Raw genomic sequence first — 230686 nt, 5'->3', positions numbered from 1 at the left:
GGATGAGCGCGAGCAGGAAGTGCTGGTTCGAACGGCAATCAACCAGTTCGAAGGGTTTATCAAGCTCAACAAGAAAATCCCGCCAGAGGTTCTGACCTCGCTGAATGGTATCGAAGAAGCTGCCCGTCTGGCTGATACGATTGCTGCCCATATGCCGCTTAAGCTGGCAGATAAGCAAAAAGTACTGGAAATCATCGATGTCGTAGAACGCCTAGAGTTCTTGATGGCGATGATGGAGTCTGAAATTGACCTGCTGCAGGTGGAGAAACGTATCCGCGGCCGCGTCAAAAAGCAGATGGAAAAGAGCCAGCGCGAGTACTACCTCAATGAGCAGATGAAGGCTATCCAGAAAGAGTTGGGTGAGCTGGATGATGCGCCGGATGAATTCGAGTCTTTGAAAAAGAAAATCGAAGAGTCGAAGATGCCGAAAGAGGCACGCGAGAAGACAGAGCAAGAGCTGCAGAAGCTTAAGATGATGTCGCCGATGTCTGCCGAGGCAACGGTTGTGCGTGGCTACATTGACTGGATGCTGAGCGTACCTTGGTTCAAGCGCTCCAAGGTGAAGAAGAATCTAGCCAAGGCCGAAGAAGTGCTGAATGCCGACCATTACGGCCTTGAGCGCGTCAAGGAGCGTATCCTTGAATACTTGGCAGTACAGAGCCGCATCAACAAGCTTAAAGGCCCTATCCTGTGTCTTGTCGGCCCTCCTGGTGTCGGTAAGACCTCTTTGGGTCAGTCTATTGCGGCCGCAACTGGGCGTAAATATACCCGTATGGCGCTGGGTGGCGTGCGTGACGAAGCGGAAATCCGTGGTCACCGTCGTACCTATATCGGTTCGATGCCGGGTAAGCTGATCCAGAAAATGTCCAAGGTTGAGGTTAAGAACCCACTGTTCCTGCTTGATGAAATCGACAAGATGTCGTCAGACATGCGTGGTGATCCGTCATCAGCATTGCTAGAAGTGTTGGATCCTGAGCAGAATAGTGCGTTTAATGACCACTACCTTGAAGTCGACTACGACCTTTCAGATGTGATGTTCGTAGCGACATCGAACTCGATGAACATCCCGGGCCCTTTGCTTGACCGTATGGAAGTGATTCGTCTGTCGGGCTACACCGAAGATGAGAAGCTGAATATTGCCAAGCGCCACTTGTTGGAGAAGCAGGTCCAGCGTAATGGCCTTAAGCCACACGAGATCGAAGTGGATGACTCCGCGCTGATTGGTATCATTCGTTACTATACCCGTGAAGCCGGTGTACGTAGCCTTGAGCGTGAAATCTCTAAACTGTGCCGCAAAGCCGTGAAAGAGATCCTGCTCAACCCAGAGACCAAGAAAGTCGTTATTACTCAGGCCAACCTGAAAGAATACTTGGGTGTGCAGCGCTTTGACTACGGTAAAGCCGAAGAGAACAACCGTATTGGCCAGGTTACCGGTTTGGCTTGGACCGAAGTGGGCGGCGATTTGCTAACCATTGAGACCGAGTCAATGCCAGGCAAAGGCAAGCTAGCCTATACCGGTTCACTGGGTGATGTGATGCAGGAATCGATTCAGGCGGCGATGACGGTTGTTCGTACCCGTGCTGAGCGTCTGGGTGTTGCGCCTGATTTTTATGAGAAGCGTGATATCCATGTGCATGTTCCAGAAGGGGCGACCCCGAAAGACGGCCCGAGTGCGGGTATTGCTATGTGCACGGCGCTGGTTTCTAGCCTGACAGGTAACCCAGTCCGCGGCGATGTCGCGATGACGGGTGAAATCACCCTGCGTGGTGAGGTTCTACCAATCGGTGGTCTGAAAGAGAAACTGCTTGCTGCTCACCGAGGTGGTATCAAAACGGTACTGATTCCGAAGGAAAATGAACGTGATCTGGAGGAAATTCCGGATAACGTGATTGCCGATCTGGAAGTGCGCCCAGTGCGTTGGATTGATGAAGTGCTAACCGTTGCACTGCAGAATAATCCAACGGGTATTGAGCTGGTAAACGCCCAAAACAGTGACCTGCAGCAAAGTTAAGATATGAAAAAACGCTTTCGAGGATAAAAACCTTGTCAGCGTTTTTTTGTGTGGCTATAAGTGAGTTCTAATTTGCCGTTAGCTCAATAAAATCAATGTCTACACGTGAACTTGTGTTCGGTGTTGATATAATGAAACTGATTCTTTTTGTCCGTGATGTAAATTTTGCCATGAAGGCGACAACCGGATAACGTTCATAGAGGGGATAGATCGTGAACAAAACTCAACTAGTTGATAAAATCGCTGAAAATGCAGATATTTCTAAAGCGTCTGCGGGTCGTGCACTGGATGCATTCATCGACGCTGTATCTGATAGCCTGAAAGATGGTGATCAGGTTGCGCTTGTTGGCTTCGGTACTTTCTCTGTACGTGAGCGTGCAGCGCGCACTGGCCGTAACCCACAGACTGGTGCAGAAATTCAAATCGCTGCAGCGAAAGTACCTGGCTTTAAAGCAGGTAAAGCGCTTAAAGATTCTGTAAACTAAGCGCTGGGCTTAGCCCGCCGGTTTGTGTGAACAAACGAACATTCAGGTTGTCTTAATGGGCAACCTGGCATGATAAAGGGCGCATCCTGTCGGTGCGCTTTTTTTACTTTGGAAAAGTGTGAATTTTTCAGGTCTTCGCCTGTTAGCATTATTCACTAATATCAATACAGGTAAGCTATAGTTTCGAAGTCATCCAGGCTTCACGAGTCTTTATTAGGCTTATCACAGATTGGTATTACCATGCCAAATCGAATAGGTAGGAGATACGGCAAATTATGATGGAGCGTATGCGCGAAGGCGCGAGCAGTATTTGGGTCAAGCTTATCCTTGGTCTGATTATTTTTTCTTTTGTTTTCGCAGGGGTAGGTAGCTATCTTGCAGGCGGAAGTGAGCAAGTTGCTGCGAAAGTGGACGATCGTGAAATTAGTCAGCGTGAGTTCGAAATGGCTTACCAGAACGAGCGTAACCGCATGCAGGCACAGTTGGGTGATTATTTCTCGACCCTGATGGGTGACCCAGCTTACGTGCAGCAGTTCCGCCGCAGTGTGCTCGATCGCATGGTCAATGACCTGTTGATCGAACAGCGTGCTAATGAGCTTGGTTTGCGTATCAGCGATCAGCAGGTCACTCAGGTTATTCTTTCTATGCCTGAATTCCAGCGTGACGGTGCATTTGATAACGAGCAGTACAACGCACTGCTTCGTCGCTCAGGTTTAACACCAGATATGTTTGCGGAATCTATGCGTACCGACTTGCTGCGCCAGCAGCTGTTGTTGGCTATCCAAGGCAGTGATTTTGCGTTGGGCAACGAAGTGGCAGCCTTGACCAAGCTTGAGCGTCAGGAGCGTGAAATTCGTACCCTGACACTGGATGTGGCTGAGTTTACCAACAAGGCTGAGGTGACTGACGAGGAAGCACTTGCTTACTACGAGCAGAACCCACAGCAGTTCACCCGACCAGATCAAGTCAAAGCGGCTTACATCGAATTGTCAGGCACCAACCTGAAAGAGACGCTAAGCGTTTCTGAAGACGATGCTAAAGCAAACTACGACGAGAACCAAAATAAATACGGTACTGCTGAGCAACGCCAAGCAAGCCATATTTTGGTTCAAGGTAAAGGTAGCGAAGCGAAGACTAAAGCCGAAGATTTGTTGGCAGAGCTCAACAGTGGTGCTGACTTTGCTGAACTGGCGAAAACATCTTCTGATGACACCTTCAGCGGTAAAGATGGCGGTAAGCTGGATTGGTTTGAACGTGGCGTGATGGATCCTGCCTTTGAAGAGGCGGCATTTGCTCTGAACAAAGGTGAGATTTCTGGCGTTGTTGAGTCTGACTTCGGTTACCACATCATCAAGCTGGATGATATCAAAGAGCCGAAAGTGAAGCCATTTACTGAGGTTCGCGATGAAATTCTTGCTGAGCTGCGTGAGCAGCGTGCAGCTGAAGCCTTCTACGATCTGCAGACCCAGTTGGCTGAGAAGGCGTTCGAATTGCCTGACTCACTAGAGGATGCGGCGGAAGCGGTTAATGCGACGGTTCAGACCACTGATTTTATTTCTCAGTCTGATGCACCGGGTGTGCTAGCCAACCCAGCGGTACAGCAGGCGTTGAACAGCCCTGAAGTACGTGAAGATGGTCTGAACTCAGATATTATCGAGATCGGTCCTGAGCATGTTGTTGTTGTACGTGTTGATGACTCTCGTCCTGAAATGGTACTGCCATTTGACGAAGTGTCGGCGAAAGTGAAGCAGCAGCTATCGGTTATCAAAGGCGAGGAAGCGGCAAACGCGAAAGCGGATGAGCTTGTTGCTGCCCTACGAGATGGCAATACCGAGGTGTTGGCAGATGAAGGCCTAAGCTTCTCAGAGTCTGAAACCATCAACCGTATGGGTTCTGACCGTCAGATTGCTCAAGTTGCGTTTGGTCTTGCCAAGCCAGCAGCAGATATGTCGGTATACGGTGTGACCCGTGATATGGCTGGCAACATGCTAATCATCGCGTTGGACAAGGTGCTTGAAGCAGACGTTGATGGCGTTGATCAGCAGATGGCGCAGCAGCTTGAGCAAATGCATGCTCAGCAGGATGTCATGGCGACCCTGGATGTACTGCGTAATGCAGCCAAGGTCTCTTACCCTGTGCTTGATACAACAACGAATTAAGTGTAACTAATACGTTGCTAGACGGGCCGCCATTGTGCGGCCCGTCGTTTTTTGGGACAAAGAAAAACATTCCTCATATACAGCCAGCGAGTGCTTCGCCACCCTTACTCCTGAATTAATACAAGGAGAAAAAGCATGAAGAAAGCTATTGTATCTATGTCGTTGGTTGTTGCGCTGGGTATTGGCCTGGCATTACCTGCGGTTGCCAACAGTGAGAGTCATGAGGGCATTGAAATCACCATCAATATCAATGATGCTAATGCCGAAGAGTTGGATAAGTTATTGGTGGGTATTGGGCCAGAGAAAGCTGTCAGTATTATTGAATACCGTAACGCGAACGGACCTTTCTCTTCTGCGGAAGAGCTGAGCAAGGTGAAGGGGATTGGCGCGTCGACGGTCGAGAAAAATCGAGAGCGTATTAAGCTTTAAACAGGCTAGTAGCATTTGGATAAAAAAGGAGCATTTGTTTTTCGATGCTCTTTTTTTAGAAAACCAGAATTATCGCCAATCACCACTAACTTGCGCGGTAGGAAAAGCGTGGCCTCGCAGGCGTAAACTGGATTGTATAGCCATCATCTTCATACTCTTTGGCTATACGCTTGGCTGCCTCGAGCGGGAACTTGTATTTACCCCTTGAACCAACCCTTACGATACCAGTTGGTAGTGAGATATTGATGCGGTACAAAATTTCAGACGGTAGTGACATTGCTGTTGCCCACGAGTGAGTAATAAAGTTAGCTGCCTAAAGGTATATTCTAAGTGCAACTAATTATCAATAGCAATCTTCTTTTTCATATTTTCTGCAGCGGCAAACAACACCCCACCTAAAGTACCGGCTAAGTGCGCTTCAACAGCCACTCTGGCACCTATTAGCTCAGCTGAGCTGGCTGAGCCTCCAGCTACCTGCTCCCAGATAACCTTAGCGATAACGGCTATCAGCAATAGCCAGCCGAGTTTATCTTTCGCTTTGATGTCTTGTATGGCCCCCCAAGCAAACAGCCCGTGGAGCACGCCTGATAGCCCAGCATACCAACTCATCGGGCTGAACCATAAGGCGATACCAATAAAGATTGCGATAGACAGGATAAGGAGCGCAAGGCGCGTTGAGGTAAGATAGCGGCGAAAGATGAAGGTAATGATTGCCAAGCCGAGACTGTTCATTATCATGTGTGCCCAGTTGGTATGGGTCAGGTTGCCACTGACGAGCCGCCAAATCTCGCCATGCGTGATATCAGGGCGCTGCCAAACCAGCAGTGGTTGGAGGCTGGATAACTGGGCAATGGCCATTATACCGATGAGAATGAAAACGAATAGGCGAATAGACAAGGCAACCTCGATGAGTCGATACTGTGAAAAGTGCGGTAAAGCAACCAAGGCATGTATTTGCCGCTGGATCCAACAGCTTGATGCTAAAACTGAATTGTGGATTTTACAACATCCATCGGAAGTAAAGCGTGCGATTGGTACGGCAAGGATCCTGACTTTATCGCTTCCTAGCGCCAAACTGTGGGTGGGCGAAGACTTTTCACAGCATGAAGAAATCAACCAATTGCTGGCCGAACCGAGCCGCCAGGCATGGGTGGTATATCCGGGAGAAGAGGCTGTACCTATTTCGAGTCTTGCTGGCGCTGAGCAAACTCAAGGTGCGATAACCAAACGGACATTGATTTTGCTTGATGGTACCTGGAAGAAAGCCTACAAGATGTGGCAGTTATCGGCAAACTTGCAGCAGTTGCCCACGGTAGAGTTAGATAACGTCGATCAGGGCAACTACCGAATTCGAAAATCGCCCAAATCAATAGGTGTGTCGACCGTCGAGGCCGGCTACCTCGCCCTTACTGCCTTGGAAGGAGATGACGATAAATTTGCCCCGCTGCTCGAGGCGTTCAATCAAATGATCGAGTTCCAGATCCAGCAAATGCCCGAAGGGGTGTTTGAGAGGAACTATCGTTAAGAGCGGGTACTAGGAAAAGCTGGTCCTAGGAGAAGCGGGAAGAGCGAAAGAATAAGAGCGAAGAGCTTGACATCGATTAGCTAGTAGAAACGCTTTTTCAGGACCCAGGACCCAGGACCCAGGACCCAGGACCCAGGACCCAGGACCTACTTTCAATCCCCCCCATGAAAGCCAATGCCACTGGCTGTCGTCGGCTGGAATAAGGTGCTGTAGAGCCGCTGGGCAAAGCCATCGGTCATACCCGAAATATAATCGGCGATGATCCGGTGGGCATTCTCACCTTTTTCGTTGCTGTGGCGCCACCGCTCACGGGTGTTTTCTGGCAACAGGCGTTCGGGATCCGACGCAAAGGCCTCGAACAACTCCATGACCAATTGTTGACCTTTGTACTCCAATAGCTGGATATCTGGCTTATGGACCACATATTGGCTGACAAACTGTTTGAGTACTTCAAGTACCAGCTCCATCGGTTCAGACAAGAATGCATTCCATTGTAATAGCGGTGCTTCAAAGCTATCGATGCCATTTTGGATTGTTGGGGCGATATGGATCGAGGTCAGTAGGGCATTGACCATCGCCCCAATCGCATCTTTGCGCTGGTGGTGGGTGCCAAATAATTGGTCACTCAATACCCCGATACGCTCTTCCAACCACGGTTCGCCGCAATCGGCCAGCTTGCTGGCAACCGCTTCTTGCCATTGCTCCCGGGTGACTATCCCCATCACAATCGCATCTTCCAAGTCATGGACGCCGTAGGCGATGTCATCGGCCAGCTCCATGATAGAGCAGTCCAGAGATTTGAATTGGGTCTTCAGGTGCTCACTCGGCTTGGCGCGCTCACAGCGCATTTGGCTAAAGAGCTGGCGGTCATGGTCGGATAAGGGTGCCAAGGCCCAGTCAAAGGTCATACTGTCATCGTTGTAAATCCCCTTGGCCGGATACCAGTCCTTGGCCTTGAGGTGGCGGAAATGATGGACATCCGCCGGCATCTCTGTCGCGCGGGTATGGATAATAAAAGCCGGATATTTCAATAGTCCGAGCAAGGTTCGCCGTGACAGGTTCATACCGAACTGCTCGGTATAAGGCTCGAGTAGGGTAACGATCCTAAACGTCTGGGCATTGCCCTCGAATCCACCGTGCTCTCGCATCATGTAGTTAAGGGCGACTTCACCGCCATGGCCGAAAGGAGGGTGGCCGATATCGTGAGCAAGGCAAAGGCTTTCCATCAGGCTGTTTGAGGGTAGTAGTTCACGAAATTCTGGTTGCTTGATCTTCAACTGGGCCACAATGCCGGTGCCAATTTGTGATGCTTCCAGTGAGTGGGTCAGGCGGGTACGGTAGAAGTCATGATGCCCGGCACCGTGGACTTGGGTCTTTGCCTGCAGCCGACGAAAAGCGGCTGAGTGAAGGATCCTCGCGCGGTCACGCTGGTAAGCCGAGCGATGGTCGTTGCGCCGCATTTTTTGCTCATTGCTTTTGCGTGCTTCCCACTGTTGGTTGAACTCAGAAGAGAGGGAGATAACTGTCATTAGCTGATCTCATCAAGGGTTAGATTAAAGCTGTCGACAAACGTCTTCAGGAAATACTCCATTTCTGGAGTCGTTCGGGCATGCAGGGTCTGCTCAAGGTTGTTTTTGGCCGAGGTAAATTCGTGGTTGCCCGCATTGAGCTCTTCGAGACATTTTAGGTAGGCACACAAGCTATCGGCTTGCTTGACGATAGCATAGTCATCTTTGTCTACCTGATGGCTATCGAGTAGCGGGGCGTAGTCATCACGGAACTCTTCAGGCAGCATTGATAGTAACTTCTTCTCGGCTGCGAGCTCTATCTTTTTGTACTCCTCGGCAATCGCCGGGTTGTAGTATTTGATTGGGGTGGGCATATCGCCAGTCAGCACTTCACTGCAGTCGTGGAACATCGCCAGTAGTGCTATACGCTCAGGATTGGTATTGCCGCTGAATTTACGGTTTTTGATCAAAGCAAGGGCGTGGGCGACAAAAGCAACCTGAAGGCTATGCTCTGAGATGTTTTCGGTTTCGACACAGCGCATCAACGGCCAGCGCTGGATCAGTTTCATTCGGGCAAGATGAGCAAAAAAATGGCTTTGTTTCATAGCGATACTTCTTGGCGGAGAGGACAGGGTACAAAATCAAATACCTTTTAAAGGTAACAGAATTTACCGCGAAGCAAACGATTAATTATTTTGCGGCTAGGGGCAAGAGCGGCCAGAGGCTCTGGGGAAAAGTGGTTAGAGGCCCTAGGCTAGTGGCAACAGGTATTAGTGGCAAATATCAGCCTGAGGTTCTGGGATAGAGGCAAAGTATCTAGAGGTTAAAGCGACAAGGGTGATTAAGGCGTTGGATGAAAAATCAAACGGGAGCATATTGCTCCCGTTTTTTATTGTTCAAGGTAACGATAAAATGACGTGGTAGTTCAGCATAGTAAATTCGCCTATCGCCTATCGCCTATCTACTGGCGGTAGCTGTGCAGGAAGCGCTCCAGGCGCCCCATTGCCATTTCCAAGTCGTCGACCCGCGGCAGGGTAACGATGCGGAAATGATCCGGTTGCTTCCAGTTGAAGCCGGTGCCATGTACAACCAGCACTTTCTCCTGCTGAAGGAAGTCTAAAGCAAAGCGCTGATCATCGGTGATGTTGAATTTTTTCTGATCCAGTTTCGGGAACAGGTACAAAGCCCCTTTGGGCTTCACACAGGAAACACCCGGAATCGATGTCAGCAAATCATAGGCACGGTCACGTTGTTCCAGTAAACGTCCACCCGGCAGGATCAGTTCATTGATACTCTGGTAGCCACCCAGTGCAGTCTGGATGGCATGTTGCATCGGCACATTGGCACACAAGCGCATCGACGAGAGCATCTCGAGTCCTTCGATATAGCTTTTTGCCAAATGTTTCGGGCCGGACAAGACCATCCACCCGGCGCGGAAACCGCACACCCGGTATGATTTGGATAAACCGTTAAAGGTTATACAAAAGACATCTTCGGCCAGCGGTGCAATCGAGGTGTGCTGGGCACCTTCATATAAGATCTTGTCATAGATCTCATCGGCAAAAATGATCAACTTATGCTGGCGGGCTATTTCCACCACTTCCAGCAGGAAATCTCGGCTGTAAACCGCGCCTGTCGGGTTATTTGGGTTGATCAGTACAATACCGCGGGTATTCGGGGTGATTTTGCTGCGGATATCGTCGAGATCTGGATACCAGTCGGATTGCTCGTCGCAGGTATAATGAACGGCTTTGCCGCCAGATAGCGAGACTGCGGCAGTCCATAACGGGTAATCCGGCGATGGAACCAGCATTTCGTCATTGTTGTTGAGAAGCGCTTGCATCGCCATCACAATCAGCTCGGAAACACCGTTACCGATATAGACATCTTCCACGTCCAGATCAAGCATTCCGCGTTTCTGGTAATGCTGGACTACCGCTTTTCGGGCCGAATAAATGCCCTTGGAATCACAGTAGCCTTGAGAAGTCGGCAGATTACGGATCACGTCCACCAGAATTTCATCAGGGGCATCAAAACCGAACGGCGCAGGGTTGCCGATATTAAGTTTGAGAATTTTGTGCCCTTCCTCTTCCATGCGTTTGGCATGCTTCAGAACGGGACCTCGAATGTCGTAACAGACATTGTTGAGTTTTGATGACATCCCGATGTTTTGCATTAGTGGTGGTATCCTGTTTCAAGCCGTTAATTACAACAAATTACACTATAAAACCTTAATAAATAAACACCCTGTAGGGATAAGTAGCGTAAAATAGTGGTTTGTATAATTAAATTCTAACTTGTCAGGTGGGATCCACTGGCTGGGTGATAAAACAGGGGGTATTTACCTCTTTGAATAGAATAAAATATTACAATGCAGGGAATTGCTGGAGATTTCAGCAAAAAATGGTGCTATTTAAGCCTGAATGGTCGAAATTGACGGCAAAATAATATCTCGTGAGTCCGCTATCGACACGGCTCGGTAATTATGAGGCAGAAGCAGTGAATTGTGATGAGATGTGAAGATTCATGTTGAGTCATTACTTTATTAGTCAGAATGGGAGTTCTGGGGTAGAATGCCAACATTCGGTATGTGGTCTATTGCTTTCAGCTGTATGACTTGCTGGGGGACCACATATAGGGCGAAAGATGCTAATTGATTAGCCATTTACCATCAGCCAGGGATGAGCCAATTTTGTGCTTGAGAGCTGAGTGAGGTTACCTTGACCGCGTTACAAAAAGCCGTTGAGTTACTACTTGAAAAAATTCGACAATCCACGCCAACAACTCAACGAGTCACGGTAAAGCTGGATCTGCCAGCCAATACCGATCTGATTGATTGGATGGAATCCCAACCCCTGTTTCCTAAGTTCTATTGGCAGTCTCGTGATTGCCGAGAGGAAGTAGTGGCGCTCGGGCAAATTAAAACATTTACCGATCCTAAAGCTGCCGAGAAAATTTTGGCAGACGATCAGCGTATTTGGGGGGGGCGCTCGTTTGACGGCCGCACCCAGCGTAACAGACGATGCATGCCTTCTTTCTTTTTCCTGCCTGTCTTGGAAATCTTCCGTTTGGACGGCGGTTGGAATATTGCGGTGAACCTGTCTGCCGAGAGCCGAGAAAAAGTGGTTGAGGCCATAGCCCAGCTAACACTTGATACGGTTGAAGTCCCGCAGATCACCAGTAAGATTTTAGGCCGGACATATAGCCCGGACTTCGCAGGGTGGTCACAGATGATAGGCAACGCCCTCGATGCAATTTCCCAGAAAGTGTTCGAGAAAGTGGTCTTGGCGCGTAAAACGACCCTGACCCTTGATACGCCTGTCTCTCCGGCCCAGCTGCTAAAAGCGAGCCGTGACAGTAACCATAACAGCTTCCATTTCATGATGGCACTCGATGCCAAGCATTGCTTTGTCGGCTCTACCCCTGAGCGGTTGTTTCTACGCCAAGAGCAAGATCTGCTTACCGAGGCGTTGGCAGGTACTATCGGACGAGGTGCCGATATTGCTGAAGATGACCGCTTGGCAAAATGGTTACTCGACGACAACAAGAACCGTTATGAAAACCGCTTGGTTGTTGATGATATCGTTGACCGTCTGGTCCCTCGTTGTACCAGCATGAATGTGGCTCAGACGCCGGAGCTTATTCGCTTACGTAAGGTCCAGCACCTCAAGCGGGGGATCGATGCCCAGCTTAATGATGGTGTTGAAAACTCTGAACTGCTCGATAGTCTGCAGCCAACGGCAGCAATTGCCGGTTTGCCAAGGGATAAAGCATTGGACTTTATCAGCGAGAATGAGCCCTTTGCCCGTGGCTGGTACAGTGGTGCGGTCGGTTTTCTGGGGGCGCATCGCAGCGAATTTTGTGTCGCTATCCGCAGTGCGTTGATCATGGGTGACGAATTACACCTGTTTGCCGGTGCCGGTATTGTTCCAGGCTCAACAGCAGACAGTGAGTGGAAAGAGCTTGATCGTAAAACGTCGACCCTTTGCAGTTTACTGGCCAGCGATGAGGTTGATTGGGAGCGTCAGACGGCATGAGCTATGGGGTTTCAATAAGAGCAGCCTTGAACCAGTTGTGGGCAGGGCTCATGCTCGAAGAATTAGTACGCCACGGGGTAAAGCACATCTGTATTGCCCCTGGCTCTCGCTCTACGCCGCTGACACTGGCTGCAGCCAAAAATGGCAAACTGGCTATTCATACTCACTTTGATGAACGCGGGCTGGGTTTTCTTGCCCTTGGCCTCGCCAAAGCAACCAATGAGCCAGTGGCGGTGGTGGTGACATCCGGTACTGCTGTTGCCAACTTGCTGCCCTCCGTGGCAGAGAGCGGCCTGACAGGGGAAAAGCTGGTACTGCTGACTTCTGACCGCCCGGTTGAGCTGATCGATTGTGGTGCTAATCAGGCTATCCGTCAGCATGGTATTTTCTCTACCCATGTCACCGTGTTTGAAGACATTCCTTCGCCTACCCAAGACATCAGTCCGGCATGGCTGCTATCTACCGTTGATAAAGTCATGTACCAGCAGGTACAACGCGGTGGTGCGGTACATTTCAATTGCCACTACCCTGAGCCTTTATATGGTGAGGAGTGTGATTTTTCCGACTACCTCCAACCCGTCCAACATTGGCAATCCACCCATTCACGCTTTACTCAGTATGTTGATGCCGAACGAAATGGTGCAGTCCTTGATGTCGAGCAGTGGCAATTGCTGCAAGGCAAAAAAGGGGTTGTGATTGCAGGTCGAGTGGCACCGGATGAACTTGTTGCTGTGTGTGCGCTGGCACAAGCGCTTGGCTGGCCGCTGTTGGCCGATCCCCAAGCCGGTGGCAGCAGTGAGTGGGCGGGGTTTGATGCCTGGCTGCAAAACGAGGAATGCCGTCAGTATTTGCTGCAAGCGGACAGTATTATTCAGTTTGGCGGTCGCTTGGTCTCCAAGCGACTGGGGCAGCTTATTAGCGCCAAGCACTGGCAGCATTATTGGTTAGTGGACCCGCTGGCAGTAGCGCTTGATCCTAGCTTTATGGCAACTGCCCGTATCCAGGCCAATATTGCTGATTTTTCGAGGTTACTGACGGAGCATACTGTCGGTGCTGCGACTAGCGGCTGGGCTGATAACCTTAAAGCCGTTTCGAACCACTGCCTAACAGCGATCCGGAATAAGTACACGGCACTGAACGAAGTGAGCTTGGCAGCGAATATGATGGATTGGGTCGGTCAAGACACGGCTCTGTTTTTGGGCAATAGCCTCATTGTCCGCTTGCTGGATATGTGTGGCCGGATGCCGCAAACCGCGACCTATGCCAACCGCGGTGCTTCGGGTATCGATGGTTTGATCGCCACTGCCGCAGGTGTACAGCGCGCGAGTAAGCAGCCGCTGCTCAGTGTGCTCGGCGATACCTCGTTGCTGTATGACCTCAATTCATTGGCTTTGCTTAAAGAGGTAGAGCAACCGGTTGTGGTATTGGTGACCAACAACGATGGCGGGGCGATTTTTGATTTGCTACCGGTGCCGGATGCCCAGAGAGACAGTTTATACCGGATGCCCCATGGCCTAAGCTTTGGTCATGCCGCGGGTATGTTCGGGTTGGAGTATGTTTGCCCTGCGACATTGGATGAGGCCAAGCTGGCGATTCAAAACGGCTTGGCAACGGCTGGTGCAACGCTCGTTGAAGTTCAGACCCCCGCAGGGGAGAGTGGCGATTTGCTACGTGCGATGTTTAGCGAGATCAAGCATGCGACTTTACTCTGAAACCTTTTACGCTCAAGCCTCCTACTCCAAAGATCAGGACTTTAGCTCCCAAGCCGCGCAGACCCCACCGACACTGGTGTTTCTGCACGGTTTGCTGGGGTCTGGCCGTGATTGGTTGCAGGTCGTTAACCAACTGAGCGGAAAGTATCCCTGCCTGACCGTCGATCTGCCCGGCCATGGCCATAGCCGGTTACTCCAAGCCGACGGTTTTGAGCAAACTAGCCAATGGTTGACCGAGACCTTGGTCTCCCGTGGGGTAAAGCACTATGTTCTGGTTGGTTATTCGTTAGGTGCAAGGCTGGCGATGTACCATGCTTGCCACCAAGCCGATGATCCGAAAGCTAAACTGGCAGGCTTGATTTTGGAAGGTGGGCATTTTGGCTTGCCTCAAAGCGGGCGGGCTTCAAGGCTGGACAATGATCAGCGGTGGGCGCAGCGATTTGCTTCTCAGCCCATTGCCGAGGTGTTGGCCGATTGGTATCAACAACCGGTATTTTCATCACTGAATCATGACCAAAGACAAGGTTTGATCGCCAAGCGCAGTGATAACCTTGGCTCTTCTATAGCACATATGCTACTGGCTACATCGTTGGCCAAACAACCTCTCCTGCAGTCTCAGCTAACAGGGTTAGTCACCCCTGTGCATTATCTTTGCGGAGAGAAGGACCAAAAGTTTACGCTTCTGGCCGCGGGCTCCGATCTGTCTTATCAGGTGATTGAAGGGGCTGGTCATAATGTTCATATTGAACAGCCATACGCCTTTGCCGGAGCGGTAGACGATTTTATTTTGAGAGCTCTATTTTAAGAACTTTACTTTAAGCACATTCTTTTAAGAATAAGGCAGATGGAATTTTATTATGCGTAGCGCGAAACTATACCAATATCAGCTTCCTATGGACTCCGGTGTGATCCTGCGAACCCAGCGGTTGGTTAACCGTGACGGCTGGATTGTCGAGCTGCAGGACGGCGATAAAAAAGGCTACGGTGAAATTGCGCCATTGCCTGAGTTCAGCCAAGAGAGCGCAGAGCAGGCTGGCGAGCAGGCCCAAGCCCTGTTGGAACTATGGGTATCGGGTAAGGCGTTCGAGCTAGAAGAGGCACTTCCATCTGTGGCATTTGGCTTGAGCATGGCAGAGCTTGAGCTTCAAGGTGGCCTACCACAAGTTGGTAACTATACCGTCGCGCCGCTTTGTGCAGGTGATCCTGATGATCTTGTTATTGCTTTGAATGGTATGCCGGGCGAGAAAGTCGCCAAGATCAAAGTCGGCATGTACGAAGCGGTGCGCGATGGCATGGTCGCTAATATGTTTATCGACTCTATTCCGGGTATCCGCCTGCGTTTGGATGCCAACCGCCAGTGGACACCACTAAAAGCCCAGCAGTTTGCCAAGTACGTGAAACCGGAAAATCGCGGTGGTATTGCTTTCCTTGAGGAGCCTTGCCAGTCACCAGCCGATAGCTTGGCCTTTGCTCAGGAAACCGGCATTAATATCGCTTGGGATGAAACCGTGCGCGATGAAGGCTTTGAAGTTAAAGCTGAGCCGGGTGTGGTAGCGATTGTGATTAAGCCGACGCTGGTCGGTAGTGTTCAGCGTTGTATTGAACTGGTTACACAGGCGCACGAGCAAGGTTTGACCGCCGTGATCAGCTCAAGTATGGAAACCAGTCTGGGTTTGAACCAGTTAGCCCGTTTTGCTGAGTGGCAGACCCCGGATGTGATCCCTGGCCTTGATACCATGCAGTTGTTCCTTAGCCAGCTGGAAACGCCATGGCCGCAATGTGAGTTGCCGCTGAAAACCTTGGCTGAGCTGGATGTGGCATGGTCGAAATAAGACAAACTGTTCATGCGGAAGACGTCGCGGACGTGACGTTTTCCACATGGCCATGGCAACATTGGGTAAAAGAGCGGCCGTCAGCGGTCGCTCTCTCATTTGGCGAGCAACAATTCAGCTGGGCTGAATTGGCCGAGCGAGTCGATGAATATGCGCAAGGCTTGGTCGAGCAGGGTCTGAAACGTGATCAGCTGGTGGCGGTTGTGGCACCTAATTCGGTATCGGTGATTTGGCTGTTGCTGGCCATCTTGCGAACCGGGGCGCGCTATGTCGGGCTGAATCCTCGCTTGAGCCCGCAAGAGCTTTCCAGTCAACTGACACAGCTTGAGTGCGACTTTATTTGGTATCCGGCTAAATCAGTGGATGCGTTTGACCGTATTCATGGCAATGAGCAAGACTGTGAACAAGCCCTAGAACAAGCACGGCTGCCTCGATTACAGCTGCTGCCACCGCAAACGCCACGAATGGTGCCGGTGACCTGGCAAGCGTCTCGCGCGGCTACCTTGACCATGACCTCGGGCTCGACAGGTCAGCCAAAAGCCGTCGTGCATAATGCGCAAAGCCATTTGGCTAGCGCAGCCGGTTTACTGCAATGGATGGCGTTTGATGCTGAGGATAGCTGGCTGTTGTCACTGCCGCTATTTCATATATCCGGCATGGCGATTGTTTGGCGTTGGCTATACCGCGGCGCGCAATTGGCCGTTGAGCCATCACAGGAATTGGACGTAGCGTTGGGTAGAGTTACTCATGCTTCATTGGTTCCGACCCAGCTCCAGCGGGTGCTGGATAATAACAGCGAATCCGCGCTGAGGTTGAAACGCGTATTGCTAGGTGGGGCGGTGATCCCGGTTAGCTTGACCGAACGTGCCAGACAAGCGGGTATCGAGTGCTGGTGTGGCTATGGTATGACTGAAATGGCCTCGACGGTAACGACCAAGCTTGCTGATCACAGTACGGGTGTCGGTGCGGTGTTGCCAAACCGTGAGTTGATGCTCAAGGATGGCGAAGTGCTGGTGAAGGGCAAGACGTCGGGAATGGGGTATTACCGCAACCGGACGATTTTCCCTTTTTCTGAGCAGGAATGGTTTGCCACTAAAGATCTTGCCGATTGGCATGATGAAGAGTTGTTTATCCGTGGCCGCAAGGACAATATGTTCATTTCCGGCGGCGAGAATATTCAGCCGGAAGAGATTGAGAGGGTGCTATTGGCCCATCCTGCCGTACATCAGGCATTTGTGCTACCGGTGGATGACAAGGAGTACGGCCAACGACCAGCTGCTATCGTGGCAACCTCTTTAGAGCTTGATGCGGCATTGGTGTCCGAGCTTGAAGATTATATGAAGCAGCAAGTAATAGGCTTTCGTCGCCCGGTGAAGTATCTGCTTCTGCCTTCACAGCTTAGTGCTGGTGGCATCAAAATATCCCGCAAGCAACTAGCACAATGGCTCGCTGAACAACCCTAACTCTCCAAATAAAAAGGCCCGCGGTAAACACCTCGGGCCTTTTTCTGTTAGCTTATTTCTAGGTTCCTTACCGATTATCCCCACGCAGAGTCAATACTTCTTCCCTGAGCTGGACACTGTTAGTCTCTTCTGGCTGAATGGGCTCACCAGCAACAATCGTCACTTTTGACCAGAAACGCTTAGGCATTTTCAACAAAGCTCGGCCGCCTTCTCGGCTGAAAATACTTCCCCACAATCCCTGGACAGCCACCGGTATTACCGGAACTGGCGAGCGCTTGATGATAAGGTCGATACCCCGCATGAATGGCCCCATTTCGCCATCATAGGTTAACTGGCCCTCAGGGAAGACACAGACGAGCTCACCACGCTCGAGGCGTTTGCTGACATCGACAAAGGCTTTCATGACCGATTTTCTATCCGTCGCATCAATAGGCACCACTTTACAGGCACGGCAGAAGCCTCGGATCATCGGCAAGTTATAGATGTCCCTATCCATCAAAAAGCGGATAGGGCGCGGACAAGCGCCGGCTAGCAGTAAGGCATCCATGTAACTGACATGGTTGCAAACAATCAACGCGCCGCCTTTCTCTGGAATATGGGTGAGATTTTTATGGGTCACTCGGTACATGGTGTGACTGACTAGCCAGACCATAAAGCGCCAGAAGAAGTCGGGTGCCTGAATATAAATGTAGGCCACGACGATAAGGTTCAGCACTGAGAGGATCAAGAAGAACTGCGGTATGGTGAATTCCAATACCGATAGCACCACAATACCGCTGATTGCACTGAAAACCATGAAAATGGCGTTCCAGATGTTATTGGCTGCAATAACCTGAGCGCGTTCCTTTTCTTTTGCCCGGTGCTGCATCATGGCATACAGCGGCACAATGAAGATCCCGCCTGATACCCCAAGCATGGTCAGGCAAACAAAAACACTCAACAGCTGTGGATCAGTAACAAAAGCGATGATGGACTGAGTTTCCGGCAGCGAACTGGGTGTACTGAACATCAGCCCGGCACCAAAGAGGGTGATCCCCATGCTGCCCAGCGGTACGATCCCCGGCTCGATGCGGTGGCCCGACATACGGTCGCATAACAGTGATCCGATAGCGATGCCAATTGAAAACAGCGTCAGCAGGAAAGAGACCGAGGCGGCATTCCCCCCCAAGTGTAGTTTGGCAAAATTGGGAAATTGCGTTAGGTAGCTGGCACCGAGGAACCAGAACCAGCTGATCCCCATAATACATTGGAAAACGGTTTTATCTTTGCGGGCAATAGCCAGTGTCTTGCGGGTTTGCCGTACCGGTTGCCACTTGAATTTCAGATCAGGGTTGCTCGGTTTAGTTTTGGGGATCCCTTGCGAACACAAATAACCAATAACCGCAAAACTGACGACGCTGATTGCCGCTATAAACGTTGCCTGCTCTGAATTGGCAATGACGCCAGCCAGTAAGGTACCGATAAGGATAGCGAGGAAAGTGCCGGTTTCAACCAAGGCATTGCCAGAGACCAGCTCTTCTTTTTTCAGTTGCTCGGGTAGCAGAGCATATTTGGCAGGGCCGAAAAAGGCTGACTGGGTGCCCATCAGGAACAGTAAGATCAGCAGCATCAGGTAGTTTTCGCTGATAAAGGCAAAGGCTGCCAGCGACATGATGATAATTTCAGCCATTTTGACCACCCGCATGATGGTGGCCTTGTCGTATTTATCGGTGATCACACCAGCGGTCGCGGAGAACAGGAAAAAAGGCAAAATGAATAAGCCCGCAGCCAGGTTGATGATCAGATCGCTGTCTACAGGCAAGGTGCCAGGTGCCGCAAATGCGATCAGGATAAGCAAGACATTTTTGTAGATATTGTCGTTGAAGGCCCCGAAGGCCTGCGTAAGAAAGTAGGGCAGGAAACGCCGCTGGGTTAGGAGTCGAGACTGATCTGACATGAATACTTTAGCCTGAGTTCGAATTGATCATCGAAAGTAATCACCGCAGGTATTGCGGGTTGAAAAATGACGTTATCACTTGTTGACATGAGAGTATAGATATCTGGCCTCTAACAAGGCCAGATATAGCATAATTAAGCGTTGTTAATTAACCTTTCCAAGCATTAAGGTAAGTGCTTAGCAGGTTATTAATCAATGCTTTGCCATCGACAGGAACTGAGGTGAACAGCTTGTCATCCACCGATAGCAAGGTGATCCCATGAACGCCAGACCAGATCACACGGCTTGCCTCAAGGGTTTCATCGCTGCTGAGCTGAGGGTTGATTTGTTGGATCAAGGTTTCCAGCATACCTGTCATGTTGTTGATACGTTCCGACTGCCACTCAGGCAGTTCTTCACCGTTCATGGTGTGTTGGAAAATCAACTGCCAGCGGTATGGATTTCGCGAGGCAAAGTCAAGGTAACAAAAGGCAAGGCGCTTTAGGGCATCTTCCGCTGATGAGGCTTCTTTCATTTCAGCTTCTGCTTCTGCGAACAACTCATCAAGAGTCTGAGCAACAGCGTGCAGCAGTAGCAGGTTGTAGTTACCGAACACGTTAACCAAAGTACTTGGTACATAACCAATCATTGCGGCGACTTTGCGCAGGCTAAGTTCATGGTGAGGGTGTTCAGCGAGAAAGTTTTTGACTTGCTCCAGTGTCATACTTACCAACTCTTCGCGAGTATGGTCGTTTCGTCTTGCCATCGAAGTTACTCTTAATCGAATAAGTATTATTTTGCTTAATTGTAATATGCCCAACTCAAGTGGGTATGATGCAAAATAAGTTTTTTTGCAGAAAGGCAAAAAATAATTAGAACATTGTTCGATATTCTAGTGTTAACCACAAGAATAGGTCAAGTATCTTATCTTTATCGATAATCTTTTCTAACAATTACTTGGTGAGTTGTGAGGCCAGTCATGGCAAATGCCAGCACTTTTTTGCGTGCTGGCAACATGATTGACTACTTTCAAAGCGCACAAAGCCCCAAAAGCGTAGTTAGGCGCGGCGTCGCTCTTGGTTTTGAATCGAGACTTGATCGTTGAGAGTCCAGAAGTCAACCAAGATACCGATCAGGAAAAAGCCGAAGGTACACAGGTACAAGATACCGGTGAGCCATTTCCCCATGTACATTCGATGCACGCCAAACACCCCAAGGAATGTCAGCAGTAGCCATGTAACGGTATAATCGATCTCTCCGCCTTGGAAGCGCATCTCAGCTTCCCTGTCCATCGAAGGGATCAGGAACAGGTCGATTAACCACCCGATGCCGCACAGTCCCAGCGTGAAAAACCAAATAGTGCCGGTGACCGGTTTGCCGTAGTAAAAGCGGTGGGCACCAGTAAAACCGAAAATCCACAATAGATATCCGATCAGTTTGCTATGAGTGTCTTGCATATATGAACCCGTCTAGATAAATATTATTAACACTTTGATGTTATTGAGGTTAAATTCTAATCCAGTCTAGCATGACACAGAAGAATTTCATCGACACTAAATATTAGTAACAATTTGCTTGTGTGGTTTGGTTGACATTCAGTTGAAGCGGTTTACGATGCATTCTCCAATATGAGGCAAAGGTAATTCACTCAAATGAAACGCATCTTCACAATATTTGCTCTGATAATAACGGTCGCGTTTGTCGCTCCGCAGGTTGAGGCAAAGAAATTTGGTGGCGGTAAATCATTTGGCAAAAGCTTTAAAACTGCGCCAGTGAAAAAGCAGCAACCGCAACAAACGGACACCCTGAGACAGCAGCAACAACCAGGTGCTAATCAGGCAGCAAAATCAAGCAAGAAGGGATTAATGGGCGGCCTGATGGGCGGACTATTGGCGGGTGGATTGCTTGCAGCCTTCTTTGGCGGTGCGTTTGAAGGTATCCAGTTTATGGATATTTTGATCATGGGCTTGATTGCCTTTGTTATCTTCAAATTATTCAAAACCATGCGCAGCGCAAAATCGACCCCTATGGGTCACCGCGAAGCGTATGCCGGTAACTCCCAGCGTCAGCCGCAGCAACCGAACCAGTTCCGCCAGCAGGCGAACCAGGGTGGTCAAGCTGGCATGGCACAGGAAGAGTACGTATCAACCGATAGCGAAGTACCATTCAATCTGCCTCCGGGCTTTAATATGAATGCGTTCCTAAACGGCTCTCGCGAGCACTACCGCACTATCCAAGGCGCGTGGAATCATAACGAGCTAGGTAAGATCCGCGAGTATGTCAGCCCGGCATTGCTTGATGACCTGATTGCAGAACGCGCCAAGCTAGACGGCGAACAGCATACCGAAGTGATGTACGTTGATGCCGAGTTGGTTCGTGCTGACTACGATGCGAATATCGCGCAGCTGAGTATTAAATTCTCTGGCCGCTACAAAGACGGTCAGGAAGGTGTTGAAGAAGATATTACTGATATCTGGCACCTTGAGCGCGACCTGCGTGCACCAAATGCACCTTGGTTAATTGTTGGTATTCAAGCATAACGGTTAAGCGCAAGATTGAATAAACCGCCCATAAGGGCGGTTTTTTTATAGCAAAAATATGATCTTGCTCGCTTTCACGATGCCACTGAATTGATCTCAACACCTACAATTATTCTGCCAAGCCGCTAGTATTATTGTTAGGTTAATTCAGTAAGAGAGAAAAGCATGCCGTACAATGCCGATTTAGTTCACGAGATGAACTTGCTAGTGAAATTCCCAATGCACAGTGATTTGGAGGGGATAAAAGTACGTAGTGATGCCGTGCCTGAGATGGTACAGGCTGCACAGCGCTTGTATGCGAAAGGGTTGGTGACGCAGGAAGATGGCGGTTATCTTACTCATTCAGGCCATCAGGCTGTTGAGCACGCCAAGTCTGTTTTGCGTATCTTAACCGGCAAGGTTGCAATTTAAGTCATACATTCCAATTCAGTAATGTTTTCTAATGCCTGCTTGTTGCTACTTCCGCACAGTGACGGGCAGGCTTTAAAATGATGACAGACGGCAGGACGTTCAGGCTTGCCGAATATCTTACACAAATTGTTGTCATTGAGCTGGATGCAGCGAACGCCAGCGGGTTTGCCTTTTGGCATGCCGGGGATCGGCGAAGAAATACTCGGTGCAATACAGCATGCTCCACAGCCTAGTCGACACTCCATCACTTACCACTCATCTACACTAATTAAAACGGTTGCGAACGTTACCACTCTCTCCGTCATGGATCAAAAAAATGTGACTTTATCGGCTATGGATAAGATTGATTCTTATTACGTGGTGATAATGGTGTGAAAGGGGCGGAAGTGCTTGCACTTTGCGGGTGTGGGAGCTATAAAACCGCCTCCATGATAGGCCTTGGCAAGTCGCAAGGTGAGAGTAACAGAAGGCAAAGTGATGACGCACTATTGGCAAGAGAAAGATTTGAAGGAAATGACCGATCAGGAGTGGGAAGCGCTCTGTGACGGCTGCGGTAAATGCTGCCTGCACAAGCTGATCGATGATGATACCGATGAAATCTACTACACCAATGTTGCCTGTAGCTTGCTGGATGACAAGACTTGCTCTTGTAAAGACTACCCAAACCGCTTTGAATCCGGTGAAGAGTGCCTCAAGCTGACCCGCGACCGTATCGACGAGTTCGTCTGGCTGCCGGAAACCTGCGCCTACCGCTTGTTGGCTGAAGGCAAAGCACTGCCTGAGTGGCACCCACTGTTAACTGGCTCGAAAGACGCCATGCATGCGGCTGGTGAATCGGTACGTGATACCGTAGTGTACGAGATTGATGTCATCGATTGGGAAGATCATATTTTGAATCACCCAGCTAGAATACAGAGCTAATTGGTTGTTGAAAAGGTATTTGTTTTGAAAAAAACAGATTGAGGAATACTAAAAACAAGTCAAGTAGGACGGTGTTTTCACTTAATAGCCTTGATTAGCTTTGTTTCCCCAATAGTGATGTAGTTTAATGAGTTAATGGGGGCTAGTGAAAAGCTGATAAAGCACTAAAACTATAGAATTAGTGCTTTATAGATGATTAATATATTCTTTTTAGGTATCTAATTGTTCTTTTATCTACATGTCTATAATAGATAAAAGAAAATATTAAAGTAAGGAATAATGTTATTGTAAAGGAATATAAAGCCTTACTTCCATTTGATATTTCCAACAATGCTATCTTAGGTGCAACTATACTTAAAATTAAAGCATGAAGTAAATATATAGAAAAAGATAACTTTCCAATAAGTAAAAATAATCGATTGTTAAGTAGTGATAGTAAGCTATCATTAATCAATATTGTCGATAAAATGAGAATAGAACCTACTGCTGGTATAAATGTTGGCCATTGGATTGGAAAGTTGAATGTATATTGAAAAGCACCAAGTACTTTTGCAAGCGTGAAATAAGACTCACTTTCAGCTCTGTAACCTAGGAAATAGAGGCCTAGGCAAAGAATAGAAATGGCTGCAACATTACTAGATAACTTATTATTTTTTCTAATCTCAAATGTTGATAAAAAAACCCCAACGAAAAATAACCCGTAGTTAATGAGCATCGGGTTTTCATTAACCATTAGAGCAATGCCAATAAAAGCAGATAAATATCTTATTTTATATAAATCATTTCCAACTAGTAATAAAAACCCAAATACAAGTAGTGAACCATAATATTCAACACTTATTGTCCATAATACATAATTAAATGTACCATCTCCATACAGCATTGCACCAAAAATGGCTGATTTTAAAGCCGTGTAAAATAACTGAAAGTTAGATATGTTATTTAAGTCTAAAGTGTCAATGATGAGAGTATTAGATAAAACTAAAAAATATGATATTACTATAGAACCTGCAACAGGTATTCCTAACCTTAAATATCTTTTTGCTGCTGACTTTTGAATGTAGCCAGAATCTAAATTTTTACTTATACAGCAAAAAGATAATACATAACCACTCAAAACAAAGAAGAGAAGCACAGCAGACCCTCCCTTGTAAAAAAAAGTAAATGGGCTATTGAAAACTAAATTACTAATTGACCCCTCGGGTGATAAACCTGTATGCATACCAGGAAGAAACCAAAGAAAACAATGAGAAATCACAACACAAATGGCGGCAATACCCCTTAGACTATCTAGATAATATAGCTGGTTATTAGATGAATGAGTGTTCATAGGTACTAAACATTTTGATTTAACTGTTCTACAGCTTAATCTCTGTCCCAAAGTGGTTGATATAATTAATAATAACGTTTAAAAGCTACAAATGTTATTGCTTTAAAATAATTTTCATTATACCTTCTTGATTGCAAAGTAAGCAATTGTTTACTTAGATTTATTTCATTGAAAATGACCTATATTCTGAAGTTATATTGATTGGTAAATAGACAAATCAGTAGATTCTTCATGTGCCTATAATGTCAATCCATATTAACGAAATCGTTCAAATTACCACTTCAGCTAACACTCTCTTTCTTCCCCCCGAAGTCTTCTAGGCTATTGGTCTTATGCGTTTTTTCTTCTAGATCTTGAAAAAATTGTCTGCATATGGATACTTACTCAAAATGATGATGTAGGGTAAGTGCAATGAGTGCTCTGAGGCGGGCATACAAGCCAAGAATTCCAATGCCAAGCCACCAGTGCTCAATGGTCAACCGTGAGACACTGCCGCGGGAGTGTGGGGTGTACGCCATTTCGCGGGGATTCGAGTGTCTGCTGGTGGGCAGTGCGTCAGACGTGGGGAAAGCGCTGCAATCTCTGCACAAGGTGGGGGATGTCCAAATTACCCATGGGTGCACAGCTCAGTTCTGGCGTTGCCGGGAAGAGAACAGGCAGGCGATGGAGTTGTCGTTTATTTATTCGATGGATCCCAAGTTCAATATCCACCTGCCGGATGACTTCGTTAAAATCATGACTGATTACCTCAAACCGGAATCGAGTTTGGCGGTAGAAGATATCGAGCGCTTCTTCCAGCACTTCCAAGCCAATAGGATGTACAAGGTGCATGAACAGGAAGAGCGGCGTCGTAAAACTGAAGTGACCCGACTCGCTTACTTGGCCGCGTTCAGCGAGCTAACCGATGATGAACTGGATACGGTTCAGGATGCATTGGATCAGATCCGGCGTGAGCGCAGGGCGTAAAAAAAGCCAGCACATTCACATGTTGCTGGCTTTTTTGCGTTTGGTTTACGTGGGAAATCAGGCTGCGAGATCGGCGTAACTGCGCTGGAGAATATCCACAATAGGGGCCGCTTTGTTGTGCTTGCGGATATCGGCAAACAACGCCTTGGCCTGCGGGTATTCATGGCGCAGGTAGGCAAACCACTGTTTGATACGGTTCGGGTAGTACAGCCCTTTATCCCCTTTGATTTCATAGGTCGAGTACTTCAGCAATAGTTGAAGTACCGCCTCCCATTCCATGTGTTCTTCATTGTGTTTGACCACATTGCCAAGGTTTGGCAGGTTAATCGCACCGCGGCACACCATCAGGGCATCACTGCCGGTGACATCGATACAGCGCTGGCCATCCTGGTAATTCCAGATCTCGCCATTGGCAATGATTGGCGTGGTGATTTTTTCTTTCAGCTGGCGGATATAATCCCACTTGATGGTTTCTGCCTTGTAGCCATCGGTCTTGGTACGGGCATGGACCGCTATCTCATCGGCACCCGCTTGAGCGACGGCATCGGCAATTTCAAAGCAGTGGTTTGGATCATCCCAGCCCAACCGGACTTTGGCCGTGACCGGAAAGCGGGGATCAGTGGCTTCACGCACGGCTTTGACAATGTCATGCATCAAGTCAGGATCTTGGAGCAGTACCGCACCGCCACGGCTTTTGTTTACCGACTTGGCCGGGCAGCCGAAGTTAATATCAATGCCGGGTGAGCCAAGAGAAACGGCGCGGTGGGCGTTTTCTGCTAGCCAGTTAGGATCTTGCCCCAAGAGCTGGACGCGGACCGGTGTGCCGGCGACGGTTTTCCCGCCTTGGCGTAATTCGGGACACAAGCGATAGAACACACTGCTTGGCAAGAGTTGATCAACCACACGAACAAACTCCGTGACGCACAGATCATAATCATTGATGTCAGTCAGCATTTCCCGCATCAGGTGATCAAGAACACCTTCCATCGGGCCTAGAATTACTCGCATGTGATTTCTCTTTTGTGCCAATGTGCAAAAGTATAGGCAAGAGCTGATCCGGTTTGTCAGCTCAGAGCCTGTTGGGAGCGAGATTCTAGAGGGTAATGACGGGCTTGTCCAATACCAGAATATGACTCAGTGTGAGGCAAGCATCCGGCCCGATAGAGTAAATACTTTCGGTAGTTCGTGCCTTTGGGCCTCTTGAGCAAGTGCTAACATTTTCTGGGCGACTTGTTCCGCTGGGATAGGGTTAAGATTGGCGAGAGGTCCAATAGCCAGTGGGTGGATGACATCGAAGAGCCCTTGTACCAACAGTTCATCTTTTCGCGGTTTACTGCGATCCCCCTTGAGGGGGCCGGGACGAACAAAGATGCAATGCTCAAAGCCCATTTTCACAACCGCATGCTCCATTTTTCCTTTGCAGCGCAGGTAGTGAGACGGAGACCAAGGGCTGGCAAACAGACTGGATATCACAACGATATGCCTGACGCCCAACATCTTCATGGTTTTTGCCACGTCTTTGACCAGTTGGTAGTCCACAGCCTCCAGGGCTTTTTTTGTCCCTGCTTGTTTTTTGGTCGTGCCAAGACAGATAAAACCCACAGTAGGGGTCGGGGAGGCGTCTTCCCATTCGGTGATACGCAATTCGGGATGGATGATCTGTTGAAGTTTGCTGCCGTGCAGGGGCAGTTCTCGCCGGGAGAGGGCGTAAACCGTCGTTATTTCCGATTGCTTGAGAAGAAGATGTAAGAGTTCATCACCGACCAATCCACTGCCGCCAGCGATGATTGCACTGCTACCTGTCATTAATTTCCACCATCCTGATGATAACTCCTTCTTTTTGCCACCAATTGCTGCAAAGTTCAACAGGTTTGTCTTTTTGTCAGCAATTTCCTGTTCTGGCGCAAAAAGCGGTATGGCTAAGTAAGCTCAGAATCCTGCAACTTGCCGTGACTTGGGTATATAATCAGCCCACGAAACAGACAACGAGAACCGACCATGACACAACTAATGACGTTACCTGAGGCTTGGGAAGGAATGCCGGCGACCTTTATAGAAGGTGCATTGCTGGCAGCCAATGCGAACCCAAAACCGCTAGCGCCAGAAATCTGGCTGCCAGTACTGCTTACTGGTGGTGTTGACGAAGATGAGCCGGTTGCGCTGGACCAAGATGATAAAATGGCAGTGTTGAACCATTTTGAACTGCAGTATCGTCATATCAAGGCCGGTGAGTATGCATTGCCGTCAGAGCTGAACTTTGAAGATGCTGGTGAGCTGACCGAAGCGATGCAGCAATTTGCAGAAGGCTTTTTGGCTGTATGGCCACATATCGAACCTAACTGGGCTGAGCAGCCGCTGACAGACGGTACAATGCGCATGTTATCGGCGTTGATCACGACAGTGATGCTGATGATGGATGAGCAAAATACCTTGGCCCAGATGCAAGAGGCCGGTGTTACAGGGATGCCAGCACCGGCAGAACTGTATGTTCAGTTGCCGTTGATGTTAACTGAAGTCGTTATGGCAGCGGATGATCTTCAGCAGGGCAATGCCGCTAAAGCGGTGAATCCTTATAAAGAGATAGGCCGAAACGATCCTTGTCTGTGTGGCAGTGGTAAGAAATTCAAACAGTGCTGCGGTAAATAGCGTCATGGCATCTGAGCCAAATGCATCTAAGCCCGTTATTCTCGTGGTGGCCGGCGTGATAGAGAAACAGGGTAAGTACCTGCTTACTCAGCGTCTTGATCATGCCAGCCAAGGCGGGTTGTGGGAATTTCCCGGTGGTAAAGTGGAAACCGGAGAAACCGACGAACAGGCATTGGAGCGGGAGCTGCGTGAAGAGCTAGCGATTGAAAGTGCGACGGGACGATTTCTTGCCGACAGTGTGTTTGACTACGGTGATAAAGTCGTTCACCTGAAAGGTTATTTGACCCATTGGGTATCTGGGGAGCTGGTACTCCATAGTCATCAGGATGCGACATGGGTTGAGCGCGATGAAATCAAGGATTTCACGCTTTGTCCGGCGGATTACCCGATCGTTGAGGCGCTAGAATCACTGCCTCTGAACCCTGCAACTTAAAGTTACTTGGGTATAGGTTACAAGCCTCAGCTTTTGCTGGGGCTTTTTATTCATTCATCTGCGGCTATGAGCTAACAAGACTCTTACCTTCCTTAAGGATTAACTGCTTTTTATTGCAGTTTAATTTCATTTTTACAAGGTATGGTGAATAAATATTTATCTTTTGTGGGATTTCTACCTGATAGGTACATCTTAAATATAAATCTCTTCTTTGTTTGCTTTATTCCTCTATGGGATAGCATTTGTTTTTTTTATACATCCCAATAAAATCAGCATCTTAAGATGCGCCCTCTCACCGCGCCATATAGCAACGTAGCTATTTTGTCTTATGACTCAGATTAAGTCGCATCTTAGTCATAACCGTTAAAACCATAATTAAACCCGCGTCTAATACTCTTTCTGTATCTAGAAAAGTTTGTTTTTTGGGGGCTAGAGAAACAGGCAATACGCCTTGAGGCACGTCAGTGGTGCCAGTGTAGAGGTTCATGCCAAAGACTGAGCCATAATTGGTTGTAAACTTACAAACATTCACGATCTTTGGTGGGTAATTCTGCAAATTTCCTGTTCTAATACGCGCATCAACTGGCTTGATGCTAGTTACCCAGTTTATCTCACTACTAAGTTTTCAATGTCTGGTCGTATTTACTATATTTTGAGGTTTTGTTATGTCTGTTAGAGGGCAATTTAACGTAAGAAGTGCTGCCGCCGATACCTTTGCGATGGTAATTTTTAGTTTTATTACAGGCATGATGATAGAAGTGTTCATATCTGGAATGACGTTTGAACAGTCTCTTGCATCAAGAACCTTGTCGATTCCAGTCAATATAGCGATAGCTTGGCCATATGGTGTTTTCCGCGACATGATGATCCGACAAGGGATGAAGCTGTCATCAGCGGGTTGGATGAAAGGCTTATCAGATATGTTGGCCTACGTGTTGTTCCAGTCACCGGTTTATGCATGCATCTTGTTGGTCGTTGGCGCTGATTTTGATCAGATCATTACGGCTGTTACCAGTAACGCGTTTGTATCGGGAGCGCTTGGCGTAGTGTATGGCCAATTCCTAGAAATGTGCCGCCGTATGTTCCGAGTACCTGGTTACTACCAGCAAGCGTAAAAGACATAATAAAGTCGATTTATTTTGCCCCTGAAGGTTAATGCCTTCAGGGGTTTTTTGTTTATTTCAACATGATCTGAAAATTACTCCCTAGCTAACCATCCCCAACTTCTCGTTGAGTACAAATATTCGTACGCTACTTGTGCATATTTGCTTCTAAAATGCATGAAAATGCTCGGGTAAGTATTGAACAAGCTGTTTCTGTTTGTAAAAACATATCTCTGTTTGTGATAGATGTGAAAGGTTGATAAATTGATTTACATCAAAGAAATGATCTCGGCAATGTCGGTTTGTTGTTGTCTTGTTGCGCGTTGTTTTTCGCGCTTGAAATATTTCCCTTTTAAATTAGCTGGTTATGCTTGTTGTGTTCTTGTGTGTTAACAACTTGTTTTGTTTTCATGGTTGGGATCTTTGATTTCAAAAATGGTTAATCGGGGCGGGAGTGGGCAATTCAGGTTAAATTCAGTTACAGCCATAGGCATATTATTCATGATTTTATTGGCATAGTTACCTCAGTCAGTTCTGCAAGCCAAAATAAAATAATGGGGAAGTAAAATGATTGAGGTACATTGGTCGCTAGCAGCAATGTTAGGCGTTAGTCAGTTTGTCCTATGGTTGAAAATTGGTCTTTTCGGTCGCTTCTTTTCTTGGGTAGACCGCTGTTGCCAAGGCGTTGCAAGTAATATGATCCGCGTTCTGTATGTGAGAATGCGCCCTACCAGCAAAGCAGCTGTACCGCCTAGTGAGTTACCCTATATTTTGCGAGGTAAACCAGCCTCGATGCATTTGGGCAGCTATATCCAAATGCAAAATGAGCGCGCTGCAGAGCGAAGCAAGTAATTTAAAAAAAAGCCCCGAAAGGGGCTTTTTTTGGTATTGAGGTAACTGAATCATGCCTTTGAGGCACGGCGGCGTTTCATTTGGATTTCAAGCTGCGGGTTGGCTATTTGGATACCGTGCTGGTTGAATTTATGTTTGATCCGGTTGTGCAGGTCATGCGTCAAACTCAGGCGGTGGGCAGTTTCTGCCGCATAGGCCCTGACTTCGAAGTTCTGGCTATCGGCTGTTAGAGTCAGGAAAAAGACTTCAGGGGCCGGGTTGTCCAGTACCAGTTCGCATTCCTCCGCGGCTTCAAACAACAGCTTGGTGACCAGGTCGGTGTTGGCTGAGTAATTCACACTGATTGATAATGTCACGCGGGTGATGGGATCTGACAGTGACCAGTTGATGAACTGTTCGGTGACAAATGCCTTATTTGGGACAATCACTTCTTTTCGGTCAAAATCGACAATCGTTGTCGCGCGGGTATTGATTTTGGCAATAATCCCCGTCAGGTTGCGGATCGTAACGGTATCGCCGATCCGAATCGGGCGCTCAAACAAGATGATCAGGCCGGAAATGAAGTTGGCAAAGATTTCCTGAAGGCCAAAACCGAGGCCGACACCCAGCGCGGCGACAAGCCATTGCATTTTAGACCAATCAAAACCCACCAAACCCGAACCAATCAAGATCCCCATGATGATTGCGATATAACGGGTTAAAGAGGTAATGGCATAGCCTGTACCCGGTGACAGGTCAAGATGCTGGAGGATCAATAACTCCATGGCACCAGGTAGATCGCGGGCAACGATAGCGGTCAGCCAAAAGGCCAGTAGCCCCAGCAATACGCTAGTGACCGAGATGGAGCTGAGTTCATCGATACCATCAATCTTATTAGTCACATCCCACAGGGTTACATCGCCAAGGTAGGAAATTGCCTGATAGAAGTCGGCCCATATTGTAGAAAGGCAGGCTAAATAAATCAGCAGCAACAGCGAACGCAACAAACGCAGCGACTGGGCACTGATTTTGTCCAGATCGACTTCTGGCTCTTCTATCTCAATTTGCATTTCGTTGCTACCGAAATGCTCTTCTTTATCCTCTTCCACTTCAGCGATCCGCTGGGCGATGATCTCCTGGCGTTTGGCCTTGGCGCGCTCAAAGGCCAGTCGCCGTTTTTGGATCAGCATCAACCGCTTGATGAGGTAGTAGATCAAGATGGTGATCACCCCGATGACCGCGGAAAACTCCAGCTTGTACATCACATCCTGCGATGAGGAGAGATAGCCTTTGAGCGCCGTGTAATTCAGCCCCTGCGGGATCAGGATCAGTACCCACCAAAACAGGTGGTGGCCAATATGGGCTTTACCTTCCGGTAGATTGCCGTAGGTCATCGGCAGTTTTTCTTTGCACATCCGCCACAAGAAATAACTTACCGAGATATTGCTGATGATAAATGCCAACCGTCCTAAGGTGGCATTCACATCAATATCGCTGTAGAGGTGGGCAAATTGCTGGATCACCATCATCGGCAGGTAGACCCACAGCAGTTGCTTGTAATGGGTAAAGCTGCGACCGATAAGATCTTGTTCCCATTCAAAATGGCTGACCAGTAAACCATTAGGGCGAACTAACTCGCGCATGAAGCAGAACATGACAAGCGCCATCGGTAGCGTCAGCGCCTGACCGAGGTGGTGGACAAACGGGTATTGCCAGCCACTGGAGAAAGTCAGCCCCACCAAGCCGACAATGATCGGGATCGGCCATGCCAGTAAAAATGAGAAGAAGACATTGCTGTAGCTGTAGCGGAAGGTATCTTGGGTGACCTTGCCGATTTTTTTGCTGGTATCGGTAAGGTAGCGCTTCCAGTATTTTCGGCACCAGCTTAAGCCGAGGATGATGACGGCAATAATGGTCAGTGCGAACGACAGTTTTACTTTGTCCGCAACCGCTGGAAACTTGATAAAACCTACCCACTGGTAAGGAGAAAAGAACCACTTGAGCTTTTCCCAGGTGGCAATGACAAAATTGATGCTGACCGGGTTGGTATCCGGTGCCCAAAACAATTGCTTGTTGGCTGAGGTATGCAGGTCGTTGAGATTGCTATTTAGCTGCTCGTAGGAGACTTTCAGTGTCGCTTGTTGGTAGATCAGGGTGTCAGTTTGGTCAATGAGTTTTTCGAGCAGTATCTGGTTAGCTTCAATGAGCGCATTTTCCTGCAATAGCTGTTCTTCATTGAGATCGCTAGTGCCTGGGGAAGAGGGGTTCTCTTTCAGAGAATCCGCCAGTTGTTGGTATTCGTATTTTTTTATCTGGTTTTGGGCGATATCCCTATCCAGCTGTTCAATGGGGGGGTTGGCCGGTAAGCGGCTGATACGGGTGCGTAAGTTTTCGCTGAATGCCGGACTGAGCTTGAGCCATTCCGCCATGGTCTCCAGATCGTCGGCAGTGCTTTCGACTTTGCGAATTTGTTTACGGGTGGTGGTGAGACTTTGTTGGACCTGCTCGCTGCGCGATGTGATCCCCTTTAGTGTCGCAATGTAACGTTTGTTGTTGATGGTCAGCTGGCGAAGGCTCTCAGGCTGTCCGTCAAGATCCAAATCAAACTGGTCGTTTTGCTCCGAGGAGATATCGGTATCAAGACGCTGTTGGCGGGATAGTTCACGTTGTAACGTATTACGGTAGGCCAGCCGTGCATCGATCTCTAGGTTCTGTAACTGGATGCGTTGCTTGACGAGGGTGCGGCGGTTGCCGGCACTGAGCTGCTCCGCTTCGAGCATATACAGTTCACTGACATAGTATTGATGGGAAATTTGATGGACCAGTTGCTGGTTTTTGGTCTCTGGCTGATTTTCAATTTGTCGCAGCGTTTGTTCCTCCTGCTTGATTAAATCACGCAGTTGGGTAGAGCGGCTCGAAAATTCATCAATCCCTTTTTCAATCGAGCCCAACTCGTTTTTGCTGTTGTTACGGCTCTGCTCTAGCTGCTTTATTTTAGCGTCTTGCTGTTTAGTGGCATCGGCCAATTCTTTTTGCGACAGTTCTCTGAAATCAGGAAATTTGGTGGTGGCAAAGTTATCGACTTGCTGCTTTAGTTTTTCGCTGAGTGCCGGAAACTCTTCGATCAGTTGGCGGTAGCTTTGCGTTTTCTCATCAAAACCGACCGCGTTCTCAATCATCCCCTTGGCATTTTGCAGGGTATCAAGTTCTTTGACGATTTCTGGTGTGTTGTCCTGGGCACTGAGTTGTTTGATTTGCTCATCCAGAGTTTGGTTCCAAACGTCGTAATGCCCCTCTAGCGCATGGCTGAGGGGGGCTGTCAGGCTTAGCATGAGGAAGGCGAGAGCAGAAAATAGCCGGAAGATCATAACACTCCAAAAAGACAGAGACTCAAGCTTGAATAAGATAGTTAGATAAAATTGGCTTGAGAGATAATAGATTGATAATACGTGTTAAATTGTAGTGTATCTTGCGTATATAGCACATGCCATCGATATTTGGCGTCGTGCTTTGCTGGACATTGGTACAATTTGATCCATTCCTCGCCAATTGAAAAAGATTTCGGTAAAAGCACTTGACCCTGATACGCTAAGTGATTACATTAGCCGCCGTTGAGACGCAAGGCGTCAAAACAACAATGTGGTGAGGTGTCCGAGTGGCTGAAGGAGCACGCCTGGAAAGTGTGTATACGGCAACGTATCGAGGGTTCGAATCCCTCCCTCACCGCCATCATCTTTTAAGGTGATACAATTCGGAGAGATGGCTGAGTGGTTGAAAGCACCGGTCTTGAAAACCGGCATACGTTTGTAGCGTATCTAGGGTTCAAATCCCTATCTCTCCGCCACATTTAGAAAAAGGCCTCGTCGAAAGACGAGGCCTTTTTCGTATCTGGAATATAGGAAAAGCGATAAAAGCAGAGTCTAGAACCTCGTCCCTAGGAAGAGCTAAGAACGAAACTTGACAGGCTATGCTTTTCACGCAACTGCAGGACCCAGGACCCAGGACCCAGGACCCAGGACCCATCTAGGAACTCGCATCCAGGATCTAGGATCTTTACACCTGCTTCACTTGTATTTCGTCAAGCATCAGCTGCAACTCCGATAAGCAGCTTCCGCATCCTGTTCCCGCTTGAGTCGCCTCGCTGATCTCTTTCACCGAGCAGCAAGACTTTGTTCGAATCACTTGTTCTATGGTTCTGACCCCGACTTGCTTGCACGCGCAAACCAACCGTCCATGTTGGTGCCCCGGTGGCGCTTTGCCGGTAAACAGAGCTTGCACTAGCGGGTCTGATAACGGCCTGCCAATTAAGGTATATAAGTAATCACAGTCGCTATTGTGTAAGTCATCGCTAACGATGAAGGCACTATGGATATGGTTGTTTTGAAACAGGGCATAGCGGCTTTCATTGTTCACTTCAATATTAATGAGCTGCTGACCTTTCCCCTGATCACAGCTCTGGTTACGGGCAAGGTGCCCCGCTAGCCAGGCATGTAATTGTTCGGGAGGGCGCTGGGACGTTACCCGAAAGAGGTGGCCGTTATGGGTGCGCTGGCTCGTCCAGTGTTCTTTGGCGCTCAGGCTGGCCGTCACGTTTTTATCCTGGCTAATTAGCAGTGCTTCACTTTGGTAGGGTGAAGGCTCAATGCTTACCGGAGTGGCTTTAAACTCCGGCTGGCCAGAAAGGGGGTCACGATGTCCGGCGACAAGCGTATCAACCTTGCCCATGCTGGTGGTGCAATTGGTCCAATGAAACGGGGCAAAGACTTGGCCGGGTTTACACTCCTTGCTGATCCGAGCTCTGAGCAAGATATCACCATAACGACTGGTTACTTTAACCAATGCGTTGGGCGCGATAGAAAAGCGTTTGGCATCCTGTGCCGATAGGGCGAGGAAAGGCTCGCTGATATGTTCGCTTAAGCGGGGGGATAAACCGCTTCGGGTCATGGTGTGCCAGTGATCCCGTATCCGTCCGGTATTCAACAGCAAAGGGTATTGGGGGCAGGGGGGGGCTGCAATCGGCCGGTAGTCGGTGGCAATAAACTGCGCTTTACCCGATGGTGTGGCAAACTCGCCGTTACCAAATAGTCGTGTAGTGGGTTGGCTATAGGTTGTGACCGGCCATTGTTGTGGGGGCATTTGATGGTACTGCTTGGCCGTCAAGCCAGTAAGCCCTGATAGGTTCAGCGGTCTGCACAGTGCATCGATGCCGTGTTTGGGGGTACCGGACGTTGCTCGCTCCTGGCCCAAGGTGGTCATCAGGGCATATTCGCGAAAAATGTCGGCTTCATTTTGGTAATTAAAGGCATAGTCGAAACCCATTTGCTTGGCCACTTCGCTGATGATCCACCAGTCGGGTTTGGCCTCGCCCGGAGACGGTAATAAGCGTCGTTGGCGGGATATCCGCCGCTCCGAGTTGGTGACAGTGCCCGACTTTTCACTCCAACCTTGGGCGGGTAGTGCCACATTCGCATGGCGAAGCGTATCGGTATCGTCCATGCAGTCAGACACCACCACATAAGGGCAATTAGCCAAAATGGTGTTGATACGGTCGCTGTCTGGCAAGCTGACAGCAGGGTTGGTTGCCATTATCCAGATGGCTTTGATTTTCCCGCTCTCGATGGCGTTAAACATATCCATGGCCTTGAGGCCCGGGGTAGAAGCCAAGCTGTCTGTTTGCCAAAACTCGCTGATCTGCTTGGTGTGTTTAGGGTTGTCAAAGTCCATATGGGCAGCCAGCATATTGGCCAGTCCCCCGACTTCACGCCCACCCATTGCATTGGGTTGGCCGGTAACGGAGAAGGGCGTGCTGCCCGGTTTACCGACTCGGCCAGTCGCCAGATGGCAGTTGAGAATGCTGTTGACCTTGTTGGTGCCTGATGTGGACTGGTTAATGCCCTGCGAGTAAACCGTGACGGTTTTCTCGTTGGCAGCAAAAAGCTGGTAAAAAGCAAGGATCTGCGCTTTATCGAGTCCTGTAACAGCCTGTACCGATTCTATATCGCCAAACCGAAACGCAGTCGCGAGTGCCAGATCCAGTCCTTCGGTCGCCGTTTCTATATAGTCAAAATCCAATGCTCTGTTTTCACTGAGGAATGCCAGAAGGCCGTTAAACAGGGCAATGTCGCTGCCTGGTAATAGAGGAAGGTGCATGTCGGCAATGTCACAGGTCGGTGTATAGCGCGGATCGATCACGATGACTTTGCTCTTCCTTTTCACCTTAGCTTCGCGAATTCGCTGAAACAGGACCGGGTGACACCATGCCAGGTTCGAACCGGTAAGGACGATCAAGTCAGCCAATTCGAGATCTTCATAACAGCCCGGCACGATGTCAGCTCCAAATGCCCGTTTATGCCCAGCGACACTGGACGACATGCAAAGACGAGAGTTGGTATCGATATTGGCGCTACCGATAAACCCTTTCATCAGTTTATTGGCGACATAGTAATCCTCAGTCAGTAATTGCCCCGAGACGTAGAAGGCCACCGCCTCCTTGCCATGCTGTTCAATCACACGGTTAAACTGCCCTGCGACATCGGCCAGAGCTTCCTCCCACGATACATCCTGTTGGTTAATTTTCGGCTTTAGCAGTCTTCCTTCTATGCCGACTGTCTCCCCGAGGGCTAATCCTTTGGAGCATAGCTTGCCAAAATTGGCGGGATGCTGGCTATCTCCGCGAACTTCCAACGCGCCGTGGCTATTTGCTCTGGCTTCAATGCCACAGCCTACTCCGCAGTAGGCACAGGTCGATTTAATCCAAGTATTTTCTTTTTGGGTCACCTGTTGTTCTCCTTGGCTTTGAAAATCAGTATGTCGAATAAGAGTTGAGCAATAACCAGGCCAGCTTTCTTGGTGCTGGAAAGGGTTAGTGTGCTGGTGGATTAGATGGTCTTTTGGTTCTTTGGTAGGTGAAAGCTCTGTGTGTAACCCTAAATAGGTACCTTGTGTTGTATGAAATACTGGGTTGGTGGCTATCTTGGTGCAAAACAGTGCTTTGGTTGCACGGAGACTGGGCAGTCATCGGAGGAGACTGATGCTCGATTGTCATCGAGCTGTGTTTGAAAATGTTGGATTTTTTAATAAATAACAGTTAGTTGCAATTCTTACTGATAGTGGTTGCACCGGGCTGGCATCGTCTTTGCTCACTACCTTGATAACAGGTTTCAAAGGATATGAATGGGTAGGAGATGTATGCCAACGATCAGAGAGCAAGTTGGGGCTTACCAAGCCGCGAATTATCAGGTAAGAGCCTCTGGCGCATCAGGACGCAGGGTAGGCAGGGTGGATTTGGTCGGTGCAGGGCCGGGCGATCCTATGTTGCTAACGCTTAAGGCGATGGAAAGTATTGAACAGGCAGATGTCATTGTTTACGACCGCCTCGTGAGCAAGGAGATACGGGCGCGTTTTCCTGCGGGTACCCAAGCAATGTATGTCGGCAAGGCAAAGGGAGAGCACAGTGCCAGCCAAGAGGCGATCAATAACCTGCTGGTGGAATTGGCCTGGCAGGGTAAAGCGGTTTGTCGGCTCAAGGGTGGCGATGCCTTTATCTTTGGCCGGGGGAGTGAAGAGATGCTGGCCCTGAAAGCTGCTGATGTCCCCGTCGAGGTCGTACCGGGGATCACCGCTGCAGCGGGGTGCACCAGCTATGCCGGCATTCCACTGACCCACAGGGGCTACTCCCAAGGTTGTACTTTTGTCACCGGGCATGCCGAGCGGTCATTGGATCTTAATTGGCATGCATTGGCACAGCTTGATCATACCTTGGTGTTTTATATGGGGGTCAGTAAATCGGCAATGATCAGAGACAAGCTGGTTGCAGGGGGCGCAGATCCCAATACCCCGGTGGCCTTGGTCGAGAAAGGGTGTTGTCCTGAGCAACGGACAGTGACCGGGTTATTGCAGTATTTACCTGAACTAGTGAAGCGTCACCAGGTGGTTTCACCGGCATTGATCGTTGTCGGTGAGGTGGTTGCCCTGTCAGATCAATTGCAGTGGGTAAGCCATGTTGCCGAACAACAGCTCCAGCTGTCGGCTTGAGAGCGAGGGAGAGCAAGTAGTGAAGTCAGTCGTTCAGGGGAGAGTAGAAATGGATAAGCAAAAAATGATTGTGGTCGGCAACGGAATGGTCGGACACAAGTTTATTGAAGATATGTTGGCTCGGGACAAGCAACAGCAGTTCAGTATCCTGACCTTTTCCGAAGAGCCGAGGTTGGCCTATGACCGAGTACAGCTAAGTAGTTATTTTAGCGGGAGCTGTGCGCAAGATCTGGCATTAGCCAATGAAACGGATTATCAAAATAATGGGGTAAAGTATCTGCTCAATGAGCAGGTCAGCGAAATAGATACCGTCGCAAAGATCATTGTCACCCAAAGCGGGCAGCGTGAACATTATGACAAATTGGTATTAGCGACAGGGTCTTACCCTTTTGTTCCGCCAATCCCCGGCAACGACCAACCGCATTGTCATGTTTACAGGACAATCGAAGACTTGGATGCGATTGCCGAGTCAGGGGCACAGAGCCAGGTGGGGGTCGTTGTCGGGGGCGGATTACTGGGGCTCGAGGCTGCCAACGCCCTCAAACAGTTGGGTGTCGAGACCCATGTGGTGGAGTTTGCTCCGCGCTTGATGGCGGTTCAGCTGGATCAGGGCGGAGGAGACTTGCTTGCCCGTCAGATTTCATCATTGGGCGTATCGGTGCATACCGAAAAGGCCACCACCGAGATTGTCGCCGGTGAAAGCTGCCGTTATCGGATGAACTTTGCTGATGGCTCATACCTGGAAACCGATATGATCGTGTTTTCTGCAGGGATCCGCCCACAAGATACGCTGGCCCGCCAGTGCGGCCTTGAGGTCGGGGAGCGGGGCGGTATTGTGATTGATGACAACTGCCAGACCAGTGCCGAGGATGTCTATGCCATTGGAGAGTGTGCCTTGTGGCAACAGCGTATTTTCGGTCTGGTGGCACCCGGCTATCAAATGGCAAAAGTACTGGCCAGCCACTTCTGCCAACCAGACGCAGGCTTGTCTTTCGTCGGTGCGGATATGAGCACCAAGTTGAAGCTACTGGGGGTCGATGTTGCCAGCATTGGTGATGTCAGTGGCGCAACTCCCGGTGCTCTGTCCTACACCTACAGCGATGATTTGGAACAAGTCTATAAGCGCTTAGTCCTATCCCCCGAGGGTGACAAGGTACTGGGCGCTGTGCTGGTGGGAGATGTCAGTAACTACCAGTCATTGCTGCAGATTAAGCTCAATGGTATGCCTTTGCCAGAAAACCCGGCGGTATTAATTTTGCCCCAGTTCGAAGGGGAAGGTGCGGGGGCTGGACTGGGCGTAGAAGCACTGCCTGATAGTGCCTCGATATGTTCATGCTATGACGTGACCAAAGGGCAAATCAGGCAGGCCGTGGCTGATGGCTGTTCATCGATGGCCGATCTGAAGTCAGCCACCAAAGCCTCTACCGGTTGCGGCGGTTGCTCGGCTCTGGCGAAGCAAGTGATGGATGCCGAGTTGGCAACGATGGGCGTCGAAGTGAGCAACCACATTTGTGAGCACTTTGCCTATTCCCGTCAGGAGCTGACTGATTTAGTCAGGGTGAAAAAGATCACCACCTTTGATGCTTTGCTCAAAGAATATGGTCGTGGTTTGGGTTGTGATATCTGCAAACCCGCCGTGGGCTCGATGCTGGCATCATACTGGAATGACTATGTATTGGCCGACTCGCACCTGGAGTTGCAAGACACCAATGATGTTTTTCTCGGCAACATGCAAAAAGACGGCACGTATTCCGTCGTGCCACGGATCCCGGGTGGGGAGATCACGCCGGATAAGCTGATTGTACTGGGGCAGGTGGCCAAGCAGTTTGATCTCTATACCAAGATCACCGGCGGTCAACGGGTTGATTTGTTTGGCGCCCAGTTGCATGAACTTCCTGAAATCTGGCGCCTGTTGATCGATGCCGGTTTTGAGACCGGTCATGCTTACGGCAAATCGGTTCGTACCGTTAAATCTTGTGTCGGTAGTACTTGGTGCCGGTACGGCGTGGCAGACAGTGTTGGTTTTGCCATTGATCTCGAGCATCGATACAAAGGGTTGCGCGCGCCCCATAAACTCAAATTCGCCGTATCAGGCTGCACCCGCGAATGTGCGGAAGCCCAGTCTAAGGATATCGGCGTGATTGCGACGGAGAATGGTTGGAACCTGTATGTCTGCGGTAACGGGGGAATGCGCCCTCGCCATGCCGATTTGCTCGCGACGGATTTGGATGCCGATACTTTGGTGAGCTATGTCGATCGCTTGTTGATGTTCTACATCCGAACAGCAGATCGCCTGCAGCGAACGTCCGTGTGGTTGGAAAACTTAGAAGGCGGGTTGGATTATCTCAAAAAGGTGGTGGTTGATGATCACTTAGGTCTTGCTGCAGAGCTGGAGCAGGAGATGGCGCAAACACTCGGCCAATACCAGTGTGAATGGAAAACAACCTTAGCATCGCCACAGAAGCTGCAGCGCTTCAAACACTTTATCAATAGCGAGCAGCAAGATAGCCAACTGGCCTATGTGCCAGAGCGGGGACAGCGCAGGCCGCTTACTAGCAAGGAAAGGGCACATAAGGAAAGAATGCTGCAGGCCAACTTACCGCAAGGCACCGTCGGCGAACAAATCAATGTTATTGATATTACTAAGTAGAGAGTGGGGTAAGCATGGAGCAGAAGCAGGCAGAGTGGTATACCGTGTGCCATCGTGATGCATTAATCAAAAACTCGGGAGTTTGTGTCCTGTGGGGGCATGAGCAAGTGGCAATTTTTTATTGTCACCGTACTGATTCATTATATGCTGTTGATAATTATGATCCGGTGGGTGAGGCCAATGTACTGTCACGAGGGATCCTCGGATCGCTGGGGGATGACATTGTAGTTGCCTCTCCCCTGTACAAGCAGCATTTCAATTTGCTAACTGGTCAATGCATTGAGTTGCCAGAGGTGAAATTAAAAACGTTCTCGGTCAGGTGCCAAGGGGAAGAAGTTCAGCTTAATATGCAGTAAATAGGCGATATGACAAAAAATCACAGCAAGTGCTGTGATTTTTTGTATCTATATCATAACTATATAGATTTAGTCGGTAATGTATTTTCATTGTTGTGATACCAAATGCCTGTTTGAGGTTGTATTGATTCAATTTGGTGCTCACTTATGGGGGGCTGTAACATGTTGGTGCCTGATTTCTAATTTTTTCGTCTTTTTTCATTATAAGGTTATGATATTTAGTGACTATTAATCTTGGTATGAACAATGCATTGATAGTGGTAAGTCAGTATGGAATAGGAAATACCAAGATGTCAGAAACAGGCAAGTTCAATATCTTTTCGTTCAAGGGGAAAATGAAAATCCTCCACCTCAGTTGGTTTGCGTTTTTCATTACCTTTTTTGTATGGTTCAATTTCGCTCCGCTCCTCCAATCGGTGAAGAGCTCGTTAGGGTTAACCACCGCAGAGATCAAAACGTTATTGATCCTCAATGTGGCTTTTACCATACCGGCTCGGGTGCTTATCGGGATGCTCACTGATAAATACGGACCGAGACTGGTGTATTCCGTATTGTTGGCAGTCTGCTCTATTCCCTGTTTTGTCTTCGCTTTTGCCGACAGCTTCATACAGGCGGCGATTGCCCGTTTTGCCTTGGGATTCATTGGTGCAGGGTTTGTCATCGGGATCCGCTTGGTCTCTGAGTGGTTCCCGCATAATGAGTTAGGCACCGCAGAAGGTATTTATGGTGGTTGGGGTAACTTTGGCTCGGCGGCTGCAGCGTTCACATTGCCAACTGTCGCGATCATGTTCGGTGGTGAAGATGGTTGGCGTTATGCCATGGCGATTACCGGTGTGATGAGCCTGCTTTTTTCCTTTGTGTTTTACGCCAATGTGACGGACACGCCAAAAGGGGCGACCTATTTTAAGCCAAAGCAGTTAGGCGCGATGGAGGTGACGTCCAAGGGGGATTTCTTCCTATTGCTGTTGATGAAACTGCCTATGTACGGTGCGCTGGCCTTGTTGGCTTGGAAACTGTCGCCGTCAGGGGTCGGTATGCTTGGCGATGGTGCCGTCATGGGGGTTTATGTCGTGCTAGTGCTGATTTACTGTTACGAGGTTTTGCAGGTATGGCGAGTTAACCAAACCGTGTTTGAAAAGCCGGTCCCTGAGGTGCATCGCTACAAATTCAAACAGGTGGCGGTATTGAATGTGTTGTACTTTGCTACCTTTGGTTCTGAACTTGCTGTGATTTCGATGTTGCCGCTGTTTTTCTCGGAAACCTTTGAGTTAACCCCGGTGATGGCTGGGATGGTCGCTTCTGCCTATGCCTTTATGAACTTGATGTCGCGTCCGGGAGGGGGCTGGCTCTCCGACAAGTTTGGACGTAAACCAACCCTGCTTATTTTGACTGCCGGTTTGGCGGCCGGTTACTTCCTGATGGGACAGGTCGATAGTAGCTGGCCGCTGTGGCTAGCAGTGGTCGCAGCCATGGCTTGTTCTTTCTTCGTCCAGTCTGGGGAAGGGGCGGTATTTGCCACCGTACCGCTGATCAAACGCCGGATGACCGGACAAATCGCCGGGATGACCGGTGCCTACGGCAATGTCGGGGCGGTGTGTTACCTCACCATTTTGTCAGTGGTTGACTACAGCACCTTCTTCTATGTGATTGCAGCCACGGCAGTGATTGGTTTTATCACCTTGTTGATGATGGAAGAGCCGAGCGGACAAATTGCTGAAGTTAATGAAGACGGTAGCATCATAATGATTGATGTCGCCAATCGATAAGCCGGACAACCAGTGCCAGAAGGTGATGTGGATGGGTGAGATAGTACAACCTAAGGTTATCGTTAGCGTGAAGGCAGAAAAGCATAAGCAGGCTGAAGAAACCAATACCCTGCAACTGGATATTGGTGGATGTTCAGTGGCGGGGCGTAAGCCCAGCAACCAGGATGCCTTTGCTGTTTGCCAGCCTAATTATCGTGGTGAGCTCTTGCACAAAGGTGTGGTTGCCTGCCTTGCTGACGGGGTGAGCTGTAGCGAGCAGGGTCAGCAGGCGAGCCAAATCTGTGTGACCCAATTTATCGAAGAATACTATGCGACCCCGAAAACGTGGGGGGTGAAGCAATCTGCAGGTAAAGTGCTTCATGCTTTGAACCAATGGCTGTTTCATCAAGGTCGCCAAACTGAGTTGCAGCATAACGGATTGGTGACCACGTTCTGTGCGGTGATCATTAAATCAAATACCGCTTATATTATGCATGTCGGGGATACCCGCGCATATCTGTACCGTGATCAGGCCCTGATCCAACTCACCCAAGATCATCGTCGTCATCAGTATGGCCAGCAGTATTTCTTAACCCGTTCGCTAGGTATGGATAGCCATCTTGAAGTCGATTTTCAGCAATTACGGTTAGAAAAAGGTGATCGGCTGTTACTGGCGACCGATGGGATCCATGAATGGCTGGACGGAGCCGATCTGCAACATGCGTTATCGTCAGTAGATTCTGGGGCACAGTCTTCGCTATCATCAAAACCATCGCTATCATCAAAGCAATCGCCATCATTAAAGCCTACTGTAGAGCAGCAAGCCGAGCAGTTGGTGCAAGCCGCACTGGATGCCGGAAGCCAGGACAATGTGTCAGGCTTGCTGCTTGAGGTGGCGTCTCTCCCCACCCTCACCTTAGATGAATATATCGAGGAGCTGACGAGCCGGGTGATCCCCCCGGTGATGGAAGAGGGGAATCGCATCGATCAGTACCGGATTTTGCGGGTATTGCACAGCGGGCCGCGCAGCCATATTTACCTGGCTGTCAGTGAGTTTGATACCAAGCGCTATGTCCTGAAGGTTCCTTCGCTGAACTTTGCTGAAGACTACCAGTACTTGCAAGGCTTTGTTCGTGAAGGTTGGATTGGTGAGCAGGTATCCCATCAGAGAATAATGAAGATTTATCCTTTCTCTCGCCATTCTTCTTTTCTCTATCATGTCTGTGAGTGGGTGGAAGGCAAATCATTGCGACAGTGGATGGAAGATAACCCCTCGCCTGATTTAGAAAAAGTGCGGGTTATGACGGAAGAAATCATTAAGTCCGTTCGAGTTTTACAGCGCTACAAACTTGTTCACCGTGATATTAAGCCAGAAAATTTGATCGTTAATCAATTAGAGCAAATTGTCATTATCGATTTTGGCTCTGTTTATTCTGAACATTTTGATGAATTAAGCACACCGGTAACCGAAACACTCCCGGTTGGCGATATTAAATATTTATCACCAGAAGGTTTATTGGGGGTGAAAGCAACAATGAGGTCTGACATGTATTCTATATCTATCATTATTTACGAGATGTTGACCGGTTATTTCCCCTATTCATTTTCGAATACATTTAACGCACTATCGTTATCAAAGCCATCACAGCAATGGCCAGATTATATACCTTTGGAAAGTTATCGTGATGACTTGCCCACATGGTTGGATGTAGTGCTAAGGAAAGGCTGTTTCCCCCAAGCCTGTCAACGTTATGACGCGCTGTCTGAATTAGTGGCTGATCTCTACCACCCATCCTCTCAGGTAATAAGGCAGGCAAGTAAACGCCCTTTGAAAAGTAAGAACCCGGTCAAGTTTTGGAAAATAATGTCGCTCTGTCTGTTTTTTGTTGTTATTGTTCAACTTATCATCTTTGCCTCTTGATATTAACGGTTCAAATTAGATTGATATTTATATTGGTGTGGCAAATGATTCTTGATGAATTAAATATTTCATTTCAGTAAATTAATTTTATTTATCTTAATGAAAGAAATTAAATGAGATCACCCTTCCATTACTAATTACTGTTTTTTGCTGGCAGTTAAAAACAATCTATAAATATACGCGAGTCTCTTTTGCAGTGACTCGTCTTTATATCGTCAGCTAAAGGCTAATTATCCGAAAGGGTAGGGCGCAAAACTTCCGGCCTAAGGAGCAATCTTGGTTGTAGCATGGAGCTGTCACTAGGATCTGTCTCTAAGGTAGCGGAGTTACCTGATAGGAAAAAGCAAGGTCAAACTATAAGATCAAAGCAGTGGCTTATTCCCGTTAGCTGGCTTCCCAAAATAATCATAATGGAAGCTACATATGAAAAAAGTAATTAACTTTTCTTTGGGCGCGATGTCAGTTATGGCAGCCCTTTCCCCGTTGCACGCCAGTGCTCACGGCTGGGCCGATTTCCCTGCGGCCCGTCAAGTGATCTGTGAATCAGATGGTGGTCACTGGGGCCCTTCTGACGGTTCTCAGATCCCCAATGAAGCGTGCCGTGCTGCATTTAATGAATCGGGCACTTATCCTTTGGTGCAGAAAAACGAATTTGCAGCCTTGACTAAAGACTACACCAACATGGATGCGGTGAAAGTGGAGGTGCCAGACGGTACTATCTGTTCCGGTGGTGATCCGCGTAAGAGCGGGATGAGTGTTGCATCTCAGCACTGGCAGCGCACCGACATGAAAGCCGGTGAAACCTTTACGCTGCGTTACCGCGCAACAGCGGCGCATAACCCGAGCTTCTGGCAGTTCTACCTGACCAAGCCGGGCTACAATGCCGCTTACAGTCGTTTGGGATGGGATGACCTGGAGCTGATTGATACTGCAGGCAATGTGGCTGTGACGAAGGAAAGTAACGGTGATTACTACCTGATCGATGTCACCCTACCTAGCGGTCGCTCGGGAGAAGCCACACTTGTGTCTCGCTGGCAGCGTGATGATCCTGCAGGTGAAGGTTTCTACAACTGTAGTGATATCCGCTTTGACGGTGAAGTGTTGCCGCCGGAGTGGACCTCTAAGGGTCAGTACGTCAAGCCGGGTGTTGAAGCCCAAGATGGTGAAAGCGTGTGGTTCCGTATCTTCAATAAGCAAGGCTCTGAAATTGTGTTCGAGAAACTGGCTATTACAGCAGCTAACGAGAACATCAATGCCTGGTCCTATGAGTTGGCCCAGCTGATCAACGAGAAATACACGACGGTTGCCCAAGTCGGTGTGGAAGAAGCTTCTGGCGACATTATTTATCAGCCATCGGATTTGTATACCAACCAGGTCTTTGTCACCAACTCGGATTATAACTACGCGCTGGATGTGCGTGATGGGGATGTGATTGAACCCGCTCCGGTAACCGTACAAGGCTTGAAAAGTGAATACACCCTAGGTGCTGATGGCAATGCTCACATCGAAGCTACAGTGAGCTCCGAGGGCCATTACGAGATTTACATGAAGCTGTTGGATAGCTCGGGCCAACAACTGGCATCGGACGATAATGTTATCGATAACAGCAGTGTTGGCATGTCCCTGTCTACTAACCAGACGGGATCGTTCAGCGTGGTAGTGACGGCGACTGATCAGGATAGCAGCGAGCAGAAGGTGGTAGAAACCAAGTCAATTACCATCAAGGATAGCTCGGGTGGTGGCGAGCATGACTTCGCTTACCCAGAGGGGATCGGTAGTTATGTTCCTGGCCAGACAGTGGTGCTAGGCCGTGATGGCAGCACCTATCAGTGCCGTCCGTTCCCTGAAGGTGGTTGGTGTAATATTGACTCACCGTATCACTATGAGCCAGGATTCGGTTCCGCTTGGCAAGATGCTTGGATCAAGCAATAAATAAGCAGTCATCACTTGTTAGAAACAGAAAAACGCTGGCATAAGCCAGCGTTTTTTTATGGGCGATAAATCACAAATTGTTGGCAAGCTTAGTGATAAATCGAAAAGTAGTGTTTCCAGTAGTAGACAATTATGGCGTGTAACTTGTTGATTTGGTGATCTAGCTCAAACTACATCGCATGAATTTTTCCTGTGAATTTATAACTTGTCCAAGATCAATTTGTTGCACACATTTCAGGTGGTAGCTTTTATTCGCAGAGAGTAAGACGGATTACGTCTAGCCTGTTTAAGCATAACGAAAAATGCTGTCTATAAGCTGGCTAAGGTAATTAGTTTTTGATAATTATGGAGAATTTATCATGAGTAGTGCATTTTTTATCCCAGCGGTAAACTTGATGGGCGCGGGCTGTTTGACTGAAGCGGTAGACGCGGTGAAAGCTCATGGCTTTAAAAAAGCCCTGATTGTGACTGATAAAGTGCTTAGCCAGATTGGAATGGTAAAGCAGGTTGCGGACTTGCTATCACAGCGTGATGTTGATTCTGTTGTCTTTGACGGTACACAACCAAACCCAACCATTGGTAATGTGGAAGCGGGGTTGGCACTGCTGAAAGACGGTGAATGTGATTTCGTGATATCGCTTGGCGGTGGTTCTCCGCATGACTGCGCCAAGGGTATTGCCTTGGTAGCGGCCAATGGCGGTAAGATTGCCGACTACGAAGGTGTCGACCAATCAGCCAAACCTCAATTGCCGCTGGTTGCTATCAACACAACAGCCGGCACGGCAAGTGAAATGACTCGCTTCTGTATCATTACTGACGAAGCGCGCCACATCAAAATGGCCATCGTTGATAAAAACACCACACCGCTGATGTCGGTTAACGATCCTGAGCTGATGCTGGCTAAACCGGCGTCTTTGACGGCGGCAACTGGTATGGATGCACTGACTCACGCAATTGAAGCTTACGTGTCTACTGCTGCGACGCCAATTACCGATGCTGTTGCAATCAAAGCGATCGAACTGGTCCAAGCCCATTTACGCACCGCAGTAAACGATGGCCAGAACATTGAAGCCCGTGAGCAAATGGCGTATGCGCAGTTCATGGCGGGAATGGCATTCAACAATGCCTCGCTAGGCTATGTGCATGCGATGGCGCACCAGCTTGGTGGTTTTTACGATCTACCACATGGTGTATGTAACGCGGTATTGCTACCACATGTTCAGCGTTATAACGCGCAGGTTTGTCCTGACCGCCTAAAAGATGTGGCAAAAGCGATGGGCGTGAATGTGGAAGGTATGACAGCAGAGCAGGGCGCTGATGCGGCACTGGAAGCGATTCAGATACTGTCCAAAGATGTCGGTATTCCAGCAGGTTTACAGCAGTTGGGTGCCAAAGAAGAAGATATTGCCGTGTTGGCAGACAATGCGTTGAAAGATGCATGTGGCTTTACTAACCCGAAACAAGCAAGCCACGAAGAGATTTCTTCTATCTTTGCTGCGGCAATGTAAGTCTTTTTCAACCACTGCATTAAATATACCCAAGTTATTTTCGCCCACCACAGGTGGGCGTTTTTTTGCCCTTTTTTTGGGGACCAGAGGTTAAAGACTTTTTGTAAACGGTTTTACTTTGGAAGTGGTGCTACCGGACTTCGCCGTTTGCATCATGGGGGGAGTAAAATGCAATACCCCATTCTTACCTTGTTGTTTGACCTCGTACATTGCAAAGTCAGCTTGTTGCAGGACTTCACTTACACTCGACGCATTGAGCGGGTATTCACTGCTGCCGATGCTGGCGGAAATCGGGAACGTTTTGCCATTCAGTATTGTCGGCTGCTGGAAACTGTTGAGTAGTTTTTGGCTGATATTGATTTCATGCTGCACCGAGAGAGATTCAATAACCGCAAACTCATCTCCGCCCATACGGGCCACGTGGTAGTGCTCTCCGCTTAGTGCTGCCAGCCTGTTGGCGACGATGATCAGCAGCTCATCCCCTATGTGGTGTCCTAGGGTATCGTTGACCAGCTTGAAGCTATCTAAATCAATGAGGTAGAAGCGAAATGGCTGCTTGGTCTTGACTAATTCGTTAAGGCGCTGGTTGAGCCACAACCGGCTGCGGATCCCGGTTAGGGTATCGCTCATCGCCAGCTTGCGCATGGATGTTGATTCGCGCCACAGTGCCCAGTATAAAATCCCGCCCAGTAGTACGATGGCACAGAGTAGGAAGTAGATAAGTAATTTCATCGTTTGGGTCGCTTCTACCCGCTTTAACAGATCACCGCTAGAAAGGCGGAACTTATGGCTGAGAAAAATCACTAGGTTTTCATAGCGTTCTTTTACCTGTTTGATCAATACATTGTCAGATTCACCCGTCTCAAGGGCAATGAGTTGCGGCTCGATAGACTGGATATAGGCAAACTGTTTGCTGATTTGGTGGTAGGCACCATCAAAATGATAGAGGTGGCTGATATGGGAGTTGGTCAGAATGGTTGTGAATCGGCTCCACAATATTTCATATTGCAGCATCATATCATTATGGTCACTACTGCCAGCCGCGTAGCGGTGTAGTTGATGATGGAACTCGGCATACTCCTTGTTAAGTTGGAGTACGTACCATGCTGCTTCATTCTGGCTGTTGGCAATGGTGTCTGAATTGCGTTTCAAGGCTGCCACGGCAATCAGGATACTGATAATAAGCAATGGTGTTAGGTAAGTGAGCACGAATGCGATTTTACGGCTACAACAACTTCCCATATCACAACTCGGCTATTGGGCTTCGATAAATGTCAGTTGCCAAACCATATTGGCAAGATGCTTGGTTTCGGCGGCTTCTGGGTGTTCATTGAGAGAGATAATGACCCAATAGGGACCATAATCGCGAACTTTTAAGTATTGGCCATCTTTTTTTATAGCCAGTAATGGGTTGTATTGTTTGATGTAGTCATGACTGATGACGACGGAGTAATCGTTGAGGGCAAGTAGCTTGAGCTTGCTGGTCGATAAATTGAAATGCTCGAGGAGGGTGAGTAGGCGGACTCCCTCGAAAGTGGCGCTTTGCTTAAGCCAAGGTAAGTCGGTTGACAGTGTTGTTTGGGGAAGCTGCTCGAGCTGTTCGCGTGCAAGCTCATGTGTCAGCTTTTCGCCTGATGGGGTGTACCCGGCAATCGCGAGTGGGATAGATTGTCCCCATGCCGTAAATGCAATGCACATAGACAATGTAATAAGAAGACAAAACATCATTAGCTTCGAACGCGCTTGTCGCATTGGCTCTCCCCCAATATTCATCCTGAATGATATCCCTAAGTAAGTTGAAGGCGCTTACTTCAGCAAACATCTTGTAGTCACTTGGATATAATTGTAGTTGCTTATCTTGAAGTTGAGGCAAAGTTTTCCAAACAAAATACAACGAGCTCATTGTAATTTTCACATTTCATGTTTTCTTTCAAATCAATGAATTATTCATTGAATGTTTGTTTTTTGCTCATCATTAAGTAGTGAGATCAAAATAATTTCTGAAAAAACTTGAGGTAGTCAGGGTAACTCACTAGAATCCCCCTTCCTTTTTCGCCTGTATGACTTCTGGTCAGACAAGCGATTCTTATGGTGAAAACCATGTCTATCAGGGCGGAGCCCCTGTTTTGACAACCGTGTGGTTGTATCAATGTTTCCGGCATCTAAGCGGAAATGATCAATAAACAATCTGTGTTCAACTCTTAAATCCAGGAGTGCAAATTGGAAATTTTCAATTTCGTTCTGGACAACTGGGATGTCATTGTCTCTCGAACTGTAGAGCATCTGTCGTTAGTTAGCTTGGCGGTTGGCCTGGCTATGATGACAGGGGTACCTATTGGTATCGCAATTACCCAGAATCAGCGTGTAGCCAATGTGGTGCTATACGTTGCGTCCATTATTATTACGATCCCTTCTATTGCCTTGTTCGGGATCATGATCCCCGTGCTGTCGATTATCGGCCAGGGTATTGGTTATCTGCCAGCAGTGATTGCAGTTTTACTGTACTCGCAGTTGCCCATTATTCGTAATACCTATACCGCAATTAACAACGTTGACCCCGCTTTGCGCGAAGCGGCGAGGGGCATCGGCCTGACCAACATGCAGCGCTTGCGGTTGGTTGAGATCCCACTGGCTATTCCGGTGATTATGGCGGGTGTGCGCACTGCTGTCGTGATGAACATCGGTGTTATGGCTATCGCAACTTATATTGGTGCCGGTGGCTTGGGGACGTTTATTGCACGAGGGATCAGCCAGTCTGATCCGCGCCAGCTGATTGTTGGTGCTGTAGCTGTGAGCCTGTTGGCCATTTTTGCCGATACGGTACTGGCGAAAATCCAGAAGAAATTCACACCAAAAGGTGTCGTCGTTCACGGCTAAGTTTTACGAATTAAGAGGGCGTTTTCATGATCCAACTTGAGAACCTGACAAAAGTTTTTGAAACACCACAGGGTGTGGTGACAGCGGCCGATCATATCAACATGGAAGTACCGACCGGCGAAATCTGTGTCCTGCTGGGCCCATCAGGCTGTGGTAAAACCACCACGCTGAAGATGATCAACCGCCTGGTAACGCCAACATCTGGCCGTGTCCTGATCAACGGCGAAGACACAACCGGTATCGATACCGTAACGCTGCGCCGTAACATCGGTTACGTTATCCAGCAAATCGGTCTGTTCCCGAACATGACCATTGAAGAAAACATCAGCCTGATCCCGAAACTGATGGGTTGGGATGCCAAGCGTTGTACCCAGCGAGCGAAAGATCTGCTGGATATGGTCGCACTGGATCCCAATGCCTTCATGAAGCGTTACCCGAATGAACTTTCAGGTGGCCAGCAGCAGCGTGTGGGTGTGATCCGTGCGTTGGCGGCCGATGCACCAGTACTTTTGATGGATGAACCTTTTGGTGCAATCGATCCCATCAACCGCGAAGTGATTCAGGAAGAATTCCTGAAGATGAACAAAGAGCTGAAGAAAACCATCATGTTCGTTTCCCACGATATTGATGAAGCGGTGAAGATGGCGAATAAAGTGGCAATCTTCCGCGATGGTCAGCTTGAGCAATACTCAAGCCCAGACCAGCTTTTGGCCCACCCTGCGACCGACTTTGTCGCTGATTTTGTCGGTACCGACCGCACATTGAAGCGCCTTCAGTTATCAACTGCCGGTGAAGTGATGGATCGTCAGGTGCCAACGGTATCACCAAATGACTCGCTTGAAGTTGCTCTGCAGCGTATGAACGATTACGGCCACGGCATGATTGTGATGGTGAACAACCAGCAGCAGCCTATCGGTATGATCACCAAGTCAGTGGCGATGAGCCAGCGCGGTTTGTGTAGCGATCATTACGACGGTCTACCTATCCTGATGAAACAAGAGCAGGATTTACGTGCCGTTGTTTCTAAGATGTTTGCCCATGATATTAGCTGGCTGGCTGTTGTTGACGAGCAAGGCCAACTATGTGGCGAAATTTCACAGCGTGGTATTACACACCACCTGGGAGCCAGTTTCCGTAAAAAGGGGTAAGGGATGAAGTCAATTAACTTAAGCCCTTATTTCAACGCTCTGCTGCTGGTTACGGTATTCCTGTTGGGGATCTGGGTGCAGTCATCAGGTTTCGTCGAACAGTTTATTCATTACTGGGACGAAATTCTGTACCTGTCGGGCCACCATATCAAGCTGACTTTGATTTCTGGCTCTATCGCGATCCTTGTGGGTGTACCGGTTGGTATTATCCTTAGCCGTCCGTCCTACCGGAAGTCGGCTGATGTGGTGATGCAGATCTTTAACATCGGTACCACGGTACCAACGCTAGCTGTGCTGGCGCTGTCGATGAGCTTCTTGGGTATCGGTGACAAGCCAGCAGTCATCGCACTGGCTTTTGCCTCGGTGTTGCCAATCTTGCGTAATACCTACACGGGCTTGCTATCTGTACCTGCACACTTGAAAGAGGCGGCAACCGGTATCGGCCTGACGCCGATGCAGCAGTTGGTGAAGGTGGAATTGCCTAACGCGATGTACGTCATTATGGCGGGTATCCGTACCGCATTTGCTATCAACATTGGTACGGTGCCGCTGGCTTTCCAGATTGGTGGTACCGGTTTGGGTGAGCTGATCTTCGCCGGTATCGACCTTTATGATACGCCGATGATGTTGGCGGGTGCGATCCCAACCGCGGTATTGGCACTGATCATGGATGTGATATTGGGTTTTGTGACCTTCCTGATTGTGAGCAAGGGTGTAAACCCTAACCGTAAGTAATGGCACGGAGTGAAACAAAGATGAAACGCGTAATCTCTTTATTGGCTGCCGTGGCCACTGTGTTCTCGGTAATGGTGTTCTCGGTCTCGTCCCAGGCCGCGGGTAAGCTTGTGGTTGGCGGCAAGGGTTATACCGAGCAGCTGATTATGTCTTCGATGACGGCCCAGTATCTTACCGGCTTAGGCTACGATGTGGACCAGCGTGATGGTATGGGCTCAACAGTCCTGCGTACCGCGCAGCTGAACGGTCAGATCGACCTGTACTGGGAATATACCGGTACCGGTTTGGTGACGTTCAACAAAGTGGTTGAGAAACTCAATCCTGAAGAAACTTACCAACGGGTAAAAGCGTTGGATGAAAAAGTGGGCCTGATCTGGCTTGACCCATCACAGGCTAACAACACCTATGCATTGGCAATGCGTAAAGACTTTGCCAAAGAGAAGGACATTGAGTCGATCACCGATATGATGAACTGGCTGCAGTCTGAAGATGGCAAAGACGCGCAGATGGCCAGTAACGTTGAGTTTTCGGCGCGCCCGGATGGCTTGAAGTCACTGCTTGAAGCGTATGAGTTTGAGATGCCGCGCCGTAACTTGCGTAAGATGAACTCAGGTTTGGTTTATCAGGCGCTGTCACAGGAAGTGGTTGATATCACGATGGTATTCGCGACGGATGGCCGCGTAAAGGCGTTTGATTTCTATGTGCTGAAAGATGATCGCAACCATTTTCCTAACTACGCACTGACGCCGGTTGTTCGACAGGACTCACTTGCTGCTAATCCGCAATTGGCAGAACAGTTGAATGTACTGTCGGCGCTGATGAACGATACCACGATGTCGAGCCTGAATGCCCAGGTCGATGTGGATGGTCTGTCGATTGAACGTGTGTCTCGCCAGTTCTTGGAGCAAAACGGTCTGCTGTAATTCACGGCAAGTACCTAACGTTTACTAAGGCCAGCGTATGCTGGCCTTTTAATACCAACTCAGTATTAAACAGGTTGGTATGAGGTTTTAACATGACGAAAGAAGTATTACATGTTGGTATTGCCCAAATCGCCCCTGTGCTGGGTGATGTTGAGGCCAACCTGGAAAAGCACCTTCACTATATCGAACAAGCCCGTGAGCAGGGTATTGAGGTGCTGCTGTTTCCAGAGCTTTCGCTAACAGGCTACAGCCTGCGCGAAAAGACGCTGGATGTGGCGATGGGGGCTGATCACCCGTTGCTTGAGCAGCTTGCTGATGCCGCTGGTGACATGGTCGTCAGCGCTGGCTTTATCGAAGAAGATCAGGCTGGTGAGTTCTACAATGCACAAGCAATGGTGAAAAACGGTCAGGTTGTTCACATCCACCGTAAATTGAACCTGCCGAACTATGGTGGGCTGGAAGAGGCGAAGTGGTATAGCAAAGGCCAAGATCTTGAGCCTTGCACGCCTATCACCGGCTGGCCGATGCATACTCTGATTTGCGCCGATCTATGGAACCCGGCTTTGCCGCACCTAGCGATGCTGGACAAGCCGGCACTGATGCTGGCTCCGGTCAACTCGGCGGCTGATATTGTGTCTGATGAGTTCTCCAACCCGCAAGGTTGGAAAACCAATACCGACTTTATCTCGATGACCTACGGCGTGCCTGTGATGATGGCAAACAGCTGTGCCTTGGAAGGCAATAGCCGTTTCTGGGGTGGCTCGCGCATCTTGGATGCCTTTGGCAACTGCTTGGCAGAAGCGGGCGGTGAGGAAGCCTTGATCAGTGCTACGGTATCAATCAAAGATACCCGCGAGGCGCGCTTCCAGCTACCGACTATCCGAGATGCAGACAGCCGTTTGGTGCTGGATTTGTTGGCGAAGCGAATTGGTAAATAAAGACAATAAAAAAGGCCTTAATGGCCTTTTTTATTGCACGAAGCTTCAGCTTACAATATTTAATCTACAACAACGGGCTGAACATGTAGAAGAACTGTTCAATCAACTTGTTGCTGATATGCCGCTCTTCCCACTCGGCCATATCGACCAAACTTGAGTCGCTCATATATTCTTTCTGTAGCCAGTTTAGCTGCTGGGTGAACTCGGGGTTATCCACCGCCAGCGTCACCTCAAAGTTCAGCCACAGGCTACGCATATCCAAGTTAACCGTGCCAATCAGACAGTGGGTCTTGTCGATCACTACTGATTTGGTGTGTAGCAAACCGCCATGGAAGCGGTGAATACGGACGCCAGCAGCAAGCAGTTCCGAGAAAAAGGAGCGGCTGGCCCATTCCACCATGATGGAGTCATTCTTATCGGGGATGATGATATCGACAGTGACTCCGCGGTGTGCTGCGCCTTTCATTGCATGGAGCAAGTTTTCGCTCGGCACAAAATACGGCGTGGTGATCACCACACTTTCTTTGGCTTGGTAAATGCTCAGCAGCAGTGCTTGATGGATGATTTCATCAGGCATGCCCGGCCCAGATGGGATCACCTGGATCATATCTGAAGCTTCTGCCTGGCTGGGTAGCGAGCATTCAGGAAGTTGCGGTAAGAAGCGCTCACCGGTTTCAACTTCCCAGTCCCACGCTTGGATACCGTTAAGCACCGCAACAGATGGCCCTGTTACCCTGACCATGACATCAATCCACTGGCCGACGCCGGCATCGGTTTTGAAATAGGCTGGGTCAACCAAGTTCATTGAACCGGTGTAGCCGATGTTCTCGTCGATGACAACAATCTTGCGGTGCTGACGCAAGTCCATCCGGCGTAGGAACATCCTAAATGGCGTAACGGCCAACGCCTCGACAATTTCAATGCCGGAATGGCGCATAAGCTTTGGCCAATGGGAACGGAAGAAACGCATGCTGCCAGCCGCATCCAGCAACACCTTCACCTCGACCCCGCGCTTGGCCGCCATAATCAAAGCGGTCGCTACTTCATCGGCCAGTCCACCGGGATGCCAAATGTAAAACTCCAGATGAATAGAGGCTTTGGCTTGGTGGATATCTTCGATCAGAGAACGCAGTATCGTTTGCGGCGAGTCTTGCAGTGAAAGGCTATTGCCACTCAAGGCCGGGATCCCTAGTCGATTTTCGCATAAATCGCTAATAGGGCGGGCATGCTCGCTCATCAGTTCTGGTTGGTGGCCGGGACAGTCATTGAGGCGCTGGAACCAGTCAGCGAAAGGCTCAAACATGACTTTGGCTCGCTGGGCGCGTTTTTTTCCTAAATTGAGCTCACCAAACAACAGGTAAGCGATCACCCCGCCGATCGGGATGATAAAGATGATCATGAGCCAGGCAAGTGAAACACCGACCACTCTGCGCTTGAAGACAATGCGCATAGTGACGGCAGCGATCATCAGCCAATAGAAGAAGACGCTAGCCCAGACCAGGATTTGATAGAACTGTTCCATTCGTATCTTTAATAAGAGTTTGTAATTTTACTCTATTTTGCATTGAAACTAGCGGAATACCAGCGAAATTTCACACGAAATATGTGCTAAGTTTGATAAGAGGAAATCACTGAATTGTAGGAGTAATGTGAAATTAGCACGTGTTATTCGTGCAAAAGATAAGCGAAATGCTAAGAAATGATGTAAAAAAGCAGTAAATAATCAAAATTTAGAAGCGCGGGCTTCACATTCTAATCGCAACCTGTTTTACTTGCCATATATAGAGCGTCAATAACTATCCTATAAGTGTACACATAACTTTGCACATAAGTTTACACAACATATTCTCGACGCCTATTACTAGCAAACTCTAGCAAACACAACAAAACCTTGGAGAGAACGTGGCTACTAGTAATACAACCACACAACCCCGTGATAATTGGGGGTCAAAATTAGGCTTCGTTATGGCCGCGGCAGGATCCGCAGTAGGTCTTGGTAACATCTGGAAGTTCCCATACACAGCTGGTGAGAGTGGTGGTGGTGCTTTCGTAGCTATTTACCTATTGTTCGTTATCTTTATCGGTTTCAGCGTCATGCTGACTGAATTTGCCGTGGGCCGTAAGACGGGCCTTTCCGCAGTAGGTGCATTTAAATCAACTGATCGCCGTTGGTCATTCGTCGGTGTGATCGGTGTGGTTAGTGGCCTGCTTATTATGGGCTTCTACCCGGTCGTTGGTGGCTGGGCTATTGCTTACATCTACAAAATTTCGACAGGTCTACTGAGCACACCAGAAGCGATTGGTGATAGCTTTGGTAGCTTTATCTCGAACCCAATCCAACCTCTGTTCTGGATGGGCTTATACCTTGTCTTCAACATCCTGGTGGTAATCAAAGGGATTTCAGGCGGTATCGAGAAAGCAGGTAAGATCTTGATGCCTCTACTGTTCGCTATCCTGATCATTGTGGCAATCAAAGGCCTAAGCCTTCCGGGCGCAGCAGCTGGTCTTGAATTCCTATTCAAACCTGATTTCTCCAAAGTTGACAGTACGGTTGTATTGGCAGCACTGGGTCAGGCGTTCTTCTCCTTGAGCTTGGGTATGGGTTGTATGATCACATACGGTAGCTACCTGAAGAAGAAAGAAAACTTAGTGCAAACTACAGCAATGGTAACGGCAATGGATACCGCTGTTGCAATCCTTGCTGGTGTGGCGATGTTCCCAGCCATGTTTGCATTCAGCATGGAACCTGCGGCTGGCCCGGGTTTGATCTTCGTTGTTGTGCCTCAGCTATTTGCTGAAATGGGCGGCATTGTGGGTCTACTGCTTGCACTGCTGTTCTTCGTTGGCTTGAGTGTTGCGGCATTGACGTCTTCGGTATCGCTGCTAGAAGTCGTGGTGTCTTACCTGATTGACGAAAAAGGCATGAAGCGTTCAACAGCGGTGTTCTCGGCAAGTGCTGTCATGGCTGTGCTGTGTATCTTTGCATCGCTTTCTCTTGGTGGCTTAGGTCCAACATTGTTCGAGACCGGTGCGTTTGATATTTTTGACCTGCTAACTGATAAGATCTTCTTGGCCGTTGGCGGCATGCTGGTCTGTATCTTCGCTGGCTGGCGCCTGAGCCGTAGCGAACTTGAAAAAGAAATCACTAATGACGGTGAATTCAAGTTCCCACTGTTCGGCCTATGGTACAACCTAGTGAAGTACGTGATCCCATTCGCTATCGCGATTGTAGCAATTGCTGGTGTGAAGGCAGGCTTTGACAGCGGTAAAGGTGAAATCATGGTACTGGGCCTTGCCATTATTGGTCTTGGTGCCTTGGTTTCTAAGAAGCTGTAAAACCAAGAAACTGTCATTCCACATAAGCTGACCCCATAAACCGGAATACAGCTTAACACCTCTAAGCGGGAGCCAATGGCTCCCGTTTTTTTTTGCTTGCGGGAATCTGTGGGAATGGCTCTGTGGAAATATTAGCGATAAGCGGTATACTTCGCACTCCAACGCCGGAGCCCTCAGCCAAGAGCCAATCAATATGTTCGATATTCTCCACACCCACCCAGACTTTCTTGTGATTAATAAGCACCCTGGGGTGTCAGTTCACAAAGACGATGGCGATGTGATGCTACTGCAGGAAGTGGCGAAACAGAGTGGGGATAAGCAGCTTTATCTCATCCATCGGTTGGATAAGATGACATCAGGCTTGCTACTGCTCGGTCGCAACCGTGAAGCCGCCGCTGCGTTATCTCAGTGTTTTGCTGACCGCGACGTCGAGAAGTTCTATTTGGCGATAGGCACCAAGAAGCCAAAGAAAAAGCAAGGCGTGGTCATCGGTGATATGACCCGCTCACGACGCAGTAGCTGGAAGCTGGAAAGCAGTCGCGAGAACCCTGCGGTCACCCAATTTTTCTCTGCCGCCGCAGGCCAAGGCCGACGCTTGTTCTTGTGTAAACCGCATACTGGAAAAACCCATCAGATCCGTGTCGCCTTGCGCAGCGTGGGCTCAGGGATCACCGGTGATAATATTTATGGCAATGAATCGGCGGATCGTGGTTATCTACATGCCTATGCGCTGCGCTTTTCCTATGCTGAGCAGCAGTGGCAATTTATCTGTCAGCCATCGCAGGGTGAATTATGGCAAGTCGCCGAAACCCAGCAGGTATTGGCCGAGTGGGCCGCGCCTTGGGAATTGGCTTGGCCGCTTTTACCTGGAAAAAAGTAACTGAGTACCTGGAAAAAAAGTAACTGGGTTTCGGAAAAGAGGTAATGGCGGTGCTGGTTGCCTTTTAACCACTATTTGGTAGGTTGATGTAGAAAAATAGGGCTTAATGATAATGAATTGTTTAAACCCCGTGTTTTTCCTTGTTAAATCCAGGTCGACTGCTGCTATTTTGACCTTTCACAAATTACATTACCGTAAGGTTTCACCTATAATACCGGTCTAGGACTTACCTAGACCGAGATTCAATATGCGCCTTACCCGCTCCGTATCGCTTCGCATGCGATTGAAGAAAAAAAAGAACCAATCACGTTTTTGGGGGCTGGCGTCATTTCGTCGACAACGTAAAATAGTCAAAAACCGTACCCGCCGCCAGCGCCAAATTCGCCTTCAGGCAGAGTACGTTCACCTCGCTAGCTGCCGCCAACCTGAACAAGAAAATCTCAAGCTTGTCGCGTGATGCTATTTCGTTTTGAACGGAATGGAATCTATAATACCGCTCCTCAATTTCCCAACGCAGTAGAACTATGGAACCGAGTGCATTAGTAAACCTTGAGCAACACCTTATGGCTGAACTGGCGACACCGCCAAATGAAGTGCGCCGGTTATTCCATGGCCGTGGCCGTTGCTGGCCGGGTCTTGAGCAGTTGACTGTCGACTGGCTAAGCGGACAAGTTCTTGTTTCGCTGTTTAAAGAACCGTCTGAAGAATTCTTAGTACAATTGCAGCACATGGCTGAGACATTGGTTGAAACCCCAGTGTGGCAACAATGTGGGGCGACATCGTTACTGCTCCAGCACCGTGATCGCCAAGGCTCACCGATGGAGGTACTGTGGGGTGAGAGCAGCGAATACCAAGATGTGGTTGAGAATGGCCTCACGTTCAAGTTGGATCTTGGCCGTAAGCAGAACAATGGCTTGTTCTTGGACATGCGCTATGGCCGTGATTGGGTTATGCGTCATGCAGAAGGCAAGCGAGTGCTTAACCTGTTCGCTTATACCTGTGGTTTCTCTGTCGCTGCTATTGCCGGTGGGGCAGAGCATGTGGTTAATCTTGATATGGCCAGAGCTGCTCTGAGCCGCGGCCGCGATAACCACCACTTGAACCAGCATGACTTGTCCAAAGTTAGCTTCCTTGGCCATGAGTTGTTCAAGTCGTGGGGCAAAGTACGCAAGCTTGGCGCGTATGATCTGATCATCATCGACCCGCCATCGTTCCAAAAAGGCAGCTTCGCCTTGACCAAGGATTACCAGAAAATCCTACGTCGTTTGCCTGACTTGCTGACAGAAAACGGTCAGGTACTCGCTTGTGTCAATGATCCCGGTGTGTCGTCTTCTTTCTTGATTGAGGGAATGGCAGCGGAAGCGCCAGAACTGGTTTACCAGCACCGTTTGGAAAATCCACCGGAGTTCAAGGATATCGATCCGGAAGGTGGGCTGAAAGTGCTGCTGTTTGAGCGCTCGTAATTTCCCAATAGCCCAAAAGAAAAACGCCAGCAATGCTGGCGTTTTTTTCGAAGGCTTTAAATCATCAGGATGAAAATTTCAAAAACGCACGAGTACGTCCATGTAGCTCTAAGCCTTCTTCCCTGAAGGCTAAGTTTTGAAATTTTATCCAGCTGTATAAAGCTTTAGTTGGTTGGGTTGATTACGGGTAAAAAAACGCCAATCGCCCGTTACTAATTCGCTAATTGACTACACACATCTGCAGTGATCGGCTGAGTCACCATAGGGCGGCCGCGCATGTCCATAATCACGATATTGTAATTTACCCCCTCGCTAACCATTGGGCTTAGCTCGTTGCTGTTGCAGTAGTTGAGAGCGGCACTTTTGGCGGCCTGTGTCGGTGGGGTTTTACCGCCACCGCCGTACAAGATGGTAATTTCGACAATGTTTTCCCGTGCTTGGGCTTTCATGATCTGGTATTGATCAATTTTCTCATACGGGGCTTTGTTGTTGATAGCCATAGCTCGGGCTCTCGCCAAATCCATGATGGCTTGCTCTTCTTTATTTGAAGCACAGCCTGCCAACACGACAGCGCCTAATAAAACGAGGGTGCGTTTTAGCATAACGTTGTTATCTCAAATTACGGGTTATGGGAGTACTTTCTTGAACGGTTTGACGATAACTTTCTCGTAGACACCGGCTTCGATGTACGGATCGGCATCGGCCCAAGCTTGGGCATCGTCCAAGGAGCTGAATTCTGCAATCACGGTCGAGCCAGTAAAGCCAGCTTCACCTGGATTTTCACTGTCGATGGCGGGCATCGGTCCAGCAACCAATAAACGGCCTTGCTCTTGGAGATCTTTCAGTCTTGCCAAATGTTTTTCGCGCACACTCATACGGCGCTCAAGGCTGTTTTCAACATCCTGGGAAAAAATAACGTACCACATGTAGCTCTCTCCTTGAAACTGCCGACCTCAGCCTATGTAGGTGAACTTTAGGAAGGCGGCAATGTGTGACAAATTTTTCCTATCATAAATGAAAAAAAAAGCCCTAGCATTATGTTAGGGCTTTTTTGCGGATTTCTGCACTGTTCTATACCAGTCTACATAAGTCTGTGAGCGCCATTGTGATAGCAAATGGCTTAGATCAATGACTTATAAAGATTGGCACAATAAATTTATTTTTTAACTGGGCGTGGGCGGCCGTTACTGTCAATGGCAACATAGTTAAATGTCGCTTCACATACACGGTAGCGATCACCGACAGCATCAATTGCTACAGGCTTAACCCATACTTCAAGTGCTACGCTCATTGATGAGTTACCGATACGGCTACATTCGCCGTAGCAACATACTACATCACCCACGCTGACTGGGGCTTTGAAAGCGATGCTATCGACGGACACGGTAACAACGCGTCCACCTGAGATCTCTTTCGCTAAGATAGCGCCGGCTAAATCAAGTTGAGACATAATCCAGCCGCCAAAAATATCACCGTTGGCATTGGTGTCGGCTGGCATTGCAAGAGTGCGAAGCAACAATTGCCCGCGAGGAATATTATTTTCTGATGTCATGATGCGACTCTATACTACTCTGAATCGGGTTCTTTTGGCATATGGTGGTAAATATAGCCGCCGGTGGCAATGGTGAAGATCAAAGTCAGGATTAATAGACCGAATACTTTGAAATTAACCCACACATCGAGCGGTAAACGGAAGGCAATATAGACATTCACGACGGCACATACAACGAAAAACAGTGCCCAAGCGCTATTGATTCGGTTCCAGACCTTATCCGGTAGGCTGAGTTCTTTGCCTAACATGCCTTTTATCAGCGGCTTACCTAACAACTGGCTGATAGCTAGCCCAGCAGCAAAAATACCGTACACAATGGTGACTTTCCATTTGATGAAGTTTTCATCGTGCATAAAAATGGTTAACCCACCAAACACAGCAACGATGACAAACGTCACCAGCTGCATCTTTTCTACCTTTTTATACAGCATCCAAGTGACAACCAGTTGAATGGCTGTCGCGATAATCAATGCCCCAGTCCCGACATAGATATCATGGGTTTTATAGAGAATAAAGAATATGACCAGAGGAATAAAATCAAACAGTTGCTTCATGTTGGGAGCCAGTACCATGGGGTTATGTGGCTATCATATATCAATAAGCAAAAAGCTGCAGGTTTAACCCTGCAGCTCTTGGTGTGACTCTAGGTGGCGCTAAGCTGAGTTAGCTGCGATGACTAGATTCTGGCTCTGGCGTGTCCTGAGGTGCATCATTGATCATATTATCGACAATAACGGCACACGCTGCGTCACCGGTAATGTTCAGTGCGGTACGGATCATGTCGAAGATACGGTCAAGAGCAAACAGTAGTGGTAGGCCTTCGATAGGGATCCCGGCGGCGAGCAATACCGCTACGACCAAGAATGAGGGCCCCGGTACACCGGCCTGGCCGATAGCACCTAAGGTAGAGGTAATGATAATGGCCATGTAAGCCCCCATACCCAGTTCAATATTAAACATCTGGGCAAAGAAGACTGCCACCAAACCGTAGTAAATAGCATTACCGCTCATGTTGATGGTGGCACCAAGCGGTAACACAAACGAGGCGGTAGAGTTTTTCACCCCAAGCTCTTCTTCACACACTTCCATGGTTACCGGCAGGGTCGCCATTGACGAAGCCGTAGATAGCGCGACGGCTTGCGGCTTTTTCATTGCTGATAGGAACTTAAGCGGAGAGGTTTTGCTGAATACTTTGATCATGGCGGGATAGAAGATAAAGCCATAGATCAGAATCGCGATGACGTACACCACAAAGAGCTTGAATACCACCATCAGGGCACCAAAGCCAAAGGTACCGACGGCATCAGCCATCAGACCAAAGACACCTAGCGGGGCAATTTTCATTACCACGTTGATCATCCATACCATGGCATCGACAATGGCATTCACCCCGTTGATCAGTGGGTCGCGGCGTTCTTTGTCCAGTTTAGAAACGGCTATACCGAAGAAAAGGCAGAACACTAAAATTTGCAGGATATTCGCTTCGTTCAGTGATTGGAAAACATTGGTTGGGATCATGCCTAGCACGGTAGCCCAGAATGTCGGCATCTCACCTTTGTCGGCATAGACGTTGGAGAACATGCCTTCCACACCTGTCATGTCGACGCCGACACCTGGCTGGAACACGACGCCCATGAACAGGGCCAGTGCAACAGCGACCGCCGAGGTCAGACCGAAAAAGCCCAGCGTCGACAGGCCGACTTTCCCTGCCGAGTGGCTACTACCAAGCCCGGCTGCACCGGAGATAATCGCCACGGCAACCAATGGGATCACCAACATTTTGATCAGATGGATGAAGATGCTGCCCAGCGGAGCAAACATACTTGCAGACTGGCCCATCATCGCACCGACGAGGGTTCCCACACACATGGCGATCACGACTTGTACGCCGATGTTGCCAAACAGTCCTTTTTCTTTTAACACGGTTAGATACCTCAGTTGTGTTCGATATTGTTCACAAATCTATTGGCAATTTGTTTTGTAATTGTGTGAATTGTTAACCCAATATTTTGTGCGTGTGTTTTTACACGGAAATATCATATCGATCAATCATTCATTTACTGGATTGATGTTATTAACTTTCAATGTTGCAATTTGTTGATACCAAGTATTAACAAGTTGGTTACTGTATTGGGAGAGGGGCAAGAGATCTTTGATCTCGATTAATATTAACGAACAGATTAGTCATCAGCTGGCAATAATGCCAACTTGAATAAGCCGTTGAGTAAATAAACGAGGTAGGTTGGTATTGGTCAAAAAAAGCCGCCCACAAGATATATTGGGACGGCTTTGGTATTGAAATTGATGGCTAGGGGCAATTAGCGCTTACGCGTAGCAGCCTTCATGTTGCTGATAAAGCTGTGCATGTTGCTTAGCATGGCATCGTGATCATCAAGGTTATTTTCAATCACTTTTACTACGGCAGAGCCAGAGATTGCGCCCGCCGCGCCGGCTTCGATGGCTTCGGTAACTTGCTGTGGTTCGGAAATACCAAAACCAAGCAGAGCCGGAGGTGCATCGTACGCCTTGAGGCTATCAAGCAGATGGTTGATTGGTGCGCCCGCTTTGGTTTCTGTACCGGTTACACCCGCGCGTGACAGTAGGTAGGTGTAGCCACCCCCAAACTCCGACACGGTTTTCAGTGTGGCTTCATCGGCATTCGGCGGTGCGATGAAAATAGGGTGGATGCCGTACTTGGCTGCAGCAACACGGAATTCTTCAGATTCCTTCACCGGTACATCGGCAACCAGTACCGAGTCAACGCCCGCTTCGGCGCATTGCTGGTAGAAGTTTTCGATACCGTTGGCAAACACCAAGTTGGCGTACATCAGCAGGCCAATTGGCATTTCTGGGTACTTGGCGCGGATCTGGCTTAGCAGATCAAAACACACTGCTGGGGTGGTGCCTGACTCAAGGGCACGGATCGTCGCGCCTTGAATCGTCGGGCCATCGGCCAGTGGATCGGAGAACGGGATCCCCAGCTCAAGGGCATCAGCACCTGCTTCTACCAAGGTCTCGATAATTTTCAGTGACTGCTCCGGATTCGGATCACCGATGGTCACAAAAGGAACAAATGCGCCTTCGCTTTTTGCCGCCAGGCGTTCAAATTGGGCTTGGTAACGATCCATTACAGCACTCCTTTTGCGTCTAGAATGTCGTGTACAGTGAAAATATCTTTGTCGCCACGGCCGGACAGGTTAACGACCAGTAGCTGCTCTTTTTCTGGGTTGATTTTAATCATCTTCAAGGCATGAGCCAGTGCGTGGGCAGACTCAAGTGCCGGGATGATCCCTTCGCTGCGTGCCAGCTCTTGGAAAGCATCCAGCGCTTCGTCATCGGTAACCGCTTCGTAAGTTGCGCGGCCAATGGCATTGAGGTGGGCGTGTTGCGGGCCAACCGATGGGAAATCCAGACCTGCTGATACTGAGTAAGACTCTTCAACCTGGCCGTGTTCGTCCTGCATCAACGGGGCTTTCATACCGAAGAAGATCCCCAGCTTACCGTGCTTCAGCGGTGCACCGTGCATGTCGGTATCCAGACCTTTACCCGCAGGCTCAACACCGATCAGGCCAACGCTTTCTTCTTCAATGAAATCAGCGAACATACCGATGGCATTTGAACCACCGCCCACACAAGCGATCACGGCATCTGGCAGGCGACCTTCTTTCTCAAGGATCTGCGCCTTGGTTTCCTCACCGATGATGTGCTGGAATTCACGCACGATAGTCGGGAACGGGTGAGGGCCTGCAGCGGTACCCAATAGGTAGTGCGCTTTGTCGTAAGTTGCAGTCCAGTCACGCATTGCTTCGTTACACGCATCTTTTAGCGTCGCAGAGCCAGAATGGACAGGGATCACTTCTGCGCCCATCAGCTTCATACGGAATACGTTCGGGCTCTGGCGCTCAACATCTTTGGCACCCATATAAACACGGCACTTAAGGCCGAGCAGTGCACAGGCAAGGGCTGTCGCTACACCGTGCTGACCGGCACCGGTTTCGGCAATGATCTCGTCTTTGCCCATGCGTTTAGCTAGCAGTGCTTGGCCAAGTACCTGGTTGGTCTTGTGAGCACCACCGTGCAGCAAATCTTCACGCTTTAGGTAAAGCTTGGTTTTGGTGCCCTTGGTGAGGTTTTGGCACAAGGTCAGTGCGGTAGGGCGACCTGCGTAATCTTTTAGCAGGTCGATAAACTCTTTCTGGAACGCAGGATCTTGCTGGGCTTCAACAAAAGCGGCTTCCAGTTGGTCCAATGCTGGGACGAGGATCTGCGGTACGTATTGACCACCGAATTCGCCGAAGTAGGCATTTATCTTATTCATGGTTTATTTTCCTTAATACTTTCTGATAGCCGCGAAAGCCGCTTTCAATTTCGTTGGGTCTTTTTTACCGGGTGCGCTTTCTACCCCGGAGTTTAAATCTAGTCCTCGGCAGCCAAGGTGGGCCGCTTCACAGGCATTGTCAGGGGTAAGGCCGCCTGCCAGCATGGTGATCTGCTTTTGCTCGGCGGGGATCAGGCTCCAGTCAAAAGCGATGCCTGTTCCGCCAGACTGGCTGCCGACCTTGCTGTCGAGCAAGTGGCGGTCGACCTGCCATTCACCCAGCTCAGGTGCCGTTTGAGTCACACCATGGGCTTTCCAAATTTCACACTCTGCAGGCAGTTGACCCTTCAGAGCCGCAACGTAGTCATGATCTTCATCGCCATGCAGCTGAACGGCTGAAAGCGATAGCGCTTTTGCTGCCTTGGTCACGGCGTCTGGATCGGCGTTACGGAAGACACCGACATATTTCAGTGGTGCGCCGCTCATCACCATACGCGCTTGTTCAATATCAACATGGCGAGGTGAGCCGGAGACAAAAATCAGGCCACCGTAGACAGCACCGCTTTGGTATGCGGCAGCGGCATCGTCGGCGTGGGTGAGGCCGCAGACTTTGTTTTCGCCAAGCAGAACACGACGTACTGCCATCTCGATGTTGTCTTCTGCCATCAGTGAGCTGCCGATCAAAAAGCCATTGGCGTAAGCCGACAGCTCTCGCACCTGCTGGTGGTTGTAGATCCCCGACTCGGAAATTACAATCGTTCCTTCTGGTAGGCGAGGGGCTAGCTCTTTGGTACGGTTCAGGTCGATGCTGAGATCGCGCAGGTTGCGGTTGTTGATACCGACCACCTTGGCCTTGAGGGCAATGGCGCGCTCAAGCTCTTCTTCATTGCTGACCTCGGTCAGGATACCCAGGCTAAGCTGCTCGGCAACCTCAGCCAGCTCAAGGTACTCCTCGTCGTTTAGCACCGAGAGCATCAACAAAATAGCATCGGCATTATAGTGACGTGCCAGATAAACTTGATAAGTATCAATCATGAAGTCTTTGCACAACACTGGCTGGCGGACTTGGTTGCGTACCACTGGCAGGAAGTCAAAGTTACCCTGGAAATATTTTTCGTCAGTCAGTACCGAGATAGCACTGGCATGGCCGTTGTACACCTTGGCTATCATGTCGAGGTCGAAATCCTGGCGGATCAAGCCTTTGGACGGTGACGCTTTTTTACATTCCAGAATAAATGCCGCCTGATCACCCGATAGGGCCTCGTAGAAGCTGCGATCACTTGGCACCAAGCCAGCTTTGAAGGTATCAAGCGGTTGCTCGGCCTTGCGGGCTTCAACCCAGATGCGTTTGTCAGCGACAATTTTTGCTAGAACCGTTTCCATCTTTAACCTCGTGCTGCTAGTTGGCCGACAAGCTCAAAGGCTTTGCCAGATTTCATGACATTGATGGCCTTTTCGGTATTGGCTTTGAGATCTTCGTGGCCGAATAGGCGTAGCAGTAGGGCTACGTTGACCGCGACAGCCCCCATCTGGGCATCGGTGCCTTTACCGGTCAGGATATTGGTAATAATGGCACGGTTTTCTTCCGGCTCTCCACCCTTGATCGCGTCAAGCGGGTGGCTTTCAAGGCCGAAATCAGCCGGGGTCAAGGTATATTCAGTGATCTCACCGTTGATGATTTCAGCAACCGTGGTTTCGCCATGGATTGCGACTTCATCCAAGCCGCTGCCGTGAACAACGGCTGCACGCTTCATACCCATAGCAGCCATGGTTTCGGCAATCGGGCGAACCAGCGAAGCGTCGTAGACACCCATCAGCTCGATGTTAGGGCGAGCTGGGTTAATCAAAGGACCCAGCACATTGAAAATGGTACGGGTTTTTAGTGTCTGGCGAACCGGCATCGCATGGCGAACACCACCGTGGTACTCCGGGGCGAACAAGAAACAGACACCCAAATCGTCGAGCGCTTCACGGGCGGTCTCGGGTTTCATTGCCAGATTGATACCGAATTTATCCAGTAGATCCGATGAACCCGACTTGCTCGATACGCCACGGTTACCGTGCTTGGCGACCTTGACGCCACAAGCGGCAGCCACGAAAGCGGCTGTGGTAGAGATATTGATGGTGTTGGCACCGTCACCGCCGGTACCGACGATATCGGCAAAGTCGTACTCGGGGCTTGGGAACGGGTTGGCGTTGGCAAGCAGTGCCTTGGCGGCTCCAGCGATTTCTGCTGGCGCTTCACCCTTGATTTTCAGCGCAGTCAATACTGCTGATAGCAATACCGGCTCGACTTCGCCCTTGATGATGGCATCAAACAGGGTCTGGCTTTCTTCTTGGCTCAGTGTCTGTTGGTTGTAGAGCTTGTCGGCAATGGTGTAGATGGTCGCATCCATAATTAAAATCCTTATTGTCTATACCGGCTGATTATTGGTTCGGCTCATTATTGTCGGTCGGTGACGACGTGACCCAGTCCAGCGTATTGGTCAGTAGCTGGGCACCTTGGGTGGTGAGGATCGATTCGGGGTGGAACTGGTAGCCACACACGCGATCCTTATCGTTGGTCACCGCCATGACCAAGCCATTGACACCGGCAATGATATCCAGGCTCTCGGGGACAGTCTCGGCAACCAGAGAGTGGTAGCGGGCAATGGACAGCGGGCTTGGCAGTTCGCCAAACACATCGTGACCGGTGTGGCTCATCATGGCTGATTTGCCATGGACAATTTCGCCTGCGCCCGACACTTTGCCGCCATAGGCTTCGACAATGGCCTGATGGCCAAGGCAAATGCCGATCATCGGTACTTTTCCGCGAACCTGCTTGATGAGTTCTGGCATACAGCCCGCATCAGCTGGTGCACCAGGACCTGGTGACAATACCAGTACCGGATTGTTTTTTTCAGCCAGCGCCTGCTCCATTTGCTCGACCGTCAGGCTGTTGCGGTAAATCGTGACTTCGCAGCCCAGCGAGCGGAACTGATCAACCAGGTTGTAGGTAAAGGAGTCAAAGTTATCAAGCAATACAATATGAGGTTGGGACATCAGTGGCTCCTTAGCGTGGTTGGTTAGCTGTCGCGGTGCTAGTAACGGGAGCACTGTGTGCCTTGCGGATCGCGGTGATGACAGCCTGTGCCTTACCCCGGGTCTCATCGGCTTCTGCTTGCGGTATGGAGTCATAGACGACGCCAGCACCGGCCTGCACACTGGCTTCGCCATCTTCGACATAGGCCGAGCGGATAACGATACAGGTATCCATATCACCATGGCCGGTCAGGTAACCGACAGCACCACCATAACTGCCTCGGCGGCGTTGTTCGACGTCACGGATAAGCTGCATGGCACGGATTTTCGGGGCGCCGGTAAGGGTTCCCATATTCATACAGGCCTGGTAAGCGTGCAGGGCATCTAGATCGCCGCGCAATTGGCCGACAACGCGGGATACCAAGTGCATCACATGGCTGTAGCGGTCGACTTTGAGTAAGTCAGCCACATAGCGGCTACCTGGCTCACTGATCCGGGCGACATCGTTACGGGCCAGGTCAACCAGCATCATGTGCTCGGCGTTCTCTTTCATGTCGCAGCGCAGTTCAAGTTCAATCCGGCCGTCAAGGTCGAGGTTGATGGAGCCATCAGCGTTCTTACCGCGATGGCGGGTGCCGGCAATGGGGTAGATCTCTATCTGGTTGCTTTCTGTACAGTACTTGAGTGCACTTTCTGGCGAAGCGCCAAAAACAGTGAAATCAGCGTCTTGCAGGTAGAACATGTACGGACTCGGGTTACCGATCTTCAGCTCTTTGTAGGCATTGAGCGGTGATGGGCACGGCAGGGTAAACTGACGAGACGGCACCACTTGGAATACATCGCCTTTAATAACATGTTCTTTCAGATCAACTACCTGCTGGCAGAAATCTTCATCGCTAACGCTGGCGACCGGCTCACATTCATCCAGTAGCTCGGCTGCAGGGAGCGGCATTGGCTCCAGGCAGGCTTCTTTGATGTGCTGCAAGCGGCGGCTCAGTTCAAAATAGCTTGAAGTATACTCATCACCACCGAACAGGGTTGCTTGTAGCTTGCCTTTACGGCGCTGGTGGTCGATGACCAACAGGGTTTCGGCAATGTAGAACAGGTAATCCGGGCAACGGTTGTCTTGCTGGACGCCGGGTAGCGGCTCGAAGCCGTCAACCACGTCATAGGCAAACAACCCGCCGAGAAATAGTGCTTCGCGAGGGTGACCGGCAATATTGAAGGCGTGCTGGATCATTCGCAACGCATCAAACGATGAGGTCTGGCGCAGACGGCTATCTTCATCCAAAGCACGTTCTGCCGATGGAAAGGTCAGTACCAACTGGCGTCCTTGGCGTGCGGCACTGATATCGGAAGGCATCTTGCCTTCCAATGTTTGCAGCACATTGAGGCCATTATCGGTCAAGGCCTCAAGGGTGACGACTTTGCCGCGGCAGACAATCCGGACTGCCGCATCAATGAGCATCAAGCTCTTGAGGTCTTGCTTGGAGTCGATCTCGGCCGACTCCAGCAATAGGTTGTGTGGGCGGTTACCACAGACGGAGTAATACAACTCCGTCGGATCCGCCACATAGGGGACATCGAGGCTGAGCAGTTCCAGCTCACCGACGCCTAGTGGGGTAGTATTCACAGCGTTCTCCCTGCCGCTTCTACAAACGGTTTCAACTCTTGCATCAACTGTTCAAACATTGGACCGGTCAGAGCTTGATGGCCGTCCGACAAGGCTTCACACGGGTTAAGGTGTGATTCAACGATAATACCGTCAGCACCGACCGCTGCGGCGGCACGTGATAGTGGGATCACCAGTTCACGAACGCCGGTACCGTGGCTCGGGTCAACGACTACCGGTAAGTGAGTGCGTTGTTTAAGGTAAGCCACAGCGTTTAAATCCAATGTGTTACGAGTTGCTGTCTCGTAGGTACGGATTCCACGCTCACACAGGATGATATTTGGGTTGCCTGCATCGTAGATATATTCCGCCGCGAGTAACAGCTCCTCGATAGTGGCTGAAAGTCCGCGTTTGAGCAAGACCGGTTTTTTGCTTTCACCGACCGCTTTTAGCAGGGCGTAGTTCTGCATATTGCGTGCGCCAATCTGAAGGCAGTCGATATATTCACACATCGAATTCATCTGGCTGACTTCCATGACCTCGGATACGGTCGGAATACCCAGCTGTTCGTTGGCCTTTTTCAGCAGCTTCAACCCTTCGACACCCATGCCCTGGAAATCATATGGGCTGGTACGTGGCTTGTAGGCGCCGCCGCGCAAGGCAACTGCCCCGTGCTTTTTCACCACTTCAGCCACGCTAAGTAGCTGTTCTTCAGATTCAACAGAGCAAGGACCGGCGATAACGGCAAACTTATCACCACCTACAGCGGCATTGCCAAACCGTACCACGGTATCGTGGGCTTGTACTTCACGGCTCACCATCTTGTACTTGGTCAGGATAGGCTTGACGTTTTCTACACAAGGGTAGGCATCAAGGTGAAGTTGCTGGAGAACACGCTCATCGCCCAATGCGCCCAGGACAATACGTTCAACACCCGGCATATAGAGTGGTTTTAGGCCTGCTTCTTCAATGCGAGCTAGAATTTCTTTGGCTTGTTGTTCAGTTGCGTTTGGCTTGAGTACGATGATCATATTCTTTTCCTCTTCAGGCGCTTGCTGATGGTGGCGCACTGGTAAAATTCGTTGTCAGGCTAAATTTGGTTATAAAAAAACCCGCCTATGGCGGGTTTGTGTAATCTGTTTAAGGCACAGTTAATCACACCACCCGCGTTGGGAAGTGCCACCACCAAGATGAGAAAGCGCAGAGCTGATGATGAATTTGCTGTACCATGTAACTATCCTAATCAGTGTAATACTGGGTAATTGCGTACTAGTAGACTAGTTCGCGAGAGTAAAGTCAAGAAGATAATTTATGTTGTTTGATTTACACAGCCACACCACCGCATCAGATGGACGGCTATCACCGGAAGAACTTGTTTCGCGTGCGGTTGAACGCCGTGTCGATGTCTTGGCTATTACTGACCATGATACAGTGGCCGGGCTCGCTGCTGCTGAACAGGCGATAGAAGCAAAAAATCTGCCTCTGACTCTCATCAAAGGCATTGAAATATCGACACTTTGGCAAAATTTTGATATTCACATTGTCGGTTTGAATATCGACCCTGAACACCCTGCAATGGTTCGCTTGATTGAAGAGCAGGCACAGCGGCGGGCAGATCGCGCTGCTTTGATGGGAGAGCGGCTCGAAAAGAACCGGATGCCGGGAGCTCTGGAGGGCGCTAAGGCGATAGCCAACGGTGCCACCTTAACCCGGTCCCATTTTGCCCAGTGGATTGTCGAGCAGGGCTACGCCAAAACGATGCAGGCTGTGTTTAAAAAGTTCCTGACCCGCAACAACCCCGGTTATGTGCCGCCTAACTGGTGTTCGATGGCCGAGGCCGTTGAGGCTATCCATCAAGCCGGCGGACAGGCGGTGCTGGCCCATCCAGGCCGTTATAACATGACCGCAAAATGGCAAAAGCGCATGCTAACCGCCTTTGTGGAAGCCAAAGGGGATGCCATGGAAGTGTCGCAGCCTCAACAGTCACCTCAGGAGCGACGCCTGCTCGGGGACTATTCAATTGATTACAAGCTACTTGCTTCACAAGGCTCTGATTTCCATTATGCCTCGCCATGGACCGAACTTGGCCGCAATCTGTGGTTGCCCAAGGGGGTGACTGAAGTCTGGCAGAACTGGAGCGTTGAGAAGAAACGCATAGATGAGGAAGTGCGCGATTAGGCTGCATTTCCTATGGAGGAAGAATGAGTCAGTTTTTTTATGTTCACCCTGAAACGCCACAAGTACGTCTGATCAACCAGGCAGTGGCGATCATCCGCAATGGTGGGGTGATCGTTTATCCTACCGATTCTGGCTATGCCCTTGGTTGCCAGTTGGAAAATAAATCAGCATTGGAGCGGATCTGCCAGATCCGCCGTTTGAACGACAAGCATAATTTTACCCTGCTATGCCGTGATCTTTCTGAGCTGTCACTGTATGCCCGCGTTGATAACGCGGCATTCCGCTTGCTGCGTAACAATACACCGGGTGCCTACACCTTTATTTTCAAGGGAACCAAGGAAGTACCGCGCCGTTTAATGAACCCGAAGCGAAAAACCATTGGTATCCGCGTGCCCGATAATGCGATTGCATTGGCCTTGCTTGATGCGTTGGGTGAACCAATGATGTCGACATCATTGATTTTACCGGGTAACGAAACCACCGAAGCCGATCCAGAAGATATTCGCGACAAGCTAGAGCACGCCGTGGATTTGATCATTAATGGTGGATACCTTGGTGAGCAACCGACTACGGTGATTGACTTCAGTAACGATGCAATGGAAGTGGCCCGGGTTGGTGCCGGTGATCCCTCTCCGTTCGAGTGATCAACCCAACTTACCGTGGATATGCACCCAATTGTTTAGTGGGTGAAATATGACAAGAAATACCGTGTGATTACGGTGTTTTCGGTGGTATCTCAGCTAAGCTTTTGGCATAATCCGCCATCGCTTTAAGATGGCTTAAAGCATGATGATATTTCGACGCCTGTGAAGGCGACAAAGGTTTGTCTAATGAGTGAAAAATTACAGAAGGTACTGGCGCGTTCTGGCCAGGGTTCTCGCCGAGAAATCGAATTAATGATCCAGAACGGTCGAGTTAGTATCGACGGTAAGGTAGCCAAACTTGGCGACCGACTGGATGATTTGTCAGTCAGTGTTCGCATTGATGGCCACAACATCCAACTGGTGTCGTCTTCGGAAGAAGTGTGCCGTGTGATGGCTTACAACAAGCCGGAAGGTGAGTTGTGTACTCGTCATGACCCAGAAGGTCGTCGTACGGTATTTGATCGTCTGCCTCGTCTTAATGGTGGTCGCTGGGTATCAGTAGGCCGTCTTGATGCCAATACGGCAGGTCTGTTGCTGTTCACTACTGATGGTGAATTGGCTAACCGCCTAATGCACCCAAGCCGTAGTGTTGAGCGTGAATACATGGTACGTGTATTTGGCGAAGTAACAGAAGATATGGTTCGCAACCTGGTTAAGGGTGTGAAACTTGAAGATGGTATGGCACGTTTTGAAGACGTGGTCTACGCTGGCGGTGAAGGTATGAACCATACTTTCTACGTGGTGATCACTGAAGGTCGTAACCGTGAGGTTCGTCGTTTGTGGGACTCGCAAGGCGTGACAGTAAGCCGTTTGAAGCGTGTTCGCTACGGTGACATCTTCCTGACCAAAGATCTTCCTCGCGGTGGCTGGATGGAGCTTGAGCTCAAAGACGTCAACTACCTGCGTGAGAAAGTCGAGCTACCTGCTGAAACGGAAACTATGCTGACGGTTGAAGGCCAGAAGCGCAAGCGTGGTGTTCGCCAGATCCGTCGTGCCGTTCGTCGTCATGAAGAACGTTTGAACGATGATAGCGGCCGCGGTCGCCGTGGTGGACGTCAAGACCAGCGTCGCTCGACAAACCGTAACCAAGGTGAAGAGAGCAGCAACGAGTCGCGTCGTAAGCCTTCAGGCAATGTATCTAACCGCCGTGGTGAAGATAGCAGCGAGTCACGCCGTAAGCCTTCAGGCAATACAGCGAACCGCCGTAACCAGGGTGAAGAGAACAGCAACGGTTCACGCCGCAAGCCGTCAGGTAATGCAGCGAACCGTCGTAACCCGTTGAAGAACAAGCCGGCTAAACCTCGTTCACGTAAATAGTCGTGTTCACGCAAGTAAGCCGATAAATGAAAAAAAGCAGCCAATGGCTGCTTTTTTGTTATCTGCTGTTTTGGTACAGGCAATCAGCTTGCCGCGCCCGGCTTACGTTTGGGCTGGGCATCGATGCACTGGCCGTTGATGTCCTTGCTCTCAGGGCCCATCAGGTAGAGGTACAGCGGCATGATCTGTGCCGGTGTTTTCAATAGGGAAGGATCTTCTGCCGGGAAGGCTTTAGCACGCATACCGGTACGGGTTCCGCCCGGGTTGATGGCATTGACGCGCACTGCGGTATTGGCCATTTCGTCCGCCAAAATCTGCATCATTCCCTCGGTGGCGAACTTAGACATCGCATAGGCCCCCCAGAAGGAGCGGCCCTGGTGGCCAACGGTTGATGAGGTGAATACAATGCGACCGTCTTCGGCTTTCTTGACCAGCGGCATAATGGCCTGGGTCAACAGGAACTGGGCTTTGACGTTGACCTGCATGACATCATCAAAGGTATCTTCGCCAAGCTGGTCGAATGGGCTGAGTACCCCCAGCAGAGAGGCATTGTGCAGCACACCGTCCAAGCGGCCGAATTGCTCCTCGATGGTTTCGACCATATCAAGGTAGTTCTGCTTGGTGGCACCCATCATATCCATCGGGATAATCGCTGGTTGCGGGTAGCCCAGTGATTCGATTTCGTCGTAAACGGCTTCTAATTTGGCAACGGTGCGTCCTAGCAAGATAACGGTCGCGCCGTGGGCGGCATAGCTGATGGCAGCCTGGCGGCCTATTCCATCACCCGCTCCGGTTACCAGGATAACTCTATCTTTCAGTGAGTTTTCAGCGATTTGATAATCCACTGTGTACTTCCTTATTGGTTTTTTCGTCAGCTCATTGTATACCCAAACTATTCTCATCTTGAAGTGGTTTAGCTATATTGCGATAGCGGTATGGGTGACAACTTGGTTACAATGGCTGAATGCCAATAAATGAGGACTCGACATTGGATTTTTTGTTTGATTATGGATTGTTTCTAGCCAAGATTGCCACGGTGGTTGTGGCATTCGTCGCTATTCTGGTGGTGGCTAAAAGTGTGAAAGGCCATCACGGTAGCCAGAAAGGTGAGCTAGAGGTCACTGATCTGACTGAGCAGTACAAGCACACTGTGCATCAACTGGAGTCTCACTTATTTGATAAGCCGTTGCTCAAAGCTCGCAGCAAAGCTGAAAAGAAAGCGGACAAGGAAAAGCACAAGGCGCGACAGAATGAAGTGAAGAAAGCAGCCAAAGAAGGTGACTTGTCACACTCGCGTGAGCCACGTCTGTTTGTTCTGGACTTCCATGGCAGCCTTGATGCCCGCGAAGTGACCTCACTGCGTGAAGAGGTGACCGCTATTCTGGCTGTGGCAATGGAAGGCGATGAAGTACTGCTGCGCCTAGAGACGGGGGGCGGTATGGTACATGGTTACGGCCTTGCTTCTTCCCAGCTTGATCGCCTGAAAGCGGCCGGAGTCAGACTGACTATCTCTGTTGATAAAGTCGCTGCCAGCGGTGGTTACATGATGGCTTGTATTGCCGACAAAATTATCTCGGCACCGTTTGCGGTTGTTGGCTCTATCGGGGTGATCGCCCAGTTGCCAAATTTCAATAAAGTCTTGAAGAAAAACGATATTGAATTCGAACAGATCACCGCTGGTGAGTTCAAGCGTACGCTGACGATGTTTGGAGAGAACACTGATAAGGCGCGTGAAAAGTTTCAGAGCGAGATTGAAGAGACTCATGGTTTGTTCAAAGAGTTTGTGTCTGAGCACCGCCCTGAGCTAGATTTGGCCAAAGTGGCCACTGGAGAGCACTGGTTTGGTAAACAGGCATTTGAGCTGGGCTTGGTGGACGAGATTGGCACCAGCGATGACTACATCAGCCTATCGTGTAAAGATCGCGAAGTGCTGCAGGTACGTTATGTCCAGCGTAAGAAACTGGCTGAAAAACTGGCCGGTGCAACCGGCGACGCTGCTGATAATGTCTTGCTGAAATGGATCAGCCGTGGTCAGCGTCCTATTGTTTAAACGTCCAATTGTATAAAGAGGTTACGATGGGTCAAAAGTGGGCCTTGTTTTCATTTCAGGGACGGATGCGGCGCCGGGATTATTGGTTGTATAGCATTCCCGTGCTGCTGGTATCGTTGCCGGTGTTTCTCTACACCACACCGGAAAATTCGGGTAATCCGTTGCTTAATATTCTGTCGATTATTGTCTTGGTATTTGTGTTCTGGGCCTCTGCGGCTCTGAATGTAAAGCGCCTGCATGATCGCAATAAAAGCGCTTGGTGGATCATTCTGACATTCTTGCCTTTGATCGGGCCGATCTTTGTGATTGTTGAGCTGGGTATCTTAGATGGCACAGTGGGAGATAATCAGTTTGGTGCCGATCCTAAGGGGCGTGGTGCGCCGCCGTCGGGGCCACGTGCGGACAACGAGTCCAAGGATGACAAAGATACGATGACCATTGATATGTAAGCGTTTTTTGTCTTCTAGAATGTAACAGCCCCGCTTTGTGCGGGGCTGTTTCTATTCGGTATTACATTAGTTACCGAGGGTGAATTTCGGCGAAAGCTGGTGGGCAAGGTATTTAAACATATTGAATACTGCCGTGGTCTTTTCTGTCGGCAGACCGTTGTCATCGAGGAAATACTCGCCTTTGAAAATCAATACCCCGGCACGTTCTTCAACAGAGTTGGCACGCATACCGTCAATGTAGGCTTCATGATCTTGGATCAGCTGGTTGGCAATCATCAGCAGCTCATCATTTGCAATGGATTCTTTGGTGCTCATTGTGTCTCTCTCATCTCACAGCAGTTCGCCGGTTGGGTTTTCGGCCAAGGTGGCTAAGTGTATTTGAGTTGATTCGGGATGACAAATTTTGAAAGCCTTATCGGATGCCATTTTCGTGGCGTTGTTGATTTTTCGCTATGTCTGGCTATATCTTGAAAGAAAGGCCGTGATGGTTTTTGTGCAGCTAGCGGGGAAATCAGCAGGGTATAAAGATTAGGCATTAACCTTATGAATTGCCGAAAATTTGTGAGCGACGGCAAAAAATAGTGGTTTTTTATAGTCAAACCGGTGCTGAGGTGGTAATGATTAGCGCCCATTGTGGTAGATGTTTTTCAGTCTTACGGTATAAATGAGAGGAATATCGCGTGGCAGCCTAGCTTGTCGGCACGTTTTTTTCCTATTTACTAAGTGGTGTAACCGTCTGTTAACAAGTGGGGAAGGGACAACCAAACGGTCTCGTTTTGTTAAAAAGCAGTTGACCTTCTCCGATTGTAGCCCAATATGTAAATACCAATCACATTACGTAACTAGTTATCCGGAGCTGTCCTCAACCGGTTGGATTTCGCGATTTAAATAGTTACTTAATCAGTTTGGTGTACCAGCGTTGCCGTGCTAGCTCTAGTTTTTAGCGTGCAACTAGTTGTTTTAATTTTAAGTTTTGTGAGCACGAGGACGTAATAGAATTATTATGGGTAAATCACTCGTTATTGTGGAGTCCCCAGCCAAGGCGAAGACGATCAATAAGTACTTGGGTAAGGACTTCGTTGTTAAGTCAAGCGTCGGTCACGTTCGTGACTTGCCTACTGGTGCGCGTAGCACTGGTAAGAAAGCGGCGCCTACTTCAACCAAGGGCTTGAGCGCTGAAGAAAAAGCGCGCATCAAAAAAGAAAAAGATCGCAAAGCGCTGATCAATAAAATGGGCGTGGACCCATATAATGACTGGGCTGCCCAATACGAAGTGCTTCCCGGTAAGGAAAAAGTGGTCAACGAACTACAGAAGCTAGCGGAAGATGCTGACTTCGTTTATCTCGCAACCGATTTGGACCGCGAAGGGGAAGCTATTGCGTGGCACCTTCGTGAGATCATCGGCGGCGATGATGCACGTTATAAGCGAGTGGTTTTCAACGAAATCACCAAAAATGCTATCCAGCAGGCTTTTGAGCAGCCGGGTGAGCTGAACATGGATGGCGTGAATGCCCAGCAGGCACGTCGATTCCTTGACCGTGTGGTCGGCTTTATGGTTTCCCCTCTGCTGTGGAAGAAAGTCGCACGTGGCCTTTCTGCGGGCCGTGTACAGTCGGTTGCGGTTAAGCTTATTGTTGAGCGCGAACGCGAAATCAAAGCATTTGACCCGGAAGAATACTGGGACATGCATGCCAATACCCAAACAGCAGGCAACGATGCACTGCGTTTGATGGTGGCACAGCAGTCAGGCAAGGCATTCCGTCCGGAAAATGAAGCCGACACCATGGCGGCAAAATCTTTGCTGGAGAAGGCTGCCTTTAAGGTTAAAGACCGCGAAGACCGACCAACCAGCAGCAAGCCGTCAGCACCATACATCACATCGACGTTGCAGCAGGCGGCTAGTACCCGTCTAGGCTATGGCGTTAAGCGCACCATGGGCTTGGCCCAGCGCTTGTATGAAGCTGGTTATATTACCTATATGCGTACCGATTCGACCAACCTGTCTAAAGAAGCGGTTGAAGCGGCACGTGAGTTTATCGCTGGCGAATACGGCGATAACTACCTACCGTCATCACCGAACGTGTACGGTAGCAAGGGCAATGCCCAGGAAGCGCACGAAGCTATCCGTCCTTCCAGCGTTGACGTGAAAGCGGAAAACCTTGAAGGCATGGAGCAAGATGCGATCAAACTGTACGATTTGATCTGGCGTCAGTTCGTGTCCTGTCAGATGGTACCGGCGAAATACGACTCCACCACGATTACGGTGGAAGCGGGTGAGTTCACCCTGAAAGCCAAAGGCCGTACCCTGCGCTTTGCGGGTTGGACACAAGTTCAGCGTCCGTCTGGCAAGAATGAAGATACCACGTTACCAATGGTTCATGTGGGCGATACGCTCAAGGTTGAATCGTTGGAGCCGAAACAGCATTTTACCAAGCCACCTGCACGATTTACTGAAGCAGCATTGGTAAAAGAGCTGGAAAAACGAGGCATTGGCCGTCCATCAACTTACGCATCAATCATCTCTACGATCCAAGACCGTGGCTATGTGCGTGTTGATCAACGCCGTTTCTATGCCGAGAAGATGGGCGAGATTGTCTCGGATCGTCTTGATCAAAGCTTTGCCGATCTGATGGACTACGACTTTACTGCTCGTATGGAAGGCAACCTCGATAAAATCGCTGAAGGTGATGCGGGTTGGAAATCGGTGCTCGACAAATTCTTCAGTGACTTCACTGGTGAGCTTGAGAAAGCAGAGCTGGATGAAACTGAAGGCGGCATGAAGCCGAACAATATCGTACTGACCGATATCAAGTGCCCTACCTGTGAACGCCCGATGGGGATCCGTACTGCGTCGACCGGTGTATTCCTCGGTTGTTCAGGTTATGCACTACCGCCTAAGGAGCGTTGTAAGACAACGATCAACCTGGGTGATGAGGACGGTATCATCAACGTGCTGGAAGAGGACGTTGAAACGGCCGCTCTGCGTGCCAAGAAGCGTTGTCCGAAATGTAGCACGGCGATGGATGCCTACCTGATCGATGCCGAGCGCAAGTTGCATGTGTGCGGTAACAACCCAAGCTGTGATGGCTATGTGGTTGAGAAAGGTGAGTTCCAGCTGAAAGGCTACGACGGTCCGGTTATCGAATGTGACAAGTGTGGCTCTGATATGGAGCTCAAGAACGGTCGCTTTGGTAAGTACATGGGTTGTACCAGTGAAACTTGTAAGAATACCCGTAAGATCTTGAAGAACGGTGAGATTGCGCCACCGAAGGAAGATCCGGTACATCTACCTGAGCTACCTTGCTCCCAGGATCCTGATGCTTACTTCGTGTTGCGTGATGGCGCTTCTGGCCTGTTTATGGCTGCCAGCACCTTCCCGAAATCGCGTGAGACCCGTGCGCCGCTGGTAGAAGAGCTGGTTCGTTTCAAAGATCGCCTGTCGCCGAAGTTCACATACTTGGCTGATGCTCCGACAGAAGACCCGGATGGTCGCCCGACAGTCGTTCGTTTTAGCCGTAAGACGAAAGAAAACTATATCCGTTCGGAAATTGATGGTAAACCATCAGGCTGGACGGGGCTGTTCATTGACGGTAAGTGGGAAATTACCGACAAGAGAAAGAAGCCGAAGAAAGAAAAAGCTGAATAGCAGTAACAAAAAAACCGCCGGAAGGCGGTTTTTTGTTTTTCTGGCTATCGCCTATCGCCTATCGCCTATCGCCTATCGCCTATCGCCTATCGCCTATCGCCTATCGCCTATCGCCTATCGCCTTAAGCGGTAGCGAATGCCGGCACGCCACTGTGGAAGCGGAAGGTGTCATCAGGGCTGTTGACGAGCTCAGCTTCTCGGGCGCCAATGGCACGGATCCGCTCACTGATATCTTCCCCGGCGATTTGCTCGGCCAGTTTAAGATAATCTTGGTAATGGCGGGCTTCGGAGCGTAACAGCGAAATATAGAATTTCTTCAGTTCATCATCGAGATAAGGCGCAAGTTTGGCGAATCGCTCGCACGATCGCGCTTCGATATAAGCGCCGATGATCAGCTTGTCAATTAAGGTGCTTGGCTCATGGGTGCGAACAATCTTCATCAGCCCTTTGGCATAACGCCCCGCATGCAGGTTGGCGTAGGGGATCCCACGGTTTTCCATGATCTCCAGTACCTGCTCAAAGTGATGGAACTCTTCTTTGATCAGGCGAACCATCTTATCGATCAGCTCTTCGCCATGGACAAAACCGGCTTTGGGTTTCAGCTCAGCAGCAAGGCCGTTTTTCTTGCCATGGAAGCGACGGGCGTCACGCTCGATACCATAGACGAACTCTTCATAAGGCTTGGCCCAAGCAAGCAGTGCTTTTCCGCTTTCAGCGTCTACCGCATATTTGCGGATCAGAAACATGGCGGTCTGGCTGGCTTTAAGCTCGCAGTTACAGTGGTCAACCAGCAGCGCGGTCAGGTTCTCTGGTTTTCTGGCTTCGGTGATCCAGGCGTCAGGCGTATCGCATTGCAGGAACTGTTTGATCGGCTCAAGCAAGGTGTCGATCATGTGCTGGGTTGTATTCATGGGCTAGATTTGTTGAGTCTTGTTGTTGATTTTCGTCCAGTATACCAATCTAACCGGTGAATGGCTGGAAAAAACAAGGCCACCGAATGGTGGCCTTGCTGAAGAGACGGAATAGAGACGCGCTTACCATTTCCGCTTGGGTTGGAACAGCACATCGAGCTCGTCTTGATCTTTTTCTAGCATTTGCTGGCGCTGCTGCTCATGGGTCATGTTCTGGCTGCTATCAATGTCTTTGAGTATCTTCTGTAGTTTTTCACGGGCCTGGTTTGCATAGTCATCATTTTTGCTGGCCAAGACATCAATCCCTTTTTTCAGCAACTGCTTGGCTGTACCCAATTGCCTTTTGACGCGGGCTTCATTGGCTCGCTTGATCACGTTTTCAATGTTGATTCTTAGCTGGATACCTTCTAGGCGGGCATTCTCGGTGACAAAGGCCTGGGTCGGCATACGGCCTTTGCTGTGCTCGCTCTTGACAACGTTCTTGAGGCGTTTAACAAGCTGCAGCATGCCGAGCGCTTGCTTGTCGGTGCTTGGGACTTTGAAGCTCGCTACGTCAGCTTGCGAATAATTGGCTTGGAGCTGGTTGATCTGCTCGGCAACATTGCTAATACGTTGTGACAGTGACTTATCTGTCGGGTCTGTTTCTTTCATCGCTTCCAAAGAGAACAGGACTCGTTTATTGAGGCAAACCAAGAGTTCTTTACTGTAGGGAAGGTGGTGGGCGTTACTGATCAATTCTTCGGTTGCATCAATAATCGCAATAAATTTTGCTAATTCCTGCTGTTTTGCGCTTTCCAGCTTATGTCGGTACTGAATGATGATGTTGTAACCAACAATCAAGATCAGCAACAGGCTTACCAGGCCAATAATTAGAGGCATGCTCATGGGGTAGAAGACCATCCGTGCTTACGTGAAGCCCTATAAGATACACCATATCGATAATAGGTCATAGCTGCGAGATCGCTTTCTATCGCATCCATTCCGTACAGGGGCATGAAAACGCTATCAATGAGGGGGTAAGTGGCATTTTTGTCGAAAATGTTGCTTAACTGTCGGAAATTAGACACCCGATGCTGGGAAACTGGGTCTATAAGTTATATAACATTATGTTATAAAGCCCTGCAGAAAACAGCACAGGGGAAACACCCTGAGGCAGGGTAAAGATGATAATGGACTATCACTAGGCGGAACCATGAAACTACAGCAATTAAGGTATATCGTCGAGGTCGTCAATCACAACCTGAATGTCTCTGCAACGGCAGAGAGCTTGTATACATCTCAGCCCGGGATCAGTAAGCAAGTCAGGTTGCTTGAAGATGAACTTGGGGTGCAGATTTTCGAGCGAAGTGGTAAGCACTTGACTCAGGTGACACCGGCAGGTGAGTCAATCGTCAAGATTGCACGGGATATTTTATCACGGGCAGAAAGTATCAAGTCGGTGGCGGGTGAGCATACCCATCCTGAAATGGGCACACTGAATATTGCGACGACCCATACCCAAGCAAGGTATGCTCTGCCTTCAGTGATCCAGGGTTTTACCGCCCGCTACCCTAAAGTGACACTGCATATGCATCAAGGAACGCCGAATCAGCTTGCCGATGCGGTGTCCAAGGGGACGACTGACTTTGCCATTGCCACTGAAGCGTTGCATCTCTATCAAGATATGATCATGCTGCCTTGTTACCATTGGAACCGTTCGATAGTGGTTAAATCGGATCATCCCTTGGCGCAGAAATCAGAGATCACCATCCATGACTTGGCGGCATACCCATTGGTCACCTATGTATTTGGCTTTACCGGCCGATCGGAGCTCGATAGTGCCTTTAACCGCTCGGGCCTAACCCCGAGAATCGTGTTTACGGCAACCGATGCCGATGTGATCAAGACTTACGTGCGCTTAGGCATTGGGGTTGGGGTGATCGCCAGCATGGCGATGGATCCGGCCACTGACAGTGATTTGGTCGCGATTGACGCCAGCCATATTTTTGAAGCCAGCACCACCAAGATAGGTTTCAAGAAGGGAACGTTCCTGCGCAGCTATATGTATGACTTCATCAAGCGCTTTGCCCCTCATCTTACCCGAGAGGTCGTTGACCAGGCGGTGACGCTGAAAACCAATGCGGAAATAGAAGCCCTGTTTGCCAAGATACCGCTACCGGTAAAATAACCCTGCTCAGGCTGCCACTCGGCAGCCTGCTCTCTCTTTGCGTGAATCTTTCTTATCGTGAAATAGTCTCTTTCTGCCCATTTGGTTTATTTCCGTTTACAATACCGGGGTTTTTCTGATTAACCCAAGAGTACACCATGCACGCCCCGCGCTTCTCCAAACTCGATCGTTTACTGACGGATACCCGTGAATTGTGGCAGTTCATGCCATTCTCCACTTCACAGGCGGAATGGGAGCAGCGCCATCCGGCATTGACACACTGGCTACTTGGCTTAGATGAGCTGCAACTTGCTAGCTTCCGAGATAATCCAGATCAGTTAGCCAGTGTATTAAGTCAATGGATCCCGCAGGCCGGAGAGCTGCAGGCACTGGCAGCACTTGACGCTTTGCCCCAGGTAGAGCGTATTACGCCTCGTGGTTTGGACACCGGTATTCCCGGCCGAAAATGGCAGCAGTTGCAAGCTTTTAACGGAGTGCTGCCGGCGTTATCGTTGCCATGGCTGGAGTGGTGTGCTGGGAAAGGCTTCCTTGGTCGGGTACTTGCTGCCACCCATAGAACGTCGGTGACGAGTTTAGAGTGGCAACAGGCGCTGTGTGAAAGTGGTGAAGCTGCCGCCCGCAAGTTGGCTTTGCCGATGACATTTGTTCATGGCGATGCGTTTTCGTCAGACAGTGGAAAATTTATCCTATCTCGGCAGCATGCGGTTGCTTTACATGCCTGTGGTGATCTTCATGTCTCGCTGTTGCAGCGCGTCGCTGAGCGTAAGGGACAAGCGGTGAGTGTATCACCGTGCTGCTACCACCTGATCAGGGACAAGGCTTATCAGCCGATGTCTACGCCAGCGAAACAAAGTGTGTTGCGGCTCAGCAAGCATGATCTTCGTTTGCCTTTGCAGGAGACGGTGACGGCAGGTAACCGGGTGCGTAACCTGCGTTTTGTGGAGGTGAGCTTCCGGCTTGGCTTTGACAGCCTGCAACGGAGTGTGACCGGAGAGGATGATTACCTGCCGGTGCCTAATGTCCAAAAGGCCTTGTTCAACGATGGCTTTGAGGCTTTCTGCCGTTGGGCGGCGGATCAAAAGGGGGTGGTATTACCGGAACATATCGATTTTGACCACTGGCTGCATGTCGGTGAACAGCGGTTTGATTGGGTTGAGCGGCTGGAGTTGCTGCGTCAATTATTCCGTCGACCTTTGGAGATGTGGCTGGTATATGATCGGGCCTGTTTTATGGAAGAAGCCGGCTATGATGTGACGGTTGGGACATTTTGTGACAAGCCGATCACCCCCCGAAATATTATGATTCATGCGGAGTTAAAGGATTAAATGGAAACCAGCACATTAGTTTATTGTGCCATTGCCCTGGCTGCGGGGTGTTTTGTTCAAAGTACCGTGGGGTTCGGTATGGCGATTGTTGCCGCGCCGATAGTGTATTTTTTTGAGCCCCGCTTTGTGCCCGGTACAATTACCTTGGTGGGGTTGGTGCTGGCACTGATCAATATGTGGCAATACCGTGCTCAGCTGTCGTTTCGTGGTTTAGGGGCGGCTTTTGTTGGCCGGGTTCCGGGCACTATCGCGGCGGGTGGGTTACTGTTGTACATTTCCGCGGAGTCTTTGGCTTTGGTGTTAGGTGCCGGGGTACTGCTGGCAGTGGTGATCAGCTTGCTGAAGGTCAGGATTAAGCCAACCCCCAAAGCCTTGTTCTGGGCCGGATTTGCCTCAGGCCTGATGGGAACCTCAACCTCTATCGGTGGCCCGCCAATGGCATTGGTGCTGCAACACGCCGAAGCCGGAAAATTACGGGCTAACCTTGCCGGTTATTTTGCGTTTAGTTGTGTACTGTCTTTGGTGGCACTGACTGCGACGGGGCACTTTAGCTGGTGGCACTTCAAGTACGGCATGATGATTATGCCAGCGCCTATTCTGGCCAGTATCTTTGCTTACCGGATACAGCGTTTTATCAAGGCGGAATGGCTGCGCTATGCCTTGTTGGTGTTGTGTTCGGTTTCAGGTGTGATTGCAATATGGCAGGGAATGGCGCCGAAGTTTACCTAGATAAGTTGGTTGATAACTAAGCCCTAAGCCCTAAGATCTAAGATCTAAGACAAAGGCCAGTCATTTGCAGTGACTGGCCTTTGTTGTTTTCTACCGAGAGCGATCCCCGAGAGGAGGCGGTTAAACTGTTTCGGGGTTTATATCCGGGATATCATTGAGCAGAGAGAAGTTTCGCTCCTCGTGCTCGCGGGCTGGCAGTGGCCGGCCGAGATAATACCCTTGGCAGAAGTCGAAACCGCATTGCTGTAAATAGCGCAGTTGCGTCTCGGTTTCGACGCCTTCGGCCACGACTTTCAGCGCGAGTTTTTCGCAGATGGCCTGTGTGGCTTCGATAATTGCCTGACTCCCTTTGTGCTCACCTTGAACAAAGCTCTGATCAAGTTTAACGGTGCTGATAGGCAAGTCTTGTAGCTGTGACAAGGATGAGTAACCGGTACCAAAATCGTCCAAATAGAGTTCAAGCCCCAGTGAGGCCAGATCATCAAGGCACTGTTTCGCCTCGTCGTATTCCTGCAGCATGGTGGACTCGGTGAGCTCAAGTGCAAGTTGTGACGGCGGGATCTGGTACTGGATGAGAAGCCCCTCGATGGTTGGTGCCAAGCTTGATTGCAACTGGGCACGCGACAGGTTGACACTCATGATGAACGACTTGCCGTACTTTTCCCGCCACAGGGCAAGCTGCTTGCAGGCCGTTTTTAGGATCCACTTACCCAACGGTACGATTTGCCCGGTTTCTTCAGCCAACGGGATGAATTCGCCCGGAGAAACTTGCCCCAGCTCTTCATCATGCCAGCGGATCAACGCCTCGAAACCCTTGAGCGACTTCGAATTCATATCAACAATCGGCTGGTAGTAAAGCTCGAACGCTTCAGCTTCCAAGGCCAATGTGAGGTGGTGGCGTAGCGTCATTTTGCGATACAGCGCATCGGCCATATCTGGCGAGAAGTGATGGCTGCGATTGCGGCCACGCAACTTGGCACGGTGCATCGCCATATCGGCCTGGGTCACTAACGTTTCGATATCTTTCGCATCGGTCGGATAATCCGATGTACCGATACTGCAGCCAATCGACAATTCACCCACTTCCTTGAGGTGGAAGGGGCGGTTTAGGGCTTTGATAAGCTGCTTGGCAAACAGAGCCGAACTGTCGATGTTTCGGTGTTCGGCTTGGACAATAAACTCATCGCCGCCAAAGCGTGCCAGAAGCCCTTTGAACTTGACTTCCTCCTGTAGCCGGATAGCAATCGCTCGCAGCAGCTTATCGCCAATCGCGTGGCCGTAGGTATCATTGACTAGCTTGAAGCCATCAATATCGAGGAACAACAAGCTATAAGGATGCTGGCTGTGCTGGTTTTCGATAATGGCATTAGTGATACCGCGTCGGTTTAGCAACCCGGTCAGGAAGTCATGCTCGGCATTGTATTTGGCTTTGTGGAGCTGCTCTTTTTCCTGGCTGATGTTGATTAGGCTCAGTAGTAGCTGATGTTTATCAGACAGCCACTTACCGTCGATGTTGAGCCAGTTGTGGCTTTTTCCGGTCCAGCACAGTCGCTTGCTTTTCAATACCCCTTCAGTTCTGGCGGTGGATAGCCATTTTTCAGCTAATTGGGCATCACCGAGAAAACTGGCGAGATCGTCGAGGTCTTCGCCAAAAGAGTGGGTAAAAGAATTGTTGGCACTGATCAGGCGGCCGTCTTCTTCAAACAGCAACGCGAGGTTCGAGCTGCCAGAGAATGCCAGCTCACGCCGTAGGCTCGCTTCTTCTGCGATGACTTCAACCAGCATGACGGTCGAACCGTCAGGACCGGGCATACCCGAAAAATAACATAATGCTTTTTTGATCACATTATTGGGTGAGAAGTACCACCAGGTTTTGATTTTTTCGCCTTGATGGAAGCGGCTGAGGTAGCCGTCCAGGATGGCATCGACGGCCTCTGACATATCCAGGCTGAGATCACGAGCAGTCAGTTCACTGGTCGTTTCCGCTTCCCATAAAGAGAGTGAAGCAGCATTGGCCCAAAGAATACGTTTTTGGTGAATATCGAAAATCCAAACAGGGGTCTGCAGGAACTCAAAGAGAGAAAAATTTTGGTTCATCACCAAGGCTTTGTTATTTATTGTGATATTTGTCAGATGCTATATCAAAAACGGCGTTTTAAATACGCATTCGGGATAAAATCGTGAGCTTTATTCACGAAAACTGAAATAAAATATGTAATATCTTGAAATTAAGCAAAAAAGGCGATAGATGTCGCGCTTTTTTGCTGTCATTTCTGATTTTATTGCAGAGCCAGTTTCACTTCTAGGCCAACGAAGACTGGATCGTAGGCGGCACCAGCATCGAGTGCAAAGTGAGCCGCTTCGGTATTACCGAACCACGGTGTGTAAGTAAAGCTAACATCGGCATCACCACGCCACCAGTCTGTGACCCAGTAGTGGATATGTCCGACAGGGTTGAGCAGAAACAGACTGACATCACCCATTGTTTGCGACCCCATCACTTTGCCACGGTTAGCCGTGATTTCCATCTCGGTTTGGAACATCCATTCACCGACCGCTGCACCAAACAGTGGCGTAACGATAATGTCTTGAATCGAAGGCACTTCGGCGAAGGCTTCTACGCCGTACTCCCAGAAAAATGTCGACATTGTCGCTGAGTACAAAAATGACTCCCACTCGTTAAACCCCGAATGGCGCGCTGCGGTGTAGTAAACACCACCGAAGTACGGGTGCATTATATAGTTAAGGTAGTGGTCGTCCTTATCCCAAACCGGGCCTTCCTTGACATTGTCCCACCACTTTTTACCCAAGCCTTTTAAGTTTGTATCCTCAGGATCCCAGTTGGTTACACTTTCTGGGAGCAGGGTCATCAGGCCAACCGTTGCCACGCTTAAGCCCAAAATGGTGTATGACTGCTCAAGCAGATAATCCCAGTCTTTTTCCGGTGCGACTGACAAGTGCTTGGGTAGCGTGTTGGCGGTTGGTTCTGTGGCAGCCGGTTGCAGCGAAAGGCCTTGATCCATGGCTGTGTACTGAAACCCGTTGGTGAAAGCATGTTGCTGACTAGGCTGGGAAGCGTAGCTGTTTAGAAACGTTGGTTGTTGGAATGAACCAACATTGGCATTCTCATTCCATGCGAATGCAGGGGCGCTGGCGGCAATCCCCAGAACAAGTGGTGATAGAAGTGAAGTGCGCAAGATACGCTCCGCAATAGATCAAGGTGGATAGGATAAAAAAGTGTGGGAAGTATCACTGAAATGACAAAAAATTCCTAGTAGCCATTCATCATTATTAGGCAATTTTGTGCAAAAACTTTGTAAAAATTAGCAATTTATATGAATGATTATTGAGATTAATAATCTTGTTCAACTTTTTTGCTGGATTGATGGCTAAAGCGGCAAGCATATTGCGCTTGCCGCTTTGGTTTAGGTTAGCCAACCGCTGGGATCAAACCTGCCATTTGCAGGAATTGGGCGGTGATGATCAGCACGCCGGCACTGGTTGCAGCAATCATTGCGGGCTTTCCGCCTGCGACTTGGTAGCCATTGCTTAGGTCGCCCGTCTTTTGGTGCTCCGTACGTTGGTAACTATGGTCTTCTTCAAATTGCTTGCGCTGTGCACTTACCATGGCGACTGGCAGGAAAATAGCGAGGATAACCAGAGCAATGGCAGCGAAACCCAATGCCATGATGAAGCCTTGCGGGTAGAACAAAGCAAAAGCCAGAGGTGGAACAAATGTTATAGCTGCTGTCTGTAGTCGCCCATACTTCTTATCATGTTGTTTGAAGCTGTCGGCAACAAAGTCAAACAAGCCGAGGCTGACACCCAAGAATGAAGTGGCCAATGCCAAGTCAGCAAAAATAGATACGGACTGGCTAACCATTGGGTTATGTAGCAATTCACTTAGCGAACCAATAAATGAGCCAAGGCTGTTGCTTGCCATCAGATCGTGCTGACTGAGTACGCCTTGGCTTGTCATTTGCCAGAAAATGTAGAGTACTAGTGGCAGGGAAGAGCCGATGATCATGACTTTTTTCAGCGCTTTGATATCCAAGCCGATGTAGCGAACGATAGACGGAATACTGCCGTGGAAGCCAAAAGAAGTGAAGATAACGGGTAAGGCTGAAATGATCAGTCCTTTTTCAACCGGCATGTTGACCAGGTAGCCGCCTTCGACATTCGGTGCGAGCAAGCCGAGCATAACAACTAAGGCAATGGCTTTTAGCGTAAACAGAACTCGGTTAACCATGTCTACCGAGTGGGTACCAATAGCGACGACACCGGCAATGCAGAGCGTAAACAGTACCGTACTGGTTTGTGCTGAAATGTCCAAACCGATCCAGTTAGTCAACTTGTCGTTGAGCTGATCGCCTCCACCGGCAATGTATGCTGCGCACAGTGAGTACATCAGGAAACACACCGCAAAATTCGCTAGATATTGTCCTTTTTTGCCCAGCAAATCGCGGGCCAATGAGTTGAGTGTCGCTTGGTGATCGGCATGCTGGTGAACTTCAAGCATCAAGAGTGCGGTGTAGGTCATCAATGACCAGATCGCAATCATAATCAAAGTCGCAGTGGTAAAGCCAAGCCCGGCTGAGGCCAGTGGAAGGGCAAGCATGCCAGCGCCAATGGTTGTACCGGCGATGATCAGCATACTGCCGAAAGTCTTGTTCATAGACATGGGGTCAATTGCTCCGAGTATTCAAGGTGTTGGTGCTCGGGAGGCGGTGTCTGCACCTGTGGTTACTCCCTTTTCTTATTAAAGAGGGCCACAATGGCAATGAAGTGTCATGTTTTGTTTACACTTTATATAGCCATTGCGGCTATCGATAGAAAGTGCCGACTTGGTGATTATTCATGGTGTGATCCATTTTTTATAGTGATAAATGGTGGTTTCAATGCTTTTGGCAACGCTTGCTTCTGGTGGTGAACAATATAGGGATTGTATTTAACTGTCAACTTTTGTGTTTTTTGGTGTAAATTAATGATTACAGTCGCTGCGGGTTTTATATGTCATAGAACGATATCTGGTTGACAGTGATTGATTACGTAAAAAATAACGTGCTGAAATAGTTAGAGATATGCTTGAATGGATAAATAGAGACTTGGTATAGAAAAAGGATGTCGCAGGTCGGCATAACGGGGAAAAGAGATGCTGAAAATAGCAATGATAAGTACGGGTGAAGAAGTGCTTCACGGAGACATTACCGACACCAATGCTGCGTGGATGTCGTCACTGTTCTTTCAGCGGGGCTTTCCTCTGTCGCGGCGGACGACCGTCGGAGATCAGCTCGATATGTTAGCCAAAGAAATCGAGCACTGTAGCCTGACTGCCGATGTGGTGCTTGTTAACGGCGGTCTGGGGCCGACAACCGATGATCTGACTGCGCAGGCTGCTGCGATAGCTGCCGATGTTGGGCTTGAGTTGGTTGATGAGTGGGTTGTGGCAATGGAAGAAAAATATGCCCGGCTCGGCCGCGTGATGCCCGAGACCAACCTTAAGCAAGCGATGCTGCCGGAAGGTGCAGAAGTGCTGGATAATCCGGTCGGGACAGCTTGCGGGTTTGCGATGCAGATTAATAGGGCTTGGGTTTTCTTTACGCCGGGTGTACCGAGTGAATTCAAGAAAATGACTCAAGAGCAAATATTACCGCGCCTAGACAGTAACTATGCCAATGACAGTGCCCGCGAGTGCATCCGCCTTTATACATTTGGTCTCTCTGAATCCGGGATCGGCCAGTCTCTACAATCTATTCGACTGCCGGACGGCTTCGAGCTTGGTTACCGTTCAGAACTCCCCTTTATCGAGGTGAAAGTCTTTTGTCCGCAGGGACACCAGCAGACGCCGGCCTTGGTCGATGCCATTGCCAGCCAGCTAGGGGACAACCTCGTCGGCCATAACCAACCTTTGCTGCAGGCTGTTGGCGACTTGATAGCAGGCAAAGGGTATAAACTTGCGATAGCCGAGCATTATACAGGGGGCTTTCTTACCAGTTGGCTATATGATGATGAACGTCTGGCGGGGTGTGTTGCCCAATCTTGGATACTCGGTATAGACAGTGCCCCAGAGGATCATGATAAAGCACCTTTAGGTGCGTCATTGTCGATGGCTCAGGTGGCGCGGGATAAAAATCAGGCGGATATTGGGTTGGCGATAGGGACTGAACAAGACGGGCATGTGGTCGTGGCTCTGGTGACACCCGAAGGGGAATGGGCGCAGCAAGTCGCGACAAAACGCCGCTATGGCTCACGCGATTATCGATATGTATTGGCAACGCTGGGATTGGATATGCTTCGCCGTTGGCTTGAAGGCAAACCGGTGTTCGGCCACTCGGAATCGCTGCAGCGTATCGCTCAAGTTGAGAATAAATACTAGGGCGTGGATTAATCCGTTGGGCTGCCGAAATATAGCAGCCCAACCGTTAGCTAGTTTGGTCTGCCCTTATCCTTGAGCGATAGCTTTTACATGCATATTAGCGACGTATTGGTCTTCAGCCCAGTAGATCCGGTCGGCAACCATCGCCTCGGGGTTTAGCTCGACACCTTCCATCACGCGCTTTTTGAAAGCATGGTAGCCAGATCTGTCGATGAGGTGGCCCATGTGGAGATAGACGGGGTTGCCATGGAGCATCTCTTGCTCGAACTCAAACAGGTTGTCGAGGACTTGATGAAGCACATCCTCTGTGACCCAGTTCAGAAATAGCTTACCGACCCTTGGGGTTTTCTTCGATGTCCGCCCACCAAGCTTGACCATGTACAACTGTTTAGGGTTGCGTTGCCAAGCGAGGGTTGGACAAGCCAGAACACACTCGCCACAGCCGATACACTTACTCTCTTCCTTGACGGCTTTACCGTTTTCAAGGCTGAGACAATCAACGGCATGGTGCTCACAAGCTCTTACGCAGGCGCCACAGCCAATACAACGATCGCTCGTAAAATCAATCTTGGCCACCCCGAGTACCCCGAAATCGGACATGTTGGCTTTGGCGCAGTCATTCGGACAACCGACTAGAACTATCTTCAGGTGGTAGGGTTGAGGGTAGACATGTCGCTCAAGACGCCGTGCGAGTCCCGTCGTGTCGGTGTTGGCTTTTTGGCAGATCTGACTACCTTGGCAAGCAACGATATTTCGTCCACCGATACTCTGGTAACCCGCTTGGGTATCTTCTACATCAATACCACATAGATCGACAGTGATATCCTTGATGAAAGGCTCAAGGGCTTTGTTGACTAGCGGGATATCTTCATACTTTATCCCCGGCATCGCGAGTTTTTGACGGGTTGTTAGGTGGATAACGCCATTACCGAACGTTTCCGCAATGTGCTGGGCGGTTGAAAGCAGGTAGGCTGGCATGATCCCGCCCGGAATACGGACGCTGATCATACATTCGCCACGCACCTTTGACAGGCGATATTCACCGTTGGCACGTGCTTTAATGATGTCGATATCAAGACTCATGGTGGCTCCTTAGTCAATCATGTATTGGGCTTGGTCAAAACGAAATACCGGGCCGTCGAGGCACACGTATTTGTCACCGATCCGGCAGTGACCACACTTACCAACCGCACAGGCCATGCGGCGTTCATAGTCGACCCAAATTTGCTCTTTGCTGAGTCCGCGCTCCAGTAATGCCAGCACGACGAACTTGATCATGATAGGGGGACCTACAACAATCGCCTGAATAGCCTCTGGGCACGAGAAATCCAATTGCTCTATGTAATCGGTGACTCGTCCCACGCAGAATTCGTCATCAGGCTCGCCCTCATCCAGTGTGACAATCAGATTTTGCTGATGTCGCCATAGCTCAAGATCTTGCTGGAAGAGAACGGCATCTCTGTTCTTGAAGCCTAAAATCATATCCAGCTGTTTTATTGTTTCTGGGTGGCGGCAAAAATGCGAAAGCAGCCCCTTGACCGGTGCCACCCCGGTTCCCCCTGCAATCACGATGACCTGCTTTTTCTCATATTCCGACATCGGGTAGCCATTGCCGTGGACGCCGCGCATCCATACTTTGTCGCCGGGATGAAGGGCAAACAGCTTATCGGTGACTTTACCGACTTTCCTGATCAGCAGGTCAATATAATCATCCCCGTAATCAGATACCGAGATCGGCGCTTCGCCAGCAAGTGGTAGAGAGACCTCAACGAACTGGCCATAGTGGGTATCGAAGTCTTTGGCGACCCGGAAAGTCCACTCAAGCTGGGTGTGCTTCTCTATGGCTAGGATCTCATAAGGCTTTGGTAGCAGCATGTTTTCAGCTGGCTCGTGGTGCTTGTTGTGGCATTGGCACTGGTGGTTGGATGATTGTTCAGTCATGTTGCGGCTCCAGCGCTGCTGAGTTTACGACGCTTTCTACCACGTCACTCATTTTATTGATGATGTTGGAAAATGAAATGTAGTGCGGACAACGGTCGTCACAACGGCCACAACCTACACACATATGCTCATTACCTTGACGGGCTTTGTAATCATTGACTTTGTGCAAGGCACGGTAGCGCAGTCGCTCTCCGGTTTTGTTGCGGAAATTATGTCCGCCAGCCATATCAGTAAAATCACCGGTCATGCAGCTGGCATGTTGGCGGCGGCGTTCACCGATACGCGCTTCAGTGTTGTAGCTGATATCGAAAACACTGTAACAACTACAGGTCGGGCAAGACGTCGTGCATCGGCCACAGCCGATACAGCGTTTGTCATATTCTTGCCATAGCGGGTAATGCGTAAGGATTTGCCTGATCCGATCTGGGTCGTCGCAGACTTGGTCTGGAGTGCGTACTTTGACCGGGTTGCTGGTGACAAAACGGGGTTCGAAGTTGCTTTCTGAGCCTAGCAGGTCAAAGTAGCCTTTTAGGCTTGGATCTTTGATATTGATTTCGACCCCGCTGTCATCAAACCGCACTGCCGCCGCATAGTCATCGGTCTTATTGGTACCCATGGAAACACAGAAGCAGTTTTCGAAACTCGTCTGGCATTCAAGCAGAACCAGTTTCACCTTCTGGCGTACACGATCGTAATACCAGTCACGGTTGCCGCCATTCTTGAGGTACATATGATCGAGTCGTTCGAGGGCATGGATATCGCACGAACGAGCGAACAGAAGAATTGGCTTAATTTTATCGCTAGGTGCGATGATTTCATCACCATGGAAATGAAATAACGTTTGGGTGATAGGCAGTACCGTTTCTTTGGGTGAGAAGTGGGACTTTTCTTGCCAGACGATATCGGCAGCATTCTCAATATCCTGATAAATCAGGTTATCCGTATCGGCGAACCGACCGCCTCGGTATTCATAAGCCGGGGCAAGTACTCGGTACTGCGAACGCAGGTGTGTCAGCGCCTCGTCGAGTTCATCGAGAGTAAGGTATTTAGCCATCAGATAGCTCCTTCAAGTGAATGGTTAAACAGCGGATCATTTTGCAGGTGGTTGGCGTGCCATTTAATTTGATTGGCTAAATCGACGGTTTCACCGATGACGATTAACGAAGGAGCTGAAGGTTTGTGGTTAAGCAAGCAGTTCTCAAGTTCAATCAACGTGGTGCTCAACTGATGGTGCTGGGGTTGGGTGCCGTGGCTGATAATGGCAATGGGGGTTTTTCCATCCATACCGTGTAGCATAAGGCTAGAAGCAATCCATGCCGCGCAGTGTAGGCCCATATAAAACACCAGCGTGTGATTGAGTTTTGCCAGGCTTTCCCAGTTGATTTGGTATTGCTCGTTATTGCCGCGGGCTGTGACCACGGTAAACCCGCGGGAGATCCCTCGGTGGGTGAGGGGAATACCGCTGTAGGCACAGCACCCCAGGGCGGCAGTTAAACCGGGAATGATCTCAAAGGGGATCTGTTTTTGCTCTAAGGCGAGGGCTTCCTCGCTACCTCGGCCAAAGACAAAAGGGTCACCCCCTTTGAGGCGGCAGATACGAAGCCCGCGCTGGGCCATAGAAACCAACATGGCATTGATCCCTTCTTGGGTAGCCGAAGGGTTGTTATAGCTCTTGCCCACTTCAATGATATGGGTCCCAGGCTTGGCATTTTGAATGATCGCCTTGGTGACGAGATGATCATGCAAAATAACATCGGCTGATTGGATTGATTTCAGTGCCTTGAGTGTCAATAGCTCAGGATCGCCGGGACCTGCGCCGACCAATGAGACGAAGCCTTGCTTTTTTCGGTGTAGAGTCTTCCGGTTATGGGGTTGCCGGGTTGGCAAGGGAGTAGGGTTGGTATTGCGGTTAAGTAATTGCATACACATAATTTCCGAAGCGATGGTAAACAGCCAAGCTGTGTTATCTGCTTGAACTTTATCTGCTCGGAATAGTTGCCCAAAAAGCGGGTCAAATCTATTTTGACTTAATGAACCTTTCGTTCAGTAAAAATGAAAGGTAGTGCATAAGTAATAGTGATGCTATCGATTGATAGGAAAGGTATTTATAGGTAAGTGGTTGATAATATGATGGTTATGTATGTAGGGCGTTTACTGACGTGGCACGATTGTCTATCGGGGTGAGAGTGGTTCGGCTGGAAAGTAAGTTTGCTGTTTCGAAACAGTCAGTTACCTATAGCGATCGACATGATTACTTGTCCAACGGCTTTTCCTGGTAGGGATTACTGACTGTTTTTTAAAGGCTAGCTTGCTGATCTTGCTGCTGGAGTTGGTATTCGAACTCGATATCAACATTGCTCTTGGGGATTGAGCAACATGCTAAGACTTCGCTTGGGGCGATAAATGCCATGGAATCTTGTTGGTCGACCGCGCCCGATTTTAGCTTGCAGCGACAAGCGCCACACATACCGTTGCGGCATTGGTACTCGGGTTGAAAGCCCGCTTTTTCCAGTTGGTCGAGCAGAGGCTCACGGCTATTGCCGTGAACCTCTATACCATTGACGCGAATGGCGACTCGACTCATAGTTCGAAATCACCCAGATCATCGGCACTGACATCGTTATCGATTTGGCCGACGAGGTAGGAACTGATCTCCGCTTCCTGAGGAGCAACCTGAACGTTGTCAGATGACAACCAGGAGTTGATCCATGGGATTGGGTTCTGAGTCGCGCCCGGATAGGCATGCTCAAGGCCCACAGCTGCCATGCGTAGGTTGGTAATGTACTCAACGTACTGGCATAGGATATCTTTGTTCAGGCCGATCATTGAACCGTCCTTGAACAGGTACTCTGCCCACTCTTTTTCCTGCTCGGCAGCATCACGGAAAATAGCAAAGCATTCATCTTTGCACTCTTCAGCAATCTCAGCCATTTCAGGATCGTCTTGGCCGGTGCGCAGCAGATTCAGGATGTGCTGAGTGCCGGTTAGGTGCAAGGCTTCATCACGGGCTATCAGCTTGATGATTTTGGCGTTGCCTTCCATCAGTTCACGCTCGGCAAAGGCAAATGAACAAGCAAAGCTGACGTAGAAACGGATAGCTTCCAGCGCGTTCACTGACATCATGCACAGGTAAAGCTTTTTCTTGATGTCACGCAGGTTCACCGTAATGGTTTGGCCGTTGACGTTGTGCACCCCTTCACCTAGTCGGTGGTAATCGCTGGTTGCTGCGATCAGCGCATCGTAGTACTTGGAGATGTCTCCGGCACGTTTGATGATCTGCTCATTACCCACGATATCGTCAAACACAATCGCTGGGTCATTTGTGATATTACGGATAATGTGGGTGTACGAGCGTGAGTGGATCGTTTCAGAGAACGACCACGTCTCAATCCAGGTTTCCAGCTCAGGGATCGATACGATCGGAAGCAGGGCTACGTTCGGGCTGCGGCCTTGGATTGAATCAAGCAGGGTCTGGTATTTCAGGTTGCTGATGAAAATGTGGCGCTCGTGATCTGGCAGGTTGTTGTAGTCAATACGGTCGCCGGACACATCCACTTCTTCTGGGCGCCAGAAGAAAGAAAGCTGCTTTTCAATCAGCTTTTCGAAAATCTCAAATTTTTGTTGGTCATAACGCGCAACGTTGACAGGTTGGCCAAAGAACATTGGCTCTTTAAGTTGGTCGTTATTTGTTTGACAGAAAGTGCTATATGCCATCTTATCCTCAACATCGATGGGAGCCGAAGCTCCCACCGTTTCAAATCATTAAATCTTGCAGCTTGTGCAGTCGTCTGCGCCTACATCACCCTGGCTATCAGATGCGCCGTCTCGGGTGTTGTGGTAGTACAAGGTTTTCACACCGAGTTTATACGCTGTAAGCAGGTCTTTTAGCAACAGTTTCATAGGCACTTTTCCGCCTTGCTGTCGGCTAGGGTCGTAATTGGTGTTTGCTGAAATCGCCTGATCGATGAATTTCTGCATAATACCAACTAGTTGCAGGTAACCGTCGTTGCTACCGATGTTCCAAAGCAGCTCGTAGTTGTCTTTGTACTTGCTGTACTCCGGCACAACCTGCTTCAAAATACCGTCTTTCGATGCTTTGACAGAGACGAAACCACGTGGCGGCTCAATACCGTTGGTCGCGTTTGAAATCTGCGACGAGGTTTCTGATGGCATCAGGGCCGACAGGGTTGAGTTGCGCAAGCCGTGGGTCTTGATTTCCTCACGTAGCGCTTCCCAGTCGTAACGTAGCTCGGCGGTGCACACTTTATCGATATCTTTCTTGTAGGTATCGATAGGTAGAATGCCCTGTGCGTAAGTCGTCTCGTTGAATAGCGGGCAAGCACCTTGCTCTTTCGCCAAGCCAACAGACGCTTTCAGCAAGTAGTACTGAATCGCTTCGAACGCTTCGTGGGTCAGGTTGTTTGCGCTGCCATCAGAGTAGCGTACGCCGTGCTTCGCTAGGTAGTAAGCAAAGTTAATCACACCCACACCCAGAGTACGGCGGTTCATGGTTGAACGGTAAGCCGCAGGCAACGGGTAGTCTTGGTAATCCAGAAGCGCATCGAGGGCACGTACCGTTAGGTCAGCCAGCTCTTCCAGGTCGTCCAGTGTATCAATGGCGCCAAGGTTGAACGCCGATAGCGTACACAGGGCGATCTCACCGTTTTCGTCTTCCACATTGTTCAGTGGTTTGGTTGGAAGTGCAATTTCCAGACACAGGTTAGACTGGCGGATTGGCGCTACACTTGGGTCGAACGGGCTGTGGGTATTACAGTGGTCGACGTTCTGAATGTAGATACGGCCAGTTGATGCACGCTCTTGCATCAGTAGCGAGAAAAGCTCAATGGCTTTAATTGTCTTACGCTTGATGCTGCTGTCCTGCTCGTATTTCACGTACAGGCGCTCGAATTCTACTTGATCGGCAAAGAATGCATCGTACAGCCCTGGAACATCAGACGGCGAGAACAAGCTGATGTTTTCGCCTTTGATCAGGCGGGTGTACATCAGTTTGTTGATTTGCACGCCGTAGTCCATGTGGCGAACACGGTTTTCTTCAACGCCGCGGTTGTTCTTAAGTACAAGCAGTGATTCTACTTCACCATGCCACATTGGGTAGAACAAGGTCGCAGCACCACCACGAACACCACCTTGTGAACAACACTTAACGGCTGTTTGGAAGTATTTGTAGAATGGGATACAGCCAGTGTGGAAAGCTTCACCGCCACGGATTTCAGACCCTAGGGCACGAATACGGCCAGCATTGATACCGATACCGGCACGCTGCGACACGTAACGAACAATCGCACTGGCTGTGGCATTGATGGAATCTAGGCTGTCATCACACTCGATCAGTACACATGAGCTGAACTGGCGAGTTGGTGTACGCACACCTGACATAATTGGCGTCGGCAGTGAGATCTTGAATTGAGACACTGCATCGTAGAAGCGCTTGATGTAGCCCATACGGGTATCGCGCGGGTATTTGCCGAACAGGCAAGCGGCGATCATCATGTACAGGAACTGGGCGCTTTCGAAGATTTCACCGCTAACACGGTTCTGAACCAGATACTTACCTTCCAACTGCTTTACGGCAGCATAAGAGAAGTTCATATCACGCCAGTGATCGATGTAGTCTTCCATCAGATCAAATTCTTCACGGCTGTAGTCTTCAAGCAAATGCTTGTCGTACTTACCTTTATTGACAAGGTTCGTCACATGGTCAAACAGCGTTGGTGGCTCGAATTGGCCGTAGGCTTTCTTACGCAGGTGGAAGATAGCCAGACGAGCAGCCAGATATTGGTAATCTGGTGTTTCTTCAGAGATCAGATCAGCTGCAGCTTTAATGATGGTCTCGTGAATGTCTTCAGTCTTGATCCCTTCATAGAACTGAATATGAGATTTGAGTTCGACCTGTGAAACCGAGACATTCTCTAAGCCTTCGGCGGCCCAAGTGATGACTCGGTGGATTTTGTCGAGGTCGATACTTTCTGTGCGTCCATCACGCTTGGTAACAGTGAGCTGTTGATTCATTTTTGGTAGTTTTCCCAGATTTCCATCAATAGCAGTGTTTTTTGTAACTTTTAGCAATAATGTTAGCAAAGATTGTGATCTTTGTTGGATTTCTGATTGCCTGTTAAAACACTATATATTGGGGTGTTGAGCTTATAGTGTTACAAGATAGTGGTGAGAGGGGGGTAATGCAAGGCGGTAATTTTTAACCGGCTGTGGATAACATGGGGATTCATAAAATTAAGTTAGTGCCCACTAACTGATTTGCGCAGGTGTGACAATATCATAGGAAAAATCAAAATTTTTTGAGGTTAAAAAAAGCGCCTGCAAAAAAAAAATCCTTGATTTTTTACAGGCGTTGGACGTGTTGATAAAGTTCATTTTTTTTGGTTATTTCTTGGTTAGTTAGTGGCACGTTGCTAGTGGCGCGCACTCGTTTTTCTAGCTGCTGACGACCGCTAAAATCTCACTAGGGTGAGTCAGCACCCCAAGCGCATTCCAATCTGAGGGCGTATGCTCATCGCCAATATATCCCCAACCTGCGACATAGCCAGCCATGTTGGCGGCTTTGGCGGCGATCATGTCTTTTTCAATATCACCGATATAAATGCAGTCGCGGTGATCAACGCCCATTTGCTTGCTGGCATGGAGTAACGGTTCGGGGTGGGGTTTGGCGACAGCAAGGGTATCGCCACAGACAACCGTTTTAGCGCGGAGCAATTCGGGAAAGAAGGGGAGCAGCATGTCGGTCAGGAAGCCAGGTTTGTTCGTCATGATCCCCCAGTTGATCCCTTTTTCATCCAGTTGTTCAAGCAGGGCAACCACGCCGTGGTAGAGCGATGTGTTGACACAAATATTGTCTTGGTAATAGCGCAAAAAATCTTCCCTCAGCGCCATGATATCGAGGTGTTCGGGAATGCGACCAAACCCGGCGGTCAGCAATCCCTTGGCGCCCATGCTGGTGTTGGCCTGGATTTGTTGCTGGGTCAGCGGCGGTTGGTTGTGATCGGCGAGTACCCGGTTAGCCGCATTTGCCATGTCCGGAGCGGTATCTAGCAGGGTGCCATCTAGATCGAACAATATCGCTTTTTTCTTCGTCGCCATATACAGATCCTTGTATCGAAAAGGGGGGCATTACTGGGTATATCAATGAGTATATACGTGGCAATAGAGGAAAAAGCGATCAGTACGATCTATTGCAATAATTCCCTGCTGATAGCAAAGCGGTGATTGATGGATGAAGAGGGGAGGTGCTCAATGAAACAAGAATGCGCCTATCGCAGTCGCTAGGGTGGATCCACCCTAGCGAAAAGGAACTTGATACTGGGTATAGCGGTGTTTGCTGCTACAGCATCGTGGTATGAACGATGTAGTTCACATCAACATTGTTGCCCAGCCAGTAGCGGTCGGTCAGGGGGTTGTAGTGCAGGCCGGTCATATGACGGTCTTGCAGCGGTGTGGCGTCAATCATATCTAGCAATTCTGATGGGCGGATAAATTTCTCGTGGTCGTGGGTCCCCTTGGGAACCAACTTCAGTAGCTGTTCGGCGCCGACAATGGCGAACAGGTATGATTTGAAGTTACGGTTGAGGGTTGAGAAAAACACGTGCCCGCCAGGCTTGACCATTTTGGCACAAGAGGCGATGACTGATGCCGGATCAGGCACATGTTCCAGCATTTCCATGCAGGTCACGACATCGTAGGTTTCTGGAAAAAGCTCGGCATGCTCTTCTGCCGTGCGCTGGACATACTCAAGTTTGGTGCCCGTTTCCAGAGCGTGCAGGCGGGCCACGGTCAACGGCTCCTTACCCATATCCAGCCCCGTTACCTCAGCACCTTCGACGGCCATACTCTCGGCCAAAATACCACCGCCGCACCCGACGTCGAGTACCTTTTTGCCAAAGAGTCCTTCGGCACGATCAATCACGTAGTTGAGGCGTAGAGGGTTGATTTGGTGTAGAGGCTTGAACTCACCTTCCAAATCCCACCAACGGGACGCCATTTGTTCGAATTTGCTGATTTCTGCTGGGTCTACATTCAACTGCTTGGTCATGAATCTTTGCCATATTCCTTTCTGATAGCGGCATTATATACCCAAGCTTATTGAAGGTGCAGGTGTTAGAGAGAAATTATTGGCATGTAAAGAGAATTAAGAGTGGGGAGATGGCTGTCGCTCTGAAAAGGAACGAAGAGCGACAGAATTAGCCATAGGCTGTAACAAGAGACGCGAACAGCTTCGAAAAGGAGAAGTAAAAGGAGTTTCGCTGCCCTTATAAACAATTCAGGCTTAAAAGCAGTGATGCGTTAGGTTCGCATTGTGACTTTTAAGCCCGATAAACATTCCGTGTTTGCATAGGTTTTACTCAGCTGGTTCTAGCATGGCTAGCTGCATCATATCAGCCTGTACACCACCTGTTGTCATGGCGATACCGGCGATTATGAGCATAAGAAGATATTTGCCGCCAATGATACACATACCAAGTGTTGTGATTACTCTGCCTAACATAATTGACCTCGCTTAATGTTTGATTTTTGGAATCTTAGATTTTGTTCTTGCGGGTTCAATTGTACCTAACTGCATAAAAGCAAAATTGATAATGATCAGTTTTTTGTTCAGCTTTTGGTCAGGACGGTGGAGAAGTGGCGTATTTCCGATCTTGCTCAATAATTTACAATTGGTTGCAAATTAAACGTGCCAGAATCAAAACTAAGAAAAGTAATAAAAAACAAGCTTTGAGCAAAAAACAGGCTGTCAGTAAGGTAATACTTAGATTAGTGCTTTCGATTTTTTTTCAATCCGCTAAATTACTCACAACATAATGGTGAAAGGTGTGCCTATCTGGGCTGAAATATGCTATATTCTCGCACCTTGCACGTATGGTACTAGACGTTATAGATATCGTCTTAAATTGGCTCTCAGCCCGTTTTAGCGCTAACTATGCCGTTTGGTATACGTATACGACAGAAATTACCTGAGGGATATTGGCTCCATGAGCGATCTTGCAAAAGAGATCACGCCCGTAAACATTGAAGAGGAGCTGAAAGGCTCGTATCTCGACTACGCGATGTCAGTTATCGTGGGTCGTGCTCTTCCTGATGTGCGTGATGGCCTTAAGCCGGTACACCGTCGCGTTTTATTCGCGATGAACGTGCTGGGCAATGACTGGAATAAAGCATATAAAAAATCTGCCCGTGTGGTCGGTGACGTAATCGGTAAATATCACCCACACGGTGATAGCGCGGTTTACGACACGATCGTACGTATGGCGCAACCTTTCTCTCTTCGCTACATGCTGGTAGATGGTCAGGGTAACTTCGGTTCGATTGACGGCGACTCCGCCGCTGCAATGCGTTATACCGAAGTGCGTATGTCCAAGATCGCCCATGAATTGTTGGCGGATCTTGATAAAGAGACGGTAGATTACGTTCCTAACTATGATGGTACCGAGCAGATCCCTGCGGTACTGCCAACTAGGGTCCCGAACCTGCTCGTTAACGGTTCATCGGGTATCGCGGTTGGTATGGCGACGAATATTCCGCCTCATAACCTTGGTGAGGTCATTGATGGCTGCTTGGCTTATATCAATGATGAGAGCATCACCATTGATCAGCTGATGGAGTATATCCCAGGTCCGGATTTCCCGACTGCAGCGATGATCAGTGGTCGTAAAGGTATTGTCGACGCCTATAAGACAGGTCGTGGCAAGATTTACCTGCGCTCGAAAGCGGATATCGAAGTCGAGAAGAATGGTAAAGAAACCATTATTGTCACCGAAATCCCTTACCAGGTTAACAAAGCTCGCCTGATCGAAAAGATCGCCGAACTGGTTAAAGACAAGAAGATTGAAGGTATCAGTGCCCTGCGTGACGAGTCTGACAAAGACGGCATGCGCATTGTTATCGAGTGTAAACGTGATGCTGTGGGCGAAGTGGTTCTAAACAACCTGTACGCGCAAACTCAGCTGCAGACTACATTCGGTATCAACATGGTGGCACTGGACAACGGCCAGCCGAAGACATTCAACCTGAAAGACATGTTGAAGTGCTTCGTCAACCACCGCCGTGAAGTGGTGACTCGCCGTACTATCTATGAGCTACGCAAAGCCCGTGAACGTGCTCACCTTCTTGAAGGTTTGGCGCTGGCACTGGCCAATATCGATGAGATCATCGAACTGATCAAAAACGCGCCGACACCAGCCGAAGCGAAAGCTGGCCTTGTTGCGCGTGGCTGGGATCTTGGCAACGTTGCAGCAATGCTTGAGCGTGCCGGTACCGATGCCGCTCGTCCAGAATGGCTGGAAGAGCAATACGGTATCCGTGATGGTCAGTACTACCTGACCGAACAGCAAGCACAAGCCATTCTAGATCTTCGTCTGCACAAGCTGACTGGTCTAGAGCACGAGAAGATCCTTGGCGAATACAAAACACTGCTAGAAGAAATTGCTGAACTGCTGTACATCCTTGGCAGCTCAGAGCGTCTGATGGAAGTGATTCGCGAAGAGCTAGAAGCGGTGAAAGAGCAGTTCAACGATGTACGTCGTACTGAAATCACAGCTGCTAGCCACGATATCGACTTGGAAGATCTGATCAACCAAGAAGATGTTGTTGTGACTCTGTCTCACGAAGGTTATGTGAAGTACCAGGTTCTGAGCGACTACGAAGCACAGCGTCGTGGTGGTAAAGGCAAGGCTGCAACGCGTATGAAGGATGAAGACTTCATCGAGCGTTTGCTGGTGGCTAATACCCACGATACGATCTTGTGTTTCTCAAGCCGTGGCCGCATGTACTGGCTGAAAGTGTACCAGTTGCCGCTGGCTAGCCGTACTGCCCGTGGTAAGCCGATTGTGAATATCCTTCCGCTGGAAGAAGGTGAGCGTATTACCGCTATCCTACCGGTGAAAGAATACGAACAAGACAAGTTTGTCTTTATGGCGACTGCCGATGGTACCGTGAAGAAGACGCCGCTGACTGACTTCAGCCGTCCTCGTAGCGCGGGTATCATTGCGGTGAACCTACGTGATGGTGATTCGCTGATCGGTGTTGATATCACCGAAGGTAGCGATGACATCATGCTGTTCTCGAAAGCGGGTAAAGTGGTTCGCTTCTCGGAAGAGCAGGTGCGTGGCATGGGCCGTACTGCTGCCGGTGTTCGCGGTATCAAACTGGCTGACAGTGACAAGGTTGTTTCCTTGATCGTTCCTCACAACGATGGCGATGTGCTAACAGTAACCGAAAATGGTTACGGTAAACGTACAGAGCTTGAGGAATACCCAGCCAAGAGCCGCGCGACCCAAGGTGTTGTGTCGATCAAGGTTTCTGACCGTAACGGTAGCGTAGTTGGTGCTGTTCAGGTTGAAGACGGCGATGAGTTCATGATGATCACCAACGGTGGTACGCTGGTTCGTACCCGTGTGGCTGAAGTGAGCCGTGTCGGTCGTAATACCCAGGGTGTTACCTTGATCCGTACCACTGAAGGCGAGTTGGTTGTTGGCCTACAGCGTATCGATGAGCCGGAAGAAAAAGAGCTTATCGAAGATGCGGAACTGGTCGAAGGTGAAACACCTGCAGAGGGCGAAACGCCAGCTGCGGACACGCCAGCAGACGACTCTTCTGAGCAAGAATAACTAACCAGTTAGTTAATCTGATAAAAGCGCAGCCACTAGGCTGCGTTTTTTTATGCCTGAAGGTAATCACCAAGACAAAGCCATACTATTTTCCCTTAGCCCCTTTTCAGCACCGTCATAAAGGTGTAAAAACAGACATGGGTCACAGCATATGACCACAACCTTATGTTTTTCCAGCAGGAGCAAGTCTTACACCATGGACAACGTTTATAATTTTTGCGCCGGCCCAGCGATGATCCCGGCAGACGTATTGAAGAAGGCCCAACAAGAACTCGTCAATTGGAATGATCTCGGTACCTCGGTGATGGAAATCAGCCACCGCGGCAAAGAGTTCATTGCTGTGGCCAAACAGTCCGAGCAAGATTTACGCGACCTGCTTTCTATTCCTGATAACTATCACGTACTGTTCTGCCACGGTGGCGCACGTGCCCAGTTTGCCGCGGTACCGATGAATTTGTTGGGGGACGCTGAAAGCGCCGACTATATGGATGGCGGTTATTGGGCCCACAGCGCCGCTCAGGAAGCGTCAAAGTATTGCCAGCCAAATGTGGTTGATATCACCTGTGAGCGGGACGGTAAAAAAGCGATTCTACCAGCGACAGAGTGGCCGTTGTCTGATGAGGCTGCCTTTGTCCATTTCTGCCCGAATGAAACCATTGATGGACTGGAAATTCGTGACTTGCCCGTAACGGACAAGCCGATTGTGGCCGATTTGTCTTCAACGATTCTGTCTCGCCCGATTGACGTATCGAAGTACGGTGTGATTTATGCCGGTGCCCAGAAAAATATCGGCCCAGCCGGCCTGACCATTGTCATTGTTCGTGATGATCTGCTAGGCAAGGCTAAGTCGATCCTACCGAGCATCCTTGACTACACCGTTCAGGTCGATAAAGAGTCGATGTTCAATACGCCACCAACGTTCGCTTGGTACCTTGCCGGTGAAGTCTTCAAGTGGCTTAAGGGGCTTGGTGGTATGGAAGCGATGGAACAACGCAATGTAGCCAAAGCCAATGTGTTGTATGACTATATCGATCAGTCAGATTTCTACCGCAATGAGGTTCACGCTGACAACCGCTCTTTGATGAATGTCCCTTTCCAGCTCAAGAACCCAGAGCTGGATGGTTTGTTCTTGGAGCTGGCGGATGCTGCTGGCCTGAAGGCGCTCAAGGGCCACCGTGCGGTTGGCGGTATGCGTGCTTCGATTTACAACGCTATGCCAATAGAAGGCGTACAGGCGCTGGTCGAGTTTATGAAGCAGTTCGAGCAGGAAAATGCTTAAGCTACAGGGGTAAACCTCTGCTGCTCGTAATACGGAAAAAGCCGCTATCAGCGGTTTTTTTCCGTTCTAGAGTGGCTGAACACCAATGTCGTTGTGAATTTGGTGTTGTCGTCATTGGGGGTAAACGTCCATCCCATACGCTCACATATTCGTTCAACAATCACCAGCCCACAGCCGTAGCCGGCATTGAATGTGGCATGGCCATCATGGTAGTTGATGATAGTGAGGGTATTCCCGGCAAGCTGGATTTGGATATCGCCCACGCTGTAACTAAACGCATTTTTGATCAGGTTGTTGATGACAATGTTGATAAAGCTTTCCGGAGCGAAAATCGTACTTGGTGACTGTGTCTCCAAGACATAGCTGGTATCTTGCTTGGCGAAGATGGGGGCCATGGCATCGAGTTGCTGGCGGAGGTTATGCTCTAGCTGATAGGTACCGAAATGATGTTGGTCAATACTCTCTTTACCAAGCAGCAAGAAGGCTTCGGTGAGCTCCCGCATCTCTTCACTGGCTTGCTGTAAGCGGTTGATGGCTTTCACAGCCAGCGGCGGCTGATTAGGCACTTTACCCAGCAGTTCAGCCGAGCCCTGAATTACCATGATAGGTGTACGAAGTTCATGTGATGCGAAGCGGCTGAATTCATGCTCGCGTTGGAAATAGCGGGCGATATCTACCTTGCTTTCATGCAACGCTTGTTCAATCTCTCGGGTTTCCTTGTAATCGGTCTCGACTAAAAAATCCGGTTGGTCGGGGGGCATATTACGGATTTTATGCTCGATGGTTTCAAGCGGCCGAGAGACACTTTTGACAAAATACCAACTGTATACCAGCACGGCGAGGGAGACCAAGCCGCCTAAGCTGAATGTCATAAAGTGCAGGCGGGCCTCGTATTCATCGAGATAATCATCGGCATCATCTTGGAAGACGATATAGAAGAGCCCATCACCGGACGGGTGCTCGGTAACGATAAAGTGTTTATCTTCCTTACCTAACAGGTGCTCATAAAACCCGGGCTCTTGATAGCTGACCAGCCAGGATGGCGGGTTTTCTTTGCTCCAATAGCTGTAGAACTCTTTTTCATTGGGGGGCTGGGCTTGGTCACCGAATCGTTGATAATCGCGGCTGTAGCGACTGGCTTCGGTATCCAGCCAGTGATGAAGACTGATGATTTCTAATTCATTCTCGGCTAAATAGATCATTGACCAGAATAGCGTGAACATGATGAGTGTCGGGATGCCGAAACTCCAGCGAATTTTGCGGTATATGCTGGGGTAGGGCTTAGCTCTTGATGCGGTAGCCTTGGCCATGGATAGTCTCTAATCGTGTTTCAGCAAAGCCTTTGTCAATGGCATTTCTTAGGCCGTAGACATGGCTGCGTAATGCATCGCTTCCGGGGACCTCTTCTCCCCAAATTGTATCTATGACTTCTTGCCTGGATACGATGGCTGGCGCTTTTTGCATAAGAAGCGACAGGATCTTAAGTTGGATCCGGCTTAGCTTGATAGGTTTGTTTGCTCGCAAAACCTCGCCGGTTGCTTGATTGACTGTGATATCGGCAAAGCAGATCAAGCCGATACCTTTGCGTGCCCCTCGACAAGCAAGTGCCTGTAACCGGAGGCATAGTTCTTCCATGGCAAAGGGTTTTATGAGGTAATCGTCTCCCCCCGCCTGAAAAGCGGCGATTTTATCTTCGAGGCTATCTTTTGCTGTTAAGAAGAGAATAGGGGTGTCGCACATCACTTCTTCGCGTATTTTCTTTACGGCAGAAATCCCATCAACCTTGGGCATCATAATGTCCATGATAATGACATCGTAGTGATTTTCCTTGACCAACTGGATCGCTCCAAGGCCATGGTAAGCGCAGTCAATGGTATAGCCTTCTAGCTCAAGATAATCAGCCAGCGTTTCTGCGACGTGGTGGTTATCTTCGACAATCAGCACTTTCATAAGCTTGTATATTTTTCCTCGTAAGACATTTCTTCACGCTTGCTTCACAGCCGCAGCTATAAAATACCGCCAGTTCTTAATTATGCACAATTAATCATAGGTAAATTATGAAAAAAATGGCACTAGCTTCTCTGGTCGCAACGGCGTTGGTTGGCTGTGGAGGCGGTTCGGGCTCGGGCAGCTCAGCGACTGAGACTAAATCAGGCCGTCTTGACGGTCAGGTTGCCAACATTTCCCATGCGGAAAAGACAGTGACGGTTAACGGTTATGCCTTGCGTAGCGAAGGTGCGCCTGCGGTATACCGTAACGGTGTGACGCTGCCTTTTTCTGAATTGGAAAATGGCATGCGAGTGCAAATCGAGGCAGAGAGCGGCTCGATTGAAACCATGAAGCTGGATCCGTCACTAACCGGTGTTGTCACTGCGATCAATGGCAGCAAATTCACGGTTAACGGTATCGAGCTGACATATTCTGGTTTGGGCAGTATCAGTGTCGGTGACTGGGTAATGGTAACGACTTTCCCGTTGGCTGACGGCTCGGTGGAAGTGGTTGCGGTTACGAAAGTGCCCGATCTTGGTTTTGTTGAAGTGGAAGGCCCGGTCTCGCAGCTAGACAGAACGGCTAACACGTTCAAGATTGGCACAGTAACCGTTGATTATAGCAATGCCGATGTTGATGATCGGGATGAGTTGGCCAATGGGGCGTGGGTCGAAGTCTATGGTGATATGCACGGTAATACTTTGATCGCCACCGAGGTTGACGTTGAAGATGACGTTGATTACGACGATACCGAAGTCGAAGGTGTGATTTCCTGGGTCAATAATAGTTTGACCCAAATCGAGCTCAATGGCCGTTTGCGTATCGAGGTGAATGACAGAACTGAGTTCGATGATGGCCGCCGTGAAGACTTGGCATCCGGCCGCTGGGTCGAGGTCGAGATGGCGTACCGCTCAGGACGTTTGATTGCGACTGAAATCGAATTTGAGGACGATGGCAATATCGTATCGGGTAAAGAATTTCAGGCCGTTGGCGAAGCCAATTACCAAGCGGGAGTTTTCACCATCAATGGTATTGAGATCGAGATTGATCGCAATACGGAATTTGATGACGGCCTGAACCACGATAATCTTGATAAAAGCTGGGTTGAGGTTGAAGGCCGCTTTGTCTCCGACCGTTACGTAGCGATCGAAATCGAACGCGAAGATCGCTTTGATGATGAAATCGAACTCGAAGGGCCGGTAAAAGGTGGCACTATCTGGGGCTACTCGGCGTCGGACAGCTCATTGGGTAAATACGAAGGCCGCTGGGTCGACCTTGATTGTGACTTTGACGGTACCTATTTATCCGACTGTGATGATTAAGCTTCATCTGAATTAGCATGACAAAAGCGCCAGTGGGCGCTTTTTTGTTGGTTGCAAGAAAGGCGGAATAAGGTGCGTGAATTCAGTACTAGCGAACTGAGGCATTATTGGTTAATCTGCAATGACTGCGACCAAACAGGATTAATGAAATAACAGATGGAAAGTTTAACGTTACAGCCGATCAGTAAAATTAATGGCACCGTAAATTTGCCAGGTTCCAAAAGCGTCTCGAACCGAGCTTTGCTATTGGCAGCGTTAGCAAGCGGTAAGACCCGACTGACTAACCTCCTTGATAGTGATGACATCCGTCATATGCTAACAGCCCTGACCAAGCTGGGAGTGAGCTATCAACTGTCTGAAGATAAGACCGTTTGTGAAGTCACGGGCCTAGGTGGTGCGTTCAAGCCTGCCGCGGCAATGGAGTTATTTTTGGGGAATGCCGGTACCGCAATGCGCCCATTGGCTGCGGCGCTGTGTTTGGGGGATGGCGAATATATCCTGACCGGTGAACCGCGGATGAAAGAACGCCCAATCGGCCACTTGGTTGATGCCCTGCGTACTGCTGGCGCTGACATTACCTATTTGGAAAATGACAACTACCCACCACTGAAGATCAAAGGCACGGGCCTTCAAGGTGGCGAAGTAGAAATCGACGGCTCAATCTCCAGCCAGTTCCTAACTGCCTTTTTGATGTCGGCACCGTTGGCCTCGGCCGATACGGTGATCCGCATTAAAGGTGAGTTGGTTTCGAAACCTTATATCGATATTACCTTGCACATCATGGCCCAGTTCGGTGTCGAGGTGGAAAATCGCGACTACCAGGAGTTTGTCGTTAAAGGCGGCCAGACCTATCAGGCGCCGGGAGACTTTTTGGTGGAAGGCGATGCCTCATCGGCCTCTTACTTTTTGGCAGCGGCTGCCATCAAGGGCGGTGCAGTGAAAGTGACTGGTATTGGCAAGAAGAGTATCCAGGGCGATGTTCAGTTTGCCGACGCGTTGGCCGCGATGGGGGCTGAAATCGAGTGGGGCGATGACTATGTAATTGCCCGTCGAGGTGAATTGAAAGCGGTTGATCTGGACTTTAACCATATTCCAGATGCGGCAATGACTATCGCCACCGCGGCTTTGTTTGCCGAAGGCACAACGTCAATCCGTAATGTCTATAACTGGCGTGTGAAGGAAACCGACCGTCTGGCAGCAATGGCGACGGAATTGCGTAAAGTGGGTGCTGAAGTGGTTGAAGGTGAAGACTTTATTACCATTACACCGCCTGTGACGTTGACCCATGCCGCGATTGATACCTATGACGATCACCGCATAGCGATGTGCTTCTCGCTGGTGGCCCTGAGTGATACACCGGTGACGATCAATGATCCTAAGTGTACCTCCAAAACCTTCCCGGATTACTTCGATAAGTTGGCAATATTGAGCAACTAATTATCTAAGTTGTCAATATATAAAGAAAACCCGCTGGCTAGCGGGTTTTTGTTTTTCTGGATGAGTATTTGGCCTTAAGCCGGATTACTGATTGGTATCACAACTTTTTTCTCGTATAATATGCCCCCGTTTGAGAGTGGTAATAAGTATCGGTATGTCCTTGATGGCGTGGCGATGGGTATTACTGCTTTGATTTAAACAAGTTTGGAGATTACCTATGTCTACTCACGCACCAGTGATCACTGTCGATGGACCAAGCGGTGCCGGTAAAGGCACGCTATGCATGCTGTTGGCAGAAAAACTGGGCTGGAAGTTATTGGACTCTGGCGCCATCTATCGCGTGCTGGCCCTTGCGGCGCTGCACCACGGTGTTGACCTTGAGTCTGAAGACGCACTTGTCCCTTTGGCTGCCCACTTGGATGTGCAGTTCGTGGCTGAAGGCGAGTTGGTAAAGGTGATCCTTGAAGGGGAAGACGTGTCGGGTGAACTTCGTAAAGAAGAAACCGGCATGGCAGCCTCTAAGGTGGCAGCACTGCCGCGCGTTCGTGAAGCGTTGCTTCGCCGCCAGCGAGCCTTCAGTGAAGCGCCGGGTTTGGTGGCGGATGGCCGCGATATGGGCACCGTTGTGTTTCCTCAGGCAGAAGTCAAGTTCTTTCTTGATGCCAGTGCTGAAGAACGTGCGAATCGTCGCATGAAGCAGTTGCAACAGAAAGGGTTAGATGTTAGCTTTGACCACCTTTTGAAAGAAATTCAGGAACGTGACGATCGAGATCGCAACCGTGCGGTCGCACCGTTACGTCCCGCGGCTGATGCTTTGGTGCTAGACTCTACAGAGATGTCTATTGACCAAGTCATTGAACTTGCATTAGCCCATATTGAAACGAAATTGTCAGCCGAATAATTCGGCAGATGGCGTCGGTGTCACGGATGATAACTGACTTTACTACCAACCCCATGCGGTAGGATACCCATGGTTGTTAATCACATTGAAGATTAAATAATGACTGAATCTTTTGCTCTACTTTTTGAAGAGTCTCTAAACGAACTAGAAACACGTCCAGGCGCGATCGTTAAAGGTACTGTTGTAGCTATCGAAAACGGTTACGTACTAGTTGACGCAGGCCTTAAGTCTGAGTCTTCTATCCCTGCTGAAGAATTCAAGAACGCTGCTGGCGAACTTGAAATCGAAGTTGGTGCTGAAGTTGACGTTGCACTAGATGCAGTAGAAGACGGCTTCGGTGAGACTAAGCTATCTCGTGAGAAAGCTAAGCGCCACGAAGCTTGGATCGTTCTTGAGAAAGCTTACGAAGACGCTGAAACTGTTGTTGGTATCATCAACGGTAAAGTTAAAGGCGGCTTCACAGTTGAACTTAACGGCATCCGTGCGTTCCTACCTGGCTCTCTTGTAGACGTGCGTCCAGTTCGTGACACTGCTCACCTAGAAAACAAAGAGCTAGAGTTCAAAGTAATCAAGCTAGACCAGAAGCGTAACAACGTAGTTGTTTCTCGTCGCGCAGTTATCGAATCTGAAAACAGCGTTGAACGTGATGAGCTTCTTGCTTCTCTACAAGAAGGCATGGAAGTTAAAGGTATCGTTAAGAACCTTACTGACTACGGTGCATTCGTTGACCTTGGCGGTGTTGATGGTCTACTACACATCACTGACATGGCTTGGAAGCGCGTTAAGCACCCATCTGAAATCGTTAATGTTGGCGACGAGATCAACGTTAAAGTTCTTAAGTTCGACCGTGAGCGTACTCGCGTATCACTAGGTCTTAAGCAGCTAGGCGAAGATCCATGGGTAGCTATCGCTAAGCGTTACCCAGAAGGCACTAAGCTTTCTGGCCGCGTAACTAACCTAACTGACTACGGCTGCTTCGTTGAAATCGAAGAAGGCGTTGAAGGTCTTGTACACGTTTCTGAGATGGATTGGACTAACAAGAACATCCACCCATCTAAAGTTGTTAACGTGGGCGACGAAGTTGAAGTTATGGTTCTTGATATCGACGAAGAACGTCGTCGTATCAGCCTAGGTCTTAAGCAGTGTAAAGCTAACCCATGGCAGTCATTCGCAGAAATGCAAGCTAAGGGCGATCGCGTAACTGGTAAGATCAAGTCTATCACTGACTTCGGTATCTTCATCGGTCTTGAAGGCGGCATCGACGGTCTAGTTCACCTATCTGACATTTCTTGGAATGTTGCTGGTGAAGACGCAGTTCGCGACTTCAAGAAAGGCGACGAGATCTCTGCTGTAGTTCTAGCGGTTGACGCTGAGCGTGAGCGTATCTCTCTAGGTGTTAAGCAGATCGAAGAAGACCCGTTCAACGGCTACGTTGCTGTTAACAAGAAAGGCGCACTAGTAACTGGTACAGTTACTGCAGTTGATGCTAAAGGCGCAACTGTTGAGCTAATCGAAGGTGTTGAAGGTTACCTACGTGCTTCTGAAGCATCTGTTGACCGTGTTGAAGACGCAACTCTAGTTCTTTCTGTTGGCGATTCTGTTGAAGCTAAATTCACAGGCGTTGACCGTAAGAACCGCGTAATCAACCTATCTGTACGCGCTAAAGACGTTGCTGAAGAGCAAGAAGCTATGGCTAACCTGAACAAGCAAGACGATGCTTCTTTCGGTAACGCAATGGCTGACGCTTTCAAAGCGGCTAAAGGCGAATAATTGAGCGAGGGGGGATCACTTTTCCCCCTAAGCGGTTATACTATTGAGAAACATACTAAAAACGGAGTGTTTATGACAAAGTCTGAATTAATTGAAAGACTATGTAGTCAACAAACACATCTTTCTGCCAAACAGGTAGAAGATGCAATTAAGGAAATCCTTGAGCATATGGCTACGACACTTGCCGAGGGTGACCGGATCGAAATCCGTGGCTTTGGTAGCTTCTCGTTGCATTACCGCGCTCCACGTGTAGGTCGAAATCCGAAAACAGGTGACAAAGTTGAGCTGGACGGCAAGTACGTTCCTCACTTCAAGCCAGGTAAGGAATTACGCGACCGTGTTAACTTGTCGATTGCTAGTTAACCGCGTTTAGAACAAAAAAACGGCATGCTGTTAAGTATGCCGTTTTTTTATGCGTATTGATCATGGTCTGATGAGGCAAAATCTTGCATAATCAGGCCATACCCTTCTGTGTTTATACCAGATGTTTTTCTGTTTTGGGGCATTGCCTTTACCAGATAGGTATCATCTCCATTTCGTTCAAGTGAGAAGGATTCACGATGAAGATACTGACTGTACTCTTACTGGCTGCATGTTTTTTGGTTACCCTTGCGCTGGGTGCCCAAAATCAGCAGTTGGTTAACTTTGACTTTCTGTTAGCCCAGGGAGAATTCCAGCTTTCGACTTTGCTGGGTATCGCCTTCGGTTCCGGGTTTGTGATCGGCTGGCTGATTTGTGGCCTGCTATACCTTAAGACCCGTTTCACCAAAAACCGCCTGAGCAAGAAAGTACAAAAGCAGAAACAAGAATTGGATCAGCTACGAGCCGAGCCAGTTAAGGAATAACATTTAATGCTAGAACTGTTGTTCCTGCTATTGCCTATCGCGGCCGCCTACGGCTGGTACATGGGTAACAGGAGCGCTAGTAACAAGCAACAAGAGCAGTCTCATCACATGTCACGCCAGTACGTGACAGGTCTGAACTTGCTGTTGTCGGATCAGTCCGATAAAGCAGTAGACGTGTTTATTGAGCTGCTCCAGGTTGATAGCGAAACCATCGATACACACCTGGCTTTGGGAAATCTTTTCCGAAGCCGGGGAGAAGTTGATCGTGCGATTCGTATCCACCAGAATTTAATTGCCCGCCCGAACCTGACCATCGATCAACGTAATCTCGCTCTGCAGCAACTGGCGCAGGATTATATGGCGGCTGGTTTCTTTGACCGCGCCGAAAAAATCTTCGAGCAGCTACTGGACGAGCCCGATCATCGTAAAGGGGCTTTGCAGCAACTTCTGACTATCTACCAGCAGACCCGGGAATGGGAAAAGGCAATCAATATTGCTACCCACCTGGTCAAAATGGGTAAGAGTAAACTCAAGCACGATATTGCCCACTACTGGTGCGAAATGGCGATGCTTGAAATGAGTGCGCAGAATCCTGATAAAGCGAAGCAGCTGATCAAAAAGTCGCTGTCGGCGGATAAGAGCTGTGTCAGGGCCAGTATCATGCTGGCAAAAATCTTTATAGCCGAAGAAGAGTTCAAAGCGGCCGCTAAGCAGCTTGAGCGTGTTGCTGACCAGGATCTCGAGTTTATTGGCGAAGCGCTGCCACTTCTGTTGCAGTGCTACGAGGCGATGGACAATGAATCTGGTTGGCTTAAGTACCTACGTTACTGTGTTGAGCAAAAAGCCGGTTCAACGGCTGAACTGATGCTGGCTGACGAGATAGCCAAGCGGGAAGGCCCGACCATGGCCCAGACGTTCATGACCCGCCAGTTGCAGAAAAACCCGACCATGAAGGGCTTCTATCAACTGATGGACTATCATTTGGACGAGGCTGAGGACGGCAGGGCGAAAGATAGCTTAACCACGCTACGTGGCTTGGTAGGAGAGCAGCTTAAAATTAAGCCTCACTATCGCTGTCGCCAATGTGGTTTTGCAACCCATTCCTTGTACTGGCAATGTCCATCTTGTAAAGGGTGGGGGGCAATAAAGCCTATCCGCGGTTTGGATGGCGAATAAGTCTAGGGGCTGTTGACCTTTCATTACATGTTAAAACTATCATAAGAGGCCTGCTTGATACTCAAGCGGGCTTTTTTGTAATTAAAGTCAGGCTAATTTGGCCTAATATTGAAAGTTAAAATTTTGACCGCTCATTTTTACAGGAAAAATGGCAACAAAAACTTTAGTGAGCTGAATAAACGATTGGCTAAATGTATTGAGTGCACATTTTGGCTGTTTGGTGTTAATTTTCAATTAATGCTCGATAAAAAACTATTTTGATGTACAATCCTGAGCGCGCTCAGCTAGCTGGGCTAGTTTGACCTTATGACTAAGCAGGAGATGCCATGTTAGATCCAAAAGTAATTGTCGCTCTCGACTACCCAAGCCAAGACGAGGCGCTAGCCTTTGTTGACCGGATTGAACCGGGAAGTTGCCGATTGAAAGTTGGTAAAGAGATGTTTACTTTTTTTGGCCCTGACTTTGTGCGTAAACTGCATGATCGGGGCCATTCTGTATTTCTGGATTTGAAATTCCACGATATTCCCAACACCTGTTCACGCGCAGTGGCTGCGGCTGCTGATCTGGGTGTATGGATGGTGAATGTCCATGCCAGCGGTGGCGAACGTATGATGACAGCATCACGCGAAATTCTTGAGCCTTTTGGCAAAGACCGTCCGCTACTTATCGGTGTCACCGTGCTAACCAGTATGGAAGCGTCCGACCTGCAAGGTATTGGCATCACAGCAGAACCAAAAGACCACGTTTTGAACCTTGCCCGCCTGACCAAGAATAGCGGTCTTGACGGTGTGGTGTGCTCTGCCCATGAATCAACCATGCTGAAGACTGAGCTGGGAAGCGAATTTAAGCTGGTGACGCCAGGTATCCGTCCTGCTGGCAGCGCTGCAGGCGACCAGCGCCGTGTCATGACCCCAGTTGAAGCGGTACAGGCTGGCTCTGATTACTTGGTTATCGGCCGCCCAATTACCAAAGCGGCAGATCCTGCTGCGGTACTGGCTGAAATCAACAAGACGCTTGCTTAACTGACAGCTACTTATTTTATAAAGACAGGTCCTCATGAGGGCCTGTTTTTTTATATATCAATATAAAATTCGTGATAGAGCAGACAGTTGCTCGTCGTTGCTCATCCTAAACTAGATAAAGGAAATCTAGTTTAGGTGGTCTATGGACTCGGATTTAGCGCTAACGTCCCCTTATATCCGGCTTGGCATCGCCTTGCTGCTTGGTGCCATCATAGGTATCCAGCGTGGCTGGGTCGAGCGCAACGAAGCGGCTGGCAGTCGTATTGCCGGTATAAGAACCTATTCGCTCGTTGGCCTGCTCGGTGGTATCTGTGGCCTGCTGGCCGAGCATTTTTCAGAGCTATTCCTCGGTCTGTCCTTTGTGGCGTTGACCATCGTGTTGACCGTGGCCTATTCACAACGGCTAAAATGGCAAACCAACCTCAGTATCACGGGTTTGGTGGGGACGTTAATTACCTTCCTGCTCGGGGCACTGGCGATTGTTGGTGACCCCACTTTGGCGGTCTCTGCTGCGGTGATCACCGCGATTATTCTTGATAACAAACAAGAGCTGCACGCTGCCCTGCAGCGGCTGCAGGAGTATGAGTTGGATGCCGCCCTTCGTTTGTTGCTTATCTCTGTTGTCTTATTGCCGCTACTGCCCAATGAACCGATGGGACCGTGGGGAGCTATCAACCCCTACGAAATTTGGTGGATGGTGGTGTTGATCGCCGGTATTTCCTTTGTCGGCTACTTTGCAATGAAGATCGGCGGGACCCAAAAGGGGATTTTGTTGACTTGCCTCTTTGCCGGGCTCAGTTCGTCGACGGCTCTGACATTACAGTTTTCCCACTTGTCGAAACAGCAGCCGCAACTTAATGGCTTGCTAGGCAGTGGGATCTTGCTCAGTTGCGGCACCATGTTCCCTCGTATTCTTTTTGTTTGCTCAGTTGTAAACCGGCAACTGATAGATTGGCTATGGCTGCCTATGTTGTTGATGATGCTTGGCTTCTATCTGCCGGCATGGTGGATCTGGCAGCGAAACAAAGTCGATAGCCAGACCAACCCCGAGATGAAACAAAACCCGCTGGCGCTGACTTCCGCATTGGGTTTTGGATTAATATTGCTGCTGATTATCCTGCTGGCCAATGGGTTGCAGGAATGGTTTGGCAATACGGGGACTTTGGTTCTGGCGGCGATTTCAGGGATCACCGATGTCGATGCCATCACCCTTGCGCTGGGCCGACAGAGTGCCGATGGCCGGATGTTAGCAACGGCATCGATGGGGATTTTTATCGCGGCAGCCGTGAATAGCCTGGTAAAAATGGGGATGGCGTGGTTTATCGGCGAGCCGGGTTTGCGAAAATATGTCGCTTTGCCTGTGATTGGGGCGGTGATGCTTGGTGGCTTGGCGGTGCTATTGGTTTAGCCAGGAACAGATCGAGATGAAGCAAAAAACGGGCGATAGGCCCGTTTTGGATGTCACATGTTGAACGCCGTTAGGTAGCGCAGAATCAACACTCTATTTTCGGTGTTGCCCGGCTGATACGGTTGCTCCGGTCATGGGATGGGGCGGAAAAGTGGCTGTCGAGCAATTTCTGGGTCAGCGCGTGCTGCGGATTGCCGAATACCTCATTGGTTTTGCCCTGTTCAACAATCACACCGTGCTGCATCACGATCACCCGGTCGGAGAAATGCTTGATCACCCCCATATGCTGTGACACATAAATGTATGACAGTCCCATTTCTTCCTGAAGCTCAAGCAGCAGGTTGATGATCTGCGAGCGCATCGACATATCGAGTCCGTTAAGCGCTTCGTCAGCAACAATAATACAAGGCTGTAGGATCAGGGCGCGGGCCAGAGATACACGCTGCTTTTGGCCGGTTGCAAGCATTTGCGGGTAAAAATAAGCATGTTCAGGCAGTAAACCCACACGTTTTAGGGTTTCCATGATCCGGCGCTCACGGGCTTGCGGTGTCATGTTGGTGTTTCGCTTCAGCGGACCTTCGAGGATTTTACCGATCTGGATCCGCGGGTTTAGCGACGTGTTGGGATCTTGAAAGATCATTCTGATCAGCTTGCAGCGGGTCTGGTAATCACGGTGCGTTAGCGGCTCGCCATTAACACGGATCACTCCCTCGGTCGGCTCGACCACCCCTGAGAGCATTCGCGCCAACGTGGACTTTCCTGAGCCATTTTCTCCCATAAAGGCAATTGTCTCCCCGGCTTCCAAGCTGAAGGAGACCGGTTTAACTGCCTCTATGGTGCGGCGGCGGAATAAGCCTGAGCGGTAATGGTAGTCTTTTTTAAGGTTCTCGACTTCAAGTAACGCACTCATTTTGTATTGCTCTCCATGTTCAGCGGAAAGTGACAGCTGAACTTGTGATTCTTGATCTTTCTGCGCTTCGGCACTTCGACACATTTACGCTGGGCATGCGGGCAACGGGGCCCGAGTCGGCAGCCGATCGGAAGGTGCTGAAGCGGGGGAATAGAGCCCGGCAGAGTTTCCAGCTTACTTTTATGGGCAAGCTTATCGAGGTTGAAATCGGGCATGGCCCGGAGCAATGCTTCGGTATAGGGATGATGCGGCGATTCCAACAATTGTTGTCGATTGGCGGACTCAACAGACTGGCCACAGTACATGACCGTGATCCGGTCTGCCCATTGGGTCACGGTGGTCAGGTCATGGCTAACCAGCAAGATAGTGGTATTGCCCAGTTGGTTCATCCGGCTCAACAAGCGGAAAATTTGCGCTTGGGTGATCGGATCCAAATCATTGGTCGGTTCATCGGCGATCAGTAGTCGAGGGCGGTTGGCGATCGCCATGGCAATCATTACCTTCTGGCATTCCCCATCAGTCAGTTCGTAGGGGTAGCTCCGCATCACACGGCGGTGATCTTTGATCCCGACTTTGTGAAGCAGGGCGATAGCTTGCTTCTGGCGCCAGTGGAACCGTTGCCAGAAAGAGCCATTGAACGACGCTGATGGAATGGCTTCTTCTAATTGTGCGCCGACTTTTTCAGACGGGTCAAGGCAGGATGACGGTTCCTGGAATATCATCGCAATTTCCCGGCCGACAACCCGACGCCGCTCGCGCGCTGACAGGGTCAGCAAGTCTACATCACCCAGACGCAGACGGTCGGCACTGACCCGCCAGTTGCTCTTGGTCACACCGGCGATGGCTTTGGCAACCAAGCTTTTACCCGAGCCGGATTCGCCTACTAAGCCACGGATCTCGCCTTCGTTAATGGTCAGGCTCATCCGCTCAACCGCTTTTACCATGCCTTGTGGCGTATCGATCTCAATGGTCAGGTTACGAATATCTAATAGTGGCATCAGTCAATCCCCGCATTTATGGCTTGGCGGAGTCCTTCTCCTACTAAGTTTACAACCAAAACGCTGAAGGTAATGGCCAGTCCCGGCAAGGTAACCGTCCATGGAGCAAGATAGATCAGCTCGATGGAATCACCCAGCATCGCGCCCCATTCAGGCATCGGCGCCTGGGCACCAAGGCCGAGAAAACCCAGTGCGGCAATATCGAGGATAGCAATGGAAATTGCCCGGGTGAACTCATTGGTCAGCACGGTCAGGATATTGGGCAAGATAGAGTTGTACAGCAGGTAGAAGTTGTTGGCACCGTCTAGGCGTGCCGCCATGATATAGTCTTTTTCTACCTCGTTGTGTACCGCGGTATACACCGCACGGATAAATCGCGGGATCAGTGCCAGCCAAATAGCCAGTAGGATATTGGTTTCGCCCGGCCCCATGTAAGCGACAACGATGATCGCCAGCAGCAGGGAAGGGATAGACAGCACGGTATCCAGTACGTGGTTGAGGAAGCTAGATTTCAAGCCTTGGGTCATCCCGGCCAACACGCCGATCAAAATCCCGATAGTCGCGGAGCCAATGGCCACCAGCACAGCGTAGCCGAAAGTTAGGCGTGAGCCGAGCAATAAGCGGCTGAGCATATCGCGGCCAAGATCGTCGGTACCGAAGAAGTATTCGACTTTACCGGCAGTATCCCACGATGGCGGCATGAGCAGCTCACCCACTTGGCTAAAGGCTTCGTAGGGTGTCAGCCAAGGTGCCAGCAATGTAATGATACAGAGGAGAACCAGGCACCATAAACCAAACATCGCCAAGGAGTTGTTTTTGAAATTTAGCCAAGCTCGCTCACGCTGGGTTGGGATCTTGGTCTCCTGGTAGATGTTATTTGATAGCATACCATTCCTTCCGTACGAGAGGATTGACAAGGGCGCCGGTCAAGTCAGACAGGATGTTGGCAATCAAGATAAAGGTCCCCACGGTGATCACACCGGCTTGGATAGCGACGTAGTTCTGGGTTGATATGGCATCGAGTAACCAGCGGCCGATCCCCGGCCAGTTGAAGATGGATTCGGTGAGCATCGCGAAGGTCATCATGGTCGAAAATTGCATACCCAGTTTCGGGATGATCGGTGGAATAGCATTTCTCAGCACATGCCGGGTAATGATTTCAAACATCGACAAGCCCTTGGTCTGGGCCACTTTGATAAAGTTCTGATCCATGACATCCGAGACGGATGCACGGGTCAGCCTGATCACTTCGGTGGTCGGTGCCATTGCTAATACCACGGTGGGTAGCACAAGGTGTTTGATGGTATCCACCAGGGCCTCTGCGCGGTAAGGCTTGTCAGATAGCATCACATCGATCAGGGCAACACCAGTGACATGGTCAATTTCGTACAGCAAACTGTAGCGACCAGAAACCGGGAGCCAGCCCAACTCCAGAGAAAACAGCATAATAAGCAACATCGCCAGCCAAAATAGTGGGATCGAGTAACCCACGAGAGTGATTGATGAGATGGCTGTGTCAATGTATTTTCCGCGCTTGACCCCCGCAAGGGTACCAACAGGGATCCCGATGATCAGCGAAAGCACAAAAGCAAAGAAGCTCAGTTCGAGCGTGGCCGGGAAAACAGCCATCACTTCGTAGACGATTGGCTCGCCTTGAAGGTTCATGCCTAAGTGGCCGGCCATCAGGCTCTCGAGGTAAACCGCCCAGCCGGACCAAAATGGTTGGGTGCTCCACAGTGACGCATTGTCTAGGCGCAGAATACTGTAGCCGATTAAGGTCAGGATCAGCAGGGTAATCAGAAAGAGGTTTAGCCTACGGATGGTATAGATAAACATATTAGATCTCGCTCCGGAAGACTGTTGAGAAGGAGCGGGTACCAAACGGGCTCATCTGCAAACCCTCAAGGGATTTGTGGTGAACCTGGAAATGGACGCCATGGGCCAGTGGGACAATAGGTACCTCGGTATCCAAGATATCTTGGGCGAGGTGATAATAATTGAGTCGCTGGTTCAGCTTAGGGGTTCTAGAAGCCAGTTCCAGCAGGTTGTCGAAGCTGAGGTTACACCAGTTCGCAACATTCAGGCCAGCTTTCTTGGCATCGCAAGACAGCAGCGGGCGTAGGAAATTATCCGGATCGCCGTTATCGGCAATCCACCCGGTCAAGATCAAATCACTGTTGAACTTGTCAATCGCGCTAAAGCGGTTGACGGTATCTTGGGTGATGATGTCTACCTTGACCCCGACAGCATTGAGATCCGCTTGGATTAACTCTGCCGTTTTTCGAGGACTTGGATTATACGGACGCGGCTCAAGGGGTACCCATAAGGTCAGGGTCAGGTTTTTGTCGTAACCGGCTTCTTTGAGCAAGGAAAGCGCTTTTGCCGGGTCATAATCCAGCGCCTGGCTACCATGGTTGTATGCCCAGGACATTGGTGGCAGGAGACTGCGGGCCTTGGTGCCGGTACCGTAGTAGACTGAATTGAGCAGGTTTTCACGGTTGATGGCGTGGTTAATTGCCTTACGAACCCGAATGTCACTCAGCTCTGGCTGATTGTTATCAAGTGCCAAGAACGCCACGTTCATGCCGGTTTGGGCATTAAGGTTAAAATTATCGTCGGCACTGATGATTGGCAGCTGGCTGGCGACCGGTGATGACAGCACGTCACATTCGTTGCTCAGCAGCTTGGCCAAGGTGCCCGTACCGCGGCTGGCGATATCGAAGACGACTTGCTCCATAGGTGCCGCACCTTGCCAATAACCTTCGTGGCGGTTTAGCCGAACAAAATCATTGGCTTGGTAGCTATCGAGATAAAACGGTCCGGTGCCAACGGGTAAGGAGTCCAACTGGCTTGGCTTCCCGGCGCGCAGGGTTTGCTCGGCATACTCTTGCGAGTGGATCACCGCATAGGTCGTGGCCAAGTTGGACAAGAAGGCGTTGTCAGGCCGGCTCAAAGTAAACTTGACGGTGAGTGGGTCAACAACCTCGATATTCTCAATTAGGCTATCAAACCCCTGGCTGTCGAACCAAGGGTAGCGGCCACCGGAAACGGCATGGAAAGGGTGATCAGGCTGAATGACTCGCTTAAAGCTAAACACCACATCTTGAGCGTTGAACTGGCGTGTAGGTTTAAACCAATCGGTGGTTTGGAACTCAATACCGTCTCGTAATATAAAGGTATAGACCAAGCCATCACCACTGGTACTCCAGCTCTTGGCGAGCGATGGAAGTGGCTGGTGGCTAACGGGATCGAGAAGTAACAGACGGTCGAAAAGTTGCGCAGCTAAGGTATCAGCCGTTAAACCACCATCAATTAACTGTGGATTAAAGGTTGTTGGCTTATCTTGTCCGCAATAGACGAAGCCGCGGCTGCGAATATTGCTATCCTGCTGCGGGTCATCACTACAGCCAATCAGGCCGGCAAGGCTGACGCACACAAGCAAAAGACGAGTATAGGCGCTCATAGGATAAGAAATTTTTTGGAAACAAGATTATAAATTTACCATTAACCCAGTCTGTCACCAAGTCACCTCACTAAAATACCTGTTATTTCTGGGTTCTTTATGGCCAGAAAGTGTACAGAATAGTGCTTTTAGTCATTTCCGACCAGCTGGTACTTGCGCAGCAGTCCCCTCAGTTGATGGTAGCTCAAGCTGAGTAAGTCAGCGGCTTTGCGCTGATTAAACTGCGCTTGCTCGAGGGCCTGCTGGAGAATGGCAACCTCCTGGTCGTGTTGCCACTGGCGAAAATCAAAGGGGAACTCCCACGTTTCGCTGCTGCCGCCGGCAGCTTGGCCATTAGAGGATATGCCAGGCTCGGTATGGTTTTTACTGCCTTCATCTTGCTGCCAAGGCGGCTTGAACGGGTCAAAAATAATGGTATCTACCGGTTCCTCTTCGATGCTATGGCGAAATACCGAACGCTCAATAACATTCTTTAGTTCGCGGATGTTGCCGGGCCAAGGATAAGTTTGCAGCTGATGCTGGGCTTGTTGGCTGAACCCGGCGAAAAAGCTGAAGCTGAGCTCCCGGCACATTTTTACTGCGTAGTATTCGGCAAGGGGCAAAATATCTTCTTGCCGTTCGCGCAATGGCGGTAAATGAATGATGTCGAAGGCCAGGCGGTCGAGCAAGTCGGAACGGAATTTACCTTCAGCGGCCAGTTGCGGTAGGTTTTCATTGGTGGCACAGATCAACCGGACATTGGCTTGGCAAGTTTTGCTGCCACCCACCCGTTCATATTCGCCGTATTCAATCACCCTGAGTAGCTTTTCCTGTACGCCCATCGGTGCTGTTGCGAGCTCGTCGAGAAACAAGGTCCCGTTTTCAGCGCGTTCGAACCGCCCTTGGTGCCGGCCTTTGGCGCCGGTAAATGAGCCGGCCTCGTGACCAAATAGCTCGGAGTCAATGACGCCTTCACTCAGCGCGGCACAGTTTAGCGAAACGAGGGGTTGGTCCCAGCGGCGTGACAGATAATGCAGTCGCTGAGCGATCAGCTCCTTACCGGTTCCTCGCTCGCCGATGATCAGGATAGGGCGATCAAGCGGCGCAAGGCGCGAGGTTTGGTCCAGTACCGTGAGGAACGCCTCGGACTCGCCGATGAGGTTATCTGTCTTTCGCATGGTTAATCTCACTAATAGTTGGCGTAATTACTTACACCTTAGCAGGGGGACTGTTGGGGTGTAAAGCTAAGTATATGATATATAAAAGGAAAAAAGTTGGCATGCTTGTTGTAGTAGTAAACTGAGTTACAGTTCTGGAACTGAACGCAAATATATTTAGGAGATGTAATTATGGGTATTTTTTCTCGTTTTGCCGATATTGTGAATGCCAACGTCAACTCACTGTTGGACAAGGCTGAAGATCCGCAAAAAATGATCCGCCTTATCATTCAGGAAATGGAAGATACGCTGGTTGAAGTGCGTACGTCCTCTGCTCGCGCATTGGCTGACAAGAAAGAACTTCAGCGCAGGATTCAGGCGATTGAGGCTCAGAGCCGTGATTGGCAGGATAAAGCCAGCCTGGCGATTCAGAAAGGCCGTGAAGATCTTGCGCGTGCCGCGTTGATTGAAAAGCAGAAACTTAACGATGTCGCACTGACACTGAATGAAGAGTACAAGCTGGTAGAGGCAACTATCGAAAAGCTTGCAACAGAAGTGGCTGAGCTGGAACGTAAGCTGCAAGAGACTCGCGCCCGTCAGCAAGCCTTGGTAATGCGTCACAAAGCAGCCGATACCCGTCGTGATGTACGCCGTCAATTGGATACCGGTAAAGTCGATGAAGCTTTGTCTAAATTCGAGCAGTACGAGCGCCGTATTGATGAGATGGAAGCAGAAGCCGACAGCTACAGTATTGGCCGTGGCAAGAACCTAAACGATGAGTTTGCTGATCTGCAGGCACAAGATGAAATTGAAAAAGAGCTTGAGCGCATGAAAGCCAACCTCAAGGACAAAGAGTAATTCACCTTAACGGAAATTGGTTGTTATGATGGCAGTGGCTATTGTGACAATCTAATGAATTGAATCTGCGCGAAAAAGGAGAAAAATAATGTCTATGGGGTTTATTGTTGGGCCGTTAGTCGTATTCATGATCTTTGTTGCCCCGCTGTGGTTGATCCTCCACTACCGAAGCAAGAAGCATGCTGGTGAAGGGTTGTCTGGTGATGATCAGCAGAAACTACAGGAGCTGGTGGCTCGCGCAGAGCAGATGCAAGAGCGGATTGTGACCTTGGAGCGTATCTTGGATTCGGAAGTCCCGCAGTGGAGGCGTAAATCATGAATAAGACCCTCTACCGTGACCCGAAAAACGGCAAGCTAGGTGGCGTTTGTGCCGGTGTTGCCGAATACTTTGGTATGGAAATCTGGTTGGTGAGGATCCTCACTGTGTCAGCGTTTTTACTTGGGGTGGGATTCTTTGTCACCCTGGCCTATGTCGCCGCTTGGCTGATCCTCGACAAAATGCCCGAGGAGCGCATACAGCAGCAGACGATTTTCCGCGATCACCATGTTAAGCAGAAGCCATGGCAAGCCGGAAAACCAGCAGGCCAAATTTTACAGAATGTCGAAAGTGAGCTCGATAACATGGAACATGAGTTGCGTGATATGGAGGCCTATGTGACCTCATCGGCGTTCAAAGTGGACCGCGAGTTCCGCAACTTATAGTTTTGGAGCAAGCAGAAAAGCAGGCAATGGCCTGCTTTTATTTTTTCCAGCGAACCATTTTCTAACCACAACAGTTTGATGTCTACTGGGTTAATGACGTGATTCATCAGAGGTTAATAAGCAGGGATTTATAGTCTGGATATTGCTTCTCTGGGGCATCTTTTCTTTGGGGTATTGTCAGGAACGTTTATGAATCGATTTAGCAATGAGTTGAACAAATTGGTGAACCGGAGTTTAGACCGCCATGTCCGGTTGGCGGTGACGGGCCTGTCCCGGGCGGGTAAAACCGCTTTCATTACTTCACTGGTTAATCAGCTTATGCATGTGAGTACTAACCCACGGTTGCCTCTGTTTACTGCCGTTCGGGATGATCAATTGCTGGGTGCCAAGCGGGTACCGCAAATTGATATGCATGTGCCGAAATTTGCCTACGAAGAAGGGATGGGCGCACTGCTGTCGACGCCTCCGAGTTGGCCCGAGCCTACGCGCGATGTCAGCCAGACCCGGCTGGCCCTGCGCTACAAGCCGCAGCGTGGTCCGATGAAGCTACTGCAAGAGACAGCCACGTTGTACTTGGATATTGTCGACTACCCGGGTGAATGGCTATTGGACTTGCCGCTGTTGGAGCTGGACTTTATGGCGTGGTCACGCCAGCAAGCTCAGATCCTGAAAGGTAAACGTGCTGAGTTGGCAGTGGATTGGTTGGCGATGGCTGAGTCTTTTGACCCATTGGCGCCGGCAGACGAGGCTATCATTGAACAGATTTCGGCGCGTTTTACCGAATATTTGTATAAGTGCAAAGCTGAAGGTGGATTGCACTGGGTGCAGCCGGGCCGATTTGTCCTACCGGGTGAGCTGGCTGGCGCACCGGTGTTACAGTTTTTCCCGATGGTCTGGCTTGAAAAGATCACCGAACAGCAGTGGGCCGATGCCAGTGAAGAGACCAATCTCGGTATGCTGAAAAGCCGCTACCGTTACTACCAGCAGCATGTTGTGAAGGCGTTTTATAAGGAGCATTTCTCCAAGTTCGACCGCCAGATCATCTTGGTTGACTGTTTGCAGCCACTCAATACTGGGCCGGAGTCATTCAATGATATGCGCCAGGCGTTGGACCAGCTGATGCAGAGCTTCCGCTACGGCCGAAGCTCAATGTTGAAACGCTTGTTTTCACCCAGAATTGATAAGGTACTGTTTGCGGCAACCAAAGCCGATCATGTTACGCCAGAGCAGCATCCCAATTTGGTGAGCTTGCTGCAGCAACTTGTCAACGAAGCATGGCAGACCGCCTCGTTTGAGGGGATCAAGATGGACTGTGTCAGTCTGTCTTCGATTCAGGCCACCGAGCCGGGGTTTGTTGATTATCATGGTCGTCAGGTGCCTGCATTACGTGGCCATCAAATCGACGGTGATGCCAAAACCTTATTTCCGGGTGAAGTGCCGCGCCGTCTGCCAAACGACACTTTCTGGCAGCAATCTGGCTTTGATTTTATTAATTTCCGTCCGCTTGAAATGCAAAGCGACGAGCCATTGCCGCATATCCGGATGGATAAGGCGATGGAATACCTGCTGGGGGACAAATTGCGATGAGTGAGCAGTTAAAAAGTAAAATTGTTTTCGATGAGCCATCAAAGCCAGGGGCGGATGTCTCCGAGGTTGAACTAACGTCACAGCTGCAGTTTGCCGAGCAGGACAAGAGCTTCTTGCCTGAAGCGAAGGATACCGAACAACCGGACGTTGAAGCTGAACTTGATCGAGCCCTGCGCGGTAAGCCCAAGCGCCGCTCTGGCTGGCTAAAAGGGCTGTTAGTTGGCGGTGCTGCCATGGTGGGGTGGCAAACGGTGGATTATGTCGTCACGGCCTACCAGGGGGGGGATTGGCTTGCCTTGGGGTGGAGCGTCATTGTTGCCGGTATTGCCGGTGCGGGGATCACCGCATTGGGGCGTGAGCTGCTGAGCTTACGCCGCCTCAAACAGCGCCAGAGTGAACGAGAGCAGGCACAGGCGTTACTCGAGGCTGATGGCATCGGCCAAGCCAAGGCATTTTGTACCCGGCTAGCCAAGCAGGGCAAGGTGATGGAGGAGCATGCTGGGTATGACAAGTGGCTACAGTCATTGGCTGCAACCCATAACGACCGTGAAGTGATGCAGCTTTATGACCGTATGGTGTTGGGCCAGCAAGACAAGCTGGCGCGTCAGCTGGTGGCGAAATATGCCAGTGAGGCCGCGGTGATGGTGGCGGTTAGTCCGCTGGCCTTGGCGGATATGCTGCTGGTGGCTTGGCGCAACTTTCGGCTGATTGACCAGATCTCCAAGGTTTACGGGGTCGAATTGGGGTACTGGTCACGGATCCGATTGGTCAAATTAGTGCTTGCCAATATGGCGGTCGCCGGGGCCAGCGAAGTGATTGCCGATAGCGGTATGGACATGCTGTCGATGGACTTGGCCGGAAGAATGTCTACTCGTGTTGCACAAGGTGTTGGTGTTGGCCTGTTGACCGGCAGACTAGGGCTCAAAGCGATTAATTTGATGCGTCCGCTGCCGTGGCAACCCGAACAGCAACCCAAGCTGAGTGAAATTCGTAAAGATCTGCTTAGCCGATTGACCCACAAAGAGCGCTAAGAGCAAGACGGTTACCAAAAAAGAAGGCCCATTTGTGGCCTTCTTTCCACTTTTTCTTCCCTAATCCCTTACCCAATATCTTATTCAGCAGGCCGATACTGGTTCGGTAATGGATTGATAGTGCGCAACCTCTCAGCTCAGAACGTCAATGACTTGACTCCAATACAGGGAAGGCGCAAACTTCTTGTGTCAACAATTCCTGACACCTTGGAAGATAATAAATATGAGGCTACAAGTCTTTTGTGAAGACCGACTTGGCATGACCCGAGAGCTGCTGGATATCCTTGCGAGCCGGCAGATCGACTTACGGGGCATTGAAATTGACCGGGTTGGGATCATTTACCTGAATTGCCCCGAAGTTGAATTTGAGCAGTTTAGCCAGTTGATGTCACAGATCCGCCAGTTGGATGGGGTGACTGATGTTAGAAAGATCCAGTTCATGCCTAGCGAACGTGAACATAAAGAGCTGAAAGCGTTACTGGAAGCCTTACCTGATCCATTTTTCTCTATTAGTTTGCAGGGCAAGATCGATCTTGCCAATGATGCAGCTGAAGTCTTGCTTGGCAAACCCCGTGAGGAGATTGTCGGCGAACATATCCAAACTTTCGTCGGTTTCAATATCCACAACTGGTTGGAAAATGACAATGCCAGCCGCCGGAGCGAGCTGGTGGTGCTATCAGGCCTCGACTACATGATGGAAATCATGCCGGTCTATGTGACCGACGAAACGGAAGAACAGGTACTGGCCAGTGCGGTTATCCTGCTAAAATCCCTCTCGGAAGCCAAGATGCCATTGGCGATGCGCCAGCTCAGTGGTGATAATGGATTCGAGCATCTCGTCGGTCAATCATCCCGCTTCAAGCAGCTGGTATCGCAATCGAAAAAGCTGGCTATGCTTGATGCACCATTATTGATCCAGGGTGAAACGGGTACCGGTAAAGAGATGCTGGCAAGGGCTTGTCACCAACGCTCACTGCGTCGCGATAACCCATTCCTGCTCGTCAACTGTATGTCGATGCCAGACAATGCCGCCGAAACGGAATTGTTCGGTATGGCGGCAACCGCGACCGAGCCGGGCAAGAAAGGGATCTTCGAGCAAGCCGATGGCGGTATTGCCTTCCTGTACGAAGTCGGTGAGATGTCAGAGCATCTGCAAATCAAACTGCTTCGTTTCCTGCAGGACGGTACGTTCCGTCGGGTTGGTGAAGAGCAGGAGATGAAGGTGGATGTCCGGGTTATCTGTTCAACCCAGAAGAAATTACCTGAGCTTGTTGCGACCGGGCAATTCAGGGAAGATTTGTACTACCGCCTGAATGTATTGGCACTGACCGTACCACCGCTTCGTGAAAGAACGGCGGACATTGTTCCGTTGGCCGACTTGTTCCTGAGCCAGTTCGCTCAAGAGCTGCAACAGCAGAAACCAGCGATTTCCGCCGAAGTTGCCCAGTACCTTAGCCAATATGCTTGGCCGGGTAATATCCGCCAGCTGCGCAATGTACTGTTCCGTGCCATGACCCAACTCGAAGGGACGGAAATCAAAGTGGATGATATCCAGTTGCCAGAAAACGAGTCAGCGACAGTGATCAGTGAGGAGACCCTTGATGGCTCGCTTGACGAAATCATGAAGCGCTATGAGTCGGGTATCTTGAATAGTTTGTATCGCAGCTATCCGTCGACACGCAAACTGGCGAAAAGGCTGGGGGTTTCTCATACCGCCGTCGCCAACAAGCTGCGTGAGTACGGGATCGGTAAGCATTAATTTCCCAATTAGCGACGGTGACTTACATTAATGCCAACGCCCGATGAATTTCATCGGGCGTTTTGTTTATCCGGCCCTTGGCAAGAGCGGCTATAGGCGATAGGAAGAGCTATAACTTAAAACTGAATGAGCTTTTCTAAGATTCCTGCATGCCCATAGCCCATAGCCCATAGCCCATAGCCTGCTTACTTCAACAACGTCAGTTTCCCTTGTTCGAGCTCTCTGAGCTGGCAGATAAGATCTTGGCCGTAGCGACAGCTTTGCTGGGCCTCGACTTCGGAGGCCACACGGTGGCAAGGGATGATAATAGGGATTGGGTTGACGTTCTTGGCCATACCGATAGCGAGAATTGCAGTGGAATGTTCAATGTGGGTGGCGATTTGTTGGTATGAGCGGTGGCTGTTGTAGGGGATTTCGCAGATAGCTTGCCATACTTGTTGCTGGAACTCTGTGCCGGGAGGGGCAAGGGAGAGGGTAAACTGCTTTCTTTTTCCATCGAGATACTCAGCGAGCTGGGTAATGTAAGGGGCCATGAAGTCCGGGTCGTGATCCCAGTGGCTGTCTGGGGCAAATCCGCCGCTGGCAATGGTAAGTTGTCGTAGTCCCTGTTCGTCTGCCAGTAAGTATATCTTTCCCAATACCGTATCAAGGTGGTCGTAATACATAATCTTCACTGTGTTGGTTAGCGTCAAACGCGGCGCGGCTATCACAATGATAGTTCAAACATACGGGCAAATCTTTGTCATGAAATAAGTTTATAGCGAAGGTGTATTCATCACCCACGGGCTGTGCTAACGTTTCATCATCGCGTATGGCATAAGGATAAGGTGCTGTTGTTTCATTCGATTATTAGCCGAGCAACATCAATCGATATAGGTGATGCGACGGTTCGGCTTATTACCACGAAAGATGTTGCGGCCATTACCGCTTATTATCAGCGTAACCGGGCTTTCCTACAGCCTTGGGAGCCGCTGCGTGAAGAAGCGTTTTTCACCGAAACTGGCTGGCAACGACGGTTGGAGCAGCTGATGCAGTTGCATAAGCATAAAATGGCTTACTACTTTGTTATCCAGCTAAAAGATAGCGATGAGATTTGCGGTGTCGTCAATTACAGCAACTTGGTCCGTCATCCTTTCCATGCCTGTCATGTGGGCTACTCGCTGGATCAGGACTGCCAAGGGCAGGGAGTGATGAGCAGGGCATTGGCTGCTGCCAATTGCTGGATGTTCGAAGATCAAAGCTTTCACCGCATCATGGCAGCCTATATGCCTCGCAATGTTAAAAGCGCGGCGGTGTTGAAAAAGTGTGGCTTTGAGATTGAAGGCGAAGCGAAAGATTACCTGTTGATCAACGGCAAGTGGGAAGATCATATCCTGACGGCCTGTATCAACGAAGCTTGGACAATGCCGGTGTAATACTTATCTCTTTAAATATAAAAACGAGAGCCATGTGGCTCTCGTTTTCGTTATGGGTTATTCAGCGTGGCATTATACCAACCTACATAAATATTTGATCAGTCTTGCAGGTTAAAATCGCTGTTCTCTGCGTTAGATATTTTGTAATTAGAGCCACTAGTTACTGCAATATCTGCCTTGATAACAACGATTTTTCCAGTGCAAATACTTGATCAACTACTTATCCAGATTGGTATTAGATACGCTGCCAAAGCTCGGTGTATCGACCATTCTCGCTCAGCAGTGCTTGGTGCTTGCCTTGCTCGATGATTTCACCTTCATCCATCAAACAGATATGATCCATGTGCTCCAAACCAACCAGTCGGTGGGTAATGAACAACACTGTCTTGTCTTTGGCGTGTTCCAGTAGCAAAGCCATGATCTGTTGTTCGGTACGGCGATCCAGCCCTTCGGTTGGTTCATCCATCAGCAGGATTGGCGCGTCGTGCAGTAGGGCGCGGGCAATACCGATCCGGCGGCGTTCACCACCAGAGATCTGGCGTCCACCTTCGCCTAGCCACGTATCCAACCCTTTGCCTTCCAGCAAGGCATCCAGGCCAACTTTGGCAAGCACGTCACAGAACTCTTCATCAGTTCCTTGCGGCTTGGCGAGCAGCAGGTTTTCACGCAGCGAACCATTGAATACATCAACACGCTGGCTGACAACGGTAATAGCTTGGCGCAGCGGTGTTTCTTGCCACTGGGGCAGCGGTACGCCATCAAGGGTGATTTGCCCTTGCTGTGGATCCCAGTTACGGGTGATCAGCTGCAGCAGGGTAGATTTACCGCAACCGGTACGACCAAGCAGCGCGACTTTCTCGCCTGTGCCGATGGTTAACGATATATTCTTCAATACCGGTTCGTCACTGCCGTAGTAGGTGTAGCTGATATTCTGGAGATCCAGTGCACCCTCAACCTCTGCGGTGTGACCATTGGGATCAAACGGTGTATCTGGCGTCGCTTCAATGATCTCATTCAGTCGGCGGGCAGACGTCAGGGTTTGTCCCAGATACTGGAATGCGCCAGCCACTGGCATCATCAACTCGAAGCTGGCCATGGTGGCAAAGGCGACCATGGCAACAAATGGATCCGGAGCTTGCCCGGCAATGCCATCAGCCGCGATCCACGTGATCAGTACCAAGGTCCAGCCAGTAGCCGCCATCAGGATGGCATTGGCAAGGCCGGTAAGGTTGGCCATTTTTCGCTGAGCATCCAATAAGGCTTGCTGCTCATTGAGGGCGGCTTGGTAGTAGCGGTCCTCGGCGTTGAACAGTAACAGCTCGGCATTGCCTTGGATCCAGTCCAGTATTTTCACCCGGTAGTTGGCTTTATCCATCGTCAGGTTTTCACCGTTGGATTTGCCCAGACGGTAGAAGATTACTGGTAGGATTAGCATCAAGGAGAGCAGGATGGCGCCTAGGGTCAGGCCGATAGTGACATCAAACCAAGCGAGGAAACCCGTGATAGCCAGTAAACCAATAACACCGATCAGCAATGGGCTGACCAAGCGCAGGTAAACGTGATCCATCGCATCAACATCAGCGACTAGGCGGTTGAGCAAATCGGCATCGCGTAGGTTGGTCTGGCGGCCCGGGATCAACGGAGTCAGCTTGCGGAAGAAGAACAAGCGCAAGTCAGCAAGTAGCTTGAAGGTCGCATTGTGGCTGACTACCCGCTCGCCCCAACGGCCCGCGGTACGGGCAATCGAGAAGCCACGCACACCGGCACCCGGTAGCATGTAGTTGAAGGTTTCACGGGCAATTGTCAGCCCCGCGACAGCTGACGCGGTAATAAACCAGCCCGATAGGGTCAATAGGCTCATGGCGGCCAGCAAGGTACCTAGCCCAAGCAGCATGCCAAGTGTCAGGCCGAACCAGTGCTTACGGTAGAGCTTGAGGTAAGGGATTAAATCACGCATCGAGATCCCTCTTGTCGGTATGGGCTAGCATTTCAGCAAGTAGGCCTTGCCGGCGAATTTGTTCGAAAGGACCATTCTGGACCAATTTACCGTTTTCCATCACGAGGACACGATCCATTGCGGCCAGTTGATCAAGCCGGTGGCTTACCATCAGGGTGGTTTGACCGCGAACGGCATCTTTCAAGCTTTCCAACACCAAGTGTTCAGAGTTGGCGTCTAGGCTCGCTGTGGGTTCATCAAGAATCCAGAAAGCGCCACTTTGTAACATGGCACGGGCCACAGCAATACGCTGTGCTTGGCCGACAGACAGACCGCCTGAGCGATCACCCACCTGATGTTGGTAACCTTGCTCTAGGCGCTGGATAAACTCGTCAGCATAGGCTTGTTGAGAGACTTGCTTGATATGTTCTTCGGTAGCCAGTGGGTTGCCCAGCGTGATGTTGTCGTGAACAGTACCGTGCAGTAACAGCGGGTTCTGACCGACCCAGCTGATGGCTTGGCGCCATTGGCTGTGATCAAGGTCATTGAGCTCAGTCCCGTTGATTTTCAAGCTACCGCGGTAGGGCAAGAAGCCTAGCAAGGCATTGAGTAGGCTGGTTTTACCTGCGCCACTAGGGCCGATAAGCGCAACTTGCTCGTGGGCATTGATGCTAAAGCTAAGAGGGCCAGCCAACACTTGCCCCTGCGGGCTGAGTACTTCCAGCTGCTCGGCAGTTATCGAGATAGTCTCTGGTGATTCCAAGTTAGTTTGACCTTGGCTCATGCCATCGGCTTCGCTGTTAAGGAACTCAACAATTGACTCGGCCGCACCGATAGCTTGTGCTTTGGCATGGTAGAACGTGCCCAGATCACGCAGTGGCTGGTAGAACTCGGGGGCGAGTACCAAGATGAACAGGCCGGTAAACAGGCTGATTGGAACACCGTAGTGGCCGAAATTCAGCTCGCCGATAAATGAGAAACCAAAGTAAACCGCGGTAATTGCGACTGAGAGCGCCGAGAAAAATTCCAGCACGGCCGACGAGAGGAAGGCCATTCTCAGTACTTCCATGGTCCGCTTACGTAGGACATGGGAAGCGGCATGCAAGTTGTCGGCTTCAGCTTCGGCACGGTTGAATAACCGCAAGGTCGACAAGCCTTGCAATCGGTCATAGAAATGGCCGGATAGGCGTTGTAGCGCTTTGAAGTTACGGCGGTTAGCATCGGCAGCACCTAAACCGACCAGAGCCATAAAGATTGGAACCAGGGGTGCGGTGATGAGGAAAATCAGGCCAGCTGCCCAGTTAAGCGGGAATACAGCGAACAAGATCACCATAGGGACCAGTACCGCAATCGACATCTGCGGGATATAGCGGGAGAAGAAGTCCTGCATCTCTTCTACCTGCTCAAGTACCAGGCTAGCCCAGACTCCGGCTGGTTTGCCTTTGATGTAGGCGGGACCTAACTGTTGTAATCGTTGCAGGATTAGCTGACGGATATGCAGCCGGATCTGTTCGCCGCAGCGGTAGCCGTATATCTCGCGCCCCCAGCTACAGGCAGCCCTGAGCCCGACGATGACAAAGAGGCCAGCAAAGCTTGAAACCAGTTGGTATTTATCCGTATGTTCAATGATGAGTTGGTGCAGGATATGGGCAAGCAACGCTGCTTGGCCAACGAGTAGCAACCCCGACATGAACCCCAGGCCGACACTGAGCATGAGCCAGCGTTTTGCCAGCTTACTCTGTGATTTCAACCATTTGGTTAAATCGCGTTGTAATTGTTTATCCATATTAAATTCTTGCGCTGCTCAGCAGAGCAGGCTTAAAGGTGAAGGCTAAAAAGGCCACCTTGAGTGGTGGCCATGAGTATTATTTTTGTTCTTCTAGCGCGTCGAGGAAACGCTCTGCATCAAGCGCGGCCATACAGCCAGTACCGGCTGATGTGATGGCCTGACGGTAGGTGTGGTCCATAACATCACCAGCGGCAAAAATGCCTTCTACGCTGGTTTGGGTCGCGTTACCTTCAGTACCTGACTGTACTTTGATGTAACCGTTGTTCATTGTTAGCTGGCCTTCAAAAATACCCGTATTTGGCTGGTGGCCGATGGCAATGAAGGCACCCATGACGTCGAGTGTTTCTGTCGCTTCTGACTGGGTATCTTTGATACGGACTGCTGTTACGCCCATGTCGTCACCCAATACCTCATCCAGTACACGGTCGGTGTGCAGGATGATGTTGCCGTTTTCGACCTTGTCCATCAGTCGCTTGATCAGGATTTTCTCTGAACGGAAAGTATCACGGCGGTGAATAAGGTGAACTTCCGAAGCGATGTTAGACAGGTACAGTGCCTCTTCGACAGCGGTATTACCGCCACCCACAACGGCAACCTTTTGGTTACGGTAGAAGAAACCGTCACAGGTTGCACAAGCTGAAACCCCACGCCCCTTGAAGGCTTCTTCTGACTCCAAGCCCAGATATTTGGCTGAAGCGCCTGTCGAGATAATCAATGCATCACAGGTGTACTCGCCACTGTCGCCTTTTAGACGGAAAGGGCGCTGGCTAAAATCAGTTTCGTTAATATGATCAAAAATGATTTCGGTTTCGAATCGCTCTGCGTGCTCTTTCATGCGATCCATCAGCCCTGGGCCAGTTAGACCCTCGGCGTCACCTGGCCAGTTTTCAACTTCTGTGGTGGTGGTGAGCTGACCACCTTGCTGCATGCCCGTGATCATTACCGGGTTAAGGTTGGCACGCGCAGCATATACTGCGGCAGTATAGCCAGCAGGACCAGAACCAAGGATGAGCAGTTTACAATGTCTTACGTTACTCATTACTTCTCCAGGCTGAATGAGGTTTTTGATCTTATGAGGGGTGATTGTAGGTAAATTGAAGCGCTATGGAAAGAGGGGATTGTAGCGCGGTCTTTTCCCTGTAAATTCACGCTGCCGAGTTTAATACCCGGCAGCAGGGATAATTCATTTAGATTATTTCGATATAAGCTATAACCATTAGATATAACAATTCAAGGTTAGTGCATGCTGATAGCGACAGTCGGATCAGTGAAATGCAAGTCAAAACTGTCGGCAACTTCTTTACAAGTCACTTTACCATATATCACATTCATTCCTGCAAGGAATCCGGGATCAGCCAGCAAGGCTTTTTTGTAACCGAGGTTCGCGAGCTTTATTACATAGGGCAACGTCGCATTATTAAGCGCAAAAGCAGACGTTCTTGCCACGGCTCCCGGCATATTGGCTACACAATAATGCACCACACCATCGACGATATAGGTGGGGTCTGCATGGGTAGTCGGATGGGAGGTTTCAAAGCAACCACCTTGATCAATCGCGACGTCTACTAGCGCAGAGCCTGTCTTCATTTTCTTGACGTGATCAGCGGTGATTAGCTTGGGCGCCGCTGCACCGGGGATCAGCACCGCACCAATGATAATGTCGGCTTCAGGCACCAGCCGGTCGATGATCTCCGTGGTTGAGTAGATGAGATTTACAGCTCCTTTGAACTCGCTATCGAGTGCTCTTAGGGTATCGAGATTACGGTCAAGTAGGGTGACATTGGCCCGCATTCCCACCGCCATGCGGGCGGCATTGGAGCCGACGACCCCGCCTCCTAAAATCAGCACATTGGCCGGTTCGACTCCCGGGACGCCACTGAGCAACAATCCACGGCCGCCGTTAGAATTCTCTAGTGTTTGGGCGCCTGCTTGGATAGACATTCTGCCCGCCACCTCAGACATTGGGGCTAGAAGGGGTAATTTGCCTGAGGAATCGGTGACGGTTTCGTAAGCAATACAGACAGCTTTGCTATCAATCAGGTCTTTTGTTTGCGGAAAATCTGGTGCAAGATGGAGATACGTGAATAAAATCTGCCCTTTATTCAGCATGGCTCTTTCTTCTGCTTGAGGCTCTTTTACTTTGACAATCATCTCTGATCTGGTAAAAACTTCTTTAGCGTTAGAAATAATTGTAGCGCCAGCGTTTTCATAGTCTGCGTCTGACAGCCCGATTCCGACACCGGCCTGGGTTTCGACCAAGACTTGATGACCGAGTGATGTGAGCTCACGGACACTGCTGGTTACTAGGCCAACACGGTATTCGTGATTTTTGATTTCTTTGGGGACTCCGATAATCATGCTGCTCCTCCCTTGGCATCCAGTATGATTGGCTATTGACAAGGATGTAAATGCAGATCTAATGGCAGTATAGTTTGACTAACAGAGTATTTGATTCTAAAAAATAGAAAGATGTAGTATATTTTTTTGCAAGGAAGTAAGAAGGTGGAATAAAAAATGGTAGATACCAAGAAAAAACCATCCAAGGAATTGGATCGTATTGACCGTAACATTTTGAATGAACTTCAAAAAGATGGTCGCATTTCAAATGTAGAGTTATCCAAGCGTGTAGGCTTGTCTCCAACCCCATGTCTTGAGCGTGTACGCCGACTAGAGCGTCAGGGCTACATCAGTGGCTATACCGCGCTTCTTAACCCGCAGTATCTTGATGCCTCCCTATTGGTTTTCGTTGAAATTACGCTAAACCGTGGTGCACCTGATGTGTTCGAGCAATTCAACAAATCAGTGCAAGAGCTGGAAGATATTCAAGAATGTCACTTGGTCTCTGGTGATTTCGACTACTTGTTGAAGACCCGTGTATCAGACATGTCTGCGTATCGTAAGTTGCTGGGTGAAACCCTGCTACGTCTTCCTGGTGTGAACGACACTCGTACCTACGTGGTGATGGAAGAAGTGAAGCAGACCAACAACCTTGTGATCAAAACACGTTAAGCTTCACAGTGGAAATAGGTCTATATCCAAGGCTTTTGGGTATATCAATCAAGCGGCGTTCTGCCGCTTGATTTGTTTCAGGTCCATGCAACTCAAGATAAACAGCCCTAGCCATTGCTAACTCAAGGTGCTTGGATTTTCAGCACTTCCTGTGAAAACTTCGTCGTCCCTTCCTATATTCACCTTTTCAAAATGGCAAATTATGGTGCTATTTAGTATAAGATAAGGCTGTAGGTTTGCGGTTGAATTCCAAAGGCCAAAAGGCCCTATTTTTACTGGCGCCTGACACGCCATCAGCGATTGGCATAATAATAATACTGAACAGGGATGTCCTTGTTCTGATAGTTAAAAAGATTCAACGTATCTGCCCGCAGGCAGAATGGGTTGGGTATTAAGCAATTTGTTACATCGGAGTGTTTTTTTGAGGAAAGTAAAGGGCAAGAAGCAGCCTAAAATGCGTCTTTCCGGGGGACAGCGCCTACTGGAAAGCTTTCTTATCATCGGCATCCTGTCGGCGATTTTCATCATGGTTGCGCTGTTAAGTTTTGATCCTGCCGATCCCTCTTGGTCCCAAACGGCTTGGGAAGGGCCGGTGCAAAATAAAGCAGGGGCATTCGGCGCCTTGGTTGCCGATACCTTGCTGTTTGTATTTGGTTCGCTTGCCTATCCACTTCCTGCGGTGATCATTCTCGCTGCTTGGATATTGTTCCGTAGGCGCCAGCAGCCTCTCAAGCTGGATTACATGATTTATGGTACCCGCCTTCTTGGTTTGCTTTGCATCTTTGTCGCCAGCTGCGGGCTTGCTGATCTGAACTTTGATGATATCTGGTATTTCTCTTCTGGCGGTGTGATTGGTGATGTCGTGTCGAATATGGCGCTGCCAATGTTCAATTTGCTGGGGGCCACTCTGATCTTAATGTTTGCTTGGGCGGTGGGTTTTACCCTGTTTACCGGCATCTCTTGGTTGACCATTGTCGATATCATTGGTGAGACGGTACTTGGCTCCATGGCCTGGCTGCTTAACAAGGTTCGTTCTGATAAATCAGAGACATTGACACCATTTGCTGCTGATATCCCGGATGAGCACCAGACCGAGTTCGGCCGTCAGCTTGCGATGCAACAAACGGAGTCTGAACCTGATGCTGACGATGTGTTGCTGGCTTCGAGCAGTCGCCCAACCTCACCTCAGGTTGAGGAACGAAATCGCTTTGCCCGTCAGGAGCCAAGTTTTGACCAGTCGGCACAGCATACTCCGTTACTGGATGGCACCCAGCATGCCGCCCAGCAAGCAGATCCGCTGTTGAATACCAGTGAACCTAAAATTGTGATGCCTGAGCGTCACCGTCAGGCTCAAGCCCAGTCTCTAGCTCAAGGTAACAGCGCGATCGCCACAGCAGCGGCGGCAACCGCAGTCGCAGCCAATGCTGAAGCGAGTGTTGAAACCGCAGCCAATGTGGCGATGGCCGAAGCGCCAATTGTTCAAGCGCCAATCGTTAACGATCCAGCCGTCGAAGCGGAGAATGTTGCGTCAGTTGCTCAAGCTGAGCCGGTGCAGCCAGTATCCGTGGTAACACCGGTTGAGCCGACGTTGTCTAGTGTGCCGGAAAGCCCTTCACCAGAAAGTAGCGCCGCATTGAGTGATGACGAGATTGTTGAGGTTAATTCGACCCAGCAAGCTAAGGGGATGTCGATCGCCGAGCTTGAAAGGCAGCTGGATATTGATGAGAATTTCTCAGTATATGTCGATGAAGGAAAATTAACGCCGCAAGAAGACGTCGTCGCGTCAAACTTGGCCTCTTCCGTTGAGATTAATGCAGACCAAACTGCTCCTGAACGAGAATCTGTGGTTGTTCCTGCGTTTGAACCTGCGACAGGCTCGGCAGTTGAAGTTGCTGCGGCAGCATCGGTCGTAGAGCCCGATCTTTCCGCGGGCATGTCATTCAGTAATGATGAGTTCATCCCTAAGGAGAATTCATCATCGGTTCACCTTGAGCCTGTTACAACAGAACCTCATGTTGCTCAAACTGGCATGTATGAGCCAGTTCAACAGGAGGTAACCGAGGTGGTTGAACATAACCAGGAAATGCCAGCCGAAGCCGAGCTGACTCACGATATTGAAATCGGTGTGCAGGATGGTATGTCTGAGCTTGAGCGGGCAGAGCGTGAAATTGCGCCTGCCGATAGCGAAGAGCATATGGCCAACAGCGGGGAAGGGGTAAGTGACGAAGAGGCGTTCCTCAAGAAGATCCGTGATGCCCAGAAAGCCCAAGCGCAAGCCGCTGGTTTAGACAACCCGTTCTTGATGAAACGGGAAGCGGATTTGCCAACACCGACATCACCAATGCCAACCATCGACCTGCTGGCTCCACCGAAGCAAAACGTTCAGTCGACAACCGAGGAAGAGCTCAAGCAGACTGCAATGCTGGTTGAGTCGAAACTTGCTGATTATAAAATTAAAGCCAAAGTCGTGGGTGTTTACCCAGGTCCAGTGATCACCCGTTATGAGCTCGATCTCGCGCCGGGTGTGAAAGTCAGCCGTATTTCCGGCCTTGCCAAAGATTTGGCCCGTGCTTTGTCGGCGTCTGCGGTCCGTGTGGTAGAAGTGATCCCGGGTAAGCCATATATCGGTCTTGAGCTGCCGAATGTGAACCGCGAAACGGTTTATATGTCTGAGGTAGTGGCCAGTGATAACTTCCAGCACAAGAAAGGCGCGTTGCCGATTGTATTGGGTTATGACATTGCCGGTGAAGCTGTGGTGGCCGATCTGTGTAAGATGCCACACTTGCTGGTAGCCGGTACAACCGGTTCGGGTAAGTCGGTCGGGGTGAACGTCATGATCTTGAGTTTGCTGTACAAGTGCAAGCCGGAAGATTGTCGCTTCATTATGATTGACCCGAAAATGCTGGAATTGTCGATTTATGAGGGTATTCCGCACCTATTGACCGAAGTAGTCACTGACATGAAAGATGCAAGTAATGCCTTGCGCTGGTGTGTCGGCGAGATGGAACGCCGCTACAAGCTAATGGCTGCCTGTGGTGTACGTAACTTGGCTGGCTTCAATGCCAAACTGGAAGAAGCGGCTGCAGCGGGGCATCCAATCCATGATCCGCTGTGGAAGCCGGGCGATAGCATGGATGAATACCCGCCTATGCTGGAAAAAATGCCAAGCATTGTTGTTATCGTTGATGAGTTTGCCGATCTGATGATGGTGGTGGGCAAGAAAGTTGAAGAGCTGATTGCCCGGCTAGCACAGAAAGCACGTGCGGCAGGGATCCATTTGGTGCTGGCGACCCAGCGTCCGTCGGTGGATGTGATCACCGGTCTTATCAAGGCCAATATCCCAAGCCGTATGGCCTTTACCGTATCGACCAAAACGGACTCCCGAACCATTCTCGATCAGGGCGGTGCTGAGTCGTTGCTGGGGATGGGTGATATGCTCTATTTGCCAGCAGGCAGTAACCACCCAGTACGTGTCCACGGTGCCTTTGCATCGGATGAAGATGTACACAACGTGGTCAATGACTGGAAAGCCCGTGGCAAGCCCCAGTATATCGAAGGGATCTTGGAAGCCGACCAAGGGAGCGAAGGCCTGTTGCCGGGTGAAACTCCGACAGCGGGTGACGATGATCTCGATCAACTGTTTGATGAAGTGGCTGCGTTTGTTTCCGAATCGCGCCGCGGTTCAGTTTCCGGTGTCCAGCGCCGATTTAAGATTGGTTACAACCGAGCTGCCCGTATTGTCGAACAGCTTGAGGCCCATGGCATCGTCAGTGCACCAGGTCATAACGGTAACCGTGAGGTCTTGGCTCCGCCGCCTCCGCCCCGTGACTAGCTGTTGATAAAACACAAGACAACCCGTAATTATCATGCCTGCTACGATCAAATAGCAGGCATCAGAAAAGGTTTAACAGAATGATTAAAAAAGTGCTTTTGAGTATGTTGGTCGCTAGCCCACTGTTGTTGGCTGGCCAAGCATTGGCGAATCCACAGCAGGAATTGAGTACTCGCCTTGGTAAGGTCAATGCTTTTAGTGCCGACTTCAAGCAAACGCTGATCAGTCCTGAAGGTGACCTGCTGGGAGAAGGGGAAGGAGATGTTGCTATCAAGCGCCCTAATCTGTTCCGTTGGAATACTGTTATGCCTGATGAGAACCTACTGGTATCTGATGGTAAAACATTGTGGTACTACAATCCGTTCATCGAGCAAGTGACAGCTGTGTGGCTGCAAGATGCTACAGAGCAGACACCTTTTGTGTTGCTAACCCGAAACAGCAGCGCAGATTGGCAGAATTACAATGTGTCCCAGACCGCTGATACCTTCACTCTGACGCCGAAGAGCGGGGCGTCCTCAATGGGGAAATTTGTTGTCACTGTTGCCAAGTCGGGTGAAGTACGTAGTTTCTCTGTGGTTGAGCAAGATGGTCAGCGCAGTAATTTCAAATTATCGAAATTCAAGAAGCAGACGCCTGCCTCGAGCCTATTTACCTTTACCCCGCCGCAAGGGGTTGAGCTGGATGACCAGCGCAATTAAGCTAGAACGAATGAGCTAGGCTATACAGCTAGGCGATATCAAACAGTGAACCAGATTGATTTAGGTGGTACGACAGTGCCGCCTAATTTTGTTTTAAGACCAAGCCGAATGAGTGATTATTTGGCTTGGTTACAGAGGAGTGGTGATTTTGAGTAATTTCAGCCTGGACTTTTCATCGGATTTTCGTCCGCTGGCAGCCAGAATGCGCCCACGAACTGTGCAGGAATACATTGGCCAGAAACATATTTTGGCTGAAGGCAAGCCCTTAAGGCGTGCGCTGGAAGCCGGACACCTGCATTCCATGATCCTGTGGGGGCCGCCGGGTACTGGCAAAACCACGCTGGCCGAGGTAGCCGCCCATTATGCCAATGCAGAAGTTGAGCGTGTATCGGCTGTGACATCAGGTGTCAAAGATATCCGTGCAGCTATCGATAAAGCCCGCGATAACAAGATGGCCGGCCGTCGAACTATCTTGTTTGTGGATGAGGTCCATCGTTTTAATAAAAGCCAGCAGGATGCCTTCTTGCCCCATATCGAAGATGGCACGGTAACCTTTATTGGCGCAACGACGGAAAACCCGTCTTTTGAGCTCAACAACGCACTGCTATCACGTGCCCGTGTCTATAAGTTGAAATCTCTGGATACTGATGAAATTCTCGAAGTCATCGAGCAGGCGCTGGAAGACAAAGAGCGTGGCGTTGCAGAGAGCAACCTGGTGTTTGTCGATGAAGTCAAAGAACGCCTTGCCGAGCTAGTAGGGGGTGATGCCCGGATGTCACTGAACTACCTCGAGCAGTTGATTGATATGGCGGATGAGGATAAGCAGGGCAACAAGCAGATCACACTTGCTTTACTGGCCGAGGTGGCGGGCGAGAAGATCGCCCGTTTCGATAACAAGGGTGACCTGTGGTACGACATGATTTCTGCCGTGCACAAGTCGATCCGCGGCTCGAGCCCGGATGGCGGTCTGTACTGGTTTGCCCGTATGCTGCAGGCAGGGTGCGATCCTTTGTATGTTGCCCGTCGTCTGTTGGCGATAGCCTCAGAAGATATCGGCAATGCTGATCCGCGTGCAATGCAGGTGGCTGTATCGGCCTGGGATTGTTTTACCCGTGTCGGGGCCTATGAGGGCGAGCGCGCGATTGCTCAGGCTATCGTGTATTTGGCTTGTGCGCCGAAAAGTAATGCGGTGTATACCGCATTTAAACAAGCCAAGTTGGATGCCGCGAACTACCCAGACTATGAAGTTCCGCATCATTTGCGTAATGCGCCGACCAAACTGATGAAAGAGATGGGGTACGGCCAGGAGTACCGATATGCTCATGATGAGCCGGGGGCTTATGCTGCAGGCGAGAGCTATTTCCCGCAGGAGTTGGCGGGCACTCGCTACTATCAGCCGACAAATCGGGGTTTAGAGACCAAAATTTCCGAAAAGTTAGATTATCTGGCTTCTTTAGATGCAAAAAGCGCCTCAAAGCGCTATCAATAATAGGGCTTTTTGGGTATTGTTTAGGGATCCGCGTTAGGTTGCCTAACGCCTTCTGAATTAAAAATTATTTGGCCATCACTTTGGCTAAATAATGTGCACTTTAGAGCCATTTGAGCACAGGATTAGCATGCTAGATTCTAAATTACTTCGAACTGAGCTGGACGCAACAGCCGAAAAATTAGCGCGCCGTGGTTACACTCTTGATGTAGAGCTACTACGTTCCCTAGAAGAAAAACGTAAGTCACTTCAGGTGAAAACTGAAGAGCTTCAGGCATTGCGTAACTCCCGATCGAAGTCCATTGGCCAAGCGAAAGCGAAGGGCGATCACGAAGAAGCTGAGCGTATCCTGGCTGAAGTTGGTAACCTTGGCTCTGAGCTGGATGACGCGAAAAAAGCACTTGCAGCGCTTCAGGCTGAGCTGGACACCATTGTACAAACGATCCCTAACCTGCCAGATGATTCTGTACCTGCAGGTAAAGATGAAAACGAAAACGTTGAAATTTCACGCTGGGGCCAGCCACAGTCTTACGACTTTGAAGTTAAAGACCACGTTGACCTAGGCGAAATGGCTGACGGCCTTGATTTCGCTAGTGCCGTTAAACTGTCTGGTGCACGTTTCATCGTGATGAAAGGCCAGTTTGCTCGCCTACACCGTGCGATTGCCCAGTTCATGCTAGATCTGCACACTGACGAGCACGGCTACACAGAGATGTATGTGCCGTACCTAGTGAACTCTGACAGCTTGTTCGGTACTGGTCAGCTACCTAAGTTCGGTGCTGATCTGTTCCACACTCAGCCACTGACTGAGAAAGTGAATGACGAAGAGCCTCGTACTCTCTCTTTGATCCCGACAGCAGAGGTTCCTGTAACCAACATGCTGCGTGACACTATCTCTGATGAAGCGGATCTGCCTGTTAAGATGACAGCGCACACGCCTTGTTTCCGTTCAGAAGCGGGTTCTTACGGTCGTGATACTCGCGGTCTGATCCGTATGCACCAGTTTGACAAAGTTGAGCTAGTACAGATCACTCGTCCTGAAGATTCAATGGACGCGCTAGAAGAGCTAACCGGCCACGCTGAGAAAGTACTTCAGCTACTTGAGCTGCCATACCGTAAGGTGATCTTATGTACGGGTGACATGGGCTTCGGTGCTGTGAAGACTTACGATCTAGAAGTATGGGTTCCTGCACAGGAAACTTACCGTGAGATCTCTTCTTGTTCAAACTGTGGTGACTTCCAGGCTCGCCGTATGCAAGCACGCTTCCGCCGTAAAGGTGAGAAGAAGCCTGAACTAGTTCATACCCTGAACGGTTCTGGCCTAGCGGTTGGCCGTACTATGGTTGCTATCCTTGAGAACAACCAGGAAGCAGACGGCCGTATCCGTATTCCTGAGCTACTTCGCAAGTACATGAACAACGTTACACACATCGGTTAATTATACCGCTGTTGCAAAATACCAAAACCCAGCCAATAGGCTGGGTTTTTTTTACAGCCATGAAAAGGGTCGCTGAAAGAAAGAACTGCTTTGAAAGGTTATATGTGGGTTTTTATGCGATAAATATGATTAATTTCTCACTTGGTGCTTGTGTCCGAATGGATATTCGATATAATCGCGCTATTGAGAAATTATGCACTTTTATTGAAAGTGTAATCATTCAGGAAGCAGTAGAATGACAGATACCCTTTTAGCCCAAAGCAACCACAAGACCAGCAGGAATGTGCTGATGTTCGCCATTCCCTCAATACTGGGATTGTTCTTTTTCTTGGCACCACTTACCATCAATGGTGACTTTACCTTTCCTCTAGCCCTGATGGCTAAAGGCTTCAAAGCTTTGTTAGGTGACGCTATCCTGCCGACGGTAACGGCGGTTATCTGTTTGTCTGCTGTGGTTTCAGTCTTGGCAAGTGTGGCAAAGCCTACTTTTGTGACTCAATCTCCTTTGCTTACTCGCCTTTTCGTATTGAGCCCAACCTGGTTAGTTATTCGTAGTCTAGGTGCAGCATTTACCTTGACGGCCTTGTATCAAGTCGGCCCAGAAATGTTCTGGAACGGTAATACCGGTGGCCTGGTATTGCATGATTTGCTACCTTCACTGTTCGTTACCTTCATCTTTGCTGGTTTGTTATTACCGCTGCTACTTAACTTCGGCCTGCTTGAGCTTTTGGGAACGCTACTCAGTAAGTTCATGCGTCCGGTATTCAGACTGCCTGGCCGTGCAGCGATTGACTGTATTTCATCGTGGTTGGGTGATGGTACTGTCGGCGTTATCTTGACCAGCAAGCAATACGAACAAAAGAAATACACCGCCCGTGAGGCCGCTGTGGTTGCTACCATGTTCTCGCCAGTCGGTATCTCTTTCTCGCTGGTGGTACTGACTCAGGTGGGCTTGCAGAACTACTTTGTCCCTTTCTATGCAGCGATTTGTTTGTCTGGCGTGGTTGCCGCTATGGTTATTCAGTTCCTGCCACCGCTATCATACAAAAAAGACCTCTATATTGATGGAACCGCTCCAAACCGTGATGACGAATTGGTACCGGAAGGTCAGTCTGCAATGAGTTTCGGTATGGATTTGGCCCTGCAACGTGCCGACAAAGTGAAAAGCCTTGGCTCGGTGGCTAAAGAAGGTGTTCATAACGCGCTGGATATGGTGATTGGTGTTCTGCCGGTGGTAATGGCAATTGGTACCCTCGGCTTGGTTGTAGCAGAAACTACACCATTATTTTCTCTGTTGGGTGCCCCCTTTGTTCCGCTACTTGAGTTGCTGAATGTCGCTGAAGCGCAAGCCGCAGCACAAACAATGCTGGTTGGTTTTACCGATATGTATGTTCCGTCAATCATTGCAGCTTCGAGCATTGATACAGAGATGACCAAGTTTGTTGTGGCAGCACTGTCTGTTACCCAGCTGATTTTCATGTCGGAAACAGGCTCGGTGATCCTTAGCAGCAAGGTGCCAATTAACTTCTTGGAACTGGTTGCTATCTTTGTCCTGCGTACATTAGTGACCCTGCCGATTATCGTCGCTATTGCCCATTTTATTTTCTAAGTCGAATCACTTAGATTGGAATAAATTACAGCTCCTCCTCCCCAACTGCCCGGTCTCAGTACCGGGCAATGATTTGAACCACTTTCTTATCTTCCATTACAGTAAGCTCCGGTAGCCTAATCGATAGCTCGGTGCCTATGTGCGCTAGCACTAAATCGAATAAGTGGAAGAGGGTATCTGAAGCCTCCAGAGAAAACTGATAGAGGTGGTGTTTCACTTGATCCTTATCATGTCCGTTCAAATTGATGTTTTCATAATGGCTAAAAAGTTTCTCGATGATCAATGGCGGTACTGCAGGATCATCGGGCAAGTGCAACTGTGCCATTCTGCGTCTGAGGATCTGTACGTGGAGTCCTAGCTCCCTTGCCATCACGTCGCTACCCAACTTGTAGTTTTCAATGGCATAACGAAAACGGCTCAGGCTGTCGATGGCGTTGAGCATTACAGGCCAAGTCCCTTGGTAGTGCTTGAACAGCTCTTCTTTTTCCGTGGTGAGCAGGCATTGGGTCAAGGTATCATCAATCAGGTACAGTACATGACGGATTGCTTTGCCGTGGGTGGACTGATTACGCTGGACGGAATACTTGGGCCATTCATCCAAAATGGTACTGAGCTGTTTATTCAGAATTCGATACATGGGTTTGCTGGTGGTTTCTGATTGGTTGATCAGGCTGTGGACCAAGGTTTTTATCGCAATAGATTCACTCAGGTTTTCTGTTATTGGCGGCGTACTTTTAAGGGCTTGGTGTGACTGGCGGCGATGGAAGCGCAGCAGGTGGATGAGCTGACGCAGGCCGATGATTTGGTTAAAGCGGCTTTGCAGTATATCTCGCTGTTGCCGGGATCGAATAATGACGACACCAAGCGCAATACCAAACAGGCAGAGGGTAAGAATAAAATAAAGCATGCAGCCTCCCTTCCAATCACATAAGTCTGATCATGGTGAGTAATGCTGCAAGCATTATTCCATTGTGGAGCAGGTGACAGAAATATTTAATCTCTATTATTCAAGTGGTTATATCTTGATGTTGATTTGGTCGTTATAACGAGTGCGAAAATGGTGCAGGCGTGACACGTTATGGTGCAAAAAAGGCTCCCGATGGGAGCCTTTGAATAGGGGAGAACTCTCTATTTGTAATCGCGTGACTACGAGTTAGAAATAGGATGCAGGTGGACCTCTTCTTCTTTCTCACCCGCATGCGGGTCGTTGAAGCGGTCGATATCCATTTCGCCTTCTGTTTTCGCGACGATACAAGTTACACAGCTATCACCTGTGATGTTAACAGCGGTACGGATCATATCCAGTAGACGGTCAACACCCATGATAAGTGCGATACCTTCAACAGGTAGGCCAACTTGGTTCAATACCATAGCCAGCATGATAAGGCCAACGCCCGGTACACCAGCAGTACCCACAGAGGCCAAGGTAGCAGTAACGATAACAGCCATGTAGTCGCCCATTGTCAGGTCGATGTTGAAGGCCTGAGCAATGAATGCTGTCGCTACACCTTGCATGATCGCAGTACCATCCATGTTGATGGTAGCGCCAAGTGGTACAGTGAATGATGCGATACGGTTTTTGACACCAAGACGTTTGGTGGCTGTTTCCATCGTCACTGGAATGGTCGCGTTAGAAGAAGCTGTTGAGAATGCGAACATGATCGCATCTTCCATTTTCTTCAAGAACACTTTCGGGCTTAGACCGGTGAAAATCTTGAACAGTGAACCGTAGACCACAAAGCCGTGCAGCAGCAGGGTGCCTGTCAGTACCAGGAAGTAACCGAGCAGATTGAAGATAGCGTCTAGACCAAGGCCTGTGAACAATTTCGCCATTAGGAAAAATACACCGAATGGAGCAATGTTCATCAGCAAGGCAACAAGCTTCATGATCACTTCGTTGAGATCAGCGAAGATACCGGCAATACGCTCACCCGGTTTACCCGCGGCACTGATTGCAACACCGAACAGAATCGCAAACACGATGATCTGCAGCGTGTTACCTTGGGCCATAGAGCTGATTGGGTTGGTCGGGAACATATCGATAATGACCTGACCCAGTGATGGCGCTTCTTTAGACGCAAATGTGGTTGCCGCAGAAAGATCAGCGCCAGCACCTGGCTTGAATAGGTTACCCATAAGCAAGGCGAGTGTAATAGCAATCGCGGTGGTGGTCAGGTAGAACGCCAGTGTTTTACCACCTAAACGACCCAGTGTGCTGATGTCTTTCAGAGTACTGGTACCACATACCAAAGATACAAATACCAAAGGTACAACTAGCATCTTCAAGCTTGCGATGAAAATTGCACCGCCAACCTCGAACAGGCCATTCACTAAATATTCGTGGACAAAAGATGATTCAGCAAAAAGTGAACGAATAATGAATCCTGTCAGGATGCCCAATACCATACCCAGAATTACTCGGCCGGTCAGGGACATTTTTTTCTTTTGTGCTTGCATGAATAAAACACTCCTTATAATTATTCACTCTGTAAATCTTTCACCAGAGCGCGGAGCAGGTTAACAGCACTTTACGTGTTAAGGCGAAGTAAAATGCTGAGCAATAATCAAAGATATGTTTCAGATCACGTTTTTTGCGGCAGAACGATATTCTGAAAACACATTTATTAACTGAATTTTAACTCACCCGGTAATTTCTGACCGTTTTTTGTTCTAATAAATCGTTTTGAGCGAAAGATTGCTAAGATTTTGCCGAGTTCACTCCTGATTTCAGGGGGCGGGAAAAGCGCCTTTTAACATTCTGTTTTACAGGATTTCATGGTGTTATATGTCTGTAAAGTACATTCTGTGACGGTAAGGTTAAACATGCTGTGCATTTATGATTCAAATGGTGATTAGTACTGCTGGATCGGTTGTTTGTTGGCTTGATGTTCGACTTTTTGCAGCTCTCGTGTATTTATATGTCGAATATGTTTTAGTGGCGAAATATTCTAAGCACAACAAACCAGCACAATCTAATCATAGATATGCTGGTTGTTATGCTTAACTATTTGTTTATTAAGCTTATACTGTTGCGTTCACCGTATCTTCCAGTAGCATATCAATACGGGATATATAGTCGTGATATTCCGCGGTATTGTCTTTCGCGTAGTGGAAGTTTCGGAAGTAACGAGTCATGGATGTAAAGTACTTACGTGCTTCAGCTTTGTCGGTGAAGTCGTACTCGGTGCGGATAATATTGACGACCTTGCCGAAGATAAACTGCTGACGTTCGAAGCTGCATGACGCGTCGACGTCATCAAAGGCATCTTGCTGCAGATAAACCATATCAAGGAACAAGGCTTTCTGGTAAACCACGTAGTCCTCCAACGAGATCCCTTCCTCACCGGTTACCTGCATCATTTGGCCAATGCTATCTCCGGTAGAGAGTAGTGCTTTCATCTCTTTTACCGTCGGAACCCACTCGGGACCAAGGTTATCTGCATACCAACCTTCAAGCTGATCCAGATAGCGAGACCAAGAAATCAGCGGGTCGATAGCTGGGTAGAAGCGCTTGTAAGCACGTTCATAGGACAGGCCTAGGAAGGTCTTAACAGTACCCAGCGTCGACTGGGTCACCGGTTCTTCGAAGTTACCGCCTGCTGGGGAAACCGAACCAATCATGGTTAGCGAGCCATCAGTGCCGTTTTCGTTATCGACGACACCGCAACGTTCATAGACGCCCTTGATAGCCGAGTCCATATAAGCCGGGAAACCTTCTTCACCGGGGATCTCTTCCAGGCGGTTGGAGGTTTCGCGCATCGCCTGCGCCCAGCGAGACGTGGAGTCGGCCAGTAACAATACGTTATAGCCCATTTGGCGGTAATACTCACCGAGGGTAAGGCCAGTATAAATAGAGGCTTCACGGGCAGCGACCGGCATGGATGAGGTATTACAGATGATCACGGTGCGGTCAATCAGGGTACCTCCGTGCTTAGGATCGGGCAGGTGAGGGAATTCCTCGATTGTTTCCACTACCTCACCGGCACGTTCACCACAGGCTACTACGATAACGATATCGGCGTCACAGTAGCGGGAGATCCCGTGTTGAAGGACGGTTTTACCTGAGCCAAAGGGTCCCGGTACACAACCGGTTCCACCACGAGCAATCGGGAAGAAGGTATCGATGGTCCGGGTGGTGGTGACTAGCGGCTCGTTAGGGAATTTACGTTGAGTTTTACCACCGTTTTTGGTCAGGGTGTTGGCGATAGACTGACGAACTGGCCATTTCTGTACCATGGTAAGATTGTGCTCTTTACCTCGGTTATCGGTGATATGGGCGATAACCGTATCAATCGTAAAGCTACCTTCTTGGATCCAGGTAACTTCGACTTCCCCTTTAATATAGAAGGGCACCATGATCTGGTGGGTAAAGCGGCCTTCTTGGACAGTGCCCAGTGATTGGCCTGCGCGGAGCTTGTCGCCTTTTTTGGCAACGGCGTTGAAGGCCCAGGTATCGGCTTTATCTAGCGCATCAACCTGAACACCCCGTTTAAGGAATTTGCCATGGATTTGTGCAAGACGCTCTAGCGGGTTCTGCAAGCCATCATAGATTTGGGCCAAGATCCCCGGCCCTAAATCGACGCTTAGCATTTCTCCGGTCTGGATAATACTGTCACCCACAGCAACACCGCGGGTATCTTCGTATACCTGAATATCGGCAGAGTCGCCTCGCACGCGCAATACTTCGGCCATTAGCAGTTCATCAAGGCCATCGGTTTGCTTGCGGCTAGGCAGTACATATACCACTTCGTTTTTTACCAGCTGGCCTTTATCGCCTTTGTTAAGGCGGATGGTCAGTGTATCGCCAATGACTGCCGTAACGTGGGCTGTCGGCGTTTTATTGATTAATTCCGTGCTCATTGAACAACCTGTTTTCAAAATTAATGCGGTAGATCACTGGCAAAGTCACCCAGTGCGTTTTCTACGAGTTGGTCGAATCGCTCGATGGCTATCTCACTGTTGTAGGTCGTCCAGCGAGAAACCAAATTCCAGCGCAATAGATAAATCACCACGGCTTCGAAGCTAAAGCGTTCTTTGGTACTGATACGGTCAAGCTGCTCCCATACGGCTTCGAGCAGGGCCTTTTCAACCTCGAGGCTCTGGTCGTGCTCCATGTATCGAGCGACATCCGGTAGCCACGGGAAGGTGAAATGCAGATTAAAGTAGGGTGCACTCCAGTTGCGGCGAATAAATTCGTAGCGGGTTCCGAAGCTCCAACGAGGTCCGGTTGGTGCTTTTTCACCGGCTTTTTTTCGGCGAAGGGCTGCAACCACACTGCGCATATCCAATCGCCAATCAATGAGGTCACGAAGCACTTGGCTGTTCACCTCGCTTCGCGCCCGAGTAGCAAACTTGATGAGCTCAGCATCATCAGCATCATTCTTGGTGCGATCCCAGTGCATGATTTGCTCAATCATGTTGAGGTGCTTGCGTTCATCAAATGACAGGGCACTTAATCGGCGCTCTAACTGGTAACGTGAAATCGGCGTAATTTTACTGTTAAACAGAGAGTCGATATGCGGCAGTGACGTCAATAGGCCATGATATGCTTTATCAGACATATACGTTCCTTGTTAAAGGAGAGGCAGGACAAGCCTGCCTCTGTACTTATTTGACGATACCTTCCAGCAACGCGCGGAAACGCGGTTGGAGATGGTTAAGCATCATCTGGGTGACGGTTTCATCCGACAGTGCCACTTCGATATCTTTATCTTTCAGGCGGAACACAACGGCATTTTTGTTATCTTCGTTGACATTGAAAGTGACACCTTCGCGAAGCATTTCTGCGGCTTGGGCCACCGCGAAGTGGATCAATGTCCCTTCTTTGAGCTCTTCAGGGTTAGCACTGAGATCATTTACCCCCACCACTCGGGTGGGCAAGATAACCTCAACCGGTTCATCGGATTTGATTGCGCTGCGGCCTGCCACTTCGAGGATCATTTGCTGTAGTAGCTTTTCATCCGTCAACTGGGTGCCGACTGTCGCTTTTATCTGCTTGGCAAACTCATCTTGCAAGAAGGCTTTCAGATCCAAAATGGCATTGCGATTAGCCATTTCAAACGCTTGCTTGCCGGCTGTTGAAACGAAATCCGCTTCTTTACGCGCGTTGCCCAGAATCAGACCGGCCTTGTCGCGAGCTTCGGCAACGATGGTCGATGCTTCTTCACGCGCTTCGGCAATGATCTTATCGGCAGCGTCTTTACCTGCATCCACACCTTCTTGGCGAAGGGTATCAACCAGCTGCTTGATCCCTGTCGAAACAGGTGTTGTCTTTTGGTTTTCTACTGACATGTTCTGTTCCTTATGCGCCGATGTTGGCACCCATCACTAGCGCAAAGACGAAAGCAAATACTGAGAAGCCTTCTACGATTGCTGCTGGAGCAATAGACAGACCGAAGACTTCAGGCTTGTTTTTCGATGCGTTGATTGCCGCAGAAACCGCTTGTCCCTGATAGATAGCAGAGAAAAGCAAGGCAAAACCAGTCATCAGACCCACCCCGAATAGGCCGCCTGCCGTCTCGGCATTAACACCAATCGCTGACAGGGAGAACATGATCACGATACCGTAGATAACCTGAGAAGAAGGCATGGCTGATAGGCCAATGTATTTACCATAGCCAGACTCGACATCTAACATGGCGCCACATGCGGCCTGACCGGCTACCGAACAGCCGATCGCTGAACCGATAGCACCCAGAGCAACAGGAGCGAACGCGCCCAACCAACCAAGTGCAATAACAAATTGTTCCATGTTTTAATCCTCTTTCTTCCGAAAAGCTTTGAATGGGTATCCTTCGTCGGATAGTCCCCAGTTAACAAATTCAATTACATTCAAGCGCATACCGTGTACTACGCCGCTCATGACACAGAGCGCGAAGTTTAAGATATGGCCAAGCAGTAAGATCAGGCCGCCAAACAGCACCCCAGAAACGGGTTGGGCTTCGACAACTTGACCTGCTAGTGAGTTAAATGTCATCGCCAGCGAAGCACCAGATAAGCCAAGTGCGAATAAACGCATATAACTTAAGATGTCACCGAAGGCACTGGTGATGTTGTAAATCGCCTTGGCACCATCGAGAATGCGCAGGGCCAGATCTTTACGGCTGTTGATGGGGCGATCACTGCTGTAAACACAGACCAGACCGGCACCGCCTAGCATCAATAGTCCGCCTAAACCTTTACCGAACCAGCTCCAGACGGCACCAGTAACGCCAAACCATAGCAACATGCCACCGAACATTAGCGCCGCCCAACCCAGTGGTGCGAATGCACGTTTTTGAGAGCGGTTAATGTAGGCGGTCATTGTGTTGGCAATGATCAGGTGCATGACACCGATAAAGACCGAAAGCCTCATCATGGCGCCATAATCATTCATGTCGATGATGTGGAAAAAGTCCCAGAAACTGCCTTCGCTCGGCGCCATACCAAAGTAGCTGCCCGCGAGCACACCCCAGAACATACCGAGTCCAGACATGAACAGGCCCATATTCTTCAGTCTTTTGCCCTCTTCAGAGGCATCGAACTTGTCACGGAAGAACAGGATGATCAGGCCAAGAATGGCACTGTACATGGCATCATTCATGATCATTGCGAAGAACAATGAGAACGAATAGAACACCAGGTTGCCTGGGTCCCATGCACGGTAATTCGGGGTTTGGAAAAAGCCCATCGCCTCTGCGCCACCACCCGTTAACTCGGAGTTTTCCAGTAGGGTCGGTGGTTGGTCATCGGCTTTGGGATCTTCAAACAACACCGCGGAGCCATAAACGTTGGCCAGTTCGATAACGGCATCTTGGGCATCGGCAGGCATCCAACCTTGGATCAGGAAGAATTCGCCTTCGTCCTGTACCCCTGATGAGGCCAACAGCAACTCGGCATGATCCTGACTCGCAGCCAGTGACTGGCTCAGCGGGTAAATCCAGCGGGTTAACGCCTCGCGCTCTGCCAACAAGTCCTCTAGATGCTGCTCGGCAATCTCGAGGTACTCTTCGACTTGGGACAGGCTACTCCCACCGATGTGCGAACGATCGACGGGTAACAAGGCCGGATCGGGCTCAGACTCAGACACAATCACCACGTAGGCGTTTTTCTGGTCACGATGTACCTCTTGCCAAGGTAGGTCCACTTCTGCCATGGCAGTGAGTTTTTTCAGCGGCAATAGATAAAACCAGAATCGCAAGTTGTTGATTGTACTTATGTCAGGAAGCTCAAACTCCCCCCATGGGCGTAACAACTGCAGGCGTTCTTTGAGTAAGTCACGCTTGTCTTGTTGCTGGCGGATATGCAGTTTGTTTTCGAGAATCTGTGTAACCAATTCATCGACATCAACCAGATCCTTGTCCCTGACCGGGCGGCGTCTGCGTTCGACGCGGCTCAGCCACGCCAACGCTTCGCTGGCGTCAGAGGGTTGCTGCATGGCGATAGCGTGGTTGCTATCGGCATCATCCTGACTCAGCGGAATAAGGTGCATGCAGCCCAGAGCCTGTAGCGCCATCAGGATTTCTTCCCGGCGAGAGGCTTGGCCACCGAGCGTTAAGCGTTTTAACTGTTTGATACTCACGATTGGCCTCCCTGCGTTTTCTCTTGTTGCGCCAACACTTTTTGTTTCGATAGCTTGGCGTTCATTACCGCAGCACGCTCTTGATCCGAGAGATAGATACCAATCCGCTTGATACTTTCTTGGGTATCAGGGATCAGGACCTTCGAGAACAAGTTCACGCGCTGGCTGGTAACCCGCGTGGCGTCACTGATTAATTCGTAGCGCTGCTGGCACACGGCCAGTTCGACACGCAGGCGAACCATTTCCTTCAGTTGACGTACCACACTATCGACCCAGTGCGGGCGGGCGAGATAACTGTACGGGGTCACTTCGACATCGACCGATTCGACGACCGGGACCCGGCAGCCAACAATATTCTGGGTGGCAAGCTTAACGTCGGTGACCTTGACCAGGTTGCTGACGTTGATCTCTTTGCAAGCAAGCATGGGAATGGCTTCCTCAACCAGAGCACGCAATTCTGCGACACGCTGTTTGGCTTGCTCCAAGGCTTGCTCGGCTTTTTTCCGCTCCAGCATTAATTGTTGACGTTTCAGTTCCAACGCAGGCAGGTAGCGGTTGTAGGTTTTCAAACTCCGCTTTTGCTTGTTCAGCGAGCTTTTGTTAAGTGCTACCTTTGCCATGGATTAACCCTCTGTAGTTTCTGTTTCCAGATCCAACTGCTCAGGGAAAGGCCAATACATTTCCAGTAAGCTGTCTTTGATCAGGGTTTCTTCCGGGTCAAAACACTCAGCAAGGATCTTCCAGCTGAAATCCAAGGCATCTTCCAAGCTCATATCGACATCCAGGGTCATGAAGTTGTCCTTGAAGTACTTGCCAAATTTCAGGGTCTTCTTGTCGTACTCGGACAGTTCAAACGCCATGGCTTGCTTCTGCTGGGCCTCCACTGAATCGGAGTAGAAACGGATCATCACACTCATGATGGCACTGTGATCTTCACGGGTTTCTTTACCAACGACCATCTGCTTAAGGCGGGACAGGGAGCCGAATGGGTCAAGTACACCTTCATGGAGGTAGAACTGACCTTCGGTGATATAGCCGGTGTTATCCGGTACTGGGTGAGTTACATCATTGCCCGGCATGGTCGTAACGGCCAGCAAGGTGACAGAGCCAGCACCCTTGTAGTCACACGCTTTTTCGTATCGCTTGGCAAGTTGCGAGTACAAATCACCCATGTAGCCACGGTTGGCTGGGATCTTGTCCATCGCGACACCTATTTCCTTCATCGCATCGGCGTAGGAAGTCATGTCGGTCAGCAGCACCAGTACCTTCTTGCTTTCGTCGACGGCGAAGTGCTCGGCAACAGATAGCGCCATGTCCGGAGCCAGTAAACGCTCAACAGTTGGGTCGGACGCCTGGTTAACGAACATGATGGTACGTGACGACACCCCCGCTTCCTCAAATTGGGTTTTGAAGAAATGGTAGTCATCATAAATGAGGCCCATACCTGCAAAGACCACCACATCGGCTTCGGCCTGAATGGCGATACGAGCAAGGAATTTGTTGTACGGTTCACCGGCGACCGAAAAAATCGGAATTTTTTGTGATTCAACCAAGGTGTTGAATACATCGATCATCGGGACATTGGTACGCACCATGCGGGAGGCGAGCGTACGGCGAACCGGATTAACCGAAGGGCCATCGATTTCGACCTTGGGATCGGTCTCCAGCTCTGGACCATGATCAATAGGTTGTCCGGCACCGTTAAAGATACGGCCTAGGATATTGGGTGAATAGGTGACCTGCATTGGCTGGTCAAGGAAGCAAACGGCGGCATTGGTTGATAGACCCTTACAACCGGCAAAGACCTGAAGAGACACTTCTTCATTGTCGATTTTGATGATCTGAGCAAGTGAGTAGTTTTCACCGTTTTGCTCAATCATCGCAAGATCGCCGTACTTGGCCTTCGAATTGCTTGAGGAGAGGTTGGGTACTTCTACCCTGATCAAATCACCAACAATGCTGAGTATGTTGGTGTAACGCAATAGACTCTGTGGCATCACAATACCTTGATAACTGCCTGGGGGATGAGTGTTTAAATGACGGGGTGTTAACCCTGATCATTTTTCGACCCGCTTTTGAATGGCTTACCTATCCAAGGCAAGGGACTCATTCAAAGCACAGTTCCTAAGGTTAAGCTCATGTAGTCTATTTGGTATCAATGTGTTGTTTCAGTTGGTGTCTAATTGTAACAAATGATTTTCGTCACATCGGGAAATTCGAGTTTATCTATCGGATTAATCATGGGTATTGGTGAGGGGGGGAAGAGGGGGGATTTTGAGAGGTTGGTTTATAAGCTGATGATTAATATTGGATATATTTGATTTGTTAATGTCACTATGAAAATGATCGCCAACAATTGCTTTTTCTTTTTGCGATCTAGCTAGCAGTTTTCAAAACTGAAAAATAAGATATCGCCAATCTCGCGTCTTTTAACACATGTAAAAAAAGTTAATGAGATTGGCGTGGGTATTAAAGGTGCGATGTCTGTTTTTTGAACGATTGGGTAGGGGCTAGGGCTAGTTGACTTGGGGAGGGGGTTCTAAAAGCTCGGTATGATCTCAAGAGCCAGAGAGAGTATAGGGATCCTCAACACTATTGTTAGTTCGAAAAACTGACATAGTCATATTTCAGAGATAAAAAAACCAGCTCGGTTGAGCTGGTTTTGTTTGTTGTATCTTTTAAGACCGGCGTCTTACATTACACGCATGCCTGGCTGTGCACCTTCGTGTGGCTCAAGGATCCATAGATCCTGACCACCTGGGCCTGCAGCCAGTACCATACCTTCAGACATGCCGAACTTCATCTTGCGCGGCTTCAGGTTAGCAACCATGACGGTGTGCTTGCCGATTAGGTCTTCAGGGCTGTAAGCCGACTTGATACCGGCAAAGACTTGGCGAGTCTCGCCGCCTAGGTCCAGCTCAAGCTTCAACAGCTTGTTGGCCTTAGGCACCGCTTCGCAAGAAACGATCTTAGCAATACGCAGGTCCACTTTGGCAAAGTCATCGAATTCGATTTCGTCTGCAATTGGCTCTTTGCTGAGTTCAGTTTCGGTTTTAGCCGCTTCTGCTTTCTCTTTTGCTGCCATTTCAGCGGCCGCATCTTCTTTTGAAGCTTCAACCATAGCTTCGACTTTCTTCGCATCGATGCGGTTGAACAGTGCCTTGAACTTAGTCACTTCGTGGCCAGTCAGTGGCTGGGCAATACCTTCCCAAGTCAGGGTTTCGTTCAGGAAGCCTTCTGTACGCTCAGCAAGCTGAGGCATAACGGGTTTCAGGTAAGCCATCAGAACACGGAATAGGTTGATACCGACAGAGCAGATCTCCTGCAGTTCCTGATCTTTACCTTCTTGCTTGGCAACAACCCAAGGTGCTTTCTCGTCAACGTACTGGTTGGCTTTGTCAGCCAGCGCAGTGATTTCACGGATAGCACGGCTAAACTCTCGGGTTTCGTATAGCTCAGCGATACGATCTGCTGCGGCAACAAACTCTGCGTATAGCTCAGGCTCAGCGAAGTTGTCAGACAGCTTGCCGTCGAAACGCTTGGCGATGAAACCTGCGTTACGTGATGCTAGGTTAACAATCTTGTTCACCACGTCGCTGTTAACACGTTGGGTGAAGTCTTCAAGGTTAAGGTCCAGATCGTCGATACGGCTGTTTAGCTTCGCTGCGTAGTAGTAGCGTAGGCACTCTGGGTCTAGGTGTTCTAGGTAAGTACCCGCTTTGATGAAGGTACCTTTAGACTTCGACATCTTGGCACCGTTCACTGTTACGTAGCCGTGTACGAATACGTTGTCAGGCTTACGGAAACCCGCACCTTCCAGCATGGCTGGCCAGAATAGGCTGTGGAAGTAAACAATGTCTTTACCGATGAAGTGGTAAAGCTCCGTTGAGCTGTCTTTATTCCAGAACTCGTCGAAGTCTAGGTCGTCACGCTTGTCACACAGGTTCTTGAATGAGCCCATGTAGCCGATAGGTGCGTCTAGCCATACGTAGAAGTATTTGCCAGTCTCGCCAGGGATCTCAAAGCCGAAGTAAGGCGCGTCACGTGAGATGTCCCACTGCTGTAGGCCAGACTCGAACCATTCCTGCATCTTGTTGGCCGTTTCATCCTGAAGGGCACCAGACTTAGTCCACGCTTTCAGCATGTCTTCGAACTGAGGTAGGTCGAAGAAGAAGTGCTCAGAATCTTTCATCACTGGTGTGGCACCAGAAACAGCAGATTTCGGGTTGATCAACTCTGTTGGGCTGTAGGTTTCACCACAGTTGTCACAGTTGTCGCCGTACTGATCGTCAGACTTACACTTAGGACAAGTACCTTTTACGAAACGATCCGGTAGGAACATCTCTTTCTCAGGGTCAAACAACTGAGAAATAGTACGATTGGTGATGTAGCCATTGTCTTTCAGCTGGGTGTAGACAAACGACGCCAGCTCACGGTTCTCTTCAGAGTGCGTGCTGTGGTAGTTGTCGAAGCTGATATCGAAGCCAGCAAAGTCAGCCTGGTGTTCTTTGCTCACTTCGGCAATCATCTGCTCAGGATCCATACCCATCTGCTGGGCCTTAAGCATGATTGGAGTACCGTGTGCATCGTCTGCACAGATGAAATGAACTTCGTTGCCGCGAAGGCGCTGATAGCGCACCCAAATATCCGCTTGCACATGCTCAAGCATGTGGCCCAAGTGGATAGAACCGTTAGCGTACGGTAGGGCGCAGGTCACCAGAATTTTTCTTGGATTTGCAGCCATAATGTCTTATTTCGCTCATGATGGGTAATAAAAACGTAGCTGTAAATAGTACCTGATGGATAGCACCTTGCCTAGGAGGATCTGCTGTAAATCACCGTAAAATGGAGCGCTATATAGGCATCGGTGTTAGGATGTAAAGAAACAATAAATGTGGAGCGCTAAAAGATCATGAGCAGTGATTCAATTACCCGTTTTGAAAGCGTGGCAGATATTTGCCATTGGTTGAACCAGTTTGAACACCCTTGGTTGCATGACGAGTGGGCCGAGACGACGAACGTCGTATCGGTGTCGGCTGACGGCAAAATTTCGGTGACCCTTCCGTTTGCAGCTAGCCAAGTGGCTGAACTTTTAGAGCAGTGGATCATCACCCAGCAACAGCTCCATCATATTGCCAGCGATATCAAATTTGACATTGGGTGCCGTGTTGCCCCGTTGGCCTCTGGTGACAAGCAACCGCTTAATGGTGTAAAGAACATTATTGTGGTGAGCTCTGCCAAAGGCGGAGTGGGTAAATCGACGACATCCGTTAACCTTGCTCTGGGGCTTCAGGCCCAAGGTGCAAAAGTGGGTTTACTGGATGCCGATATCTATGGCCCGTCGGTTCCGATGATGCTCGGCACGGTGGACGAGAAGCCGCAGTCACCGGATGGCAAGATGATGATGCCGATTGAATCATGTGGCTTATATACTAATTCAGTGGGGTATTTAGTGCCGGCTGACAGTGCCACTATCTGGCGTGGCCCAATGGCGTCGAAAGCCTTGTCTCAGATCATCGCCGAGACCTGGTGGCCAGATCTGGACTACTTGGTGATTGATATGCCACCGGGTACCGGTGATATCCAATTGACATTGGCCCAGCAAATCCCGGTGACGGGTGCGGTTGTTGTAACAACCCCGCAAGACTTGGCTTTGGCTGATGCAATAAAGGGCGTCAGCATGTTTAACAAGGTCGATGTACCGGTGCTGGGTGTGGTCGAGAACATGAGTTACCACATCTGCAGCAATTGCGGTTATCACGAGCCGATCTTCGGCACCGGCGGCGCTGAGCGCATGGCACAGGAATATGCCGTACCGCTGCTGGCTCAGTTGCCTCTGCATATCAAAATCCGTGAAGACATCGATAATGGTAAGCCAACGGTGGCAGCGTCTCCTGATTCAGAGCAAGCTCAGTCATACATTCAATTGGCCGGTTCTGTTGCCAGCCGTCTGTATTGGCAAGGTACGCCTGTGGCCGAACAGATCACAATTCGTACAATGTAAACCATTGCTTTTATCAAAGCTGCAGAGTTTCTGAGCAAACGTGGCAGATGCCGCTTTTTTACTGGCATCTGCCCTTACATCTGCCTATAATCATGCGGTTTATTTATGCCTATTTAAGCCATTTCCAGACACAGTGAGTGATGGAAAATGGTCTGTTTATTACGGTTTGTCCACTACGCCACGTTGTTTTACAGGTGCTTTCTGATATGTCTGAACACTCTCACCAATGCGTTATTATCGGTATTGCAGGTGCCTCTGCATCCGGTAAAAGTCTGATTGCCAGCACAGTTTATAAAGAGCTAAAAGAAAAAGTAGGCGATCATCAGATCGGTGTTATTACGGAAGATTGCTATTACAACGATCAAAGCCACCTAAGCATGGATGAAAGGGTAAAGACCAACTACGACCACCCAAATGCCTTGGATCACGACCTACTTTGTGACCACCTTGAGCAGTTGATCCGCGGTGAAGCGGTGGAAGTTCCTCAGTACAGCTACAGCGAACATACGCGTATGACTGAAACCACTACGCTGACACCTAAGAAGGTGATCATCCTAGAGGGTATCCTGTTGCTGACTGACCCACGCCTGCGTGACATTATGCATGCAAGTGTCTTCATGGACACGCCTCTAGATATCTGCTTGCTGCGCCGCCTACAGCGCGATGTGGCTGAGCGTGATCGCACCATGGAATCTGTGCTTGCGCAGTACCAGAAAACAGTACGCCCGATGTTCATGCAGTTCATCGAGCCTTCAAAGCAATATGCGGACATTATTGTTCCTCGTGGCGGTAAGAACCGTATCGCGATCGACGTACTGAAAGCACACATTGCCAAGTTGCTACGTGCTTAACGCTTCGCTCTGACACGTGATTATTAATAGGCAGCATTACGCTGCCTATTTTTTTACCTGAAAAAAACATAGCGACTGTAGGTTGGGTATAGACTTCAATCACTTGAAGTCGTTGGGCTATATGCCACAATGGGATCAGATAACTTTGGCGCTAGGCTCGTTTGATGAGCATGGATGAAAAGATGGGGATGTAATGAAAAAAATAATAATGGCTTTGCTAGCGGTTGTCGTGGTTGCCGTTATCGGTATTGCCGCCTTGGTGGCACTGGTTGATCCGAACCAGTTCAAACCAATGATTGCTGAGCAGGTAAAAAAAGCGACCGGACGAGACCTCGTGATTGAAGGCGACATTAGCTGGCGTTTTTTCCCAAGTATTGGGTTTGATATCGGCAAGACAGAATTCAAAAACCCGCAAGGATTTGCCGAGCCGAATCTCGCCCAGTTCGATCAAGCAGAATTGTCAGTGTCGGTGATGCCGCTATTTTCCCAACAGCTAGAAATTGGCAATGTCAGCTTGCTGGGCGGGCGGGTCTTCATTCAAACCCTCGAAAATGGTGTCAGTAACCTTGATGGCTTGTCGGGTCAGGAAACAACCGAGTCGACTGCAGAGTCAGCAGAAACACCGACAGAGCCATCAGTAAGCGGACCCGCGCCGACAGCGGAACAGCAAGCATGGCAGATCAGCTTGGCTGGGGTCGAAATCAGTAATGCCAGTGCGCTTATCATCGATGATAAAGCGGGCAGTCAAACCGAGGTTGACCGGCTTGATTTCACTTTGGATCAATTTGCCCCAGGCGAGTGGACGGCAGCCCAGTTCGATATCGCGGGCAGTGCCGGCGAGTTGAGCTTCAGTGCTGAAGGGCAAACAGAGCTGTTGATTGCTGAGAAACTCGATGGTGCTGAACTCAAAGCGCTTTCGTTAAAGGCAAGTGCCAAAGATGCGGTCAATGATATCCGTAATGCCAACATCTCTCTTGATAGCTTCAAGCTGGGTGACTGGTCAACGATTGAATTCGCGATTGAAGGTGAAGTTCCTGATCTGAGTTTTAATACCCAGGGCTCTACAAAGTTAATGGTCGATGAGGCTATTAAGCTCATTAGCCTGAAAGACGCCAAGCTTAATACTGATGTCAAAGGGGCTAGTTTGCCACGTCCTGAAATGGCGATTGCGCTTGAAGCCGATGCAACATACCAGCTGGAGAAAGGGTTGGCTGAGCTGCCTAGGCTCAAGGCGGCGGTTGATGAGCTGGCATTGAATGGTAATGCCTCTTTCCAATCGGCTGACATTCCGGTGATCCGCTTTGATTTGTCGTCGGACAAGATTGATCTGGATGCCTTCCTTGGCTCTGAAGAGAAGTCTACAGACTCACAAGGTAGTGGCGATGCCACTAGTTCTAAAGCAGGCAGCGCAGAAAGTGCCGGTAGCGCAGGTGGCAAGGCGACAGACCAAGAGCCTGATCTCAGTGTGCTGAAGACCCTCGATTTGGCAGGTAAGCTGGCGATTGAGCAGTTCAAAGCCGCCAATGCGCACATGAGCAATGTGAAGCTAGCGCTGAGTATAAAAAATGGTGTACTTGATCTCAGCGGGCTGGATGCCAACCTTTATCAAGGTAGTATGCATGCTACTGCAAAAATCGATGCTAATGGTCAGTTGCCTACTTACCGAGTGAAAAAGCAAATCAAAGGTGTACAGATCCAGCCGTTGCTGATGGATGTAGCACAAAATGATACCTTGGCGGGGAGCGGTGATATTTCGGTGAATGTATCGGGCACTGGACTGGCCGAGAAGCGTATGCGTGAAAATATTGCCGGTACGATTGATATCCGTTTTGCTGACGGGGCAATTTATGGTGTCAATGTTCCGGAAATGATCCGGGAAGCTCGCGCGACGCTTAAAGGCCAGAAAGCCGAATACGTTAAGGAAGAGAAGAAAACCGATTTCTCGGCGATGACTGCAACCATCAAACTGGGCAAAGGTGTTGCTTCAACCAGCAACCTTGATATCGACTCACCACTGCTTCGTATTAATGGTAACGGCTCGACCAGCTTGGTGAATGAAACCATCGACTTTGCTGTGAATACCTCTGTGGTTGCAACCAGCAAGGGGCAGGGCGGCAAAGACATTGACGAGGTCGCTGATCTCACGGTGCCGATTGACGTTAAAGGCAACTGGAGCGAACCTGCGTTCTCGCTCAACCTAGCTCAGCTGCTCAAGCAGAATAATGAGCTGGAGAAAAAGGCACAGCGTGAAGTTGAGCGTGGCCTAGAGAAGCTGTTGGGTGACAAGGCCAAGGATGACGACATCAAGAAGGCGGCGGACAAGCTGCTGAAAGGGTTGTTTAACTAATCGGTTAATCGACAGCTTAGCATTGTCTAGTTTAGTTATATCTAAGGAGAGCGGTTGCTCTCCTTATTTCATCTTATCAAAAGGTTAGACCGCCCCTATCTGTTGTAACAAGCCCATTTGATCCCACTGCTCCCACCGTTCTACAACCCGGCCATCAACAACGTGGTCTAGAATCAGCCCTTCAAACTGCACTTTTTCTGCGGATGGGCTTACATCACCAAGAGAGCCGGTATGTGTACCTGTGGCCGTCCAGCGCGTTGCGACTTTGTCACCCGATACAATCTGATCATCAACGGTCAGATGCAAATCAGGAAAGGCCAGTAATAATCCACTGACCAACTCTTTGAACTCTGTCACGGTGAGATTGGGACTTGGTGCGCCTGCCATGTGAATAACACTGTTGGCAGCGAAGGCTTCATCAGCGCCCGATACATCGCCTCTGTTTAGTCCATCAATCCATACTTGCTCGTACTTGGTTATCGCTAAAGCCATGGCCTTATACTCAATGAAGGAATCCATATGAAAAGATAGACGATATATTGGAGTAAGCTTTATTGGGCAGGATGGGGGGCTATTAAAGAGCCCTACCGGAAAAAGTAGGGCTTTGATATTTCACGTTATGCTAGCTGTTTTTTCTTTTTCGAGGATTTCTGGCTTTGCAGAACATCTTGGAAGGCTTTCAGTAAATCGATGGCCGATAGCATACCGACCAGTTGTCCTGTTTTATCCAACACAGGTGCAGCGCCAACTTGGAAATCCAATACCGTGCCGATAGCTTTGGTTAGCGTGTCGTAGGTGCGGACATGCACAACATCCCGGATCATGACATCACTGATATGCCACTCATCGGTTAGGTGGTATTCATGGCCGATCTCTGGTGATTCATCAACCCAACCCGGACGGCGTAATTCCCTGTCGCTCACGATACCGACAAGCTCCCCTTCATTATTCAATATGGGTAAATGACGGATATTTTCATCGCGCATCAAGAAGAAGGCTTCTCTCAGTCCAGTGTCTGGAGAGGCGGTGATAACTTTGCGGGTCATGTATTCAGAGACTTTTGTTGGCATTGCATCTTCCTATTTTTCAAAGTTGATGGGTGTTGCCTGATTTACCGTAGCGAAAATTGCGCACCTGATCTGCGAGCAAAACCTAGTTTTTGCAGAATTAACGAAGAACTTAAACAAGTTTGTAACTTGTTGCGTAGCGACTAATGGCTCTGTTAAGGTGGCGGCTCACAAAATGAATAAGGAATGATTGTGGACTCAGTAACACAAGCAGCATTGGGGGCAGCGGTGGCCGGTGCTGTCGCAGGAAGGAAGTGTTCCCCGAAGATCTTGTTGGCTGGTGCGGCTCTGGGCACACTGCCGGATCTCGATGTGCTAATCAGCTATGGCGATCCGGTGTCGGATATGGTGAAGCACCGCGGGTTTAGCCATTCATTGTTTGTGCTCATTCCGTTTTCATTCTTACTGAGTTGGCTATGGCAAAAATGGCGACCGACTCGGTTTAATTTTGGCCACCTGTGGCTGCTGGTAGCGGCTGCTTTAGTCACCCACCCGTTACTCGATTCATTGACGGCATACGGTACTCAGCTGTTTTGGCCGATCAATAAACCGATAGCCATTCCAAGCCTGTTTATAATCGACCCGTTGTACACGATTCCGTTGCTGGTGGTCTTGCTGGCGAGCCTGTTGTGGCGTGACCGTATGGCAAAATTATGCACGGCAGGATTGGCCGTATCCTCTTTGTATATCGTATGGTCATTGACTGCGATGAATATGATTGAAAACAGGGTTGAGCAACAACTAGTGGGCACTCAACTCGCTGGCAAGCCAGTGTTTATCACCCCAACCCCATTTAACACCGTGCTCTGGCGCATTGTTGTTCAAGGTGAGGAGCATTACTTCGAGGGCTTGTCCTCGGTAATTGATGGTGATACTGAAATCGAATTTTTGCAAAAGCCTCTTGGTACTTGGCCGACCGAGTTGGCTTCGCAGCATCAACAGATGCTTGAACACTTTACCGGTGGTTTTATAAAGTACGAACAACGTCAATCGGAATTGGTGGCATCGGACTTGCGCTTGGGAATGGGTGAGCAGTTAGCTTTCCAGTTTGCATTGGCAGACAATAGTCATGAATGGGTAACCATTCCCCCTGTCAGGGTTGAAACCCCAGGGGCAAGATTGGCGCAAATCCCGAACCTGTGGTTGAGACTGCTAGGCAACCAAGATATTGATGCTAACTTATGTCACATTTCAGAGTGCCCAAAGCCGTCCGTACCGCTGGCAAGCCGCTAGGGCTGCTCTGTAAATACTATGCCGAAGTGACTTGGGTATAGATACAATGGCTGAATCAGGCATTTTAAAGTTACGATAAGTAATTGCCTTTTCAGCCATTTTTTATGTTGTAGTGATGGGATGTAGCCGTTTGGTTAATATCCAGTTTGTCACTAGTACGATTTCTGTAGCCATCCTTCGCTTAGCGTACAGCGTTTATATGCCACTATTCACAGTTCAATTTACCCGTAGAAAAGAGCGGGTAGAAATTGATAAACATCAATAAGCTACAGGTTTCATACTGGCATTATGCTCCCAATTTCAATTAACTCCCCCTGATGGGGTGAATTTCGATATAGGGAGATAGCGAATATGCTGTACTTGGAGTTTTTATTCCTCCTTCTGGTGCTCTATGCTGGTAGCCGTTTTGGTGGCATCGGCCTGGGCGTGGTATCTGGTCTTGGCTTATTGATTGAAGTCTTTATTTTCAGGATGCCACCGACATCGCCACCAATCACGGTCATGCTGATTATTCTGGCGGTTGTTACCTGTGCATCAATTTTGGAAGCGGCCGGTGGACTAAAATACATGCTGCAAGTTGCCGAGCGTATCTTACGCAGCAACCCAAAGCGAGTGACCTTTCTGGGTCCGTTAGTCACTTACACCATGACTTTCATGCTGGGTACTGGTCATGCGGTGTATTCCATCATGCCAATTATCGGTGATGTGGCATTGAAGAACGGGATCCGTCCTGAACGCCCGATGGCGGCTTCTTCCGTGGCGTCTCAGCTTGCAATTACTGCCAGCCCAATTTCTGCGGCTGTGGTGTATTACCTTGCCCAACTGTCAGGTGTGCAGGACAGTATCCATTTGCTGACCATTTTGATGGTCACCGTCCCTTCTACTTTACTGGGTACCTTCTTGTTGTCATTGTATAGTTTGCGCCGCGGTGCAGACTTATCTGAAGATCTTGAATACCAGCGCCGTCTGCGTGATCCGCTGTGGAAAGACAAGATTCTTCACACTACAGCGACGTCGCTGGATGAGAAACTGCCGGCGTCAGCTAAGCATGCAGTGTTGCTGTTTATCTTGGCGCTAGTATCCATTGTTGTGGTGGCGATGGTACCTGAAATCCGAACCATCGGTGATGGCGCCAAGCCGATCCCGATGTCAGTAATTATCCAGATGATGATGCTGGCGTTTGGTGGCCTGATCTTGCTGGTGACTCGTACCAATGTGCAAAAAGTCCCTGAAGGTGTGGTATTTAAGTCAGGTATGGTTGCAGCGATTGCTATCTTCGGTATCGCCTGGATGAGTGATACGTACTTCCAATATGCAATGCCGTCGTTCAAAACCGGCATTACTGAAATGGTTCAGGATTACCCGTGGACGTTTGCACTGGCATTGTTCATTGTGTCTGTCGTCGTAAACAGTCAGGCAGCAACAGCGCGTATGATGTTACCTGTCGGTATGGCGATGGGCTTGAACCCCGCATTGCTGATTGGTTTGATGCCTGCTACCTATGGTTATTTCTTTATTCCAAACTACCCATCAGACATTGCGACCTGTAATTTCGATGTCACTGGTACGACTAAAATTGGCAAATGGTATTTTAATCATAGCTTTATGGTGCCGGGTTTAATCGGGGTGGTTTCAGCTTGTGCCATTGGCTACACCATCGCCCAAGTGATCGTTTAAATTAACCTGGCCAGTGCATATTTACTGGGATCTAAGCCAGCGACGTCGGTTGCTGGCTTTTTTATACATACCATTCCGTAGATAAAGTTATGTAAATCCGGATGAAAAATATTCAACCAAGTAATTATTTGAGTATATAATTGACTGAAAAGCATCTTCACGGGGTGAAGGTTAACGGTTGTGATTAACCGTTTGTGGTGGTTGAGAAATCTAGATAGTTTGTGAGGTAGCAATTAACAGTTTAAAACGGGTTTTGGCGGCAACAGATTTTGAGTCTCTCAGGGCTAAAATGCACACAAAAATCGTCAAAAAAGCAGAGGCTTACTACAAGAATAAGTTGGCCAAATCCAAGAAGCCTCAATTACATCAAGATCAATAAGGGAGTGAATCATCACTCCCTTTTTACGTTTAATCGTGCGAATTACGCTGGCCTGGCTCTTCCGCATCCTCATAGGGCCAGTAGTGGTGACCGGCTCGGATGATGAGTGTGGCTGCCGCCAAGATAAAGGCTGCGACCGATAGCCAAACAATATAGACCCCATCGAGTTCTTTCATTCCCAGCGTGATGTAGCGGGCAATGGCCATAATCGCAATGTATATCGGGTAGCGAACCGGGATTTTACCATTGGTGACAAACTGCTGAACCATCGCCAGCACTTCCAGATAAATGAACATCAGTAAAATATCTGTCAGCGCGATCTGACGGTTAGTATAGATGACAATGAATTCATTGATCATGGCAGCCAAGGTTGCCAAGGTAATACCGACCAGCAAGATAGCTTCGAGAATATGAAACAGCTTTAAAAATATCTCACTGAATTTTTTTGGTAAATGTGAAGGCATTAGTGTCCCTTGTAAGACTTGTAATCGGTCTTGAATAGAAGACCTGTTATGAGCCAAATATTGGCTTTTTCTTGCCAAGGGTCAAGTAAAAAATGTGACAAAGGAAGAGATTGAAAAGTAGCCACAATCGTATTTTTCGGTGGCTACTCAGGATGAGGATTGTTTTCTGAGGGCCTACCAGTCTACACCTTTACGGGCTTTGACGCCGCTTTCAAAGGCATGCTTTACATTACGGACTTCAGAAACAGTATCAGCCAATTCAATAAGTTCCCGGTGTGCACCACGGCCAGTGACGATGACAGACTGGTTTTGGGGACGGTTGTTGATGGCCTCAATAACGTCTGTGAGATCTACGTAGCCATAGGTCACCATATAGGTAAGCTCATCAAGAAGAATGACATCATAGCTATCACTTCCCAACATTTTTTTACACTCCGCCCATGTGGCCTGGGCTGCTGCCGTATCTGCTTCTTTATTTTGGGTTTCCCAGGTGAAGCCGGTGGCCATAACGGAAAAATCGACGCCGTGCTGCTCGAGTAGCGCACGCTCGCCGCAATCCCAGGTACCTTTGATAAACTGGCCGACACCACATTTCTGACCGTGGCCAACTGCGCGGGCAATGGTGCCAAACCCTGATGTGGATTTTCCCTTGCCATTGCCGGTAATGATCAGGAAAAGCCCTTTCTCTTCTTGCGCTGAAGCGACACGCGCATCAATTTCTGCTTTTACTTTTTGCTGACGTGCTTTATAGCGACTGTCTTTCTGGGTTTGATCTACCATGATGATCCTTATTATTGTTGGGCTACCATTGCCAATATGATCAGATAACCTGTTACTTCAGCAAGCTGCTGGCATGCGCCAAGACAATCTCCAGTATAGCCACCCAGCTGGTGGGTAAACCAGCGGCCACAGGCATAGCGAACCAGTAGCAGGGCAGTAGTGAGCAAAAGTGCCATTGGCAGTGGTAATAACAGTAATATAAAGAAACTGGTGATAATTAAAACCCACAAATCTTGTTGGCTTTGCTGATTGGCCAGTGGTTTGACTTTGCTTTGCTCATCGAGCCGAACGTATGGGTAGCTGAATATGAGGCTGGCAGCGGCAGCACGGCTCAAGCCGTGAAGGCTGAAAAGTGCCAATGCGGTCAATGACGGCGATATCTCAGCCAAGGCGGTTAGGCTGGACCATTTGATTGCAAGTACAACAAACAGTGCCGCGGCGCCATAGGTCCCTAGTCGGGAATCTTTCATGATCTCGAGTTTTTGTTCAGGTTGCCATCCGCCACCAAAACCATCAAACACATCGGCTAAGCCATCTTCATGGAAAGCACCGGTCAGCAGCAGACTGGCCGCCATGGCGATGATCACAGAGACAGAAGCCGGTAACACTAGCTGTGCCAGCCAGAAAATTGCAGCGCTTGCCAAACCGACAACCAGTCCGACCAAGGCAAAATAGCGGTTAGCCTTGTTCAGCAGCTCGGGGGAATAGGGCGTATCAGCAGGGACAGGAATACGGGTAAAGAAAGCGAGTGCAATCAGAAAAATCTGCACCTGCTGTTTGAGTGCCTGATAATGGAGCTTCATTGAGGGCAGCCTTGCTGTAAGAATTTGAAAGCTTTACGTTACTGCAACCTGTGATGATATTCCAGTTGAAGGTATTCCGTTGTCGATTGGCGGTAAAAAATGCGATTAATTGTTATGCAAAACTGGAATAGAACTACTATTGCGCATATCATACTGTTTATTGGTTTTGAGGGGAAAGGAAAAACGGTTTGCGTTGGTTAGTAATATTGTGTTGCCTGATCACGGCGGGATGTTCAAGTCGTTTGCCGACTGAGGAAGAAAGGGCAGTCTCGAAAGCGGCAAGTAGCCGTACTATGGAAGAGGTGAACTATATCGAAGATGCCAATGGCTTGCAGTGGGTATCGCCACAATTAGCGCTGTCTGATTATCAGCAGATAATGGTTGAGCCGGTGGGTTTGCATCAACGAACGCAAGCGGTACACCAGATCCCACCGGCAGTACTTGGACGGGTATCGGAAAGGCTACAGCAACGATTAGAAGAAGAGTTGGCTATCGGTGTACCTGTGGTTGAGGTACCTGGACCGAAGACCGCGACGTTGAAAGTTGAAATCAGCCGTGCCAGCACCGATATGGAAGACTTGAAAATAACGGAAGTCTTACCCTATGGTGCGTTGATTGGGGGGGCCAAGGCATTGCTAGGTACCCGAGACCGCAATGTTCGGTTGCTGGTGGAGTCTCAGCTGGTTGATAGCCAGAGCGATGATATTTTGGCTGAGCGGGTGAGTGTGTTGTTAGCAAAAGATGTCCTGGAAAACGACAGCGAAATGTTACGCTTCGAGCAAATTCAGGAAACAGTTGACCGGTTTACCCAAGATATTGTCTATTTTATCCGGTTGACCGCTTATACTGCCAAGGAGAATCAAGATAGCTTTTAGTGATACACGCCGTAATTAAGGAGTAACAATGGCACAGCGGATTTTAGTGGTATGCATGGGTAATATCTGCCGTTCACCAACGGCAGAGGCGGTTCTGCGTGCCAAGGTGGCCGAACGTGGGCTGGATATTGAGGTCGATTCTGCTGGCACGATTGGTTTTCATCAAGGCGAACAGCCTGATCACCGCGCCCGGGCTGCCGGCGAGGCACGCGGGTATAGTTTTGATAGGATCCTTGCCAGGCAGGTTACCGAAGGGGATTTCGAAGCCTTTGATCTGATCCTGGCGGCAGATAACGACAATTTACGCGATTTGAAACGTGCTTGCCCGACTCATTTGCATCGTAAACTGGCACTGTTTCTTGAGTATGGTCGTCCAGATGTTGAGGAGATCCCAGATCCTTATTATGGCGGTAAACGTGGTTTTGACTATGTACTCGATTTGGTCGAGGAAGCCTCTGAAGGATTGCTTGATAGGCTATAAATGCCGTTATTTTTCCTACAAAAAACGCCCGCAGCTATTTATATAGAATAACTGCGGGCGTTTTTGTTCTAATGCTCATTGAGCGTGTGGTTAATGCAGCAGATTAACCTAGGGTATCGGTCGCGACTTTGTAGGTCGGGTCTTCCATCATGTTAACTTCAACCAGATTACCGGCTTTCTTAAGCAGAGAGCGGCACTCAGGGCTCAAGTGGCGGATGTGTAGGGTCTTGCCTTGGGTCGCGTAACGTTCAGCGATGGTATCAATGGCTTCGATCGCAGAGTGGTCAGCGACTCGTGACTTGGCAAAATCAATGATCACATCCGCTGGATCGTTCTTGGCATCAAACAGTTCCAGGAAGTTTGCCACCGAGCCGAAGAATAGCGGGCCGTCAAGCGCGTAGACTTTTGAGCCGTTGTCATCGAGGTAACTGGAGGCATAGATATGCTTGGCATGTTTCCAGGCAAAGACTAGCGCAGAGTAAATCACGCCGACGATAACCGCCAGGGCAAGGTCGAATGCAACCGTGACACCGGTAACCAGAATGATGGCAAAGAAATCGTGTTTTGGTACTTTGCGCGCCATTTTGAAGCTTGCCCACTCGAACGTGCCGATCACGACCATGAACATCACACCAACCAGTGCTGCTAGCGGAATGACTTCAATCAGTGACGAGCCGAACAGGATGAACAGCAGCAGGCCGACAGCACCGGTGATGCCTGATAGGCGCCCACGGCCACCGGAATTGATGTTAATCATTGATTGGCCGATCATCGCACAGCCACCCATAGCGCCGAATACCGAACAGGTGACGTTTGCCACACCTTGGCCCACACATTCGCGGTTACCTTGACCACGGGTACCCGTCATTTCATCAATAACAGTCAGCGTCAGTAGCGATTCAATCAGGCCAACCGCTGCCAGGATCAAAGAGTATGGCAGGATGATACGCAGGGTCTCCATGTTGAAACCCACTTCAGGAATCGCGAACGTTGGTAGCGAGCCTGCTAGCGTCGCATTGACATCACCGCTCATGGTGCGAACGAAATCAATTACCGTACGGGTATCGAGGCCAAGACCGTGCACCAGTACTGTTACCGTGATAATCGCTACTAGCGAAGATGGTACCGCTTTGGTCAGCTTCGGCAGGAAGTGGATAATGAACATGGTTAGAGCAACAAGGCCCAGCATGATGTAGAGCTGAGCACCTTGCATCCACTGTAGGGCACCTGATGCATCTGGCACCTTGAACTGGCCTAGTTGCGCCAGGAAGATAACGATAGCCAAGCCGTTAACAAAACCAATCATTACCGGGTGCGGTACCATGCGAATAAACTTACCGAGCTTGAATACACCGGCAAGGATCTGCAAGACACCGGCAAGCATGACAGCGGCAAATAGGTATTGTATGCCGTGTTCGGCAACTAAGCTGACCATAACAACAGCCATTGCGCCGGTAGCACCAGAAATCATTCCCGGACGCCCTCCAAGCACGGCAGTGACCAAACCGACGATGAAGGCTGCGTACAAGCCAACCATTGGGTCAACACCTGCTACGAAGGCAAAGGCAACCGCTTCAGGTATTAGGGCAAGGGCAACAGTTAGCCCCGAAAGAACGTCATTCTTGACGGATTGTCTCGAAAATTGTGGGAATTCAAACATGCTTATAGGTTTGTTCTGACTATGGTGGTTGATTGGAGCCGCTAGGCGACTAAGGCGCTACAAAGTCGCGGATCCTACAGAAATCTGTGATTCAGTTCAACTTTCAAGCTGGATTATTCATCGCGCTTGTTACTTAGTGTAAGAAAGTTTGATGTCAGTGATGTTATTAGTGAAAAACAGAAGCAGTTGCAAAGGAATGCGGCCTCAAGGGCTGAATGGAAGGCAAAAAAAAGCCATGCAATTATGCATGGCTTTTTTGTCAGATTGCAAGCGTTAACTTACTCAGCGGTTGGCATCGTTGATTTTGCCCCTGCTGTCGCGTGGCTGGTTGCCGTTTGGCTACCGGCTTGGCGAGCAGCAAAGCGTGCGTCGCGAAGTGGTGCAATAGCAACCACAGTCGGCTCAGCGGCTTCTAGAGGAGCTGGCGCTTTAGCCATCGCAGCTGTTGCATGCAGTCCTTTCGGAGACGTTGCACAAACCTGAGCTGTAGCTTCAACGTTAGAAACAACCGTTTCCGCGCGAGTTGCAACAGTTTCTGGCGCTTTGGTTTCAGTCTCTTCCACTGGTGCTTCAGGCTTAGTAACCTCAACAGCGGGTGCTGCTTCAGTCGCTTCAACTTCAGCTGGTTGTTGAGTCTGCATACCCAGCATTGCGGCTTGAGCAGCAGCAATCGCCGCGGCTACGTCTGATTCTGCAGATTGTGGCTCAGCAGGTTCAGCAGCAACAGATGCTTCAGCTTTAGGCTCTTCAGTAACAGGCGTTTCAACAACTGTCTCTTCAACTTCAGCAACTGTTTCAACAACTGGCGCTTCAACAACAGGCGCTTGCTCAGTTGTTTCCTCTGCAACATCAGCGCGTAGCGGGAAGGCTTTGCCCATTGCTAGCTCTGGCATTGCAACACCACCCAATACTGGAGTCGTTTCAGCGGTTGTTTGCTCAGCAACAACAGCTGGTGCTTCCGTTTCAGTTTCTTCAACAACGTCTGCTGATGGCGCGTCAAGTGAGGCAACGGCTGGCTTGCTTGCAGAAGGCCATACTTTACCCATTGCCATTTCAGGCGATGCGACACCGCTTTTCAGGCGGACAACGGCTTTAGGCTTCTCGACGATAGAAACAACATTTTCGATATCGTTAAGTGTATCTGTTGCTTCTACAACGGCGTGACCAACAGCCTCTGTCACCATCTGTTCCATTTCTTCACCCTTTTCTGGGCGAGTATCACGGATACGACGACGGCGCTGGCCGCTTGCACGAAGATGGCGCGGAGAGCGACGGTTGCGGCGTTGGCCTTCTTGCTCACCGTTTTTCTCTTCAACATTATCCGTAACAGCTTTTGCTTCCTGAGCCATCGCAGTGCCAAGTTCTTGTAGTTCAGACTTGGCAACAGGTGCTTCTGCTACAGCTGGCTGGGTAGTTTCAACCGCTTTCACTTCTGCATTATCAGTAATACGTACTGTTTTACGCATTTCACGACGCTGGCGACGTTGTTTCACCTTGGCCGTTTTTTCCTGCTCCTGACGCTGCTCTTCAACAACCGGCTTGTCTGCTTTAGCTTTTGGCTCCTGATCGCGCTCGCGACGAGGTTTTTGAGCTTGGGCATCATCACGGTCACGACGCTGACGTTTCTGATCTTTGTCTTTACGTTGCTGCTGGGTTGGCTTCTCATCGCTTTGCTCTGGCTTGTCTTTCGCTTTTTCATTGCGACGACGAGCTTGGCGCTGTTCACGCTGTTCAGCTACCTGCTGCTGCTTCTTGTTGCTGTCAGTCTCTTGGCGATCCTGACGCTCAGGGCGCTCCTGACGACCACGGCGATTATCTTTGCCACCACGACGGTTGTCTTGCTGGCGATCTCCACGGCGGCCTTCCTGACGTTCACCGCGACGGTTGTCTTGGCTACGACGGTTGTCCTTGCGGTCACGACGGTTACGCTTGTTGGCTTCCTTCTTCTCTTTTGGTTGCTCTTCCTGCTCAGGACCTGAGAAGAAGTTCGCAATCGCAGAGAAGATACGGCTGAAGAAACCTGGCTTTTCTTCGACAGCTTGAGCCGGTGCAGCCGCTTTCTTGGCTGGCTGAGGCTTAGCTTTCGGAGTAGTAGGCGTTTGCGTAGGCGCACTGAAGCCCTGTAGAACAGGCTCTTCACGTTTCTTCGTTACACGCTCTTGTGGTGCAGAAGACTCAGCTGCTTCAGCTTCACGCAGTGCTTCCAGAGCGCTTGGCAGATTGTAAGACAGTGAATCGTGCTCATCACCAGAACGGACACGGACCACTTCGAAATGAGGTGTTTCCATGCTGGCGTTTGGCACGATGATTGCGCGTACATTGTGTGATTTCTCAATGTACTGTACAGAACGGCGCTTCTCGTTAAGCAGGTAAGAGGCAATCGCCACTGGCACTATTGCCAGCACCTGCGAGGTATTGTCTTTCAGTGCTTCTTCTTCAATAAGACGAAGGATTGAAAGTGATAGCGATTCGCTGTCACGAATGACACCGGTACCGGTACAGCGAGGACACACATGGTGGCTGGCTTCAGCTAGCGATGGGCTTAGGCGCTGTCGCGACATTTCCAATAGACCAAAGCGAGATATACGACCGATTTGAACGCGGGCACGGTCCATACGAACGGCTTCACGTAGTCGGTTTTCTACTTCACGCTGGTGACGTACTGGCGTCATATCGATGAAATCGATAACCACTAGGCCGCCAAGGTCACGTAGACGAAGCTGGCGTGCGATCTCGTCAGCGGCTTCAAGGTTGGTCTGTAGCGCTGTTTCTTCGATATCACCACCCTTGGTTGCACGGGCAGAGTTGATATCAATCGACGTCAGTGCTTCAGTCGGGTCGATAACAATAGAGCCACCAGAAGGCAGACGAACTTCGCGCTGGAACGCTGATTCAATCTGGTTTTCGATCTGGTAGTGGTTGAACAGCGGTGTTTCGCTGTTTTCGTATAGTTTTACCCGTGACAGGAAGTCTGGACGAACCTGTTGGATATGATCGCGGGCACGGTCAAAGATTTTTTTGCTGTCGATAACGATTTCACCGATGTCACGGCGAAGGTAGTCACGGATAGCTCGGGCGATAACGTTACTTTCCTGGTGGATAAGGAAAGGCGCAGCCGCCGAGTCAGCAGCGTCTTTTACACGCTCCCAGTGGCTAAGTAGGTAGTTAAGATCGTATTCCAGATCTTCAGCTGATTTACCAACTCCGGCAGTACGTACAATCAGGCCCATGCCCTGAGGCAATTCCAGCGTGCTAAGTGCCGCTTTTAGCTGTGTACGTTCTTCACCCTCAATACGACGGGAAATACCGCCAGCTCGTGGGTTGTTCGGCATCAGTACCAGGTAGCTACCTGCTAGAGAGATGAAGGTTGTAAGGGCGGCGCCTTTGTTGCCTCGCTCTTCTTTATCAACCTGGACAATAACTTCCTGACCTTCTTTCAGCACTTCCTTAATGTTCGGGCGGCCTTGGTAAGAGTAGTCAGAAGGGAAATAGTCACGGGCGATTTCTTTAAGAGGGAGGAAACCGTGGCGTTCAGCACCATAGTCAACGAACGCTGCTTCCAGACTTGGTTCGATGCGTGTGATGCGTCCTTTGTAGATATTTGCTTTTTTAGATTCGTGGCCAGGGCTTTCGATATCAAGATCAAACAGCTTCTGCCCATCAACTAATGCGACGCGCAACTCTTCCTTCTGAGTTGCGTTAATCAACATTCTTTTCATTATATTGTACTCGTTTTTTTTCATGTGCTAGTGCACTTAGTTACGTGTCTTTACTGGTGGTGCCGGACCCCAAGTCTGATCTTAAATGCAACCTCACGGCTGGAATTCAGGGGTGCTATATGGCAACACGTATCATCCAACTGTACCAAGATGTTTAGATCTGAAAATGCACAGCTGGTTCACCGATGGTTACGGCGGTATCTGTCACACCAGTAATTTTTTCGTTGCTAAAGGACACTAAAAAAACACTCCGAAGAATTAAACGTCTTACGCCACATGCTGCGTTTTTCATCAGAGCGGTATATATAGTCATCAATCGGGTGTTATTCTGTTCACCCTGTCGGCAAAGTAGGCAAATTTTCCTATCTGTGCACGACAATGATAGCAGGGTGACTTTTTTGCGGCAATCTGCTTTGCATGCATGTTAGAATGAAACCCATGAAAGATGATAAACCAAAAGTGCACTTCATCGAAATATCTGATGACTTTGCAGGCCAACGGATCGATAACTTTCTCCGTACACGGCTAAAAAACGTACCAAAAAGTATGATTTACCGCATTCTGCGTAAAGGCGAAGTGCGAGTGAACAAAAAACGTATAAAACCAGAATACAAATTGCAGGACGGTGATCTTGTTCGGGTTCCTCCGGTAAAGATACCGGAAAAAGAAGACCAAGCACCTATCAGCACCAAGTTGGATAAAGTGGCAGAGCTTGAAGCATGCATTATCTATGAAGATGATCATATGCTGATCCTCAATAAGCCTTCCGGTACAGCGGTACACGGGGGCAGTGGCCTAAAATTCGGTGCTATCGAAGCATTGCGGGCATTACGCCCTGATGCACGCTTTCTCGAGTTGGTGCACCGCATTGACCGTGATACGTCAGGCATTTTGCTCGTGGCGAAAAAGCGTTCTGCGCTGCGCAAGCTACAAGAGCAGTTCCGTAACAAGACGGTACAGAAGTACTACTTTGCCTTGGTGATGGGGGAGTGGAAGGCTAACTGCAAGAAAGTGACCGCTCCGCTTCTGAAGAACGAAGTGAACAGTATTGTCCGGGTCAACCCTAACGGTAAGCCGTGTGATACCCGCTTCAAGGTACTTGAACGTCTGGACCAAGCGACTTTGGTACAGGCCAGTCCGGTAACGGGTCGTACCCATCAGATTCGCGTGCACTGCCAATATACCGGTCACCCGATTGCATGGGATGACCGCTACGGTGACCCGCGCTTTGATGCCTTTACAAAGAAGGTTGGTTTGAACCGGTTGTTCCTGCACGCGGCGAACATCAAGTTTACCCACCCGCAAAGCGAAGAGTTGATGGATATCAGTGCGCCGATGGAGCACAAGTTGCAGCAGGCAGTTGAGAAGCTGAGGCGTAAACCACTGTAATAAAGCAGCGGCTTTTTATAGCGTCTATTCGGTACAGACAAACGGCAGGACTTCCTGCCGTTTTTTTGCGTTTATAATACGCTGATGCCTTGCTTGGCGAGCATTTCCCGCAGGGCAATCAATGGCAAGCCGACAAGGGTATTAGGGTCACGGCCTTCGAGACGCTCAAACAGGGCGATACCTAGTCCTTCACACATGAAACTGCCAGCGCAGTTGAGCGGCTGCTCGCGTTCAACATAATGGCGGATCTCAGTATCAGTGAGCTGGCGGAAGTGGACATGGAAGGGTTCGCAGATCACCTCGCTCTCGCCGGTTTTGGCGTTGTGTAGACACAGGCCGGTATAAAAGGTGATGGTTTTACCACTGGCTGCCTTTAGTTGGCGACAGGCATTCTCAACAGTATGGGGTTTGCCTATGATAGCGCCATCAATTACACAGACCTGATCGGAGCCGACAATGAGGTGCTCGCTGTGCTCACCGGCACATGCCATGGCTTTGGACTGGGCTAAGCGGGTGACGAGCTGCTGTGCTTGTTCGCCGGGGAGCGGTGTTTCATCGGTATCGGGTTTGGCTGTCGTAAAAGGAAGGCCGAGTTTTTGCAATAGCGATTGGCGGAAAGGGGAGGTTGAAGCCAAGAGTAAAGGTTGGCGCATGACTATTACCGGGTTAATGCTAGGTTGTGGTAGTCTACGCACCTTGCTTTGCGATGGCTACGTTATAATGGTAGGTGAAGCAGGCCTCTTGGTTGGGTTTTCGCCAGTTTTTGTGTGTTATTTGAGCTGATATTTACTGCCGTACAAGTTATTGGTGGATAGGCAGATAACAGACAAAATGGTGGAAGTGGCAGTGCTGCAGTGCTTGTATCTGACACTGAGTATACGAATTGGCTAAATGCTGTTAATTCACGCACATTTCCTTTGACTCAAACTGATTACAAGGCTAATATTCGCGCCCTATGCAAAAGGTAAAATTGCCGCTTACGGTTGACCCGGTTCGTGCTGCTCAAAAAAAACTCGACTATGATGGCATCATCAAAGCCGAATTACTTGAGCGTTTGGCCGAGTCAACGCAGAGCGTAACACGTGATGCAAACGTCACCTTGTCATTTGACTTGGACCAGCGTCGAATCGCATTTATGCGCGGTAGCGCAGATGTTGAAGTGATGCTGACCTGTCAGAGATGTCAGGAAGGATTCAAACACGAATATCGTGTTGAGTTCTGTTACAGTCCGCTCCTCAAACCAGAGGCAGCAGACGATTTACCGGAAGCTTATGAGCCGGCTGATGTCGACGAAAATGGTGAGATCAATCTGGTTCAAATCGTCGAAGACGAATTGATTCTGGAATTACCTCAAGTCGCTATGCATGAGGAAGCTGACTGCAAAGCCAGCGGAAACATGACTTTTGGTGAGATCCCCGTTGCTGATGAGCGTCCGAATCCGTTTGCAGTATTGAAAAATCTAAGTAAGTAATTTAACAGGAGTAGGGTTAATGGCCGTACAAAAGAGCAAAAAATCACGTGCAGCACGTGGCATGCGTCGTTCACACGATGCACTAACAACTGCAGCTGTGTCTGTAGATTCTGCAAGTGGTGAAACTCACCTACGTCACCACGTGACAGCTGACGGTTTCTACCGTGGCCGTAAGGTTATCAACAAGTAAGGTTGAGCCTTGAGTGGTCTAACCGTTGCACTTGATGCAATGGGTGGGGATTTCGGTCCTCAAGTAACAGTGCCTGCCTCCGTGCAGGCACTGTTGCAATTCCCAGAGCTCAAAGTCATATTATTTGGTGATCAAAGTGCGATCACTACCCAACTATCCCTCCTGAATCAAACGAATCACTCTCGTCTTCGCATTGTCCATTGCGATCACGTCATAGCAAACGATACCCGTCCTTCTCAGGCTTTGCGTCGGAGTCAGGGATCATCCATGCGTTTAGCACTGGAAGCCGTTTCCGAAGGCACTGCTGATGCCTGTGTCAGCGCCGGTAATACCGGGGCCCTGATGGCTTTGTCTCGTTATATCCTCAAGCAATTACCCGGAGTGGATCGTCCCGCACTGGTTTCTGCTATTCCGACTCACAACGAGACCAAGACTTGGCTGCTAGACTTAGGAGCTAATGTGTCGTGTGATGCTGATACTCTGTTCCAGTTCGCGGTGATGGGGGCGGTACTGGCTGAACAAGGCGATGTGACACCACCACGGGTGGCGTTGCTCAATATCGGTGAAGAGGAGATCAAAGGTAATGATCTCGTCAAACGCTGTGCTGAAATGCTGGCTGAGTCGCCGGATATCAATTACATCGGTTATATTGAGGGTGATCAGCTCTATAGCGGTAAGGCCGATGTCATTGTCTGTGATGGCTTTGTAGGCAATGTCAGCCTTAAAACCAGTGAAGGGGTAGCCAATCTGTTTATTGGTGCGATTAAACGTGCTATTTACGGTAATCCACTGAAACGACTGCTAGCGAGGTGGCTGTTTAGCGACCTATTTAACAGTTTGAAACAGTTGAACCCCGACCAGTATAACGGCGCGAGTCTGTTAGGATTGCGCGGTATTGTGGTGAAAAGCCACGGAAGTGCTGATACAACCGCCTTTACTAATGCGATTGGTGAAGCGGTACACGAGGTCAAACGGCAAATACCGACAAAAATCAGTGACCGTTTGGAAGAAGTCTTACTCGAGAGGCATTATTAGTCTTCATGTATAGCAAAATTTTAGGTACTGGCAGCTATCTGCCGGAGCAAATACGTTCTAATGCCGACTTAGAACAAATGGTTGAAACCAACGATGAGTGGATTGTCGCTCGTACCGGTATTCGAGAGCGCCGCATTGCCGCCGAAGACGAAACTGTCGCGGTAATGGGGTATCAGGCGTCATTGAATGCTATTGAGATGGCAGGCATTGAGAAAGATGACATCGACCTGATTATCGTCGCGACAACCAGTGCGAGCCACGCGTTCCCATCGGCAGCTTGTCAGGTCCAGGGTATGCTGGATATCAAAGGCTGCCCAGCTTTCGATATTGCTGCAGCGTGTTCTGGTTTCGTCTACGCGTTGAGTGTTGCCGATCAGCATATCAAAACCGGTATGGCGAAAAATGTCCTGGTGATTGGTGCTGATGCCCTATCACACCGTTGTGATCCAAGCGATCGTTCGACGATCATCTTATTTGGTGATGCTGCAGGTGCTGTTGTTATCGGAGCAAGTGAAGAGCAGGGTATCATTTCGACCCACCTTCACGCTGATGGCCACTTTGGTGGGCTATTGAGCCTAGGCGTGCCTGAGCACGGCCAAGACTTCAGTGATGACAAGTGGCTGTACATGGCCGGTAACGAAGTGTTCAAGGTAGCGGTAACCCAGCTATCTAACTTGGTTAAAGACACGCTGGCAGCCAACAACATGGATAAGTCCGAGCTGGATTGGCTGGTCCCGCACCAAGCGAACCTGCGTATTATCAAAGCGACAGCGAAGAAGCTTTCGATGTCGATGGATCAGGTTGTTGTCACCCTTGATCGCCACGGTAATACCTCGGCGGCAACCGTGCCAACGGCGCTGGACGAAGCGGTACGTGATGGCCGTATCCAGCGTGGCCAGACATTGCTGCTCGAAGCCTTTGGTGGTGGTTTCACCTGGGGTTCGGCGCTGGTGAAGTTCTAAACACACCTTCTTTATATTTAGTTTGGGTGGGGGCTCTAGCATCTCACCCGATTTAGCAAAACTGAGTTTTCAGTTACATAGAATAAGGATTCTCGAATGTCTAAGTTCGCGATTGTATTTCCGGGTCAAGGCTCTCAAACCGTAGGTATGCTGGCTGAATTGGCTGAGCAGTACGATGTGGTTAAGCAAACTTTTGCTGAGGCATCTGAAGTATTAGGTTATGACCTGTGGGCATTGGTGCAAAACGGCCCAGCTGAAGACCTGAATCAAACTCACCGCACTCAGCCTGCGCTTCTGACGTCTTCAGTGGCTATCTGGCGTGTATGGCAAGAAGTTGGCGGCGCCCAGCCTGAAGTAGTGGCAGGCCACAGCCTAGGTGAGTACTCAGCACTGGTATGTGCCGGTGTTATCGACTTCAAAGATGCGGTTAAGCTGGTTGAGCTACGTGGTCAGCTGATGCAAGCAGCCGTTCCTGCGGGTGTTGGCGCAATGTCGGCCATCATTGGTCTGGACAACGACGCGATTGCCAAGGCATGTGCAGAAGCCGCGCAAGATCAGGTATGTTCACCGGTAAACTTCAACTCACCGGGTCAAGTGGTTATTGCGGGTAACAAAGAAGCCGTTGAGCGTGCTAACGTGCTTTGTAAAGAAGCAGGAGCCAAGCGTGCAATGCCGCTGCCTGTTTCTGTGCCTTCTCACTGTGCACTGATGCAGCCTGCCGCTGATAAGCTGGCAGAAGCCCTTGAGAGCATTACTTTCTCAGCACCTGCAGTACCCGTTATCAACAACGCTGACGTGGCGACTGAGACGGATCCTGCGGCGATCAAGAGTGCGCTGGTTAAGCAGCTTCACAGTCCAGTACGCTGGACCGAGTCTGTTGAGCGTATGGCCGGTGAGGGTGTCGAGTCTCTGCTTGAGTTCGGCCCAGGTAAAGTATTGACTGGTCTAACAAAACGAATTAATCGTTCAGTGAGCAGCGCAGCGGTAAACGACATCGCTAGCCTTGACGCTGCCAAGTAACCAATTTCATCAAAGAGGATTAATAATGAGCCTGGAAGGAAAAATTGCGCTGGTAACAGGTGCGAGCCGTGGTATCGGCCGTGCAATTGCCGAGATTTTGGTTGAACGCGGTGCGAAAGTTATCGGTACTGCAACCTCTGAGAGCGGCGCAGAAGCGATCAGCGCTTATCTGGGTGACAATGGTAAAGGCCTTGCGCTGAATGTCACTTCCCCTGAATCTATTGAAGCTGTACTTAAGCAGATCAAAGAAGAATTCGGTGATGTTGACATCCTAGTTAACAACGCAGGTATTACCCGTGATAACCTTCTGATGCGTATGAAAGATGACGAGTGGCAGGACATCATGGACACCAACCTGACGTCTATCTTCCGTCTGTCTAAAGCGGTATTGCGTGCAATGATGAAAAAGCGTCATGGTCGTATTATCAGCATCGGTTCGGTTGTGGGTACTATGGGTAACGCAGGCCAGACTAACTATGCAGCGGCTAAAGCAGGCCTGATTGGCTTTACCAAATCAATGGCACGTGAAGTGGCTTCTCGTGGCATTACCGTGAATGCCGTGGCACCGGGTTTCATTGAAACGGACATGACCAAGGCACTGACAGACGATCAGCGCGCCGCGACACTGTCTGGTGTTCCGGCTGGCCGCCTTGGCGACCCGCGTGAAATTGCAGCAGCCGTGGCTTTCCTAGCCTCTGAAGATGCTGGTTATGTAACCGGCGAGACATTGCACGTCAACGGCGGCATGTACATGATTTAATCAAAAAAGTTGCATAACTTGATGATGCAAGTCAAACTCAACTAGTTTTCACTGAAAATCGTGGTTTGACCAGCATCTTGAGTATTGCAACTTTTGCAGTATTGAATAAACTACAGCAAATCGCATTAGCGAATTCTTGTTTTAAGGAAATAGATTAATGAGCAACATCGAAGAACGCGTAAAAAAAATCATCATCGAGCAACTAGGTGTAGACGAAGCTGAAGTTAAGAACGAAGCATCTTTCGTTGACGATCTAGGCGCTGACTCTCTAGATACAGTTGAACTAGTAATGGCTCTTGAAGAAGAATTCGACACTGAGATTCCAGACGAAGAAGCTGAAAAAATTACTACAGTTCAAGCTGCAATCGACTACGTTGTTGGCGCTTCTGAGTAATTAAAGAACTCCCCCCAGGCGGTCACCATGACCGCCTGACTTTTTCTTTTGAAATCTGTTTTATCCTCAATTCCCGGAGAAATAAATCGTGTCTAAGCGTCGCGTAGTTGTTACTGGCATGGGTATGCTATCACCGGTAGGTAATTCTGTTGAATCATCTTGGAAAGCACTTCTAGCCGGTACTAGCGGTATCAGCACTATTGAACATTTTGATGCTAGCGCATTCGCTACTCGTTTTGCTGGTATGGTCAAAGACTTCAACTGTGAAGAATACATGTCGAAGAAAGATGCCCGTAAAATGGATTTGTTCATCCAATACGGCATTGCAGCAGGCGTGCAAGCATTAAAAGACTCTGGCATTGAAGTAACTGAAGAAAATGCAGCCCGTGTGGGTGTTGCTATCGGTTCTGGTATTGGTGGTCTTGGCTTGATTGAAGCTAACCATCAATCTTTGATGGAAAAGGGCCCGCGTAAAATCAGCCCATTCTTTGTTCCATCAACAATTGTAAATATGATTGCTGGCCACCTGTCGATCATGCACGGTCTACGTGGTCCAAATATCGCAATCTCTACAGCGTGTACAACTGGCCTTCATAACATTGGTCATGCTGCACGTATGATCGCATACGGTGATGCCGATGCGATGCTAGCGGGTGGTGCTGAGAAAGCATCTACACCTCTAGGCATGGGCGGCTTTGCGGCTGCTAAAGCACTGTCTACCCGTAACGACGATCCTCAGGGCGCATCTCGCCCATGGGACAAAGACCGTGACGGTTTCGTACTTGGCGACGGCGCCGGTATGATGATGCTTGAAGAATACGAGCACGCAAAAGCACGTGGTGCGAAAATTTATGCTGAGCTTGTTGGCTTTGGCATGAGTGGCGATGCTTACCACATGACTTCACCAAGTGCTGACGGCTCTGGTGGCGCACTGGCAATGGAAGCATGTATCCGTGATGCGGGTATCAATGCTGATAAGATCGGCTACATTAATGCCCACGGTACATCGACGCCTGCTGGTGACGTTGCCGAAACGCTTGGCATCAAGCGTGCGATGGGTGCCGCTGCTGATAAAGTCATGGTATCTTCGACTAAGTCTATGACGGGTCACCTACTGGGTGCAGCTGGCTCTGTTGAAGCTATCATCACAGCAATGACTCTTATTGACCAGGTAGTCCCGCCAACAATCAACCTAGAAAACCCTGATGAAGGCTGTGATCTGGACTATGTACCAGGCGAAGCGCGTCAGGCAAATCTTGAGTACGCACTGTGTAACTCGTTCGGTTTCGGTGGTACAAACGGCTCGTTGCTGTTCAAGAAAATCTAACGATAACCTGTTATCATAGAGCGGCCCGGTGTTATGCACCGGGCCGTTTTTTTTATCTATTTTTTGAAAATATCGAGCAGGAAGCAAGATGATCCTGATCAACGGAAAACCAGACAGCCAGATAGCGGTGACCGACAGGGCGATGCAGTATGGCGATGGCTGCTTTACGACTATGCTGGTAGAGAGTGGTGAGATCCGGCTTTGGCCCTTTCATCTCGAGCGGTTAAAGGAAACACTCTCGATGCTGGGTATTGCAGCCCCAAACTGGGATGAGCTAGCGGCAACCGTGCGTGGGCTTGCCGCCCATTATCCTGACAAAGGTGGGCTCAAGATACTGATCAGCCGCGGCAGTGGTGGCCGAGGATACAGTACCTCTGGTTGCACCAATACACAGGTTGTTGTGTCACAATTTGCTTGGCCTGCACATTATCGGCAGTGGCAGCGAGACGGTGTCGCCTTGGGCGTTTGCCAGCAACGCTTGTCGCATTCGCCGATGCTGGCTGGATACAAGCACCTTAACCGCCTTGAACAAGTGCTGCTCAAGCGGGAAGCAGAACAACACCAGTGGTTGGATGCCGTGGTGTTGGATGTGGCAGGTAACGTGGTGGAATCTATTGCCTCGAACATCTTTTGGCGCAAAGGCAACACGCTATATACCCCAAGCCTGGAACTGTCCGGGGTGAGGGGAGTGATGCGGCGGCATATATTGCAGTTGGTAACCGAATTGGATTATTGTTCAGAAATTGTCAATTCGCCGCTTGATAACTTGCTTTGTGCTGACGAAATCTTTATTACTAATGCCCTCATGGCGTTAGTGCCAGTAAATGAAATCAATGGAATAACATTCACTCAACAGACCTTGCTGGGTGAGCTGAACAAGAGGTTGTATTCGTGCTAAAGAAATTGGCGATTGTTGTGATCCTGCTGGGCCTAGTGGCTGCCGGTGGACTGGGTTGGTCGTATCAGCAAGTGAAATCATCGCTTGATGTGCAAGTAGAGAACCAACAAGAAGTCTTACTGACGGTAAGAGCTGGTACGTCGTACCGCGGATTGCTTAACCAGCTGGCTAGCCAAGATATCGTGGTTGAGTCGCCATGGACACGGTGGATCCCGAGGCTTGACCCACAACTGGCAAACCTGAAGTCGGGCACGTATCAAATTACCCCGGCGATGACACTGAAAGACGTGTTGGCGCTGGTTGCCTCTGGCCGTGAACAGCAGTTTGCCATCACTTTGGTCGAAGGTGAACGTTTTGTTGATTGGTTAGCTCAGCTGCAGCAGGCACCGTATGTGACCCATGCAACCGAAGGGATGAGTGAAGCCGATATCGCCAAAGCGCTGGGCGCTGATGTGGAAAAGCTTGAAGGCTTCCTATTGCCAGAAACGTACCATTACACGGCGGGTACCTCTGATCTTGAGCTTCTGCGCCGGGCGTTCCGTGATATGCAGAGCTTGCTGGGTACCGCCTGGGACGAGCGCGATGCAGAAGTCCCACTGAAAAATGCTTATGAAGCGTTGATCATGGCCTCGATTATCGAAAAAGAAACCGCGGTTGATGATGAGCGTGGCTTGGTGTCATCGGTGTTTATGAACCGCCTGCATAAGGGGATGCGTTTACAGACCGATCCAACCGTGATCTACGGGATGGGTGATAAATATGAAGGCCGGATCCGTAAGCGCGATCTGCAAACGCCTACTCCATATAACACCTATACCATTTTCGGCTTGCCGCCAACACCGATTGCGATGCCGAGCAAGGCATCTGTGTTGGCTGCCGTAAACCCGGATGACAGCACCTATTACTACTTTGTGGCTGATGGCAAAGGTGGCCATAAATTCTCGAGAACGTTAACAGAACACAACCGTGCTGTGCGTGAATATTTAAGAATACTAAGACAACAATAATGACTGGTAAATTTATCGTAATTGAAGGGCTGGAAGGCGCAGGGAAAAGCACTGCCATTCAGCAAGTGACTCAAGTACTGGCCGAGCAGGGTATCGAAGAGTTCACGTCAACCCGCGAACCGGGCGGTACACCATTGGCCGAGCAAATGCGAGCCTTGGTCAAGGAAGGCCACCCTGATGAGCCTTTGACAGATATGGCTGAGCTGCTGCTGCTTTACGCCGCTCGCTCGCAACTTGTTGAAAATGTCATCAAACCAGCTTTGAACCAAGGTCAATGGGTAGTCGGTGACCGCCATGATATGTCTTCTCAGGCCTACCAAGGTGGTGGCCGTGGTTTTGACCGCGTAGTCATGGAGCGTCTTCGCGATACAGTACTGGGTGATTTCCGCCCCGACTTTACTATCTATATGGATATTGATCCGGTACTCGGTCTTGAGCGGGCCCGGGGTCGTGGTGAGCTGGATCGTATCGAAAAAATGAATATCGACTTTTTCCACCGTGCCCGTGCCCGTTTCTTGGAGTTGTCTGAAGCCGATCCGAGCGTTGTGATTATTGATGCTAGCCAGTCGCTGGAAAAAGTAACGGCTGATATTCGTGATGCGGTTAAACACTGGCTGGAGCAGCTGTAATATGCTTTATCCGTGGCAGGAAAGTGTATGGCAAGGCTGGCAGCAGCTGCTGGCACAGGGGCGGATGCATCATGCTATCCTTCTTGTGGCTCCTCATGGGAGCGGACGAGAAGCGCTCGCTAGGCACCTGGCAAAAACAGTACTGTGCCAGAACGGGGCTGCAGGGGCGGGTGGTGAGCCCTGTGGCGTATGCCATAGCTGCAAGCTGTTTGAAGCGGGTACTCACCCTGATTTTCATGTTGTTGCACCTGTTCAGGAAGGCAAACAGATCGGGGTTGATGCTGTCAGGCAATGTAACCGTTGGGCTGTTGAGACCTCACAGCTCGGCGGTGAGCGGATTATCCTGATCGATGGTGCAGACGCCATGGGGGAGGCTGCGGCAAATGCCTTGCTTAAAACGCTGGAAGAACCACCGTCGGGTTGTCAGTTTGTCCTGTTGGCTTCGTCACTGGATAACTTGTTGCCTACTATCAATAGCCGCTGTAACAAATGGCGCTTGGCGATGCCACAAGAGCAGGAAACCAAGCGTTGGGTAGAAAAGCAGTTGATGCAAAGTATTAAGCTGGAAACCGTTAGGCTCAATGGCTCAGCACCGATTGCAACCCAGCAGTTCATTGAACAGGGTCAAGATATCCGTTACGCAAAATTATTGGCTACCTTTGCTGAATTTTTGCGCCCGCCGTTCTTCGGCTTATATGATGTCGCTGGGTTATGTACCAAAGAAGGGCACCATAGTCTGAAATGGCTGAGCTACTTCCTTGTCGATTGCATGAAGTGGCAGCAGGGCGTGACGTCGCACTTGGTTCACAGCGAGTCATTGCCTTTGGTTGAGCAGGCTGCCGCGGTTATTACACCCACGACCTTGCTTGAGCAAACCAGACAGGCTAACAGTCTGTATCAGAAACTGGAACGCCATCCGGGGCTGAATGTTGAGCTCTTGATTGTCGATTGGTTGACTGGCTTCATGAACCACCAATAGTGTCTCAATGATGAGGCATCGTTAATTTACAGAATATTGAGGAAAGAAACGTGCTAGTTGATTCGCATTGTCACCTGGATAAATTGGATTACGAGCAACTTCATACAGGGATTGATGATGTGTTGGCCAAGGCAAAAGCCCGAGGCATTGATTACTGCCTGTCGGTTGGCGTGACGTTGAAAAGCTTCCCGACCATGATGGAGATGATTGCGCCGCATGACAATGTATTTGCATCATGTGGTGTCCACCCATTGGATATCGAAGAAGGCTTTGATTTCGATAAGCTGAGAGAATATGCCCAGCATGAGCGTGTAGTAGCGATTGGTGAGACCGGTCTTGACTACCATTATCAACCGGAGCTTGCCGAGCAGCAAAAAGAGATTTTCCGTCAGCATGTGCGCTTGGCGGTTGAACTCAATAAGCCTCTTATTATTCATACTCGTATGGCTCGTGAAGATACCTTGCAGATCTTACGCGAAGAGGGGGCCGAGAAATGTGGCGGTGTGCTGCACTGCTTTACCGAGAGCCTAGAAATGGCTCAGGCTGCCATCGAGCTGGGTTTCTATATTTCTATCTCGGGTATTGTCACCTTCAACAAAGCCTCTGAGCTCAAGCATGTGGTTAGCCAGTTGCCACTGGAGCGCCTGCTGGTCGAAACGGATTCTCCCTACCTTGCCCCGATCCCTTACCGTGGCAAACAGAACCAGCCAGCTTATGTGCGTGAAGTTGCAGAACATATTGGCCTTCTGAAGGGGGTCTCGGTTGCAGAAGTCGAGCGGGTAACCACCGACAACTTCTTTACGCTTTTTTCGCAAGCGAAACGAAGCTAAGGATAAAAAAGGAGCTTAAGCTCCTTTTTTTTGTACTTTTTATCTCCTGCCTATCCAATATTCAAAAAACCTCAATAAAAACTGCAAATAAAACCAAAAAACACTAATTAAAGTTGATAGTTTACTTCGTAACGTAAAGTAACACAGCTTACATTACTGAAAGATTATTACATCTTGTTGTAGGTGCTGCTTTGTGGTTTATTTTCTTTTTGTTTCAGTTATTTATATTTATTTCGCATCTTTAGTAGTCGAAATTTCAACTGTGATCTATATTGAGTTTTGAAATTATATTTCATGACCTATTGGTAATTTTGATGGCCATCAAGTTATATTTAGCACCACATTTTATACTTAACCTGTATTAAAAATGACGGTCTAATCGGCAGATGGCTACGGGGGTAGGCCGCTGATAAAGACTGAAAATCTAAATAAAACACTCACTCAGGAGCACATTATGTTTAAGAACCTTTTTGCAAACCTGCAAAAAGTCGGTAAGTCGCTGATGCTGCCAGTATCAGTACTACCGGTTGCTGGTATCCTACTTGGGGTTGGTGCAGCTAACCTTGGCTTCATCCCTGAAATCGTATCTAACCTGATGGAACAAGCAGGTGGTTCCGTATTCGGCCAGATGGCCCTTCTATTTGCTGTTGGTGTAGCGCTAGGCTTTACTAACAACGACGGTGTTGCAGGTCTTGCAGCTATCGTTGGCTACGGCATCATGACAGCAACACTAAGCGTAATGGCTGGTGTGATGGGTGTTGAGTCAATCGATACAGGTGTACTAGGTGGTATCCTAGTCGGTGGTGTTGCGGCTTGGGCATTCAACCGCTTCTACCGTATCCAACTTCCAGAATACCTAGGTTTCTTCGCTGGTAAGCGTGCAGTGCCAATCATCACTGGTTTCTCCGCTATCGGTCTAGGTATTGTTCTTTCTATCGTATGGCCACCAATCGGTGCGGCTATCGGTGCATTCTCTGATTGGGCTGCTCACCAGAACCCAACAGTGGCATTCGGTATCTACGGTATCGTTGAGCGCTCACTGATCCCATTCGGTCTGCACCACGTTTGGAACGTTCCTTTCTTCTTCGAAGCAGGTACTTGTGTAAACGCTGCTGGCGAAACACAGAACGGCGTTCTAACTTGTTACCTAGTTGCTGATGAAGCTTCTCGTATCGCTGGTAACGGCTTCGGTCAGCTAGCGGGCGGTTACATGTTCAAGATGTTCGGTCTTCCAGCTGCTGCAATCGCTATTGCTCACTGTGCTAAGCCTGAAAACCGCGTAAAAGTTATGGGTATCATGGCGTCAGCTGCGCTGACTTCATTCCTAACAGGTATTACTGAACCAATCGAATTCTCTTTCCTATTCGTTGCGCCAGTTCTGTACGGAATCCACGCTCTACTAGCGGGTTCTGCATACGTTGTTGCTAACACACTTGGCTTCGTACACGGTACATCTTTCTCACACGGTCTAATCGACTTCCTAGTTCTGTCTGGTCACGCACAGAAGATGGTTCTAATGGTTGGTGTTGGTCTGGTTTACGCTGCAATCTACTACGTAGTATTCCGCACTGTAATCACTAAGCTTGACCTGAAAACACCTGGTCGTGAAGAAGAAGAAGCAGGTGAAGGTGTTGCTGCTGAAGGTTCTGAGCTAGCGAAAGACCTAGTTATGGCATTCGGTGGTAAAGAGAACATCACAGGCCTAGACGCATGTATCACTCGTCTACGTGTTGCTGTAGCAAGCGTTGACAACGTTGACCAAGATCGTTTGAAGAAGCTAGGTGCGGCCGGTGTGGTTGTAGCTGGTGGCGGTGTTCAGGCTATCTTCGGTACTAAGTCTGACAACCTGAAATCTGATATGGATGAGTGGATTCGTAACAACTAATACGAATTATTGATTCATAATCCAAAAGGGAGCTTCGGCTCCCTTTTTGTTGTTTTGGAGCAGGTGCTAGAACCTAGAAAGAGCTGGTCCTAGGAAAAGCGGGAAGAGAAGGAGAAGCAGAGACTAGACACGAGAAAGAGCGAAAATGAAGGCTTTAGCGAATATTTTTGTTTTTCCCAGAACTGAGTGCTGATCTCTAGGAACCCACACCCAGAATCATATATGCTCCTACTTAAGACCTAGAACTTGGAACTGTTTTAAGTAGTGACGCGAGGTTCAGGATAAGGATTTACGAGAGTTAGTGCACAGGGATTGGCATGTTACTGAGGATACTGGATTTAGTTTTTACTGTTTCTGGAATAGGAATACTGCTATCAATCATCGCGTTTATCCTGATGATGATCTTTGCCAAGCGCTTAAATCCAAAAATCATTGTTGTAATGGTGATGAACTTTGTTGTTACCTTGGCCTTAATGATGAGCTTGCCCCAACTAGGGAGAGCTGAGCTTCGTAGTTTGCTTGCTGATGATATTGAAGGTATTACCTCTGATATGGCCTTCAACCGAAACTTGTTGGAGAAAAGACTGAAGAATTTTGCTTTCATCGCAGGAAGGAACTCGCACCCTTTAGAGCGATTTGACGTCGTAATTAAGATGAAAGGTGGAGACATTTCGCTTCAGTTTGCCAGAGATTCTGAAGAGCAAAATACATATTGGGTCTACTACCCTGAATACCGTTTTTTCACCATCAATGAAGTTGGCAAGGTAAGGCTATAAAGTTCACAGCACTACAGCTCCAAGGATCTCTCCGCTCTTACCCGGGGCCTAGGTCCAAGAACCGCTCTTCTAGGAACCTGCCTCTAGGATCTAGGAACTATGTATCAATATAAAAGCGAGAGCCTCAGACTCTCGCTTCACTTTTCTTACTCTCATCTAGGTTCCAGGAACTAGGATCTTGTCTGCTCTTCCCCAGAACCCAGGACCTGTTCTTCCTGCTTTTACAACGATAAAAAGAACAGCATCAATATGGGTACCAATAAGCTGAGGATAAATCCGCTGACAATGGCTATTGGTACACAGCGGATCCCGCCGCAGTTCTGGATCACCGGTAGGGTGAAGTCCATCGCGGTGGCGCCGGCATAGCCAATAGCAGTACTCGGGTAGCGGCTGATTATCATCGGGATCAAGCTCAGGGCGACCAACTCGCGCAGTAATTCATTAAGAAAAGCGGCTCCCCCCATGACCGGGCCAAGATTGTCACCAATCAAGATACCCGCCAGTGAATACCAGCCGAATCCAGAAGCCATCGCTAAGCCTTGGTTATAGGGGAGGTCAAGCAGCCATGCGGCAATCAAGCCGCCAGGCAAAGAGGTTGCGATAATCGTTAAGGCGATGATGATGCCTTTCTTGTTGAGCAGAATTTGCTTCAGCGTCATCCCGCTGTTTCTGAGCTGAATCCCGATAAGGAAGAGCAGCAATAGCAATATCACTTCGCTGGCTTGATCGACCCAGCCTAATTCTATACCCGTCACCAAGCCAACAATTAACCCGCCAGCAACCACCACAATAAGCTTCATCGACTCTAAAACCATCTCGCGAAGGGGCAGAGTTTGGTGGCCATGAGCGGTCTCGGTTGGCATCAGTTTGTCTAGCAGCGGTAGGGCTAGCAGATTGCAGGCGCTGATCACCGAAAAGAACACGAAGGTGTAAGTGAGGATCTGATTAAGGTTTTGCCCAATATTGTCCAGTCCGGCCAAGCTGAGTCCCATAAGGGTCAGGATCACCAGAACCAGCCTGCTGGTTTGGGTGTTGATAAACGCCAGTACCGCAGTCTTTTTGACAGTGATTAAGTAGCCGATAATCAACGGCAGGAAAATATAGAGCATGCCAGAGAACATGTGGGTCCTTGTGAAAGTTAAGGCGAGGTTATCCGTAAACCCGCAAATCTAATTGATATGAGATGTAAGGTGATCAAGGTCACTAATTTCAGCAGCTTATCAGTAAGGCTGAGAATGGGTCAATATCCATTCTCAGCAAATTGATGCACTTACTTGTATGCCGAAAGCGGGCTTCAGGGCTGGAGTATTACAGGCCGCTATTGCTGATGACCGTTTTGAGGCGAAGATTAAACTCTTGCTGAGGGAGGTTGGTTAAGTCATACATCACTTCGGCACCGGCGAGATCGAGCTCGACATGGTGATCGTCGATGCCATCGTCATTACTTTTATACATTAGCAGGTGATGAGCCATGCGGGCGACATCGAGGTAGCCGGTGTCGTTATTGCCTGACGGGTAGCTGAGAGATTGGTTAGTCGCGACCTCAAGGTAATCGTTGTCGAATCCCCAATGCTTAAGGATAACTTTGCTGGCTTCCTGGCAACTGTGCTGGAAGACATACTTGGCAATATCGATATCGAGATAGTTGCCACCATCAAGGTAGGACTGATACTCATGGATCAGGCTAAATAGGCCGATATCGGCAAACAGCCCCGCCAGTAACGCTTTTTCTGGCTCAAGTTGTTTGGGAAACTCTTCGTGGCTGGCAAGGTCATGGCTTATCAACGCCATGGCTGCAGCGAGCTGACGCGAGCGGACAGCACTTTGCTTGAGAAGCTGGTTACACTCCTTGCTGAAGTGGGAACATAGCTTTAGCTCCTCGATGGCCTTCGCGGTAATGATATCCCTCACCCTAAAAATGCCTAACCGACTGACTGCGTTGTAGATATCATGGCAAATCACATTGCGACGGTTGAACATCATGGTGTTTGATATTTTGACGATATAGGCGGTGATGCCGGGATCATCGATGAGCAGATCAGCAACATCTCGAACGGTTGTTTCGTCGTCATTGCATAGCTGTTGAAGCTTGCTGAGAACAGACGGGATAGGGGGAAGGATAAGCCGGTCCTTTCGGACAGCTGATTTAACTAGAGAGCAAAACTCTGACTCCAATCCCTTGATTATCTTGTCGTTTTCAGGTCTTAGCCAAAAAAAAGATACGTGAGTCATTTCTATATTACGAAAAGTCTGGACACACCATTCTATCGGGAGTGAGAGGGGATAGATAGTAGCGATGGCACAAATTCATTTCAGGATGTTTAACTGTTCAAATTTCAGGCGAGTGGAACAGTTTGTGCAGGAAGCGGGTAGTCAACTTAGCGTTATCTTGCGTGATCAGCAGCTGCTTATAGTGGACTTCAAGCGGGAGCACCTCAATCCAACGCTGGCAAACCCAGGTGATATCATCCCACTGTGGTGACGGGTACAGGGCAGCGATTTCTGGCATGGAGTGAAAGAAAAGCTTTAGCTTATCAACCAGCTCTTCATCTTGAAGTCTCAGCGGTGCGTCATCCCAGTTTGGATACAGTGTGCAGTCGCCTTTCATCAACCCATCTTGATCTAGGTGAATATCACGGATACGGACTTTCTGGACGCCTTCAACCACAATAGATAACAAGCCTGATTCTAGCTGGTCAAAGTTGATAATGGCGCATTGGGTCGCAATGGCAGGGATGCGTTTTAGTTCGCTCTCGACCTCTGATTCGTTAATCATGCACACGGCAAAGGGAGGATCTTGAGCCAACGCTTCCTTTAACATTCTCAGGTAGCGCTTTTCTATCAGGGTAAACGAGGCCCTGCCTCCTGGCAGTATATGGACACTGGATGGATAAAGGGCGATTTCATTCATGATGTTGCCTAATAAGGATACCCGATACGTGCATGGCGGTGATAAGAATAAAGATAGTGTCTACTGTATATTTTGGGATATTGCTCCAACTTTCACTACAAAAAATTACGGTCGAAATTGCCCCAATGCGCTTATTTTTTGTTCCGTAATATGTCTGAATTCTCACTTTTAAATGTTCCTAGTTTCATATGTGGCGATTATCTTTCCGCTGTGTCAAAGTCAATTTAATGACGCTATGCAGTGCGGCGCTTCAGGAAAAATAAGCCATTAACAATTAATGGGAGATAAATTTTGCTAGGGTTCAGGGAAGAGATCTTTAATTATTTGCGCGAATTTGGTGGGTTTGAAAAGCGCTCCATGTTCGGTGGTACAGGCATCTTTATCGAGAGTGCAATGTACGCAATCATTACCGATGAGGCTTTATTCCTTCGGGGTGGTAGCAATCTCGACCAACATTTTACTTTACTCGGTTGCGAAAAGTTCAGGCACATTAAACGTAGTACGACTGCTGTTGTAAACTATTACGATATAACGCATATCTACCAGACAGATGCAAAGACTTGTTCGAGCTTGGTTAAGCAATCAATTGCCATTTCGACGTCTGATAAAAGCTATAAGATGTCAGATAAGAGCAAAAGAATCAGGGATTTACCCAATATGCGCTTGACGTTGGAGCGGATGGTAAAAAAAGCCGGTGTCCCGGATGTCAGTAGTTTTGTCTCGCTGGGAGCGGTAGAGGTCTTTCGCAAAGTCCGTCATAGCCATGGCAAGGATCTTGATGTGAAGCTGCTGTGGATGTTCGCCGGAGCGATTGATGGTTGCCACTGGACATTGCTGAAAGAAGATCAGAAACAGCGCTTATTACGTGATGTTGAATAAGTTGTAATGGTTAATTTAGAAAGATAAAAAAGCCACTGCGACAAGCAGTGGCTTTTGTCTTTATACCCATAGGAGGCCCTGGAGGAGGAATCTGAGGGCATTTAGGTATATCATGTCCTGATAAATCCATGTTGTTTAAAGATATATGCGACTACCACGTTTGACTGGACCTGTGTTGTCTGGGCTCCACTGCTTTCTTATTGCAGCCGATCAGATGAGCTTTACTCGTGCGGCGGAGATTCTATGCCTGACACAAAGTGCGGTAAGCCATAAGATCAAGAATCTGGAAGATTCTTTAGGCGTAAAGCTGTTTATCCGGCAGCCAAGAAAGCTCACACTGACCGATGAAGGCAAACGGCTAAAGGAAGTTCTGGCGCTTAATTTTGGCGATATAGCCAACGAACTTAGGGACTTGCGTACCCTTGAGTTAAGCGGTGATCTCAACGTATCGGTGCCGCCAACCTTTGCCCAGCGTTGGTTACTGCCACGCCTGAGCAGCTTCTTGGAAAAATACCCTGCGCTACGCTTTCACTTACGCACCCGAAATGAGCTAGTGGACTTCCATACAGAGTCTTTCGATTGTGCTGTTTATTTTGGAAACGGGAAATACACCGGGCTGCATGTGGTCAAGTTGATGGATGAAACTATGGTACCTGTTTGTAGCCATGAGTATGCCGAGCAGCATGGCTTATACGGTAACCCTGCAAAATTAATGTCTTGTATGCTGCTGCACGATGCTGCGCCATGGGCAAGGGCCGGAAAAAACGATGAATGGCAATATTGGGCTCAGCAAAATGGCGTGGTGCTGCCGGAGGCCGGTTGTACCTTTGATCGGGCTGATTTGGCACTGCAGGCGGCAGAGCGGGGAATTGGTGTTGCTATTGGACGGGCGTCGTTTATTGCCGAGCAGCTAGAATCCGGACGATTAGTGACGCCCTTTACGCTTGCGGTGCCATCACCGCAAAACTATTTTCTGGTGTGTCGTAATGAGATGGCTAGCTCGCCTCGGGTGAAAGCGTTTATTGATTGGCTGGGCGAAGTGCAGTAGTGCGATACAAATGACGAACGATCACAAAGAAAAACGCCCTGCATTAGCAGGGCGCTTGTTATCTGCTGTGTCTATCTTGACGAAGATTAGAACTTGAATCGCGTCGACAGCATCACTTGATCGCCGTATAGCTCGTTGAAGCGACCAGTCACGCCGACCGAGAATAGTTCTGTTGCGTGGAAGCGGCCGTAAACACTGCCAGTGACTTCTTCGAAATCGTCAATGTTAATGTGGCCAATAGTGCCGCCAACTTCTAGCTGTGGACCCAGCCACTGGCGAACACCCAAGTTCACTTCAACACCAAACTTACCGCTTGAGCTTTTCAGTGCGCTTTTGTTTTTCGCACTGCGTGCTTTAAGTTCACCGGTGATATCTGCCCAGTTGTTGACTGGTGCGTGGAAGCCTACACCAAGTGTTGCATCCCAATCGCTTTCAAATTCAGTGTCGACGCTACCGGTGATGTGGGCATTCGGGTGGATTGAAGTGCTGAAACCAGCACCGTAAGTCAGCGGGCTAATACCAATACGCGCTTCAGCGTAGTCGTAGCTGAAGTTGCTCATTGTCGGTTGGGCATTCGCCTGTACCGCTGAAACAGATGCCAGGACAAGACCTGAAGCAATTAGGGTTTTACGCATGACAAATTAGTCCAATGGGCTAAAAAATAATTGAACTATTTTAATGGACAAAAGCGAGTGTTCATAGCAGTTTTGTAGAGTTTTGCTGTGTTGTTTTTAAGGTATTGGGTGTAAAAGCCGACAAAATTGGTAAAATTATGTGATCAATATCAATGGGTTGGCCGTGATGGGTTGAAGGGCAGGAGCAAGCCTACCCATCACCTATGTCAGAGCATGTCGGAAACGAGCTCATTGCCTGAACGTTGTTCCTGCTCGAACTGCTTGATGTTGTTCAAAGTGGTATCCGCAATGTTGCCTAAGGCTTCTTCAGTCAGGAAGGCTTGGTGTCCGGTAAAGAGCACATTGTGACAGGCCGATAAACGGCGGAAGACATCATCTTTGATTACATCGTTAGACTTGTCCTCAAAGAACAGATCTTTTTCATTCTCGTAGACATCAATACCTAAAGAGCCAATTTTGCTGCTTTTCAGCGCTTCGATGGCATCTTTTGAGTTGAGTAACTCCCCGCGGCTGGTGTTGATAATCATCACCCCATCACGCATTTTGGAGAACGCTTCGGCATTGAGCATGTGGTAGTTTTCTTCGGTCATCGGGCAATGCAAAGTGATGACATCCGCCTGATGGTATATCTCTTCCAAGCTGGTGTACTCCACGCCTAATTCAATGGCAACCGGGTTTTCGTATGGGTCATAGGCCAAAATATTCATGCCGAGTCCCTTGAGGATGCGGGTTGTTGCAATACCGATTTTGCCCGTACCGATCACTCCGACCGTTTTGCCATGGAAGTTGAAACCGGTCAGGCCTTCCAGTGAGAAGTTGGCGTCTCGGGTACGTTGGTAGGCGCGGTGGATCCGGCGGTTGAGGCTTAGCATAAGGCCAAGGGTATGTTCGGCAATGGCTTCCGGGGAGTAGGCTGGAACACGGACGACTTGAATCCCCAGTGTTTTTGCGGCTTCAAGGTCGACCTTGTCGTAACCGGCGCAGCGCATTGCTATTAGCTTTACTTGGTTATGCGCAAGGGCTTCAAGCACCGGGCGGCTCAAATCGTCGTTGACGAATGCACAGATTGCATCATAGCCCTGAACGATTTTTACGGTCTGTGGTGTCAGGCGGAAATCATAGAAATCGAGCTGATGGTTGTAGTGTTGATTGATCAGCTCGAAGGAGTTCTGGTCATATTTTTTGGTGCTGAAGACTGCAACTTTCATGGATCACCTTTTCGGGTTGACTCTACCTCGGCATAAGCCTTGGATTAGTGTAATTGATCTTATTGTTTTGTGACCAAGATAACACTTTTTGACCTATCCCGAAAAGGTTTGTATGACAATTAAATCTGTAGGGTTATATATCGGACAGCGATAGCCTGCGATGGCTCAGCGCTTCCATGATCCGGTTGGTATCGAGGTGCTGGATCCATGCCATCAACTCGGTGTCCGATTCATTGTCGATCACAAAGGTGGTCAGCTGATCAATCACGATCTGTTTGAGCTGGTCACCATTCCACGGCTTGGCAATATAGTAATCTAAGCTGGCGTTGTTAACGGCCTGCACGGTTTCCTCCAGACCTGCTTGCCCGGTAAGCAGTACCTTACGGGCATTGCTGGACTCCTCCTGGTGCTTGAGCTCAATGAGGAAGTCAATACCGGTTTCACCGGGCATGATGTGGTCACACAGGATGAGTGCTAGTGGGATATGATCGGCAATGGTATCAGCGAGGACTTCTTTGGCTTCGTCGACCGATTCCGCTGCTTCGATAACGAAATGCTCTTCCAGCGAGCGTAGATCATTGATGACGCTATCCAGTACTTCCCGCTCATCATCTACGCAAAGGATCAGGTATTTGTTCATAGGCTCTCCTTAAGTGCCTCGCCCAAAGGCAAAGTAACTATCATTCTGGTAAACAGGCCGGGTTCGGATTCGACCCTGATATTGCCATTATGTTGGTGGATGATCTGCTGGCAGACAGATAATCCAATCCCAAGACCGAAGTTGCCTTCACGCTTGGTAGTGAAATTGAGCTCGAAAATTTTGTCTTGTTGCTCTGGCGGGATCCCTTTGCCATTGTCTTCAACCATGACTTCAATCGCCTGTTTGGCCGGATCATCGAGTGTGATCTGCCGGGTGGTGACTTTGATTTGCCCTGGCTCGTCAACGGCATCGAGGGCATTGGAGATCAGGTTGGTCCAGACTTGCTGCAAGGCGATAGGCTGGCAATGCAGCGGCGAAAGTGGGCTGTAATCTTTAATCAACTGGTGGCGTTTGAGTTTGTTTTCGAAGATCACCAAGGTATCTTCCAGTCCTTCATGGATGTCGACAGAATGTACGGACTCATCATCCTGCCGTGCATAGCTTTTCAGGCTTTTGACCAGATCCGCAATCCGCTGGGCACAGACATTGATAGAACGCAGGAAGTTACCCATCTGGTAGTAATTCTCCCATTCGGCAAGGACTTCCGGCAGTTTGCCTTTTTGCGGGAGTAGCCATTCGCGAATATGGACAGCGTCATCAACACCCATCTGTACCGCCTTACGGGCCAGCTGCCTGTCACCGAGCACATCGGTCAACTGCTTGGCACGTTGCCGGGCTTCTGAGGTCGATAGCGGTCGTGATAGCATCGCCTGCTGCATGATGTCGTTACCACGATCTTGGTTCTCATGACTGAGTGTGGTGTTGGTTATGCTACCGATGGTCTGCTTGAGAGTATCACTGCCGCGCAGTATGGCTGAAACCGGGTTGTTCAGCTCATGGGCCACGCCTGCCACCAACTGCCCGAGCATTGCCATTTTTTCTTTGTCGATCAGCTGGTGATAGGCTTCATCCAATGATTTTAGGGTTTGTTGCAACCGCATTTCGGTTTGGATACTCCCTTTCAGGCGGCGGTTGAAGTTGCGCATAAGCAGGTTGGTAAACAGGGGGAGTAACTCACTGCGTGAGTTCATGACTTTATTGAATAATTCCCTGTCGAGCTTGATGACATCGGTGCCGCACAAGGTCACACCGGTCGAGAAAGATGTTTCACCAGAGATAAACGACATCCCGCCGACGAGATGGCCAGGACCCGCTCTTACCACCTCGTGGCGACACCCATGCTCATCTTTTTTATACAGTGCGACCTCGCCACTGGTGATGAACCAGAGGACGTTATTTGGTTCGCCTTCTTGGGTCAGGATATGGTTGGCGCTGTAGCTGCGGCAAGCGCGGGTGTCATCGTTGCTGGCAAAGAAATCGTGCAGGGCATCGATCACCTGGGTGGCCAAGGTGGTATCGTCGAGGGTGTGACTATGTTGGATAAACCCCGAGCGGAACCGAGACATTTGTCGTTCTATATGGGCATTGAGGATCCGGCGGTGATCAAGCAATTGGCTGTACTTTAGCCAGTCTTCATCAGGATGCTTCAACACGAAATGTGTGAGCTCTTTCAGCAACACTTGCTTGAGCTCTTGCGGCTTCCAAGGTTTGGTCAGGCAATAGTGCAGACGTCCTTCATTGACCGCCTGCATGATAACATCAAGCTGAGGCATATCATTGAGCAACACTGAACGAGCCTGCTTGCTGGCTGGGTATTGATCGAGCGAAACCAGAAAGTTGACACCTCTGTCATCGCCGAGCTCGTTGTCGCAAATTACCATCGCAACCCGCTGATTCTTAGCGGCGATATCAGTAAGCACCTCATTGGCTTCGTTAATGCTGTAGGCATTATAAATATCGAACAGGTCGGCAAAAGCCGCTAAATCCTGATTGAGTTTTTCCACGACAAGCGGGTCGTCGTCCAAACAGACAATCGCAAAACTATTCACCGTTACACCCTTCACGTCAAAATACTGCTATGTTGCTGTTATGATTAGATACTTTTTTAAGTGTATAAGAATTAAACACGCCTGACTGAGAGCCATCTAGCAATCGTGTGAGAATAATATTGCAGACGGTTCAGGGTATGGCTGTGGACTAATCTGTAGGGGCATTGACAAAAAGACTTTCTAAATCAATGAATATTGATAAATTTATTGTTCAGCAAGCTATGATAAACTGAGTTTTTCATCTTCAGATCTGGGACCTAAAAATAATGCTAGGAAAAATCGGTGCGGTTGGCGGTGCAGTGGTTGTGGCACTGTGCTGGCCTTTTGCCACGGGGCAAATTGGCGAGCGTATTTATCTTGATACGCTTGGTCAATATGAAAATCCGTATCTTACCGTGTCCAATGACACCTATAAGCGTGGATACTTAACATCCGAGGCAGTATCAAAAATTGAGCTAAAGGATGAGCTGAAATTTCTTTTTGAAGATGAAGGCTTACCAACTGTTTGGTTTGTTAAGCACCACGTAAGCCACGGCTTTATGAGCGTGTCTTCCACCAGTGAGCTGCAGGTGGATGATGAACTCAAGCCAATGGTGGAGACATTATGGGGTGAGGGTGTTGCGCCTGTTACCTTTACGACCAACACGGCGATGACGCGTAAAACTGACTTTACCTTCCAGATCAATCCTATCGAAGAGAAAGAAATTAGCGGAACCAGCGTGGCTTTGTCATCGTTTGTTATGCAGGGAACGGTGAATGCGAAAGGCGCGGGTGAGTTCCAGTATCAACTTCCATCTGCGAACCTAACCACAACAGCGCATGAAGAGATGGTGCTAAAGGGGTTAAAAGGTGGCGGTAAAGGGTATCTCGACGGTCAGTTCTGGATTGGTGATCAATCTCTGACCCTTGATGAAGTGCGCTTTAGCGATTTGAATTCCGAGCAGAGTGTGGATGTGGCGCAGCTTGTTGTTGGCATGGAAAATGTGCTTACCCAGCCTGAAGCTTCAGAGGGAGAAGAAAAGCCTCAACTTCAGCTTTCTAATTCAAACCACGTAAAAGTAGGTAAGCTGGTTATGCTGGATGGCAGCGAATACCAAAACTTTAACTTCCAAATGGCCTTCTCTGATCTCGACTATCCGTCGTTAAGCCGATTGGGAGATATGACCGATGATTTGGAAGAACCACTGACTGAACAGCAGGCGATGGACGTTTCTGCTGCATTGGATTCGTTGGTAGCTAAAGGGCTTGCTTTCTCTATTGATGATCTAAGTGTACTGGCCCCAGAAGGGCAGGTATCCAGCCGTTTGAATATGACTATCGCACCGGGTATCAGCAATATTTCCCAAAATATCGGTCAAATTGCCGATAAACTGGGTGGTGATATTCACCTTAGCTTGCCTGTAGATTTAGTAGAAGCAGATCCGCTACTGAGTGAGCGCGTTGATATGTTGGAGCAGAGCGCGATTGTGGAACGCAATGCCACCCATTATCTACTGGATATGAAGATTGAAGGTGACAAGGTGATCCTCTCGAACGGTGATCAATTGCCGTTTGCGATGCTGTTTATGTTATTTATGTAATCTTTCAGTTTCATACATCTTACTGCAAAACCGCCGTTCCTTACGGCGGTTTTTTGTTTTATATAGCCCCAGCGAACAGCGATATAAAGCGATCTGGCGTGATGATAGGGAATATCTATTGATAAAATCGCTTATTTCAATTTAGTAATTTCAAGGAAATAGACGACACTTAATCAAAAGGAGGTGCTCCCGGAGTGGGAGAGCCAATCGAAAAAATGATGTTCAGGGCAATTAGCAGAGTAGTGAGTTGTCCGACTGGCATGAATTAGGGGGATGTATGGAATCGTTGAAGGTTAAGGATTATATGAATGTACGTCCGGTGACATTCGAGCCGAAGATGTCTCTTTCTCAGGCATTAGATAAGTTACTTTCAGCCAAGCAGATCGGCGGGCCGGTTATTGATGAAACCCGAAAAGTGGTTGGTTTTCTTTCCGAGCAGGATATGATCCATAAACTTCTCAAAGTAGGGTATTACTGTCAGGACACCCATACAGTTGAAGAATGTATGCATTCTGAAGTGTTGACGGTATCTCCTGAAGATTCGATCATTGAACTGGCTGATACCATGGCTGGACAAAAGCCGAAGATCTACCCCGTTGTAGAAAACGGTCGTTTAGCGGGGGTTATTACGCGACGCGATGTGCTAACGGCTATCAGTAACCAAATTGTTGACTGTTTCAAGCACCCCGTTTAATGGCTTGGGTATATTCCCGTGAAGAAAGCAGAGGAAGGCGCTATGTGCGCCTTTCTTATATACCCCACGATGGGAATATCTAGATTACCAGCAAGGAGAGCCAGTGCCCAAGCCGCCCCGCCCCTCAATAGAAGCTAACAAACTCCCTTCCCAAGAGGCTAAAGATGCCAAGTTTGTCACCGGCACGCCAATGAAACACATCGTGGTGATGTCAGGGACGGGTGCCGTTGGCTTGATGGCGCTTTTTTTGGTCGACTTGCTCGACATGTTCTTCATCAGTTTACTGGGTGAGATTGAGCTAGCGGCGGCGATTGGTTTTGCCGGTACCCTGATATTTTTCTCTACCTCGGCCTCAATCGGTACCTCTATTGCCATGGGGGCCTTGGTATCGAGAGCCTTGGGGGCCAACCAACGGGAGAAAGCCCGCTTGGTCACGGTCAATGTCATGATCTTTGCCGTGATTTTCAGCGCGATTCTCGTCTACGGCATGATGTCCAACCTTCAAGCTTTGTTAGCGATGATTGGGGCACAGGGCAGGGTGGCGGAAGCTGCCACGGATTATCTAACCATTTTGCTGCCAAGTGCGCCGATGATTGCGATTTCCATGTCGGCTGGCGCGGCGTTACGTGGCATTGGGGATGCCCGCCGTTCGATGTATGCCACATTAATTGGTGGCGGTGTGAATGCCGTGCTTGATCCATTGTTCATTTTTGGCTTCTCGATGGGTGTTGAAGGGGCTGCGATAGCGTCTGTTTTTGCAAGACTAGCGGTAATGGTGTTCTCCCTTCACGCCATTATTGTTCATCACGATTTGGTTTCCCGCCCCAAGTTTTCTGCGTTTTTTTCGTCCTTGTTACCTATTTCGGCGATTGCCTTACCGGCGATACTGACCAATACCGCGACACCGATAGGTAATGCCATCGTGACCAGTAATATCGCGCAGTTTGGTGAGAGCTTTGTCGCTGGGTACGCTGTTATCGGCCGTATCATGCCGGTGAGCTTTGCGTTGGTCTTTTCACTCTCGGGCGCAATTGGCCCGATCATCGGTCAGAATTTTGGTGCCGAGCGCTGGGATCGTATTTTACGTTCGCTGTCGGATGCACTGTTGTTTGTCAGTGGTTACTGCGTGTTGGTGTCTATTATTCTCTGGTCTTCGCAAGATTGGTTGATCGCCGCATTTAGTTTGCAAGGCGACGCTGCCAGCTTGCTGTCGGTGTTTTGTAGCTATGTTGCCATTACCTTTATTTTCAATGGTGCGATGTTTGTTGCCAATGCGGCTTTCAATAATCTCAACCGCCCGACATGGTCAACGGCACTCAATATGAGCAAAGCGACCTTGGGTACCATTCCCTTTGTTTGGATAGGAGGAAAGCTTGGTGGCGCAGAAGGAGTATTGATTGGTCAGGCGGCGGGTACCATCGTGTTTGGTATTCTCAGTGGTATGTTGGTGCTCAATCAGGTACGAAAAATGGCCGCCGAGCATGAACAGAAACAGGAAGAACAAGAAATCCTCGAACCAAGTGTGCCATTAACCCCGTTTTGTTCGTCACGGACCTATATGGGGCATGAAGATGTGATTGAAGAGACGCTGGCGACAGAAACTAAGGTCTAAATTTGTTTTAGTTAATGTCAATCATCAAAAAGAGTTATATTTCACTGGTTTATTGATCTGTTTCGGTGAAACTTCCCACCTTTAGACGCACAATCACCCAATCTCAATTTTTACCGGTAGCCAAGAGCGCTACCGGTGACTCTGCCTCACTGCTGAATTTTGCCATGGACTTGCTTAATTAGCAGCGGCGGACGCCAGGTTTTGTGCTTTTAAGGGAATAATGTAAACATGCGTCAATATCTTAGGGTGATCATACCCGTTCTTATCCCACTCATTATTTTGATGCTACCGGCATCAGCGTTTCCTGTCGAAGGGTTAACCGTCGTCCAACAGCGTGTTATCGCGATCTTCTTGCTGGCGGCTCTGTGCTGGGTGTTGGAGCCGATACCCATTTATGCAACCTCCGTGGTTATTATCGTTTTGGAACTCATGCTGCTCTCCGATAAAGGGCTGTACTTGTTCCGCTCGGCAGAAGGGCAGCCGCACTTTGGCGAACTGCTCAGCTACAGCGATATTATGGCGACCTTTGCCAGTCCGATCATCATGCTGTTCCTGGGTGGCTTCTTTCTCGCCATGGCAGCAACCAAATTCCGCCTTGATGTCAACTTGGCGCGTGTGCTGCTGAAGCCATTTGGTACCCAGCCGAAATATGTCATGTTTGGTTTGATGCTGATCACCGCGATTTTCTCTATGTTCATGTCGAACACAGCGACCACAGCGATGATGCTGTCGATTCTGGCGCCGGTGATTGCATTATTTGGTGCCAAGGATCCAGGCAAAATCGCTTTTGCCTTGTGTATTCCGGTAGCAGCCAACATTGGTGGTATCGGGACTCCTATCGGGACCCCGCCCAATGCCATTGCTTTGAAATACTTGACCGGCGACAACTTGATCACTTTCGGTGAGTGGATGTTCTTCGGGGTACCGTTTGTGGCTGTGCTGCTGGTTTTTGCATGGGTGTTGATCAATGCACTTTACCCTGCCAAACAAGAGAAAATCGAGTTGACCATCAAGGGTAAGTTCTTGATGACGCCGAAGGCGATTACCGTCTACGTCACTTTCGCCTTGACGATCATTCTTTGGTTGATGGGTTCATCCCACGGTATGAACTCATATACGGTGGCCCTGATCCCGGTTGCTGTGTTCTCACTGACCGGCATTATTAATAAGGAAGACTTGAAAAAGATCTCCTGGGATGTGCTGTGGTTGGTATCGGGTGGTATCGCTCTCGGCTTGGCGTTGGACCAAACGGGACTGGCAAGGTTGATGGTTCACAGTATTCCGTTTGATAGCTTCTCGCCATATATCGTACTGGCTGGCTCGGCGTTGCTATGTCTGGTAATGGCTAACTTTATGTCCCATACCGCGACGGCGAACTTGTTAATGCCAATCATGGCTGCGTTGGGTACGTCGATGGTATCGCTAGTACCGCTAGGTGGCGAGATTACCCTGATTCTGGTGGTGACGTTTGCCGCTTCACTGGGTATGTCTTTGCCGATCAGTACCCCACCGAATGCCCTTGCCCATGCAACCGGTCATGTACAGAGTAATCAAATGGCCCGAGTTGGGGTCATTATCGGGGTTGTCGGTGTATTACTCAGTTTTGTCATGATCTGGCTTTTGCACCTGATTGACCATATTTAAGAGAGCCACCATGCACCAACCAAAAGCCATGCAGCGGATCATTGACGTGTACTTCCATGACCCAGCCCGAACCGAAGCGGTCAAGGCTGGGACACAGGTGCTGGTACAAGATGGTTATAACGACAAACTGTATTGGGTGAAGAAAGGCGAATTATCCGGTTATCTCAAGAACGACGCTGATGTGACAGCAAAAGTGTTCAGGGTCGAGCAGGGGATGTTTTTCGGTGTTCATAGCTTCTTTGCGCAAACATTGATGGCATCGACTACAGTCGTGGCGGAAAGAGATAGTGAAATTTCGTGGATAGACCTTAAAACTCAGCCAGTAGAGCCTGAAAAGTTCGGCTCTCTGGCAGAGCAGTTTATGCCTGTTATGGTTCATGAGTTGGCCCAACGGCAGATGATGACTGGGCTGCAGGCGATCGAAAAAGAAAAAGCATTACAAAAACTCTATGCGGCTGAGCAGATGACGACCTTGGGTCAGCTCGCTGCCGGTATTGCCCACGAGCTTAATAATGCGGTCGGGGTCTTGAGCAGTAAAACCGAAGGGCTGCAGCATGGAATTTGCCGCTTTCTGGAGGAGAACAAACCGGAAGTCAGTCCGTTTCTTGATCTGGGTATTTGCGATGGTCAGGCTGTTACCTCGGCACAGGCCCGCAAACGCGCCAAGCAGTTACAGCAAGATCTTGGTCTTGAAAGGGAGCCTGCTCGGCAGCTTGCCCGCGCAGTGCCAGACGGTGAGGTACCGGCGTATTGGCTCGAAAACCTCGATGAGGCTTTGCAGTACTGGGATATAGGCAGGGATCTACATGACATGCGGTTGGCCTCGAAGCATGCTGCCAGTATTGTCCGTTCGGTGAAGCAGCTAGGTGGAACGGACAATGCTCGCCAGCCTGAGGTTGATGTCAACGACACGATCCATAAATCATTGGCTTTGCTGCAAAGTAACTTAAGGCGGGTCAATGTGGTATTACGCCCGGCAGTACTGCCGCCGATGACTGCTAGCACCACTGAGTTAGTGCAAGTGTGGGTCAATATCATCAAGAATGCGTGTGATGCCATGGAGCACACCACTGAGCCGCAGATCGAGATCATTACGCGGCATTCTAAGAACCGCTTGCTGATCACCATCAGCAACAATGGGCCGATGATCGATGAAGCGACACGGCGCAAAGTATTTCAACCTAACTTTACAACTAAAAAAGGTGGGTTGTCGTTCGGATTAGGGCTGGGCCTCTCGATAGTGCAAAGGATAGTCAACAGTTATGGCGGCACCATTGCGCTTAAGAGTGACCCAGAAAAAACGAAATTTCGTATTAAACTGCCAATCGCGTAAGGGAATGGTTATGGAAAAACTAAATATCATCTGTGTCGATGATCAGAGGGAAGTACTAAGCGCTGTATTGAAAGATTTGTCACCATTGAATGACTTCTTTCATGTCGAAGATTGTGAGTCGGCGGACGAGGCGCTTGAGCTGATGGACGAGTTGGATGCCGAAGGCGAGTTCATTGCGTTGGTGATCTCCGATCATGTCATGCCGGGCAAGACAGGGGTTGAGCTGCTGACAGAGATCTCGCAAGATGCCCGTTTTCACAAGACCAAGAAGGTCTTGCTGACCGGTCAGGCAACACACCAAGACACTATCGTGGCGATTAACCGTGCCCGTATCGAAAGCTATTTCGAAAAACCTTGGAAAGCCGATAGCTTGCTGACGACAGCACGCAGCCTTATTACCGAGTATATCTTTGACATGGGGATGGATTACCAGCCGTGGATGGAGATCCTTGATAATGGGGTGGTGTTCAGGCGTTTAAGCTAAGGGCATTGGTAAAACAAAAAAGCAGGCACAGCCTGCTTTTTTTGTATCTGAAATGCTTGCTTAGGCAGACACAATGTTGTTTCTGACCAGGCCGCGTTTGATGTTCCGGCACATTTTGCCGAAACGAGAAATATCGTCGAAATCTGGCGAATCGCCGCGTTCCAATGAACACTCCCAGTAAGAGACCTCCGATTCCAGCATTTCCATCAGCTTTTTCGGACAGCCGATGCAACTGTTGTCAGGGCCACAGACAAACGTATCCGAATCATAAAGTGGCAGCTCTTGCTTAACTTGTTCGATGATCTGAAGCATAGCCGTGCGGCGGTCGGGTTTCTTTGCCATAGTCGATGCATGAAATAGGGGAAACAGGATGGAGGAGGGTATAAAAAATAACAAGGGTATGTCTATAGCCAATTAGTGGTTTGATCTTCTCCAGGATACGATTTTCTGCTCCCCGCCTCTTGACCTTAGACTTAACTCCAAGGTTTATAGTTACTGATATGGTTAGCAAACCATAGATAACAGAGACAAGGAGAAGGCCATGTGTGCCCAATGCAATAATAAGAAGTTACATGTTCATTCCGTGAAAGCTGCCAGCGTAGGCCAGCCTTCTGTCGTGGTTGAAAACAACAGCCCAGAATCGTGCTGCGCATCAAGTAGCTGCCAATCAACCCAAACCTCATCAATTTCGCAAGAATCGGAACTCTCGCCGGGCGATGACGACCCTGCCTCCGGTGCCTCCCCAGGATTATCAGTTAATAAAATCACTTCCGCAGAGGCAGCGGCTGAATCGTCTTGTTGCAGTTCAGGTAGCTGTAGCACGACAGCGAGCGAAGATACTCAGAGCGATGATGTTTCTCCTGCTCCTCACAGTACAACCTTGAGTTGGAAAATCGGCGGTATGGACTGCCCAAGTTGCGCCAGTAAATTAGAAAAGGCCATTAATGGTCTTGACGGTGTTGCTTCCGCGAAAGTGATGTTTGCCACTGAAAAGTTGGTCGTCAATTGTCAATCTGCTGCAATATCGGACGATATTGTAGCGAAAAGCCGTGAAACCGGCTTTCAGCTCTTTAGCGCTGGTGGCAAATCAGAAGAAGACAAGCCTGCGAGCTTACTCAAGGAGAATCTGCCTGTTCTGATGATTGCGGTGATGATGCTGATTTCATTCTTGCTCAGCAGGCAATCAGAAGCGATGGGGCTAGCGGCTTTTACCGCGACGACGTTGGTGGGGCTGTTACCTATAGCTCGCAAGGCGATTAGGCTGGCAAAAAGCGGATCTCCGTTTTCCATCGAGACCCTGATGAGTGTGGCTGCCATTGGTGCGCTGTATTTGGGGGAAACCGCAGAAGCGGCCATGGTACTGCTGTTGTTCCTCATCGGTGAGCAGCTTGAAGGCTACGCCTCAGCAAAAGCGCGCAGTGGGGTGAAGTCGCTGATGGCTTTGGTGCCGGAAAAAGCCAGTCGTATTTTGCCTGATGGTAGCAAAGAGCAAGTGTCGGCCAGTGAGCTCCAGCAGGGTGATGTTATCGAAGTGGCACCGGGCGGCCGTTTGCCCGCTGATGTCGAGCTATTGGATGCGGCGGCTAGTTTTGATGAAAGTGCGTTAACCGGTGAATCCGTACCGGTTGAACGCTTGCCCGGTGAGCAGGTCATGGCCGGGGCATTAGTGGCAGATAAAGTGGTACGCCTGCGTATAATTTCAGAGCAGGGCGAGAATGCCATTGATCGTATCTTACACCTGATCGAGGACGCGGAATCACGTAAGGCACCACTTGAGCGCTTTGTTGATCGGTTTAGCCGCTGGTATACCCCAGCTATGATTGTGTTGGCCGCTTTGGTCGTTGTTATCCCACCGATGTTGTTCGGACAAAACTGGGATGAATGGTTGTACAAAGGCCTAACGCTACTCTTGATTGCTTGTCCGTGTGCTTTGGTGATTTCAATTCCGGCAGCGATCACCTCAGGCTTGGCAGCGGCAACGCGCCGTGGTGCTCTGATAAAAGGCGGTGCAGCGCTTGAGCAACTGGGCAGAATTGAAACCGTTGCGTTTGATAAAACCGGCACCCTGACCGAAGGTAAACCCGTGATGACTGATATTGTCAGCTGGGATGGTGATGAAGCACGCTTGCTACGCCAGTCAGCGGCAGTAGAGATGGGCTCTGCCCACCCACTGGCCCAGGCGGTAGTCAATGCGGCCAAAGAACGTGGTTTGCAAGTCGAAGAAGCGAAAGAGCGCCAGGCGTTACCGGGACGTGGTATTCAAGGTAACACAGAAGGCGATAGCTTGATGCTGGTGGCTGCCGACCGCTTACCTGAAAGTGTTTTACTGACAGAGCAGCAGGCCGAGCAAGCTTATGGACTGGAAGGAGAAGGGAAGACCTTGGTTGTTGCTCTTCGGAACTTGCAGCCGGTAGGACTTATTGCTTGGCGTGATAACTTGCGTGAAGACAGTGCCAAAGCTGTACAGAAGCTCAAAGAGATGGGGATCCACTCGGTGATGCTAACGGGTGATAACCCGCGTGCCGCGGCTGCAATTGCTGGCGAAATCGGTATTGCGTTTGAAGCCGGCTTGTTACCTGAAGACAAGGTGCAGCATGTCGAATTGGCAAACCAGCGTAGCAACGTTGCTATGGTCGGCGATGGTATTAACGATGCGCCGGCAATGAAAACCGCATCGATTGGTATCGCGATGGGTGGCGGTACCGATGTGGCGCTGGAAACGGCTGATGCGGCGTTGACCCATAACCGGGTGGCAGAGCTGCCAATGATGATTGCCCTGTCGAAAGCGACCTTGGCCAATATTAAGCAGAATGTGTTCCTGGCATTGGGCTTGAAAGGCGTCTTTTTGGTTACGACCTTGCTGGGCATAACGGGGCTTTGGGTTGCAGTGCTGGCCGACAGTGGTGCTACCGCATTGGTTACTCTCAATGCACTGCGCCTGCTCAAGTTTAAGCATCAAGATTGAAATTAAAGTTTAGAGCAATTAAGTTACAGGCACCCTAGGGTGCCTGTTTGCTAGCAGCCTAGTCGAGAATGTGAAATGGTATGAAACATACCAGTAAGTTTGTAGCCCGGAGCTTCAACTGGTGAAATCATCACTGCCGGTTAGGCGTACTAGCAATGAAGGTACCAAGGAGAGATACCATGCTTGAGTTAAAAATCCCCCCCTTATTGTTGTTTAATATCTTTGCTGCGGTGATTTTAGTCCCTGCAGGTTATCCTATCGCATTGAATACCGTGGGCTTCTTTACCGGTGCTTTATTACTGAGTGTCGCGGTCGGTATAGCGCTGGTCGCGACAATGACGTTCAAACAGGCGAAAACAACGGTCAACCCTTATAGCTTTGATAATGTGAATGCCTTGGTGACTTCCGGTGTGTTTGGCTATTCAAGAAACCCAATGTATCTTGCGATGGCTATCGCCCTATTGGGTGTTGGGTTAATTGTCGGCTCTGCGGTAACGGCAGTGTTGGCCGTTATTGGGTTTGTTAGCTATCTCACGAGATTTCAAATCCTTCCTGAGGAGCGTTTGTTGGCTAACTTGTTTGGCTCGGAATATAGTCAGTACTGCCATCAGGTTCGGCGTTGGGTATAGCAACCGGTATACGAATTTCTAAATATCTATTACCAAGGAGTGGCTAATGTTTGCGGTTATTTTCAGGGCAAGAGCCGGTATTCAGGATCCCCAGTATTCAGAAATGGTAGCTGTGATGCGCGAACTGGCGTTTGAAAAATATGGATGTTTGGATTTTGTTGCTGTTACAGAAGGTGATCAGGAAATTGCGATTTCATACTGGGAAACCGAGGCCGATATTCAGCGTTGGCACCAAGACAGTCAGCACACTGTTGCCCAGCAGCTGGGGCGTGATAAATGGTATCAGTCATATACCGTTCAAGTGGTGGAAGTTAAAAGGCAGTACAGTTTTGACCGCAATAAGGGTTAGTCAACGTCTTGAAACCGCTTAAACGGCAGGGGGATATGTTGTTGATATTAGCATCGTAGGAAATCCCCCTGCTGGTATTGCTTGGTTACGAGCAAGAGCCGCAGCAAAAACCGGGTTCACCATGTTTCTTCGCCGTTTTTGTGTCTTCGGTATTTTTAGCCTCACTTGATGCCGGTTGCTCAACCAGTTTTTTATCTTCAGCTTTCTCGTTATCTTTCTTAAAAATCTTGGTAAATGAAATAGCCATTCGACTTTTCTCCTAATGGTGTTGTGTGATTTAATTAGTAAGTTGTATTTTGAATGCATGTTATGATGAGTTAATCATGGCTGTCAATGATCATTTAGGGAGAGAACATGTTTGGTCTGTTACTTTCATTACATATAATTTCTGCAACTATTTGGACTGGTGGGCATATTGTACTGTCGCTGGTGATCCTTCCGTCGGTGTTAAAACATCGCAACCCACAGCAGTTAACGGATTTTGAGCAGGTATATGAAAAAATTGGTATGCCAGCGTTAATCGTACAGGTGGTAACGGGCTTGATGCTGGCTTATCGCATGTTGCCAGATATCACGCTGTGGTTTGATACCAGTATCCCATTAGCTCATGGAATAATGGCTAAATTACTCTTGCTGGCAATGACCGTACTTTTTGCGTTGGATGCAAGGTTTCGAGTTATCCCAAAACTATCCCCTGAGAACTTATGGGATATGGCCTGGCATATTATTCCAGTGACAGTGATATCAGTATTATTTGTTTTGGTTGGGGTCTCCTTCCGCGTTGGATGGCTGGTATGATAGGCAAGAGCTGAGGGTTGTTGGATAAATATTTGGATATCATGAATACAATGGACGTAATGCATGCTTACAACGAGCATGAAAGAAAAATAATACAAGCCATCGACGGAAAGGTTATTGCGACTGGTGAAGTGGTAAAATTTGTCTCGGATAATGCCGAGGGCAGCTATATTTCCTTCTTCGATGTGACGGAAGAAACAGCGCAAGCCATTATTGAGCGAGAGAAAGCGTATTTTACAGAACGCGGCCAATCGTTCGAATGGAAAACCTATTGTACCGATTCACCAAGCAATATTGGTGAACTCTTACTGAGCAACGGTTTTGAGCAAGAGGAGCCTGAGTCGTTTATGGCCTTGGATCTCTCAACAGTCAGCGAGCGGAAAGTTGATGACTGCCGGATTGTTGAAGTTGCTGATGCCAAAGGGATCCGTGATGCCGTCAACGTTCAGGAGCAAGTCTGGGGCGGAAACTACGATTGGCAATATACCCACTTACTCAATATGAAAACCCAGTCCCCTAATGACATCTCTATCTACGTTGTGTATGACGACGGCAAGCCGGTGACCTCGGCCTGGATTGTTTTCAACGGCGATGGCCCGTTTGCTGGGATCTGGGGCGGTAGCACGCTTGCTGGATACCGAGGAAGGGGCTACTACTCGTTACTGCTCAATAAGCGAATTAATGAAGCCAAAAAGAGGGGCAAACAATATTTAATCATTGATGCCTCTGATATGAGCCGTCCCATTGTGGAAAAGCATGGCTTTGTCTTTATCTCCAAAACCACGCCTTACATTTTTCAGTCCTAAACGGGGTTACCCTGCCGCCAGCCAGATCCCAACGCCCATCATCAGTGAGCCGGCGATGCGGTTTAGCATCTGTACATTGCCACGCTGTTGCAGGAAGCGGCGTAATGTTCGGCCACCGCTGGCATAGAGCAACAGGCAGCTGAATTCCGTGATCAGGATAATGGTGATCAGTACCGATAATTGCGGCAATAAGGCGTTATCGGTATTGATAAACGGAGGCAGTAACGAAATCATAAACGCCCAACCTTTAGGGTTGGCGATAGCGGTGACAAAGCCTTGAATCGCCAGACCTATTGGTGAGGTATCGACCTCATTATCGAGGTTATCTGGAATCGCCAGCTTGCCCCGGGAGCGCCACATTTGAATGCCCAGCCAAAACAGATACCCACCCCCGATATATTTCAGTAATAAGAATACGGCAGGATAGTTGAGCATAATGGCTGCAACACCAATCACTGAGGCAATGGAAACCAGTGCCACTCCGATAAGCTCCCCCCACATCATCGGCAAGCTCCTGCGGACTCCAATGGTCATGCCAAGTGTCATTGATAGGGTCATACACATCCCCGGTGTCACAGACACGAAAAAGAAAGTGGGAATAAATACAGCCAATATGGCGAAGTCGATCATTAATTTACGTCCTTGCAGTTAACGGTGCTGGCGGGGCAGTGTGGTCGAATAGGAAAAAGAAGTGGGTATTATCGGATAACTCAGTAAGAAAAAATAGTGTGATAAACCGCACGAGCAAACGATTTTTAGTGATCTTGGTCACTAATTCATGCAACGTGAAATTAACTCAATTTCCTTTAGTGTGATTATGATCACTCAAAAGCTTTTTTTTATCGGCTATCGTAATTATGTGTTTTACGAGCTCTTTTATGAGTACGTGTTTATACCCAAGTGACTTCAATATATTGATTCAGCGGTTAAAAACTGCGTATTGAAATCATTTAGGTATAAACAAAACTAACCAGCCGCTGACCTCAAACTCCCTATCAGGCGGCAACGATAGAAAGGATATGATTATGTCTGACAACGCAGTATTCCATTTGGGTGTGAACAAAGCGGACCTTAACGGTGCAGAGCTAGCTATTATTCCTGGCGATCCTGCTCGTGTGGAAAAAATCGCTAACCTAATGGATAACCCTGAGTTTCTTGCAAGCTCTCGTGAATACACGGTGTACCGCGCTAAGTTAGATGGCAAGTCTGTTGTTGTTTGTTCTACTGGTATCGGTGGCCCATCAACTTCTATCGCTGTTGAAGAGTTGGCTCAACTGGGTGTGCGTACTTTCCTTCGTGTCGGTACAACGGGTGCAATCCAGCCACACATCAATGTGGGTGATATGATCGTATCAACTGGCTCTGTACGTTTAGATGGCGCAAGTCTGCACTTTGCACCAATGGAGTTCCCTGCGGTTGCTGACTTTGATGTTGCAACAGCAATGAAAGCGGCTTGTGATGCCGATGGCGCTAAAGTTCACACTGGCGTGACAGCATCAAGCGATACTTTCTACCCAGGCCAAGAGCGCTACGACACATTCTCTGGCCGTGTTGTGCGCCGTTTCCAAGGCTCAATGAAAGAGTGGCAGGAAATGGGCGTATTGAACTTTGAGATGGAATCAGCCACTTTGCTGACCATGTGTGCAAGTTCAGGTCTACGTGCGGGTTGTGTTGCTGGCGTTATTATCAACCGTACCCAGAAAGAAATTCCAGATCACGCAACGTTGAAAGAAACAGAAGCGCGCTCAATTAAAGTGGTTGTAGATGCAGCACGTCGCATGCTTGCGGAGTAATGGTGTAAACTACCCTACCAAATAAAATAACAAGCCAGCTCAGTCGAGCTGGCTTTTTTTATACCTTCTACGCGGGTTTTGGCGTTGCTGATGTGTATATTGTCATCTATCGATGACTGCATAAATATACAGTCTATATTTTGCTCATACTGAATGCTGGACTTGTGCCCTTCGCTGTTACATAAGCAAGGTCCAAGTTACATTTGAAATGAAGTGTTATTGATATTGTTGCTCGAATACATGGTGCTTCGGTTGTTAATGAAAATGAGCGAGCAATATTTTGTGATATTGAGTCCAGCCTTCTGCTATTTTCCTAAATGCGTGAGTTTCTTTAAGTAACAAATAAACTGTTTTGATAACAGTGATTTGCTTTCAAAAAATCAAAAATCAGTAAAATTTTAACTGTGATATTGGTCCCGTCTTGATAGGGCGTATGTGAATTATTTTTCAATGAGTTACGAATAGATATTCAGAGTTACTTGATTAATTGTTTTACTGAAAAATTTTACTGTGACGGCGATCTGTTTTACTTAAACTTTTACTCTCTATTATCCCTCCTGCTAATAAACAAGCTTGTTATGTCTTAATAAAAAATAGCGCCTGTCAGCCAATACAAGAATCAATCAGATCACGGCGGCGGGTGGCATTAGGGGATTTTTTAATGATTTTTCGTAAAACGTGTTTAGCCGTGTTGATGGGTTCTGTCTTCGCATTGGCGGGATGTAATAGCAGCAATAGTACGACCGAAAAAGAAGCAGGGTTACCAAATAGTGATTTCATGAATGTGATTGATCGTAGTGGCGCGCCAGAATTCCTACGTGACTACGATGAATACAGTAACTTGAAGTTTAACGCCTTTGTCGACAACGGTGCTTGGCACGGGCATTTGCTACCCGCTGACGAACAAGGCTACGGCTCGTTTGGTGGTATCATGCAGGTGACCCAAGAGTATGCCCACTTTATGTCAGGCCAGACTTTCGACAAGCTTCATATCACCGATACCATTAGCGGTGAGGTCATTGACTTATCTTCTGCCGATGCCAAAGTGTATAGCACCCCGGGCGCGCTGGTACAGATCCTAAAGACTGACAAACTTGAAGTGCAAATGGTGCTGCGTTTTGTCACCGACCGTACCTCGTTGGTTGAAACAACGTTGACCAACCTGACCGCTCAAGAAATGGATCTACAGTTGTTGTGGGACGGCGAACTGTTGCAAAAAGCCCGCTCGACAGAAGGCTATGAAACACAAACGGTTGATCAGATGTACCCAGACTATAACCGTCAGATCCATACGACGGATAATGGGTTAACCATCACCTTCGGTGACATGAAAGGCAACTGGGCGATCCGTAACGATGATGACAGCGAGTTCCGCATTGCACGCTCTATCAGTACCCAAACCCACGTGATGCCTAACGAGATTTCGTTTGCCTCGGTCGCTCAACAGCCCCTTGCTGCGCAGGGAACCGCCAGTATTTACACCACTTATTCCCATTTGCATAACAGTGGTGAAGTCAGCAAAGAAAAAACCAAAATCGCTGATATCCTCGCTAATCCTCAGCCATACATGATTGCGGCGGATGAACGCTGGGCGGGTTACCTCGATTCAGGAATGGTGAATGACCAAGCCACGGATGCACAGGCCCGGGTAGGCGTAAAAGCGATTATGACCCTGAACGGTAACTGGCGTTCGGCGGCGGGCGATGTCCACCAAGCAACGGTTACTCCATCGGTAACGGCACGTTGGTTCTCCGGTAACCTGACTTGGCCTTGGGATACATGGAAACAAGCTTATGCCATGGCGCACTTCAACCCGGATGTCGCGATGGACAATATCCGCACGGTATTTGAATACCAAGTTCAGGAAGATGATCCTATCAGGCCTCAGGATAAAGGATATTTGCTCGATGTCGTGACCTACACCTTGCCGGAAAGCCGCGATGGTGCAGGCTCTGAGAACTGGAATGAGCGAAACACCAAACCTTCGCTGGCGGCGTGGTCGGTGATGGAAGTTTATAATGCGCTGAAAAACGAGTTTAACCGTCCTGCTGATGCCCAAGCGTGGATTGATGAGATGTATCCTAAGCTGGTGGCCTACCATGACTGGTGGTTGACTAACCGTGACCACAACAACAACGGCGTGCCGGAGTACGGTGCAGCGGTTGATCCTGAGCATAATACCGCAGATGGTCACATGTATGTGAAGGTGACGACGACAGAAGATCTTGTCGCTAAGTTTGGCCAAGAGAACATCATTAAGAAAGAGGGTGATAAGTACACCGTCAAAGGGATGGACAACTACAACACCATTCTTGACGAAGTTGTTTACCAAGATCTCCATGTCGGTGCGCAGGAAGCGGCTGGCTGGGAGTCCGGTATGGATAACGCTGCCCGCTTTGGTTTTATCTCTAACGAGCAACTTGAAGACTATGCCAATGACTATTATGAAGGTGATGTTGAAAAGGCGAAAAAAGACTGGGAAGTGCGCTTTGCCGAGAACCGTGGTAGTAATGATGAACTGCTAGGTTTCTCCATGTTGCAGGAGTCCGTCGACCAAGCGTCGTACATGTACTCTGACAACAAGTATTTGGCTGAAATGGCGAACCTAGTGTCGAGCAGTGTTCCGGGCAAACAGCGTGGCCAGGAGTTTTTGGATGGCGCAGCGGAGATCAAGCAATACATCAATACCTGTATGTTTGATGCCAATACAGAGTTCTTCTACGACATTCACATGGATGTTGACCAAGATGGCAAGCCAACACCAGTGATGAAAAACGGCATTGCCTGTGCCGGTGAGCCGATTGTTAAGCGCGGACGCGGCCCTGAAGGTTGGGGACCATTGTTTAATGGCGCGGCGACCCAAGAGCTGGCCGATAAAGTGGTGCAAACCATGATGAACCCAGACGAGTTCAATACGTCTGAAAAGTATATTGGTGAGGGGATCTCGCTGCCGACAGCTTCGCAAACTAACCCAGCCTATCATGCCGATATCTACTGGCGTGGTCGAGTATGGCTAGATCAATTCTACTTCGGTGTCCGTGCGATGGATCAATATGGATACGGCAGCGAGGCTGTGCATATGGCCAATGAACTGTTTGCCAATGCTGAGGGGATGACAGAAGACGGGGCGATTCGCGAAAACTACAACCCGGAAACAGGGGCGGTACAGGGTGCAACAAACTTCTCTTGGAGTGCTGCCCATATGTATATGCTTTACCGTGAATTCTTTAAAAACTGATCATCAACTTATTGATGGATAAAATGAAGCCAGCTCAATTGAGCTGGCTTTTTATTGGATCTATTCGTTGTACAAAGGATTGATTAATCAAAACTATTAGTATGCAAGCTGCGCCGAGTATACTCATTCCGCTCCTCAGTCAGAATTGAATAGGTGAGGGTGCTTGAGGTGCGGGTATACAAAGGAATATAGACTTCACCATGCTCATTGGTTTTATATACTTTCCCCCGGTTGGCCGGATTGCTAACACTGACTCTAGCATTGGCGGCGGGTTTGCCATTTTCCGTTACCTTCACCCAGCTACCGGCTTGGGTATCAATAATTCGGATATCAGCAAAAGCTAACGAACTAGCAGACAACATGAGTGCTGCGATACTTGCTTGTTTGAATGTCATGTAAACCTCTCAGACAACTTACCCTGACATTGTTGTGTTATCACCTTCTTCACTGATCACATGTTCAAGCAAAAGAAGATGATGCTTGGTTTCAATGGAGTAGCGAACCGCGTCGGTAGATAGCTGCTTCAGATCAGTATAGATAAGGTAGTTCACACCCGAGAATAAACTCACGACGAGAACAGCCATCATTATCATTCTGCGCCACATTCTTTTTTCTATTTCAGCAAGGTGTCGCTCAAATAAGCGCGCCACATCATAATTGGTCAGGTTGGGTCTGATGGGTTTCATGTGGGTAAATTCCTGTGCATGAATTTATGGGGGTATTGGTTGCAGGCAGAGATAGTTAAATCACTGACATGATTGTAAAACATGCTAGGTCAATGAGATGGAATGAAGTGCAAAGCTATGTAAAGGGCCCAATGTTTGATCTGGATACTTGAGCAAGATAGCGGGAGTGCATATATTTTATACATACCGACCGTCGGTCGGTCAGGTAAGGACTGGTTATGTCAAGAGTCGTAAAGTCACCGCAACAGCGGCGTACAGAGTTTATTGCGGCGGCGAATGCGCTGTTTTTCACCAAGGGGTATGCCAGTACTTCGGTCAACGATCTTATCCAGTATGTTGGGGTGTCTAAAGGGGCGTTTTATCACCACTTTGATTCCAAGCAAGCCGTGCTGGAAGCCTGGAGCGATGACATGCTCGGGCAATATCGTGAGGTGATAGGAGGGCTGGTGGATGACCCTGACTTGTCCGCTGTGACCAAGTGGGCGCGGTTACTGAAGCGCAGCAACCAGTGGGAAGTCGGTCAAAAAGATATCATGCTGGGGTTTGTCAAAATTATCAATATGGATGAAAACCTGCAGCTAAAGCATAACTTTATGAGAAAAGTCAGTGTCCTGCTGGCGGGCTATTACGAAACTATTTTGCGTCAGGGCAATCAGGAAAAAGTCTTCGATGTGCCTTCGCCTGCGGTGACGGCAAGATTGATGGTCACGGTACTTAACGGCTTTTCTGAAGAATTAACCCGGAAAATGCTTCACGTCGGGCAGATGAACGTTCTGCTTGGTGGGGTTGAGGAAGAGGTAAGGGCAACACAGCAAGTACTGGAAAGGATGGTCGGGGCCAAGGCCGGCAGCATGCCATTGATTGACGACGAACTGCTGCAGGCTTGGTTTACAGATTAAGGGGAATAGCGATGCGATTATTGAAGGTTTTGTTGATTATCTTGGCCTGTCTTCCTGCTTGGGCGGCGGCGCAGTCTGCGACATCGATTGTTGAAAAGTCCGATCAACAGATGCGGGGGGATTCTAGTTATACCGAGGCAACGATGCGGATAGTACGCCCGGATTGGACCCGCACTATGAGCATGAAAAGTTGGACCAAAGGGCAGGATTTGTCCTTGGTATTGGTAACTGCACCAGCCAAAGACAAAGGCAGTGCTTCTCTTAAGCGCTACCGCGAAATGTGGAACTGGCTGCCAAGTATTGAAAGGGTGGTAAAAATTGCCCCCTCTATGCTGGGCCAATCTTGGATGGGCTCGGACTTTACCAATGATGATTTGATCAACCAGTCATCTATCGTGGTCGATTACAGCCATGAAATGGTGGGCCAGGAAGCCTTTGATAATGATCCGAGCTGGGTGATTGATGCAACCGCTAAGCCCAATGCCCCTGTTGTGTGGAGTAAGGTGAGGTTGTGGGTATCGAAAAAGACATACCTACAACGCAAGATCGAGTTCTACGATGAGTTTGATGATCTGATCAACACCATGAATACCTATGATGTGAAGTTGATGGGAGGCCGTCAGGTTGCATCGCGGATGGAAATGCTCCCTGCCGATAAGCCGGGCAATAAAACCGAGATCATTACCCATCAGGCCCAGTTTAACTTCCCAATCAAAGAGAGCTTTTTCTCCCAAAGCCAAATGAAAGCGCTGCGTGATTAGGACTGAGGGCGGGGGCTTAACAAGGAAGAACCATGTTAGTGAAATTAGCTTGGCGTAATATTTGGCGGCAGAAGCGGCGGACTATCCTTACCGCTGCCGCTTTGGCGCTGACATTGGCATTGTCGCTTTTCATGCGCAGCCTGCAAGAAGGGACTTATGCCAATAATATTGAAAACGCCGCACGTTTTTACACCGGGCTGATCCAGCTGCAACATCCTGAATTTGCTGAAAGTCACAGTATTGATGATTTGCTGCCGATGGACGAGGCTTTCCTGAAGCCAGCCATGTCGAATCCGAATATTACCCGTATCTTGCCGCGTATCGAGTCGTTTGCCTTGGCCGCTTCAGAAGATAAATCCAAAGGGGTAATGATACTTGGGGTTGATACAGTTGCAGAAGACAGTTATTCCGCCATTTCGAATCGCTTGGCCCAAGGTGAGTTTCTGGCACCAGATGATCAACAAGTCCTGATTGGTGAAGGGGTTGCCCGCTATTTCGGGGTGGGTGTCGGCGACGAGCTGATTTTGTATGGACAAGGATACCGGGGGCAAACCGCTGCAGGCTTGTACCGGATAAAAGGGATCCTCGACTTTCCGGTTGCCCAACTAGATAACCAGCTGGTGTATATGCCGATATCTCTTGCCCAAACCCTTTACAGTACCGGCAACCAGGTAACAGCGTGGGTGATGGATGTTAAACCGCTGGCGCAACTTCCTGCGGTACTCAGCCAGTTGAATGAACACTATAAAGGCGAGGTGAATGTCAGGGATTGGCAGGATCTGGCACCGGAGATGGCCCAGCAAATATTAATGGATAAAGCCGGCGGTATCTTCATTATGTACTTGCTATACGGCGTGGTGGGTTTTGGCTTGTTTGCGACCTTATTGATGATGACCCTAGAGCGGCAACGTGAATTTGGCGTCATGCTGGCAACCGGGATGCTCAAGCGCAAAATAATGGCTCTGATTGGTCTGGAATCTATGATGATTGGCATCTTGGGAATAGTGGCCGGTATGGTGATCACCACACCTGTGTTGGTGTGGTTCTATTTTAACCCTATTGAATTGACGGGTGAAACGGCTGAACTGGTGCTGGATATGGGTTGGGATCCCATCTTGCCGATGGCGCTGGATCCATTACTGATGATTGATCAAGTATTCATTGTATCTGCTCTGTTGATCATTTGCCTGATCTACCCGATGTGGCGGGTTCGCCGATTGGATGTGGTGAACGCCCTGAAAGGAGGCAGCCATGCGAACTGATAAGCGAAGTGGTTTGCGAACAGATATGTTGTTCAAGCTGGCGTGGCGCAACCTTTGGCGCAACAAACTGCGTACCGGGATCATGCTCGGTGCCATGGTATTTGGCCTGATGGGCGTCGTCGCCATGATGGGTTTTCTATCTGGCATGTACGGTAGCATGATCCACAATGCGATAGCTTGGCAAACCAGCCATATCCAAATCCAAAACCAACGTTATCTTGATGATCCCGATATTAAACATATGGTTGTAGACTTGGCCGGTGTTGAAAAAGCAATAGCAACATTACCGGGTTTAAAGGGTTGGTCAGCAAGGTTTGTGGCTGATGGCATGGTTGCCTCAGCACGCAGTAATCGTGGTGTTCGTATCAACGGTATTGATATTGAGGCCGAATCTAATGTTACCCCGCTGGCAGAAAATATCACCCAGGGAGAGTGGCTTAGTCATGAGGGGCGTAACCCGGTCTTAGTCTCAGAGAAAACAGCGTCCCGCCTCAAGCTGCGCATTGGCTCCAAAGTGGTGTTGACCTTTACCGATGCATCCGGGGAGGTAAGCGGGGCGGCATTCAGGGTACGGGGTATGTTCAAGACACCCTCAACCAGCTTCGATGATGGCAATGTCTTTGTCCGCCGTGCAGATTTAACCGCGCTTGCGGGTATCGAAGGTGCCCATGAAGTGGCCATTCTACTCGATAGCGATGATGCGGCTATGGTGCAAGCTAGGCGCTTGGGTGAATTACTTTCGGCAGCGAGTAACGCTGAAAGTCAAAGCACAGGCGTTGGTGCAGGCAACCGGATCCGCGACTGGCAGCAGGTACAACCCATGCTGGCCTCGATTATCAACCAGCAAGGCCTGAGTAATGCCATTATGCTTGGCATATTCGTCGTCGCTATGGGCTTTGGTATCGTCAATATCATGTTAATGTCAGTCTTTGAACGGACCCGGGAGTTTGGGGTCTTGATGGCTGTCGGTATGCAGAAACACCGGGTCTTTGTCTTGATCATGCTGGAAACAGCATGGCTGGGGATCGCCGGGGCAGGATTTGGATTGCTGGCGAGTATTCTGTTGATTGGCTTGTTGCAGTACACCGGGATCCCGCTTGGTGCAATGGCGGAAGGGCTAGGGGCGTTTGGTGTTGATACTCTGCTCTATCCTCACGTCACATTTACCGAATACCAAATGATCTTCTTCACTGTTGTTGCGGCAAGTCTCCTTGCTGCGCTTTACCCTGCACGGCAAATTCTCAAGCAACGCCCGGTCGATGCCATGGCTGATAAGCACTGACGGAAAGCATAGATAGAGAGAAACGGATGACTATTTCAATAAATCAGTTACGTAAAACCTATAACCCCGACAGTGACTTTCCGGTTCATGCGGTAAAAAACTTGGATTTGACGGTAGAACAAGGAGAGTTTGTTGCGATCATGGGGCCATCTGGCTCGGGTAAGACGACACTGCTCAATATGATCGGTGGGATTGATAGCCCAAGCTCAGGTAGCGTGCATATCGACGATTGCGATATCTGCCAATTGGATGAAAAGGCGCTTATCGCTTTCCGCCGCGATCATATCGGGTTTATTTTCCAAGATTACAGCTTGTTGCCCGTGCTCACGGCTTTGGAAAATGTTGAGTTTGTGATGCAGCTACAAGGGCATGATGAAGCGACGTGTCGCCAACGAGCAGTGCAGCTTCTCACACAGGTGGGACTGGAGAGTCAGCAGCACAAACGGCCGAACAAGCTCTCTGGCGGCCAACAGCAGCGCGTTGCTGTGGCGAGGGCGCTGGCTCCCCGTCCACGTTTTGTCATGGCCGATGAGCCGACCGCTAACCTTGATGCCCAGAGTACCGCAGAGCTGCTTGATATCATGCAGCAGCTTAATGAGCAGGAAGGAACAACCTTTATTTTCTCTACCCATGATCCACGGGTGATCAAACGCGCCAAACGGGTCATCGTATTCGAAGATGGGCAGCTGAAAGAGGATCGCCGGCAGTGACCAAGAATCGAGATGTCGCCAGTAAATCGAAGCTATTGTTATTAGCTTGGGCTGTGATGTCGTTCGGAGGGCTAGCTTCTGTGCCGGCAAGTGCACAGATCCCCGGTTTAGAGCCGCAAAAAGAGTGGGACCTCAATGGCTACGTGAAATACATGGCAACCGGCACGCTGCCTGATAACGGCGCCAATGGTCTCGATCACTTGATTCATCAGCGATTCAATTTCGAATACCGGTTTAACGAACAGTTACGGTTCAATGCCGGTATGCGCAACCGCTTACTGTTTGGTGATACGTCCGAATTGCCGGGTTACGGCGATCTGGTTGCCATAGATAACGGTTATATGGACTTGTCGAAGAACTGGCTGGATGAGAAAGGGGTCGTCGGTAACAGCCAGTTCGATCGCTTGTATGTTAACTGGCAAAACGAGGATTGGCAGGTACGTGGCGGGCGGTTTCGTATCAACTGGGCAATGGCGACACTGTGGAACCCGAATGATATTTTCAATTCCTACTCCATCTACGACTTTGACTATGAAGAGCGCTCGGGTAGCGATGCGGTTATGGTTAGTCGTAAGCTAGGGTTTGCCAGCTCAGTCGATGTGGTCATTAACCCGAATTCAGAGAGTGAACTGAACAGTTACGCTGGACGATATTTGTTTAATCACAACGGTTGGGATTATCAGGTATTGGCCGGAAAATCCTTGCTGGATAATGTGGTTGGTGTGGGCTTTGCTGGTGATATTGAAGGTGCTGGTGTTAGAGGGGAATTGAGCTGGTTCGAGCCCGACAAGGATGAATGGCAGGGCGAGGCACTGGAGCATACGGCCGTCGCCACACTGGAAACAGACTATAGCTTTGGTGGCCAGCGGAACTGGATGGCACGGGGGGCGGTACTGTATATCTCCAATCCTCAGGACCCACAAAATGCCATTGCTTTTTTGAACCTGCCGCTGACAGCCAGAACCCTGAGCTTTACCCGTTGGACGGCTTACGCCGATGCAAGCTTGGATATCACACCGCTTAGCCGCCTAACCCTGTCGGCATCATACTATGATGATGGCTCGTATTTTGTCGGTGCAAGTAACAGCTACTCGCTGGCGGATGACTGGCAGCTGTTGGGGGTTATCCAGCGCTTTGATGGCAGTGGTAATAGCTTGTTTGGTGATACAGCCAGTACTCTGCTATTTGCCCAGATTCGCTGGAATTTTTAACCTAGTCCACACTGATTAGACTACGGGTGAAACGCTCAAACTAAGAAAAAGCGAAAATAATTAACTATGCGTGTTTGTTGGTATCAATGACAGGGTAACGGGAGTGGTGATGATAAAGCTCGAAGGGATAGACCATGTGGTGCTCAGAACCACCAAGCTGCCTGACATGCTCCATTTTTATTGTCAGGTACTGGGCGCTCAGCTAGAGCGTGAACTGCCTAAGGAAATGGGCTTGGTGCAACTCCGTGCCGGTAGTGCCTTGATCGATCTTGTCACTGTCGAGAGTCAGCTTGGCCGATTAGGCGGCAAGCCACCAAGCCAAAATGGCCGTAACCTCGACCATTTCTGCTTGCAGATCGCTCCGATTCCTGAAGAGGAGCTGTTAGATTTCCTGTCTCAACACAATATCCCTTGTGAAGGCTTTGCCGAACGCTATGGTGCTGAAGGCTTTGGCCGCTCGCTCTATATTCACGATCCCGAAGGCAATGTGGTGGAGCTCAAGCCGAAGCTATAGCTATACCTATACTTTCGACTGATACTATAGCGTTGACTGTGTCTGATACAGTGTGCGGTATGAACGATGTTCGAGATCTGCAACCCCCAAGCCAAACTGACTCGCCAGTTGTTCAAGATCGGTTTTATACGCCGCTAATTTCATCTCATCATCGGTCATGATGGCAAACTCTGCAAAGTGCCCAATACCATCAAGGTAGTCGAGAGTAATATGGTATTGGCCTACGAAGTAGATACTGCGAACTTTTTTCATCACCAAGCAAGGCTCATAGCCCATGGTGGTCAGCATGCTTTTAGCTGCATGCGTATCGGTGATATTGGTTGCCTCACAGCGATCA

Annotated in this window: 203 protein-coding genes, 2 tRNA genes, 1 riboswitch and 1 other annotated feature (2 of these 207 running past the window's edge); of the genes, 115 read left to right on the top strand and 90 right to left on the bottom strand. The window is 49.4% G+C overall.

Features of this window, described 5'->3' with window-relative positions; translation table 11 throughout:
- From lon to L4D79_RS17975, 4 genes are all read left to right on the top strand, one after another.
- Positions 1 to 2011, top strand: partial view of an endopeptidase La gene (lon, locus tag L4D79_RS17990; RefSeq protein ID WP_428652941.1) — the 3' portion only. Its footprint begins 362 nt before the window's first position; only the last 2011 of its 2373 coding nucleotides appear in the window; the start codon falls outside the window, past its left edge; it ends in the stop codon at positions 2009 to 2011.
- Positions 2012 to 2223: 212 nt separating this feature from the next.
- A complete protein-coding gene (gene hupB, locus L4D79_RS17985) occupies positions 2224 to 2496 on the top strand; it encodes a nucleoid-associated protein HU-beta (RefSeq protein WP_428652940.1) in 273 nt (90 codons plus the stop codon).
- 275 nt (positions 2497 to 2771) lie between these two features.
- Positions 2772 to 4655 carry a peptidylprolyl isomerase gene (ppiD, locus tag L4D79_RS17980; RefSeq protein WP_428652939.1) on the top strand — a complete coding sequence of 628 codons (1884 nt, stop codon included), beginning with the start codon at positions 2772 to 2774 and terminating at the stop codon, positions 4653 to 4655.
- 156 nt (positions 4656 to 4811) lie between these two features.
- On the top strand, positions 4812 to 5084 hold the full coding sequence (locus tag L4D79_RS17975; protein WP_428653073.1) for a ComEA family DNA-binding protein: 273 nt from the start codon (positions 4812 to 4814) through the stop codon (positions 5082 to 5084).
- 85 nt (positions 5085 to 5169) lie between these two features.
- On the opposite strand, the gene L4D79_RS17970 is transcribed toward L4D79_RS17975, so the two are convergent.
- Positions 5170 to 5361: a hypothetical protein gene (locus L4D79_RS17970; protein ID WP_428652938.1), complete on the bottom strand. Its 192-nt coding sequence runs from the start codon at positions 5359 to 5361 to the stop codon at positions 5170 to 5172.
- Between the two features lie 59 nt (positions 5362 to 5420).
- The gene (gene rrtA, locus L4D79_RS17965; RefSeq protein WP_428652937.1) at positions 5421 to 5981 is read right to left on the bottom strand and encodes a rhombosortase; all 561 of its coding nucleotides are present in this window, start codon (positions 5979 to 5981) and stop codon (positions 5421 to 5423) included.
- A 10-nt stretch (positions 5982 to 5991) separates the two neighbouring features.
- On the opposite strand from rrtA, the gene L4D79_RS17960 reads away from it, so the two are divergent.
- Positions 5992 to 6609 (top strand): tRNA-uridine aminocarboxypropyltransferase, encoded by a 618-nt coding sequence (locus L4D79_RS17960; RefSeq protein ID WP_428652936.1) that lies wholly within the window; start codon positions 5992 to 5994, stop codon positions 6607 to 6609.
- 152 nt (positions 6610 to 6761) lie between these two features.
- Here L4D79_RS17960 and L4D79_RS17955 read toward each other — a convergent pair whose 3' ends face one another.
- From L4D79_RS17955 to L4D79_RS17945, 3 genes are all read right to left on the bottom strand, one after another.
- Complete coding sequence (locus tag L4D79_RS17955; RefSeq protein ID WP_428652935.1) at positions 6762 to 8138, bottom strand: anti-phage deoxyguanosine triphosphatase; 1377 nt, start codon at positions 8136 to 8138, stop codon at positions 6762 to 6764.
- The gene (gene yfbR / locus L4D79_RS17950; protein ID WP_428652934.1) at positions 8138 to 8722 is read right to left on the bottom strand and encodes a 5'-deoxynucleotidase; all 585 of its coding nucleotides are present in this window, start codon (positions 8720 to 8722) and stop codon (positions 8138 to 8140) included. The genes L4D79_RS17955 and yfbR overlap by 1 nt, the downstream gene beginning before the upstream one ends.
- Before the next feature lie 356 nt (positions 8723 to 9078).
- Positions 9079 to 10293, bottom strand: a complete 1215-nt coding sequence (locus tag L4D79_RS17945; protein WP_428652933.1) for a pyridoxal phosphate-dependent aminotransferase — start codon at positions 10291 to 10293, stop codon at positions 9079 to 9081.
- Positions 10294 to 10837: 544 nt separating this feature from the next.
- Here L4D79_RS17945 and L4D79_RS17940 point away from each other — a divergent pair.
- The 5 genes from L4D79_RS17940 to menE are packed head-to-tail and all read left to right on the top strand — an operon-like array spanning position 10838 to position 17161.
- Positions 10838 to 12154: an isochorismate synthase gene (locus L4D79_RS17940; RefSeq protein WP_428652932.1), complete on the top strand. Its 1317-nt coding sequence runs from the start codon at positions 10838 to 10840 to the stop codon at positions 12152 to 12154.
- Positions 12155 to 12204: 50 nt separating this feature from the next.
- Positions 12205 to 13866, top strand: a complete 1662-nt coding sequence (menD, locus tag L4D79_RS17935; RefSeq protein WP_428652931.1) for a 2-succinyl-5-enolpyruvyl-6-hydroxy-3-cyclohexene-1-carboxylic-acid synthase — start codon at positions 12205 to 12207, stop codon at positions 13864 to 13866.
- Positions 13850 to 14671, top strand: coding sequence for a 2-succinyl-6-hydroxy-2,4-cyclohexadiene-1-carboxylate synthase (menH, locus tag L4D79_RS17930; protein ID WP_428652930.1), 822 nt, complete (start codon positions 13850 to 13852; stop codon positions 14669 to 14671). The genes menD and menH overlap by 17 nt, the downstream gene beginning before the upstream one ends.
- A 52-nt stretch (positions 14672 to 14723) precedes the next feature.
- Positions 14724 to 15698 (top strand): o-succinylbenzoate synthase, encoded by a 975-nt coding sequence (menC, locus tag L4D79_RS17925; RefSeq protein ID WP_428652929.1) that lies wholly within the window; start codon positions 14724 to 14726, stop codon positions 15696 to 15698.
- Complete coding sequence (menE, locus tag L4D79_RS17920; protein ID WP_428652928.1) at positions 15686 to 17161, top strand: o-succinylbenzoate--CoA ligase; 1476 nt, start codon at positions 15686 to 15688, stop codon at positions 17159 to 17161. Before menC ends, menE begins: the two co-directional genes overlap by 13 nt.
- A 67-nt stretch (positions 17162 to 17228) precedes the next feature.
- Here the strand turns inward: menE and L4D79_RS17915 are convergent, their stop codons facing one another.
- From L4D79_RS17915 to L4D79_RS17905, 3 genes are all read right to left on the bottom strand, one after another.
- Positions 17229 to 19097 (bottom strand): MFS transporter, encoded by a 1869-nt coding sequence (locus L4D79_RS17915; protein ID WP_428652927.1) that lies wholly within the window; start codon positions 19095 to 19097, stop codon positions 17229 to 17231.
- Positions 19098 to 19245: 148 nt separating this feature from the next.
- Positions 19246 to 19842 (bottom strand): TetR/AcrR family transcriptional regulator, encoded by a 597-nt coding sequence (locus L4D79_RS17910; RefSeq protein ID WP_428652926.1) that lies wholly within the window; start codon positions 19840 to 19842, stop codon positions 19246 to 19248.
- 292 nt (positions 19843 to 20134) lie between these two features.
- A complete protein-coding gene (locus L4D79_RS17905) occupies positions 20135 to 20533 on the bottom strand; it encodes an NINE protein (protein ID WP_428652925.1) in 399 nt (132 codons plus the stop codon).
- 195 nt (positions 20534 to 20728) lie between these two features.
- Here L4D79_RS17905 and L4D79_RS17900 point away from each other — a divergent pair, with 195 nt between their 5' ends.
- Positions 20729 to 21616 (top strand): Tim44 domain-containing protein, encoded by an 888-nt coding sequence (locus L4D79_RS17900; RefSeq protein ID WP_428652924.1) that lies wholly within the window; start codon positions 20729 to 20731, stop codon positions 21614 to 21616.
- 165 nt (positions 21617 to 21781) lie between these two features.
- Positions 21782 to 22027, top strand: coding sequence for a TIGR02647 family protein (locus L4D79_RS17895; RefSeq protein WP_428652923.1), 246 nt, complete (start codon positions 21782 to 21784; stop codon positions 22025 to 22027).
- Here the strand turns inward: L4D79_RS17895 and L4D79_RS17890 are convergent.
- Positions 22024 to 22272: a YkgJ family cysteine cluster protein gene (locus tag L4D79_RS17890; protein WP_428652922.1), complete on the bottom strand. Its 249-nt coding sequence runs from the start codon at positions 22270 to 22272 to the stop codon at positions 22024 to 22026. The genes L4D79_RS17895 and L4D79_RS17890 overlap by 4 nt on opposite strands.
- 232 nt (positions 22273 to 22504) lie before the next feature.
- On the opposite strand from L4D79_RS17890, the gene L4D79_RS17885 reads away from it, so the two are divergent.
- Positions 22505 to 22948, top strand: a complete 444-nt coding sequence (locus L4D79_RS17885; protein ID WP_428652921.1) for a YcgN family cysteine cluster protein — start codon at positions 22505 to 22507, stop codon at positions 22946 to 22948.
- Positions 22949 to 23144: 196 nt separating this feature from the next.
- On the opposite strand, the gene L4D79_RS17880 is transcribed toward L4D79_RS17885, so the two are convergent.
- Positions 23145 to 24278 carry an acyltransferase family protein gene (locus L4D79_RS17880; protein WP_428652920.1) on the bottom strand — a complete coding sequence of 378 codons (1134 nt, stop codon included), beginning with the start codon at positions 24276 to 24278 and terminating at the stop codon, positions 23145 to 23147.
- Positions 24279 to 24689: 411 nt separating this feature from the next.
- Here L4D79_RS17880 and L4D79_RS17875 point away from each other — a divergent pair, with 411 nt between their 5' ends.
- The gene (locus tag L4D79_RS17875; protein ID WP_428652919.1) at positions 24690 to 25244 is read left to right on the top strand and encodes a hypothetical protein; all 555 of its coding nucleotides are present in this window, start codon (positions 24690 to 24692) and stop codon (positions 25242 to 25244) included.
- A gap of 57 nt (positions 25245 to 25301) precedes the next feature.
- On the opposite strand, the gene dusC is transcribed toward L4D79_RS17875, so the two are convergent.
- Both dusC and L4D79_RS17865 read right to left on the bottom strand, forming a co-directional pair.
- A complete protein-coding gene (gene dusC / locus L4D79_RS17870; protein ID WP_428652918.1) occupies positions 25302 to 26252 on the bottom strand; it encodes a tRNA dihydrouridine(16) synthase DusC in 951 nt (316 codons plus the stop codon).
- A gap of 126 nt (positions 26253 to 26378) precedes the next feature.
- A complete protein-coding gene (locus tag L4D79_RS17865; RefSeq protein WP_428653072.1) occupies positions 26379 to 27050 on the bottom strand; it encodes an NAD(P)H-binding protein in 672 nt (223 codons plus the stop codon).
- Positions 27051 to 27242: 192 nt separating this feature from the next.
- Here L4D79_RS17865 and L4D79_RS17860 point away from each other — a divergent pair, with 192 nt between their 5' ends.
- From L4D79_RS17860 to L4D79_RS17845, 4 genes are all read left to right on the top strand, one after another.
- Entirely contained in the window at positions 27243 to 27890 is a 648-nt protein-coding gene (locus L4D79_RS17860; protein ID WP_428652917.1) for a YecA family protein, read from the top strand.
- Between the two features lie 4 nt (positions 27891 to 27894).
- The gene (locus L4D79_RS17855; protein ID WP_428652916.1) at positions 27895 to 28323 is read left to right on the top strand and encodes a (deoxy)nucleoside triphosphate pyrophosphohydrolase; all 429 of its coding nucleotides are present in this window, start codon (positions 27895 to 27897) and stop codon (positions 28321 to 28323) included.
- A gap of 665 nt (positions 28324 to 28988) precedes the next feature.
- Complete coding sequence (locus tag L4D79_RS17850) at positions 28989 to 29438, top strand: L-alanine exporter AlaE (protein ID WP_428652915.1); 450 nt, start codon at positions 28989 to 28991, stop codon at positions 29436 to 29438.
- Positions 29439 to 29993: 555 nt separating this feature from the next.
- A complete protein-coding gene (locus tag L4D79_RS17845; RefSeq protein WP_428652914.1) occupies positions 29994 to 30278 on the top strand; it encodes a hypothetical protein in 285 nt (94 codons plus the stop codon).
- Positions 30279 to 30328: 50 nt separating this feature from the next.
- Here the strand turns inward: L4D79_RS17845 and mscM are convergent, their stop codons facing one another.
- Entirely contained in the window at positions 30329 to 33625 is a 3297-nt protein-coding gene (gene mscM, locus L4D79_RS17840) for a miniconductance mechanosensitive channel MscM (protein WP_428652913.1), read from the bottom strand.
- Positions 33626 to 33898: 273 nt separating this feature from the next.
- On the opposite strand from mscM, the gene L4D79_RS17835 reads away from it, so the two are divergent.
- Together L4D79_RS17835 and L4D79_RS17830 are read left to right on the top strand one after the other, a co-directional pair.
- Positions 33899 to 33986, top strand: a tRNA-Ser gene (locus L4D79_RS17835).
- A 24-nt stretch (positions 33987 to 34010) separates the two neighbouring features.
- Positions 34011 to 34101, top strand: a tRNA-Ser gene (locus L4D79_RS17830).
- Between the two features lie 209 nt (positions 34102 to 34310).
- Here the strand turns inward: L4D79_RS17830 and L4D79_RS17825 are convergent.
- The gene (locus L4D79_RS17825; RefSeq protein ID WP_428652912.1) at positions 34311 to 37034 is read right to left on the bottom strand and encodes a nitrate reductase; all 2724 of its coding nucleotides are present in this window, start codon (positions 37032 to 37034) and stop codon (positions 34311 to 34313) included.
- 396 nt (positions 37035 to 37430) lie between these two features.
- Between L4D79_RS17825 and cobA (L4D79_RS17820) the strand changes: the two genes are divergently transcribed.
- The 7 genes from cobA (L4D79_RS17820) (at position 37431) to yiaY (ending at position 48403) form a co-directional block, all read left to right on the top strand.
- Positions 37431 to 38291 (top strand): uroporphyrinogen-III C-methyltransferase, encoded by an 861-nt coding sequence (gene cobA / locus L4D79_RS17820; RefSeq protein ID WP_428652911.1) that lies wholly within the window; start codon positions 37431 to 37433, stop codon positions 38289 to 38291.
- A 49-nt stretch (positions 38292 to 38340) separates the two neighbouring features.
- Positions 38341 to 40941, top strand: coding sequence for a nitrite reductase large subunit NirB (gene nirB / locus L4D79_RS17815; protein ID WP_428652910.1), 2601 nt, complete (start codon positions 38341 to 38343; stop codon positions 40939 to 40941).
- Positions 40942 to 40955: 14 nt separating this feature from the next.
- Positions 40956 to 41297, top strand: coding sequence for a nitrite reductase small subunit NirD (gene nirD / locus L4D79_RS17810; RefSeq protein ID WP_428652909.1), 342 nt, complete (start codon positions 40956 to 40958; stop codon positions 41295 to 41297).
- 290 nt (positions 41298 to 41587) lie between these two features.
- Complete coding sequence (locus L4D79_RS17805; protein ID WP_428653071.1) at positions 41588 to 43063, top strand: NarK family nitrate/nitrite MFS transporter; 1476 nt, start codon at positions 41588 to 41590, stop codon at positions 43061 to 43063.
- A 31-nt stretch (positions 43064 to 43094) separates the two neighbouring features.
- Positions 43095 to 44963, top strand: coding sequence for a bifunctional protein-serine/threonine kinase/phosphatase (locus L4D79_RS17800; RefSeq protein ID WP_428652908.1), 1869 nt, complete (start codon positions 43095 to 43097; stop codon positions 44961 to 44963).
- A gap of 214 nt (positions 44964 to 45177) precedes the next feature.
- A riboswitch (cyclic di-GMP riboswitch) is annotated at positions 45178 to 45297 on the top strand.
- Positions 45298 to 45386: 89 nt separating this feature from the next.
- Entirely contained in the window at positions 45387 to 46895 is a 1509-nt protein-coding gene (locus L4D79_RS17795; RefSeq protein WP_428652907.1) for a lytic polysaccharide monooxygenase, read from the top strand.
- Between the two features lie 359 nt (positions 46896 to 47254).
- Positions 47255 to 48403 carry an L-threonine dehydrogenase gene (gene yiaY, locus L4D79_RS17790; protein WP_428652906.1) on the top strand — a complete coding sequence of 383 codons (1149 nt, stop codon included), beginning with the start codon at positions 47255 to 47257 and terminating at the stop codon, positions 48401 to 48403.
- Between the two features lie 90 nt (positions 48404 to 48493).
- Here the strand turns inward: yiaY and L4D79_RS17785 are convergent, their stop codons facing one another.
- Positions 48494 to 49645, bottom strand: a complete 1152-nt coding sequence (locus L4D79_RS17785) for a diguanylate cyclase domain-containing protein (protein WP_428652905.1) — start codon at positions 49643 to 49645, stop codon at positions 48494 to 48496.
- Positions 49646 to 49657: 12 nt separating this feature from the next.
- Positions 49658 to 50155 (bottom strand): putative pterin-binding protein, encoded by a 498-nt coding sequence (locus tag L4D79_RS17780; RefSeq protein ID WP_428652904.1) that lies wholly within the window; start codon positions 50153 to 50155, stop codon positions 49658 to 49660.
- A 468-nt stretch (positions 50156 to 50623) separates the two neighbouring features.
- Between L4D79_RS17780 and L4D79_RS17775 the strand changes: the two genes are divergently transcribed.
- The 5 genes from L4D79_RS17775 to L4D79_RS17755 all read left to right on the top strand — a co-directional run bounded on the left by L4D79_RS17775 (position 50624) and on the right by L4D79_RS17755 (position 55024).
- On the top strand, positions 50624 to 51280 hold the full coding sequence (locus L4D79_RS17775) for an ABC transporter permease (protein WP_039458410.1): 657 nt from the start codon (positions 50624 to 50626) through the stop codon (positions 51278 to 51280).
- 26 nt (positions 51281 to 51306) lie between these two features.
- Entirely contained in the window at positions 51307 to 52428 is a 1122-nt protein-coding gene (locus tag L4D79_RS17770) for an ABC transporter ATP-binding protein (RefSeq protein ID WP_428652903.1), read from the top strand.
- A 3-nt stretch (positions 52429 to 52431) separates the two neighbouring features.
- Positions 52432 to 53163: an ABC transporter permease gene (locus L4D79_RS17765; protein WP_428652902.1), complete on the top strand. Its 732-nt coding sequence runs from the start codon at positions 52432 to 52434 to the stop codon at positions 53161 to 53163.
- 20 nt (positions 53164 to 53183) lie between these two features.
- Positions 53184 to 54086, top strand: coding sequence for a glycine betaine ABC transporter substrate-binding protein (locus tag L4D79_RS17760; protein ID WP_428652901.1), 903 nt, complete (start codon positions 53184 to 53186; stop codon positions 54084 to 54086).
- A gap of 92 nt (positions 54087 to 54178) precedes the next feature.
- Entirely contained in the window at positions 54179 to 55024 is an 846-nt protein-coding gene (locus L4D79_RS17755) for a nitrilase-related carbon-nitrogen hydrolase (protein WP_428652900.1), read from the top strand.
- Positions 55025 to 55088: 64 nt separating this feature from the next.
- On the opposite strand, the gene cls is transcribed toward L4D79_RS17755, so the two are convergent.
- Complete coding sequence (gene cls / locus L4D79_RS17750; protein WP_428652899.1) at positions 55089 to 56546, bottom strand: cardiolipin synthase; 1458 nt, start codon at positions 56544 to 56546, stop codon at positions 55089 to 55091.
- Positions 56547 to 56926: 380 nt separating this feature from the next.
- Here cls and L4D79_RS17745 point away from each other — a divergent pair, with 380 nt between their 5' ends.
- From L4D79_RS17745 to L4D79_RS17730, 4 genes are all read left to right on the top strand, one after another.
- Complete coding sequence (locus L4D79_RS17745) at positions 56927 to 58360, top strand: sodium-dependent transporter (RefSeq protein WP_428652898.1); 1434 nt, start codon at positions 56927 to 56929, stop codon at positions 58358 to 58360.
- Between the two features lie 193 nt (positions 58361 to 58553).
- Positions 58554 to 59240, top strand: coding sequence for a TIGR01621 family pseudouridine synthase (locus L4D79_RS17740; RefSeq protein WP_428652897.1), 687 nt, complete (start codon positions 58554 to 58556; stop codon positions 59238 to 59240).
- 247 nt (positions 59241 to 59487) lie between these two features.
- The gene (locus tag L4D79_RS17735; protein WP_428652896.1) at positions 59488 to 59697 is read left to right on the top strand and encodes a hypothetical protein; all 210 of its coding nucleotides are present in this window, start codon (positions 59488 to 59490) and stop codon (positions 59695 to 59697) included.
- Positions 59698 to 59764: 67 nt separating this feature from the next.
- Entirely contained in the window at positions 59765 to 60703 is a 939-nt protein-coding gene (locus L4D79_RS17730) for a class I SAM-dependent methyltransferase (RefSeq protein ID WP_428652895.1), read from the top strand.
- A 212-nt stretch (positions 60704 to 60915) separates the two neighbouring features.
- Here L4D79_RS17730 and gspS2 read toward each other — a convergent pair whose 3' ends face one another.
- From gspS2 to L4D79_RS17670, 12 genes are all read right to left on the bottom strand, one after another.
- Complete coding sequence (gene gspS2, locus L4D79_RS17725) at positions 60916 to 61305, bottom strand: type II secretion system pilot lipoprotein GspS-beta (RefSeq protein WP_428652894.1); 390 nt, start codon at positions 61303 to 61305, stop codon at positions 60916 to 60918.
- Between the two features lie 24 nt (positions 61306 to 61329).
- Positions 61330 to 61629: a YciI family protein gene (locus tag L4D79_RS17720; RefSeq protein WP_428652893.1), complete on the bottom strand. Its 300-nt coding sequence runs from the start codon at positions 61627 to 61629 to the stop codon at positions 61330 to 61332.
- Between the two features lie 230 nt (positions 61630 to 61859).
- A complete protein-coding gene (gene yciA / locus L4D79_RS17715) occupies positions 61860 to 62255 on the bottom strand; it encodes an acyl-CoA thioester hydrolase YciA (RefSeq protein ID WP_428652892.1) in 396 nt (131 codons plus the stop codon).
- Positions 62256 to 62269: 14 nt separating this feature from the next.
- Positions 62270 to 62809, bottom strand: coding sequence for a septation protein A (locus L4D79_RS17710; RefSeq protein WP_428652891.1), 540 nt, complete (start codon positions 62807 to 62809; stop codon positions 62270 to 62272).
- Between the two features lie 109 nt (positions 62810 to 62918).
- Positions 62919 to 64193, bottom strand: a complete 1275-nt coding sequence (locus L4D79_RS17705; RefSeq protein ID WP_428653070.1) for a dicarboxylate/amino acid:cation symporter — start codon at positions 64191 to 64193, stop codon at positions 62919 to 62921.
- Between the two features lie 380 nt (positions 64194 to 64573).
- The gene (trpA, locus tag L4D79_RS17700) at positions 64574 to 65383 is read right to left on the bottom strand and encodes a tryptophan synthase subunit alpha (RefSeq protein WP_428652890.1); all 810 of its coding nucleotides are present in this window, start codon (positions 65381 to 65383) and stop codon (positions 64574 to 64576) included.
- Positions 65383 to 66573 (bottom strand): tryptophan synthase subunit beta, encoded by a 1191-nt coding sequence (gene trpB, locus L4D79_RS17695; RefSeq protein ID WP_428652889.1) that lies wholly within the window; start codon positions 66571 to 66573, stop codon positions 65383 to 65385. Before trpB ends, trpA begins: the two co-directional genes overlap by 1 nt.
- Positions 66574 to 66585: 12 nt before the next feature.
- Positions 66586 to 67956 (bottom strand): bifunctional indole-3-glycerol-phosphate synthase TrpC/phosphoribosylanthranilate isomerase TrpF, encoded by a 1371-nt coding sequence (gene trpCF, locus L4D79_RS17690; protein WP_428652888.1) that lies wholly within the window; start codon positions 67954 to 67956, stop codon positions 66586 to 66588.
- Between the two features lie 2 nt (positions 67957 to 67958).
- Positions 67959 to 68969, bottom strand: coding sequence for an anthranilate phosphoribosyltransferase (gene trpD / locus L4D79_RS17685; protein WP_428652887.1), 1011 nt, complete (start codon positions 68967 to 68969; stop codon positions 67959 to 67961).
- 31 nt (positions 68970 to 69000) lie between these two features.
- Entirely contained in the window at positions 69001 to 69615 is a 615-nt protein-coding gene (locus L4D79_RS17680) for an aminodeoxychorismate/anthranilate synthase component II (RefSeq protein WP_428652886.1), read from the bottom strand.
- A 10-nt stretch (positions 69616 to 69625) separates the two neighbouring features.
- On the bottom strand, positions 69626 to 71227 hold the full coding sequence (locus L4D79_RS17675; protein WP_428652885.1) for an anthranilate synthase component 1: 1602 nt from the start codon (positions 71225 to 71227) through the stop codon (positions 69626 to 69628).
- Positions 71224 to 72237 (bottom strand): bifunctional 3-deoxy-7-phosphoheptulonate synthase/chorismate mutase, encoded by a 1014-nt coding sequence (locus tag L4D79_RS17670; RefSeq protein ID WP_428652884.1) that lies wholly within the window; start codon positions 72235 to 72237, stop codon positions 71224 to 71226. Before L4D79_RS17670 ends, L4D79_RS17675 begins: the two co-directional genes overlap by 4 nt.
- Before the next feature lie 71 nt (positions 72238 to 72308).
- Positions 72309 to 72400, bottom strand: a sequence feature (Trp leader region).
- Between the two features lie 117 nt (positions 72401 to 72517).
- On the opposite strand from L4D79_RS17670, the gene rnm reads away from it, so the two are divergent.
- The 3 genes from rnm to rluB all read left to right on the top strand — a co-directional run bounded on the left by rnm (position 72518) and on the right by rluB (position 75345).
- Positions 72518 to 73384, top strand: a complete 867-nt coding sequence (gene rnm, locus L4D79_RS17665) for an RNase RNM (protein ID WP_428652883.1) — start codon at positions 72518 to 72520, stop codon at positions 73382 to 73384.
- Positions 73385 to 73407: 23 nt separating this feature from the next.
- Entirely contained in the window at positions 73408 to 74028 is a 621-nt protein-coding gene (locus L4D79_RS17660; protein WP_428652882.1) for an L-threonylcarbamoyladenylate synthase, read from the top strand.
- Between the two features lie 186 nt (positions 74029 to 74214).
- Positions 74215 to 75345 (top strand): 23S rRNA pseudouridine(2605) synthase RluB, encoded by a 1131-nt coding sequence (rluB, locus tag L4D79_RS17655; protein ID WP_428652881.1) that lies wholly within the window; start codon positions 74215 to 74217, stop codon positions 75343 to 75345.
- Positions 75346 to 75428: 83 nt separating this feature from the next.
- On the opposite strand, the gene L4D79_RS17650 is transcribed toward rluB, so the two are convergent.
- Positions 75429 to 76190, bottom strand: a complete 762-nt coding sequence (locus L4D79_RS17650) for a YciK family oxidoreductase (protein WP_428652880.1) — start codon at positions 76188 to 76190, stop codon at positions 75429 to 75431.
- Positions 76191 to 76333: 143 nt separating this feature from the next.
- Between L4D79_RS17650 and sohB the strand changes: the two genes are divergently transcribed.
- Complete coding sequence (gene sohB / locus L4D79_RS17645; RefSeq protein ID WP_428652879.1) at positions 76334 to 77395, top strand: protease SohB; 1062 nt, start codon at positions 76334 to 76336, stop codon at positions 77393 to 77395.
- Between the two features lie 26 nt (positions 77396 to 77421).
- The gene (locus L4D79_RS17640; RefSeq protein ID WP_428652878.1) at positions 77422 to 77844 is read left to right on the top strand and encodes a DUF805 domain-containing protein; all 423 of its coding nucleotides are present in this window, start codon (positions 77422 to 77424) and stop codon (positions 77842 to 77844) included.
- Between the two features lie 66 nt (positions 77845 to 77910).
- On the opposite strand, the gene L4D79_RS17635 is transcribed toward L4D79_RS17640, so the two are convergent.
- On the bottom strand, positions 77911 to 78159 hold the full coding sequence (locus tag L4D79_RS17635) for a YciN family protein (protein ID WP_428652877.1): 249 nt from the start codon (positions 78157 to 78159) through the stop codon (positions 77911 to 77913).
- 688 nt (positions 78160 to 78847) lie between these two features.
- On the opposite strand from L4D79_RS17635, the gene topA reads away from it, so the two are divergent.
- Complete coding sequence (topA, locus tag L4D79_RS17630) at positions 78848 to 81490, top strand: type I DNA topoisomerase (RefSeq protein WP_428652876.1); 2643 nt, start codon at positions 78848 to 78850, stop codon at positions 81488 to 81490.
- A 122-nt stretch (positions 81491 to 81612) separates the two neighbouring features.
- Here topA and miaE read toward each other — a convergent pair whose 3' ends face one another.
- A complete protein-coding gene (gene miaE / locus L4D79_RS17625; protein WP_428652875.1) occupies positions 81613 to 82401 on the bottom strand; it encodes a tRNA isopentenyl-2-thiomethyl-A-37 hydroxylase MiaE in 789 nt (262 codons plus the stop codon).
- Positions 82402 to 82524: 123 nt separating this feature from the next.
- The gene (locus L4D79_RS17620) at positions 82525 to 83286 is read right to left on the bottom strand and encodes a DNA repair protein (protein WP_428652874.1); all 762 of its coding nucleotides are present in this window, start codon (positions 83284 to 83286) and stop codon (positions 82525 to 82527) included.
- Positions 83287 to 83593: 307 nt separating this feature from the next.
- Between L4D79_RS17620 and cysB the strand changes: the two genes are divergently transcribed.
- The 3 genes from cysB to L4D79_RS17605 all read left to right on the top strand — a co-directional run bounded on the left by cysB (position 83594) and on the right by L4D79_RS17605 (position 86622).
- Positions 83594 to 84568: an HTH-type transcriptional regulator CysB gene (gene cysB / locus L4D79_RS17615; RefSeq protein WP_428652873.1), complete on the top strand. Its 975-nt coding sequence runs from the start codon at positions 83594 to 83596 to the stop codon at positions 84566 to 84568.
- Between the two features lie 137 nt (positions 84569 to 84705).
- Positions 84706 to 85893, top strand: a complete 1188-nt coding sequence (locus L4D79_RS17610; RefSeq protein WP_428652872.1) for a methyltransferase — start codon at positions 84706 to 84708, stop codon at positions 85891 to 85893.
- Positions 85894 to 86622: a sulfite exporter TauE/SafE family protein gene (locus tag L4D79_RS17605; RefSeq protein ID WP_428652871.1), complete on the top strand. Its 729-nt coding sequence runs from the start codon at positions 85894 to 85896 to the stop codon at positions 86620 to 86622. It abuts the gene before it with no gap.
- 120 nt (positions 86623 to 86742) lie between these two features.
- On the opposite strand, the gene L4D79_RS17600 is transcribed toward L4D79_RS17605, so the two are convergent.
- The 3 genes from L4D79_RS17600 to L4D79_RS17590 form a co-directional block, all read right to left on the bottom strand.
- A complete protein-coding gene (locus L4D79_RS17600) occupies positions 86743 to 88719 on the bottom strand; it encodes a putative bifunctional diguanylate cyclase/phosphodiesterase (protein WP_428652870.1) in 1977 nt (658 codons plus the stop codon).
- Between the two features lie 182 nt (positions 88720 to 88901).
- Positions 88902 to 89819 carry a DUF3943 domain-containing protein gene (locus tag L4D79_RS17595; RefSeq protein WP_428652869.1) on the bottom strand — a complete coding sequence of 306 codons (918 nt, stop codon included), beginning with the start codon at positions 89817 to 89819 and terminating at the stop codon, positions 88902 to 88904.
- 233 nt (positions 89820 to 90052) lie between these two features.
- Positions 90053 to 91303 carry an aromatic amino acid transporter gene (locus L4D79_RS17590; RefSeq protein WP_428652868.1) on the bottom strand — a complete coding sequence of 417 codons (1251 nt, stop codon included), beginning with the start codon at positions 91301 to 91303 and terminating at the stop codon, positions 90053 to 90055.
- 471 nt (positions 91304 to 91774) lie between these two features.
- On the opposite strand from L4D79_RS17590, the gene L4D79_RS17585 reads away from it, so the two are divergent.
- Positions 91775 to 92998 carry a CinA family nicotinamide mononucleotide deamidase-related protein gene (locus L4D79_RS17585; protein ID WP_428652867.1) on the top strand — a complete coding sequence of 408 codons (1224 nt, stop codon included), beginning with the start codon at positions 91775 to 91777 and terminating at the stop codon, positions 92996 to 92998.
- Positions 92999 to 93064: 66 nt separating this feature from the next.
- Here L4D79_RS17585 and asrC read toward each other — a convergent pair whose 3' ends face one another.
- The 10 genes from asrC to L4D79_RS17535 all read right to left on the bottom strand — a co-directional run bounded on the left by asrC (position 93065) and on the right by L4D79_RS17535 (position 103454).
- Positions 93065 to 94081 (bottom strand): sulfite reductase subunit C, encoded by a 1017-nt coding sequence (asrC, locus tag L4D79_RS17580; protein WP_428652866.1) that lies wholly within the window; start codon positions 94079 to 94081, stop codon positions 93065 to 93067.
- Between the two features lie 9 nt (positions 94082 to 94090).
- The gene (gene asrB / locus L4D79_RS17575; RefSeq protein WP_428652865.1) at positions 94091 to 94939 is read right to left on the bottom strand and encodes an anaerobic sulfite reductase subunit AsrB; all 849 of its coding nucleotides are present in this window, start codon (positions 94937 to 94939) and stop codon (positions 94091 to 94093) included.
- Complete coding sequence (gene asrA, locus L4D79_RS17570) at positions 94932 to 95993, bottom strand: anaerobic sulfite reductase subunit AsrA (RefSeq protein ID WP_428652864.1); 1062 nt, start codon at positions 95991 to 95993, stop codon at positions 94932 to 94934. The genes asrB and asrA overlap by 8 nt, the downstream gene beginning before the upstream one ends.
- Entirely contained in the window at positions 95993 to 96862 is an 870-nt protein-coding gene (gene cobA / locus L4D79_RS17565) for a uroporphyrinogen-III C-methyltransferase (RefSeq protein WP_428652863.1), read from the bottom strand. The genes asrA and cobA (L4D79_RS17565) overlap by 1 nt, the downstream gene beginning before the upstream one ends.
- A gap of 373 nt (positions 96863 to 97235) precedes the next feature.
- Entirely contained in the window at positions 97236 to 97523 is a 288-nt protein-coding gene (yfaE, locus tag L4D79_RS17560) for a class I ribonucleotide reductase maintenance protein YfaE (RefSeq protein WP_428652862.1), read from the bottom strand.
- On the bottom strand, positions 97520 to 98653 hold the full coding sequence (nrdB, locus tag L4D79_RS17555; RefSeq protein WP_428652861.1) for a class Ia ribonucleoside-diphosphate reductase subunit beta: 1134 nt from the start codon (positions 98651 to 98653) through the stop codon (positions 97520 to 97522). Before nrdB ends, yfaE begins: the two co-directional genes overlap by 4 nt.
- 48 nt (positions 98654 to 98701) lie before the next feature.
- Positions 98702 to 100969 (bottom strand): class 1a ribonucleoside-diphosphate reductase subunit alpha, encoded by a 2268-nt coding sequence (nrdA, locus tag L4D79_RS17550; RefSeq protein WP_428652860.1) that lies wholly within the window; start codon positions 100967 to 100969, stop codon positions 98702 to 98704.
- Between the two features lie 420 nt (positions 100970 to 101389).
- Positions 101390 to 102052: an HAD family hydrolase gene (locus tag L4D79_RS17545; protein WP_428652859.1), complete on the bottom strand. Its 663-nt coding sequence runs from the start codon at positions 102050 to 102052 to the stop codon at positions 101390 to 101392.
- A 241-nt stretch (positions 102053 to 102293) separates the two neighbouring features.
- On the bottom strand, positions 102294 to 103001 hold the full coding sequence (gene ubiG, locus L4D79_RS17540; RefSeq protein ID WP_428652858.1) for a bifunctional 2-polyprenyl-6-hydroxyphenol methylase/3-demethylubiquinol 3-O-methyltransferase UbiG: 708 nt from the start codon (positions 102999 to 103001) through the stop codon (positions 102294 to 102296).
- A 306-nt stretch (positions 103002 to 103307) separates the two neighbouring features.
- On the bottom strand, positions 103308 to 103454 hold the full coding sequence (locus L4D79_RS17535) for a hypothetical protein (RefSeq protein ID WP_428652857.1): 147 nt from the start codon (positions 103452 to 103454) through the stop codon (positions 103308 to 103310).
- Positions 103455 to 103938: 484 nt separating this feature from the next.
- Here L4D79_RS17535 and gyrA point away from each other — a divergent pair, with 484 nt between their 5' ends.
- Together gyrA and serC are read left to right on the top strand one after the other, a co-directional pair.
- Complete coding sequence (gene gyrA, locus L4D79_RS17530; RefSeq protein ID WP_428652856.1) at positions 103939 to 106572, top strand: DNA topoisomerase (ATP-hydrolyzing) subunit A; 2634 nt, start codon at positions 103939 to 103941, stop codon at positions 106570 to 106572.
- 196 nt (positions 106573 to 106768) lie between these two features.
- On the top strand, positions 106769 to 107851 hold the full coding sequence (gene serC, locus L4D79_RS17525) for a 3-phosphoserine/phosphohydroxythreonine transaminase (protein ID WP_428652855.1): 1083 nt from the start codon (positions 106769 to 106771) through the stop codon (positions 107849 to 107851).
- Between the two features lie 47 nt (positions 107852 to 107898).
- Here the strand turns inward: serC and L4D79_RS17520 are convergent, their stop codons facing one another.
- Together L4D79_RS17520 and L4D79_RS17515 are read right to left on the bottom strand one after the other, a co-directional pair.
- Entirely contained in the window at positions 107899 to 109161 is a 1263-nt protein-coding gene (locus tag L4D79_RS17520; RefSeq protein ID WP_428652854.1) for a sensor histidine kinase, read from the bottom strand.
- Positions 109133 to 109801, bottom strand: coding sequence for a response regulator transcription factor (locus tag L4D79_RS17515; protein ID WP_428652853.1), 669 nt, complete (start codon positions 109799 to 109801; stop codon positions 109133 to 109135). Before L4D79_RS17515 ends, L4D79_RS17520 begins: the two co-directional genes overlap by 29 nt.
- Before the next feature lie 107 nt (positions 109802 to 109908).
- On the opposite strand from L4D79_RS17515, the gene L4D79_RS17510 reads away from it, so the two are divergent.
- The 9 genes from L4D79_RS17510 to L4D79_RS17470 all read left to right on the top strand — a co-directional run bounded on the left by L4D79_RS17510 (position 109909) and on the right by L4D79_RS17470 (position 119721).
- Positions 109909 to 111162: a DUF5666 domain-containing protein gene (locus L4D79_RS17510; RefSeq protein WP_428652852.1), complete on the top strand. Its 1254-nt coding sequence runs from the start codon at positions 109909 to 109911 to the stop codon at positions 111160 to 111162.
- A 156-nt stretch (positions 111163 to 111318) separates the two neighbouring features.
- Positions 111319 to 112599: a 3-phosphoshikimate 1-carboxyvinyltransferase gene (aroA, locus tag L4D79_RS17505; RefSeq protein ID WP_428652851.1), complete on the top strand. Its 1281-nt coding sequence runs from the start codon at positions 111319 to 111321 to the stop codon at positions 112597 to 112599.
- A 217-nt stretch (positions 112600 to 112816) separates the two neighbouring features.
- Positions 112817 to 113500: a (d)CMP kinase gene (gene cmk / locus L4D79_RS17500; protein ID WP_428652850.1), complete on the top strand. Its 684-nt coding sequence runs from the start codon at positions 112817 to 112819 to the stop codon at positions 113498 to 113500.
- A gap of 99 nt (positions 113501 to 113599) precedes the next feature.
- Positions 113600 to 115270 carry a 30S ribosomal protein S1 gene (rpsA, locus tag L4D79_RS17495; RefSeq protein WP_428652849.1) on the top strand — a complete coding sequence of 557 codons (1671 nt, stop codon included), beginning with the start codon at positions 113600 to 113602 and terminating at the stop codon, positions 115268 to 115270.
- A gap of 72 nt (positions 115271 to 115342) precedes the next feature.
- Positions 115343 to 115633 (top strand): integration host factor subunit beta, encoded by a 291-nt coding sequence (gene ihfB / locus L4D79_RS17490; RefSeq protein WP_107349510.1) that lies wholly within the window; start codon positions 115343 to 115345, stop codon positions 115631 to 115633.
- 197 nt (positions 115634 to 115830) lie between these two features.
- Positions 115831 to 116115 carry a LapA family protein gene (locus L4D79_RS17485; protein ID WP_255041352.1) on the top strand — a complete coding sequence of 95 codons (285 nt, stop codon included), beginning with the start codon at positions 115831 to 115833 and terminating at the stop codon, positions 116113 to 116115.
- Positions 116116 to 116121: 6 nt separating this feature from the next.
- Positions 116122 to 117291 carry a lipopolysaccharide assembly protein LapB gene (gene lapB, locus L4D79_RS17480; protein WP_428652848.1) on the top strand — a complete coding sequence of 390 codons (1170 nt, stop codon included), beginning with the start codon at positions 116122 to 116124 and terminating at the stop codon, positions 117289 to 117291.
- Between the two features lie 326 nt (positions 117292 to 117617).
- Positions 117618 to 118313 (top strand): orotidine-5'-phosphate decarboxylase, encoded by a 696-nt coding sequence (gene pyrF / locus L4D79_RS17475; protein WP_107299213.1) that lies wholly within the window; start codon positions 117618 to 117620, stop codon positions 118311 to 118313.
- Between the two features lie 142 nt (positions 118314 to 118455).
- Entirely contained in the window at positions 118456 to 119721 is a 1266-nt protein-coding gene (locus L4D79_RS17470) for an MgtC/SapB family protein (protein ID WP_428652847.1), read from the top strand.
- A gap of 85 nt (positions 119722 to 119806) precedes the next feature.
- On the opposite strand, the gene L4D79_RS17465 is transcribed toward L4D79_RS17470, so the two are convergent.
- The 6 genes from L4D79_RS17465 to pspF all read right to left on the bottom strand — a co-directional run bounded on the left by L4D79_RS17465 (position 119807) and on the right by pspF (position 126249).
- Positions 119807 to 120631, bottom strand: coding sequence for a peptide ABC transporter ATP-binding protein (locus tag L4D79_RS17465; RefSeq protein ID WP_428652846.1), 825 nt, complete (start codon positions 120629 to 120631; stop codon positions 119807 to 119809).
- Positions 120628 to 121629: a peptide ABC transporter ATP-binding protein gene (locus tag L4D79_RS17460; protein WP_428652845.1), complete on the bottom strand. Its 1002-nt coding sequence runs from the start codon at positions 121627 to 121629 to the stop codon at positions 120628 to 120630. Before L4D79_RS17460 ends, L4D79_RS17465 begins: the two co-directional genes overlap by 4 nt.
- The gene (sapC, locus tag L4D79_RS17455; RefSeq protein WP_428652844.1) at positions 121629 to 122516 is read right to left on the bottom strand and encodes a putrescine export ABC transporter permease SapC; all 888 of its coding nucleotides are present in this window, start codon (positions 122514 to 122516) and stop codon (positions 121629 to 121631) included. The genes L4D79_RS17460 and sapC overlap by 1 nt, the downstream gene beginning before the upstream one ends.
- Positions 122503 to 123465 carry an ABC transporter permease gene (locus L4D79_RS17450; protein ID WP_428652843.1) on the bottom strand — a complete coding sequence of 321 codons (963 nt, stop codon included), beginning with the start codon at positions 123463 to 123465 and terminating at the stop codon, positions 122503 to 122505. Before L4D79_RS17450 ends, sapC begins: the two co-directional genes overlap by 14 nt.
- Before the next feature lies 1 nt (position 123466).
- Complete coding sequence (sapA, locus tag L4D79_RS17445; RefSeq protein ID WP_428652842.1) at positions 123467 to 125092, bottom strand: ABC transporter substrate-binding protein SapA; 1626 nt, start codon at positions 125090 to 125092, stop codon at positions 123467 to 123469.
- 128 nt (positions 125093 to 125220) lie between these two features.
- Positions 125221 to 126249, bottom strand: coding sequence for a phage shock protein operon transcriptional activator (pspF, locus tag L4D79_RS17440; protein ID WP_428652841.1), 1029 nt, complete (start codon positions 126247 to 126249; stop codon positions 125221 to 125223).
- Between the two features lie 171 nt (positions 126250 to 126420).
- Between pspF and pspA the strand changes: the two genes are divergently transcribed.
- The 6 genes from pspA (at position 126421) to tyrR (ending at position 132165) form a co-directional block, all read left to right on the top strand.
- The gene (gene pspA, locus L4D79_RS17435; RefSeq protein WP_255041365.1) at positions 126421 to 127086 is read left to right on the top strand and encodes a phage shock protein PspA; all 666 of its coding nucleotides are present in this window, start codon (positions 126421 to 126423) and stop codon (positions 127084 to 127086) included.
- A gap of 88 nt (positions 127087 to 127174) precedes the next feature.
- The gene (pspB, locus tag L4D79_RS17430; RefSeq protein WP_428652840.1) at positions 127175 to 127405 is read left to right on the top strand and encodes an envelope stress response membrane protein PspB; all 231 of its coding nucleotides are present in this window, start codon (positions 127175 to 127177) and stop codon (positions 127403 to 127405) included.
- On the top strand, positions 127402 to 127788 hold the full coding sequence (gene pspC, locus L4D79_RS17425; protein ID WP_428652839.1) for an envelope stress response membrane protein PspC: 387 nt from the start codon (positions 127402 to 127404) through the stop codon (positions 127786 to 127788). Before pspB ends, pspC begins: the two co-directional genes overlap by 4 nt.
- Positions 127789 to 127977: 189 nt before the next feature.
- The gene (locus tag L4D79_RS17420; protein ID WP_428652838.1) at positions 127978 to 129375 is read left to right on the top strand and encodes a YcjX family GTP-binding protein; all 1398 of its coding nucleotides are present in this window, start codon (positions 127978 to 127980) and stop codon (positions 129373 to 129375) included.
- The gene (locus L4D79_RS17415; RefSeq protein WP_428652837.1) at positions 129372 to 130406 is read left to right on the top strand and encodes a YcjF family protein; all 1035 of its coding nucleotides are present in this window, start codon (positions 129372 to 129374) and stop codon (positions 130404 to 130406) included. The genes L4D79_RS17420 and L4D79_RS17415 overlap by 4 nt, the downstream gene beginning before the upstream one ends.
- A gap of 223 nt (positions 130407 to 130629) precedes the next feature.
- On the top strand, positions 130630 to 132165 hold the full coding sequence (gene tyrR / locus L4D79_RS17410; protein ID WP_428652836.1) for a transcriptional regulator TyrR: 1536 nt from the start codon (positions 130630 to 130632) through the stop codon (positions 132163 to 132165).
- 185 nt (positions 132166 to 132350) lie between these two features.
- Here the strand turns inward: tyrR and L4D79_RS17405 are convergent, their stop codons facing one another.
- The gene (locus tag L4D79_RS17405) at positions 132351 to 132830 is read right to left on the bottom strand and encodes a methylated-DNA--[protein]-cysteine S-methyltransferase (RefSeq protein ID WP_428652835.1); all 480 of its coding nucleotides are present in this window, start codon (positions 132828 to 132830) and stop codon (positions 132351 to 132353) included.
- A 168-nt stretch (positions 132831 to 132998) separates the two neighbouring features.
- Between L4D79_RS17405 and rimJ the strand changes: the two genes are divergently transcribed.
- Positions 132999 to 133580: a ribosomal protein S5-alanine N-acetyltransferase gene (gene rimJ / locus L4D79_RS17400; RefSeq protein ID WP_428652834.1), complete on the top strand. Its 582-nt coding sequence runs from the start codon at positions 132999 to 133001 to the stop codon at positions 133578 to 133580.
- A 235-nt stretch (positions 133581 to 133815) separates the two neighbouring features.
- On the opposite strand, the gene cydC is transcribed toward rimJ, so the two are convergent.
- From cydC to ald, 4 genes are all read right to left on the bottom strand, one after another.
- Positions 133816 to 135537 carry a heme ABC transporter ATP-binding protein/permease CydC gene (gene cydC, locus L4D79_RS17395; RefSeq protein ID WP_428652833.1) on the bottom strand — a complete coding sequence of 574 codons (1722 nt, stop codon included), beginning with the start codon at positions 135535 to 135537 and terminating at the stop codon, positions 133816 to 133818.
- Positions 135530 to 137302, bottom strand: a complete 1773-nt coding sequence (gene cydD / locus L4D79_RS17390; RefSeq protein ID WP_428652832.1) for a heme ABC transporter permease/ATP-binding protein CydD — start codon at positions 137300 to 137302, stop codon at positions 135530 to 135532. Before cydD ends, cydC begins: the two co-directional genes overlap by 8 nt.
- Before the next feature lie 79 nt (positions 137303 to 137381).
- On the bottom strand, positions 137382 to 138344 hold the full coding sequence (gene trxB, locus L4D79_RS17385) for a thioredoxin-disulfide reductase (protein ID WP_428652831.1): 963 nt from the start codon (positions 138342 to 138344) through the stop codon (positions 137382 to 137384).
- A 197-nt stretch (positions 138345 to 138541) separates the two neighbouring features.
- Positions 138542 to 139663, bottom strand: coding sequence for an alanine dehydrogenase (gene ald, locus L4D79_RS17380; RefSeq protein ID WP_428652830.1), 1122 nt, complete (start codon positions 139661 to 139663; stop codon positions 138542 to 138544).
- 156 nt (positions 139664 to 139819) lie between these two features.
- Between ald and lrp the strand changes: the two genes are divergently transcribed.
- The 6 genes from lrp to L4D79_RS17350 all read left to right on the top strand — a co-directional run bounded on the left by lrp (position 139820) and on the right by L4D79_RS17350 (position 149377).
- Positions 139820 to 140314 (top strand): leucine-responsive transcriptional regulator Lrp, encoded by a 495-nt coding sequence (gene lrp, locus L4D79_RS17375; protein ID WP_036832575.1) that lies wholly within the window; start codon positions 139820 to 139822, stop codon positions 140312 to 140314.
- A 421-nt stretch (positions 140315 to 140735) separates the two neighbouring features.
- Positions 140736 to 144146 (top strand): DNA translocase FtsK 4TM domain-containing protein, encoded by a 3411-nt coding sequence (locus tag L4D79_RS17370; RefSeq protein ID WP_428652829.1) that lies wholly within the window; start codon positions 140736 to 140738, stop codon positions 144144 to 144146.
- Positions 144147 to 144229: 83 nt separating this feature from the next.
- A complete protein-coding gene (gene lolA, locus L4D79_RS17365; RefSeq protein WP_489685942.1) occupies positions 144230 to 144844 on the top strand; it encodes an outer membrane lipoprotein periplasmic chaperone LolA in 615 nt (204 codons plus the stop codon).
- A 142-nt stretch (positions 144845 to 144986) separates the two neighbouring features.
- On the top strand, positions 144987 to 146333 hold the full coding sequence (locus L4D79_RS17360) for a replication-associated recombination protein A (RefSeq protein ID WP_428652827.1): 1347 nt from the start codon (positions 144987 to 144989) through the stop codon (positions 146331 to 146333).
- A gap of 127 nt (positions 146334 to 146460) precedes the next feature.
- Entirely contained in the window at positions 146461 to 147768 is a 1308-nt protein-coding gene (gene serS, locus L4D79_RS17355) for a serine--tRNA ligase (RefSeq protein WP_428652826.1), read from the top strand.
- Positions 147769 to 148003: 235 nt separating this feature from the next.
- Positions 148004 to 149377 carry a YjiH family protein gene (locus L4D79_RS17350; protein WP_428652825.1) on the top strand — a complete coding sequence of 458 codons (1374 nt, stop codon included), beginning with the start codon at positions 148004 to 148006 and terminating at the stop codon, positions 149375 to 149377.
- A gap of 55 nt (positions 149378 to 149432) precedes the next feature.
- On the opposite strand, the gene L4D79_RS17345 is transcribed toward L4D79_RS17350, so the two are convergent.
- The 10 genes from L4D79_RS17345 to metG form a co-directional block, all read right to left on the bottom strand.
- A complete protein-coding gene (locus L4D79_RS17345; protein WP_428652824.1) occupies positions 149433 to 150284 on the bottom strand; it encodes a hypothetical protein in 852 nt (283 codons plus the stop codon).
- A 239-nt stretch (positions 150285 to 150523) separates the two neighbouring features.
- Positions 150524 to 151834: a dicarboxylate/amino acid:cation symporter gene (locus L4D79_RS17340; protein ID WP_428652823.1), complete on the bottom strand. Its 1311-nt coding sequence runs from the start codon at positions 151832 to 151834 to the stop codon at positions 150524 to 150526.
- A gap of 564 nt (positions 151835 to 152398) precedes the next feature.
- Positions 152399 to 154237: a V-type ATP synthase subunit A gene (locus tag L4D79_RS17335; protein WP_428652822.1), complete on the bottom strand. Its 1839-nt coding sequence runs from the start codon at positions 154235 to 154237 to the stop codon at positions 152399 to 152401.
- A 20-nt stretch (positions 154238 to 154257) separates the two neighbouring features.
- Complete coding sequence (locus tag L4D79_RS17330; protein WP_428652821.1) at positions 154258 to 154938, bottom strand: DUF2764 family protein; 681 nt, start codon at positions 154936 to 154938, stop codon at positions 154258 to 154260.
- 46 nt (positions 154939 to 154984) lie between these two features.
- On the bottom strand, positions 154985 to 155668 hold the full coding sequence (locus L4D79_RS17325) for a hypothetical protein (RefSeq protein ID WP_428652820.1): 684 nt from the start codon (positions 155666 to 155668) through the stop codon (positions 154985 to 154987).
- A gap of 10 nt (positions 155669 to 155678) precedes the next feature.
- Positions 155679 to 156128 carry an ATP synthase subunit C gene (locus L4D79_RS17320; RefSeq protein ID WP_428652819.1) on the bottom strand — a complete coding sequence of 150 codons (450 nt, stop codon included), beginning with the start codon at positions 156126 to 156128 and terminating at the stop codon, positions 155679 to 155681.
- A 3-nt stretch (positions 156129 to 156131) separates the two neighbouring features.
- Positions 156132 to 157937 carry a V-type ATP synthase subunit I gene (locus L4D79_RS17315; RefSeq protein ID WP_428652818.1) on the bottom strand — a complete coding sequence of 602 codons (1806 nt, stop codon included), beginning with the start codon at positions 157935 to 157937 and terminating at the stop codon, positions 156132 to 156134.
- Positions 157934 to 158557, bottom strand: a complete 624-nt coding sequence (locus L4D79_RS17310) for a V-type ATP synthase subunit D (protein ID WP_428652817.1) — start codon at positions 158555 to 158557, stop codon at positions 157934 to 157936. The genes L4D79_RS17315 and L4D79_RS17310 overlap by 4 nt, the downstream gene beginning before the upstream one ends.
- 3 nt (positions 158558 to 158560) lie before the next feature.
- Positions 158561 to 159934, bottom strand: a complete 1374-nt coding sequence (locus L4D79_RS17305) for a V-type ATP synthase subunit B (protein ID WP_428652816.1) — start codon at positions 159932 to 159934, stop codon at positions 158561 to 158563.
- Positions 159935 to 160629: 695 nt separating this feature from the next.
- Positions 160630 to 162681 carry a methionine--tRNA ligase gene (metG, locus tag L4D79_RS17300; RefSeq protein WP_428652815.1) on the bottom strand — a complete coding sequence of 684 codons (2052 nt, stop codon included), beginning with the start codon at positions 162679 to 162681 and terminating at the stop codon, positions 160630 to 160632.
- Positions 162682 to 162849: 168 nt separating this feature from the next.
- Here metG and apbC point away from each other — a divergent pair, with 168 nt between their 5' ends.
- The 3 genes from apbC to L4D79_RS17285 all read left to right on the top strand — a co-directional run bounded on the left by apbC (position 162850) and on the right by L4D79_RS17285 (position 167139).
- Complete coding sequence (gene apbC / locus L4D79_RS17295) at positions 162850 to 163941, top strand: iron-sulfur cluster carrier protein ApbC (protein ID WP_428652814.1); 1092 nt, start codon at positions 162850 to 162852, stop codon at positions 163939 to 163941.
- A gap of 206 nt (positions 163942 to 164147) precedes the next feature.
- Positions 164148 to 164792, top strand: coding sequence for a uridine kinase (gene udk, locus L4D79_RS17290; protein ID WP_428652813.1), 645 nt, complete (start codon positions 164148 to 164150; stop codon positions 164790 to 164792).
- Positions 164793 to 164985: 193 nt separating this feature from the next.
- Positions 164986 to 167139: an AsmA family protein gene (locus tag L4D79_RS17285; RefSeq protein WP_428652812.1), complete on the top strand. Its 2154-nt coding sequence runs from the start codon at positions 164986 to 164988 to the stop codon at positions 167137 to 167139.
- Between the two features lie 84 nt (positions 167140 to 167223).
- Here the strand turns inward: L4D79_RS17285 and L4D79_RS17280 are convergent, their stop codons facing one another.
- Both L4D79_RS17280 and L4D79_RS17275 read right to left on the bottom strand, forming a co-directional pair.
- Positions 167224 to 167631 (bottom strand): ester cyclase, encoded by a 408-nt coding sequence (locus L4D79_RS17280; RefSeq protein WP_428652811.1) that lies wholly within the window; start codon positions 167629 to 167631, stop codon positions 167224 to 167226.
- A 125-nt stretch (positions 167632 to 167756) separates the two neighbouring features.
- Positions 167757 to 168209, bottom strand: coding sequence for a CBS domain-containing protein (locus L4D79_RS17275; RefSeq protein WP_428652810.1), 453 nt, complete (start codon positions 168207 to 168209; stop codon positions 167757 to 167759).
- Between the two features lie 189 nt (positions 168210 to 168398).
- Between L4D79_RS17275 and L4D79_RS17270 the strand changes: the two genes are divergently transcribed.
- Positions 168399 to 169439: a metal-dependent hydrolase gene (locus tag L4D79_RS17270; protein ID WP_428652809.1), complete on the top strand. Its 1041-nt coding sequence runs from the start codon at positions 168399 to 168401 to the stop codon at positions 169437 to 169439.
- 351 nt (positions 169440 to 169790) lie between these two features.
- On the top strand, positions 169791 to 171116 hold the full coding sequence (locus L4D79_RS17265; RefSeq protein WP_428652808.1) for an anaerobic C4-dicarboxylate transporter: 1326 nt from the start codon (positions 169791 to 169793) through the stop codon (positions 171114 to 171116).
- 408 nt (positions 171117 to 171524) lie between these two features.
- Here L4D79_RS17265 and L4D79_RS17260 read toward each other — a convergent pair whose 3' ends face one another.
- From L4D79_RS17260 to L4D79_RS17250, 3 genes are all read right to left on the bottom strand, one after another.
- On the bottom strand, positions 171525 to 171959 hold the full coding sequence (locus L4D79_RS17260) for a phosphate-starvation-inducible protein PsiE (protein ID WP_428652807.1): 435 nt from the start codon (positions 171957 to 171959) through the stop codon (positions 171525 to 171527).
- 174 nt (positions 171960 to 172133) lie between these two features.
- Positions 172134 to 172739, bottom strand: coding sequence for a cob(I)yrinic acid a,c-diamide adenosyltransferase (gene cobO, locus L4D79_RS17255; protein WP_428652806.1), 606 nt, complete (start codon positions 172737 to 172739; stop codon positions 172134 to 172136).
- 11 nt (positions 172740 to 172750) lie between these two features.
- A complete protein-coding gene (locus tag L4D79_RS17250; protein ID WP_428652805.1) occupies positions 172751 to 173542 on the bottom strand; it encodes an adenosylcobinamide-GDP ribazoletransferase in 792 nt (263 codons plus the stop codon).
- A gap of 188 nt (positions 173543 to 173730) precedes the next feature.
- Between L4D79_RS17250 and L4D79_RS17245 the strand changes: the two genes are divergently transcribed.
- Both L4D79_RS17245 and L4D79_RS17240 read left to right on the top strand, forming a co-directional pair.
- Positions 173731 to 174417 carry a DUF3313 domain-containing protein gene (locus L4D79_RS17245; RefSeq protein ID WP_428652804.1) on the top strand — a complete coding sequence of 229 codons (687 nt, stop codon included), beginning with the start codon at positions 173731 to 173733 and terminating at the stop codon, positions 174415 to 174417.
- 28 nt (positions 174418 to 174445) lie between these two features.
- Positions 174446 to 174898 (top strand): low molecular weight protein-tyrosine-phosphatase, encoded by a 453-nt coding sequence (locus L4D79_RS17240; RefSeq protein WP_428652803.1) that lies wholly within the window; start codon positions 174446 to 174448, stop codon positions 174896 to 174898.
- A 103-nt stretch (positions 174899 to 175001) separates the two neighbouring features.
- Here L4D79_RS17240 and L4D79_RS17235 read toward each other — a convergent pair whose 3' ends face one another.
- Both L4D79_RS17235 and rne read right to left on the bottom strand, forming a co-directional pair.
- On the bottom strand, positions 175002 to 176558 hold the full coding sequence (locus L4D79_RS17235; RefSeq protein ID WP_428652802.1) for a SulP family inorganic anion transporter: 1557 nt from the start codon (positions 176556 to 176558) through the stop codon (positions 175002 to 175004).
- A gap of 278 nt (positions 176559 to 176836) precedes the next feature.
- On the bottom strand, positions 176837 to 180268 hold the full coding sequence (gene rne / locus L4D79_RS17230; protein ID WP_428653069.1) for a ribonuclease E: 3432 nt from the start codon (positions 180266 to 180268) through the stop codon (positions 176837 to 176839).
- Positions 180269 to 180715: 447 nt separating this feature from the next.
- Here rne and rluC point away from each other — a divergent pair, with 447 nt between their 5' ends.
- Positions 180716 to 181666, top strand: a complete 951-nt coding sequence (gene rluC / locus L4D79_RS17225; RefSeq protein WP_428652801.1) for a 23S rRNA pseudouridine(955/2504/2580) synthase RluC — start codon at positions 180716 to 180718, stop codon at positions 181664 to 181666.
- A gap of 71 nt (positions 181667 to 181737) precedes the next feature.
- Here rluC and L4D79_RS17220 read toward each other — a convergent pair whose 3' ends face one another.
- Entirely contained in the window at positions 181738 to 182319 is a 582-nt protein-coding gene (locus L4D79_RS17220; protein ID WP_107349557.1) for a Maf family protein, read from the bottom strand.
- Between the two features lie 302 nt (positions 182320 to 182621).
- On the opposite strand from L4D79_RS17220, the gene yceD reads away from it, so the two are divergent.
- The 15 genes from yceD (at position 182622) to L4D79_RS17145 (ending at position 195829) form a co-directional block, all read left to right on the top strand.
- Entirely contained in the window at positions 182622 to 183137 is a 516-nt protein-coding gene (yceD, locus tag L4D79_RS17215) for a 23S rRNA accumulation protein YceD (protein WP_428652800.1), read from the top strand.
- A gap of 19 nt (positions 183138 to 183156) precedes the next feature.
- Positions 183157 to 183327 carry a 50S ribosomal protein L32 gene (rpmF, locus tag L4D79_RS17210; RefSeq protein ID WP_006231206.1) on the top strand — a complete coding sequence of 57 codons (171 nt, stop codon included), beginning with the start codon at positions 183157 to 183159 and terminating at the stop codon, positions 183325 to 183327.
- Between the two features lie 9 nt (positions 183328 to 183336).
- Positions 183337 to 184362, top strand: coding sequence for a phosphate acyltransferase PlsX (plsX, locus tag L4D79_RS17205; RefSeq protein ID WP_428652799.1), 1026 nt, complete (start codon positions 183337 to 183339; stop codon positions 184360 to 184362).
- A gap of 5 nt (positions 184363 to 184367) precedes the next feature.
- The gene (locus L4D79_RS17200) at positions 184368 to 185324 is read left to right on the top strand and encodes a beta-ketoacyl-ACP synthase III (protein WP_428652798.1); all 957 of its coding nucleotides are present in this window, start codon (positions 184368 to 184370) and stop codon (positions 185322 to 185324) included.
- A gap of 96 nt (positions 185325 to 185420) precedes the next feature.
- A complete protein-coding gene (gene fabD / locus L4D79_RS17195) occupies positions 185421 to 186344 on the top strand; it encodes an ACP S-malonyltransferase (protein ID WP_428652797.1) in 924 nt (307 codons plus the stop codon).
- Positions 186345 to 186369: 25 nt separating this feature from the next.
- Positions 186370 to 187104, top strand: coding sequence for a 3-oxoacyl-ACP reductase FabG (gene fabG / locus L4D79_RS17190; protein WP_428652796.1), 735 nt, complete (start codon positions 186370 to 186372; stop codon positions 187102 to 187104).
- A 157-nt stretch (positions 187105 to 187261) separates the two neighbouring features.
- A complete protein-coding gene (acpP, locus tag L4D79_RS17185) occupies positions 187262 to 187498 on the top strand; it encodes an acyl carrier protein (protein WP_016961388.1) in 237 nt (78 codons plus the stop codon).
- A gap of 88 nt (positions 187499 to 187586) precedes the next feature.
- The gene (gene fabF, locus L4D79_RS17180; protein WP_428652795.1) at positions 187587 to 188825 is read left to right on the top strand and encodes a beta-ketoacyl-ACP synthase II; all 1239 of its coding nucleotides are present in this window, start codon (positions 187587 to 187589) and stop codon (positions 188823 to 188825) included.
- Between the two features lie 88 nt (positions 188826 to 188913).
- Positions 188914 to 189723 (top strand): aminodeoxychorismate lyase, encoded by an 810-nt coding sequence (gene pabC / locus L4D79_RS17175; RefSeq protein ID WP_428652794.1) that lies wholly within the window; start codon positions 188914 to 188916, stop codon positions 189721 to 189723.
- Complete coding sequence (mltG, locus tag L4D79_RS17170) at positions 189717 to 190730, top strand: endolytic transglycosylase MltG (RefSeq protein WP_428652793.1); 1014 nt, start codon at positions 189717 to 189719, stop codon at positions 190728 to 190730. Before pabC ends, mltG begins: the two co-directional genes overlap by 7 nt.
- On the top strand, positions 190730 to 191359 hold the full coding sequence (gene tmk, locus L4D79_RS17165) for a dTMP kinase (RefSeq protein WP_428652792.1): 630 nt from the start codon (positions 190730 to 190732) through the stop codon (positions 191357 to 191359). The genes mltG and tmk overlap by 1 nt, the downstream gene beginning before the upstream one ends.
- Before the next feature lies 1 nt (position 191360).
- Entirely contained in the window at positions 191361 to 192338 is a 978-nt protein-coding gene (gene holB, locus L4D79_RS17160; protein ID WP_428652791.1) for a DNA polymerase III subunit delta', read from the top strand.
- Positions 192339 to 192388: 50 nt separating this feature from the next.
- Entirely contained in the window at positions 192389 to 193168 is a 780-nt protein-coding gene (locus L4D79_RS17155) for a TatD family hydrolase (protein WP_428652790.1), read from the top strand.
- 454 nt (positions 193169 to 193622) lie between these two features.
- Positions 193623 to 195053, top strand: a complete 1431-nt coding sequence (gene ptsG, locus L4D79_RS17150; protein ID WP_428652789.1) for a PTS glucose transporter subunit IIBC — start codon at positions 193623 to 193625, stop codon at positions 195051 to 195053.
- Between the two features lie 317 nt (positions 195054 to 195370).
- Positions 195371 to 195829, top strand: a complete 459-nt coding sequence (locus tag L4D79_RS17145; RefSeq protein ID WP_428652788.1) for a hypothetical protein — start codon at positions 195371 to 195373, stop codon at positions 195827 to 195829.
- 221 nt (positions 195830 to 196050) lie between these two features.
- Here the strand turns inward: L4D79_RS17145 and L4D79_RS17140 are convergent, their stop codons facing one another.
- The 3 genes from L4D79_RS17140 to L4D79_RS17130 all read right to left on the bottom strand — a co-directional run bounded on the left by L4D79_RS17140 (position 196051) and on the right by L4D79_RS17130 (position 198740).
- Positions 196051 to 196950, bottom strand: a complete 900-nt coding sequence (locus L4D79_RS17140) for a LysO family transporter (protein WP_428652787.1) — start codon at positions 196948 to 196950, stop codon at positions 196051 to 196053.
- Positions 196951 to 197137: 187 nt separating this feature from the next.
- Positions 197138 to 198061 carry an HDOD domain-containing protein gene (locus L4D79_RS17135; protein WP_428652786.1) on the bottom strand — a complete coding sequence of 308 codons (924 nt, stop codon included), beginning with the start codon at positions 198059 to 198061 and terminating at the stop codon, positions 197138 to 197140.
- A gap of 97 nt (positions 198062 to 198158) precedes the next feature.
- Positions 198159 to 198740 (bottom strand): LON peptidase substrate-binding domain-containing protein, encoded by a 582-nt coding sequence (locus L4D79_RS17130; RefSeq protein WP_428652785.1) that lies wholly within the window; start codon positions 198738 to 198740, stop codon positions 198159 to 198161.
- Between the two features lie 291 nt (positions 198741 to 199031).
- On the opposite strand from L4D79_RS17130, the gene L4D79_RS17125 reads away from it, so the two are divergent.
- A complete protein-coding gene (locus L4D79_RS17125; RefSeq protein WP_428652784.1) occupies positions 199032 to 199619 on the top strand; it encodes a TfoX/Sxy family DNA transformation protein in 588 nt (195 codons plus the stop codon).
- A gap of 145 nt (positions 199620 to 199764) precedes the next feature.
- The gene (gene dsdC, locus L4D79_RS17120) at positions 199765 to 200667 is read left to right on the top strand and encodes a DNA-binding transcriptional regulator DsdC (RefSeq protein ID WP_428652783.1); all 903 of its coding nucleotides are present in this window, start codon (positions 199765 to 199767) and stop codon (positions 200665 to 200667) included.
- 86 nt (positions 200668 to 200753) lie between these two features.
- Here dsdC and L4D79_RS17115 read toward each other — a convergent pair whose 3' ends face one another.
- The 4 genes from L4D79_RS17115 to L4D79_RS17100 all read right to left on the bottom strand — a co-directional run bounded on the left by L4D79_RS17115 (position 200754) and on the right by L4D79_RS17100 (position 205099).
- Positions 200754 to 201302, bottom strand: coding sequence for a hypothetical protein (locus L4D79_RS17115; RefSeq protein ID WP_428652782.1), 549 nt, complete (start codon positions 201300 to 201302; stop codon positions 200754 to 200756).
- Between the two features lie 206 nt (positions 201303 to 201508).
- The gene (locus L4D79_RS17110; RefSeq protein WP_428652781.1) at positions 201509 to 202510 is read right to left on the bottom strand and encodes a 2-hydroxyacid dehydrogenase; all 1002 of its coding nucleotides are present in this window, start codon (positions 202508 to 202510) and stop codon (positions 201509 to 201511) included.
- A gap of 133 nt (positions 202511 to 202643) precedes the next feature.
- Complete coding sequence (locus tag L4D79_RS17105) at positions 202644 to 203150, bottom strand: response regulator (protein WP_428652780.1); 507 nt, start codon at positions 203148 to 203150, stop codon at positions 202644 to 202646.
- The gene (locus L4D79_RS17100) at positions 203147 to 205099 is read right to left on the bottom strand and encodes an ATP-binding protein (protein WP_428652779.1); all 1953 of its coding nucleotides are present in this window, start codon (positions 205097 to 205099) and stop codon (positions 203147 to 203149) included. The genes L4D79_RS17105 and L4D79_RS17100 overlap by 4 nt, the downstream gene beginning before the upstream one ends.
- 266 nt (positions 205100 to 205365) lie before the next feature.
- On the opposite strand from L4D79_RS17100, the gene L4D79_RS17095 reads away from it, so the two are divergent.
- The 6 genes from L4D79_RS17095 to L4D79_RS17070 all read left to right on the top strand — a co-directional run bounded on the left by L4D79_RS17095 (position 205366) and on the right by L4D79_RS17070 (position 212446).
- Positions 205366 to 206679, top strand: coding sequence for a DUF945 family protein (locus tag L4D79_RS17095; RefSeq protein WP_428652778.1), 1314 nt, complete (start codon positions 205366 to 205368; stop codon positions 206677 to 206679).
- A 277-nt stretch (positions 206680 to 206956) separates the two neighbouring features.
- Positions 206957 to 207373 (top strand): CBS domain-containing protein, encoded by a 417-nt coding sequence (locus L4D79_RS17090; protein ID WP_428652777.1) that lies wholly within the window; start codon positions 206957 to 206959, stop codon positions 207371 to 207373.
- Between the two features lie 190 nt (positions 207374 to 207563).
- Entirely contained in the window at positions 207564 to 208985 is a 1422-nt protein-coding gene (locus L4D79_RS17085; RefSeq protein WP_428653068.1) for an MATE family efflux transporter, read from the top strand.
- Between the two features lie 228 nt (positions 208986 to 209213).
- Positions 209214 to 210629 carry an SLC13 family permease gene (locus tag L4D79_RS17080; protein WP_428652776.1) on the top strand — a complete coding sequence of 472 codons (1416 nt, stop codon included), beginning with the start codon at positions 209214 to 209216 and terminating at the stop codon, positions 210627 to 210629.
- Positions 210630 to 210639: 10 nt separating this feature from the next.
- Positions 210640 to 211962, top strand: a complete 1323-nt coding sequence (locus L4D79_RS17075) for an ATP-binding protein (protein WP_428652775.1) — start codon at positions 210640 to 210642, stop codon at positions 211960 to 211962.
- Between the two features lie 10 nt (positions 211963 to 211972).
- Positions 211973 to 212446 (top strand): response regulator, encoded by a 474-nt coding sequence (locus L4D79_RS17070; protein WP_428652774.1) that lies wholly within the window; start codon positions 211973 to 211975, stop codon positions 212444 to 212446.
- A gap of 60 nt (positions 212447 to 212506) precedes the next feature.
- Here L4D79_RS17070 and L4D79_RS17065 read toward each other — a convergent pair whose 3' ends face one another.
- On the bottom strand, positions 212507 to 212788 hold the full coding sequence (locus L4D79_RS17065) for a hypothetical protein (protein WP_428652773.1): 282 nt from the start codon (positions 212786 to 212788) through the stop codon (positions 212507 to 212509).
- Positions 212789 to 212987: 199 nt separating this feature from the next.
- Here L4D79_RS17065 and L4D79_RS17060 point away from each other — a divergent pair, with 199 nt between their 5' ends.
- The 3 genes from L4D79_RS17060 to L4D79_RS17050 all read left to right on the top strand — a co-directional run bounded on the left by L4D79_RS17060 (position 212988) and on the right by L4D79_RS17050 (position 216389).
- Positions 212988 to 215411, top strand: a complete 2424-nt coding sequence (locus L4D79_RS17060) for a zinc/cadmium/mercury/lead-transporting ATPase (protein ID WP_428652772.1) — start codon at positions 212988 to 212990, stop codon at positions 215409 to 215411.
- A gap of 179 nt (positions 215412 to 215590) precedes the next feature.
- Positions 215591 to 216040, top strand: coding sequence for a methyltransferase family protein (locus L4D79_RS17055; protein WP_428652771.1), 450 nt, complete (start codon positions 215591 to 215593; stop codon positions 216038 to 216040).
- 46 nt (positions 216041 to 216086) lie between these two features.
- A complete protein-coding gene (locus L4D79_RS17050) occupies positions 216087 to 216389 on the top strand; it encodes an antibiotic biosynthesis monooxygenase family protein (protein WP_428652770.1) in 303 nt (100 codons plus the stop codon).
- Positions 216390 to 216474: 85 nt separating this feature from the next.
- Here the strand turns inward: L4D79_RS17050 and L4D79_RS17045 are convergent, their stop codons facing one another.
- Entirely contained in the window at positions 216475 to 216636 is a 162-nt protein-coding gene (locus L4D79_RS17045) for a CCGSCS motif protein (RefSeq protein ID WP_428652769.1), read from the bottom strand.
- 107 nt (positions 216637 to 216743) lie between these two features.
- On the opposite strand from L4D79_RS17045, the gene L4D79_RS17040 reads away from it, so the two are divergent.
- Together L4D79_RS17040 and L4D79_RS17035 are read left to right on the top strand one after the other, a co-directional pair.
- A complete protein-coding gene (locus L4D79_RS17040; RefSeq protein ID WP_428652768.1) occupies positions 216744 to 217187 on the top strand; it encodes a CopD family protein in 444 nt (147 codons plus the stop codon).
- A 41-nt stretch (positions 217188 to 217228) separates the two neighbouring features.
- Positions 217229 to 217993 (top strand): GNAT family N-acetyltransferase, encoded by a 765-nt coding sequence (locus L4D79_RS17035; protein ID WP_428652767.1) that lies wholly within the window; start codon positions 217229 to 217231, stop codon positions 217991 to 217993.
- A gap of 6 nt (positions 217994 to 217999) precedes the next feature.
- Here the strand turns inward: L4D79_RS17035 and L4D79_RS17030 are convergent, their stop codons facing one another.
- Positions 218000 to 218623 carry a LysE family translocator gene (locus tag L4D79_RS17030; protein ID WP_428652766.1) on the bottom strand — a complete coding sequence of 208 codons (624 nt, stop codon included), beginning with the start codon at positions 218621 to 218623 and terminating at the stop codon, positions 218000 to 218002.
- Between the two features lie 395 nt (positions 218624 to 219018).
- Here L4D79_RS17030 and udp point away from each other — a divergent pair, with 395 nt between their 5' ends.
- Positions 219019 to 219786: a uridine phosphorylase gene (gene udp, locus L4D79_RS17025; protein WP_107300108.1), complete on the top strand. Its 768-nt coding sequence runs from the start codon at positions 219019 to 219021 to the stop codon at positions 219784 to 219786.
- Positions 219787 to 220447: 661 nt separating this feature from the next.
- The gene (gene ygjK / locus L4D79_RS17020; protein WP_428652765.1) at positions 220448 to 223024 is read left to right on the top strand and encodes an alpha-glucosidase; all 2577 of its coding nucleotides are present in this window, start codon (positions 220448 to 220450) and stop codon (positions 223022 to 223024) included.
- Between the two features lie 83 nt (positions 223025 to 223107).
- Here ygjK and L4D79_RS17015 read toward each other — a convergent pair whose 3' ends face one another.
- Both L4D79_RS17015 and L4D79_RS17010 read right to left on the bottom strand, forming a co-directional pair.
- Complete coding sequence (locus tag L4D79_RS17015; protein WP_107300107.1) at positions 223108 to 223419, bottom strand: hypothetical protein; 312 nt, start codon at positions 223417 to 223419, stop codon at positions 223108 to 223110.
- 18 nt (positions 223420 to 223437) lie between these two features.
- The gene (locus L4D79_RS17010; RefSeq protein WP_428652764.1) at positions 223438 to 223710 is read right to left on the bottom strand and encodes a hypothetical protein; all 273 of its coding nucleotides are present in this window, start codon (positions 223708 to 223710) and stop codon (positions 223438 to 223440) included.
- 218 nt (positions 223711 to 223928) lie between these two features.
- Here L4D79_RS17010 and L4D79_RS17005 point away from each other — a divergent pair, with 218 nt between their 5' ends.
- The 7 genes from L4D79_RS17005 (at position 223929) to L4D79_RS16975 (ending at position 230349) form a co-directional block, all read left to right on the top strand.
- On the top strand, positions 223929 to 224609 hold the full coding sequence (locus tag L4D79_RS17005; protein WP_428652763.1) for a TetR/AcrR family transcriptional regulator: 681 nt from the start codon (positions 223929 to 223931) through the stop codon (positions 224607 to 224609).
- Positions 224610 to 224620: 11 nt separating this feature from the next.
- On the top strand, positions 224621 to 225370 hold the full coding sequence (locus L4D79_RS17000) for an outer membrane lipoprotein-sorting protein (RefSeq protein WP_428652762.1): 750 nt from the start codon (positions 224621 to 224623) through the stop codon (positions 225368 to 225370).
- A gap of 32 nt (positions 225371 to 225402) precedes the next feature.
- A complete protein-coding gene (locus tag L4D79_RS16995; protein WP_428652761.1) occupies positions 225403 to 226632 on the top strand; it encodes an ABC transporter permease in 1230 nt (409 codons plus the stop codon).
- A gap of 25 nt (positions 226633 to 226657) precedes the next feature.
- Positions 226658 to 227914 carry an ABC transporter permease gene (locus L4D79_RS16990; protein ID WP_428653067.1) on the top strand — a complete coding sequence of 419 codons (1257 nt, stop codon included), beginning with the start codon at positions 226658 to 226660 and terminating at the stop codon, positions 227912 to 227914.
- Positions 227915 to 227940: 26 nt separating this feature from the next.
- On the top strand, positions 227941 to 228624 hold the full coding sequence (locus tag L4D79_RS16985; RefSeq protein ID WP_428652760.1) for an ABC transporter ATP-binding protein: 684 nt from the start codon (positions 227941 to 227943) through the stop codon (positions 228622 to 228624).
- A 56-nt stretch (positions 228625 to 228680) separates the two neighbouring features.
- Entirely contained in the window at positions 228681 to 229835 is a 1155-nt protein-coding gene (locus L4D79_RS16980) for a hypothetical protein (protein WP_428653066.1), read from the top strand.
- Between the two features lie 109 nt (positions 229836 to 229944).
- The gene (locus tag L4D79_RS16975; RefSeq protein WP_428652759.1) at positions 229945 to 230349 is read left to right on the top strand and encodes a VOC family protein; all 405 of its coding nucleotides are present in this window, start codon (positions 229945 to 229947) and stop codon (positions 230347 to 230349) included.
- A gap of 24 nt (positions 230350 to 230373) precedes the next feature.
- Here L4D79_RS16975 and cyaB read toward each other — a convergent pair whose 3' ends face one another.
- On the bottom strand, positions 230374 to 230686 hold the 3' portion of the coding sequence (gene cyaB, locus L4D79_RS16970) for a class IV adenylate cyclase (protein WP_428652758.1). 242 nt of this gene lie beyond the right edge of the window; the window shows 313 of its 555 coding nt (coding positions 243-555); its start codon lies off the right edge, out of view; its stop codon occupies positions 230374 to 230376.

The organism is Photobacterium satsumensis (genome assembly GCF_050336935.1).
GTDB classification, from domain to species: Bacteria; Pseudomonadota; Gammaproteobacteria; order Enterobacterales; family Vibrionaceae; genus Photobacterium; species Photobacterium satsumensis.
Note: the sequence above shows the minus strand (reverse complement) of the source record. Positions and strands in the feature narration are given on the sequence as shown.

Excerpts from the sequence above, each read along its gene's own strand:
- ppiD (WP_428652939.1), top strand. The coding sequence starts at position 2,772 with ATGATGGAGCGTATGCGCGAAGGCGCGAGCAGTATTTGGGTCAAGCTT.
- L4D79_RS17975 (WP_428653073.1), top strand. The coding sequence starts at position 4,812 with ATGTCGTTGGTTGTTGCGCTGGGTATTGGCCTGGCATTACCTGCGGTT.
- L4D79_RS17970 (WP_428652938.1), bottom strand. The coding sequence starts at position 5,361 with ATGTCACTACCGTCTGAAATTTTGTACCGCATCAATATCTCACTACCA.
- L4D79_RS17960 (WP_428652936.1), top strand. The coding sequence starts at position 5,992 with ATGAGTCGATACTGTGAAAAGTGCGGTAAAGCAACCAAGGCATGTATT.
- L4D79_RS17955 (WP_428652935.1), bottom strand. The coding sequence starts at position 8,138 with ATGACAGTTATCTCCCTCTCTTCTGAGTTCAACCAACAGTGGGAAGCA.
- yfbR (WP_428652934.1), bottom strand. The coding sequence starts at position 8,722 with ATGAAACAAAGCCATTTTTTTGCTCATCTTGCCCGAATGAAACTGATC.
- L4D79_RS17945 (WP_428652933.1), bottom strand. The coding sequence starts at position 10,293 with ATGCAAAACATCGGGATGTCATCAAAACTCAACAATGTCTGTTACGAC.
- menD (WP_428652931.1), top strand. The coding sequence starts at position 12,205 with ATGCTCGAAGAATTAGTACGCCACGGGGTAAAGCACATCTGTATTGCC.
- menH (WP_428652930.1), top strand. The coding sequence starts at position 13,850 with ATGCGACTTTACTCTGAAACCTTTTACGCTCAAGCCTCCTACTCCAAA.
- menC (WP_428652929.1), top strand. The coding sequence starts at position 14,724 with ATGCGTAGCGCGAAACTATACCAATATCAGCTTCCTATGGACTCCGGT.
- menE (WP_428652928.1), top strand. The coding sequence starts at position 15,686 with ATGGTCGAAATAAGACAAACTGTTCATGCGGAAGACGTCGCGGACGTG.
- L4D79_RS17915 (WP_428652927.1), bottom strand. The coding sequence starts at position 19,097 with ATGTCAGATCAGTCTCGACTCCTAACCCAGCGGCGTTTCCTGCCCTAC.
- L4D79_RS17910 (WP_428652926.1), bottom strand. The coding sequence starts at position 19,842 with ATGGCAAGACGAAACGACCATACTCGCGAAGAGTTGGTAAGTATGACA.
- L4D79_RS17905 (WP_428652925.1), bottom strand. The coding sequence starts at position 20,533 with ATGCAAGACACTCATAGCAAACTGATCGGATATCTATTGTGGATTTTC.
- L4D79_RS17900 (WP_428652924.1), top strand. The coding sequence starts at position 20,729 with ATGAAACGCATCTTCACAATATTTGCTCTGATAATAACGGTCGCGTTT.
- L4D79_RS17895 (WP_428652923.1), top strand. The coding sequence starts at position 21,782 with ATGCCGTACAATGCCGATTTAGTTCACGAGATGAACTTGCTAGTGAAA.
- L4D79_RS17890 (WP_428652922.1), bottom strand. The coding sequence starts at position 22,272 with ATGGAGTGTCGACTAGGCTGTGGAGCATGCTGTATTGCACCGAGTATT.
- L4D79_RS17885 (WP_428652921.1), top strand. The coding sequence starts at position 22,505 with ATGACGCACTATTGGCAAGAGAAAGATTTGAAGGAAATGACCGATCAG.
- L4D79_RS17880 (WP_428652920.1), bottom strand. The coding sequence starts at position 24,278 with ATGAACACTCATTCATCTAATAACCAGCTATATTATCTAGATAGTCTA.
- L4D79_RS17875 (WP_428652919.1), top strand. The coding sequence starts at position 24,690 with ATGAGTGCTCTGAGGCGGGCATACAAGCCAAGAATTCCAATGCCAAGC.
- dusC (WP_428652918.1), bottom strand. The coding sequence starts at position 26,252 with ATGCGAGTAATTCTAGGCCCGATGGAAGGTGTTCTTGATCACCTGATG.
- L4D79_RS17865 (WP_428653072.1), bottom strand. The coding sequence starts at position 27,050 with ATGACAGGTAGCAGTGCAATCATCGCTGGCGGCAGTGGATTGGTCGGT.
- L4D79_RS17860 (WP_428652917.1), top strand. The coding sequence starts at position 27,243 with ATGACACAACTAATGACGTTACCTGAGGCTTGGGAAGGAATGCCGGCG.
- L4D79_RS17855 (WP_428652916.1), top strand. The coding sequence starts at position 27,895 with ATGGCATCTGAGCCAAATGCATCTAAGCCCGTTATTCTCGTGGTGGCC.
- L4D79_RS17850 (WP_428652915.1), top strand. The coding sequence starts at position 28,989 with ATGTCTGTTAGAGGGCAATTTAACGTAAGAAGTGCTGCCGCCGATACC.
- L4D79_RS17845 (WP_428652914.1), top strand. The coding sequence starts at position 29,994 with ATGATTGAGGTACATTGGTCGCTAGCAGCAATGTTAGGCGTTAGTCAG.
- mscM (WP_428652913.1), bottom strand. The coding sequence starts at position 33,625 with ATGATCTTCCGGCTATTTTCTGCTCTCGCCTTCCTCATGCTAAGCCTG.
- cobA (WP_428652911.1), top strand. The coding sequence starts at position 37,431 with ATGGGTAGGAGATGTATGCCAACGATCAGAGAGCAAGTTGGGGCTTAC.
- nirB (WP_428652910.1), top strand. The coding sequence starts at position 38,341 with ATGGATAAGCAAAAAATGATTGTGGTCGGCAACGGAATGGTCGGACAC.
- nirD (WP_428652909.1), top strand. The coding sequence starts at position 40,956 with ATGGAGCAGAAGCAGGCAGAGTGGTATACCGTGTGCCATCGTGATGCA.
- L4D79_RS17805 (WP_428653071.1), top strand. The coding sequence starts at position 41,588 with ATGTCAGAAACAGGCAAGTTCAATATCTTTTCGTTCAAGGGGAAAATG.
- L4D79_RS17800 (WP_428652908.1), top strand. The coding sequence starts at position 43,095 with ATGGGTGAGATAGTACAACCTAAGGTTATCGTTAGCGTGAAGGCAGAA.
- L4D79_RS17795 (WP_428652907.1), top strand. The coding sequence starts at position 45,387 with ATGAAAAAAGTAATTAACTTTTCTTTGGGCGCGATGTCAGTTATGGCA.
- yiaY (WP_428652906.1), top strand. The coding sequence starts at position 47,255 with ATGAGTAGTGCATTTTTTATCCCAGCGGTAAACTTGATGGGCGCGGGC.
- L4D79_RS17785 (WP_428652905.1), bottom strand. The coding sequence starts at position 49,645 with ATGGGAAGTTGTTGTAGCCGTAAAATCGCATTCGTGCTCACTTACCTA.
- L4D79_RS17780 (WP_428652904.1), bottom strand. The coding sequence starts at position 50,155 with ATGCGACAAGCGCGTTCGAAGCTAATGATGTTTTGTCTTCTTATTACA.
- L4D79_RS17770 (WP_428652903.1), top strand. The coding sequence starts at position 51,307 with ATGATCCAACTTGAGAACCTGACAAAAGTTTTTGAAACACCACAGGGT.
- L4D79_RS17765 (WP_428652902.1), top strand. The coding sequence starts at position 52,432 with ATGAAGTCAATTAACTTAAGCCCTTATTTCAACGCTCTGCTGCTGGTT.
- L4D79_RS17760 (WP_428652901.1), top strand. The coding sequence starts at position 53,184 with ATGAAACGCGTAATCTCTTTATTGGCTGCCGTGGCCACTGTGTTCTCG.
- L4D79_RS17755 (WP_428652900.1), top strand. The coding sequence starts at position 54,179 with ATGACGAAAGAAGTATTACATGTTGGTATTGCCCAAATCGCCCCTGTG.
- cls (WP_428652899.1), bottom strand. The coding sequence starts at position 56,546 with ATGGAACAGTTCTATCAAATCCTGGTCTGGGCTAGCGTCTTCTTCTAT.
- L4D79_RS17740 (WP_428652897.1), top strand. The coding sequence starts at position 58,554 with ATGTTCGATATTCTCCACACCCACCCAGACTTTCTTGTGATTAATAAG.
- L4D79_RS17735 (WP_428652896.1), top strand. The coding sequence starts at position 59,488 with ATGCGCCTTACCCGCTCCGTATCGCTTCGCATGCGATTGAAGAAAAAA.
- L4D79_RS17730 (WP_428652895.1), top strand. The coding sequence starts at position 59,765 with ATGGAACCGAGTGCATTAGTAAACCTTGAGCAACACCTTATGGCTGAA.
- gspS2 (WP_428652894.1), bottom strand. The coding sequence starts at position 61,305 with ATGCTAAAACGCACCCTCGTTTTATTAGGCGCTGTCGTGTTGGCAGGC.
- L4D79_RS17720 (WP_428652893.1), bottom strand. The coding sequence starts at position 61,629 with ATGTGGTACGTTATTTTTTCCCAGGATGTTGAAAACAGCCTTGAGCGC.
- yciA (WP_428652892.1), bottom strand. The coding sequence starts at position 62,255 with ATGACATCAGAAAATAATATTCCTCGCGGGCAATTGTTGCTTCGCACT.
- L4D79_RS17710 (WP_428652891.1), bottom strand. The coding sequence starts at position 62,809 with ATGAAGCAACTGTTTGATTTTATTCCTCTGGTCATATTCTTTATTCTC.
- trpA (WP_428652890.1), bottom strand. The coding sequence starts at position 65,383 with ATGGATCGTTACCAAGCCCAATTTGAACGCCTGGCGGCAAAAAGCGAA.
- trpB (WP_428652889.1), bottom strand. The coding sequence starts at position 66,573 with ATGAATAAGATAAATGCCTACTTCGGCGAATTCGGTGGTCAATACGTA.
- trpCF (WP_428652888.1), bottom strand. The coding sequence starts at position 67,956 with ATGGAAACGGTTCTAGCAAAAATTGTCGCTGACAAACGCATCTGGGTT.
- trpD (WP_428652887.1), bottom strand. The coding sequence starts at position 68,969 with ATGGATGCGACCATCTACACCATTGCCGACAAGCTCTACAACCAACAG.
- L4D79_RS17680 (WP_428652886.1), bottom strand. The coding sequence starts at position 69,615 with ATGTCCCAACCTCATATTGTATTGCTTGATAACTTTGACTCCTTTACC.
- L4D79_RS17670 (WP_428652884.1), bottom strand. The coding sequence starts at position 72,237 with ATGATCATCGTACTCAAGCCAAACGCAACTGAACAACAAGCCAAAGAA.
- rnm (WP_428652883.1), top strand. The coding sequence starts at position 72,518 with ATGTTGTTTGATTTACACAGCCACACCACCGCATCAGATGGACGGCTA.
- L4D79_RS17660 (WP_428652882.1), top strand. The coding sequence starts at position 73,408 with ATGAGTCAGTTTTTTTATGTTCACCCTGAAACGCCACAAGTACGTCTG.
- rluB (WP_428652881.1), top strand. The coding sequence starts at position 74,215 with ATGAGTGAAAAATTACAGAAGGTACTGGCGCGTTCTGGCCAGGGTTCT.
- L4D79_RS17640 (WP_428652878.1), top strand. The coding sequence starts at position 77,422 with ATGGGTCAAAAGTGGGCCTTGTTTTCATTTCAGGGACGGATGCGGCGC.
- L4D79_RS17635 (WP_428652877.1), bottom strand. The coding sequence starts at position 78,159 with ATGAGCACCAAAGAATCCATTGCAAATGATGAGCTGCTGATGATTGCC.
- topA (WP_428652876.1), top strand. The coding sequence starts at position 78,848 with ATGGGTAAATCACTCGTTATTGTGGAGTCCCCAGCCAAGGCGAAGACG.
- miaE (WP_428652875.1), bottom strand. The coding sequence starts at position 82,401 with ATGAATACAACCCAGCACATGATCGACACCTTGCTTGAGCCGATCAAA.
- L4D79_RS17620 (WP_428652874.1), bottom strand. The coding sequence starts at position 83,286 with ATGAGCATGCCTCTAATTATTGGCCTGGTAAGCCTGTTGCTGATCTTG.
- cysB (WP_428652873.1), top strand. The coding sequence starts at position 83,594 with ATGAAACTACAGCAATTAAGGTATATCGTCGAGGTCGTCAATCACAAC.
- L4D79_RS17610 (WP_428652872.1), top strand. The coding sequence starts at position 84,706 with ATGCACGCCCCGCGCTTCTCCAAACTCGATCGTTTACTGACGGATACC.
- L4D79_RS17605 (WP_428652871.1), top strand. The coding sequence starts at position 85,894 with ATGGAAACCAGCACATTAGTTTATTGTGCCATTGCCCTGGCTGCGGGG.
- L4D79_RS17600 (WP_428652870.1), bottom strand. The coding sequence starts at position 88,719 with ATGAACCAAAATTTTTCTCTCTTTGAGTTCCTGCAGACCCCTGTTTGG.
- L4D79_RS17590 (WP_428652868.1), bottom strand. The coding sequence starts at position 91,303 with ATGTCTATGAACAAGACTTTCGGCAGTATGCTGATCATCGCCGGTACA.
- L4D79_RS17585 (WP_428652867.1), top strand. The coding sequence starts at position 91,775 with ATGCTGAAAATAGCAATGATAAGTACGGGTGAAGAAGTGCTTCACGGA.
- asrC (WP_428652866.1), bottom strand. The coding sequence starts at position 94,081 with ATGAGTCTTGATATCGACATCATTAAAGCACGTGCCAACGGTGAATAT.
- asrB (WP_428652865.1), bottom strand. The coding sequence starts at position 94,939 with ATGACTGAACAATCATCCAACCACCAGTGCCAATGCCACAACAAGCAC.
- asrA (WP_428652864.1), bottom strand. The coding sequence starts at position 95,993 with ATGGCTAAATACCTTACTCTCGATGAACTCGACGAGGCGCTGACACAC.
- cobA (WP_428652863.1), bottom strand. The coding sequence starts at position 96,862 with ATGCAATTACTTAACCGCAATACCAACCCTACTCCCTTGCCAACCCGG.
- yfaE (WP_428652862.1), bottom strand. The coding sequence starts at position 97,523 with ATGAGTCGAGTCGCCATTCGCGTCAATGGTATAGAGGTTCACGGCAAT.
- nrdB (WP_428652861.1), bottom strand. The coding sequence starts at position 98,653 with ATGGCATATAGCACTTTCTGTCAAACAAATAACGACCAACTTAAAGAG.
- nrdA (WP_428652860.1), bottom strand. The coding sequence starts at position 100,969 with ATGAATCAACAGCTCACTGTTACCAAGCGTGATGGACGCACAGAAAGT.
- L4D79_RS17545 (WP_428652859.1), bottom strand. The coding sequence starts at position 102,052 with ATGGCGACGAAGAAAAAAGCGATATTGTTCGATCTAGATGGCACCCTG.
- ubiG (WP_428652858.1), bottom strand. The coding sequence starts at position 103,001 with ATGACCAAGCAGTTGAATGTAGACCCAGCAGAAATCAGCAAATTCGAA.
- L4D79_RS17535 (WP_428652857.1), bottom strand. The coding sequence starts at position 103,454 with ATGTTAGGCAGAGTAATCACAACACTTGGTATGTGTATCATTGGCGGC.
- gyrA (WP_428652856.1), top strand. The coding sequence starts at position 103,939 with ATGAGCGATCTTGCAAAAGAGATCACGCCCGTAAACATTGAAGAGGAG.
- serC (WP_428652855.1), top strand. The coding sequence starts at position 106,769 with ATGGACAACGTTTATAATTTTTGCGCCGGCCCAGCGATGATCCCGGCA.
- L4D79_RS17520 (WP_428652854.1), bottom strand. The coding sequence starts at position 109,161 with ATGGCCAAGGCTACCGCATCAAGAGCTAAGCCCTACCCCAGCATATAC.
- L4D79_RS17515 (WP_428652853.1), bottom strand. The coding sequence starts at position 109,801 with ATGAAAGTGCTGATTGTCGAAGATAACCACCACGTCGCAGAAACGCTG.
- L4D79_RS17510 (WP_428652852.1), top strand. The coding sequence starts at position 109,909 with ATGAAAAAAATGGCACTAGCTTCTCTGGTCGCAACGGCGTTGGTTGGC.
- aroA (WP_428652851.1), top strand. The coding sequence starts at position 111,319 with ATGGAAAGTTTAACGTTACAGCCGATCAGTAAAATTAATGGCACCGTA.
- cmk (WP_428652850.1), top strand. The coding sequence starts at position 112,817 with ATGTCTACTCACGCACCAGTGATCACTGTCGATGGACCAAGCGGTGCC.
- rpsA (WP_428652849.1), top strand. The coding sequence starts at position 113,600 with ATGACTGAATCTTTTGCTCTACTTTTTGAAGAGTCTCTAAACGAACTA.
- ihfB (WP_107349510.1), top strand. The coding sequence starts at position 115,343 with ATGACAAAGTCTGAATTAATTGAAAGACTATGTAGTCAACAAACACAT.
- L4D79_RS17485 (WP_255041352.1), top strand. The coding sequence starts at position 115,831 with ATGAAGATACTGACTGTACTCTTACTGGCTGCATGTTTTTTGGTTACC.
- lapB (WP_428652848.1), top strand. The coding sequence starts at position 116,122 with ATGCTAGAACTGTTGTTCCTGCTATTGCCTATCGCGGCCGCCTACGGC.
- pyrF (WP_107299213.1), top strand. The coding sequence starts at position 117,618 with ATGTTAGATCCAAAAGTAATTGTCGCTCTCGACTACCCAAGCCAAGAC.
- L4D79_RS17470 (WP_428652847.1), top strand. The coding sequence starts at position 118,456 with ATGGACTCGGATTTAGCGCTAACGTCCCCTTATATCCGGCTTGGCATC.
- L4D79_RS17465 (WP_428652846.1), bottom strand. The coding sequence starts at position 120,631 with ATGAGTGCGTTACTTGAAGTCGAGAACCTTAAAAAAGACTACCATTAC.
- L4D79_RS17460 (WP_428652845.1), bottom strand. The coding sequence starts at position 121,629 with ATGCCACTATTAGATATTCGTAACCTGACCATTGAGATCGATACGCCA.
- sapC (WP_428652844.1), bottom strand. The coding sequence starts at position 122,516 with ATGCTATCAAATAACATCTACCAGGAGACCAAGATCCCAACCCAGCGT.
- L4D79_RS17450 (WP_428652843.1), bottom strand. The coding sequence starts at position 123,465 with ATGTTTATCTATACCATCCGTAGGCTAAACCTCTTTCTGATTACCCTG.
- sapA (WP_428652842.1), bottom strand. The coding sequence starts at position 125,092 with ATGAGCGCCTATACTCGTCTTTTGCTTGTGTGCGTCAGCCTTGCCGGC.
- pspF (WP_428652841.1), bottom strand. The coding sequence starts at position 126,249 with ATGCGAAAGACAGATAACCTCATCGGCGAGTCCGAGGCGTTCCTCACG.
- pspA (WP_255041365.1), top strand. The coding sequence starts at position 126,421 with ATGGGTATTTTTTCTCGTTTTGCCGATATTGTGAATGCCAACGTCAAC.
- pspB (WP_428652840.1), top strand. The coding sequence starts at position 127,175 with ATGTCTATGGGGTTTATTGTTGGGCCGTTAGTCGTATTCATGATCTTT.
- pspC (WP_428652839.1), top strand. The coding sequence starts at position 127,402 with ATGAATAAGACCCTCTACCGTGACCCGAAAAACGGCAAGCTAGGTGGC.
- L4D79_RS17420 (WP_428652838.1), top strand. The coding sequence starts at position 127,978 with ATGAATCGATTTAGCAATGAGTTGAACAAATTGGTGAACCGGAGTTTA.
- L4D79_RS17415 (WP_428652837.1), top strand. The coding sequence starts at position 129,372 with ATGAGTGAGCAGTTAAAAAGTAAAATTGTTTTCGATGAGCCATCAAAG.
- tyrR (WP_428652836.1), top strand. The coding sequence starts at position 130,630 with ATGAGGCTACAAGTCTTTTGTGAAGACCGACTTGGCATGACCCGAGAG.
- L4D79_RS17405 (WP_428652835.1), bottom strand. The coding sequence starts at position 132,830 with ATGTATTACGACCACCTTGATACGGTATTGGGAAAGATATACTTACTG.
- cydC (WP_428652833.1), bottom strand. The coding sequence starts at position 135,537 with ATGCGTGATTTAATCCCTTACCTCAAGCTCTACCGTAAGCACTGGTTC.
- cydD (WP_428652832.1), bottom strand. The coding sequence starts at position 137,302 with ATGGATAAACAATTACAACGCGATTTAACCAAATGGTTGAAATCACAG.
- trxB (WP_428652831.1), bottom strand. The coding sequence starts at position 138,344 with ATGAGTAACGTAAGACATTGTAAACTGCTCATCCTTGGTTCTGGTCCT.
- ald (WP_428652830.1), bottom strand. The coding sequence starts at position 139,663 with ATGATTATCGGAGTCCCCAAAGAAATCAAAAATCACGAATACCGTGTT.
- lrp (WP_036832575.1), top strand. The coding sequence starts at position 139,820 with ATGGTAGATACCAAGAAAAAACCATCCAAGGAATTGGATCGTATTGAC.
- serS (WP_428652826.1), top strand. The coding sequence starts at position 146,461 with ATGCTAGATTCTAAATTACTTCGAACTGAGCTGGACGCAACAGCCGAA.
- L4D79_RS17350 (WP_428652825.1), top strand. The coding sequence starts at position 148,004 with ATGACAGATACCCTTTTAGCCCAAAGCAACCACAAGACCAGCAGGAAT.
- L4D79_RS17345 (WP_428652824.1), bottom strand. The coding sequence starts at position 150,284 with ATGCTTTATTTTATTCTTACCCTCTGCCTGTTTGGTATTGCGCTTGGT.
- L4D79_RS17340 (WP_428652823.1), bottom strand. The coding sequence starts at position 151,834 with ATGCAAGCACAAAAGAAAAAAATGTCCCTGACCGGCCGAGTAATTCTG.
- L4D79_RS17335 (WP_428652822.1), bottom strand. The coding sequence starts at position 154,237 with ATGAGCACGGAATTAATCAATAAAACGCCGACAGCCCACGTTACGGCA.
- L4D79_RS17330 (WP_428652821.1), bottom strand. The coding sequence starts at position 154,938 with ATGTCTGATAAAGCATATCATGGCCTATTGACGTCACTGCCGCATATC.
- L4D79_RS17325 (WP_428652820.1), bottom strand. The coding sequence starts at position 155,668 with ATGTCAGTAGAAAACCAAAAGACAACACCTGTTTCGACAGGGATCAAG.
- L4D79_RS17320 (WP_428652819.1), bottom strand. The coding sequence starts at position 156,128 with ATGGAACAATTTGTTATTGCACTTGGTTGGTTGGGCGCGTTCGCTCCT.
- L4D79_RS17310 (WP_428652817.1), bottom strand. The coding sequence starts at position 158,557 with ATGGCAAAGGTAGCACTTAACAAAAGCTCGCTGAACAAGCAAAAGCGG.
- L4D79_RS17305 (WP_428652816.1), bottom strand. The coding sequence starts at position 159,934 with ATGCCACAGAGTCTATTGCGTTACACCAACATACTCAGCATTGTTGGT.
- metG (WP_428652815.1), bottom strand. The coding sequence starts at position 162,681 with ATGGCTGCAAATCCAAGAAAAATTCTGGTGACCTGCGCCCTACCGTAC.
- apbC (WP_428652814.1), top strand. The coding sequence starts at position 162,850 with ATGAGCAGTGATTCAATTACCCGTTTTGAAAGCGTGGCAGATATTTGC.
- udk (WP_428652813.1), top strand. The coding sequence starts at position 164,148 with ATGTCTGAACACTCTCACCAATGCGTTATTATCGGTATTGCAGGTGCC.
- L4D79_RS17285 (WP_428652812.1), top strand. The coding sequence starts at position 164,986 with ATGAAAAAAATAATAATGGCTTTGCTAGCGGTTGTCGTGGTTGCCGTT.
- L4D79_RS17280 (WP_428652811.1), bottom strand. The coding sequence starts at position 167,631 with ATGGCTTTAGCGATAACCAAGTACGAGCAAGTATGGATTGATGGACTA.
- L4D79_RS17275 (WP_428652810.1), bottom strand. The coding sequence starts at position 168,209 with ATGCCAACAAAAGTCTCTGAATACATGACCCGCAAAGTTATCACCGCC.
- L4D79_RS17265 (WP_428652808.1), top strand. The coding sequence starts at position 169,791 with ATGCTGTACTTGGAGTTTTTATTCCTCCTTCTGGTGCTCTATGCTGGT.
- L4D79_RS17260 (WP_428652807.1), bottom strand. The coding sequence starts at position 171,959 with ATGCCTTCACATTTACCAAAAAAATTCAGTGAGATATTTTTAAAGCTG.
- cobO (WP_428652806.1), bottom strand. The coding sequence starts at position 172,739 with ATGGTAGATCAAACCCAGAAAGACAGTCGCTATAAAGCACGTCAGCAA.
- L4D79_RS17250 (WP_428652805.1), bottom strand. The coding sequence starts at position 173,542 with ATGAAGCTCCATTATCAGGCACTCAAACAGCAGGTGCAGATTTTTCTG.
- L4D79_RS17240 (WP_428652803.1), top strand. The coding sequence starts at position 174,446 with ATGGCACAGCGGATTTTAGTGGTATGCATGGGTAATATCTGCCGTTCA.
- L4D79_RS17235 (WP_428652802.1), bottom strand. The coding sequence starts at position 176,558 with ATGTTTGAATTCCCACAATTTTCGAGACAATCCGTCAAGAATGACGTT.
- rne (WP_428653069.1), bottom strand. The coding sequence starts at position 180,268 with ATGTTGATTAACGCAACTCAGAAGGAAGAGTTGCGCGTCGCATTAGTT.
- rluC (WP_428652801.1), top strand. The coding sequence starts at position 180,716 with ATGAAAGATGATAAACCAAAAGTGCACTTCATCGAAATATCTGATGAC.
- L4D79_RS17220 (WP_107349557.1), bottom strand. The coding sequence starts at position 182,319 with ATGCGCCAACCTTTACTCTTGGCTTCAACCTCCCCTTTCCGCCAATCG.
- yceD (WP_428652800.1), top strand. The coding sequence starts at position 182,622 with ATGCAAAAGGTAAAATTGCCGCTTACGGTTGACCCGGTTCGTGCTGCT.
- rpmF (WP_006231206.1), top strand. The coding sequence starts at position 183,157 with ATGGCCGTACAAAAGAGCAAAAAATCACGTGCAGCACGTGGCATGCGT.
- L4D79_RS17200 (WP_428652798.1), top strand. The coding sequence starts at position 184,368 with ATGTATAGCAAAATTTTAGGTACTGGCAGCTATCTGCCGGAGCAAATA.
- fabD (WP_428652797.1), top strand. The coding sequence starts at position 185,421 with ATGTCTAAGTTCGCGATTGTATTTCCGGGTCAAGGCTCTCAAACCGTA.
- fabG (WP_428652796.1), top strand. The coding sequence starts at position 186,370 with ATGAGCCTGGAAGGAAAAATTGCGCTGGTAACAGGTGCGAGCCGTGGT.
- acpP (WP_016961388.1), top strand. The coding sequence starts at position 187,262 with ATGAGCAACATCGAAGAACGCGTAAAAAAAATCATCATCGAGCAACTA.
- pabC (WP_428652794.1), top strand. The coding sequence starts at position 188,914 with ATGATCCTGATCAACGGAAAACCAGACAGCCAGATAGCGGTGACCGAC.
- tmk (WP_428652792.1), top strand. The coding sequence starts at position 190,730 with ATGACTGGTAAATTTATCGTAATTGAAGGGCTGGAAGGCGCAGGGAAA.
- holB (WP_428652791.1), top strand. The coding sequence starts at position 191,361 with ATGCTTTATCCGTGGCAGGAAAGTGTATGGCAAGGCTGGCAGCAGCTG.
- ptsG (WP_428652789.1), top strand. The coding sequence starts at position 193,623 with ATGTTTAAGAACCTTTTTGCAAACCTGCAAAAAGTCGGTAAGTCGCTG.
- L4D79_RS17145 (WP_428652788.1), top strand. The coding sequence starts at position 195,371 with ATGTTACTGAGGATACTGGATTTAGTTTTTACTGTTTCTGGAATAGGA.
- L4D79_RS17140 (WP_428652787.1), bottom strand. The coding sequence starts at position 196,950 with ATGTTCTCTGGCATGCTCTATATTTTCCTGCCGTTGATTATCGGCTAC.
- L4D79_RS17135 (WP_428652786.1), bottom strand. The coding sequence starts at position 198,061 with ATGACTCACGTATCTTTTTTTTGGCTAAGACCTGAAAACGACAAGATA.
- L4D79_RS17130 (WP_428652785.1), bottom strand. The coding sequence starts at position 198,740 with ATGAATGAAATCGCCCTTTATCCATCCAGTGTCCATATACTGCCAGGA.
- dsdC (WP_428652783.1), top strand. The coding sequence starts at position 199,765 with ATGCGACTACCACGTTTGACTGGACCTGTGTTGTCTGGGCTCCACTGC.
- L4D79_RS17115 (WP_428652782.1), bottom strand. The coding sequence starts at position 201,302 with ATGCGTAAAACCCTAATTGCTTCAGGTCTTGTCCTGGCATCTGTTTCA.
- L4D79_RS17110 (WP_428652781.1), bottom strand. The coding sequence starts at position 202,510 with ATGAAAGTTGCAGTCTTCAGCACCAAAAAATATGACCAGAACTCCTTC.
- L4D79_RS17105 (WP_428652780.1), bottom strand. The coding sequence starts at position 203,150 with ATGAACAAATACCTGATCCTTTGCGTAGATGATGAGCGGGAAGTACTG.
- L4D79_RS17095 (WP_428652778.1), top strand. The coding sequence starts at position 205,366 with ATGCTAGGAAAAATCGGTGCGGTTGGCGGTGCAGTGGTTGTGGCACTG.
- L4D79_RS17090 (WP_428652777.1), top strand. The coding sequence starts at position 206,957 with ATGGAATCGTTGAAGGTTAAGGATTATATGAATGTACGTCCGGTGACA.
- L4D79_RS17085 (WP_428653068.1), top strand. The coding sequence starts at position 207,564 with ATGAAACACATCGTGGTGATGTCAGGGACGGGTGCCGTTGGCTTGATG.
- L4D79_RS17080 (WP_428652776.1), top strand. The coding sequence starts at position 209,214 with ATGCGTCAATATCTTAGGGTGATCATACCCGTTCTTATCCCACTCATT.
- L4D79_RS17075 (WP_428652775.1), top strand. The coding sequence starts at position 210,640 with ATGCACCAACCAAAAGCCATGCAGCGGATCATTGACGTGTACTTCCAT.
- L4D79_RS17070 (WP_428652774.1), top strand. The coding sequence starts at position 211,973 with ATGGAAAAACTAAATATCATCTGTGTCGATGATCAGAGGGAAGTACTA.
- L4D79_RS17065 (WP_428652773.1), bottom strand. The coding sequence starts at position 212,788 with ATGGCAAAGAAACCCGACCGCCGCACGGCTATGCTTCAGATCATCGAA.
- L4D79_RS17060 (WP_428652772.1), top strand. The coding sequence starts at position 212,988 with ATGTGTGCCCAATGCAATAATAAGAAGTTACATGTTCATTCCGTGAAA.
- L4D79_RS17055 (WP_428652771.1), top strand. The coding sequence starts at position 215,591 with ATGCTTGAGTTAAAAATCCCCCCCTTATTGTTGTTTAATATCTTTGCT.
- L4D79_RS17050 (WP_428652770.1), top strand. The coding sequence starts at position 216,087 with ATGTTTGCGGTTATTTTCAGGGCAAGAGCCGGTATTCAGGATCCCCAG.
- L4D79_RS17045 (WP_428652769.1), bottom strand. The coding sequence starts at position 216,636 with ATGGCTATTTCATTTACCAAGATTTTTAAGAAAGATAACGAGAAAGCT.
- L4D79_RS17040 (WP_428652768.1), top strand. The coding sequence starts at position 216,744 with ATGTTTGGTCTGTTACTTTCATTACATATAATTTCTGCAACTATTTGG.
- L4D79_RS17035 (WP_428652767.1), top strand. The coding sequence starts at position 217,229 with ATGAATACAATGGACGTAATGCATGCTTACAACGAGCATGAAAGAAAA.
- L4D79_RS17030 (WP_428652766.1), bottom strand. The coding sequence starts at position 218,623 with ATGATCGACTTCGCCATATTGGCTGTATTTATTCCCACTTTCTTTTTC.
- udp (WP_107300108.1), top strand. The coding sequence starts at position 219,019 with ATGTCTGACAACGCAGTATTCCATTTGGGTGTGAACAAAGCGGACCTT.
- ygjK (WP_428652765.1), top strand. The coding sequence starts at position 220,448 with ATGATTTTTCGTAAAACGTGTTTAGCCGTGTTGATGGGTTCTGTCTTC.
- L4D79_RS17015 (WP_107300107.1), bottom strand. The coding sequence starts at position 223,419 with ATGACATTCAAACAAGCAAGTATCGCAGCACTCATGTTGTCTGCTAGT.
- L4D79_RS17010 (WP_428652764.1), bottom strand. The coding sequence starts at position 223,710 with ATGAAACCCATCAGACCCAACCTGACCAATTATGATGTGGCGCGCTTA.
- L4D79_RS17005 (WP_428652763.1), top strand. The coding sequence starts at position 223,929 with ATGTCAAGAGTCGTAAAGTCACCGCAACAGCGGCGTACAGAGTTTATT.
- L4D79_RS17000 (WP_428652762.1), top strand. The coding sequence starts at position 224,621 with ATGCGATTATTGAAGGTTTTGTTGATTATCTTGGCCTGTCTTCCTGCT.
- L4D79_RS16995 (WP_428652761.1), top strand. The coding sequence starts at position 225,403 with ATGTTAGTGAAATTAGCTTGGCGTAATATTTGGCGGCAGAAGCGGCGG.
- L4D79_RS16990 (WP_428653067.1), top strand. The coding sequence starts at position 226,658 with ATGTTGTTCAAGCTGGCGTGGCGCAACCTTTGGCGCAACAAACTGCGT.
- L4D79_RS16985 (WP_428652760.1), top strand. The coding sequence starts at position 227,941 with ATGACTATTTCAATAAATCAGTTACGTAAAACCTATAACCCCGACAGT.
- L4D79_RS16980 (WP_428653066.1), top strand. The coding sequence starts at position 228,681 with ATGTCGTTCGGAGGGCTAGCTTCTGTGCCGGCAAGTGCACAGATCCCC.
- L4D79_RS16975 (WP_428652759.1), top strand. The coding sequence starts at position 229,945 with ATGATAAAGCTCGAAGGGATAGACCATGTGGTGCTCAGAACCACCAAG.